Annotated in this window: 191 protein-coding genes, 1 tRNA gene and 6 pseudogenes (2 of these 198 running past the window's edge); 106 read left to right on the top strand and 92 right to left on the bottom strand. The window is 70.2% G+C overall.

The genetic code is table 11. The features are described 5' to 3' along the window. Both ACQYVW_RS03810 and gloB read right to left on the bottom strand, forming a co-directional pair. Positions 1-1,149, bottom strand: the 5' portion of a protein-coding gene (locus ACQYVW_RS03810; protein WP_434946097.1) for a lytic transglycosylase domain-containing protein. It extends 150 nt beyond the left edge of the window; 1,149 of the gene's 1,299 nt are visible here — the first part of the coding sequence; its start codon is at positions 1,147-1,149; its stop codon lies off the left edge, out of view. Beyond that, positions 1,146-1,913: a hydroxyacylglutathione hydrolase gene (gloB, locus tag ACQYVW_RS03805; RefSeq protein WP_434946096.1), complete on the bottom strand. Its 768-nt coding sequence runs from the start codon at positions 1,911-1,913 to the stop codon at positions 1,146-1,148. The genes ACQYVW_RS03810 and gloB overlap by 4 nt, the downstream gene beginning before the upstream one ends. A gap of 38 nt (positions 1,914-1,951) precedes the next feature. On the opposite strand from gloB, the gene ACQYVW_RS03800 reads away from it, so the two are divergent. From ACQYVW_RS03800 to dnaQ, 3 genes are all read left to right on the top strand, one after another. Then, positions 1,952-2,617: a class I SAM-dependent methyltransferase gene (locus tag ACQYVW_RS03800; RefSeq protein WP_434936845.1), complete on the top strand. Its 666-nt coding sequence runs from the start codon at positions 1,952-1,954 to the stop codon at positions 2,615-2,617. Beyond that, positions 2,614-3,057: a ribonuclease HI gene (gene rnhA / locus ACQYVW_RS03795; RefSeq protein WP_434936843.1), complete on the top strand. Its 444-nt coding sequence runs from the start codon at positions 2,614-2,616 to the stop codon at positions 3,055-3,057. Before ACQYVW_RS03800 ends, rnhA begins: the two co-directional genes overlap by 4 nt. 74 nt (positions 3,058-3,131) lie before the next feature. Further along, positions 3,132-3,866 (top strand): DNA polymerase III subunit epsilon, encoded by a 735-nt coding sequence (dnaQ, locus tag ACQYVW_RS03790; RefSeq protein ID WP_434946095.1) that lies wholly within the window; start codon positions 3,132-3,134, stop codon positions 3,864-3,866. Positions 3,867-3,918: 52 nt separating this feature from the next. Here dnaQ and ACQYVW_RS03785 read toward each other — a convergent pair whose 3' ends face one another. Beyond that, a complete protein-coding gene (locus ACQYVW_RS03785) occupies positions 3,919-4,623 on the bottom strand; it encodes a PP2C family protein-serine/threonine phosphatase (protein ID WP_434946094.1) in 705 nt (234 codons plus the stop codon). Positions 4,624-4,775: 152 nt separating this feature from the next. Next, positions 4,776-7,274: a penicillin acylase family protein gene (locus tag ACQYVW_RS03780; RefSeq protein ID WP_434946093.1), complete on the bottom strand. Its 2,499-nt coding sequence runs from the start codon at positions 7,272-7,274 to the stop codon at positions 4,776-4,778. 121 nt (positions 7,275-7,395) lie between these two features. On the opposite strand from ACQYVW_RS03780, the gene ACQYVW_RS03775 reads away from it, so the two are divergent. Continuing rightward, positions 7,396-9,249 carry a Na/Pi cotransporter family protein gene (locus tag ACQYVW_RS03775; RefSeq protein WP_434946092.1) on the top strand — a complete coding sequence of 618 codons (1,854 nt, stop codon included), beginning with the start codon at positions 7,396-7,398 and terminating at the stop codon, positions 9,247-9,249. A 74-nt stretch (positions 9,250-9,323) separates the two neighbouring features. Further along, positions 9,324-9,809: a bacterioferritin gene (bfr, locus tag ACQYVW_RS03770; RefSeq protein ID WP_434946091.1), complete on the top strand. Its 486-nt coding sequence runs from the start codon at positions 9,324-9,326 to the stop codon at positions 9,807-9,809. Positions 9,810-9,832: 23 nt separating this feature from the next. Here the strand turns inward: bfr and ACQYVW_RS03765 are convergent, their stop codons facing one another. Further along, positions 9,833-10,492, bottom strand: a complete 660-nt coding sequence (locus ACQYVW_RS03765; RefSeq protein ID WP_434946090.1) for a thiopurine S-methyltransferase — start codon at positions 10,490-10,492, stop codon at positions 9,833-9,835. Positions 10,493-10,884: 392 nt separating this feature from the next. Then, complete coding sequence (gene parC / locus ACQYVW_RS03760; protein WP_434946089.1) at positions 10,885-13,131, bottom strand: DNA topoisomerase IV subunit A; 2,247 nt, start codon at positions 13,129-13,131, stop codon at positions 10,885-10,887. Between the two features lie 117 nt (positions 13,132-13,248). On the opposite strand from parC, the gene cho reads away from it, so the two are divergent. The 3 genes from cho (at position 13,249) to xylA (ending at position 17,320) form a co-directional block, all read left to right on the top strand. Then, entirely contained in the window at positions 13,249-14,100 is an 852-nt protein-coding gene (gene cho, locus ACQYVW_RS03755; RefSeq protein ID WP_434946088.1) for an excinuclease Cho, read from the top strand. 355 nt (positions 14,101-14,455) lie between these two features. Next, positions 14,456-15,952: a xylulokinase gene (gene xylB / locus ACQYVW_RS03750; RefSeq protein WP_434946087.1), complete on the top strand. Its 1,497-nt coding sequence runs from the start codon at positions 14,456-14,458 to the stop codon at positions 15,950-15,952. A gap of 36 nt (positions 15,953-15,988) precedes the next feature. After that, positions 15,989-17,320, top strand: a complete 1,332-nt coding sequence (xylA, locus tag ACQYVW_RS03745) for a xylose isomerase (protein WP_434946086.1) — start codon at positions 15,989-15,991, stop codon at positions 17,318-17,320. 102 nt (positions 17,321-17,422) lie between these two features. Here xylA and ACQYVW_RS03740 read toward each other — a convergent pair whose 3' ends face one another. Beyond that, a complete protein-coding gene (locus ACQYVW_RS03740) occupies positions 17,423-18,442 on the bottom strand; it encodes a LacI family DNA-binding transcriptional regulator (RefSeq protein WP_434946085.1) in 1,020 nt (339 codons plus the stop codon). A gap of 196 nt (positions 18,443-18,638) precedes the next feature. On the opposite strand from ACQYVW_RS03740, the gene ACQYVW_RS03735 reads away from it, so the two are divergent. The 6 genes from ACQYVW_RS03735 (at position 18,639) to ACQYVW_RS03710 (ending at position 30,141) form a co-directional block, all read left to right on the top strand. Further along, positions 18,639-20,828: an alpha-glucuronidase family glycosyl hydrolase gene (locus tag ACQYVW_RS03735; RefSeq protein ID WP_434946084.1), complete on the top strand. Its 2,190-nt coding sequence runs from the start codon at positions 18,639-18,641 to the stop codon at positions 20,826-20,828. Further along, on the top strand, positions 20,825-22,819 hold the full coding sequence (locus ACQYVW_RS03730; protein ID WP_434946083.1) for a sialate O-acetylesterase: 1,995 nt from the start codon (positions 20,825-20,827) through the stop codon (positions 22,817-22,819). Before ACQYVW_RS03735 ends, ACQYVW_RS03730 begins: the two co-directional genes overlap by 4 nt. After that, on the top strand, positions 22,816-24,069 hold the full coding sequence (manD, locus tag ACQYVW_RS03725) for a D-mannonate dehydratase ManD (protein WP_434946082.1): 1,254 nt from the start codon (positions 22,816-22,818) through the stop codon (positions 24,067-24,069). The genes ACQYVW_RS03730 and manD overlap by 4 nt, the downstream gene beginning before the upstream one ends. An 89-nt stretch (positions 24,070-24,158) precedes the next feature. Further along, entirely contained in the window at positions 24,159-25,850 is a 1,692-nt protein-coding gene (locus ACQYVW_RS03720; RefSeq protein WP_434946258.1) for a glycoside hydrolase family 43 protein, read from the top strand. A 23-nt stretch (positions 25,851-25,873) separates the two neighbouring features. Then, entirely contained in the window at positions 25,874-28,621 is a 2,748-nt protein-coding gene (locus tag ACQYVW_RS03715) for a glycoside hydrolase family 3 C-terminal domain-containing protein (protein WP_434946081.1), read from the top strand. Next, a complete protein-coding gene (locus tag ACQYVW_RS03710; RefSeq protein ID WP_434946080.1) occupies positions 28,618-30,141 on the top strand; it encodes a mannitol dehydrogenase family protein in 1,524 nt (507 codons plus the stop codon). The genes ACQYVW_RS03715 and ACQYVW_RS03710 overlap by 4 nt, the downstream gene beginning before the upstream one ends. On the opposite strand, the gene ACQYVW_RS03705 is transcribed toward ACQYVW_RS03710, so the two are convergent. Beyond that, the gene (locus ACQYVW_RS03705) at positions 30,132-31,235 is read right to left on the bottom strand and encodes an SMP-30/gluconolactonase/LRE family protein (protein WP_434946079.1); all 1,104 of its coding nucleotides are present in this window, start codon (positions 31,233-31,235) and stop codon (positions 30,132-30,134) included. The two genes, ACQYVW_RS03710 and ACQYVW_RS03705, sit on opposite strands and share 10 nt — an antisense overlap. A gap of 353 nt (positions 31,236-31,588) precedes the next feature. On the opposite strand from ACQYVW_RS03705, the gene ACQYVW_RS03700 reads away from it, so the two are divergent. The 7 genes from ACQYVW_RS03700 (at position 31,589) to ACQYVW_RS03670 (ending at position 41,079) form a co-directional block, all read left to right on the top strand. Continuing rightward, positions 31,589-32,401 (top strand): fumarylacetoacetate hydrolase family protein, encoded by an 813-nt coding sequence (locus ACQYVW_RS03700; RefSeq protein ID WP_434946078.1) that lies wholly within the window; start codon positions 31,589-31,591, stop codon positions 32,399-32,401. Positions 32,402-32,585: 184 nt separating this feature from the next. Then, positions 32,586-34,604: a YjhG/YagF family D-xylonate dehydratase gene (locus ACQYVW_RS03695; RefSeq protein ID WP_434946077.1), complete on the top strand. Its 2,019-nt coding sequence runs from the start codon at positions 32,586-32,588 to the stop codon at positions 34,602-34,604. A gap of 211 nt (positions 34,605-34,815) precedes the next feature. Beyond that, on the top strand, positions 34,816-36,126 hold the full coding sequence (locus ACQYVW_RS03690) for a GntT/GntP/DsdX family permease (protein ID WP_434946076.1): 1,311 nt from the start codon (positions 34,816-34,818) through the stop codon (positions 36,124-36,126). Positions 36,127-36,577: 451 nt separating this feature from the next. After that, a complete protein-coding gene (locus tag ACQYVW_RS03685; protein ID WP_434946075.1) occupies positions 36,578-38,722 on the top strand; it encodes a TonB-dependent siderophore receptor in 2,145 nt (714 codons plus the stop codon). 35 nt (positions 38,723-38,757) lie between these two features. Then, the gene (locus tag ACQYVW_RS03680) at positions 38,758-39,075 is read left to right on the top strand and encodes an iron uptake protein (protein WP_434946074.1); all 318 of its coding nucleotides are present in this window, start codon (positions 38,758-38,760) and stop codon (positions 39,073-39,075) included. 11 nt (positions 39,076-39,086) lie between these two features. After that, positions 39,087-40,760: a PepSY-associated TM helix domain-containing protein gene (locus ACQYVW_RS03675; RefSeq protein WP_434946073.1), complete on the top strand. Its 1,674-nt coding sequence runs from the start codon at positions 39,087-39,089 to the stop codon at positions 40,758-40,760. Further along, positions 40,753-41,079 (top strand): DUF3325 domain-containing protein, encoded by a 327-nt coding sequence (locus tag ACQYVW_RS03670; RefSeq protein WP_434946072.1) that lies wholly within the window; start codon positions 40,753-40,755, stop codon positions 41,077-41,079. Before ACQYVW_RS03675 ends, ACQYVW_RS03670 begins: the two co-directional genes overlap by 8 nt. Positions 41,080-41,115: 36 nt before the next feature. Here the strand turns inward: ACQYVW_RS03670 and ACQYVW_RS03665 are convergent, their stop codons facing one another. The 6 genes from ACQYVW_RS03665 to ACQYVW_RS03640 form a co-directional block, all read right to left on the bottom strand. Beyond that, a complete protein-coding gene (locus ACQYVW_RS03665; RefSeq protein WP_434932564.1) occupies positions 41,116-41,676 on the bottom strand; it encodes a manganese efflux pump MntP in 561 nt (186 codons plus the stop codon). Positions 41,677-42,011: 335 nt separating this feature from the next. Further along, the gene (locus ACQYVW_RS03660; RefSeq protein ID WP_434946071.1) at positions 42,012-43,175 is read right to left on the bottom strand and encodes an endo-1,4-beta-xylanase; all 1,164 of its coding nucleotides are present in this window, start codon (positions 43,173-43,175) and stop codon (positions 42,012-42,014) included. A 133-nt stretch (positions 43,176-43,308) separates the two neighbouring features. Beyond that, on the bottom strand, positions 43,309-46,083 hold the full coding sequence (gene galB / locus ACQYVW_RS03655) for a beta-galactosidase GalB (RefSeq protein WP_434946070.1): 2,775 nt from the start codon (positions 46,081-46,083) through the stop codon (positions 43,309-43,311). Positions 46,084-46,122: 39 nt separating this feature from the next. Beyond that, positions 46,123-47,547 carry a glucuronate isomerase gene (gene uxaC / locus ACQYVW_RS03650; protein WP_434946069.1) on the bottom strand — a complete coding sequence of 475 codons (1,425 nt, stop codon included), beginning with the start codon at positions 47,545-47,547 and terminating at the stop codon, positions 46,123-46,125. A 183-nt stretch (positions 47,548-47,730) separates the two neighbouring features. Then, a complete protein-coding gene (locus ACQYVW_RS03645) occupies positions 47,731-50,607 on the bottom strand; it encodes a glycosyl hydrolase 115 family protein (protein WP_434946068.1) in 2,877 nt (958 codons plus the stop codon). Between the two features lie 85 nt (positions 50,608-50,692). Continuing rightward, positions 50,693-51,991, bottom strand: a complete 1,299-nt coding sequence (locus tag ACQYVW_RS03640) for an MFS transporter (RefSeq protein ID WP_434946067.1) — start codon at positions 51,989-51,991, stop codon at positions 50,693-50,695. Positions 51,992-52,354: 363 nt separating this feature from the next. Here ACQYVW_RS03640 and ACQYVW_RS03635 point away from each other — a divergent pair, with 363 nt between their 5' ends. From ACQYVW_RS03635 to ACQYVW_RS03620, 4 genes are all read left to right on the top strand, one after another. After that, positions 52,355-55,312 carry a TonB-dependent receptor gene (locus ACQYVW_RS03635; RefSeq protein WP_434946066.1) on the top strand — a complete coding sequence of 986 codons (2,958 nt, stop codon included), beginning with the start codon at positions 52,355-52,357 and terminating at the stop codon, positions 55,310-55,312. A 224-nt stretch (positions 55,313-55,536) separates the two neighbouring features. After that, positions 55,537-57,015, top strand: a complete 1,479-nt coding sequence (locus ACQYVW_RS03630; protein WP_434946065.1) for an MFS transporter — start codon at positions 55,537-55,539, stop codon at positions 57,013-57,015. Positions 57,016-57,045: 30 nt separating this feature from the next. Further along, positions 57,046-58,065 (top strand): glycoside hydrolase family 43 protein, encoded by a 1,020-nt coding sequence (locus ACQYVW_RS03625; RefSeq protein ID WP_434946064.1) that lies wholly within the window; start codon positions 57,046-57,048, stop codon positions 58,063-58,065. 4 nt (positions 58,066-58,069) lie between these two features. Then, positions 58,070-58,894: an aldose epimerase family protein gene (locus ACQYVW_RS03620; protein WP_434932574.1), complete on the top strand. Its 825-nt coding sequence runs from the start codon at positions 58,070-58,072 to the stop codon at positions 58,892-58,894. A 106-nt stretch (positions 58,895-59,000) separates the two neighbouring features. Here ACQYVW_RS03620 and ACQYVW_RS03615 read toward each other — a convergent pair whose 3' ends face one another. Then, positions 59,001-59,501: a YciE/YciF ferroxidase family protein gene (locus ACQYVW_RS03615; RefSeq protein WP_434946063.1), complete on the bottom strand. Its 501-nt coding sequence runs from the start codon at positions 59,499-59,501 to the stop codon at positions 59,001-59,003. 67 nt (positions 59,502-59,568) lie between these two features. On the opposite strand from ACQYVW_RS03615, the gene ACQYVW_RS03610 reads away from it, so the two are divergent. Both ACQYVW_RS03610 and ACQYVW_RS03605 read left to right on the top strand, forming a co-directional pair. After that, entirely contained in the window at positions 59,569-60,336 is a 768-nt protein-coding gene (locus ACQYVW_RS03610; protein WP_434946062.1) for a GIY-YIG nuclease family protein, read from the top strand. 265 nt (positions 60,337-60,601) lie between these two features. Beyond that, positions 60,602-61,381, top strand: coding sequence for a DUF4142 domain-containing protein (locus ACQYVW_RS03605; protein WP_434946061.1), 780 nt, complete (start codon positions 60,602-60,604; stop codon positions 61,379-61,381). Positions 61,382-61,539: 158 nt separating this feature from the next. Here the strand turns inward: ACQYVW_RS03605 and ACQYVW_RS03600 are convergent, their stop codons facing one another. Together ACQYVW_RS03600 and ACQYVW_RS03595 are read right to left on the bottom strand one after the other, a co-directional pair. After that, positions 61,540-62,112, bottom strand: a complete 573-nt coding sequence (locus ACQYVW_RS03600; protein WP_434932578.1) for a COG4315 family predicted lipoprotein — start codon at positions 62,110-62,112, stop codon at positions 61,540-61,542. Positions 62,113-62,323: 211 nt separating this feature from the next. After that, a tRNA-Leu gene (locus ACQYVW_RS03595) sits at positions 62,324-62,408 on the bottom strand. A gap of 88 nt (positions 62,409-62,496) precedes the next feature. On the opposite strand from ACQYVW_RS03595, the gene rnr reads away from it, so the two are divergent. The 4 genes from rnr (at position 62,497) to sugE (ending at position 66,442) form a co-directional block, all read left to right on the top strand. Then, a complete protein-coding gene (gene rnr / locus ACQYVW_RS03590) occupies positions 62,497-64,896 on the top strand; it encodes a ribonuclease R (RefSeq protein ID WP_434932579.1) in 2,400 nt (799 codons plus the stop codon). Between the two features lie 77 nt (positions 64,897-64,973). Further along, a complete protein-coding gene (gene rlmB / locus ACQYVW_RS03585) occupies positions 64,974-65,735 on the top strand; it encodes a 23S rRNA (guanosine(2251)-2'-O)-methyltransferase RlmB (RefSeq protein ID WP_434932580.1) in 762 nt (253 codons plus the stop codon). Positions 65,736-65,753: 18 nt separating this feature from the next. Beyond that, positions 65,754-66,008 carry a CBU_0592 family membrane protein gene (locus ACQYVW_RS03580; protein ID WP_434932581.1) on the top strand — a complete coding sequence of 85 codons (255 nt, stop codon included), beginning with the start codon at positions 65,754-65,756 and terminating at the stop codon, positions 66,006-66,008. Between the two features lie 113 nt (positions 66,009-66,121). Further along, positions 66,122-66,442 carry a quaternary ammonium compound efflux SMR transporter SugE gene (sugE, locus tag ACQYVW_RS03575; protein ID WP_434946060.1) on the top strand — a complete coding sequence of 107 codons (321 nt, stop codon included), beginning with the start codon at positions 66,122-66,124 and terminating at the stop codon, positions 66,440-66,442. A 131-nt stretch (positions 66,443-66,573) separates the two neighbouring features. On the opposite strand, the gene ACQYVW_RS03570 is transcribed toward sugE, so the two are convergent. The 11 genes from ACQYVW_RS03570 to pstS (ACQYVW_RS03520) form a co-directional block, all read right to left on the bottom strand. After that, complete coding sequence (locus tag ACQYVW_RS03570) at positions 66,574-67,632, bottom strand: hypothetical protein (protein WP_434932583.1); 1,059 nt, start codon at positions 67,630-67,632, stop codon at positions 66,574-66,576. A 92-nt stretch (positions 67,633-67,724) separates the two neighbouring features. Continuing rightward, a complete protein-coding gene (gene rnt, locus ACQYVW_RS03565; protein WP_434932584.1) occupies positions 67,725-68,360 on the bottom strand; it encodes a ribonuclease T in 636 nt (211 codons plus the stop codon). Positions 68,361-68,441: 81 nt separating this feature from the next. Next, positions 68,442-69,218, bottom strand: coding sequence for an HvfC family RiPP maturation protein (locus tag ACQYVW_RS03560; RefSeq protein WP_434932585.1), 777 nt, complete (start codon positions 69,216-69,218; stop codon positions 68,442-68,444). After that, positions 69,211-70,083, bottom strand: coding sequence for an HvfB family MNIO-type RiPP peptide maturase (locus ACQYVW_RS03555; RefSeq protein WP_434932586.1), 873 nt, complete (start codon positions 70,081-70,083; stop codon positions 69,211-69,213). Before ACQYVW_RS03555 ends, ACQYVW_RS03560 begins: the two co-directional genes overlap by 8 nt. A gap of 18 nt (positions 70,084-70,101) precedes the next feature. Beyond that, entirely contained in the window at positions 70,102-70,521 is a 420-nt protein-coding gene (locus ACQYVW_RS03550; protein WP_434932587.1) for an HvfA family oxazolone/thioamide-modified RiPP metallophore, read from the bottom strand. 229 nt (positions 70,522-70,750) lie between these two features. Then, positions 70,751-71,455: a phosphate signaling complex protein PhoU gene (phoU, locus tag ACQYVW_RS03545; protein ID WP_434932588.1), complete on the bottom strand. Its 705-nt coding sequence runs from the start codon at positions 71,453-71,455 to the stop codon at positions 70,751-70,753. Positions 71,456-71,504: 49 nt separating this feature from the next. Further along, complete coding sequence (pstB, locus tag ACQYVW_RS03540; protein ID WP_434946257.1) at positions 71,505-72,335, bottom strand: phosphate ABC transporter ATP-binding protein PstB; 831 nt, start codon at positions 72,333-72,335, stop codon at positions 71,505-71,507. 19 nt (positions 72,336-72,354) lie between these two features. Continuing rightward, positions 72,355-73,239 (bottom strand): phosphate ABC transporter permease PstA, encoded by an 885-nt coding sequence (pstA, locus tag ACQYVW_RS03535; protein WP_434932589.1) that lies wholly within the window; start codon positions 73,237-73,239, stop codon positions 72,355-72,357. Beyond that, the gene (gene pstC, locus ACQYVW_RS03530) at positions 73,239-74,207 is read right to left on the bottom strand and encodes a phosphate ABC transporter permease subunit PstC (RefSeq protein WP_434932590.1); all 969 of its coding nucleotides are present in this window, start codon (positions 74,205-74,207) and stop codon (positions 73,239-73,241) included. The genes pstA and pstC overlap by 1 nt, the downstream gene beginning before the upstream one ends. Before the next feature lie 164 nt (positions 74,208-74,371). Then, a complete protein-coding gene (gene pstS, locus ACQYVW_RS03525) occupies positions 74,372-75,457 on the bottom strand; it encodes a phosphate ABC transporter substrate-binding protein PstS (RefSeq protein ID WP_434932591.1) in 1,086 nt (361 codons plus the stop codon). Positions 75,458-75,966: 509 nt separating this feature from the next. Beyond that, positions 75,967-76,989, bottom strand: coding sequence for a phosphate ABC transporter substrate-binding protein PstS (pstS, locus tag ACQYVW_RS03520; protein WP_434932592.1), 1,023 nt, complete (start codon positions 76,987-76,989; stop codon positions 75,967-75,969). A 286-nt stretch (positions 76,990-77,275) separates the two neighbouring features. Here pstS (ACQYVW_RS03520) and ACQYVW_RS03515 point away from each other — a divergent pair, with 286 nt between their 5' ends. Continuing rightward, positions 77,276-78,577, top strand: coding sequence for a porin (locus tag ACQYVW_RS03515; protein WP_434946059.1), 1,302 nt, complete (start codon positions 77,276-77,278; stop codon positions 78,575-78,577). A 322-nt stretch (positions 78,578-78,899) separates the two neighbouring features. After that, complete coding sequence (locus ACQYVW_RS03510; RefSeq protein WP_434946256.1) at positions 78,900-80,462, top strand: M28 family metallopeptidase; 1,563 nt, start codon at positions 78,900-78,902, stop codon at positions 80,460-80,462. A gap of 192 nt (positions 80,463-80,654) precedes the next feature. On the opposite strand, the gene nth is transcribed toward ACQYVW_RS03510, so the two are convergent. The 3 genes from nth to ACQYVW_RS03495 are packed head-to-tail and all read right to left on the bottom strand — an operon-like array spanning position 80,655 to position 82,490. Next, positions 80,655-81,344 carry an endonuclease III gene (nth, locus tag ACQYVW_RS03505; RefSeq protein WP_434932594.1) on the bottom strand — a complete coding sequence of 230 codons (690 nt, stop codon included), beginning with the start codon at positions 81,342-81,344 and terminating at the stop codon, positions 80,655-80,657. Beyond that, positions 81,341-81,697 (bottom strand): hypothetical protein, encoded by a 357-nt coding sequence (locus tag ACQYVW_RS03500; RefSeq protein ID WP_434946058.1) that lies wholly within the window; start codon positions 81,695-81,697, stop codon positions 81,341-81,343. The genes nth and ACQYVW_RS03500 overlap by 4 nt, the downstream gene beginning before the upstream one ends. 10 nt (positions 81,698-81,707) lie before the next feature. Next, positions 81,708-82,490: an enoyl-CoA hydratase/isomerase family protein gene (locus ACQYVW_RS03495; protein WP_434936513.1), complete on the bottom strand. Its 783-nt coding sequence runs from the start codon at positions 82,488-82,490 to the stop codon at positions 81,708-81,710. Between the two features lie 193 nt (positions 82,491-82,683). Between ACQYVW_RS03495 and ACQYVW_RS03490 the strand changes: the two genes are divergently transcribed. The 3 genes and pseudogenes from ACQYVW_RS03490 to ACQYVW_RS03480 all read left to right on the top strand — a co-directional run bounded on the left by ACQYVW_RS03490 (position 82,684) and on the right by ACQYVW_RS03480 (position 85,243). Continuing rightward, positions 82,684-83,397, top strand: a complete 714-nt coding sequence (locus ACQYVW_RS03490) for an FKBP-type peptidyl-prolyl cis-trans isomerase N-terminal domain-containing protein (RefSeq protein ID WP_434936511.1) — start codon at positions 82,684-82,686, stop codon at positions 83,395-83,397. 174 nt (positions 83,398-83,571) lie between these two features. After that, positions 83,572-84,386: pseudogene (locus ACQYVW_RS03485) on the top strand (NUDIX hydrolase). Next, positions 84,383-85,243, top strand: a complete 861-nt coding sequence (locus tag ACQYVW_RS03480) for a sulfurtransferase (RefSeq protein ID WP_434936510.1) — start codon at positions 84,383-84,385, stop codon at positions 85,241-85,243. Before ACQYVW_RS03485 ends, ACQYVW_RS03480 begins: the two are co-directional and overlap by 4 nt. 15 nt (positions 85,244-85,258) lie before the next feature. Here ACQYVW_RS03480 and ACQYVW_RS03475 read toward each other — a convergent pair whose 3' ends face one another. Then, entirely contained in the window at positions 85,259-86,035 is a 777-nt protein-coding gene (locus tag ACQYVW_RS03475) for an enoyl-CoA hydratase/isomerase family protein (protein ID WP_434936508.1), read from the bottom strand. A gap of 585 nt (positions 86,036-86,620) precedes the next feature. Between ACQYVW_RS03475 and ACQYVW_RS03470 the strand changes: the two genes are divergently transcribed. From ACQYVW_RS03470 to ACQYVW_RS03445, 6 genes are all read left to right on the top strand, one after another. After that, positions 86,621-87,544 (top strand): hypothetical protein, encoded by a 924-nt coding sequence (locus ACQYVW_RS03470; RefSeq protein WP_434946057.1) that lies wholly within the window; start codon positions 86,621-86,623, stop codon positions 87,542-87,544. Positions 87,545-87,660: 116 nt separating this feature from the next. Next, positions 87,661-88,050: a hypothetical protein gene (locus ACQYVW_RS03465; RefSeq protein WP_434935886.1), complete on the top strand. Its 390-nt coding sequence runs from the start codon at positions 87,661-87,663 to the stop codon at positions 88,048-88,050. After that, positions 88,050-88,742, top strand: coding sequence for a C39 family peptidase (locus ACQYVW_RS03460; protein ID WP_434935885.1), 693 nt, complete (start codon positions 88,050-88,052; stop codon positions 88,740-88,742). The genes ACQYVW_RS03465 and ACQYVW_RS03460 overlap by 1 nt, the downstream gene beginning before the upstream one ends. After that, positions 88,742-89,242 carry a hypothetical protein gene (locus ACQYVW_RS03455; RefSeq protein ID WP_434935883.1) on the top strand — a complete coding sequence of 167 codons (501 nt, stop codon included), beginning with the start codon at positions 88,742-88,744 and terminating at the stop codon, positions 89,240-89,242. The genes ACQYVW_RS03460 and ACQYVW_RS03455 overlap by 1 nt, the downstream gene beginning before the upstream one ends. A gap of 130 nt (positions 89,243-89,372) precedes the next feature. Beyond that, the gene (locus tag ACQYVW_RS03450; RefSeq protein ID WP_434935881.1) at positions 89,373-90,713 is read left to right on the top strand and encodes a SlyX family protein; all 1,341 of its coding nucleotides are present in this window, start codon (positions 89,373-89,375) and stop codon (positions 90,711-90,713) included. Between the two features lie 162 nt (positions 90,714-90,875). After that, positions 90,876-92,306, top strand: a complete 1,431-nt coding sequence (locus ACQYVW_RS03445) for a sigma-54 dependent transcriptional regulator (protein ID WP_434935879.1) — start codon at positions 90,876-90,878, stop codon at positions 92,304-92,306. 10 nt (positions 92,307-92,316) lie between these two features. On the opposite strand, the gene ACQYVW_RS03440 is transcribed toward ACQYVW_RS03445, so the two are convergent. Beyond that, positions 92,317-92,727 (bottom strand): acyl-CoA thioesterase, encoded by a 411-nt coding sequence (locus ACQYVW_RS03440; RefSeq protein ID WP_434935877.1) that lies wholly within the window; start codon positions 92,725-92,727, stop codon positions 92,317-92,319. A 52-nt stretch (positions 92,728-92,779) separates the two neighbouring features. Then, positions 92,780-95,662 (bottom strand): annotated as a pseudogene (gene uvrA / locus ACQYVW_RS03435) (excinuclease ABC subunit UvrA); the annotation flags it as partial. Between the two features lie 380 nt (positions 95,663-96,042). Between uvrA and ACQYVW_RS03430 the strand changes: the two are divergent. The 3 genes from ACQYVW_RS03430 (at position 96,043) to ACQYVW_RS03420 (ending at position 98,950) form a co-directional block, all read left to right on the top strand. Then, a complete protein-coding gene (locus ACQYVW_RS03430; protein WP_434946056.1) occupies positions 96,043-97,089 on the top strand; it encodes an OmpA family protein in 1,047 nt (348 codons plus the stop codon). A 186-nt stretch (positions 97,090-97,275) separates the two neighbouring features. Continuing rightward, on the top strand, positions 97,276-98,319 hold the full coding sequence (locus ACQYVW_RS03425) for an OmpA family protein (protein ID WP_434946055.1): 1,044 nt from the start codon (positions 97,276-97,278) through the stop codon (positions 98,317-98,319). Positions 98,320-98,464: 145 nt separating this feature from the next. Next, positions 98,465-98,950, top strand: a complete 486-nt coding sequence (locus ACQYVW_RS03420) for a hypothetical protein (protein ID WP_434935944.1) — start codon at positions 98,465-98,467, stop codon at positions 98,948-98,950. 84 nt (positions 98,951-99,034) lie between these two features. Here ACQYVW_RS03420 and kbl read toward each other — a convergent pair whose 3' ends face one another. Then, on the bottom strand, positions 99,035-100,237 hold the full coding sequence (gene kbl, locus ACQYVW_RS03415; RefSeq protein ID WP_434946054.1) for a glycine C-acetyltransferase: 1,203 nt from the start codon (positions 100,235-100,237) through the stop codon (positions 99,035-99,037). A 263-nt stretch (positions 100,238-100,500) separates the two neighbouring features. After that, the gene (gene tdh, locus ACQYVW_RS03410; protein ID WP_434935941.1) at positions 100,501-101,535 is read right to left on the bottom strand and encodes an L-threonine 3-dehydrogenase; all 1,035 of its coding nucleotides are present in this window, start codon (positions 101,533-101,535) and stop codon (positions 100,501-100,503) included. 136 nt (positions 101,536-101,671) lie between these two features. On the opposite strand from tdh, the gene ACQYVW_RS03405 reads away from it, so the two are divergent. The 6 genes from ACQYVW_RS03405 to ACQYVW_RS03380 all read left to right on the top strand — a co-directional run bounded on the left by ACQYVW_RS03405 (position 101,672) and on the right by ACQYVW_RS03380 (position 109,717). Beyond that, positions 101,672-103,840: a S46 family peptidase gene (locus ACQYVW_RS03405; RefSeq protein ID WP_434946053.1), complete on the top strand. Its 2,169-nt coding sequence runs from the start codon at positions 101,672-101,674 to the stop codon at positions 103,838-103,840. A 109-nt stretch (positions 103,841-103,949) separates the two neighbouring features. After that, positions 103,950-104,594 carry a histidine phosphatase family protein gene (locus tag ACQYVW_RS03400; RefSeq protein WP_434935937.1) on the top strand — a complete coding sequence of 215 codons (645 nt, stop codon included), beginning with the start codon at positions 103,950-103,952 and terminating at the stop codon, positions 104,592-104,594. Between the two features lie 370 nt (positions 104,595-104,964). Then, positions 104,965-106,260: a bifunctional tetrahydrofolate synthase/dihydrofolate synthase gene (gene folC / locus ACQYVW_RS03395; RefSeq protein WP_434946052.1), complete on the top strand. Its 1,296-nt coding sequence runs from the start codon at positions 104,965-104,967 to the stop codon at positions 106,258-106,260. Positions 106,261-106,291: 31 nt separating this feature from the next. Further along, the gene (locus tag ACQYVW_RS03390; RefSeq protein WP_434946051.1) at positions 106,292-107,371 is read left to right on the top strand and encodes an SPOR domain-containing protein; all 1,080 of its coding nucleotides are present in this window, start codon (positions 106,292-106,294) and stop codon (positions 107,369-107,371) included. Positions 107,372-107,415: 44 nt separating this feature from the next. After that, a complete protein-coding gene (gene purF, locus ACQYVW_RS03385; protein WP_434935613.1) occupies positions 107,416-108,888 on the top strand; it encodes an amidophosphoribosyltransferase in 1,473 nt (490 codons plus the stop codon). A 7-nt stretch (positions 108,889-108,895) separates the two neighbouring features. Then, a complete protein-coding gene (locus tag ACQYVW_RS03380; RefSeq protein WP_434946050.1) occupies positions 108,896-109,717 on the top strand; it encodes a ferritin-like domain-containing protein in 822 nt (273 codons plus the stop codon). 162 nt (positions 109,718-109,879) lie between these two features. On the opposite strand, the gene lpxH is transcribed toward ACQYVW_RS03380, so the two are convergent. After that, entirely contained in the window at positions 109,880-110,611 is a 732-nt protein-coding gene (lpxH, locus tag ACQYVW_RS03375; protein WP_434946049.1) for a UDP-2,3-diacylglucosamine diphosphatase, read from the bottom strand. Between the two features lie 125 nt (positions 110,612-110,736). Between lpxH and gltX the strand changes: the two genes are divergently transcribed. The 6 genes from gltX (at position 110,737) to ACQYVW_RS03345 (ending at position 116,654) form a co-directional block, all read left to right on the top strand. Beyond that, on the top strand, positions 110,737-112,143 hold the full coding sequence (gene gltX, locus ACQYVW_RS03370; protein ID WP_434946048.1) for a glutamate--tRNA ligase: 1,407 nt from the start codon (positions 110,737-110,739) through the stop codon (positions 112,141-112,143). A gap of 31 nt (positions 112,144-112,174) precedes the next feature. Beyond that, on the top strand, positions 112,175-112,690 hold the full coding sequence (locus ACQYVW_RS03365) for a transcriptional repressor (RefSeq protein WP_434946047.1): 516 nt from the start codon (positions 112,175-112,177) through the stop codon (positions 112,688-112,690). A gap of 366 nt (positions 112,691-113,056) precedes the next feature. Then, the gene (locus ACQYVW_RS03360; RefSeq protein WP_434946046.1) at positions 113,057-115,177 is read left to right on the top strand and encodes a TonB-dependent receptor domain-containing protein; all 2,121 of its coding nucleotides are present in this window, start codon (positions 113,057-113,059) and stop codon (positions 115,175-115,177) included. Between the two features lie 11 nt (positions 115,178-115,188). Then, a complete protein-coding gene (locus ACQYVW_RS03355; protein ID WP_434946045.1) occupies positions 115,189-115,938 on the top strand; it encodes an SAM-dependent methyltransferase in 750 nt (249 codons plus the stop codon). Between the two features lie 64 nt (positions 115,939-116,002). After that, a complete protein-coding gene (locus tag ACQYVW_RS03350; RefSeq protein ID WP_434946044.1) occupies positions 116,003-116,404 on the top strand; it encodes a MerC domain-containing protein in 402 nt (133 codons plus the stop codon). Positions 116,405-116,468: 64 nt separating this feature from the next. Continuing rightward, complete coding sequence (locus ACQYVW_RS03345; protein WP_434935627.1) at positions 116,469-116,654, top strand: 30S ribosomal protein THX; 186 nt, start codon at positions 116,469-116,471, stop codon at positions 116,652-116,654. Between the two features lie 138 nt (positions 116,655-116,792). Here ACQYVW_RS03345 and ACQYVW_RS03340 read toward each other — a convergent pair whose 3' ends face one another. From ACQYVW_RS03340 to ACQYVW_RS03330, 3 genes are read right to left on the bottom strand one after another with little or no spacing between them, the layout of a single operon-like run. Next, on the bottom strand, positions 116,793-118,004 hold the full coding sequence (locus ACQYVW_RS03340; protein WP_434946043.1) for a dipeptidase: 1,212 nt from the start codon (positions 118,002-118,004) through the stop codon (positions 116,793-116,795). 17 nt (positions 118,005-118,021) lie between these two features. Further along, positions 118,022-119,242 carry an imidazolonepropionase gene (gene hutI, locus ACQYVW_RS03335; RefSeq protein WP_434946042.1) on the bottom strand — a complete coding sequence of 407 codons (1,221 nt, stop codon included), beginning with the start codon at positions 119,240-119,242 and terminating at the stop codon, positions 118,022-118,024. Continuing rightward, a complete protein-coding gene (locus tag ACQYVW_RS03330; RefSeq protein ID WP_434946041.1) occupies positions 119,235-119,435 on the bottom strand; it encodes a hypothetical protein in 201 nt (66 codons plus the stop codon). The genes hutI and ACQYVW_RS03330 overlap by 8 nt, the downstream gene beginning before the upstream one ends. An 89-nt stretch (positions 119,436-119,524) precedes the next feature. Here ACQYVW_RS03330 and ACQYVW_RS03325 point away from each other — a divergent pair, with 89 nt between their 5' ends. Continuing rightward, positions 119,525-120,751 carry a formimidoylglutamate deiminase gene (locus tag ACQYVW_RS03325; protein WP_434946040.1) on the top strand — a complete coding sequence of 409 codons (1,227 nt, stop codon included), beginning with the start codon at positions 119,525-119,527 and terminating at the stop codon, positions 120,749-120,751. 177 nt (positions 120,752-120,928) lie between these two features. Next, on the top strand, positions 120,929-122,098 hold the full coding sequence (gene ubiM / locus ACQYVW_RS03320) for a 5-demethoxyubiquinol-8 5-hydroxylase UbiM (RefSeq protein ID WP_434936582.1): 1,170 nt from the start codon (positions 120,929-120,931) through the stop codon (positions 122,096-122,098). A gap of 9 nt (positions 122,099-122,107) precedes the next feature. Here the strand turns inward: ubiM and ACQYVW_RS03315 are convergent, their stop codons facing one another. The 3 genes from ACQYVW_RS03315 to ACQYVW_RS03305 all read right to left on the bottom strand — a co-directional run bounded on the left by ACQYVW_RS03315 (position 122,108) and on the right by ACQYVW_RS03305 (position 125,551). Beyond that, positions 122,108-122,632 carry a methylated-DNA--[protein]-cysteine S-methyltransferase gene (locus ACQYVW_RS03315; RefSeq protein WP_434946039.1) on the bottom strand — a complete coding sequence of 175 codons (525 nt, stop codon included), beginning with the start codon at positions 122,630-122,632 and terminating at the stop codon, positions 122,108-122,110. Continuing rightward, the gene (locus ACQYVW_RS03310) at positions 122,629-124,167 is read right to left on the bottom strand and encodes a DNA-3-methyladenine glycosylase 2 family protein (RefSeq protein WP_434946038.1); all 1,539 of its coding nucleotides are present in this window, start codon (positions 124,165-124,167) and stop codon (positions 122,629-122,631) included. Before ACQYVW_RS03310 ends, ACQYVW_RS03315 begins: the two co-directional genes overlap by 4 nt. Before the next feature lie 145 nt (positions 124,168-124,312). After that, complete coding sequence (locus ACQYVW_RS03305; protein WP_434946037.1) at positions 124,313-125,551, bottom strand: alkaline phosphatase family protein; 1,239 nt, start codon at positions 125,549-125,551, stop codon at positions 124,313-124,315. A gap of 183 nt (positions 125,552-125,734) precedes the next feature. On the opposite strand from ACQYVW_RS03305, the gene ACQYVW_RS03300 reads away from it, so the two are divergent. Beyond that, positions 125,735-126,043, top strand: coding sequence for a hypothetical protein (locus tag ACQYVW_RS03300; protein ID WP_434936082.1), 309 nt, complete (start codon positions 125,735-125,737; stop codon positions 126,041-126,043). A gap of 268 nt (positions 126,044-126,311) precedes the next feature. Here the strand turns inward: ACQYVW_RS03300 and ACQYVW_RS03295 are convergent, their stop codons facing one another. Then, a complete protein-coding gene (locus ACQYVW_RS03295; protein WP_434936083.1) occupies positions 126,312-126,893 on the bottom strand; it encodes a TetR/AcrR family transcriptional regulator in 582 nt (193 codons plus the stop codon). 148 nt (positions 126,894-127,041) lie between these two features. On the opposite strand from ACQYVW_RS03295, the gene hutU reads away from it, so the two are divergent. Both hutU and ACQYVW_RS03285 read left to right on the top strand, forming a co-directional pair. Further along, the gene (gene hutU, locus ACQYVW_RS03290) at positions 127,042-128,709 is read left to right on the top strand and encodes a urocanate hydratase (RefSeq protein WP_434936085.1); all 1,668 of its coding nucleotides are present in this window, start codon (positions 127,042-127,044) and stop codon (positions 128,707-128,709) included. Positions 128,710-128,832: 123 nt separating this feature from the next. After that, entirely contained in the window at positions 128,833-129,342 is a 510-nt protein-coding gene (locus ACQYVW_RS03285; RefSeq protein WP_434936087.1) for an MgtC/SapB family protein, read from the top strand. 80 nt (positions 129,343-129,422) lie between these two features. Here ACQYVW_RS03285 and ACQYVW_RS03280 read toward each other — a convergent pair whose 3' ends face one another. Further along, a complete protein-coding gene (locus tag ACQYVW_RS03280; protein ID WP_434936089.1) occupies positions 129,423-130,484 on the bottom strand; it encodes a DUF1615 domain-containing protein in 1,062 nt (353 codons plus the stop codon). Between the two features lie 488 nt (positions 130,485-130,972). Then, a complete protein-coding gene (locus ACQYVW_RS03275) occupies positions 130,973-131,332 on the bottom strand; it encodes a DUF1428 domain-containing protein (RefSeq protein WP_434936090.1) in 360 nt (119 codons plus the stop codon). Between the two features lie 241 nt (positions 131,333-131,573). On the opposite strand from ACQYVW_RS03275, the pseudogene ACQYVW_RS03270 reads away from it, so the two are divergent. Then, a pseudogene (locus ACQYVW_RS03270) lies at positions 131,574-132,852 on the top strand (hypothetical protein). Here ACQYVW_RS03270 and ACQYVW_RS03265 read toward each other — a convergent pair. The 3 genes from ACQYVW_RS03265 to ACQYVW_RS03255 all read right to left on the bottom strand — a co-directional run bounded on the left by ACQYVW_RS03265 (position 132,792) and on the right by ACQYVW_RS03255 (position 137,134). Then, positions 132,792-134,651 carry an ABC transporter ATP-binding protein gene (locus tag ACQYVW_RS03265; RefSeq protein ID WP_434946036.1) on the bottom strand — a complete coding sequence of 620 codons (1,860 nt, stop codon included), beginning with the start codon at positions 134,649-134,651 and terminating at the stop codon, positions 132,792-132,794. The pseudogene ACQYVW_RS03270 and the gene ACQYVW_RS03265 overlap by 61 nt on opposite strands. Before the next feature lie 174 nt (positions 134,652-134,825). After that, positions 134,826-136,580, bottom strand: coding sequence for a DUF2207 domain-containing protein (locus tag ACQYVW_RS03260; protein WP_434946035.1), 1,755 nt, complete (start codon positions 136,578-136,580; stop codon positions 134,826-134,828). Continuing rightward, the gene (locus ACQYVW_RS03255) at positions 136,577-137,134 is read right to left on the bottom strand and encodes a LemA family protein (protein WP_434946034.1); all 558 of its coding nucleotides are present in this window, start codon (positions 137,132-137,134) and stop codon (positions 136,577-136,579) included. Before ACQYVW_RS03255 ends, ACQYVW_RS03260 begins: the two co-directional genes overlap by 4 nt. A 156-nt stretch (positions 137,135-137,290) precedes the next feature. Between ACQYVW_RS03255 and ACQYVW_RS03250 the strand changes: the two genes are divergently transcribed. Continuing rightward, positions 137,291-137,809 carry a DUF4019 domain-containing protein gene (locus ACQYVW_RS03250; RefSeq protein ID WP_434946033.1) on the top strand — a complete coding sequence of 173 codons (519 nt, stop codon included), beginning with the start codon at positions 137,291-137,293 and terminating at the stop codon, positions 137,807-137,809. A 46-nt stretch (positions 137,810-137,855) separates the two neighbouring features. Here the strand turns inward: ACQYVW_RS03250 and ACQYVW_RS03245 are convergent, their stop codons facing one another. The 3 genes from ACQYVW_RS03245 to ACQYVW_RS03235 all read right to left on the bottom strand — a co-directional run bounded on the left by ACQYVW_RS03245 (position 137,856) and on the right by ACQYVW_RS03235 (position 140,710). Continuing rightward, complete coding sequence (locus ACQYVW_RS03245) at positions 137,856-138,629, bottom strand: hypothetical protein (protein ID WP_434946032.1); 774 nt, start codon at positions 138,627-138,629, stop codon at positions 137,856-137,858. Between the two features lie 145 nt (positions 138,630-138,774). Next, positions 138,775-139,716, bottom strand: a complete 942-nt coding sequence (locus ACQYVW_RS03240) for a DMT family transporter (RefSeq protein ID WP_434946031.1) — start codon at positions 139,714-139,716, stop codon at positions 138,775-138,777. Positions 139,717-139,828: 112 nt separating this feature from the next. Beyond that, complete coding sequence (locus tag ACQYVW_RS03235; protein ID WP_434946030.1) at positions 139,829-140,710, bottom strand: LysR substrate-binding domain-containing protein; 882 nt, start codon at positions 140,708-140,710, stop codon at positions 139,829-139,831. Positions 140,711-140,811: 101 nt separating this feature from the next. Here ACQYVW_RS03235 and ACQYVW_RS03230 point away from each other — a divergent pair, with 101 nt between their 5' ends. The 3 genes from ACQYVW_RS03230 to ACQYVW_RS03220 all read left to right on the top strand — a co-directional run bounded on the left by ACQYVW_RS03230 (position 140,812) and on the right by ACQYVW_RS03220 (position 143,285). Further along, positions 140,812-141,708, top strand: coding sequence for a DMT family transporter (locus ACQYVW_RS03230; RefSeq protein WP_434946029.1), 897 nt, complete (start codon positions 140,812-140,814; stop codon positions 141,706-141,708). Then, the gene (locus tag ACQYVW_RS03225) at positions 141,705-141,920 is read left to right on the top strand and encodes a cyclase (RefSeq protein ID WP_434946028.1); all 216 of its coding nucleotides are present in this window, start codon (positions 141,705-141,707) and stop codon (positions 141,918-141,920) included. The genes ACQYVW_RS03230 and ACQYVW_RS03225 overlap by 4 nt, the downstream gene beginning before the upstream one ends. Positions 141,921-142,037: 117 nt before the next feature. Continuing rightward, the gene (locus ACQYVW_RS03220) at positions 142,038-143,285 is read left to right on the top strand and encodes an amidohydrolase family protein (protein WP_434946027.1); all 1,248 of its coding nucleotides are present in this window, start codon (positions 142,038-142,040) and stop codon (positions 143,283-143,285) included. 209 nt (positions 143,286-143,494) lie between these two features. Here ACQYVW_RS03220 and ACQYVW_RS03215 read toward each other — a convergent pair whose 3' ends face one another. From ACQYVW_RS03215 to ACQYVW_RS03175, 9 genes are all read right to left on the bottom strand, one after another. Continuing rightward, positions 143,495-144,799 carry an NTP/NDP exchange transporter gene (locus ACQYVW_RS03215; protein ID WP_434946026.1) on the bottom strand — a complete coding sequence of 435 codons (1,305 nt, stop codon included), beginning with the start codon at positions 144,797-144,799 and terminating at the stop codon, positions 143,495-143,497. A 13-nt stretch (positions 144,800-144,812) separates the two neighbouring features. After that, complete coding sequence (locus tag ACQYVW_RS03210; RefSeq protein WP_434946025.1) at positions 144,813-145,796, bottom strand: aldo/keto reductase; 984 nt, start codon at positions 145,794-145,796, stop codon at positions 144,813-144,815. Positions 145,797-145,992: 196 nt separating this feature from the next. Further along, complete coding sequence (locus tag ACQYVW_RS03205; RefSeq protein WP_434946255.1) at positions 145,993-146,835, bottom strand: DUF72 domain-containing protein; 843 nt, start codon at positions 146,833-146,835, stop codon at positions 145,993-145,995. Continuing rightward, positions 146,832-147,257 carry a VOC family protein gene (locus tag ACQYVW_RS03200; protein ID WP_434946024.1) on the bottom strand — a complete coding sequence of 142 codons (426 nt, stop codon included), beginning with the start codon at positions 147,255-147,257 and terminating at the stop codon, positions 146,832-146,834. The genes ACQYVW_RS03205 and ACQYVW_RS03200 overlap by 4 nt, the downstream gene beginning before the upstream one ends. An 85-nt stretch (positions 147,258-147,342) precedes the next feature. Next, positions 147,343-148,158 carry a helix-turn-helix domain-containing protein gene (locus ACQYVW_RS03195; RefSeq protein ID WP_434946023.1) on the bottom strand — a complete coding sequence of 272 codons (816 nt, stop codon included), beginning with the start codon at positions 148,156-148,158 and terminating at the stop codon, positions 147,343-147,345. A 66-nt stretch (positions 148,159-148,224) separates the two neighbouring features. Next, a complete protein-coding gene (locus ACQYVW_RS03190) occupies positions 148,225-148,494 on the bottom strand; it encodes a hypothetical protein (RefSeq protein ID WP_434946022.1) in 270 nt (89 codons plus the stop codon). Next, positions 148,484-150,832, bottom strand: a complete 2,349-nt coding sequence (locus ACQYVW_RS03185) for an FdhF/YdeP family oxidoreductase (protein ID WP_434946021.1) — start codon at positions 150,830-150,832, stop codon at positions 148,484-148,486. The genes ACQYVW_RS03190 and ACQYVW_RS03185 overlap by 11 nt, the downstream gene beginning before the upstream one ends. Beyond that, on the bottom strand, positions 150,829-151,686 hold the full coding sequence (fdhD, locus tag ACQYVW_RS03180) for a formate dehydrogenase accessory sulfurtransferase FdhD (protein ID WP_434934049.1): 858 nt from the start codon (positions 151,684-151,686) through the stop codon (positions 150,829-150,831). Before fdhD ends, ACQYVW_RS03185 begins: the two co-directional genes overlap by 4 nt. A gap of 65 nt (positions 151,687-151,751) precedes the next feature. Further along, positions 151,752-153,566 carry a DUF885 domain-containing protein gene (locus ACQYVW_RS03175; protein WP_434946020.1) on the bottom strand — a complete coding sequence of 605 codons (1,815 nt, stop codon included), beginning with the start codon at positions 153,564-153,566 and terminating at the stop codon, positions 151,752-151,754. 161 nt (positions 153,567-153,727) lie between these two features. Here ACQYVW_RS03175 and ACQYVW_RS03170 point away from each other — a divergent pair, with 161 nt between their 5' ends. From ACQYVW_RS03170 to ACQYVW_RS03125, 10 genes are all read left to right on the top strand, one after another. Continuing rightward, the gene (locus tag ACQYVW_RS03170; RefSeq protein WP_434934045.1) at positions 153,728-155,362 is read left to right on the top strand and encodes a TldD/PmbA family protein; all 1,635 of its coding nucleotides are present in this window, start codon (positions 153,728-153,730) and stop codon (positions 155,360-155,362) included. Between the two features lie 185 nt (positions 155,363-155,547). Beyond that, positions 155,548-157,182 carry a TldD/PmbA family protein gene (locus ACQYVW_RS03165; protein WP_434946019.1) on the top strand — a complete coding sequence of 545 codons (1,635 nt, stop codon included), beginning with the start codon at positions 155,548-155,550 and terminating at the stop codon, positions 157,180-157,182. A gap of 21 nt (positions 157,183-157,203) precedes the next feature. After that, the gene (locus ACQYVW_RS03160; protein ID WP_434946018.1) at positions 157,204-158,538 is read left to right on the top strand and encodes a TldD/PmbA family protein; all 1,335 of its coding nucleotides are present in this window, start codon (positions 157,204-157,206) and stop codon (positions 158,536-158,538) included. A 106-nt stretch (positions 158,539-158,644) separates the two neighbouring features. Beyond that, positions 158,645-159,358 (top strand): DUF4159 domain-containing protein, encoded by a 714-nt coding sequence (locus tag ACQYVW_RS03155; RefSeq protein ID WP_434934066.1) that lies wholly within the window; start codon positions 158,645-158,647, stop codon positions 159,356-159,358. Between the two features lie 1,078 nt (positions 159,359-160,436). Beyond that, positions 160,437-161,432 carry an AAA family ATPase gene (locus ACQYVW_RS03150; protein WP_434946017.1) on the top strand — a complete coding sequence of 332 codons (996 nt, stop codon included), beginning with the start codon at positions 160,437-160,439 and terminating at the stop codon, positions 161,430-161,432. 14 nt (positions 161,433-161,446) lie between these two features. Further along, positions 161,447-162,343, top strand: a complete 897-nt coding sequence (locus ACQYVW_RS03145; RefSeq protein WP_434946016.1) for a DUF58 domain-containing protein — start codon at positions 161,447-161,449, stop codon at positions 162,341-162,343. After that, positions 162,340-163,488, top strand: a complete 1,149-nt coding sequence (locus tag ACQYVW_RS03140) for a BatA domain-containing protein (protein ID WP_434946015.1) — start codon at positions 162,340-162,342, stop codon at positions 163,486-163,488. The genes ACQYVW_RS03145 and ACQYVW_RS03140 overlap by 4 nt, the downstream gene beginning before the upstream one ends. Beyond that, a complete protein-coding gene (locus ACQYVW_RS03135) occupies positions 163,485-165,662 on the top strand; it encodes a hypothetical protein (RefSeq protein ID WP_434946014.1) in 2,178 nt (725 codons plus the stop codon). The genes ACQYVW_RS03140 and ACQYVW_RS03135 overlap by 4 nt, the downstream gene beginning before the upstream one ends. Then, positions 165,659-167,524 carry a carboxypeptidase regulatory-like domain-containing protein gene (locus tag ACQYVW_RS03130; RefSeq protein ID WP_434946013.1) on the top strand — a complete coding sequence of 622 codons (1,866 nt, stop codon included), beginning with the start codon at positions 165,659-165,661 and terminating at the stop codon, positions 167,522-167,524. Before ACQYVW_RS03135 ends, ACQYVW_RS03130 begins: the two co-directional genes overlap by 4 nt. 175 nt (positions 167,525-167,699) lie before the next feature. Continuing rightward, positions 167,700-168,050 (top strand): GFA family protein, encoded by a 351-nt coding sequence (locus tag ACQYVW_RS03125; RefSeq protein WP_434934612.1) that lies wholly within the window; start codon positions 167,700-167,702, stop codon positions 168,048-168,050. Here the strand turns inward: ACQYVW_RS03125 and ACQYVW_RS03120 are convergent. Then, on the bottom strand, positions 168,047-169,492 hold the full coding sequence (locus ACQYVW_RS03120; protein WP_434946012.1) for a protein kinase domain-containing protein: 1,446 nt from the start codon (positions 169,490-169,492) through the stop codon (positions 168,047-168,049). The genes ACQYVW_RS03125 and ACQYVW_RS03120 overlap by 4 nt on opposite strands. 1 nt (position 169,493) lies before the next feature. Further along, a complete protein-coding gene (locus tag ACQYVW_RS03115; protein WP_434946011.1) occupies positions 169,494-170,234 on the bottom strand; it encodes a metallophosphoesterase family protein in 741 nt (246 codons plus the stop codon). 138 nt (positions 170,235-170,372) lie between these two features. On the opposite strand from ACQYVW_RS03115, the gene ACQYVW_RS03110 reads away from it, so the two are divergent. After that, positions 170,373-171,329 carry an aldo/keto reductase gene (locus ACQYVW_RS03110; protein WP_434946010.1) on the top strand — a complete coding sequence of 319 codons (957 nt, stop codon included), beginning with the start codon at positions 170,373-170,375 and terminating at the stop codon, positions 171,327-171,329. 12 nt (positions 171,330-171,341) lie between these two features. On the opposite strand, the gene ACQYVW_RS03105 is transcribed toward ACQYVW_RS03110, so the two are convergent. Further along, entirely contained in the window at positions 171,342-171,638 is a 297-nt protein-coding gene (locus ACQYVW_RS03105; protein ID WP_434934604.1) for a hypothetical protein, read from the bottom strand. A 79-nt stretch (positions 171,639-171,717) separates the two neighbouring features. Continuing rightward, positions 171,718-172,641: a peptidylprolyl isomerase gene (locus ACQYVW_RS03100; RefSeq protein WP_434934603.1), complete on the bottom strand. Its 924-nt coding sequence runs from the start codon at positions 172,639-172,641 to the stop codon at positions 171,718-171,720. Between the two features lie 113 nt (positions 172,642-172,754). On the opposite strand from ACQYVW_RS03100, the gene ACQYVW_RS03095 reads away from it, so the two are divergent. Beyond that, positions 172,755-173,132 carry a PadR family transcriptional regulator gene (locus tag ACQYVW_RS03095; RefSeq protein WP_434934601.1) on the top strand — a complete coding sequence of 126 codons (378 nt, stop codon included), beginning with the start codon at positions 172,755-172,757 and terminating at the stop codon, positions 173,130-173,132. Next, positions 173,129-174,037 carry a sensor domain-containing protein gene (locus ACQYVW_RS03090; RefSeq protein ID WP_434934600.1) on the top strand — a complete coding sequence of 303 codons (909 nt, stop codon included), beginning with the start codon at positions 173,129-173,131 and terminating at the stop codon, positions 174,035-174,037. The genes ACQYVW_RS03095 and ACQYVW_RS03090 overlap by 4 nt, the downstream gene beginning before the upstream one ends. Positions 174,038-174,248: 211 nt before the next feature. On the opposite strand, the gene ACQYVW_RS03085 is transcribed toward ACQYVW_RS03090, so the two are convergent. Further along, on the bottom strand, positions 174,249-175,592 hold the full coding sequence (locus tag ACQYVW_RS03085; RefSeq protein WP_434946254.1) for a polyhydroxyalkanoate depolymerase: 1,344 nt from the start codon (positions 175,590-175,592) through the stop codon (positions 174,249-174,251). A gap of 94 nt (positions 175,593-175,686) precedes the next feature. Beyond that, positions 175,687-176,289, bottom strand: a complete 603-nt coding sequence (locus ACQYVW_RS03080; RefSeq protein ID WP_434946009.1) for a class I SAM-dependent methyltransferase — start codon at positions 176,287-176,289, stop codon at positions 175,687-175,689. 76 nt (positions 176,290-176,365) lie between these two features. Between ACQYVW_RS03080 and ACQYVW_RS03075 the strand changes: the two genes are divergently transcribed. Beyond that, positions 176,366-176,812, top strand: a complete 447-nt coding sequence (locus ACQYVW_RS03075; RefSeq protein WP_434946008.1) for a CopD family protein — start codon at positions 176,366-176,368, stop codon at positions 176,810-176,812. 15 nt (positions 176,813-176,827) lie between these two features. On the opposite strand, the gene ACQYVW_RS03070 is transcribed toward ACQYVW_RS03075, so the two are convergent. Continuing rightward, the gene (locus tag ACQYVW_RS03070; RefSeq protein WP_434946007.1) at positions 176,828-178,474 is read right to left on the bottom strand and encodes a sensor domain-containing diguanylate cyclase; all 1,647 of its coding nucleotides are present in this window, start codon (positions 178,472-178,474) and stop codon (positions 176,828-176,830) included. A gap of 88 nt (positions 178,475-178,562) precedes the next feature. After that, positions 178,563-180,251: an alkaline phosphatase gene (locus ACQYVW_RS03065; RefSeq protein ID WP_434946006.1), complete on the bottom strand. Its 1,689-nt coding sequence runs from the start codon at positions 180,249-180,251 to the stop codon at positions 178,563-178,565. 260 nt (positions 180,252-180,511) lie between these two features. Between ACQYVW_RS03065 and ACQYVW_RS03060 the strand changes: the two genes are divergently transcribed. From ACQYVW_RS03060 to ACQYVW_RS03050, 3 genes are all read left to right on the top strand, one after another. Then, on the top strand, positions 180,512-181,852 hold the full coding sequence (locus tag ACQYVW_RS03060; protein WP_434946005.1) for a dicarboxylate/amino acid:cation symporter: 1,341 nt from the start codon (positions 180,512-180,514) through the stop codon (positions 181,850-181,852). A gap of 320 nt (positions 181,853-182,172) precedes the next feature. After that, on the top strand, positions 182,173-183,558 hold the full coding sequence (locus ACQYVW_RS03055; protein ID WP_434946004.1) for a M16 family metallopeptidase: 1,386 nt from the start codon (positions 182,173-182,175) through the stop codon (positions 183,556-183,558). Positions 183,559-183,568: 10 nt separating this feature from the next. Next, positions 183,569-184,984, top strand: a complete 1,416-nt coding sequence (locus ACQYVW_RS03050; protein WP_434946003.1) for a M16 family metallopeptidase — start codon at positions 183,569-183,571, stop codon at positions 184,982-184,984. 54 nt (positions 184,985-185,038) lie between these two features. Here the strand turns inward: ACQYVW_RS03050 and ACQYVW_RS03045 are convergent, their stop codons facing one another. The 5 genes from ACQYVW_RS03045 to ACQYVW_RS03025 all read right to left on the bottom strand — a co-directional run bounded on the left by ACQYVW_RS03045 (position 185,039) and on the right by ACQYVW_RS03025 (position 188,549). Beyond that, a complete protein-coding gene (locus ACQYVW_RS03045) occupies positions 185,039-185,902 on the bottom strand; it encodes a bile acid:sodium symporter family protein (protein WP_434946002.1) in 864 nt (287 codons plus the stop codon). A 21-nt stretch (positions 185,903-185,923) separates the two neighbouring features. Further along, a complete protein-coding gene (locus ACQYVW_RS03040; protein ID WP_434946001.1) occupies positions 185,924-186,334 on the bottom strand; it encodes a hypothetical protein in 411 nt (136 codons plus the stop codon). Between the two features lie 199 nt (positions 186,335-186,533). Next, positions 186,534-187,421, bottom strand: a complete 888-nt coding sequence (locus ACQYVW_RS03035; protein WP_434946000.1) for a DUF4097 family beta strand repeat-containing protein — start codon at positions 187,419-187,421, stop codon at positions 186,534-186,536. Positions 187,422-187,449: 28 nt separating this feature from the next. Next, positions 187,450-187,983, bottom strand: coding sequence for a hypothetical protein (locus tag ACQYVW_RS03030; RefSeq protein WP_434945999.1), 534 nt, complete (start codon positions 187,981-187,983; stop codon positions 187,450-187,452). Continuing rightward, positions 187,980-188,549 carry an RNA polymerase sigma factor gene (locus ACQYVW_RS03025; RefSeq protein ID WP_434945998.1) on the bottom strand — a complete coding sequence of 190 codons (570 nt, stop codon included), beginning with the start codon at positions 188,547-188,549 and terminating at the stop codon, positions 187,980-187,982. Before ACQYVW_RS03025 ends, ACQYVW_RS03030 begins: the two co-directional genes overlap by 4 nt. A gap of 520 nt (positions 188,550-189,069) precedes the next feature. Here ACQYVW_RS03025 and ACQYVW_RS03020 point away from each other — a divergent pair. The 4 genes from ACQYVW_RS03020 to ACQYVW_RS03005 are packed head-to-tail and all read left to right on the top strand — an operon-like array spanning position 189,070 to position 192,963. Then, on the top strand, positions 189,070-189,900 hold the full coding sequence (locus ACQYVW_RS03020) for a hydroxypyruvate isomerase family protein (RefSeq protein ID WP_434946253.1): 831 nt from the start codon (positions 189,070-189,072) through the stop codon (positions 189,898-189,900). A gap of 29 nt (positions 189,901-189,929) precedes the next feature. Next, on the top strand, positions 189,930-191,615 hold the full coding sequence (locus tag ACQYVW_RS03015) for a GMC oxidoreductase (RefSeq protein ID WP_434945997.1): 1,686 nt from the start codon (positions 189,930-189,932) through the stop codon (positions 191,613-191,615). Continuing rightward, a complete protein-coding gene (locus ACQYVW_RS03010; protein ID WP_434945996.1) occupies positions 191,615-192,190 on the top strand; it encodes a gluconate 2-dehydrogenase subunit 3 family protein in 576 nt (191 codons plus the stop codon). The genes ACQYVW_RS03015 and ACQYVW_RS03010 overlap by 1 nt, the downstream gene beginning before the upstream one ends. Beyond that, entirely contained in the window at positions 192,175-192,963 is a 789-nt protein-coding gene (locus ACQYVW_RS03005) for a 3-keto-disaccharide hydrolase (RefSeq protein ID WP_434945995.1), read from the top strand. The genes ACQYVW_RS03010 and ACQYVW_RS03005 overlap by 16 nt, the downstream gene beginning before the upstream one ends. 204 nt (positions 192,964-193,167) lie before the next feature. Here ACQYVW_RS03005 and ACQYVW_RS03000 read toward each other — a convergent pair whose 3' ends face one another. From ACQYVW_RS03000 to ACQYVW_RS02970, 7 genes and pseudogenes are all read right to left on the bottom strand, one after another. Continuing rightward, positions 193,168-193,959, bottom strand: a complete 792-nt coding sequence (locus tag ACQYVW_RS03000; RefSeq protein WP_434945994.1) for a gluconate 2-dehydrogenase subunit 3 family protein — start codon at positions 193,957-193,959, stop codon at positions 193,168-193,170. Further along, the gene (locus ACQYVW_RS02995) at positions 193,959-195,638 is read right to left on the bottom strand and encodes a GMC family oxidoreductase (protein WP_434945993.1); all 1,680 of its coding nucleotides are present in this window, start codon (positions 195,636-195,638) and stop codon (positions 193,959-193,961) included. The genes ACQYVW_RS03000 and ACQYVW_RS02995 overlap by 1 nt, the downstream gene beginning before the upstream one ends. Then, positions 195,635-196,222 (bottom strand): annotated as a pseudogene (locus tag ACQYVW_RS02990) (3-keto-disaccharide hydrolase); the annotation flags it as partial. The pseudogene ACQYVW_RS02990 and the gene ACQYVW_RS02995, both read right to left, overlap by 4 nt. A gap of 21 nt (positions 196,223-196,243) precedes the next feature. Further along, positions 196,244-197,104 (bottom strand): annotated as a pseudogene (locus tag ACQYVW_RS02985) (sugar phosphate isomerase/epimerase family protein); the annotation flags it as partial. A 118-nt stretch (positions 197,105-197,222) separates the two neighbouring features. After that, positions 197,223-198,347 carry a Gfo/Idh/MocA family protein gene (locus tag ACQYVW_RS02980; protein ID WP_434945992.1) on the bottom strand — a complete coding sequence of 375 codons (1,125 nt, stop codon included), beginning with the start codon at positions 198,345-198,347 and terminating at the stop codon, positions 197,223-197,225. 10 nt (positions 198,348-198,357) lie between these two features. Continuing rightward, positions 198,358-199,581, bottom strand: a complete 1,224-nt coding sequence (locus ACQYVW_RS02975; protein ID WP_434945991.1) for an MFS transporter — start codon at positions 199,579-199,581, stop codon at positions 198,358-198,360. 43 nt (positions 199,582-199,624) lie between these two features. Next, a complete protein-coding gene (locus ACQYVW_RS02970; RefSeq protein WP_434945990.1) occupies positions 199,625-200,677 on the bottom strand; it encodes a sugar phosphate isomerase/epimerase family protein in 1,053 nt (350 codons plus the stop codon). Positions 200,678-200,773: 96 nt separating this feature from the next. Here ACQYVW_RS02970 and ACQYVW_RS02965 point away from each other — a divergent pair, with 96 nt between their 5' ends. From ACQYVW_RS02965 to ACQYVW_RS02955, 3 genes are all read left to right on the top strand, one after another. Then, positions 200,774-201,787 (top strand): LacI family DNA-binding transcriptional regulator, encoded by a 1,014-nt coding sequence (locus tag ACQYVW_RS02965; RefSeq protein ID WP_434945989.1) that lies wholly within the window; start codon positions 200,774-200,776, stop codon positions 201,785-201,787. A gap of 193 nt (positions 201,788-201,980) precedes the next feature. Then, the gene (locus ACQYVW_RS02960) at positions 201,981-203,516 is read left to right on the top strand and encodes a fumarate hydratase (RefSeq protein WP_434945988.1); all 1,536 of its coding nucleotides are present in this window, start codon (positions 201,981-201,983) and stop codon (positions 203,514-203,516) included. 113 nt (positions 203,517-203,629) lie between these two features. Then, positions 203,630-204,265 (top strand): glutathione S-transferase family protein, encoded by a 636-nt coding sequence (locus tag ACQYVW_RS02955; RefSeq protein ID WP_434945987.1) that lies wholly within the window; start codon positions 203,630-203,632, stop codon positions 204,263-204,265. A gap of 40 nt (positions 204,266-204,305) precedes the next feature. On the opposite strand, the gene ACQYVW_RS02950 is transcribed toward ACQYVW_RS02955, so the two are convergent. The 6 genes from ACQYVW_RS02950 to ACQYVW_RS02925 all read right to left on the bottom strand — a co-directional run bounded on the left by ACQYVW_RS02950 (position 204,306) and on the right by ACQYVW_RS02925 (position 209,756). Then, positions 204,306-205,571, bottom strand: coding sequence for a phospholipase D-like domain-containing protein (locus ACQYVW_RS02950; RefSeq protein ID WP_434945986.1), 1,266 nt, complete (start codon positions 205,569-205,571; stop codon positions 204,306-204,308). Between the two features lie 43 nt (positions 205,572-205,614). Then, entirely contained in the window at positions 205,615-206,745 is a 1,131-nt protein-coding gene (locus ACQYVW_RS02945) for a phospholipase A (RefSeq protein ID WP_434945985.1), read from the bottom strand. Next, the gene (locus tag ACQYVW_RS02940; RefSeq protein ID WP_434945984.1) at positions 206,742-207,953 is read right to left on the bottom strand and encodes a mechanosensitive ion channel family protein; all 1,212 of its coding nucleotides are present in this window, start codon (positions 207,951-207,953) and stop codon (positions 206,742-206,744) included. The genes ACQYVW_RS02945 and ACQYVW_RS02940 overlap by 4 nt, the downstream gene beginning before the upstream one ends. 53 nt (positions 207,954-208,006) lie before the next feature. Further along, positions 208,007-208,510, bottom strand: a complete 504-nt coding sequence (locus ACQYVW_RS02935) for a DUF456 domain-containing protein (RefSeq protein ID WP_434945983.1) — start codon at positions 208,508-208,510, stop codon at positions 208,007-208,009. Positions 208,511-208,656: 146 nt separating this feature from the next. Further along, positions 208,657-209,130, bottom strand: coding sequence for a glycine zipper 2TM domain-containing protein (locus tag ACQYVW_RS02930; protein ID WP_434933919.1), 474 nt, complete (start codon positions 209,128-209,130; stop codon positions 208,657-208,659). 164 nt (positions 209,131-209,294) lie between these two features. Further along, positions 209,295-209,756, bottom strand: a complete 462-nt coding sequence (locus ACQYVW_RS02925; protein ID WP_434945982.1) for a hypothetical protein — start codon at positions 209,754-209,756, stop codon at positions 209,295-209,297. A gap of 75 nt (positions 209,757-209,831) precedes the next feature. Here ACQYVW_RS02925 and ACQYVW_RS02920 point away from each other — a divergent pair, with 75 nt between their 5' ends. Beyond that, the gene (locus ACQYVW_RS02920) at positions 209,832-210,620 is read left to right on the top strand and encodes a tRNA threonylcarbamoyladenosine dehydratase (protein ID WP_434946252.1); all 789 of its coding nucleotides are present in this window, start codon (positions 209,832-209,834) and stop codon (positions 210,618-210,620) included. Positions 210,621-210,638: 18 nt separating this feature from the next. On the opposite strand, the gene ACQYVW_RS02915 is transcribed toward ACQYVW_RS02920, so the two are convergent. After that, complete coding sequence (locus ACQYVW_RS02915) at positions 210,639-211,427, bottom strand: TatD family hydrolase (protein WP_434945981.1); 789 nt, start codon at positions 211,425-211,427, stop codon at positions 210,639-210,641. Between the two features lie 17 nt (positions 211,428-211,444). Then, positions 211,445-211,675: a DUF6116 family protein gene (locus tag ACQYVW_RS02910; RefSeq protein ID WP_434945980.1), complete on the bottom strand. Its 231-nt coding sequence runs from the start codon at positions 211,673-211,675 to the stop codon at positions 211,445-211,447. Between the two features lie 167 nt (positions 211,676-211,842). On the opposite strand from ACQYVW_RS02910, the gene ACQYVW_RS02905 reads away from it, so the two are divergent. The 5 genes from ACQYVW_RS02905 to ACQYVW_RS02885 all read left to right on the top strand — a co-directional run bounded on the left by ACQYVW_RS02905 (position 211,843) and on the right by ACQYVW_RS02885 (position 217,468). Next, positions 211,843-212,598, top strand: a complete 756-nt coding sequence (locus ACQYVW_RS02905) for a glycine zipper 2TM domain-containing protein (protein WP_434945979.1) — start codon at positions 211,843-211,845, stop codon at positions 212,596-212,598. Positions 212,599-212,724: 126 nt separating this feature from the next. Further along, positions 212,725-213,888 (top strand): acyl-CoA dehydrogenase family protein, encoded by a 1,164-nt coding sequence (locus ACQYVW_RS02900; protein WP_434945978.1) that lies wholly within the window; start codon positions 212,725-212,727, stop codon positions 213,886-213,888. A gap of 55 nt (positions 213,889-213,943) precedes the next feature. Next, the gene (locus ACQYVW_RS02895) at positions 213,944-214,498 is read left to right on the top strand and encodes a GNAT family N-acetyltransferase (RefSeq protein ID WP_434933912.1); all 555 of its coding nucleotides are present in this window, start codon (positions 213,944-213,946) and stop codon (positions 214,496-214,498) included. Then, positions 214,495-215,136: a glutathione S-transferase family protein gene (locus tag ACQYVW_RS02890; RefSeq protein ID WP_434933913.1), complete on the top strand. Its 642-nt coding sequence runs from the start codon at positions 214,495-214,497 to the stop codon at positions 215,134-215,136. The genes ACQYVW_RS02895 and ACQYVW_RS02890 overlap by 4 nt, the downstream gene beginning before the upstream one ends. Before the next feature lie 58 nt (positions 215,137-215,194). Next, positions 215,195-217,468: a thiamine pyrophosphate-dependent enzyme gene (locus tag ACQYVW_RS02885; protein WP_434933915.1), complete on the top strand. Its 2,274-nt coding sequence runs from the start codon at positions 215,195-215,197 to the stop codon at positions 217,466-217,468. 36 nt (positions 217,469-217,504) lie between these two features. On the opposite strand, the gene ygfZ is transcribed toward ACQYVW_RS02885, so the two are convergent. Further along, positions 217,505-218,371, bottom strand: coding sequence for a CAF17-like 4Fe-4S cluster assembly/insertion protein YgfZ (gene ygfZ / locus ACQYVW_RS02880; protein ID WP_434945977.1), 867 nt, complete (start codon positions 218,369-218,371; stop codon positions 217,505-217,507). On the opposite strand from ygfZ, the gene ACQYVW_RS02875 reads away from it, so the two are divergent. The 9 genes from ACQYVW_RS02875 to lolD all read left to right on the top strand — a co-directional run bounded on the left by ACQYVW_RS02875 (position 218,262) and on the right by lolD (position 225,114). Next, positions 218,262-218,582, top strand: a complete 321-nt coding sequence (locus ACQYVW_RS02875; RefSeq protein WP_434945976.1) for a DUF1674 domain-containing protein — start codon at positions 218,262-218,264, stop codon at positions 218,580-218,582. The two genes, ygfZ and ACQYVW_RS02875, sit on opposite strands and share 110 nt — an antisense overlap. 78 nt (positions 218,583-218,660) lie before the next feature. Further along, a complete protein-coding gene (sdhC, locus tag ACQYVW_RS02870) occupies positions 218,661-219,056 on the top strand; it encodes a succinate dehydrogenase, cytochrome b556 subunit (protein ID WP_434936258.1) in 396 nt (131 codons plus the stop codon). After that, a complete protein-coding gene (sdhD, locus tag ACQYVW_RS02865; protein WP_434936260.1) occupies positions 219,053-219,463 on the top strand; it encodes a succinate dehydrogenase, hydrophobic membrane anchor protein in 411 nt (136 codons plus the stop codon). The genes sdhC and sdhD overlap by 4 nt, the downstream gene beginning before the upstream one ends. 7 nt (positions 219,464-219,470) lie before the next feature. After that, positions 219,471-221,261 carry a succinate dehydrogenase flavoprotein subunit gene (sdhA, locus tag ACQYVW_RS02860; RefSeq protein WP_434936261.1) on the top strand — a complete coding sequence of 597 codons (1,791 nt, stop codon included), beginning with the start codon at positions 219,471-219,473 and terminating at the stop codon, positions 221,259-221,261. Between the two features lie 104 nt (positions 221,262-221,365). Next, complete coding sequence (locus ACQYVW_RS02855; protein ID WP_434936264.1) at positions 221,366-222,151, top strand: succinate dehydrogenase iron-sulfur subunit; 786 nt, start codon at positions 221,366-221,368, stop codon at positions 222,149-222,151. 136 nt (positions 222,152-222,287) lie between these two features. After that, a complete protein-coding gene (locus ACQYVW_RS02850) occupies positions 222,288-222,554 on the top strand; it encodes an FAD assembly factor SdhE (protein ID WP_434936266.1) in 267 nt (88 codons plus the stop codon). A gap of 70 nt (positions 222,555-222,624) precedes the next feature. Further along, entirely contained in the window at positions 222,625-222,987 is a 363-nt protein-coding gene (locus tag ACQYVW_RS02845) for a hypothetical protein (RefSeq protein WP_434945975.1), read from the top strand. 104 nt (positions 222,988-223,091) lie between these two features. Next, a complete protein-coding gene (locus ACQYVW_RS02840; RefSeq protein ID WP_434945974.1) occupies positions 223,092-224,345 on the top strand; it encodes a lipoprotein-releasing ABC transporter permease subunit in 1,254 nt (417 codons plus the stop codon). 4 nt (positions 224,346-224,349) lie between these two features. After that, a complete protein-coding gene (lolD, locus tag ACQYVW_RS02835; RefSeq protein WP_434936271.1) occupies positions 224,350-225,114 on the top strand; it encodes a lipoprotein-releasing ABC transporter ATP-binding protein LolD in 765 nt (254 codons plus the stop codon). A gap of 269 nt (positions 225,115-225,383) precedes the next feature. Here the strand turns inward: lolD and ACQYVW_RS02830 are convergent, their stop codons facing one another. Both ACQYVW_RS02830 and scpB read right to left on the bottom strand, forming a co-directional pair. Beyond that, positions 225,384-226,883 carry a pseudouridine synthase gene (locus tag ACQYVW_RS02830; RefSeq protein WP_434945973.1) on the bottom strand — a complete coding sequence of 500 codons (1,500 nt, stop codon included), beginning with the start codon at positions 226,881-226,883 and terminating at the stop codon, positions 225,384-225,386. A 1-nt stretch (position 226,884) separates the two neighbouring features. Then, a pseudogene (gene scpB / locus ACQYVW_RS02825) lies at positions 226,885-227,019 on the bottom strand (SMC-Scp complex subunit ScpB) (its annotated part continues 801 nt past the right edge of the window); the annotation flags it as partial.

The following is a 227,019-nucleotide window of genomic DNA, read 5'->3' as shown; positions in this document are numbered from 1 at the left end:
GCCGCGCGCCACGACGTGGGTCCGCGGCGGTGGTTCGACCAGGGCGGACGCGTCGGCCATGGCGTCGGAAATGTCGGTATCGCTGGCGAGCGCGGGCTTCGGCGACGATGCCGCCACCGAAGAGGCCGCCACCGAAGAGGCCGCGACGGCCGGCGCAAGCGACGTCGGGAGCAGCACGCGGGCAGTGCCGCCGGTCCGCGCGATACGGCCGTTGCCGTGCGCCGGGTTCAGGCGCCGTAGCTGGGCCGGATCGGCCCCGTGCTCGCGGGCCAGCGCGTCCAGCGAGGCGACCTGCACCGGCACGGCGGCCGCGGTGAGCACCGGCACCGGGCGGTCCAGCGCCTGCAGCCAGTCGGCCCCGTCCCCGGCCTCGGCCAGGACGCAGGACAGGGCCTGCAGCTTGCGCACATACGCCTGGGTGATCTGCGGCATCGGCAGGGCATCCGGATCGGCCGTGGCCGGACGCTGCCCGGTCCGCCGCAGCGCGCCCAGCACCCGATACTCGCCGGCGTTGTAGGCCATCACCGCAAGGCGCCAGTCGCCGGCGAACATGCCGTGCAACGTGCGCAGGTAGCGCACCGCAGCCTCGGTGGAATCGACCGGCGACAGGCGGCCGTCGTAGCCCGCGCCCACCGGAACCTTGTGGTTGCGCGCGGTCAGGGCGATGAACTGCCACAGGCCCGCCGGCCCCTGGGGCGAGCGTGCGGCGGGGCGATAGCCGCTCTCCACGAACGGGATCAGCGCGTACTCGGTGGGCAGGTGCACCTCGCGCAGCCGGTCGACCACGTAGCCGAACAGCGGCAGCACATCGCTGCCGGGGGAAACCAGCTGGTCCGGAGCGTGGGCGAAGTGCCGACGCCAGCGGTCGCTGGCATCGGCCGGACAGGCGGGGGCCGACAGCCCGTCGCGGAAACTGCGGTAGATCTCCAGGCCGCTGCGCGTCCCGGCGGGCAAGGCGATCGCGGCCTGGGCCACGGTGTCCGGGGGCGAGCTGGCTGCTGCCGGCTCCTGCGCCGTCGCCGGCGCTGCAGCCCCGACGGCGGGAGGCTGGATCGGCGAACCCGGGTCAGGGGCAGGGTCGGCGGCCAGGGCCGGGCCGGCCAACGCGCACAGCAGCACGAGGCGCAGGCCCATCGCGCGGGCCGTCATGCGCGGAAGCCGTCCTTCCAGCGCCGCAGCGCGGCGAAAGCGTCGACCCGGTCCGCGGCGGCCGCAGGCTCGCGGTCGCGGATCGCGGCGCGAACGGCGGGCGTGTCGATCCGCAGGAAGGGGTTGCAGGCCAGTTCCTGGGCCAGGGTCGAGGGGACGGTGGGCTGTGCGGTGCCGCGCATGGCGATGACCTCTTCTTGGCGGCGTCGCAGCGCCGCGTTGTCGGGATCGACCACGCGCGCGAAGGCGGCGTTGGCCTGGGTGTACTCGTGTCCGCAGCAGACCAGGGTCCGGGCTGGGAGGGCGGAGAGCTGGTCGAGGGCGCCGAGCATCTCGCGGGGCGTACCTTCGAACAGGCGCCCACAGCCGAGGCTGAACAGGGTATCACCGCAGAACAGCAGACCCTGCCCGTGGAAGGCGAGATGGCTGGCCGTATGGCCCGGTACGGCCAGGACTTCGAAGGCCCAGGGGCCGATGCGGACCTGGTCGCCATCGCCCACCGGACGGTCGACGAGGGCGGAGATCCGCGGGTCCGCCGGCCCGTAGACCGGCACCTGCGGCCAGCGCGCGCGCAGGCCGCCCACGCCGGCCACGTGGTCGCCATGGTGGTGGGTCAGCAGGATCGCCCCGGGCGGGCCTGCGTCGCCCGCGTGCGCCAACACCGGGTCCGCGTCGCCGGGGTCCACCACCAGCCACTGGCCGGAAGCATCGGCCAGGTGCCAGATGTAGTTGTCGTCCAGCGCGGGGAGCGCGGTGAGCTGCATCGGCGGGTCGGGGTCCGGCTGCCTTTAGAATGGCGACCATGCCCGTCCAGCTCCCGGTCCGTCAAACGGACGCCACCCCCGTCCACGACTGGTTCCTGACCGAGGCCGGTCGCGCCGTGCTGGCCAGCGAGGAAGACGCGGTCGACCAGGCCCTGGCCGACCGGCCGGGCCAGCCCTGGCTGTGGTGCGGCCCGGTCCCGCGCACCACCGAGGGCCGGGGACGCGGCCTGTACCTCGCCCCCGAGCCCGGGGACCGGTGGCGCGGGCAGGTGGCCTGTGCACTGCCGCTGCCGCTGCCCAGCGAGTCCTTCGGCGCCGTGGTCCTGCAGCACGTGGCCCGCCCGGCGGGCCCCAATGGCGCCGAACTGTTCGAGGAAGCGTCGCGGCTGCTGGTCAACGGCGGGCGCCTGTGGCTGTTCGTGCTCAATCCGCTCGCGCCGTACCGCTGGCGCTGGCGCGGCTGCGGCATCAGCGCCTCCGAACCGCTGGCCTGGCGCCGGCGGCTGCGCCAGGCCGGGCTGGTTCCCGACCCGGTCTCGCAGGGCCTGGGGCCCAACTGGAGCATGCAGGTCTCGTCGCTGCCGCAGCAGGGTCCCGGCCTGCGCGCGGCCTACCTGCTGCGCGCGGAGAAGCGCGCCATCCCGCTGACCCCGGTGCGTTCCCGGCGGCTGCTGCCGCTGGTGCATGGAGCGCCCGCGGCATGAGCGTGGGTATCCACACCGATGGGGCCTGCCTGGGCAATCCGGGCCCCGGCGGCTGGGCCGCACTGCTGCGTTACGGGGAAAAGGAGCGCGAACTGGCCGGTGGCGAACCGCTGACCACGAACAACCGGATGGAGCTGATGGCCGCGATCGTCGCGCTGGAAACGCTCAGCCGGCCCTGCGACGTGGTCCTGCATACCGACTCCCAGTACGTGCGCCAGGGCATCACGCTGTGGATGCCGAACTGGGTCCGGCGCGGCTGGAAGACCGCGGGCGGCGACCCGGTGAAGAACCGCGACCTGTGGGAGCGCCTGCACGAGGCCTGCCGGCGCCACCAGATCGACTGGCGCTGGGTAAAGGGCCATTCCGGCGATCCGGACAACGAGCGCGTCGACGTGCTGGCGCGCAACGAAGCGATCCGGCAGCGCGCGCGCGCCGGATAGCCGGGCGACCGGCCCAGCCCGTTTCCCGTACCACACGTCCCCTGCCAACCCGAATCCTGGTAACGCCCCACGCCATGCGCCACATCATCCTCGACACCGAAACCACCGGCCTGGAATGGAAGAAGGGCAATCGCGTGGTGGAAATCGGCTGCGTGGAACTGCTCGAGCGGCGCCCGACCGGGCGGACATTCCACAAGTACCTCAATCCCGATCGCGAATTCGAGGCCGGCGCGCAGGAAGTCACCGGCCTGACCCTGGAGTTCCTCGCAGACAAGCCCCGCTTTGCCGAGATCGCCGACGAGTTCCTCGCCTTCGTCGAGGGCGCCGAACTGGTGATCCACAACGCAGCGTTCGACATGGGCTTCCTGGAGTACGAGCTGTCGCGGCTGGGCGGGGCCTACCGGCCCCTGCGCGAGTGCGTGACGGTGCTCGATTCGCTGGAACTTGCGCGCAAGCGCTTCCCCGGCCAGCGCAATTCGCTCGATGCGCTGTGCAAGCGGCTGGGTGTGGACAACTCCCATCGCCAGCTACACGGCGCACTGCTGGACGCCCAGCTGCTGGCCGAGGCCTGGCTGGCGCTGACCTCCGGACAGGGCGAGATCGGATTCGCGGCGGCCGAACCGGCCGCCGGCGCGCGGTCCACCCGCTTCGCCGTGCCGGCCGCGTCGGCCGGGCCGCGGCCCAGGGTCGTGGTGTCGGCGCAGGAGCTGGCCCTGCACGAGGCGCGGGTGGACGCGATCCGGCGCAAGGCCGGTCGCAGCGTCTGGGACCTGCCGGAAGCGCTCGAGGTGGAAGCGGCCGTCGGCTGAGCGCCGACGCGGGAGTCTGCGCGCTCGGCCACGGCGGCCGGGCCGCGGTCGTTCAGTGGCTGCGCACCAGCACCACGGTGACGTTGTCCGACCCGCCGCCGTCCAGCGCCGCAGCCACCAGGCCATCCACGCACTCCTGGGCGCTGCATTCGGTGTGGCCGAGCACGCGCGAGATGGCGCGGTCGTCGACCTCCTCGGTCAGGCCGTCGCTGCAGAGCAGCAGCTGCGAGCCCGGCGCGAGTTCGCCGGACAGGGTTTCCACGTTCAGCGCCTGCGGATCGGTGACCCCGAGCGCCTGTGTGACGACGTTGCGATGCGGATGGCTGCGGGCCTGGTCCAGGCTGATCGCGCCCTGGGCGATGAGTTCCTGCACGTAGCTGTGGTCGTGCGAGAGCTGGGCCAGCTTGCCGTCGCGCCACAGGTAGGCGCGGCTGTCGCCGACCCAGGCCACCTCGAAACGGCGCCCGGTGACGCGGGCCGCCACCACCGTGGTGCCCATCGGCAGGGTATCGCTGCGCTGGCGCGAGGCACGGATGATCTCTTCGTCGGCGATGCGGATCGCCTGGGGCAGCGGGGTGCCCTGGCGGGTTTCTCGCACGATGGTCTCGCGCGCCAGGGCGCTGGCGACCTCCCCGTACTCGTGGCCACCCATGCCGTCGGCCACCAGCCATAGCCCCAGCTCGCTGTCGCCGTAGTAGGTGTCCTCGTTGAGTTCCCGTCGAAGGCCGACGTGGGTGAGATGTCCGAATTCGATCATGCGTGGCGCGTCGGCGGGGGGCGGACTGGCGGGGTATTGTGCTTGGGAACGGCGAAAGGCGGCGCGTCAGGTCACCGGTGACCGGCTGCCGGGTCAACCGACCAGGGCCGCACGCTATCAAGCGGCCCGTGAACCCCGGATGGCGCGCCGCGTCAGCCCGGTCCCGGCTGCAGGCGCAGCGTGTGCAGGGTGGGGCCGGGCAGGAACGGCGAGGGGCGGCCCTGGACCCAGTCCTCGTGGCCCGCGCCCCAGAACGGGGAAAGCGGGTGGCCGCTCTGGCCGCCGGGCATGTGCATCAGCCCCGCGTCCTCGTGGCCGGGAGCCACCACCATGCGCTGCGAGGCACCGAACGCGGGGCCCTGCACGCGCGGCATCATCGAATCGCCCGGCAACGGATCGGCGGGCATGCACAGCAGGCGCCGGCCCAGGGGCAGCGCGCCCGCCAGCGGATGGCAGATCGCGGCGGTGTTGTGTTCGCCCCAGCTGCGCTGCCGCAGGGGGCCAAGGTCCTCGAGTTCGTCGCGCACCTCGCGCGCTGCATCCTCGAACAGGACCTGCCAGGACGCGAAGCGCCGCGGCAGAAGATGCGCCGGGCGCTCGCGGGCCAGTGGCCAGGCCACGCCTTCGAATTGCGGGAAGGACGGTGCCTTGAAATCCTCGCCCATCGCCGCCTGCGCCGGCGCCAGCAGGCCGTCGAGCATGCGTTCGTGCACCGCCAGGCGCCAGGCGCGGACGAGGCGGTAGCCGGCCGAGCCGGTGCTGGCGCGGCCGTCCCAGTCGCCAGAGGCATCGGCCAGCGCGCGCAGGGCGGGGTGTCCGTCATCCGCGAGGCTAAGCAGCAGTTGGTGCCAGCGCGACATCAGCACGGCGCGGTCGTCGAGCTGGATGGCCAGCAGGTCGGCCTCGGTGAACCGGTCCCGGGCCTGCAGCGCGTCCCGGATCTGCCGGGCGCGGGCGCCCAGCGCGTAGCCGCCATCGCCGATCCGGGCCAGGTCCTCGCCACTGGTGGTGCGCGCGTTGGCCGTCCACAGGCGGTCGAATGCGGGAGACGGGGCGAGCGGCGAGGCGTCGCTGACGGCACGCCAGGGAAGGCAGGGTGCGGGGCGGCCGGGCATGGCAGGCAGGGCGGTGGTCGCGGCGTCGTTGTCGGGGTCGTCTCCGGCGACCGCGACCGGCGAGGGCGCCGACGCATCGCAGCCTGGGGCGCGCGCCGGGACCGGCCCCAGCAGCCGCCAGGCGATGCGGCCATCGCGGTCGCCGATGACCAGGTTCTGGGTGGGGATGCCGGCCCGGTCGGCAGCCGCGAGCGCGGCGTCCAGATCGCCGGCGCGGGCGAAGTCGGCCAGTCCCAGATTGAGCGATCCAGGCAGGTGCGCGGTCCAGCGCAGGCTCAGCAGGCGGCCGTCGGGCAGGTCGTGCAGCACCGGACCCCAGCGGGTTTCGCGCACCTCCAGCGACACCGGTTCGTCGCCGGCGACCTCGATCCGCTCGCGATGCACCCGCACCGCGGCGCAGGCGATGGCGTCTGCGCGCAACGGGGCGCCGCTGGCCGGGCAGGGGGTCTCCAATGCCCAGTCCAGATAGTCGCCGTAGCTGTTGGTATAGCCCCAGGCCACGTGGCCGTTGCTGCCCACGATGACGGCCGGCAAGCCGGGCAGGGTGACGCCCTGGACATCGACGCGCCCCCCGGGCATCGCCGGGTCGGGCCAGCGCAGCCGGGCGCGGAACCAGAGGTTGGGAGCGCGCAGGCCCAGGTGCATGTCGTCGGCGACGATCGCGCGGCCGTCGCGGGTGAGGGCGCCGGACACGGCGAAATTGTTGCTGCCGGGCCGCAGGTCCGCCGCACCGCGGTCGGCATGTCTCTGATCGGTGCCGCCCGGTTGCCGGCCGGGGTCCATGCCCGCCAGCCGGTCGCGCTCGCCTGCATCGGGCGTGGGGAGTTCGCGCAGATCGAGTTCGGCGGCGCTGGGCAGCGGCGCATCCCCGAACGCTTCGCCGGTCAGGGGCGCGTCCCAGCTGCTGCCCGGATGGGTCAGCAGTGCGTACAGCGAGGCAGGCAACTGCTGCCTGAGCTTCCAGAGGGCCAGCTCGTTGGCATTGCCGGCATCCTGCAGGTCGAAGTACATGGCGTATCCGGCCAGTGCGGTGTCCGCGGGGCGCCAGGGCTGCGGTTGCCGGCGCAGCAACAGGTAAGGCCAAGGGCGGCTGCGCAGCGCGGCCAGACCGGCATTGACGCCGTCGGCATAGGCCTGGAGCTGCGGCATCCGGTTGCCGGCGATCGCGTCCAGCTGGGCGTCGACCCGCGCGCGCATGCGATGCGTACGGTGGCGGCGGTCGAGGTCGAGCGCGACCGGCCCGAACAGCGCCGACAGCTCTCCCGCGGACGTACGCCGCAACAGATCCATCTCGAAGTAGCGTTCCTGCGCATGCACATAGCCGAGCGCACGCAGGGCGTCGGTCTCGCTCTCCGCGTCGATGGTGACCACGCCCAGCGCATCGCGCTGCACGCTGACCGGCGCCGCCAGCCCGGCCAGCGCCAGTTCGCCGTCGAGCGTCGGCAGGCTGCCGCGCAGCAGCCACCAGGCCAACAGTCCCAGCAGCATCGCCAGCCCGATCGCCAGCAGCCCGATCCGTTTCAGCCATCGCAACATCGCGCGTCCCCGTCATGCCCCGTTCCGACTCTAGCGGATCGGCAGACGGGCGTGCCGGCCGGAACGGGTAGGCGCATCGCGGCGATGGCGGTCTAATGGCGCGAAGTGACTGGAGGGTGGCGTGGATTCCAAGCTGCGGGTGTTGCTGCTGACTGCGGTCGTGGCCGTGCTGACGTGGTCCTTCTGGCAGGACGCCGGCTGGCTGCAGCTGTGCGCGGGTCTGGCGATGTTCCTGTTCGGCATGCAGTGCCTGGAGGAGGGGCTGCGCCAGCTGGCCGGCGGCCGCCTTGAACAATTGCTCGCCCGCAGCACCGGAACTCCGGTGCGCGGGCTGCTGTTCGGCATCGGCGGCACGGTGGTGCTGCAATCCAGCACCCTGGTGTCGCTGCTCGCCATCGCCTTCATCAGTTCGGGCCTGATCGGACTCGCGGGCGGCCTGGCCATCGTCTTCGGTGCCAACCTGGGCGCGACCAGCGGCATCTGGTTGCTGGCGCTGGCCGGTCACGACTTCAGCCTGTCGCCGTTGGCGTTGCCGCTGCTGGTGTTCGGTGTGCTGGCCGGCTTCATCGGTGCGCAGGGGCGGGCGGGTGGACGGGTGGTGCTGGGCGTGGCCTTCGTGTTCCTCGGCATCGACCAGGTCAAGTCCGGTTTCGACGCGTTCGGCGGGAATTTCGATCCGACGGCGGTGCATGCCGGGGGCGCGGCCGCCACGCTGCTGTTCGCGCTCGTCGGCACGGCGGCGACCGTGGTGCTGCAATCGAGCCACGCGACGCTGATGCTGATCCTGGCCGCGCTGGCGGCGGGCCAGCTGGAACTGGGGCAGGCGCTGGCTCTTGCGATCGGCTCCAACGTGGGCAGCAGCGTGAGTACCGGCGTGGTCGGCGCACTGGGCGGCAATCGCAGCGGCCAGCGGCTGGCGCTGGCGCATGTGCTGTTCAATGTCACGACCGCCGCAGTCGCGCTGGCGCTGCTGCCGGTGCTGGCCTGGCTGGTGGCCCGCATCGCTGGCGTGGCCGGATTCGGGGCCAACCCACTGCTGCAGCTGGCGTTGTTCCATACCTTGTTCAACGCCATGGGCGTGGCGCTGTTCTGGCCATGGCAGACGGGTCTGGCGCGGTGGCTCGAGCGCCGGCTGCCCGAACGCCCCGCGCAAGCGCCAGCGGCCATGGATGCGACCCCGCACCTCGCCCCGGTGCGTGCACGCCATCTCAGTGGGCAGGCGCTGGACTCGGCCGACGCCGCGGCGGCCGCCGTGGCCCTGGAGCTGCGCCATCTCGCCGCACTCAGTCTGGAGGTGATCTGCCGGGCGCTCGGCCTGCCGCTGGTGGGCACGGTCGCGCCCGACTCCGACGATCCGCGGCTTTCCGAAGCGTGCACCGACTGCCCGGACGCCGAGATGCTGTATCGGCAACGCGTCAAGGGCGTCTACGCCGACCTGCTCGCCTTCATGGGGCGCGTTGCAGCGCCGATGGATCAGGAGCACCAGCGCTTCTGGACGCAGTCGCAGATGGCCGCCGCGCAGATGGTGGAGGCGGTGAAGGGCGCCAAGCACCTGCAGAAGAACCTGCTGCCGCAGCTGCGCGCCACCGACACGCCGCAGCGCCGGGCGTATGTCGCCCTGCGCCTGCATCTGTTCGGACAGATGTGCGGCCTGCATGGCGTCGCCGACGGCGATCCGGCCGCCGCGGTTCGGGCCGCGCGGCTGGAATCGCTGGAGATGCAGGCGGCGCGCTTCGAGGCCGGCTTCCGCCAGCGGATCATGGCGATGGTGGGACGCGGCGAGCTGGATGGACTGCAGGCGGGCTCGCTGCTCAACGACCTGGGTTACGTCGAGCGCATCGATCGCAACCTGCGTGGGCTGGCGATCGCGGAAGAGCCGAGTTCTCTGCGTGCGCTGCGGCGCCTGTCGCGCGCGGCCGGCACCGACGCGGAACTGCAGGAGGCCATGCGCATGCCGGTCGAGAATGCGAACTGAAATGGCTCTCATCCCGACGCCGCCGCGCCTGCGTGGGCATACTGTCCTGCATCCCTCCCCCGGAGCCGTTCGCCATGAAAGGCCAGCCTGAAGTCGTCGATTACCTCAAGTTCCTGCTCCGTGGCGAACTGGCCGCGCGCGACCAGTATTTCCTGCATTCGCGGCGTTACGAGGATCTCGGGCTGCACGTGCTGCATGCGCGCATCCAGCACGAGATGGAGGAGGAGACGCAGCACGCCGACGCGCTGCTGCGCCGGATCCTGTTCCTGGAAGGCGAGCCGGACATGCGTCCCGACGCCTTCGAAGCCGGGCGCACGGTCGAGGAGATGCTGCGCAAGGATCTGGACCTGGAATATCAGGTGCGCGACAACCTTGCCAAGGGCGTGGCCCTGTGCGAGCGGCATGGCGATTACGTCACCCGCGACATCCTGGTGGCGCAGCTGGCAGACACCGAGGAAGACCACACCCGCTGGCTGGAACAGCAGCTGCGCCTGATCGAGATGGTGGGCCTGCAGAACTACCAGCAGGCGCGCATGGGCGAGGACGCCGGGCACGGCTGAGCCGCCGGGCACCGCCGCCGCGGTCAGCCCCGGCGCTGGAGGCGGTACGCGGCGGTGGAAAGCGCGGTGACGCCTTCGGCCTGGAACGAAGGCTCGCCGGCGAGGATGTCGCGTCGTTCCAGCAACGACACCGACCAGTCCGGTTCGAGTCGACCATGCACCTCGGCCTCCTCGACCGAGAACGGCGGCCCGGCCTTCTCGGCCTGCGGGTACTCCAGCGTGACCAGCAGGCCAAGGCAGCCGGCCGGCAGGCGTGGCCACGTGGTGGAGGCGTACACGGCGCGCAGGGCGGGCGGCAGGGCGATCAGCGCAGCGCGATCGTAGACCCCCGCGCAGTCGGCCAGCAGCGCGGCGGGAATGGCAAAGGCATCCCCCGCGATCAGTTCCCAGGGACCCGCCGTGTAGTGGGTGCCGGCAGGGCCGGCGCGCGTCTGCGGCGTGAGTCCGCGCTCGTGGAAGAACTCGACGATGGCGAGTTCCGACAGCTCGATGCCGATCACGCGGTGGCCCTGTTCGGCCAGCCAGACCATGTCCAGCGATTTGCCGCACAGCGGCACGAACACCGAGCTGCCGGCGGGCAATCCGAGCGACGGCCAGTGCCGGGTCAGCAGGGGCAGGGGCGCGTCGCGATGGAAGCCGATCCGTCCGCTGCGCCAGCGCTCATGCCAGAAATCGGGTTGCATGGCATCTCCATCGACGTGCCGGAAGGTGTTCGCGCTTACGGGCAGCGCATCGCGGCGCGGTCGCCAGGGACGTGCACGGCCGCCGGAGCGCCGGCGCATGGTCTCCGCGCGCTATCGCGACCCGGAGTACCGCGTACAGATCGCCTGCCGTGCCTGCACGGCCCAGGCGCGCAACGCGGCCGGGGGCGTGCGCGTACGCCACGGGATCACGGTTCGACGTGCAGGCCATCGGCCTTCTGCCGCGCCGCGAACGAATGCGGATGCGTGGGTGCCGATCGCGCCGCCGCGCGCGATTGCGCTCAGGCCTCGACGTGCAGGCCATCGACCTTCTGCCGCGCCGCGAACGAATGCGGATGCGCAGGTGCCGCTCGCGCCGCCGCGCGCGATTGCGCTCAGGCCTCGACGTGCAGGCCATCGACCTTCTGCCAGCCCCTCGGCAATAAGCCGCCGCGACCTCCCCGCGTGCCCAGGTAGTCGCCCAGCTCCTTGAACGACAGGCTCATCGAACGGGCGCCGGACTTCACCGACAAGGTGCCGCCCGGCGGCACCGCCGCCACCGCGACCACGCGCTCGGTGCCGCGCTTGGCTTTCGGGATCTCGATCAGCTTGTTGCCCTTGCCCTTGTCCAGCTCCGGCAGTTCGGATACCGGGAAGGCCAGCAGGTGGCCGGCGCTGGTGACCGCGACAATGCGGTCGGCCTCCAAGTTGCCGACCGCCGCCGGCTGCAGTACCTGCGCGCCCTCTGACAGCGACAGCAGGGCCTTGCCGGCCTTGTTGCGGCCGGTCAGGTTCTCGAAACGGGTGACGAAGCCGTAGCCGTGCGAGGACGCCAGTACGAAGCGTTCGTCGCCGCCGCCGCTGGCCAGCGCCACGAACGAGGCGCCGGGCGCCGGCGAGAACCGCCCGGTGAGCGGTTCGCCGTTGCCGCGCGCCGAAGGCAGCGAGTGGGCGATGGTGGAATAACTGCGTCCGCTGCTGTCGAGGAAGGCGACCTGCTGGGTGGTGCGGCCCCTCACTGCGGCGAGCAGCGCGTCGCCCTCGCGGTAGGAGAGGGCGGCCGCATCCACATCATGGCCCTTGGCCGCGCGTATCCAGCCCTTCTGGCTGAGCACCACGGTCACCGGCTCGCTGGGCACCAGGTCGGTCTCGTCGAGCGCCTGTGCCGCGCCGCGCGCGACCAGCGGCGAGCGACGCGCGTCGCCATGCTTTTTCGCGTCGGCCAGCAGTTCGTCCTTGATCAGTTTCTTCAGCTTCGCCTTGCTGTCGAGCGTGGCGACGATCTGTGCGCGCTCCTTCTCCAGTTCGTCCTGTTCGCCACGGATCTTCATTTCCTCCAGGCGCGCCAGCTGCCTGAGCCTGGTTTCCAGGATGTAGTCGGCCTGGTCCTCGGACAGCGCGAAGCGCGCGATCAGCGCCGCCCTGGGCTCGTCCTCGGTGCGGATGATGCGGATCACCTCGTCGAGGTTGAGGAAGGCGACCAGCAGGCCCTCGAGCAGGTGCAGGCGGCGCTCGACCTTCTCCAGCCGATGGTTGAGGCGCCGGGTGACGGTGCTGGTGCGGAACGCCAGCCACTCGGACAGCAGCATGCGCAGGTTCTTCACCTGCGGACGGCCGTCCAGGCCGATCACGTTGAGGTTGACCCGGTAGCTCTTCTCCAGGTCGGTGGTGGCGAACAGGTGGCCCATCAGCTGCTCGGCGTCGACCCGGTTGCTGCGTGGGATCAGGGCGATGCGCACGGGATTGGCGTGGTCGGACTCGTCGCGGATGTCCTCCAGCCAGGGCAGCTTCTTCGCGCGCATCTGCGCGGCGATCTGCTCGATCACCTTCGACGGCGACACCTGGTGGGGCAGGGCGGTGATGATGATGTTCTGGCCTTCGCGCGCGAACGTAGCGCGGGCCCGCACGCTGCCGTTGCCGGTTTCGTACATCGCGCGCAGGTCGGCCGCCGGGGTGATGATCTCGGCCGTGGTCGGGTAGTCGGGGCCACGGACGTGCTCGCACAGCTCGGCCACGGTGGCGTCCGGATCGTCGAGCAGGCGCACGCAGGCGCTGACGATCTCGCCCACGTTGTGCGGCGGCACGTCGGTGGCCATGCCCACCGCGATGCCGGTGGTGCCGTTGAGCAGCAGGTGCGGCAGCCGTGCCGGCAGCCAGCTCGGTTCTTCGAGCGTGCCGTCGAAATTGGGCACCCAGTCGGCCGTTCCGTGGCCCAGTTCGCCCAGCAGCATTTCCGCGATCGGGGTGAGCCGCGACTCGGTGTAGCGCATGGCCGCGAACGACTTGGGATCGTCGGAAGAACCGAAGTTGCCCTGGCCGTCGACCAGCGGATAGCGGTAGGAGAAGGGCTGCGCCATCAGCACCATCGCCTCGTAGCAGGCGCTGTCTCCGTGCGGGTGGAACTTGCCGATCACGTCGCCGATGGTGCGTGCGGACTTCTTGGGCTTGGCCGCGGCATTCAGCCCCAGCTCGCTCATCGCATAGACGATGCGGCGCTGCACCGGCTTGAGCCCGTCGCCGATGAAGGGCAGGGCGCGGTCGAGCACCACGTACATCGAGTAGTCGAGGTAGGCACGTTCGGCGTATTCGCGCAGCGGGATCTGCTCGAAGCCGTGGAAAACGGGGCGGACGGACTCTGTCATTTGAAAACTGCTGGAGGGATCCGGAGAATTCTACCCGTGCAGGGAAGCCCGCCGCGGTCTCGCGGCCTGAGATGGGGCCGGTCCAGCATCCGGCTCCCGCTATCGTCCGTTTCGACCATGTACGTCCCCCTGCCTGCGCGCCGCACCGAGGCCGCGCACTACGCCTACCCCGAACACCTGCGGCCGCAGATCGCGCTGCTGCCGCGGGCGCCGGGCGTCTACGTGTTTCTCGGCGAGTCGGGTCCGGTGCCGCTGTACATCGGCAAGAGCGTGGACATCCGCCATCGGGTGATGGACCACATGCGTACGCCGGAGGAGGCGCGCCTGCTGCGGCAGACGCGCCGCATCGAGTTCACCCGCACCGCCGGCGACCTGGGTGCCCAACTGCTGGAGGCGCAGCAGATCAAGCTACGCCAGCCGGTGCACAACAAGCTGCTGCGGCGGCGCCGCGACCTGTATTCGGTCCGGCTGCTGCGAGGCTGGCCGGAGGTGGTGCACTCGGCGGGGGTGCCGTTCGCCTCGGCCCCGCGCCTCTACGGCCTGTATTCCAGCCGTGCGGCCGCGCTCCAGGCCCTGCGTGCGGTCGCGGACGACAACCGGCTGTGTTACGGGCTGCTCGGGATAGAGCAGGTGCCTGCCGGCCGCGCCTGCTTCCGGGCCGCGCTGGGGCGCTGCGCGGGTGCCTGCGCCGGGCGGGAGCCGCTGGCCGAGCATGAGGCGCGGCTGGAGGCGGCGCTGTATGAGCGACGGGTGGCCGCCTGGCCCTATGCGGGCGCCGTCGGGCTGGTGGAGGAGGGGCCGGACATGACCCAGATCCACGTGGTGCGCGACTGGCATTACCTCGGCAGCGCCAACACCCGATCCCAAGCCCGGCGCCTGGTGGCCGACGTGCCGGGATTCGACAACGATGGCTACCGGATCCTGTCGGGCCCGGTGCTGGAGGGTCGGTGCAGGGTGGTCCTGCTGTGAGCCGGGCGGCCGGGCAGCCGCGCACCGGCGACGTTTGTCCACCGCCGGCCGCCTCTCCGCCGGGCAGCGTCCGAACCGTGAGCGCGTTCACAATCCCTTGCGGCAATGGGGCGTAGACGGCCCGTTACCGGTCGCCGCCGAGTCTTCGGGCCAAACGAAATGTTAACGCTAACCCGGAATTGCCATCAGCCAGCCCCTGCCGTTTGCGCAGTGCAGCAAGGCTTTTTGCCGCCGGATGTGTAGAGTCCGTGCACGCGCCACGCCTGGATGGGGCGTCGAAAGCCGTTAGTCGATCGACGTCGTTCCGGCATTCCCGCATCCGGGTTGTGGTAGCGCTAACTTTCTGGGGACTCTCATGGGGCTGTTTGCTGGACTGGACGTGGGCACGCAGAGCGTCAAGCTCGTGGTCTACGATCCCGACGCTCGCCAGATCGTGGCCACCGCTGGACAGCCGCTGGATCTGGCGGCTGGCGACGACGGCAGCCGCGAGCAGCGCGCCGACTGGTGGGTAGACGCGATCCGCGCCTGTTTCGCAAGGATCGATCCGGCGCTGCGCGCGCGCCTGGCGGCGATCGGCGTGTCCGGGCAACAGCACGGCTTCGTGCCGCTGGACAGGGGCGGCAACGTGCTGGCCCCGGCCAAACTGTGGAACGACACCAGCACCACCGCCGAATGCGACGAGATCATGGACGCGGCCGGCGGCGCACAGCGCTGCATCGAGCTGGCCGGCAATCCGATCCTCGCCGGCTACACCGCCTCCAAGCTGCCCTGGACGCGTAAGCACCGCTCCCAGGCTTACGCCCGGCTGGCGACGATCCTGCTGCCGCACGACTACATCAACTACTGGCTGACGGGCGAGCTGTGGATGGAGCACGGCGACGCGTCGGGCACCGGCTGGCTGGACGTGCGCGCGCGCACCTGGTCGCCGGAGCTGCTCGCCGCGACCGATCCGGGCCGCGACCTGCGCGAGTGCCTGCCGCCCCTGGTCGACGCCGATACGCTGGTGAAGATCCGTCCCGCGCTGGCCGACGAGCTGGGCCTGCCGCATTCGGTCCAGGTGTCCGCAGGCGGCGGCGACAACATGATGGCCGCCATCGGCACGGGCAACGTGGTGCCGGGCGTGCTGAGCATGAGCCTGGGCACCTCGGGCACGCTGTTCACCTACGCCGGCGAACCGGTCGTGGACGCGCAGGGGCGCTGGGCCGCGTTCTGCGATTCCACCGGCGGCTGGCTGCCGTTGATCTGCACCATGAACTGCACCGTCGCCACCGAGGCGGTGGCGCGACTGTGCGGATTCTCGTCGCGCGACGGCGACGCACTGCTGGCCGGCACGTCGCCGGGCGCGGACGGGCTGCTGATGCTGCCGTTCCTCAACGGCGAGCGCACTCCCGACCTGCCGCACGGGCGGGGCAACCTGTTCGGGATGACCGCCACCAACCTCACCGCCGCCAACCTCTACCGGTCGGCGATGGAAGGCGCGCTCTACAGCCTGATGAACGGCTACGACGGCCTGGTCGACGCCGGCCTGCGCTTCGAGGCCATCCGCCTGACCGGCGGCGGCAGCCAGAGCGCGGTGTGGCGGCAGATGGTCGCCGACATGTTCGGCCTGCCGGTCGACGTGCCGGAGCAATCCGAGGGCGCGGCCTTCGGTGCCGCGCTGCAGGCCCTGTGGGCGGTGCGCCGCGCCGAGGGCGGCAGCGACAACGAACTGAGCGCGCTGGCCGCCTCGCACGTGCGCCTGGATCCGCGCCTGGCGGCGCAACCGCATGCGGGCGCCACCGCCGCCTATGCGGCGCAGTACCGCAGCTTCCTCTCCCACCTCGATGCGATCCGGCCGCTCTACGCCGACTGACCGCTCGTTCCCCACCACGTCACCACGGATACACACATGAGCAAGGCATTCATCGGCGCGAAGGAGTACTTCCCCGGCATCGGCACCATTCCCTACGAGGGCCCGGGTTCGGACAATCCGCTCGCGTTCAAGGTCTACGACGCGGACAAGCAGATCGGCGGCAAGAGCATGCGCGACCACCTGCGCTTCGCGGTCTGCTACTGGCACACCTTCTGCAATGCGGGCGCCGATCCGTTCGGCCCGGGTACGCGCCGCTTCCCCTGGGAGACTGGCGACGCGATGGCAACGGCCGAGGCCAAGATCGACGCCGCGTTCGAGTTCTTCACCAAGATCGGCGTGCCGTACTGGTGCTTCCATGACGTCGACATGTCGCCCGATGCGGACGACATCGGCACCTACGAGAAGAACCTGCGCCACATGGTCGGCCTGGCCAAGGAGCGCCAGCAGGCTACCGGCATGAAGCTGCTGTGGGGCACGGCCAACCTGTTCTCGCATCCGCGCTACATGAATGGCGCGTCCACCAACCCGGACTTCAACGTCGTGGCCCGCGCCGCGGTGCAGGTCAAGGCGGTGCTGGACTCGGTGGTCGAGCTGGGCGGCGAGCACTACGTGTTCTGGGGCGGCCGCGAAGGCTACGCCTCGCTGCACAACACCGACATGAAGCGCGAGCTGGCGCATTTCGCGCGCTTCCTCACCGCCGCGCGCGACTACGGGCGCAGCATCGGCTTCAAGGGCCAGTTCTTCATCGAGCCCAAGCCGATGGAGCCGATGAAGCACCAGTACGACTTCGACAGCGCCACCGTCGCCGGCTTCCTCAAGGAGCACGGGCTGGAGAAGGACTTCTCGCTCAACATCGAGGCCAACCACGCCACGCTGTCGGGCCATACCTTCGAGCACGACCTGCAGGTGGCGGCCGACCACGGCCTGCTCGGCAGCATCGACGCCAACCGCGGCAACGCGCAGAACGGCTGGGATACCGACCAGTTCCCGACCGACCTGTACGACACCGTCGGCGCGATGATGGTGGTGCTGCGCCAGGGCGGCCTGGTGGGCGGCTTGAACTTCGATGCCAAGCCGCGCCGCGAATCGACCGACATGGAGGACCTGTTCATCGCCCACATCGGCGGCATGGACGCGTTCGCGCGTGGCCTGGAAGTGGCGCATGCGCTGCTCAACGACTCGCCGTGGGAGAGCTGGCGCAAGCAGCGCTACGCCAGCTTCGACAGCGGCGCGGGCGCCGATTTCTCCGGCGGCAAGCTGGGCCTGGCCGACCTTGCCGCGCTGGCGGCGAAGAACGGCGAGCCGGCGCAGATCAGCGGCAAGCAGGAGCGCTACGAGAACCTGCTCAACCAGTACCTGCTGCGCTGAGCGGCCCGGCGGCCGGTCGACATGGGAGTACGCACGCCCCTGCCTGCCGAGCCGCCCCGGCGCTGCCGCACCGATGTCCCGGCCCGCCTGCGGGCCGGGGAGTCAGCGCGCCGGTGGCGCGACCGAATCGCGTTCGATCAGTTCGTGCGGCACGACGTGGTCGACCACCGTGCGCGTGCTCTTGTCCTTGCGGCGGATGTTGCGCAGCAGGATGTCGACCGCCGAATCGGCCATCGCCGAGATCGGCTGGCGGATCGTGGTGAGTTCGGGCCAGACCGTGGTCGCGGCCGAGGTGTCGTCGAAGCCGACGATCGACAGATCGCGCGGCACGTCGAGCCCGCGCCGGTGCGCCACCGAGACCGCCGCCGCGGCCATGTCGTCGTTGGCCGCGCAGATCGCGCTGGGCGGGGCGGGGTGCGCGAGCAGCTTCTCGGTCGCATCCAGGCCGGAGCGATAGCTGAAGAATCCCGATTCGACCAGGCTCTCGTCCAGCTCGATGCCGGCCTCGGCCAGCGCGGCCTGGAAGCCCTCGTAGCGGCGCGTGCTGGCGGTCTGGTTGGGGTTGCCCTTGATGTAGGCGATGCGGCGATGGCCGGCGGCGATCAGGTGGGCGGTGATCTCGCGACTGGCGCGGTAGTCGTCGATGCGCACGCAGGAGATGTCGTGGTGGAAGCGGCCGGAGGCGATCGCGACCACCGGCACATCGGCCTCGACGAATTCCGACACCAGGGCCTTGGACTCGCACAGCGGCGGCGGCAGGATCACGCCGGCCACGCGCTTGGCGAGCGTGCGCGCGGCCTGGCGCTGGGCCGTGGGGCCGAGGTTGTCCCAGGTGTCGATGACCAGCTGCGCGGCGGTGCGGGTGGCGCCACGCAGCGCACCGGCGAGCAGTTCGCGCAGATAGGCGTTGCTGGGGTTGGTGTAGATCATCGCCACGCGCGTGTCCTGCGCGGTGGCCAGTGCGCTGGCCGCGAGGTTGGGCGAGTAGCCGAGTTCCCGCACCGCCCGCATCACCCGTTCGCGCGTGGTTTCGCGCACCTTGCCGTGGCCGTTGACCACGCGCGAGACCGTCATCGGCGAGACCTTGGCGAGCGCCGCGACCTCGTCGAGCGTGACGGCCATCCCCTTGCGCCGAGCGGCTTTCCTGGGTTGCTTCTGCAATTCCTGTCCCCTTGCCGCGCCGCGGCGGCGTGCTGTTACGGCGCGCACGCGACCCACGGCGCAAACCGGCGGTCGCCGCCGGAACGCGTACATCATCGACCAACTGAGGGCTGAACGAATGGTACACATCGACAGGCGTCCACGACATCCCGGCGGAATGTCCGCCCAGGACATGCCCAGTCGCGGACGCGGTGCGATCCTGGCCCTGCTGGCCTGCCTGCTGGCGGTCCTGTCCTGCCTGCCGGTGGCGCAGGCCGAGGACGGCTACGACCTGTGGCTGCGCTACCGGCCGCTCGCGTCCGCCGCGGCCGACCAGCATCGCGCGCGCTTCGCCCAGCTGGTCGCGCCGTCGGCCACCCCGGTCCAGCGCGCCACGCGCGACGAACTCCTGCGCGGGTTGGACGGCCTGTTGGGCCAGGCGCCGGCACAGGCCGACACGGCCAGCCGCGCCGGAGCGCTGCTGGTCGGCACGCCCGGCTCGCTGCCGCACATCGCGCGCCTCGATCTGCCACTGGACGAGCTCGGCGACGAGGGCTACCTGATCCGCAGCACCCGCATCGACGGGCGTGCGGCGACGGTGGTCGCGGCGAACACCGACACCGGCGCCCTGTACGGCGCCTTCCACCTGTTGCGCCTGCTGCAGACCGGACAATCCGTCGACGCGCTCGACCTGCGCGAGTCGCCGAAGGTGAAGCTGCGCGTGCTCAACCACTGGGACGACCTCAACCGCCATGTCGAGCGCGGCTACTCGGGGCAGTCGATCTGGGACTGGCACCGGCTGCCCGGCTGGCTGGATCCGCGCTACACCGACTACGCGCGCGCCAATGCCTCGATCGGCATCAACGGCACCGTGCTCAACAACGTCAATGCCAACGCGCAGATCCTGACACCGATGTACCTGCAGAAGGTCGCGGCGCTGGCCGGCGTGATGCGTCCCTACGGCATCCGCGTGTACCTGAGCGCGCGCTTCAGCGCGCCGATGGAGATCGGCGGGCTGAAGACGGCCGACCCGAAGGACCCGGCGGTGCAGCGCTGGTGGCGCGCCAAGGCCGACGAGATCTATGCGCTGATCCCGGATTTCGGCGGTTTCCTGGTCAAGGCCAATTCCGAAGGCCAGCCCGGCCCGCAGGATTTCGGTCGGACGCACGCCGACGGCGCCAACATGCTGGCCGACGCGGTCTCGCCGCACGGCGGTGTGGTGATGTGGCGCGCCTTCGTCTACTCCGACGAGGAGCCCGATGACCGCCACAAGCAGGCGTATACCGAGTTCGTGCCGCACGACGGCGAGTTCCGCGACAACGTACTGGTGCAGGTGAAGAACGGCGCCATCGACTTCCAGCCGCGCGAACCCTTCCATCCGCTGTTCGGCGCGATGCCGAAGACGCCGCTGATGATGGAGTTCCAGATCACCAAGGAATACCTGGGCTTCGCCACCCACCTGGTCTACCTGGGGCCGATGTACGAGGAGGTGCTGCGCGCCGACACGCACGTCAAGGGCGAAGGTTCGACCGTGGCCAAGGTGGTCGACGGTTCGCTGGACGGGCACGCGCTCAGCGGCATTGCCGGCGTGGCCAACATCGGCAGCGACCGCAACTGGAGCGGTTCGCACTTCGACCAGGCCAACTGGTACGTGTACGGCCGTATGGCCTGGGATCCGTACGCCGGCGCGCGCGAGATCGCGCAGGACTGGGTGCGGATGACGTTCTCCACCGATGCCGCCGTGGTCGATCCCATCATCGAGATGATGATGGCCTCGCACCAGGCCGCGGTCGATTACATGACCCCGCTGGGCCTGCACCACCTGATGGGACGCGGCCACCATTACGGCCCGGCACCGTGGGTGGAGGGCGGCCCGCGCGCGGACTGGACCTCGGTGTATTTCCATCGCGCGACCAGGGACGGCATCGGCTTCGACCGCACCACCGGCGGCAGCGATGCGGTATCGCAGTACGCGCCACCGGTGGCCGCCGAGTTCAACGACCCGGCGCGCATCTCCGAGGATTTCTTGCTGTGGTTCCACCACCGCCCCTGGACCAGCCGCGTCGCCTCCGGGCGGACGCTGTGGGACGAACTGGTGCACCGCTATTCGCGCGGCGTGGCGCAGGTGGAGCGCATGCAGGCGACCTGGGCCGGCCTGGGCGGGCAGATCGATGCCGAGCGCCATCACCAGGTGGACCGCTTCCTTGCCATCCAGCGCGACGAGGCGCAGTGGTGGCGAGATGCCAGCATCGCCTACTTCCAGACCTTCTCCGGCCTGCCGATGCCAGAGGGCGAGGCGCCGCCGGCGCAGTCGCTGGAGTACTACAGGGCGCTCGAGTTCCCGCACGCACCAGGGGACACGCAGTGAGTCCGGCAGGGCGGCTGTACGGGCGGGGTGCGGCACTGGGCCTGCTGCTGCTCGCGGCCTTCGTGCCGGCAGCGGCGGAGGAGCGCGCAGAGCCGCTGCTGCACGCGATGTTCCAGGATCACGCGGTGCTGCAGCGCGATCAGCCGCTACGGGTCTGGGGGCAGGCCGAGCCGGGCGAGCGGGTGCGCGTTTCGCTCGCCGGCAAGCGCGCGTCCGCGCGTGCCGATGCCGATGGGCGCTGGCAAACGCAGCTGCCGGCACTCGCGGCCGGCGGGCCGTACGTGCTGGAGGTCGCGGCGGGCGAACGCAGCCAGCGCGTGTCCGACGTGCTGGTCGGCGACGTCTGGCTGTGCTCGGGCCAGTCGAACATGGAACTGCAGGTCTGGCGCGCGCTGGACGCCCGCGCCGAGATCGCGGGTGCCGGCAACGACCGCATCCGTCTGCTGACCGTCCCGCAGGTCTCGGACGTGGTGCCGAAGCAGACCTTTTCCGAAGACGTGCACTGGGCGCCGGTGAACTCCGACTCGGTGCGCGAGTTTTCCGCCGCCTGCTACTTCTTCGCGCGTGAACTGCAGAAGACCGTCGACGTGCCCATGGGGCTGATCGACGCGGCCTGGGGCGGCTCGCGCATCCAGGCCTGGACCAGCACCGAGACGCTGCGCACGCTGGGAACCTACGACGGCGAACTCGACGTGCTTGCGCGGTACGCCAGCGATCCGGTCGCGGCGGTGGGGGAGTGGGGCGCGCTGTGGCAGCGCTGGTGGTCGCAGCAGCCGGTCAACGGCGAGGGCGACCGGCCTTGGGAAGGCAGCGGAGACTGGCGCGCGGCCCCCGCGCAGCTTGGCGCCTGGGAGCGCTGGGGCGTGCCGGAACTGGCCGATTTCAACGGCATGGTCTGGTATCGCACCGATGTGCAGCTGACCGCCGCGCAGGCGGCGCAGGACGCTGTGCTGCTGCTCGGACCGGCCGACGAGATCGACATGACCTGGGTCAATGGTCGTGGCGTCGGCAGTACCTACGGCGCTGGCGCGGGGCGCGAGTACGAACTGCCGGCGGGCCTGCTGCGCGCGGGCGGGAACAGCATCGTGGTGAACGTGCTGGACACCTATCGCGATGGCGGACTCGCCGGCCCGGCCAGCGCGCATTCGCTGCGCCTGGCCGACGGCAGCATCGTGCCGCTGGACGGTGGCTGGCAGTACCGGATCGTGCCGCCCGAGGCGGGTACGCCACCGCGCGCGCCGTGGCAGAGCGCGGCAGGACTGTCGACGCTGTTCAACGGCATGATCGCGCCGCTGGGCCGCTACGGCCTGCGCGGCGCGCTGTGGTACCAGGGCGAGTCGAACACCTTCGAGCACGCCCGCTACGCGGAACTGCTGCGCGCCTTGCGCAGCGACTGGCGCGCGCGCTTCGGCGACGGCCTGCCCCTGCTGGTGGCGCAGCTGGCCAACTACGGCGCCGCGCCCACCGCACCGACCGAGAGCGACTGGGCCGCCCTGCGCGAAGCGCAACGGGCGGTCGCCGCCGAGGATCCGCGCACCGGGCTGGTGGTGGCGATCGACATCGGCGACCGCTACGACATCCACCCCACCAACAAGCAGGAGCTCGGCCGACGCTTCGCGCGCGCTGCGCGCAACGTGGTCTATGGCGAAGCGCTGCCAGCCACCGGTCCGGTCGCGAAGGCGGTCCGCCGCAACGGCGAGGCGGTGGTCGTCGAGTTCGGCGGCGTGACCGATGGCCTGGTGGCCTACGGCGCGGACGGCCCGATCGGCTTCGAACTGTGCGGCCCAGATGCCGGCTCCTGTCGCTACGTCACTGCGCAGCACCGGAGCAACCGCGTCACCCTGAACGCACCCGCCGCACATGCGGCGACGCGCGTGCGCTACTGCTGGGCCGACAGCCCGGTCTGCACCCTGTTCGACGGCGCCGGCCTGCCTGCCGGCCCATTCGAGCTTCCCCTGTCCCCGATGATCGACGACGACCACGCACGATGAACGCCCATACCACCGAAACCACCACCCACGGCTCCAAGAACGACCGCGAAATCGTCGACGCCAAGGTCATCGTCACCTGCCCGGGGCGCAACTTCGTCACCCTGAAGATCACCACCCGCTCGGGCGTGTACGGCCTGGGCGATGCCACCCTCAACGGCCGCGAACTGGCGGTGGCTTCGTATCTGTCCGACCACGTGGTGCCGAACCTGATCGGCCGCGACGCCGGCCGCATCGAGGACATCTGGCAGTTCTTCTACCGCGGCGCCTACTGGCGGCGCGGGCCGGTGACCATGAGCGCGATCGCCGCGGTCGACGTGGCGTTGTGGGACATCCTCGGCAAGATGGCCGGCATGCCCGTGTACCAGCTGCTGGGCGGCCGTTCGCGCGAGGGCGCGCTGGTCTATGGCCACGCCAACGGCCGCGACATCGCCGAAGCCTCCGATGCGGTCGGCGGATTCATCGAGCAGGGCTTCCTCGCGGTGCGCGCGCAGTGCGGCGTGCCGGGGGTGAAGAAGGCCTACGGCATCTCCAACGCCAAGGGCTACGAGCCGGCCGAGAGCGAGCTGCCGCTGGAAACCACCTGGAACACGCCGCGCTACCTGGACGTGGTGCCGAAGCTGTTCGAACAGCTGCGCGCCGACCACGGCAGCAATGTCGAACTGCTGCACGACGTGCACCATCGCCTGACCCCGATCGAGGCCGCGCGCCTGGCGAAGTCGCTCGAACCCTACCGCCTGTTCTGGCTGGAGGATGCGACCCCGGCCGAGAACCAGAAGGGCTTCGAGCTGATCCGCCAGCACTCGGTCACCGCGCTGGCGGTGGGCGAGGTGTTCAACTCCATCTGGGACTGCAAGCACCTGATCGAGAACCAGCTGATCGACTACATCCGCACCACCATCGTGCATGGCGGCGGCATCAGCCACGTGCGACGCATCGCCGACTTCGCCGCCCTGCACCAGGTGCGCACCGGCTTCCACGGCGCCACCGACCTCTCGCCCGTGACGATGGGCGCGGCGCTGCACTTCGATACCTGGGTGCCGAACTTCGGCATCCAGGAGTACATGTTCCACACCGAAGAGACCGACGCGGTGTTCCCGCACGACTACGTGCTGCGCAATGGTCGCCTGCACGTGGGCGACACGCCGGGGATCGGCGTCGACATCGACGAGGCCCTGGCGGCCAAGTATCCGTACGCACCCAAGCAACTGCCGATCGCGCGCCTGGAAGACGGCGCGATGTGGGACTGGTGAAACAGGCCATTCGAAGGGGAATCCAGATGACCATCCGCAACAAGCCGCGTGCCCTGGCGGGCCATGCCGGACGCATCCTCGCCGGCGGCATCGCAGCCGTGCTGCTGGCAGCCTGCGGAAACGAACCCGCGGCGCAGGCCGCCCCAGCCGGCGCCGACAGCGCACCCGCGCCCGTGTATTTCGACTGGTTCGAGTACACCGGCCGCGACGCCGCATTCGAGGCGCCGGTGCCCGCGGGCAGCTTCCGCAATCCGGTGCTGTCCGGCTTCCATTCCGACCCGAGCGTGACCGCCGCCAACGGCAAGTTCTACCTGGTGGCCTCCACCTTCACCTTCTTCCCCGGCATTCCGGTGTTCGAGAGCGAGGACCTGGTGCACTGGAAGCAGGTGGGCAACGCGATCCACCGCCCGGAGCAGCTGGATTTCGACGGGCTGGGCGTCTCGCGTGGCGTGTTCGCCCCGGCCATCGAGTTCCACGACGGCACCTTCTACGTGGTCAATACTTCGGTCGACGCCGGCGGCAACTTCATCGTCACCGCCACCGATCCGGCAGGCCCCTGGTCGGATCCGGCCTGGCTGCCCGGCATCGGCGGCATCGACCCCTCGCTGTTCTTCGACGACGACGGCAAGGTCTACATCCTCAATAACGACGAGCCCGCCGTTCCGGTGCGCTATGACGGCCATCGTGCGATCTGGCTGCAGGAAATCGACATCGCCACCAAGCAGCCGTTCGGGCCGCGCAAGGTGCTGGTCGACGGCGGCGTGAAGCCCGAAGAGAACCCGATCTGGATCGAGGGGCCGCACATCTACAAGGTGGATGGCTGGTACTACCTCAACAATGCCGAAGGCGGCACCGGGCCGCAGCATTCGCAGGTGATCCTGCGCAGCCGCGACGTGTGGGGTCCGTACGAGCCGTACGAGAACAACCCGATCCTGACCCAGCGCGACCTGGATCCGGATCGCCCGCTGCCTGTGACCAATGCCGGCCATGCCGACATGGTGCAGGCGCCGGACGGCTCCTGGTGGGCGACCTTCCTGGCCAGCCGCAACTACGGCGTGGACCACTACAACACCGGTCGCGAGACCTTCCTGCTGCCCGTGACCTGGCAGGACGGCTGGCCCGTCATCCTGCCGCGCGGGGAGAAGATTCCCTACGTGCTGCCGGGCCCGTCCTTCATGAAGCAGCCGGCCGACCAGGCGCCGATGACCGGCAACTTCACCTGGCGCGACGAGTTCGACACGGTCGAGCTGGGCAAGGGCTGGATGACGCCGCGCGTGCCCAAGACGCAGTGGTACGACGGCACTTCGCGTCCCGGCTGGTTGGCGATCCAGCCGCTGGCCGAGCGCCTGGACACGCTAGTCAATCCCGCGTTCTACGCGCGCCGCCAGCAGCACCAGGTGTTCGAGGCGAGTACCGCGATGGAGCTTCCGGCGCCTGGCGTTGCGGCCGGCCTGGCCGCGTTCCAGGGCGAGACGCACTGGTACTTCCTCGGCGTGCGCCGCAGCGCAGGCCAGGGCGTCGAGGTGTTCCTGGAGAAGAAGGCGGGCGAGGGCGAGCCGGAGGTCGTTGCGAGGCAATCCGTCGTCGAGGCGGCGCAGTTCACGCTGCACATCGAAGGCGATGAAGGCGCCTACGGTTTCGGCTTCGATGCCGGCGACGGCAAGGGCGTGCAGTGGCTGCTGCGCGATGCCGACGGGACGATCCTGAGCACCGACGTGGCCGGCGGATTCGTCGGCGCCACCATCGGCCCACATGCGCGCGACGAGCGCGGCACGCAGTGACACGACCTGGGAGGGACGGGGACATGCGAATCGATCACACACAGGCGCCGACGAGGCGTCCCAGCCCGGCGCCACGCGCCCTGGTCCGCGGCTGCGCGATCGCGCTGCTGGCCGTGCTGCCAGCGCTCGCGCTGCAGGCCGACGACGGCGACCGTCCCTGGTTCGACGCGTCGAAGGGCTTCGAGGAGCGCGCCGCCGCGCTGGTCTCGCGGATGACGCTGGAGGAGAAGGCTGCGCAGATGCAGAACGACTCGCCGGCCATCGAGCGGCTGGGCCTGCCCGAGTACGAGTGGTGGAACGAGGCCCTGCACGGCGTCGCCCGAGCTGGCGCGGCCACCGTGTTCCCGCAGGCGATCGGCATGGCCGCGAGCTTCAACGTGCCGCTGATGGACGAGATCTCCAGGACCATCAGCGACGAAGCGCGCGCCAAGCACCACGAGGCCTTCCGCAACGGCCAGCACGGCCGCTACCAGGGCCTGACGTTCTGGTCGCCCAACATCAACATCTTCCGCGACCCGCGCTGGGGCCGCGGCCAGGAAACCTACGGCGAGGATCCGTTCCTCACCTCGCGCATGGGCATCTCTTTCGTGCGCGGCCTGCAGGGCGTCGCGCCCGATGGTTCGCCGCTGCCCGAATCGCAGGGCGGCAAGTACCGCAAGCTCGACGCCACCGCCAAGCACCTGGCCGTGCACAGCGGACCGGAGGCCGACCGCCATACGTTCGACGTGCATCCTTCGCGCCGCGACCTGTGGGAGACCTACCTGCCCGCGTTCGAGGCGCTGGTGAAGGAAGGGCAGGTCAAGGCGGTGATGGGCGCCTACAACCGCGTCTATGGCGAATCGGCCAGCGGCAGCAAGCTGCTGCTGCGCGACATCCTGCGCGAGCAGTGGGGCTTCAAGGGCTATGTGATGTCCGACTGCTGGGCGATCGTGGACATCTGGAAGAACCACAAGATCGTCGCCACGCCGGAGGAGGCGGCCGCGCTGGCGGTGAAGAACGGCACCGAACTCAACTGCGGCAGCACCTACGCCGAGCACCTGCCGGTGGCGGTGCGCAAGGGCCTGATCAGCGAAGCCGAGCTGGACGATGCGCTGACCCGGCTGATGACCACGCGCATGGAGCTGGGCATGTTCGACCCTGCCGCGCAGGTGCCCTGGGCCCAGACCCCGTACTCGGTCAACCAGGCGCCCGCGCACGACGCGCTGGCGCGGCGCGCGGCGCAGGAATCGATCGTACTGTTGAAGAACGATGGCGTGTTGCCGCTGTCGAAGGACATCAAGCGGATTGCCGTGGTCGGCCCCACGGCCGACGACACCATGTCGCTGCTGGGCAACTACTACGGCACGCCCGCCGATCCGGTCACCGTGCTGCGCGGCATCCGCGAAGCGTTGCCGAATGCCGAGGTGGTGTATGCGCGCGGCGCGGACCTGGTCGAGGGACGCGAGGACCCCGCGGCCACGCCGCTGATCGAGCCGCAGTACCTGCGTCCGGCGGCCGGTTCGAACGAACGCGGCCTGCGCGGCGAGTACTTCCGCAACAAGGACCTGTCGGGGACGCCGGTGCTGGTGCGGGTCGACGCGCAGATCGGCTTTCGCTGGGACCGCGGTTCGCCGACCGACAACCTGATGGCGCGCGGTGAAGCCGGCCCGGACAACGCCGTGCCGAACGAGAACTTCAGCATCCGCTGGAGTGGACAGCTGCTGCCGCCGGTGGACGGACGCTACAGCCTGGAGGCGGGCGCCAACGACGGCTTCCGCCTGTACCTGGACGGCAAGCTGCTGCTCGATCACTGGGAGAACAGCGAGCGCCTGCGCGCCGACAGCGTCGAGGTCGACCTCGAAGGCGGTCGTGCCTACGACCTGCGCCTGGAGTACTACGAAAACGATCGCGACGCCGGCGTGCGCCTGGCCTGGGACCTGCCGGGCGCCAAGCCCCCGTTCGAGGAGGCTCTGGACGCGGCGCGCAGCGCCGACGCCGTGGTCTTCGTCGGCGGCCTGACCGGCGACGTCGAAGGCGAGGAAATGACGGTCAACTTCCCCGGGTTCTCCGGTGGCGACCGCACCGACATCCGCCTTCCGGCCACGCAGCAGAAGCTGCTGGAAGCCCTGCACGCGACCGGCAAGCCGGTGGTGCTGGTGCTGACCACCGGCGCCGCGCTGGGCGTGGACTGGGCCAAGGCGAACCTGCCTGCGATCCTGGTGGCCTGGTACCCGGGCCAGCGCGGCGGCAACGCGGTGGCCGACGTGCTGTTCGGCGACGTGAGCCCGGCCGGACGCCTGCCGGTCACGTTCTACAGCGCGGACGAGCAGTTGCCCGCGTTCGACGACTACGACATGGCCAACCGCACCTACCGCTACTTCCGCGGCAAGCCGCTGTATCCGTTCGGGCACGGGCTGTCCTATACCACGTTCGACTACAGCGGACTGCGGCTCGACCGCGACCGCGCGGCCGTCGACGACACGCTGACCGCGACCGTGACCGTGCGCAACAGCGGCCAGCGCGCAAGCGACGAGGTCGTGCAGCTCTACCTGCGGCCGCTGGCGCCGGTGCGCGAGCGTGCGCTGCGCGAGCTGCGTGGATTCCAGCGAGTGCACCTGGCGCCGGGCGAGTCGCGCGAGCTGCGCTTTGCGTTCACGCCGTCGCGCGACCTGCGCCATTACGACGAGGCCGCCGGCCGCTACGCGGTGGACCCGGGCCGCTTTGCTGTGGAGATCGGCGCGTCCAGCGCCGACCTGCGGATCGGCAGCCAGTTCGAGGTGGAAGCGCCGTGAACTCCGCGTCCGACGTCCGGCTGCAGGCCGACGCAGTCGCGAGTCCGCCGCGGCTGTCCGCGCGCACGCTCGCGTCGCTGCCGGCTCCAGTGCAGCGGCCTGCCTACGCGCGCGAGTCCACGCGCATCGGCGTGGTGCATTTCGGCCCGGGTGCGTTCCATCGCGCCCACCAGGCGGTGTATCTGGACGAGCTGCTGGCCGACGAACCCGACTGGGCGATCAGCGCGGTCTCGCTGCACAGCCCCGGCGTGCGCGATGCGCTGCAGCCGCAGGACGGCCTGTACGCGTTGGCCCTGCTCGGCGAACAGCCGTCGCTGCGGGTGATCGGCTCGATCCGGGAGGTGCTGTGCGCCCCCCAGCAGCGCAAGGCGGTGATGTCGCGCCTGGTCGATCCGCAGGTGCGGCTGGTGACGCTGACCATCACCGAGAAGGGCTACTGCCTCTCGCATGAGGGCGTCGATGCCGCGCATCCGGACATCGCCCGCGACCTGGCCTCGCCCGAGCAGCCGATCAGCGCCATCGGCTGGCTGGTGGCGGGGTTGCGCGAACGCCGCGAACGCAGGCTGGCGCCCTACACCGTGCTCAGCTGCGACAACCTCGCAGACAACGGCGGGCGCCTGCGCCGGGCGGTGTTCGACTACGCCCGCCGCATCGACCGCGATCTGGCCACGTGGATCGAAGCCAACGTCGCCTTCCCGCGCTCGATGGTCGACAGCATCACGCCCGCCAGCGACGACGCGCTGCGCGAGCGCGTCTCCGCTGCGCTGGGCGTAGAGGACGCCTGGCCGGTGCAGCGCGAGGCGTACACGCAATGGGTGGTCGAGGACGATTTCCGCAGCGGCCGTCCGCGCTTCGAGCGCGCGGGCGTGGTGATGAGCAGCGATATCGCCGGCTACGACCGGGCCAAGCTGCGCCTGCTCAACGCGCCGCATTCGGCGCTGGCCTACCTCGGCTCGCTGATGCGCATCGACACGGTGGCCGAGGCCATGCGCGAGCCGGCGCTGGCCGGCTTCGTGGAACGGCTGATGCGCGAGGACATCGTGCCGACGCTGTCGCTGCCGGACGGCTTCGATCCCGACGCCTATGTGGCCGCGATCCTGGAGCGGTTCCGCAATCCCGCGATCCGCCACCTGCTGGCGCAGATCGCCTGGGACGGCTCGCAGAAGATCCCGGTGCGCCTGCTCGGCACCATCGCCGACGCGCTGGCTGCCGGCCGTCGCATCGACCGGCTATGCCTGCCGGTGGCGGGCTGGCTGCGTTTCGTGGTGCGCCAGGCGCGTGCCGGCGTGGCGCTGGTCGATCCGATGGATGCGCAGCTCACGGCCATCGGCTGCGGGGCATCGGCTGTCGCGGAGGACGACGTGGAGGCGTTCCTCCAGCTTGATGCCGTGTTCGGGTCGCTGGCAGGCGATGCGCGCTTCGCCGATGCGCTGCGCGCAGCCTGGACGTCGCTGGGCGACGGCGAGCCGGCGACGGTGGCGCGTGCGCTCACCGTCGCCGCCCGGGCGCCTCAGTCTTGAAAGCCCAGGCCCGTCACCTTCAGCGGCACGCGGGCCAGGAACCTGTGCGAGGTCATGTACAGCGTACGGCCGTCGTCGCCGAAGGCGCAGTTGGCGATCGCGCTACCCGTCTCGATGCGGCCCAGGCGCTTGCCCTGCGCGTCGAACACCAGCACGCCGCCGGGGCCAGTGGCGAACACCAGGCCATCGGTGGACACGGCCAGGCCGTCCGGCAGGCCCTGGCCACCGTCGCGGGCCAGGTCGGAGGCATCGGCGAACTGCCGCTTGTCGACGACGTTGCCTGTCGCATCGAGGGTGTAGGCCATCCAGATCGGCCGCTGCTCGTCGGAGTTGGCCACGTACAGGGTGTTGCCGTCGGGCGAGAATGCCAAGCCGTTGGGACGGTTCAAGGAATCGTCCAGCAGGTGCACGCTGCCGTCGGCATCGATGCGGTAGATGCCGTTGACGTCCTGCTCCTTGGCCGGCGACTCGTCGCCATCCTTCAGGCCGTAGGGCGGATCGGTGAAGAACACCGTGCCGTCGCCGCGCGCCACCACGTCGTTGGGGCTGTTGAAGCGCTTGTCCTGGAAGGTTTCGGCCAGGGCGACGCGGGACTTGTCGGCCGGGTTGAACCGGGCGACCAGACGGTTGCCCGAATCGGCCAGCAGCACCGTGCCTTCCGCTTCGGTGAACAGCCCGTTCGCGCCGCCCTCGCGCAGGGTGTCGAGCGGCGGGCCCGCGTAACCGGAGGGGTCGAGGAAGAGCGACAGGCCATCGGCCTGGGACCAGCGGTACATGCGGTTCTCCGGCGGATCGTTGAACAGCAGGTAGCCACCGCTATCGCGCACCCAGGTCGGGCCTTCGGCCCAGGTGAACGTGTCGTCGGTGAGCTTCTCGATGCGCGCTCCGGCGTCGACCACGTCGGCGAAGGCCGCGTCATAGGAGGTGAGCTTGCCCACGGTTTCGAAGCTCGCTGCCGTCGGCGGTTCTGCGGCAGCGGTGTCGGTATCGGCATCGCCATCGGTGTTCCCGCTCGCGCTGGTATCGCTTCCGGCCGTGCAGGCGGCGAGGCCAAGGGCGAGGGCGGCGGTCAGCAGCGAAGGAATGAATCGCATCGGCATGTCCTGTCTGGGAGTGTCGGAGAGGGCGACCGGTCGCGCGCGGATGTCGCAGTTCCGCGAATGAGCGCTGTGCCGCCGAGTGTCGACGCAGCCAGCCTGGGCCGCGCTGCGCATCCGCATCATAGCCTCGCACGTGCCGCCGATGCGCCGTCTTCGAAGTTGCACGCGCAACCTTGGTCTCGGCATCCCCTGCCATCTGCAGGAGCGGCTTCAGCCGCGGCCGCCTTCCGTGCCGTTGCCGATTTCCACCTGTTGCAACGCGCCTTGATCCGGCGCCACCGCACCGGTCCCGCCCGGCACGACCAGGACCTCAACACTTTCCCGCACCTTGCATGGAGTCGCTCCCGATGCACCCACTGCTGACCCGCCACGCCACCGCCGACGGCCCGCGTTGGGCGATCGACGGCCGCTACCTCTCGCGCGAATTCTCGCTCTCGCACTGGCTGGCGCTTGCGCCCGACGCAGCCGCCGATGCCCTGGATGCAGGCGGTGAAGCAGCCGATGCGCCGCTGCTCGCGCCGGTCGACGACGTGCAGGAGATCTGGGCCAGCGGCGTGACCTATCTCAGCAGCCGCATGGCGCGCGAGGCCGAGTCGCAAAGCGCCGACGTCTACCAGAAGGTCTACGGCGCCGAGCGGCCCGAACTGTTCTTCAAGGCCACCGGCTGGCGCGCCCGGGGCCCGGGTGCGTCGATCCGCGTGCGCGCCGACAGCGGCTGGAACGTGCCGGAACCGGAGCTGGTGCTGGTACTCGACAGCACGGGCCGCATCGTCGGCTACACCACCGGCAACGATGTGTCCTCGCGCAGCATCGAGGGCGAGAATCCACTGTACCTGCCGCAGGCCAAGGTCTATGACGGTGCCTGCGCGATCGGCCCCGGGATCCGCCTGTGCGACGCCGACGCGCTGCGCGACCTGCCGATCTCGCTCGAGATCCGGCGGGGTGGCGCCGCGTTGTTCTCGGGCGATACCCGCACGTCGCAGATCAAACGCCGCCTCGAGGACCTTGCCGGCTGGCTGTTTCGCGAACTGCACCAGCCCGCCGGCGCCCTGCTGTTCACCGGCACCGGTATCGTCCCCGGCGAGGATTTCACCCTGCAGGGCGGTGACGTGGTGCGCATCGATATCGCCGGCCTCGTGCTCGAAAACCCGGTCGAATGACCAGGCGCCCTCGCATTCCAGCTCCGGGCGTCGCACGCGCCGCTCACGTCGCAGCCACGGGCCTCGATCGCTTTCCCCCCGGCCGGCCACGGCGGGTGTGGGGGATCGCCGGCGCATCGAACGCAGCCCGCCACGCCGACCCGGACCCGACGGGTCTGTACCGCCTCGCCCGGAAGGGGGCAGCATGACCGCCACCGCTCTCGATCCCATCCTTGGCGACGGTGCCGCGCTGTTGCACACGCGCACCAGTGGCGAGGGCCCTGCGGGCAGCCTGCCGATCGACGCCGACACCTTGCGCGACGCGCCCAGCGGCCACCTGTTCGGCATGACCCAGAACGCGGGCATGGGCTGGCGTGCCTCCGAAGTCGCGCGCGATCCCTATCTCATCCTCAGCACCCAGGGCGGCCTGCGCGCGCCCGATGGCCAGCCGATCGCGCTCGGCCTGCACACCGGACACTGGGAACTCGACCAGATGGTGCGCGCCGCCGCCGAAACGCTCGCCGCCAAGGGCGGCCTGCCGTTCTCCGTGGCCTGCAGCGATCCCTGCGACGGCCGCACCCAGGGCACGACCGGCATGTTCGACAGCCTGCCCTACCGCAACGACGCGGCGATGGTGATGCGCCGCCTGGTGCGTTCGCTGCCCACGCGCCTGGGCGTGCTGGGCGTGGCCACCTGCGACAAGGGCCTGCCAGCGATGATGCTGGCGCTGGCCGGCTGCGGCGAGCTGCCCGGCGTGGTCGTGCCCGGCGGCGTCACCCTGCCGGCGCGCGGCGCCGAGGATACCGCCGTGGTGCAGACCATCGGCGCACGCTTCGCGCATGGGCTGATCGACCTGGAGCATGCCGCGGCCATGGGCTGCCGCGCCTGCGGCTCGCCCGGCGGCGGCTGCCAGTTCCTCGGCACGGCCGCGACCTCGCAGGTGATCGCCGAAGCGCTGGGCATGGCCTTGCCGCACAGCGCACTGGCGCCATCGGGCGAACCGGTGTGGCTCGACATCGCGCGCCGCTCGGCGCTGGCGCTGATGCAGCTGGCGCGGCAGGGCAGGGCGCTGTCGACCATCCTCACCCGCGAGGCCTTCGACAACGCGCTGGTGGTGCACGCCGCGTTCGGTGGATCGACCAACCTGCTGCTGCACGTCCCCGCGATCGCACACGCCGCCGGCGTGGAGCGCCCGACGGTGGACGACTGGATCCGCGCCAACCGCGCCACGCCGCGCCTGGTCGATGCCTTGCCCAATGGTCCGCGCCATCACCCGACCGTGCAGGTGTTCATGGCCGGCGGCGTGCCCGAGGTGATGCTGCACCTGCGGAGCATGGGCCTGTTGCATCTGGACGTGCCGACCGTCAGCGGCCGCAGCCTGGGCGAGAACCTCGACTGGTGGGAGCGCAGCGACGCGCGCCGCATCGCGCGCGAGCGCCTGCGCGAGCTGGACGGCGTCGATCCGGCGCACGTCATCATGGGCCCGGACGCCGCGCGTGCGGCGGGGCTGTCCAGCGCACTGGTGTTCCCGCGCGGGAACATCGCGCCGGAGGGCGCGGTGATCAAGGCCACCTCGATCGATCCTTCCGTCGTCGACGCCGACAACGTCTACCGGCACAGCGGCCGCGCCCGCGTGTTCGCCAGCGAGCGCGAGGCGATCCGCGCGATCAAGTCCAAGGGGACGGATGCGGTGATGGCCGGCGACGTGATCGTGCTGGCCGGTTGCGGCCCGGCCGGTACCGGGATGGAGGAAACCTACCAGCTCACCTCTGCGCTCAAGCACCTGCCCTGGGGCAAGCACGTGGCGGTGATCACCGACGCGCGCTTCTCCGGCGTCTCGACCGGCGCCTGCATCGGCCATGTCGGGCCGGAGGCGCTGGCCGGTGGGCCGATCGGACGCCTGCGCGATGGCGATATCGTCCGCATCGAGATCGATCGTGGCCGGCTGGAAGGGCGCATCGATTACGTCGGCGCCGATCCGGACGCGCCGCTCGATCCAGCGGTGGCCGCGGCGCTGCTCGAAGGACGGGAGTTGCATCCGGCGATGGCCGCGCACCCGCGCCTGCCTGCCGACACCCGCCTCTGGGCGGCGCTGCAGGACGCAGGCGGCGGCACCTGGGGCGGCTGCGTCTACGACGTCGACGCCATCGTCGAGACGCTGCGCGCCGGGCGCGAGGCGCTGGCGAGGGAGCGCGATCGTGTTGCGCGCGAGGGCGCCGGATGAGCGCCGGGAGTTTCCGCCGCATGCGACCCACAGGGGCTGCCGCTTCCACGCTGCGGCGCCGAACGATGCGACAGCGCTGCCCGCGCTGGCTCGATGCGCTCATCCCGAGCGCAGTGGGAAATGCGCGGCGCGCTGCGCAAACCACGCATTGCGCATCACGCGCATCTGGAACCACCCAGGATCCACCCAGCCGCCGGGGAGGGCGCACCGCATGACCATGTTCCTGATCATCGCCGCCGCGATCGCGCTGCAGATCTTCCTCACCGCACGCAAGTTCAGCCCCTTCCTGTCGCTGCTGATCGTGGCCATTCCGATGGGACTGGCCCTGGGGATGTCGCCGCAGGACCTGCTCAAGACCATCGACAACGGCGTCGGCAGCACGCTCGCCGGCCTGGCCCTGGTGATCGTGCTGGGCGCGATCCTGGGCAAGGTGCTGGAGGAGAGCGGCGCGGCCGAGAAGATCGCCAACACCCTGATCGCGCGCTTCGGCGAGAAGAACATCCAGTGGGCGCTGCTGCTCACCGGCTTCCTGGTCGGCATCCCGCTGTACTTCAACGCCGGCTTCATCATCCTGGTGCCGCTGATCTTCTCGCTGGCGCGCAGGACGGGCCTGCCGATCCTCTACCTTGCCATTCCCACGGTCGCCTCGCTCAGCACCACCCATTGCTTCCTGCCGCCGCATCCGGGCCCGGTGGTGCTGGTCAACGCCTTCGGCGCCGACATGGGGCGCACGCTCCTGTACGGCATCCTCATGGCGATTCCTGCGGTGATCGTCGCCGGGCCCTTCCTCGGACGGCGCATGCAGCACATCAATCCGCCGCTGCTCGACCTGTTTTCGTCCAGCACCGAGCACAAGGAACTGCCCGGCGCGTGGAGCTCGTTCCTGATTGCGCTCTCGCCGGTGCTGCTGATCACCCTGTCGGTCGCGGCCGACGGTCTGCTGGTGGACGGCTTGGTCAGGACCGCGCTGCTGTTCCTGGGCAATCCCACCGTCGCGCTGCTGCTCTCGACCCTGGTAGCGTTCTGGTGGCTCGGCTATCGCCGCGGCGTCGCCCTGGAAACGCAGACCAAGTGGCTCAACGCGGCCATCGCCAGCATCGCCGTCATCCTGCTCATCATCACCGCCGGCGGCGTATTCAAGCAGGTGCTGGTCGACAGCGGCGTTGGCGCGACCATCGCATCGCTGAGCAGCACCTGGCAGATGCCGCCGCTGGTCTTCGCCTGGCTGGCCACGGCCCTGCTGCGGGTGATGATCGGCTCGGCCACCGTCGCGGTGATCACCGCCGCCGGCGTGGTCGGCCCGCTGATCGCCACCACCGGCGCCTCGCCGGAACTGATGGTGCTGGCGGTGGGCGCGGGCAGCGTGTTCGGATCGCATGTCAACGATTCGGCGTTCTGGATGTTCAAGGAGTTCTTCAACCTGTCGATGAAGCAGACCTTCGCGTCATGGACGGTGATGGAGACGACGATCTCGGTGGTGGGGCTCGCCGGGTTGCTGGTGCTTGAGCGCCTGGTGGCTTAGCAAAGGCGGGGTCGCCGTGCCACTGGTCGTACTGTCGTTGCCGGGTTCCAGGGCGGATATCGGTCGGGTCGGTGCCCGGCCACCGCGAAGCGGGATCCGTTGGAGCGGTCGAGCGCATCGGGGGGTCGCGCACCGGTGGCCGTGGAGGTGCCGGCGCCCGCCGCGGTGATGGGGCGCGGACCCGGGATCTGATCGGGCTGCAGATGTCACGCTGGCCAACCGGCAGTGTGCCGGCGCCTTGTCAAATACGAATCATTCGTATTCAATATGCGGACCGGCGCATGTTCCGGTGCGCCCACTGGGAAACGGGCGCACCGCCCAGCTTCCTTGCAATGGCAATCCTGATGCTCCCGCCGCTGCGGCGGGCCTCTCCCCATTGCCGCTTCCGCACATGCCCATCCTTTCGTCGTCTTCCTTGCGCGCGCGGACCGTGGCCGCGCGTGATCGCTCCATGGTTCCCGGTCGCCTGGCCACCGCCCTCGGCGTGGCCCTCTGCTGGCTGCCGGTTGCCGTGCTGGCCGCGCAGCAGGACGGCGATGGCGGGGCCGACGCGCGCAGCGCCACCGACCTCGACGCGGTGCTGGTGGTCGCCCAGCGCGCCAGCCGCGTCAGCAATGGCGCCACCAACCTCGACCTCGCGATCAAGGACACGCCCCAATCGATCAGCGTGGTGAGCAGCGAGCAGATGCGCCAGTTCGGCGCCGACAGCGTCAACGAGGCGCTGCGCCTGGCCACCGGCGTGCGCGTGGACGAGTGGGAAACCAACCGCACCAGCTACAGCGCCCGCGGCTTCGACATCCTCAACACCCAGATCGACGGCGTCGGGCTACCCAACAGCTGGGGCGTCGCCACCGGCGCGATTGACGCCTTCGGCTACGACAAGGTTGAAGTGATCCGCGGCGCCAACGGCCTGCTGACCGGCGTGGGCAATGCCGCCGGCACGATCAACTACGTGCGCAAGCGACCGACCAACGCGCGCCAGGGCGTGGCCGGATTAAGCGTAGGCTCCTGGAGCACGTTGCGCGCGGAGCTCGACTACTCGACGCCGTTCACCGACGACGGCACCTGGGCCGGTCGCGTGGTCGCCGCACATGAGGACGGCGATACGCACCTGCGGGCCAACCACAACCGCCGCGATTACCTGTACGGCGTGGTCGACGGACAGGTGGGCGATAACGGCACGCTCACCTTCGGCTGGTCGTACCAGCGCGCCAAGTCCGACGGCATCATGTGGGGCGCGCTGGCCTTCACGAATGACGACGGCACGCAGCGCGAGTGGGATACCGATGCCTCGACCACGCAGGACTGGACCTACTGGAACACCACCAACCAGACCGCGTTCGCCGAGTACACGCACCAGTTGGGCCAGGACTGGCAGCTGAAGCTGGCCTACAACCTGCGGCGCTCGACCGGCGACGACAAGATGTTCTACGCCTATCTGGGGGATCGCGACGGAGACCTGGTCACCGACGGGCTGGATCCGGCCACTGGCCTCGGGCTGGTCGGCTATCCCTGGGGCGGTATCGACGAGGCGACCAGTCATCTGGGCTCGCTGACGGTCAACGGCCATTTCCAGATGTTCGGACGCGAGCAGGAGCTGGTGCTGGGCGCCAGCGTGGCCAGGAGCGAAACCGAAGGCTGGGAGCAGAGCGCGCCATTCCCGGGACCGGGTTGGGGGGCGCTGGATCCGTTCCCCTACGCGACCGATGCGATCCCCGAGCCGGACTGGAGCGATCCTGTGCTGTATTCGGTGCTGGACCAGCGGCTGGCACGTGCGTTCGGCGCGGCGCGGATTGCGCTCAGCGACCGCCTCACCGCCATCGCCGGTGTGAACTACGCGCGCTACCGCCGCAGCGGACGCTACTACGCCAACGATTTCGACCAGACCACCAGCCACGCCAGCCCCTACGGCGGCCTGACCTTCGACTTCAGCGACCGCGTACTGGGCTATGTCAGCTACTCGGACATCTACCAGCCGCAGGACCAGGTGGACGAGGACGACCGCTACCTCGACGCCAGCAAGGGTGAGAACTACGAGGTCGGGATCAAGGCCGACTGGCTGGACCAGCGCCTGCTGACCACGCTGGCGGTATTCAAGGCCGACCAGGCGGGGCTGGCGACGTTCACCGGGCGCTACAACGAAGTCGGTTCGTCGATCTACGTGCCGATGGATGTGCGCTCGAAGGGCGTGGAGCTCGAGGCGGTGGGCAGGCTGGGCGAGCACGTGGATCTGGTGCTGGGCTACACCGCGCTCAAGCTCGACGGCCTGCAGGGCGAAGACACGTATTCGTGGGTGCCGCGACGGACCGCCAACCTGCTGCTCAGCGGTCGTCTGCCCTCGTATCCCGCGCTGTCGATGGGCATCGGCGGGCGCTGGCAGAGCGTGATCTCCAACGTCGAGTCCAGCGGCTTCACCGTACGCCAGGACAGCTATGCCGTGCTCAATGCGTTCGTGGCCTGGGACGTGCTGCCCAACGCCAGCCTGCGCCTCAATGCCAACAACATCGGCGACGAGAAATACATCAACACGCTGCGCTACAGCGGGTATTACGGCGCGCCGGCCAACTACACCCTGAGCTTCGACTGGCGTTTCTGACGGCGCCAGCCGATTCGACCGACAGAGCAGACGCCATGTCACAGTTCACCGCTCCATTGTTCACTACCCGCGCGGTTCGGCTGCAGGTGCTCGCGCGCATCGGCGCCGCCGTGCTCGGCGGCTATGCCTTCGCCTGGGGCTTCGTCGCCGCGGGCGCCAGCCTGATGTTCGCGGCAGGCATGGGTTTCCACGACGCCGAGTTCCTGGCCAGCCTGCTGGGCATCCTCGCGTTCCTGGTGGTGTTCCTGGGGGCGATCGCGTCGAAGCGGCCGTGGCGCGCGTGGCTGTGGCTGCTCGGCGCTGGCGGGCTGCTGGCGCTGGGCGCGACACTGGTGCAGGCGGCGCTGCTATGAAGGAGGCGGCGATGTTCACGAGCTTCCGCCAGGCCATGGCCTGGCTGCATACCTGGTTCGGCCTGGTGCTGGGCTTCGTGCTGATGGCCGCGTTCTTCTTCGGCGCGCTGTCGGTGTTCGACCGCGAGATCGACCGCTGGGCGATCCCGTCCACGCGCATCGAGCCGCAGCCGATGCCGTCCTTCGAGCAGGTGCTGCGCCCGGCGTTCGAGCGCATGCAGCCCACGCGCGCCGCGATCGACGCGATGCGCCCGCGGGTGGACGGGCCGATGCCGTCGCATTTCGACACGCCGGTGAGCTGGAGCGCGTACACCACCCATCGCGATCCGGTGCTGACCCTGTTCGCCGGCTTCGAGGTGCCCAACGCGAAGGATCCGGAAGAGGCGATCTGGGCCGATGTCACCATCGATCCGCGCGATGGCGCGCTGCTCCCGGTCGACCAGCTGAAGGTTGGCAGCGGCTTCTTCTACCCCATGCATTACGGCCTGACGCTGGACTGGAAGAACCTCGGCATCTGGATCGTGGGCCTGTCGGCGCTGGTGATGCTGGCCGCGCTGGTCAGCGGCGTGGTCATGCACCGGCGCATCTTCCGCGAGTTCTTCACCTTCCGGCCGGGCAAGGCGCGCCTGCGCAGCGTGCTCGATCTGCACAACCTCACCGGCGTGGTCGCGCTGCCGTTCCATTTCTTCTTCGCCTTCACCGGCCTGCTGATCTTCGCGGCCACCTACTACTTCCCGGTCGGGCACACCCAGCTGCACGGGCTGCACGACCTGCACGCGCAGGCGGAGGCGCGCGAAACCGGCCTGCCGCATGAGCCCGCGGGCGTGGCGGCGGGCCTGGCCAACGTGGACGCGATGGTGGCCGAGGCGCGGCGCCGCTGGGAGGCCAAGGGCAAGGCGGGCGAAGTGGGGTTCCTGTGGCTGCAGCACGTCGGCGATGCCAACGGCCACGTCAGCGTCTATCGCGCCGGCACCGACCGAATCGCCCTGGTCGGCGACGCCATCCACTTCAAGGCCTCGACCGGCGAGCTGATCCGCGAGGATCCCGCGGCGACGCCGGTGGCGCGCATCGCCGAGTTCCTCACCGGCCTGCACCTGCAACATTTCCGCCATTGGCTGCTGCGCTGGCTGTACGTGTTCGGCGGGCTGGCGGGCGCGGTGTGCATCGCCACCGGCTTCCTCTTCTTCGTCGAGAAGCGCAAGCGCCAGCACGCGCGCCAGGGCAGCCAGGGCGCGCGCGTGGTCGATGCGCTGGCCGTGGCGTCGGTGACCGGCATGGTGCTGGCGACGCTGGGCATCCTGGTCGCCAATCGACTGCTGCCCGAAGACATGGTCGGGCGCGGCGACTGGCAGCGCTATGCGTTCTGGGGCACCTGGGTACTGGCGCTGCTGCATGCGGCCTGGCGCAGCGCGCCGGTGGCGCAGGGCCGGCCCAACCCGGCGTGGCGCGAGCAGAGCATCGCGATCGCAGTGATGGCCGTGGCCGCGGTGCTGCTGAACTGGGCGACCACGGGCGACCACCTGCTGCGTACGTTGGCGGCGGGCTACTGGCCGGTGGCCGGCGTCGATCTGTCCCTGCTCGGCTGCGCGACCGTGGCGGCGCTGGCCGCCCACCGGTTGCGGAGACGCGCTGCCGCGAACGCGGAGGCCGCGTCCGCGATGGGCCGGGAGGCGACGCATGCCTGAGTCCCTGCTGCTGATGGCGGCTACGTTCGCCGCCTTCGCGGCCATGGGCTGGCTGGCGCTGACGCTGCCGGCGCACGCAGTCCAGGTATGGGGACGTCCACTGCCGGCCGGCCATGCGCGGTCGCTGCGCGTGGCGGGCGCCATCGGCATCGTCGCGTCTCTGGCGTTGTGCCTGCTGGCCGACCACGCCTCGATGGCGGTACTGGTCTGGCTGATGACGCTGTCGGGCTCGGCCCTGCTGGTGGCGATGCTGCTGTCCAGCCGGCCGCGATGGCTGCGCGTACTGGCGCCGGGGCTGGGGCGCGTTGCCGCGCGTTGAGTCGCGTGCGTCAGCGCGGCGCGACCGGCGGTTGCCTCAGGCGAACACGTGCTCGTAGACGATCATCGCGCCCACGAGGATCAGGATGATCCCGCCGGCGATCTCCGCGCGCCGTCCCAGCACCTGGCCCAGTGCGCGCCCGGTCATCACGCCCACGGTAACCATCACGAAGGTGCACAGGCCGATCACGGCGGCCACGGCCAGGATATCCACCTCCACGAACGCCAGGCCCACGCCCACCGCGAGCGCATCGATGCTGGTGGCGAGGCCCGCCAGCGCCAGCGCAGCCAGCCCGCGCCGCGGCGTCGCATCCTCGTCCGGCGCGGCATGGAGCGCCTTGTGGATCATGTGCAGGCCCAGCGCCGCCAGCAGGCCGAACGCGATCCAGTGGTCCCAGGCCTCGACCAGCCCCGAGGCGCTCGATCCGAGCAGCCAGCCGACGATGGGCGTGGCGGCCTCGATCAGCCCGAACACCAGGCCAGTGCGCAGCGCATCGCGCCAGCGCGGGCTGCGCATCGCGGCGCCCTTGCCGATGGCCGCGGCGAAGGCATCGGTGGACATCGCCAGGCCGAGCAGCAGGATGGAAACGGGGTGCATCGAACATCCGGGACGGCGAGGCTTGGACACAACAGGCCGCGCACGCGCCCGACCGCAGTGGCGTGCGTGGCCCGCTGGTCTCGCCAACCCTCAGGTTGCGCCGCCACGGCCGCTGCGGGCCGAGTGTGTTGACGGGCGCGCTTCCGCAGGCGGAAGCCGGCTACTCCCCAGAAGGGATGCGGCTGCCGAGGGCGGCCGCATGCGCATTGTACGTGGCCGCCAGGGTGGTCGACCGTTCCGGGACGGGGCGCATTGTCCCAGGGCCGCCGCAAGGGTGCCGTTGTGGGTGAAACCCGATCGTCGCGGCATTCGCGCTGCTCGGACCGGAGCTCGCGTCAATCGGCGTCGTCAGTTGCTCCCGGGACTGCGAGCACCGCATCCAAAGCGGGCTTGGCCTTGCCTTGGCGGTCGAACAGCAGGGTGTAGTTGGTGCGGTTGGGAATCGGGTAGTCGTTCTTCCACGACATGCCGTCCTCCACGCCCCACACCGACACGCGGTGCAGCTTGTCGCGACGGCCGTGGAAGATGCGGAACAGTTCGGCGTAGCGGTCGGCGAGCTGCTGCTGGACCTCGGCCGGCAGGCCGTCCCGGTAGGGATCGAGGAAGGTCTTGAATTCCGGCAGCTGGAATTGCGGATGGGTCATGCCCTGGCCGATGATCTGGCCTTCCCTGGTCAGTGGCAGCACGTCGACGTCGAGCTCGGTCACCATCACCTTCACCCCGAGCGCGGCGTAGGCGTCGATCGCGGCCTCGATGTGCGCGGTGGACGGGAAGTTCAGGCCCCAGTGGCCCTGGATGCCGATGCCGTCGATGCGGATGCCGTGCTGCTGCAGCATCTTCACCATGCGCACGATGCCGTCGCGTTTCTCCGGGCGCCAGGCATTGAAGTCGTTGTAGTACAGCTGGGTGCCGGGCGCGGCCTCGCTGGCGAAGCGGAAGGCATCGCGCACCAGCGCATCGCCGTCGCCGCCGTAGGCGCGCGTCCACACCGTGTCGCGGTACTGGCCGTCCTCGTCCATCACTTCGTTGACCACGTCCCAGGCCTGCACCTTGCCGTTGTAGCGGCCGGCGACGACGTGGATGTACTCGCGCATGCGCTCGCGCATGGTCGCGGTGTCGGCGGGCGTGCCGTGTTCGTTCTCGAAGAACCAGGCCGGAGTCTGGTTGTGCCAGACCAGGGTGTGCCCGACCAGGTACATGTCGTGTTGCTGGCCGAAGGCGACGAAGGCATCCGCGGCCGCGAAGTCCCATTTGCCGGGCTCGGGATGCAGCACTTCGACCTTCATGACGTTCTCGGCCGTGATCGCATTGAAGTGCAGCGGCACCAGCGTCTGGGCACGCGCGTCCTCGCCGCTGACCATCCTGTCGTTGACCGCAGTCCCGATCAGGAAGGCATCGGCATAGGCCTGCTTGAGCGTGGCGGGCGGCGGCGCGGCCTGGGTGGTTGCCGCGGCCAGCAGGAGTGCGGCGGCGAGGAGCCTGGGGGCATGACGCTTCATGGGAACGACCTCGGATCTGGTGAGGCGAAGCATCGATGCTTCGCGGAGGATGCGTGGACGCGACTCAGCCGCAGTGTCGCGTGGCGTGTCTTGGACAAGGCGGGTCGGTCGGCATGGGTGTCCTGGCGTGCAATCAATGCCCGGGCACGACCTGCAGGCGCAGTTCCGCCGGCACCAGGCCTTCGCCACGGGCACGCACGACGACGCTTCCCGACTGGTCCTTCAGGCCGCGCACGATCGCCAGGGCAAGCCCGCTGAAAGCCTTGCGTTCGGGCGAGGGGAAGGCCGTCAGGTCGCGCGGATCGCCGTTGTCGGTGGCCGTCAGTACGGCTGGCCCCTCGACCTCGAAGCGCACGAGATTCTCGGCATTGCGGATCGGGCGTCCGTCGGCGTCCAGCACCCGCAGGGTGATGAAGGACAGGTCGCGCCCGTCGTTGCCGATGCGCGTGCGGTCGGCCTCCAGCGCCAGCCGCGCCGGCGCGCCGGTCGTCTCCACGCGCGATTCGACCCACTCCTTGCCGTCGCGCCAGACGCGCACGTGCAGCTCGCCCGGCTGGTACACCACCTCGTCCCAGCGCAGCCGGTATTCGTACGGCCCCTTCTTCCGACGGCCCTGCGAGACGCCGTTGAGGAACAGCTCGGCCTCGTCGCCACTGGTGAACACATGCACCGGGGTCACTTGGCCCTCGCGCCCAGGCCAGTTCCAGTGCGGCAGGATGTGCGCCATCGGCAGGTCCGGGCGCCAGCGCGCCTGGTATAGGTAGTAGCGGTCCTTGGGGAAGCCCGCCAGGTCGATCATGCCGCTGTAGGAGCTGCGGGCGTTGTAGTAGGGCGTGGGCTCGCCGAGGTAGTCGAAGCCGTTCCACACGAACTCGCCGGCCACGTACGGGTGACGGTCGAGCGTGGCGAAGACCTTGTCGGCGGTCGAGCCGAAGTCCACGGCATGGAGTTCGTAGGCGCTGACCAGGGCCCTGGTGGAATCGCCACCGCCGTTGTGGTCGCGCACCGGCGCGCTTTGGTGCGGCGACACAGGAAACAGGTAGGTGCCGCGGGTGCTGAGCGCCGAGGCGGTCTCGCTGCCGAACATCACCTTGTCGGGAAACGCCTTGCGGAAGGCCGGATACGATGGCGGCGTGCGGATGCGTTCGGTGCCTTCGAACTCGGCCTCCTGGCGGATGCCCTCGCCTTGGTAGTTGAGGTTGATCACGTCGAAGGCGGCGGGGAAGGGCATGTCGGCCTTGGCCCAGTTCATCGACGCTGTGGTGGGCCGGGTCGGATCCTCTTCGCGCACGATCTCCACCAGCCTGCGGCCGATGGCCGCGCCCGCCTCGCCGTCGTACTGCTCACCGACCTCGTTGCCCACGCTCCACAGGATCACGGACGGGTGGTTGCGGTCGCGGCGCAGCATCGCGCGCAGGTCCGCTTCGTGCCACTCGGGAAAGACGAGGTGGAAATCCAGCGGCGTCTTCTTCGTCTCCCAGGAATCGAAGACTTCGTCCACCACCAGGAAGCCCATGCGGTCGGTGAGTTCCAGCAGCTGCGGATCGGGCGGGTTGTGCGCCATGCGGATGGCGTTGACGCCCATGCCGCGCAGGATTTCAAGCTGACGCTCGGCCGCGCGCAGGTTGAAGGCGGCGCCCAACGCGCCGAGGTCATGGTGCTGGTTCACGCCGTTGAGCACGATGGGCTCGCCGTTGACGATGACGCCGCGGTCGGCATCCCACCGCACCTCGCGGATGCCGAAACGGGTTTCGTAGCGGTCGATGATGCGCTCGCCCTGGCGCAGCGTGGTCACCGCGACATAGCGGTGCGGCCGCTGGCCCGGGGGCGGGCCCCACAGGCGCGGCGCGTCGATGCGGGTGCCGGAGGCGACCCGGGTGCTGCCGCCCGCCACCACGTCGACGCCGATCGTGGGAATGCGCGCGACGGGCTCGTCCGCAGCCGCGCCGCTGTCGTCGAGCGCGAAGAATTCGGTGTCCACCTGGACGCGCGCGGACGCGTCGGTGGTGTTGTCGATCTCGACCCGCAGTTCGACCGTGGCCGACTGCGCCGAGACCTCGGGGGTGGTGACGAAGCTGCCCCACTGCGCCACGTGCACCGGCGCGGTCGTGGTCAGCCAGACATCCCGGTACAGCCCGCCGCCGGGATACCAGCGCGCGGACTCGGGCGGGTTGTCGAGCCGGATCGCAAGCCGGTTGTCCCCGCCGAACGCGACGTAGGGGGTCAGGTCCACGCGCCAGCTGTTGTAGCCGTAGGGCCAGCCGCCAACCAGCTGGCCGTTGAGCCAGACCGTGGCGTAGGACATCGCGCCGTCGAGATCGAGGTACACACGGCGGCCGCGCTGCGCGGCGGGGATATCGAGGCTGCGGCGATACCAGCCGATGCCCCAGCTCGGCAAACGGCCCATGCCGCCGTAGGGGCCTTCTGCGATGAAGGGACCGGCGATGGCCCAGTCGTGGGGCAGGGTGACCGCCTGCCAGGCGCTGTCGTCGAAATCCGGGCGAAGGAATGGCACGTCGCCGACATCGGGCGCGCGGGATGGCCGCACGTGGCGCCGTGCGGGATCGGCGACAAGGCGGTTGGCGGTGGGCAGGATCCAGGGCTTGAGCGCCGGACGATCCGCCGCCACGCGTACCGCGGCGTCGGGGCGCGCATCGGCCGCCTTCCCGTCGGTGCTGTGCGCGACGTCCGGACGCACGTCGTAGTCCAGCCTCCCGTCCACCCCGGGCGGATCGCCCCGGTGGAAGCGCCAGTCGCCGTCGAGGCGATGGCGCTCGCCCACGGCGCTGTCCTCACTGCCGACCGCTGCGGCCGCGGGCGGGAGTGCGCAGGCGAGCAGGGCGAAGGCGGCCAGTGCGACGAGGGCGCTGCAGCGGCGCCACGGTAGATCTGGACAACGCAGGCTCATGGGACAGGCGGCTCCGTTCCGATGTGCGGTGCAGGTTGGCTACAGCCGGTAGGCGGCCTTGGGCAGCCGGTAGGCGAGATCGATGGCGACTTCGGTCGCCTCGTCCTCGTCGATGCGGTGCTCGGCGACGAGCTTGGCCAGCACCGCGCAGTCGATGCGGCGGGCGACATCGTGGCGCGCGGGAATCGAGAGGAAGGCGCGGGTGTCGTCGTTGAAGCCGACCGTGTTGTAGAAGCCGGCCGTCCCGAGGGTCTGTTCGCGGAAACGCCACATGCCTTCCGGCGAGTCGTGGAACCACCAGGCCGGGCCGAGGAACAGGCTGGGATAGTGGCCCGCCATCGGTGCCAGTTCGCGCGAGTAGGTGCTCTCGTCGAGCGTGAACAGGATGAACCGGAACGCCGGCTCGTTGCCGAACCGGTCCAGCAGCGGCTTGAGTGCATGCACGTATTCGGTGGGCAGCGGCAGGTCGGCCCCGATGTTGCGGCCGTGGCGCTGGAACAGCAGCGGATTGTGGTTGCGGTAGCAGCCCGGATGCAGCTGCATCACCAGGCCGTCGTCCAGGCTCATCGCCGCCATCTCGGTCAGCACCTGGCCGCGGAACAGCGCCGCATCCGCGCGGCTCACGCCGCCCTGCAGCACGCGCGCGAACAGGCGTTCGGCCTCGGCGCGCGACAGGTTCGCCGTCTGCGCGGTCTCATGGCCGTGGTCGGTGGAGGTGGCGCCCACGCGCTTGAAGAACTCGCGCCGGCTGCGGTGCGCGCGCAGGTAGCCATCCCAGCTGTGCACATCCTCGCCGGTGACCTCGCCGAAGCGCTGCAGCGAGGAGAAAAACGCCTCGTGTTCGGGATCCACCACTTCGTCCGGCCGGTAGGCGGTGACCACGCGGCCGGACCAGCCGCTGTCGCGGATCGCCTGATGGTGGTCCAGGGGATCCAGCGGTCCCTCGGTGGTGGCGATGACCTCGATGTCGAAGCGCTCGAACAGCGCCCGCGGCCGGAATGCATCGGTCTGCAGCGCTCCGGTGATCGCGTCGTAGTAGCGGTCGGCGCTGGTTCCATCCAGACGCTCGCGCAGCCCGAACACCTCGTGGAAGACATGGTTGAGCCACATCGACGAGGGCGTGCCGCGGAACAAATGGAAGTGTTCGGCGAACAGCCGCCACGCGGCGCGCGGATCGACTTCGGCGCGGCTGCCGTCGGCGCGCGGAATGCCCAGCGCATCCAGGCCGATGCCCTGGCTGTAGAGCATGCGGAACACGTAATGGTCCGGCACCAGCAGCAGCTCGGTGGCATTGGCGAAGTGCGCGTTGCCGGCCCACCAGGATGGATCGGTATGCCCATGCGGGCTGACGATCGGCAGTCGGCCGACCTGCGCATACAGGCGCCGGGCGATGCCGCGCTGTGCAGCGTCGGACGGGAACAGGCGGTCTTCGTGGAGGTGCAGCGGCTGGGTCACGGCGTTCATGGCGTGTGTCTGGATGGCGTGGGCCGCCTGGCGGCGGCATCGCGCGCGTGCGCGGGCGTGGTGCTTACTGTGTCGCAGCGCTTCGGGTCGACGAAACCGCGCTGCCGGGGGCGCGTTCACCCCCGGCTCCGTCCTGGCGGCCGGCGGGAGAACGCTCCCGTACAGCCCGGCTACCGGCGTGCATCATCTGCGGTGGCTCTCGACCGGCCCCAGCGTTCCCCGCTCGCGCGGCCGCGTGACCACCTCGATCCGCTGGAACACCACGCCCGGGTCGACCTGCCACAGTTTCAGCGTATTGGCACCCGCCACCACGCGATGGCGCGAGGTGGCGACGTGCACGTTGTCGATCACGGCCAGCTCCCAGGCGCGGAAGTCGCGGTCGCCCGGTGTCGGATCCAGGCGCATGTTCACCAGTTGCGGGGCCGCGTCGCCGATCGACACGGCATGGCGCAGGCCGCCGCGATGGCGCAGGTCCAGCGTCGGCGCCAGCGTCACCCGCACCTCGACCTCGCCCTCGGCGTCCACGACGATCGGATACTCCAGCCGCGCGCTGTCGCCACCCGGCAACAGCGGCTCGCCGGTGGCGGGCCAGGCGGTCACGCCCGACAGGGTGCGGCCGAGGTTCGGGATCACCTGCCATTCGCCACCGGCGGGCGCCACCGCCCACGCGTGGTGCGCGGCCTCGATGGCGACAACCCCGTCGCCCTCCACGAAGCCGCTGGCGCGATGCGTCGCCGGCTTGCGCACGGGCACCTGCACGTAGACCTCGGTGCGGTCGGCGCCGAGGATGGCGATCACGGCCTCGTGCTCGCCTTCCGGAACGCGCGCCCAGTCGACCGCGAGTTCCAGCGCCTGCGCGTCCTGCACCTCGCCGCTGGCCGGCGATACCTTCAGCCACGGCTGCGAGGACTTCGCGGTGAAGCCGATCGCCTGCGCCCCGCGGTTGTAGATCACCACCTCGCGGCTGCGGGCGGCCACCGGGTCGAGTTCCGGAAGCCGTGGCGACGCCGCGCGCTGCGGCCAGCCGCGCGCATCGCCTTCGATCGCGATGCCGGTGACGCCGCGCTCCGGCACGTCCACGCGTGCGATCGGCGGCATCACGTTGCGCGGCGGCTGCTGCCAGTGCGTGTAGCCGATGCGCACCTGCGACATCATGTGCTTCCACTTGCCGCCTGCGACGTCCTGCTCGTAGACACGCTGCAGCTCGGCGTCGCGCTCGAACAGACGCCGGGTCTCGTCGGCCCAGTGGTTGGCCGAGGCGCGGCCCTGCGCCGCGTACAGGCGGTTGCGCGCGGCCGCGACGTACATGCGGGTCAGGTTGGCGCTGGCCAGTACCGGGTACTCGACCAGCTGCACCCAGGCGTCGCGATGACTGGCGGGAATGCGCGCGGCCAGCGCCAGCAGGCGCTGCTCGAGCGCGTCCCACTCGGCGACCACGCGGTCGGCCTCGCCGTCATGGACCAGGCTCCAGGTGTCGGCGTTGAGCAGCTCGGGCTTGCGGCGCGCGTTGTACTGCGTGTAACGGCTGAGGATCTCGCCGATCTCCCGCGCGTGCGCCGTGCCGAACTGTTCGGCGGCCCAGGCCTCGGGGTAACGCGTGATCCAGTCCAGGTCGGCGGCGTCGGGGTTCCAGGCCTGGTCGAGGAAGGCGCTGATCGGCAGCTCCATCGGCTTGATGTCGCCGACGTTGACGATCCACAGCCGCTCCACCCCATGCGCCCACGCCAGCCGCATCTGCTCCCAGGCGCGTTCGATCTGGGTGGTGTTGAGCCACTTGTAGTTGCGCGGGCCGCCCACGTAGTCGAAGTGGTAGTACACGCCGTAACCACCCGGGCGCTTCGCCGCGGGATCGGGCAGGCGCCGGATGTTGCCCCAGTTGTCGTCCGCGAACAGCAGGGTCACGTCGTCGGGCACGCGCATGCCCTTGTCGTAATAGTCCTGCACCTCCTTGTACAGCGCCCAGACCTGGGGCGTCTGCTCGACCGGCTTGCCGGTGACCTCGGTGATGATGCGGCGCTGGTCGGCGACGATGCGCTCGAGCAGGGCAGTGGCGGTGTCCTCGGTCATCGGCTCGTCGCCGTCGCCGCGCATGCCCAGCGTGACCACCGCCTCGCGGCCCTGCAGGCGCTCGATGCCGCCGCGCCAGAATTCCTGCAGCGTCTCGGCATTGCGCGCGTAGTCCCACGCGCCCTTGCCGTAGCGCGACCACTCGTCGTGCGCGCGCATCATCGGCTCGTGGTGGGTGGTGGCGATCACCACGCCGTATTCGTCGGCCAGTTCGGCGTTGCGCGGATCGTCGTCGTAGAACGCGCGCGGGATCCACATCGCCGGCCACAGGTAGTTGGCCTTGTGGCGCAGGATCAGCTGGTAGACGCGCTCGTAGAACTGGTGGTTGGTGCCGCCGAAGGTCGCCTTGCTCCAGTCGCCGAGCGCAGGGTCCTCGTCGTTGATGAAAATGCCGCGGTACTTCACCTTCGGCGCGTCGACGAAACGGCCGGGCGCAACGTGCAACGACGTGCGCCGCGCCGGCGGCACGTCCGCCCACCAGGTCCAGGGCGAAACGCCGATGCGGCGCGAGAGTTCGTACAGCCCGAACGCAGTGCCACGCCGATCGGCACCGACCACCAGCAGGGCGCGTTCGATGCCGGGCTCCGGGTTGTCGACCACCTGCAGCAGATAGGCCTCCCACTGGCCGGCGACGCCACCGGTGTCAATGCCCTGTTCGCGCACGATGCGGTCGACGCGGGGACTGTGGCCGAGTGTGCCGGCGATGATCGCGGTGTCATCTGGGCCGGCCGAAGGCGACGTCGCGGTGCCGGACACGGCGGCGAGATCGGCGCGCAGCCCATCCGCGGCACGATGCACGGCACCGAAATCGGCTGCGTCGACCAGCACCTGGAGCGGCGCGCCGCGTTCGATCAGTGCCAGCGTGCCACTGCTGCCGGATTCGCACACGGCTGCGGGCGCGCGGCAGTCCGGTGCGGCAGCCAGGGCGGCGCCGGACAGGGAGGCTCCCAGCCACAACAGCGAAGTGATCAGGAGAAGCGATGGGCGTTTCATGGAGTGATTGTCCTCGTGCCGGCGCTGTGTCGCGCCGTGTTGATCGATCGATGGCTTGTCGCCGTCTGCGGGCGGTACGTCAGGCTTACGCGCCGCCCGGCACATCCAGCCGTGCCGGCTCCAGTCGGGGTGCGAGCAGGTGGATGACCAGCAGTGCCGCCAGGTACGCGCAGCCGGCCATGACGAACATCGCAGCGTAGCTGCCGGTGTACTGCCGCAGCCAGCCGGCGCCCAGGTTCATGAAGAATCCGCCCATCGCGCCTGCGAAACCTCCGATGCCGACCACCGATGCCACGGCCGCGCGCGGGAACATGTCGGAGGTCAGGGTGAACAGGTTGGCCGAGAATCCCTGGTGCGCCGCTGCGGCCAGGCCGATCAGCCACACCGCCACCCACTGGCCTTCGACGTGCGGGGCGAACACGACCGGGAGGATGCACACCGCGCAGATCAGCATCGTGATCTTGCGGGCGCCGTTGGCGCTCCAGCCGCGCTTCATCAGGAACGAACTGAACCAGCCGCCGCCCACCGAGCCGACGTCGGCGAGCAGGAACACCGTGACCATCGGCAGGCCGATCGTGCGCAGGTCCACGCCGAAGCGATCGGCCATGAACATGGGGAACCAAAACAGATAGAACCACCACACCGAATCGCTGAGGAACTTGCCGGCCGTAAATGCCCAGGTCTGGCGGTAACGCAGCAACTGCAACCACGACGCCCTCACCGGCGGATCCGGTGGGTCGCTGTTGATCAGCGCGAGTTCGCCCGGCGAAACCTTGGCGTGTTCGGCCGGCCGGCGATAGACGGGCAGCCAGAACGCCAGCCACACCAGGCCGACCAGTCCGGTGACCACGAACGCGGTGCGCCAGCCCCATGTCAACGCCAGCCAGGGCACCAGCAGGGGTGCGACGATCGCGCCGATGTTGGATCCCGCGTTGAAGATGCCGGTGGCGAACGCGCGCTCACGCTTGGGAAACCATTCGGCGACCGTCTTGACCGCGGCGGGGAAGTTGCCCGACTCCCCGAGTCCGAGCATGAAGCGTGCGACGCTGAAGCCCGCCACCGACTTGGCCAGTGCGTGCGCCGCAGCCGCCAGCGACCAGATGGTGAGGTACACGCTGTAGCCCATGCGCGTGCCGACCCGGTCGATGAACCAGCCGGCGAACAGGAAACCGATCGCGTACGCGAGCGTGAACGATGCGCTGATGACGCCGTAGTCCTGCTCGCTCCAGCCGAATTCCGCAACGAGCGTGGGTGCCAGCACGCCGAGAACCGCACGATCGACATAGTTGATCGTGGTGGCGAAGAACAGCAGGGCACAGATGACCCAGCGGTAGTTGCTGATCCTGATCTCAGCAGCCGGGGCAGGGGCGGTTGCGCTGCTCACGCGTGCCTCGTCCGGTGCGGCGGCGGCGCGGGCAGCGTTGCGGTCGCACGTTGCGCAGTTGTCATTTCGCTGTCCCCGGATGCGATTCGTGATAGCGCTATCAGTACCACATGTGTCAAAGCGCGGGCCACTCTTGTCGTTGACCGTTTGCATGCGCGCCGTGCACTGCGCGATGTTCGCCCACACCGCTCGCGCAGACATGTTGCGCTGCAGCGTGTGTGCCAGAACTTGATAGCGCTACCATCCGCCCGCCACTCCCGAAGGGCGTGTCGTGCAAACGTCCCTTCGGGGGCACGAGGCACAAAAGTCCACCGGTGTCACGACCAGATAAGCGTCGGCGCCAACTAGCGGGAGGGGAGTTTCGTGCAAGTCAGAATTGCTAGAACAGCGTTGTGCCATGCCTTGGGCTTGGCGTTGGCCGGCATGGCCGGCGCGGCGATCGCCCAGCAGCCGGCGCCTGCCCAGGACGCACCCGCACCGGCGCCAGCCGCGCCTGCGGCGACGGATCTGGACTCGGTCGTCGTGACCGGCTATCGCCAGAGCCTCCAGTACTCCACCGACGCCAAGCGTGGGTCCACCGGTTTCACCGATTCGATCTTCTCCGAAGACATCGGCAAGTTCCCGGATACCAACATCGCCGAGTCGCTGGCCCGCGTGCCGGGTATCCAGCTCAATCGCGACGTCAACGGCGAAGGCCTGAACATCGCCATCCGCGGTCTGCCCAACAGCTTCACCAAGACGTTGATCAACGGTGCGTCCGTGGCCACGGCCTCGATCGGCCTCGATGCGACCAACCAGAACCGCGAAGTCGACCTCAACCTGTTCCCGACCGAGTTCTTCAACCAGGTCACGGTGCACAAGTCGCCGTCGGCGAGCCTGCCCGAAGGCGGCGCGTCGGGCGTGGTCGACATGCGCAACATGCGGCCGTTCGACATCGCCGGCAACCACCTGACCTATTCGCTCCAGGCCGACTACAACGACAATGCCGGATCCGTGAGCCCGCGCGGTTCGGTGATCGGCAACTGGACCAACGAGCAGGGCACGTTCGGTGCGCTGATCGGCCTCACCTCCAGCCGCGGCAAGCTGGGCGTCGAGGGTTACGAGACGATCGGCTGGACCAACCCCAACCTCACCAACGCGCAGTGCGGCAACGGCGGCGCCGCCGGCGGCTTCCCCGCGCTCGGCGAGACCTGCAACGTCAGCGGCGGCAACGGCTGGCGCATTCCGGACGTGGTGCCGAACAACGCCTCGACCATCGCGGCCGGCCTCACCCCCGGCCAGACGATCGACGCTGCGTGGCTGCTGGCCAACAACCCGGGGCTGACCACCGCGCAGATCGGTGAGGCGCTGATCCCGCGCCTGGGCCGTCCGGTGCACATGTCCGGCGACCGCGATCGTGACGGCTTCCTGGGCTCGTTCGAGCTGCGCCCCAACGACAACATGCGCTTCTGGCTGGACACGATGTACACCAAGGCCACGCGTACCAACAGCCGCGTGGACATGAATCTGGTCGGTCGTAACGGCTCGATGATACCGTTGGACATGCAGCTGGACGCGAACAACGTCGTGACCAGCGCCACCTTCACCAACGCCCAGTTCTTCCTCGAACACCGCGAATACCATGAGGACGTGCAGTACTGGCAGGTCAGCCCCGGCGCGACCTTCTGGTTCGGCGACCAGCAGAACGTCAAGCTGGACGTGCAGGCCAATACCAGCCGCAGCTGGATGCTCCGCGAGTCGCCGACGATCCTGGTGAACTCGCCGTTCACCACGCTGGAGTACATCAACGGCGGCGATGTGCCGACCTGGAACTCGCCGCTGGATCTGAACGATCCGAACCTGGGCTGGACCTGGGCGGGCGGCCGCGTGAACGTGCAGAACGAAAAGCGCGTCACCGAGACCAGCGGCCTGCGCGCGGACCTGCAGCTGGGCGAGGACGGCCGCAACGTCAAGTTCGGTGTGGCCTGGGACCAGAACGAGCGTCGTATCCAGGGCTTCGACAACAGCGGCGCCTGGGAAGACCTGGTCTGCCGTGGCCTGAATCCGGACGGCAGCGTGCCGGATCCGCGTCCGGCCTGCGCCGGCGGTCCGCTCGCGGCGGTGCCCAATTCGGCACTGGGCGGCTACCTGCGCCCCGGCCCGCACGGCTTCATCGTGGTGGATGCCGATCGCTTCATGAACGACACCAACTACGCGTTCTATCGCGACACGGCGCCCGAATCCGGCGGCCCGAACACGGGCGGCTCGACGGGTGGTTTCGATGAGGAGACCTTCGCCGCGTACATGGAGGTCAACGGCGAAACCGAGATCATGGATCGCAACATGCGCTTCAATTTCGGCGTGCGTTACATCGAGACCGACCAGAACGTCGCCGGCCCGGTCACCATCGGCGGGGTCCGCCAGTGGCAGTCGCTGGACGGCACGTACAGCGAGTGGCTGCCGTCGTTCAGCGCGGCGTGGGACGTCGCCGACAACGTGGTCGTGCGCATGTCCGGTTCGCGCACCATGACCCGGCCCAACCCGAGCTCGATGCTGCCGGCCACCACCTTCACCGACCAGTCGGCGCAGGTCGCCAGCCAGGGCAATCCCGACCTGACCCCGTACATCTCCACCAACTTCGACCTGGGTGGCGAGTGGTACACGGGCGGCGAGGGCTTCATCGGCCTGACCCTGTTCAACAAGCGCATCGAGGGCTACACCTACCAGGGCGTGACCACCCGTCCGTTCCTGAGCCTGGGTATCCCGTTCGAGGACCTGACCGACACCCAGCAGCTGGCGATCAACAATCGCGGCGGCCCGGCCGTTGCGACGGTGAACGTGAACCAGCAGGTCAACGCCGACGCCGAACTCGAGGTCCGCGGCTGGGAAGCGATCTGGGTGCAGCCGCTGAGTTTCGTGTTCGACGGCCTGGGCATCATGGCCAACTACACGCAGATCGACATCAAGACCCTGGGCAAGGACGCGCAGCGGCTTGCAGGCAACGTCTACGGTGTCGCGCCGTCGCTGTGGAACGCCACCACCTACTGGGAAAACGACGTCGCCTCCGTGCGCCTGTCCTATACCTGGTCGGAGGGCGCTGTGGGTACGGGCCCGAACCAGCAGGGCATCCCGTTCGCGCAGATCTACGGCGAAGATCGCGGCCAGTTGGACCTCTCGGCCAGCTACACGCTCGCGAACTTCCGTTCCAAGCCGCAGTTGACGTTCAACGTGCTCAACATCACCGGGGAAGAGCGTCGCTCCTACTTCGCCTACCCGAATGCGGTCAACGACATGTACGACCCGGGCACCACGTTCACCGTCGGTATCCGCGGGACCTTCTGATCCACGAAGTTTGACGTTTTACTCCCCACGACCTTCCCGGCGCATTCCACCGCGCCGGGCGGGTCGTGCTTTTTTTGCCAAGTATTCCAATGGCGCGCGGCACCATGCCAAGGTTCGAATCGGTACGGTCGAAAATCGGCAGGTGCCGGCCGCCGCAGTCGTGGCCGGCGCAGGTACGATAGCCGCGACCGGCGATCACCCGCCCATGCGCAGCAGGGGGTTCCTTGAACACACGCACTGACCGGCTTTCGGTCACCGAAAAGGTGGGCTACAGCCTCGGCGACCTCGCCGCGAACCTCATCTTCCAGACGTTGATGACGTTCCTGGCGTACTTCTACACCGACATCTACCGCATTCCGGCGAGCACCGCGGCAACCATCATCTTCGTGGTCGGCCTGCTGGGCGCGTTCGTGTTCACGCCGCTGGTGGCGGTGCTGGCCGACCGCACCAACTCCCGCTGGGGCAAGTTCCGGCCCTGGATCCTGTGGACTGCGGTGCCGTTCGGCGTGCTCTCGCTGCTGGCCTTCAGCACCCCGGATCTGGGCCCGCAGGGCAAGGTCTTCTACGCCGCCGCCACCTACACCCTGCTGGTGCTGGTGTACGCGGCCAACAATCTGCCGTATTCGGCGCTGAGCGGCGTGCTCACCGGCAACATGGGCGAGCGCAACAGCCTGTCGGCCTACCGCTTCGTGGCGGTGATGGTGGCCCAGCTGGTGGTGCAGGCGCTGCTGCTGCCGCTGGTCAACATCCTGGGCGACGGCGATCGCGTGCGGGGCTTCGAGAACACCATGCTGTTGTTCGCGGTGGTCGGCACGGTGTTCTTCCTGATCACCTTCTTCACCACCCGCGAGCGCGTGGTCCCGGCGCAGGAGCAGAAGTCCAGCATCGGCCGGGACCTGGCCGACCTGGCCGGCAACCGGCCCTGGCTGGTGGTGCTGCTGGTGACGATCCTGGTGTTCACCACGCTGGCGCTGAAGGGCGGCACCTACGTCTACTACTTCGAGAACTACCTGCAGGAGCCGGCGATGGCCGAGTTCCTGGATTCGATCGGCTTCTACAGCGTGCTCGGCGGGATCAATTCGGCGCTGGTCGGCATGGGGCTGGCGGGCTTCGAGCTGCCGAAGGACGCGACCACCTCCGCATTCGGCCTGTTCAACGCCGGCGGCATCGTGCTGATGGTGGTGGGGATCGGTTTCTCGCGAAAGCTGGCCGACCGCTTCGGCAAGCGCGACGTATTCGGCGTGTTCCTGGTCATCTCGACCCTGTTCATGCTCGCCTTCTACATCATCCCGCCGGACCGCATCGGGCTGGTGTTCGGCGCGCAGATCCTGCACGGCTTCTTCTATGGCATCACCATCCCGCTGCTGTGGGCGATGGTGGCCGACGTGGCCGACTACTCGGAGTGGAAGAACCACCGTCGCGCCACCGCCATCATCTTCTCGGCCATCCTGTGCGGCCTGAAAGTTGGGCTGAGCGTGGGTGGCGCCATGGTCGCCGGCATCCTCGCGCATTACGGCTACGATGCCGACCTGCCAGCGCAGGCGCCGGACACGGTCAACGGCATCCGCCTGGCGGTGAGCCTGTACTGCTCGGCGCCGTTCCTGATGGCCGCAGCCCTGCTGTTCTTCTACAGGATCAACAAGCCGATGGAATCGCAGATCGAGCACGACCTGGCCGCGCGCCGCGTCGCCCAGCCGGCCTGAACCATCCGCCTAGCAACCCCGAGGATTTCCATGGCAGACCGCGAATACTCCGAGGCCGAACTGGAGGCGCTGGCCAGCAAGGCCATCTCAACGCCGCTGGTGACCCACATTTACACCGCCGACCCGTCCGCGCACGTGTTCGAGGGCAAGATCTACATCTACCCCTCGCACGATGTGGAAGGTGGCGTGGCCTTCGACGACGATGGCGGCCACTTCCAGATGCGCGACTACCACGTGCTGCGCCAGGACTCGCCGGATGGCCCGGCGACCGACTGCGGCCTGGCGCTGGACATCAAGGACGTGCCCTGGGCCGACCGGCAGATGTGGGCGCCGGACGCGGCGACCAAGGACGGCAAGTACTACTTCTACTTCCCCGCAAAGCGCGCCGATGGCATCTTCCAGATCGGTGTCGCGACGGGCGACCGGCCGGAAGGCCCGTTCCGCGCCGAGCCCGAACCCATCGCCGGCACGTACTCGATCGATCCGGCGGTATATGCGGACGACGACGGCGCCTTCTACCTGTACTTCGGCGGCATTTGGGGCGGGCAGCTGCAGAAGTATCGCGACAACGTCTACGACGCCGGGCACGAGGAACCGGTGGGCGATGCGCCCGCGCTGGGACCGCGCGTGGCGCGCCTGTCGGCGGACATGAAGCAGCTCGCCGAGCAGACGCGCGAGATCGTGATCCTCGACGAGGCCGGCGTGCCGCTGGGTGCGGACGATCACGATCGCCGCTATTTCGAGGGCCCGTGGGTCCATCGCCATGGCGGCAAGTACTACCTGTCCTATTCGACCGGCAACACCCACTACCTGTGCTATGCCACTGGCGACAGCCCCTACGGGCCGTTCGTCTACCAGGGCCGCATCCTCGAACCGGTGGTGGGTTGGACCACGCACCACTCGATCCTCGAAGTCGATGGGCGCTGGTGGCTGTACTACCACGACTCGGTCCTCTCCGGCGGAGTCACCCACCTGCGCTCGGTGAAGGTGACCGAGTTGCATCACGATGCCGAGGGCCGCATCCGCACCCTGCAGCCGTATGGCGGATGACGCGGTGCCGGCCCATGCCGGCCCGCTGTCGCCGCTCGCGCCGGGGCCGCTGCTGACGATCGCGGAAGGCGCGCTGGCGGTCGACATCGCGCCCCGGGCGGGTGGACGCATCGCGCAGATCCGCTGCGATGGCGTCGAGCAGCTGGTCGGCCATGGCGAACACGGCAGCGAGGCGGCCATCGCCTGGGGCTGCTATCCGATGGTGCCCTGGTGCGGTCGGGTGCGCGAAGGACGGTTCGAATTCGCCGGGCGGCGCCACGCGGTACCGGCCAATCTCGCCGGCCATGCCATCCATGGGCTGGGCTTTATCCTGCCCTGGGACGTCGTGACGCACTCCTCGGATCTCGTGGAGATGGCATTGCCGCTGCCCTCGGACGCGCGCTGGCCGTTCGGCGGGCATGCGACGCAGCGCGTGTCGATCACGGGGCGGCAGCTTTCGCTGACGCTCTCGGTCACCGCCGGCGACCAGGCGATGCCTGCGGCGCTGGGCTGGCACCCGTGGTTCCGCAAGCCCGAGCGCCTCGAATTCCTGCCCGAAGCGATGTATCCCCGCGATGCGGAGGGGATCGCGGTGATGCCGCCGGGCGCGGTACAGCCCGGCCCCTGGGACGATTGCTTCGTCAATCGTCGCGATGTGGTCCTGCACCGTGGCGCGCAGCGCCTGGTCGTCTCATCGACGTGCAGCGACTGGGTGGTCTACGACGCCACCGCGCACGCGACCTGCGTCGAACCGCAGACCGCCCCCCCGGATGCGTTCAACCTGATGCCGGAACTTGCCCTGCAGCCGGGGCAGAGCATGCGCATGGACTGCGCCCTGCGCTGGGACTGAGGCGGAGCCGCTCCCGCCTGGCAACGGGACACCATGGTGCGGCGCCAAACAGAACGCCCCGGGTCGTGAAGCCCGGGGCGTTCGGTGTCGTGGATTTCCCGCAGGGTCAGGCGGCTTCGCGCGCCGCCCGCTGGTTGCCACCGTCTTCGGCAAGCATGGTGAGCTTCTCGTCGGTGGTCTTTTCCTCGGCGAGCGTTTCCTTGAGCAGGGGCAGGGCATCGCGGTAGCCCAGCTGTTTGGCGAGCGCGCACAGCGTTCCGTAGGCTGCGATCTCGTAATGCTCGACCTTCTGCGCACCGCCGATCAGGGCGGCATCGCGCAAGGGGCCGGCTTCGATCGCGTCGATCACTTCCTTGCCTTCCTCGACCAGGCCTTCCATTGCGGCGCACTTGATGCGCTTGAGCTTGATGCCGAGCACTTCGACCACCTGGTCGATGCGCTCGATCTGTCCCTGGGTTTCTTCCAGGTGCAGCTCGAAGGCTGCGCGCAGCTCCTGCGCGTCCGCTGCCCTGGCCAGTCGCGGCAGCGCCTTGGTCAGCTGCTTTTCCGCGCTGTAGATATCGGAAAGTTCGTGGATGAAGAGTTCCTCGATGGTCTTGACTGCCATGTGCATGCCCTCGCGGAGGGGTGTTGGGGGGAGCGGCAGACTCTACGGGCGCAGGTACGAAGGCCGGGTGAAAACTTCGCGCTTTTTCGCTTCACCTGCGGCGGGCCGCCGCAGCGCAGGGCAGGGGCACGTGATCGCCACCGGGCGCCGCGGGGCCGCTTCCGTGCGGTCGGCGCCACGGGCCTTCGCAACCGCTGCGACCGTTGCGGAGCATGCTCGGCTCCCGCCCCGGCGTCCTTCCTTCATGTCGGCCTGCTACCTGTACGTCCTTCCGCTGCTGAACGAGGACATCGCCAAGCTCGGGATCTCGGTCGATCCGCTGTCGCGGGTCCGCGCCTTCGCAGCGCGCTATTACGAGTGTTTCGATCTGGAACGCAGCAGCCTGGTCGGCTTCGACAGCGTGGCCGAGGCGCGCCAGCGTGAAACGGCACTGCACCGGCAACTGCGTGCCTGGAACGCCGACCGTCCACTGACCGTGCCATTACGCGCGGGTGGCCACACCGAGTGGTACCGCGGAGCCTCCGCGACGCTGCGCGACGAGGTGGCGCGCGACCGGGAGCGGGGGCATCCCGTGCACCAGCCCGCCGGCGACTGGTGGAGACAACGGCTCCTGCAGGAGCAGTCGATTCTGTTCGAATGGGCCGGCCAGTATCTGCAGGCGATGCCCGGCGACGCCTTGCCGCAGAGCGGCCTCTGGCCGGGGATCGTGGACGTGCTGGACGCCTGGCCCGCGTTGGGACTGCGGGTGGACGAGGCCTTGCCGGAGTCCGTCGCAATCGCGTATCGGAGATACCGCGCATCCTGGCGGATATCCCTGGAGGGCGGGATGTGCTGAAGGGGGCCGGTCCACGCGGTCGGTCGGAACGCGCCCTGCACGCCCGGCTAACGCGAAGTGCGCGCGGGTTTCACCTCCGGATCTCTAGTCTCGCTGCACTCGATGGCGGGTATTCGGAGCCGGGCGATGCCCGAGGCCCGGCATCCGGCGCCCGAGCGGTGCGATCGCCGTCCGGACCTCACCTCAGCAATCCGGGAAATGTTCGACCCGGCCGCCGCACGCCGCGGAAGTCCCGCGGACCAACCCAACTCCAGAAGGATCTCCCATGAAAGTCCAAGTGACCCTGATCGCCGCCGCGCTCTCGCTTGCCATGGCCGCGTGCACGAACGACACAGATTCCACTTCCACCGCCGAAGGCAGCACCGCCGCCATGCAGGCCGATCCCGCCGCCGCCCCCGCGGCCGCGACCCAGCCCTCTACGCCGGACGCGGCTGCAGCCGGTCCGGCGGGCACGCTGGCCGACGGCGATCGCAAGGCGCTGCTGGCCGTCGAGGAGGTGGACCGTCACGAGATCGCCGCGGCCGAAGACGCGCTGGGCAAGAACGTCCAAGGTCAGGTGCGCGCCTATGCCGAGACGTTGCGCGACGAGCACGGGCGCAACCTCGAGGCGACGCTCAGCTTGCTGGGAGGCGCTGGCGCGGCCATGGGTGCCGGCGCGCATGATGCTATGGGCAATCCGGCGCATGCCGGCGCGGGCACCAGCCCCGCCATGGACGGGCAGGCAGGCTCCACCGCCGATGTGGCAGCCGCTGGCCCGCGCGTCGGATCGGACGTGGGTCCGGGGTCGGCTGCGACACCCGAACTTGCGGCCATGAAGGAAAAGCACGAAGCCGAGCGCAGCCGGCTCGCCGCGCTCAAGGGTGAGGAGTTCAGCCGCGAATGGGTGGCTGCGATGGTCAAGGGGCATGAGGAAGCGCTGGCGAAGCTGGACAACGAGCTGATCCCCGGTGCCACCGACCCGGCCGTGACCGCGCATCTGCAGTCCACCCGCAGCGCGATTTCCCGGCACCTCGACACGGCCCGTTCGCTGCAGCAGGCCCCCTGAACCCGGTGCGCCCGGTCGCGGAGCGGATGACGTCCGCGACCGGGGGCAGGGGATGCAAGTCGGCGCCGTCGCCACGTACCGCTTGGCGACGGCCTTTGCGCGCGCTGGCGCGTCGGGACGGCCGATCGGTTCGCCCGTGATTCCGACAGCAGTGCGGCCTACTGTGCCGGCTGATCCGTTGTAGGCGGCGACGTGGCCGGCTGCGCGGGCTTTCCGTCCACGCCCGCCAGCCGCCAGTGGCCCCAGTCGTCCTGGACGTCGTGGCCGGTAGTGGTGCGCGCGCCACGGTCGCCGACGTAGCGGTACAGGGGATGGCCGTGGTAGGTGAGGTGGTGATCGCCCGCGGGCGTCTGCAGCGTGCCTACGGCGGTCTGCTCCAGCCCCGGACCCGCTACGGGAGAATCGCCCCTGGTCAGCATCACCGGCGGCCAGACCTGCTGGCAGGCCTGATCGCACTGGCTGCCGTCGAGATTGCCTTCCACGTAGTAGAGCGCCGCTCCGCTCGCGTCGGCCACGTAGCCCGGCTCGCCGCCTTCGCGGATCAGGGTGGCGGCAGTGCCGGGCGGAGCGTCGATCCGGGCCGGGTCCACGCCCTGCGGGGCCGTTTCCGCCGTCGCCGGCGCTCGGGCCGCCTCGCCGCCGGTGGCGCCGCCATCCGGCGGCGTGACGTCCTGCCCGCAGGCAACGAGCAATCCAAGCGCAAGGGCGGACAGGGCTGGCTTGAGCATCATGTGCGGTCTCCGCGAGGTGGCACATGATGGTGCGGACACCGCCGTGACCGCCCGATCAAGGACGGCCGTGCGGCCGATAGTCGCAACCGGTCGCGCAATGCTGCCAAGGCCCGCCGGAATCGTGTCGGCCTTTCCGATTCGGGCAAAAAAAAACCCCGCAGCCGGCGGGGTTTTCTTCAGGCCGTTCGCATTGCGAGGCGGCCAACCAACTTGGTGCCCAGGAGAGGACTCGAACCTCCACGGTTTTACCCGCTAGTACCTGAAACTAGTGCGTCTACCAATTCCGCCACCTGGGCAGGTGGCCGCGTATGTTGCGGCGCGGCGCGGGCAATGTCAACGGGTTCTGCATCGGAACGACACACCGGGCCGTGTACCATGCCGCCGATGGCGAAAACTCCAAGCAAGCGCGGCGCCGGTCGCGGGACAGGACGGGGCGATGGCTCCGCGTCGGGCCAGGGCCCGCAACGCAAGAAACCTGGTGCGCGCAGCGCCCAGCCCGGCTGGCTCCCGCCGGCCCCGCCACCCGGACGAGGCGAGCCACGGCACCCGGCAGGGGCCGGCGGCCGCTTCGTCGATCCGCACGCCGGTCGCGAAGCCGAACGTTACGCCGAGCCGATCGCCAGCCGCGAGGCCATCCTGCAGTTGCTGGGGCAGGCCGATGGTCCGCTGACCATGGACCTGCTGGCGCAGCGGCTGGGCCTGACCGCGCCCGACCGCGCAGCCGCGCTGGGCAAGCGCCTGGGCGCGATGGTGCGCGACGGCCAACTGCTTCAGAACCGGCGCGGTGGCTACGTTCCGGCCGGCCCGCTCGACCTGATCCCGGGCACGGTCATCGCCAACCCCGACGGCTTCGGCTTCCTGCGCCCCGACACCGGCGTCGGTGACGACCTGTTCCTGCCGCCGGTGGAAATGCGCAAGGTCATGCACGGCGACCGCGCGATGGCCAGCGTCACCGGAATGGACCGGCGCGGCCGCCGAGAGGGCGTGATCGTCGAGGTGCTGGAACGCCGGCTCAACCGGCTGATCGGCCGCTTCACCATCGATTCGGGCATCAGTTTCGTGGTGCCGGACGATCGGCGCATCCAGCGCAACATCCAGATTCCATCCGATGCGCGCCTGGAGGCGCAGCACGGGCAACTGGTGGTGTGCGAGATCACTGCGCCGGCCGAGGAGCGGCGGCCGCCGATCGGCAGGGTGCTGGCGGTGCTGGGCGATGCGCTGACGCCTTCGCTGGTGGTGGAGACCGCGATCCACGGCCACGACCTGCCGCACGAATTCCCGCCTGCCGTCCTCGCCGAGGCCGCCGCGGTGCCGCTGGAGGTGGACGCCGCCACCGCCGCCGCGCGCGTCGACCTGCGTTCCACGCCGCTGGTGACCATCGATGGCGAGGACGCGAAGGACTTCGACGACGCGGTCTACTGCGAACCCAACGCGCGCGGCTTCAGGCTGGTGGTGGCGATCGCGGACGTGTCGAGCTACGTGCGCCCCGGCCAGCCGCTGGACGACGAGGCGCAGCTGCGCGCGACCAGCGTGTACTTCCCCGGCTTCGTCGTGCCGATGCTGCCCGAGACGCTGTCCAACGGCATCTGTTCGCTCAATCCCAACGTCGACCGCCTGTGCTTCGTCTGCGACATGCAGGTCGATCGCGACGGCGACGTGGTGGAGTCGAAGTTCTACGAGGCGGTGATGCGTTCGCACGCGCGCCTGACCTATACCCAGGTCTGGAACGCGGTGGGCGAGGGCGATGCCGATGCGCGCCAGCAGCTGGGCTCGCAACTGCCCCAGGTCGAACGCCTGCACCAGCTGTACAGGGTCCTGGCCAAGGCGCGCGAGAAACGCGGCGCGATCGAGTTCGAATCGTCCGAGGTGCGTTTCGTGCTCGACAACCGCGGCGAGGTGGTACAGGCCGGGATGCTGCCGCGCAACGACGCGCACAAGCTGATCGAGGAATGCATGATCGCGGCCAATGTCGAGGCGGCGAAGTTCCTGCTCGCCGCGGAGATCCCGGCGCCCTACCGCATCCACGACAAGCCGCCGGAGTCCAAGTACGCCGACCTGCTGGAGTTCCTGAAGGAGTTCGCGCTGCGCATGCCGGGGTGGGGCAGGCTGCAGCCGAAGGACTTCGCCAACCTGCTCAAGAAGGTCCGCGACCGGCCGGATGCCACCCTGCTCGAATCGGTGATCCTGCGCAGCCAGAGCCAGGCGGTGTATTCGCCCGAGAACATCGGCCACTTCGGCCTGGCGCTGCAGGCCTACGCGCACTTCACCTCGCCGATCCGGCGCTACCCGGACCTGCTGGTGCATCGCGCGATCAAGCATGTCCTCAAGGGGGGGCGCCGCGAGGTCTTCCACAGCCCGAGCCAGATGGCGTCGCTGGCGCTGCAGTGCTCCGAGCGCGCGCGCCGCGCCGAGGAAGCCGAGCGCGAGGTGGACGAGCGCTACCGCGCTGCCTGGATGGAGCAGCACGTGGGCGCCGAGTTCGACGGCACGATCAGCGGCGTCACCAGCTTCGGCCTGTTCGTCGAGCTGGACCAGTCCAAGGTCAACGGCCTGGTCCATGTCACCCAGCTGCCCAACGACTTCTACCACTTCGATCCGGTACGCAAGACGCTCACCGGCGAGCGCATGGGCCGGGAGTTCCGGCTCGGCGACCGGGTGAGCATCGTGGTGCTCAAGGCCAGCCTGGAGGAACGCAAGATCGACTTCCGGCTGGCCGGCGAGCGCGGGCCCAAGGCCCCGCCACCGCGGGGCCAGCCGGCGAAACGGAAGAAGCAGAAATACTGAGCCCATCACCGGAAGCCCGGGATCCGTACAATCCGCCCCCGGGTCCATTCCGGCCCCTTTCCAGCGCAGCGCCCCGCATGTCAAAGCAGAACCAGTGGATCGTCGGCATCAACGCGGTCGCCTCGGCGGTCGAACACGATGCCGAGCACGTGCGCGAGGTGCTGATCGAGGCGGGCGCGAAGAACCCGCGCCTGGCCGAGATCGAGTCTTCCGCGCGGCGCCGAGACATCGATGTGCGCCGCGTGGCGCAGCAGGCGCTGGACGGCGTCGCGGGCGGCGTTCGCCACCAGGGCGTGGCCGCGCGCTATGCGGCGGCGAAGACCTGGGACGAGCATGACCTGGCCGAGCTGGTCGAACAGGCCCAGGGCCGCGCCCTGCTGCTGGTGCTCGATGGCGTGCAGGACCCGCACAACCTCGGCGCCTGCCTGCGCAGCGCGGCGGCTGCTGGCGTCACCGCCGTGGTGATCCCGAAGGACAAGGCGGTGCAGGTCAATGCCACGGTGCGCAAGACCTCGGCGGGCGCGGCCGACAGCATCCCGGTCGCTCGGGTGACCAACCTGTCGCGCACGCTGGCCGAACTGCAGAAGATGGGCGTGTGGACCTATGGTCTGGTCGGCGAGGCGCAGGCCTCGCTGTACGGGCTCGACCTGACCGGCAACGTGGCGCTGGTGCTGGGTGGCGAGGCCGATGGCCTGCGCCGGCTCACACGTGAACACTGCGACCAGCTGGTGTCGATCCCGATGCCGGGCCTGGAAACTTCTCCTGGCGTCGAGAGTCTGAACGTCTCGGTCGCCGCCGGCGTCACCCTGTTCGAAGCGGTGCGCCAGCGCGGCAGGTGATCCGCGGGAGGAGAGGTGATGGTGGCGGCGCTGGCATGGCAGGACTGGGTGGGCTTCGCCGGGGCGGGGCTGATGCTGCTGGCGCTGTTCCTGCACCTGTTCGCCCCCCGCGCCGATGGCGGTGGCCGCCTGCGGGCGATGCTGGGCCTGCTGGGCGCGGCTGCGCTGCTGCCGGTCGCGGTACTGCGCTTCAGCCCGCCGCTGTTTTTCCTGCTGGTGGCGTGGGTGCTGATGAACGCCTACCGCGTCGCGCGCGCACCGCGCGACCGCTGAGTCCACTGAGTCCGCTGCCCCGCCGCGCGGGGTGTGCGACGATAGACCCGCGCCGGGACGACCCGGCGCCTTCGCCTCTTCCGGGGACGACCCCATCGACGATGGAGGTTTCCATGTCCTGGTTCATTCTTCTGCTGGCCGGCATTTTCGAGATCGGCTGGGCGATCGGGCTCAAGTACACCGAGGGCTTCACCCGGCTGTGGCCGACCCTGGGCACGGTGGCGGCGATGGCGATCAGCCTGGCGCTGCTGGGCGTGGCGATGAAGTCGCTGCCGGTAGGCACCACGTATGCGGTGTGGGTCGGCGTGGGCGCCGTGGGCACGGCGATCCTGGGCATGGTGCTGCTGGGGGAGCCGGCCAACCCCGGGCGGCTGGTCAGCCTGGGCCTGATCGTACTCGGCATCATCGGACTGAAACTGGCGTCGCCCGCCTGATGCGATCGCCCGGCCAACGGCCGCGCTGATCCTTGTCGCAAGGTCGCTGCGGACGCGGGCGTCGTCTGCGGCCTGTTCCGCCGCGCATGCCTGCACGATCCACCCTGCGGCGGATCGTGCAGGCGTCGCCTTCAATCGCCGCTGCCGCCGCGATGATCGCGTTTGCCCTGGTTGATGCGGTCGCGCGTGCTGACGCTGCCCTGGTTCCCGGACAGGCGCACTTCCGCCGCGTGGAGTCGCTGGGCACGGCGCGCGGCGCTATCCGACTGATAGCCTGGCGTGCCGGATTCGATGCCGGAGTCGGCGATCTCGGCCCAGGGCTTGGGTTCGTGGTCCCGCGCCTGTTTGGCCTCGAGCAGGGCATGGGTCTGCGCCAGTGCCTGTTCGGGCGTGATGGCCTGCTTGCGTCCGCGGCGGCGGGGCGCGGCGGCCTTCTCGGACGCGACGGCGGGGATATCACGGCGTTTCGGGGCCGCGGTGCCCGTCGCCGCTTCGCTGCGGTTGGCGACTGCAGTTGTATCGCCTGCCGGCGCGGAGTTCGCGCGGGGGGTGCGGGCGACCTGGGTGGATCCGACGTCGCCGGCGGCGGCGTTGCTGTCCACAGACCTGGCGGGGGACTGTCGCGCGTCCCGGCCCGAGGCCTTCTTGCCGGCCTTGGTCGCGCGCTTTTTTGCGGCGGTGTTCCGCGTTTGGCTCGCCGTAGTAGCGGAGCTCGCGGACTTGCCAGTGGCGCCCGTGGAAGCTGCCTTCGCAGTAGCGGTCGTCTTCGCTTTCTTGGCTGTCTTGGTGGTCTTGGCGGTCTTGGCGGCCTTGGTCGTCTTGGCCGCAGGCGTCGCCTTCCGGGAAGCCTGCGCAGCCGACCGTGAGGACGCACCACTGGACTGCTTGCCCACTTCCCGCAGGCGCGCCTCGAACCGCGCCAGGACGTCGGCCATCAGCTCGGCCTTGTCCTTGCTGCGCTGGTTGGCGGCGCCGCTGGCGCCACGCTTGCTGCCGGTAGCCGAGCGCGAGGCCAGCTTCTGCCTGCGAACCAGATCGCGCGCGCGGTCGCGTGCCGTGCGTGCCCGCGTCACCCGCGCCGCCAGCGCCTTGCCATCGAGCTGGCGCAGGCCATTGGCGCGGCTCTCGTCGTACAGCGTCATCTCTCTCTGGTTGAGCAGCTGACTCGCCTTGGCGCGGGTGATCGGCATCGGGCGTCTCCTCTCGTGCGGATGTGCACGAGTGGATCACAGCCGATGTGCAGTCCAGGTCGAGGGCCGGAGCGCGCGACGCCCCGCGAAAATCAGGCGCGCTGAGGCTGTGGCCAGGCGTTGACGATGGTGCAGAACAGCTTCGCCGTCTGCTCCGCGTCGTACAGGGCCGAATGCGCGTCCTCGCTGCTCCAGGCGAAGCCCGCCGCCTGCACCGCGCGCGCCAGCACGGTCTGCCCGTAGGCCACACCAGCCAGGGTCACGGTGTCGAATACGCTGAACGGGTGGAACGGGTTGCGCTTGTGGCCGCTGCGGGCCACCGCGGCATTGAGGAAGTTCAGGTCGAAGTGGGCGTTGTGCCCCACCAGGATCGCGCGCTGGCAGCCATGCTTGCGTACCGCTGCGCGCACGCCCGCGAACACATGGTCCAACGCCTCGCGCTCGGGCTTGGCGAAGCGGAACGGGTGGTCGATGTCGATCCCGGTGACCTCCAGCGACTGCGGATCGATGTCGGTACCCGGCGCCGGCACCACGTGCGCGCTGGTGGCCGGCCCCGGCACCAGTGCGCCATGTTCGTCCACGTCCAGCGGCACCGCTGCGATCTCGAGCAGGGCGTGCCGGTTCCAGTCGAAGCCGCCGGTTTCCACGTCGACCACCACGGGCAGGTAGCCGCGGAAACGGCGCGTGAGCAGGCTGACTTGGGGGGCGGTCGCAGCGGCTTGATCCATGCGCGAAGCCTAGCAGAGCTGGCGCCCCGCCTCGCGGCACCTGGCATGGGCGCAGCGCCAGTGCGTGCGGCCAGCGGTGGCTCAGGCCCGGCGCAGCCCGCAGATCGTCCCGTCGACGGCCATGCGCGCGAGCAACGCCGCACCCTCGGCCAGGAACGCGTCGGCCTGCGCATCATCGAGGCCGGCTTCCGCAGCGAGCGCGTGCAGGCACTCGCGCCCACTACGCTCCCCCGGCGCCAGCAGTTCGAGCAGGCGGAACGCCAGCGGCGAGAGTGCGGCGAAACGCACTTCGCCATCGGCGGTGCGTCGCACCAGCAGCAGGGTCGGGGCGTCCGGCGCAATCTCGGGCTGGTAGTGCGGGCCGATGCGTTGTACTGGCCAGCGATAGGCCAGCGGCCAGGCTAACGGCGATAACACAGGCGTGGCGTCCAGCAGGCTGGCATGGTCGCCGGCGGGAGCGAGTGGCCCGAGATCGGCCGACGTCGCATCGGAGATTTGCAGCGCGAGTTCAACCCACTCGTAATGCGCCAGCTCGGCCAGCCATGGCGGCATCGAGGGATCGTGGATCTGCTCCAGCCAGCGTACGAACTCGCGTCCGATCTCGGTAAACAGGGGCGTGCGGCAGCGATGGCCGGCATAGAAGGCGCGTACCAGTCCATGCCATCGCGGATCGGACAGGGTGGAGCGCAGCACCGGGAAGTTGCCGGCCAAGAGCGACTGCAGGTTGTTGTAGAGCAGGTCGCGGTAGATCGCCAGCCGCTCGACCGGGATCTCCGCGGGCGGCGGCACCGCCTGCGGATCGCGCAGGTGGCGCGACAGCGCGAACTGCTGCGCGCGCAGGGAGGCGGCCTCAGCCATGCGCGCTCATCGCAACGGGCGCGCCAGCCTCGCGCTGCAGGGCGCGGATGACGTCGAGTTCGCCCAGCAGTTCGGCGAACGGCGGAAAATTGAAATCGCGCTCCAGCAGGGTGGGCCGCAGCCCGTGCAGCCGATAGGCCCGCGACAGCAGGGTCCACACGTCCGGAATCACGGCCGCGCCGTGCGTGTCGACCTTGAGGTCTGCGGCCTCGTCGTGGTGCCCGGCGACGTGGTAGCAGACGATCCGCGACGCGGGCATGCGCTCGAGGAAGGCGACGGGATCGTAGCGGTGGTTCACCGCGTTGACGTGGATGTTGTTGACGTCCAGCAGCAGGTCGCAGTCGGCGCGGTCCAACACCGCGTTGATGAACTCGGCCTCGTCCAGCGCCATCGACGGAGCCGCAGGCAGCGCGGCGTAATAGCTCACGTTCTCGATCGCGAGCCTGCGGCCGAGGACGTCCTGCACGCGGCGGATGCGGGTCGCGACATGGTCCACCGCCTCCTCGGTGAAGGGCAGGGGCAGCAGGTCGTACAGCTGGCCGTCGTCGCTGCACCAGCTCAGGTGTTCGCTGTACAGGGCCACGTGGTGGCGCTCGAGGAAGCGACCTACCTTCGCGAGCAGGGTCTCGTCCAGGGGCGCAGGACCCCCCAGCGACAGCGACAGGCCATGGCAGGTGATGGGATGGCGTTCGGCCAGCGCCTCGAACGCCGCGCCGAGGCGCCCGCCGACACCAATCCAGTTTTCCGGCGCGCACTCCAGGAAGTCGAAGCTGCCGGACTCCGCCGCCTGCAGCGCGGGCAGCAGCCCGCGCCGCAGGCCGAGGCCCGCGCTGGCGTCAGTCAGCCGGTGCGGCGATACGGGCATGCGGGCAGGTCTGGCCCGTCAGGCCATGCCGCCGCACTTGCCCTCGCCGCACTTGCCTTCCATGTCGGCCTTGGAGGTGGCCTTGTGAGCCTCGTGCTCGGCCTGATCGACGAAGCCGTCGCCATTGCTGTCCATCGCGGCGAACTTCGCCGCCGCGTCGGGATGTACCGCGTCGAACTCGGCGCGCGAAACCTTGCCGTCCTTGTCGGTATCGACCCGGTCGAGCCCGCACTTGCCTTCCCCGGCCTTGGCACCGGCCTTGGCCTTGTCGCCGCCGCAGCTGCCTTCCTGCATCTTGGCGGACGCCGCTTCGGGGGCACCCGCCATGTAGCCTTGGGCGAGCGGGGTGATCGCGAAGCCGGAACCGGACAACAGCAGGCCACCGGCGAGGGCCGTACCCAGGCCGACCACGCCGGACTTCTTGCTGGAATGCGTCATGGTGGAACTCCTCTCTGGACGGATGCGCCCGCCGTGCGGCGGGAGTCGGGAGGAGGGTCATCGCGCCGCGCGGCGCCTGTACCGGAACGCCCGGGCGGGTCTCCCGGGGACCCGGCGGCTGGAACGACCTGCCTCCGGACCGGGAGTGTGTGCGCGCCCGCATTAAGCGCGGGTTAGCCGCGGCTGGCCGGCCCGGCGCCCGGATGCCGTGCCCGACGCTGCGCCGGGTTCAGGCCGGGCCGCTGGTGTCGTCGCGCTTCTCGCGCGGCGGCAAGGCGTCGTCGCCATGCACCAGGAACCAGATGTTCTCGGCGATATTGGTGGCGTGGTCGCCGATGCGCTCGAGGTTCTTGGCCATGAACAGCAGGTGGGTGCACGGGGTGATCGCGCGCGCATCTTCCATCATGTAGGTCAGCAGCTCGCGGAACAGGCCGGTGTGCAGGGTGTCGACCTCGGCGTCCTGCGCGCGCACCCGCTGTGCGGCGACGGCGTCATCGTTGGCGAACGCATCGAGCACCTCGCGCAGCTGGCGCAACACCCGTTGGCCCAGCACGGCCAGGCCCTGGGTATGCGGCAGCGGCGGCGCGGCGTTGAGCGCGGTGGACCGCTTGGCGACGTTGGCGGCGTAGTCCCCGATGCGCTCGATGTCCGAAGCGATGCGCAGCGCGGACAGGATCTCGCGCAGATCGCGGGCCATCGGGCCGCGCAGGGCCAGTCGCATGACGTCGTGGCTGACCTCCTGCTCCAGCTGGTCGATGGCCTCGTCGTTGGCGACGATCCGGGCGGCGGCGCTGCCGTCGCGACGTTCGACCACGTCGAGCGCCGCCTCCAGCTGCGACATCGCCATGGCCCCCATGCGCAGGATCTCGCCGGTCAGGCGCTGGCGCTCCTCGTCGTAGCTGCGGACGATGTGGTCGTGGGGCTGGCTGTTCATCTGATCGTGTTCCCGTTGGTGTGCGGTCGGCGCGCTCGGGGCGCGGGACTCAGCCGAAGCGGCCGGTGATGTAGTCCTCGGTCTGCTGCTTCGAGGGATTGGAGAAGATCGTCTCGGTGCTGCCGTGCTCGACCAGGTCGCCCAGGTACATGAAGGCGGTGAAATCGGACACGCGCGCGGCCTGCTGCATGTTGTGGGTGACGATGACGATGGTGTAGTCGCGCTTGAGCTCCTCGATCAGCTGCTCGATGCGGCTGGTGGAGATCGGGTCCAGCGCCGAGGTCGGCTCGTCGAGCAGCAGCACGTCCGGGCGCAGCGCCACCGCGCGCGCGATGCACAGGCGCTGCTGCTGGCCACCGGACAGGCCCAGCGCCGACTGGCCCAGCTTGTCCTTCACCTCGTCCCACAGCGCGCCCTGGCGCAGGGCATGCTCGACGCGCTCGTCGAGCTGCTTCTTCGACAGCTTCTCGTGGTGGCGGATGGCGTAGGCGATGTTCTCGTAGATCGTCATCGGGAACGGCACCGGCTTCTGGAACACCATGCCGACCTTGCTGCGCAGCCGGTTCATCGGGTATTTCGGCGACAGGATGTCCTCGCCGTCAAGAAGGATCTCGCCGCTGGCGCGCAGCTTGGGATACAGCGAGTAGATCCGGTTGAAGATGCGCAGCAGGGTCGACTTGCCGCAACCGGACGGCCCGATCAGCGCGGTGACGCGCTTCTCCGGGATCTCCAGGCTGATGTCCTTGAGCGCATGGAACCGGTCGTAGTGGAAATTCAGATCCTTGACCGCGATCTTGGTCGGCATCGGCGCGAGCGCGCTGCGCTGCGGGGCGGCCACGCTGATGCGCTGCGGCGACGCGGTTGAGGCGAGATCGTTCATGGACGGGTCCAGGGAAAGGTCAGTCATGGGAAATCCTGTTGCGCAGCAGGAGCGCACGCGCCGACAGGCTGACGAGCAGCACGAACACGGTCAGCACGAAGGCGCCGGCCCAGGCGAGCTGCTGCCAGGATTCGTAGGGGCTGCCGGCGTACTGGTACATCACCACCGGCACGCTCGCCATCGGCTGCAGCACGTTCGAGTTCCAGTACTGGTTGCCGAAGGCGGTGAACAGCAGCGGCGCGGTTTCGCCGGAGATGCGCGCCAGCGAGAGCAGGATGCCGGTGACGATGCCGGCCGAGGCGCTGCGGTAGAGCACCTGCACGATCACCTTCCACTGCGGCACGCCCAGCGACAGCGCGGCCTCGCGCATCTGCACGGGCACGAGCTGCAGCATCTCGTCGGTGGTGCGCACCACCACCGGCAGCACGATGAAGGCCAGGGCGATCGCGCCGGCCAGGGCCGAGAAGCGGCCGCCGGTCTGCATCACGATCAGGGTGTAGACGAACAGGCCGAGCACGATCGACGGCGCCGACAGCAGGATGTCGTTGACGAAGCGCACCACCGTGCCGGCCTTGCGCGCCTTGCCGTACTCCGACAGCCAGGTGCCGGCCGCCACGCCCAGCGGCGTGCCGATGGCGATGGCCAGCGCGCACATCACCGCGCTGCCGAAGAAGGCGTTGAGCAGGCCGCCTTCCTGCATCGGCGGCGGGGTCATCTGGGTGAACAGCGCCCAGTTGATGCCGCCGATGGCCTTGCTGGCCAGGGTCCAGAGGATCCAGCCGAGGAAGAACAGGCCGAAGCAGGCGGTGAGGATGCCCAGCGCGATGGCCAGGGCGTTGCCGAAGCGGCGGCGCGCGTAGAGGCGGTCGGCGACGGCGCGTTCGCGGGCGGTGACGGCGGACATCAGTTGCCCTCCTTACGGCGCAGCTGCATCAGCATCAGGCGTGCGATGGCCAGCACCACGAAGGTGACGACGAACAGCACGAAGCCGAGCAGGAGCAGGGCGGAGCGGTAGGTCTCGGTGGCCTCGCCGAAATCGTTGGCGATCAGCGCGGCGATGGTGGTGCCAGGCTCCAGCAGCGAGGGCGACAGCCGCACGGAGTTGCCGACCACGAAGGCCACCGCCATGGTCTCGCCGAGCGCGCGGCCGAGGCCGAGGAAGATGCCGCCGATCACCGCCGAGCGGGTATAGGGCAGGACGATGTCCCAGCTCACTTCCCACTTGGTCGAACCCAGCGCGTAGGCCGACTCCTTCAACCGCGTCGGCACGGTGAGGAAGACCTCGCGCATCACCGAGGAGATGAAGGGAATCACCATGATCGCCAGCACGAAGCCGGCGGTGAGCATGCCGATGCCCAGTGGCGGGCCGCGGAACAGCACGCCCAGCCCCGGAATCGTGCCGAGATGGTCGTTGAGCCAGGGGGTGACGTGTTCGGTCATCACCGGCACCAGCACGAACAGGCCCCACATGCCGTAGATGATCGACGGGATGCCGGCCAGCAGTTCGATCGCGGTGCCGATCGGGCCCCGCAGCCAGCGCGGCGCCACCTCGGTGAGGAAGAAAGCGATGCCGAAGCTGACCGGCACGGCGATCAGCATGGCAATGACGGCGGTGACGATGGTGCCGTAGATCGGCACCAGGGCGCCGTACTTGTTCTCGACCGGATTCCATTCGGCCGAGAAGAAGAAGTTCCAGCCCTGGCTGGCGAGAGCGTCGCGGCCGCCCCACAGCATCGACAGCGCCGCACTGGCCAAGGCCAGCAGCACGAAGACGACCGTCCCGGTGAGGATCCAGCGGAACAGGCGGTCGTTGCGCGCATCGCGCAGGTCGCGGGCGGTGCCCGTGGGGGCGGGGAGGGTCGCGGTGTTCATCGGTATCCCTGCGGGAGGGTGGGGCGTTCAGGCCGCGCGGACGCGAGGATCGGGGTCCTGCCGGGCATCGGGGAGAGAGGGAGCCTGCCCGGACGTGACCTGCCGATCCCCGCCTCCGGGGATGGCGCCTTGCGCCCGCGGGGAGGAGGCGCGGGCGCAGGGCATCATTTGAACTCGGCCGTCCAGTAGGCCTCGATCTGCTGCACCAGCTCAGGCGGCAGCGGAACGTAGTGGAGTTCGCTGGCCTGGCCGCGACCGTGCTCGAAGGCCCAGCGGAAGAAATCCAGCGTGGCCTGGCTGCGTGCAGGATCCTTCGGCTGCTTGTGCATCAGCATGAAGTTGGTGGCCGTGATCGGCCAGGCTTCCGCGCCCGGGGCATTGGTGATCACCAGGTCGAAGTCGCTGGCGCTGGCCCAGTCGGCGGTCGCTGCCGCGGCGGCGAAGCTCGCTTCGCTGGGCTGCACGAAATTGCCGGCCGCGTTCTTCAGCGAGGCGTAGGGCATGCCGTTCTGCAGCGCATAGGCCAGCTCCACGTAGCCGATCGCGCCCTTGATCTGCTTCACGTACGAGGCCACGCCTTCGTTGCCCTTGCCGCCGACGCCGGTCGGCCACTGCAGCGAGGTGCCTTCGCCGACCTTCGCCTTCCAGTCGGGGCTCACCTTCGAGAGGTAGTTGGAGAAGTTGAAGGTGGTACCCGAGCCGTCCGAACGGTGGACGATGCTGATCTTGAGGTTGGGCAGCGCCAGGCCGGGATTGAGCGCGACAATGGCAGGATCGTTCCACTTGGCGAGCTTGCCCAGGAAGATGTCGCCGAGCAGGGCGCCATCGAGCTTGAGCTGGCCCGGCTGCAGGCCCTCGACATTCACCACCGGCACCACGCCGCCGATGGCCGAGGGGAACTGGCCGAGGCCGGCTTCCGCGAGTTCCTGGCTCGACAGCGGCTTGTCGCTGGAGCCGAAGTCCACCGTGCCGGCCTTGATCTGGGCGATGCCGCCGCCCGAGCCGATCGACTGGTAGTTGATCTTGGCGCCGGTGGCGGTGTTGTAGTCGGCCGACCACTTCGACACCAGCGGGAAGATGAACGAGGCGCCGGCGCCGGAGATTTCGGCGCTGATGCGGTCGCCAGCCGCGGACCCGGTTGCGGCGCCATTCGCGGACTGGCCCGGGGTGGGACTCTCGGACGAGCAGGCGGCGGCGAACAGCGCGGTCGACAGCGCCAGCAGGGTCAGGCGCGCGATGGGGGCTTTCATGGGCAACTCCGAAGGTCCGGGAGGCTGGACGGGATGCCGCTATGAAATGATGTTTTTGTTACAGGTGTATGACGCGGCCGCTCCGGCCGTCCCACCGGGCGCGGACACGGCTCGGCGCGCCGGCCCGCAGCAGCCCCGCGGCCGGATTCCGGGTGCCGACGAGCCTCTCACCAGACTCACCGCCGCCGCGCAGCTGGCTCCGAAACAGCGTCTGATCGAGGCACGCGCCTGCAAACAGCAACCAGGCCGCGTCCTGGCGGGCGGGGGCGCTTCAAGCGAGGCATGGAGGTCCGGCGCGCGAGTCGGGAAATGGTGAGCGTGGATGGCTTGCCTGGCGCTGCCGTGCACCCACGCGACGCGCGCCCCGGCCGCCAGGACGCGCATCCTTTCGAAGCGGAAGCGGCCAGGCTACGCCCCGCGGGCAAACTCTCGCGTTGGAGAAGAGCCCAGAAAAAAATGCGGGCCCGAATGGGCCCGCAAAGGGAGGTCGCCGGAGGAGAGGACGCCGATCAGTACTTCAGTGCGGTGGTCCAGTAGGTTTCGACCTGGCGCACCAGCGAGTCGGGCAGGGGCACGTAACCGAGCGCCCGCGCCTGGTCGTCGCCGTTGGCGTAGACCCAGCGGAAGAATTCGCGCGCGGCCTTGGCGCCTTCCACGTTCTTCGGCTGCTTGCGCATCAGGATGAAGTTGGTGGCGGTGATCGGCCATGCGTTCTCGCCCGGCGCGTTGGTCATCACCAGGAAGAAGTCCTGGCTCGCGCCCCACTCGGCGCTGGCCGCCGCGGCCGAGAAGGTGTCCTCGCTGGGATTGACGAAGTTGCCGGCGGCGTTCTTCAGGCGCGAGTAGGCCAGCCTGTTCTGCAGCGCGTACGACAGCTCGACGTAGCCGATGCCGCCCTTGATCTGCTTGACGTAGGCGGCGACGCCCTCGTTGCCCTTGCCGCCGATGCCCACCGGCCACTTGACCGCCGTGCCTTCGCCGACCTGCGACTTCCAGTCGGGGCTGACCTTGGACAGGTAGTTGGTGAAATTGAACGAGGTGCCCGAGCCGTCGGAACGGTGCACCACGGTGATCTTCGCGTCGGGCAGGGAGATTCCGCCGTTGAGCGCGACGATCGCCGGATCGTTCCACTTCGTGATCCTGCCCAGGAAGATGGCCGCCAGGGTGGCGCCGTCGAGCTTCATCGCACCGGCGGGCACGCCCTGCACGTTGATGATCGGTACCACGCCGCCGATGACGGAGGGGAACTGCGCCAGGCCGGACTTGGCCAGGTCCTCCGGCTTGAGCGGCGCATCGGACGAGCCGAAGTCCACGGTCGCGGCCTTGATCTGGGCGATGCCGCCGCCGGAGCCGATCGACTGGTAGTTGATCTGCTTGCCGGTGGCTTCGCGGTAATCGGCCGACCAGCGCGAGACCGCGGGATAGACGAAGGACGCGCCCGCGCCGGTGGCGTCGTTGGCCAAGGCCGGGGCGGCGGAGTAGGCCGCGGCGAAGCCGAGCGCGGCGATCGAGGTCTTGAGGATGGCGTGCATGGAGTCCCTGGAGTGAATGCGGGAGGTGTCCCGCTGCGGCCGCCATTGCACGACCGGAAGATGACAGCCGGGTGCAGCCGCGATGACGGTTGCATGACGGCGCCATCCGCCTGCCCCCAGGGCCAGCGCGGCTGCCGCGCCCTCGCGCACTGTCATCTGCGCGTCATCGATCCGCCGCATGGTGTGCACGCCTGGCGGGCCACAGCAGCATGCAGCCCACGCGCCTTCCGGTCCGGCGGCCCCGCGTCGTCGCCCTTTCGACTACTCATTATCGGGAACCCATCTCATGCGTCACACGATCCTTGCCGCCGCGCTCGCGACCGCGCTCGGCCTTGGCAGCCTGCCGGCCGCCGCCCAGTCCGCGCAGGACCAGGAAATCGTCCAGCTCAAGGCGCAGATCGCCGCGCTCGCCGCCAAGGTGGACGAACTGGAGACGCGCTCGGATGCCCAGTCGGACATCAACGTCGCCACCCAGGAGAACCTGGACAAGATGGCGACCACCCAGCCGGTGCTCGACACCAAGGGCGGCATCAAGATCACCTCGGCCGACAAGAAGTTCGAGGCCCAGATCGGCGGTCGCATCCACTTCGACGCCTATGCCTTCGATCGCGACCAGGCCAATACCACCGGCACCAGCGAGTTCCGCCGCGCACGCCTGACCCTGCAAGGCAAGGCCTACGGCTGGGATTACAAGCTCGAGAACGACTTCGGTGCGGGCGGTGGCCTGGAGGGCTTCCGCGACGTGTACGTGGCGAAGTCGGCGCTGGGCGGCAAGTTCACCATCGGTCACTTCAAGCCTTACCGCTCGATGGAGGAACTCACCAGTTCCAACGAGATCCTGATGATGGAGCGGCCGTTCGCCAGCGCGACCGGCCTGTTCGGCGGCCGCCAGTTCCAGCAGGGCGTGGGCTACCTGCGCGCGGGCGGCAACTACACCGCCGGCTTCAGCGTGTTCAACCTGCGCAGCGCCTCGGGCACGCGCAACGAGGGCATGGGCTACGCCGGCCGCGTGACCTACGCGCCGATCAACGATGCCGACAACACCCTGCACTTCGGCGCCTGGGTCAGCCAGGAGAACGCCAACAAGGGCTCGGCCGACCTCACGGCCAGCGTCAACTACGCCGGCCGCCGCGGCCCCTCGCAGGCCATCGCCACGGTCAGCGGCGCCAGCGGCGACGAGGTCACCGCCTACGGTCTGGAAGCGGCCGGCGCCTTCGGTCCGCTGTTCTTCCAGGGCGAATACGCCAATGCCTCGTTCGGCCAGCCGATCGGTCCCGACCAGGACGTGACCACCTGGTACCTGCAGGGCAGCTGGCATCTCAATGGCGGCCACAAGGGCTACAAGGCGGGCACCGGCGTGTTCGGCTCGGCCTCGGCCGCCGGCAAGGGGCTGTGGGAACTGACCGCGCGCTACGACGCGATCGAGAACAAGGACGTCCCGGACCTGGACGTCAACAGCTGGATCGTGGGCGTGAACTACTACGTCAACCCGAACCTGCGCTTCATGTTCAACTACACGCAGGGCGACAACGCCTTCACCGGCGACGAGACCGGCCAGTACGCGCTGCGTACCCAGTTCGCCTGGTAACGGCCGCGGCGCAGGCGAACGGAGGCCCCGGGGAAACCCGGGGCCTTCGCCGTTTCAGGCCTCGCCGCGTTTCCGAAGCGGGCAGGCCGGGCCATGACCTTTGGCAGGGAGGCTGCGGCCAGGCCCTGCGATAAGGTCCGGCGCGACGCGGCGCTTCAGGGCGCTCGCGTGCGATCTGCGGACGGTGCGGTGGCGCCAGTGGCGCCCGGCATCGTCTTTTTTTTGGACATCGGCAGCCGGATACAGGGGAAGGCGCGAAGTGGCGAGCAAGGTACGTGGCTGGTGTTGGGGGCTGGGTCTGGCGGTGCTGTGCGGCACAGGGATGGTGCAGGCCAGCGAGCCGGTCGACCTGGACATGGTGGCGAAGATCCGTCACGAGGCCTTCGGACGCTCGCAGGCGCCGGCGCTGCTGAAGGAACTCACCGAAACCATCGGCCCGCGCCTGACCAATTCGCCGGCCTACGAGCGCTCCACCCGCTGGGCGCAGGGCAAGCTGTCGGCCTGGGGCCTGTCGAACGTGCACGACGAGGTCTACGACCCGGCCTTCGGCCGCGGCTGGGAGTTCCGCTCGGCCCGGGTGGAACTGCTGTCGCCGCGCACCCTGCCGATCCACGCCCTGCCCAAGGCCTGGACGCCGGGCACGGACGGTCCGGTGGAAGGCGAGGTGGTGCGCGCCACGATCAAGACCGTGGCGGACCTCGAGAAGTACAAGGGCAAGCTGCGCGGCAGGATCGTCCTGCTCGACGAGGCGCGCGCCTACAAGCCTTCGGAACGTCCCGACTTCCGTCGCTACAGCGAACAGGAACTGGGCGAACTGCAGACCTTCCCGGTACCGCAGGACAGCGCCGGCGAGGACGCCCAGGCCAAGCGCCTGGTCGAGTTCCGCAAGCGCCAGGCGCTGACCAGGGCGCTCAATGCCTTCCTGGTCGAGGAGGGCGCGCTGGCGACCCTCGCGATCAGCTCCTGGGACAACGGCATCCTGCGCGTGGCCGGAGGCGGCTCGCGCAAGGCAGGCGAGCCGGCCGGCGTGACCGAACTGGTGGTCTCGGCCGAGCACTACAACCAGCTGGTGCGCGCCGTCGACCGGGCGCAGGAGGTGCGCCTGCGCATCGATGTCGATGGCGGTTTCACCAGCGAGGCCGACCTGCCGGCCACCAACGTCTTCGCCGAGCTTCCGGGCAAGGGCGGCAAGGCCGACGAGCTGGTGGTGATCGGCGCGCACCTGGATTCCTGGCACACCGGGACCGGCGCCAGCGACAACGGCGCGGGCGTGGTCGTGATGATGGAGGCCATGCGCATCCTCAAGACGATCGGCGCGCGCCCGGACCGCACCATCCGCATCGCGCTGTGGGGCGGCGAGGAGCAGGGGCTCAACGGCTCGGCCGGCTATGTCTCGCAGCACCTGGCGGCCTATCCCGAGCCGACCGACCCCGAGCAGCGGGTGCTGCCGCGCGCGTTCCAGCGCGGCACCGGCCCGCTGCAGCGCAAGCGCGGCTACGACCGCTTCTCGACCTACTTCAACTTCGACAACGGAACCGGACGCATCCGCGGCATCTACGCCCAGGAAAACCACGCGGCGGTGCCGATCTTCAAGGCCTGGCTGGAGCCGTTCAAGGACCTGGGCGCCGACATCGTCACCACCCGCAATACCGGCAGCACCGACCACATCGCTTTCGATCGCGTCGGCCTGCCAGGCTTCCAGTTCGTGCAGGACCCGGCCGACTACTTCTCGCGCGTGCACCATACCCACCTCGACACCTACGACCATGTGGTGCCGGAAGACCTGAAGCAGGCTGCGGCGATCATCGCCTCGTTCGCCTGGCACGCCGCCACGCGCGCCGAGCGCATGCCGCGCAAGCCCTTCACCGAACGCGACGACGAGTGATCGCAGATCCCGGCGCCGGCCTGGCCTGGGCCGGGACCGCGTCGTGGCCAAGCGCCCTGCAGCGGCCGGGCGCGATGGGAGAGCCGGCAGCGAGTGCCCGGCAGCCGATGGCGGCCCCGCCCATGGGCTTGCCGGCGAGCGGGCGCATTGACGCCGGTGCGCAGTAGCGTCGCGCGCGCTCGCGCTCGATACTCAGGCGGGTGGCGTCTTGTCCTTGTAGCGGCACAGGTCGCGGATGATGCAGCGCGGGCAGTCGGGTTTGCGCGCCTTGCACACGTAGCGGCCATGCAGGATCAGCCAGTGGTGCGCGCCCAGCAGGAACTCCTGCGGCACCACCTTCATCAATCCGTCCTCGACCGCGCGCACGTCCTTGCCAGGCGCCAGTCCGGTGCGGTTGGCGACGCGGAAGATGTGCGTATCGACCGCGATCGTGCCTTCGCCGAACAGCGTGTTGAGCACCACGTTGGCGGTCTTGCGGCCCACACCGGGCAGCGCTTCGAGCGCTTCGCGGCTGCGCGGCACTTCGCCGCCGTGCTGCTCGACCAGGATGCGGCACAGCGCCATCACGTTCCTGGCCTTGGCGTTGAACAGGCCGATGGTGGAGATGTGGCGCTTGAGCCCGTCCTCGCCCAGGTCGAGGATCGCCTGGGGCGTGTTGGCGACCGGATACAGCCGCCGCGTGGCCTTGTTCACGCCCACGTCGGTGGCCTGTGCCGACAGCACCACCGCGACCAGCAGTTCGAAGGGGCTCGAGTATTCGAGTTCGGTGGTCGGCTCGGGATCGATCTCGGCCAGTCGTGCAAACAGCTCGCGCGCTTCATCGGGAGACAGGCGGCTGCGCGGGAGCGTGCGTTTACGCGGCGCCTTGCGCGGCAGGCTCATGGCGTGCCGCCCGCACGCGCCCGTGCCCGCGCCAGCGCGGCCGCAGCGGCAGGCGGAAGTGCGGCGGCCGGCCCTGCGCTGGCGGTTTGCGGCGGATGCCGGCGGGCTTCGCGCTCGGCCGCGCGGCGGGCCAGGCGCGCCGCGCGCGCGCGATGGCGTTCGCGCGCGTCCCAGGCTTGCCGCAGCCGGTCCCGCGCGCCGATCACCACGGCGAGCGCCACCGGGTCCAGCGAGGCGTCACCGGCGAAGTCCATCAGGCCCGCATCGATCGCGGCATCGACATCGCCGACCCGCAGCAGGTCTGCCAGGAACGCGCCGTCGGCGCGCGCGCCCGGATCGTGGGTCGGAGGCATCGCGCCGGACTCAGCGTCCGCGGAATTCCGGCTTGCGCTTGGCCAGGAAGGCGGCCGTGCCTTCGCGCATGTCCCCGGTCGAGAACACCAGCCCGAACTGCGCGGCCTCATAGGCCAGGCCTTCCTCGATGCCGCATTCGCCGCCGGTATTGACGCAGTCGAGAATGCCGCGCAGCGCCAGCGGCGCGGCCCCGGCCAGCTGCGTGGCCAGCGCCATCGTCGCGGTCTCCAGGTCGCCGGCGGGCACAACGCGATTGACGATGCCCAGCTGCAGGGCGCGGGCCGCGTCGATCGGCGCGCCGGAGAGGCACAGCTCCAGCGTCGCGGCGCGTCCGGCCAGGCGCAGCAGGCGCTGGCTGCCGCCGAAGCCGGGGATCAGGCCCAGGTTGATCTCGGGCTGGCCGAGCTTCGCGGTTTCCGAGGCGATACGCAGATGGCAGCACATCGCCAGTTCCAGCCCGCCACCCAGGGCGAAGCCGTTCAGCATCGCGATCACCGGCTTGGGCAGGGTCTCCAGGCGCCGCATCATGCGTTGGCCGCGCAACGAGAAGTCGCGCCCCTCGCTCGCGGTCAGGCCCGACATCTCCGAGATGTCCGCGCCCGCCACGAAGGCCTTGGAGCCGGCGCCGGTCAGCACCAGCACCCGCACCGAAGGATCGTCCGCAGCGGCGTCGGCGGCCGCGTGCAGGGCGGCGATGGTCGCCGAATCCAGCGCGTTCAGGCGCTCGGGGCGGTGGAGGGTCAGGACGCGGATGGCGCCGCGGTCTTCGATCAGCAGGGGCGAGTCGGTCATCGGTTCGGGAAGATGAAGGCGGAATCCGGGCCGGCGGTGAACTTGTCCGCCCCGCGCTTGTCGGAGGGAGGCGTCAGTGGCGGTTAAGCCCGGCGGCCGCTATCCTAGCGCGTCCACTGGGGGCGGTTCGACCGCCCCCTGTCGTGTCCGGGCCGGTCCACCGGCCGACCGTAAATTCCTGGAGAGTGACCGAATGAAATTGCGTCTGCTTGCCGCCTCCCTCGCGGCAATCACCCTGGTCTCCGCGGCGGCTTCCGCCCAGGACACCACGTCCGAAAAAGGCAAGCTGAGCTATGCGATCGGCTTCAACACCGGCGTCGAGCTGGCGGAACTGACCGCGCGCGGCGAGGCGGTCGACGTCAACACCGTGATCAAGGCGATCCAGGACGCGTACGCCAAGAAGCAGCCGGCGGTGCCGGTCGATCAGCTCAAGACCGCGGTCGAAAACATGCAGAAGCGGCAGCAGGCCAAGATGGAGGCCGAGTTCGCCCAGATGTCGACGCAGAACAAGACCCAGAGCGATGCCTTCCTCGCGCAGAACCGCGCCAAGGCCGGCGTGCAGACCGTTCCGGGCAGCACCGTGCAGTACCGCGTGATCGAAGCTGGCAACGGCGCCAAGCCGACCCAGGCCAGCGACGTGCAGCTGAACTACAAGGGCTCGCTGCCCGACGGCACGGTGTTCGTCGACACCGCGCAGGCGCCGGAAGGCCAGCAGGCCGGCCCGGTGACGATGAAGGTCAGCCAGATCCCGCTCGCGGGGCTGCGCGAGGCGCTGCTGCAGATGCCAGCCGGCGCGCGCTGGGAAGTGGTGCTGCCGGGCGACAAGGCCTACGGCACCGACATGCGCGCCGGGCGCATGGCCAACCAGGCGGTCGTGTTCGACGTCAAGCTGGTCAGCGTCAAGTGATTGGGCGCCGCGCCTAGCGCGGCGACCCATCGCTCCGGGCCGCAGGAACGGGTCTCAGGCGCGCCACGCTCCGCGGCCACACGCCCGACTCTTGCCCGCTCATGGCGCGGGCCCTGCAGCAGTCACCCCAGCGCCGGCTTCCCGCCGGCGCTGTCGTTTCAGATACTTTCCAGCATGAGTGCCCAACTGCGCGCCGTTCCCAGCCCCTGTACCGGGGTGTGCACCCTGGACCAGGACGGCCTGTGCCTGGGTTGCCATCGCAATGTCGGCGAGATCACGCGATGGACGCTGATGGGCGAGGACGAGCGCCAGCACCTGATGGACCACGAACTCCCGCGGCGCGAGGCGCAGCGGACCAGCTGATGGCGGGGACAGCGGAGCTCGATCGCATCGCCCGCGCCCTGCACCCGCTGGGCCAGGTGCCGGCGGGGCCGGAATGGAACCTGGCCGAACTCGATGGCCTGCTGGAGGCGATGCCGCCGCTGGACGCGGCCGTCCTGCTGGGCCTGGTTCCGCGCGCCGATGGACTGCAGGTGCTGCTCACGCGTCGCAACGAGGGGCTGCGCCTGCATGCGGGACAGGTGAGCCTGCCCGGTGGCCGGGTCGATCCCGAAGATGCCGGCGTGCTCGACGCCGCGCTGCGCGAGGCCCGGGAGGAGATCGGCCTGCCTGCAGCCCAGGCGCGGCCGCTGGGCTACCTCGACCCGGTCCGCACCATCACCGGCTACCGGGTGGTCCCGCTGATCGCGCAGCTCGATCCGGGCTTCATTCCCCGTCCCGATCCGCGGGAAGTCGCTGCCGTGTTCGAAGTTCCCCTGGATTTCCTGCTGGCGCCGCGGCACCTGCGCGAGCGTTCCATCGAGTTCGCCGGCCAGCCACGACGGGTGCTCGAGTACGCTCCCTATCCCGGCGCGCCCGGACAGCTGATCTGGGGCGTGACCGCTTCGATCCTGTTCAACCTGCGCCAGCGGCTGGAGGCATTGCCATGAACACGGGCGGGTGGAATGCGCTGGTGCAGCCCGAGGCGGTGGCAGCCGCGCTCGGGGAGGCGGAGGTGGTGCTGGTCGACTGCCGCTTCTCGCTGGCCGACACGGCGCAGGGCGAGCGCGCGTACCGTCAGGCGCACCTGCCCGGCGCGCGCTATGCGCACCTGGACCAGGACCTGTCCGGGCCGCCTGACGCGGGACAGGGACAGGGACGTCACCCCTGGCCGGACGCCGCCGCGTTCGTCCGCCGATTGTCGAGCTGGGGCATCGCGCCGCACAGCCGGGTGGTGGCCTACGACGCCGGCGACGGGGCCCATGCGGCCCGGCTCTGGTGCCTGCTGCGTGCCCTGGGCCATGAGCACGTGGCCGTGCTGGACGGGGGCTGGTCGCGCTGGACCGCGCTGGGCCTTCCCGTGGACGCCGACCTGCTGTCGCCGGCGCCGGTGCCCTACGCGGGCCGGTTCGACGCGTCCAGCCTGGTCGACGCCGACGAAGTGGCCGGTCATCTGGAGCGCGGCGGGTTGCTGGTCGATGCGCGCGCGCGCGAGCGCTTCCGTGGCGAGATCGAACCGCTGGACGCGGTGGCCGGCCATGTCCCCGGTGCGGTCAACCGACCCTACGCGGCCAACCTCGAGGAGGGCCGCTTCAAGTCGGCCGCGCGCCTGCGGACCGAATTCGAAGCCCTGCTGGCCGGGCGCGACGCCAGCGCACTGGTCGCCATGTGCGGCTCCGGCGTCACGGCCTGCCATCACCTGCTTGCGCTGGCGCACGCCGGACTGCACGGCGCGCGCCTCTACCCAGGTTCCTGGAGCGGCTGGATCAGCGACCCGGCGCGGCCGGTGGCGACCGGCGACGCCTGAGCGGCAGGGGCGCCGCTACTTGCCGAGCCGGGCCAGCAGGGCGCGCAGCGCGGACTGGGTGTCCGGATCGGTCCAGGCTTCGACGAAGCGGTCCAGTTCGAGCAGTTCCGGCCGAAGCGCCGCCACCACCTCGGCACGCGCGATCGCGCGCGTGGCGAGCATCGGCTTGCGCGGCAGGACCAGCAGCTGCGACAGCCAGGCGTGTGCGCGCTGCGGCACGTCCTCGATGGCGGCAAGTTCGTCCACCAGGCCGATGGAAAGCGCCTGTTGCGCGTCGACCATCGCCCCGGCCACAAGCAGGCGTTCGGCACGGTGCGGCCCGACCACGCGGCGCATCAGCCGCTGGATGCCTTCCGGCGCGATCAGCCCGACCTGGGTTTCGTTGAGGCCGATCCGGTATTCGCCCGCGGCCATGACCCGGTAATCGCAGCACAGGGCCAGCACGCAGCCGCCGGCCGGGCTGTGGCCGTTGAGCGCGGCGGCGACCGGGACCGGCGATTGCGCCAGTGCCCGCGCCGCGTCGATGAAGCCTTCCCAAGCCGCGCGCAGCGCGACTGCATCGAGGCCCAGCAGATGCGGCACGTCCAGCCCGGCGGAAAACACGCCCGGGCCACCGCTCAGCACGATGCCCTGCGCGCCGTCCGCCACGGCGCGGTCCATGGCTTCGCGCAGCAGGCGGCACAGGGCCGGATCCAGCGCGTTTACCGGAGGGCGCGCCAGGCGCAGTTCATGGATGCCGTCGTGCTGGCTGTGTTCGATCATCGGCCGGATCCGCGGGTAGGTGGTGGACATCATAGTGGCGGCGCGCGCCGTCCTTCCGTCGCGATCCGTCGGGCGCGGTGGGAAGCGAAGCGCGATGGCGATGGCGGGGACGGCAGAGCCGCTGGACGAGTGGAACATGCGGGTGCCTGCGGATGCGAAACAGCGAGCGCCTGCTCGAGCCAGCGCGCATGCCGGATGCGGCGTGCGTCCACCCGCATCCGCGACGGCGCCCATCCGGCTAAGGCGCCGCCCGGCGCGCGCGTCGCCCTGCGTTGCTGTCTTCCCGCGCAGCACGAACAGCCGCAGCACGCCACCGATGTTGCAGCGTTGAATCATCCGCAATCCACGCCGCAGCCGGCGCTGGCAGCGGGGATGCAGCCGCGGCCGGGCGATCTCCGGCCCATTCGTGCATCGCCCTGGTTGCAGCTGTGAAACATTTGCGGCCGGAAAACGTGCGTTCGCGCTCATGCAGCGCGCCTGCCCGCGGATAACTCCAGCGAATCCGGTGCCTTACGGGTGCGGGCTGCGATTGGCACCGGTCTTGCGGAGACGCTGCAGCGCAAGCGCCCGTCATGACGACCGGGGTTTGGCGCAACGAACCCAAGGAGTATTTCAATGCGCATTCGACACAGCATCCTCACTGCGGCCGTCCTGGTCGTGCTGGGTGCCTCGGGCCAGCTCATGGCCCAGGACCAGACCGAAGCCGGCGCCGGCGACAACAACTCCACCCGCGGCAACAACCGCGACAACATGACCCAGGCCGTGGCCTCGGGCGACGGCAGCGCGGCGGCCGACAACTACAGCACGGCGATGGCCAGCACCACCAACACCGCCACCGATTCGTTCAACACCAGCTCCAACACCGTGGTGGCGACCACCCAGCTCAGCGGGACGGTCACCGGCAATGGCGTGTCGGGCCTGGGCAATGTCGCCAACAACGGCGGCAGCGCCGACGGTGGCGCGGGCGGGCCGGGCGGCACCGGCTTGGGTGGCACGGCGTCGGCCGGCGCGGGCAGCGGCGGCGACGGTGGCGACGGCGGCGATGCGGGCTCGTGGAGCGACCGCGCCGGAGATTCGGGCAGCGGGACCGAGACGGCGGCGGCAGGCAGTTCGGCGTCCGATGCCTACGCCGAAGCGCGCAGCCGGACCCGCGAGCGCGGCGCAGGCGCGGCGAGCGCCGACAGCCAGTCGCAGGCCGATGCATCGTCGAACGCGGACACCTCCGCCACCGGCGGCGACAGCACCGCGAGCAACAGCGGCAGCAGCGGCGATGCGTCCGCCTGGGGCGGTGCCGGTGGCGCGGGCGGCACCGGTCGTGGTGGCGATGCCACCGGCGGCGACGGCAGCGGCGGCAACGGTGGTCGCGGAGGTGACGGCGGTGTGGCCTACGCCGATACCGGCAATTTCAACATGTCCAATGCGATGAACGGCTCCGGCAATGCGGCCGCCGGCATCATGGTCATGGCGCAGAACAGTGGCGCCGCGGCCCTGATCCAGCAGGGCGTGACGGTCCAAGCCAACCTCAGCGTCGGACCGTAACGGCTGATCCGCCCCTGCGGGGGCGAATCCGACCGGTCGCGATGCGCACCGCACCGCGACCGGTTGCTGCATCCCGGGCATGCCGCGCGCTTTCTGCGCGCCTGGAGGAAGGATCCATGGACACATGCGATGTCTGGCGCCCGCTGCTGGTCGGCGCCCTCTTGCTGGCCGCGCTGCCGACGATGGCCACGCCGCCGGCGGATGCAGGGCGCGCGGCAGCCGTAGAGGCTCCGCCGAGAACCGAGGACGGCGAACTGGGCCCTGCGCTCGAGGTCGAGGCGCTGTCGAGCCTGCGTGGTGGCGATGGCCAGGTGATCGTGGAGGTCGACAATCACGGCACGGTCGAGGGCAATACCGCGAGCCAGGTGATCGCGGGCGACAACCGCATCGAGGGCGGTGCGTTCGCCAACGCCGCCGGCCTGACCACGGTGATCCAGAACAGCGGGTCGAACGTGCTGATCCAGAACGGCACCTCGGTGAACGTGCGCTTCGGAAGCGGGCCCTGATGAAGCCGCACGCATCCATGCTGGCGGCGCTGTTGGCCTTGGCCTCGCACGCGGTCGCGGTGCCGGCCGGTGCGATGGACCTGCGCGTTCCGTATGGCGGCGGCTATTCGGTGCCGGTGACCAGCCTGAAAGAGGCGCGGTTCCGTTCGACCGTGCGCCAGCAATACGATTTCAGCTGCGGATCGGCCGCAGTCGCGACCTTGCTGACCTACCAGTACGGGATGCCGGTGGACGAGGCCGAGGTGTTCCGGCACATGTACGCCACCGGCGACCAGGCACGGATCCGGGCCGAGGGATTCTCGCTGCTCGACATGCGCCGTTACCTCGCATCGCGCGGGTTCCAGGCCGACGGCTTCCAGGTGCCGCTCGACAAGCTGCTCGATCAGGGACTGCCCGCGATCGTGCTGATCAACGACCACGGGTACCGGCACTTCGTCGTGGTCCGCGGGCTGCGCCAGGGCCGCGTGCTGGTGGCCGATCCGGCGCGCGGCACGCGGTCGATCCCGCGTCGCGACTTCGAGCGCATCTGGGACAACCGGGTGCTGTTCGTCGTCCACAACCGGCGCGAACTGGCCAGCTTCAACCAGGCGCGCGACTGGAATCTCGCGCCCGCCGCGCCGCTGGAGGCGGGCATCCAGCGCCAAGGGCTGCAGGACGTCGTGATCCCTCGCCGTGGTCCGGGGGATATCTGATGGCGCTCCGTCCACTGCTCCTGTTCCTGGTCCTGGCCTGCTCGATGGCGGCGGCGTCGATTCGCGCGGGCGAACGCGCCGGGGGAGTGGGACTCGACGAAGACTGGCCGCGCCTGGAACCGGCCGCGCTCGACGAGCAGCGTGGCGGGTTCCTGATGCCCTCCGGCCTGCAGGTGTCGTTCGGCTTCGAGCGCACCGTGCTCGTCAACGGCGCGCTGGCATCCGCGCTGCGCGTGCAGGTGGCGGACGTGGGGCGCATCAGTGCGGAGGAGGCGGGACAGCTGGCCGCGCTTGGCCAGACCCAACTCGTCCAGATCGGCACTGGCAATGCGACCCACATCCAGACCGGCGGGCTGGTGATCCAGAACTCCCTCGATGGCCAGCATATCCAGGTCCAGAGCACGCTGGAGGCAGGTTCCAATGCGCTCGGCCTGCTGCAGACGCTGAATACGGCGCAGGCGCTCCGGTCGGCATCTTCCGGCTCGCTGGGCGGCCTCTAGCGACGATGAAAACCTCCGTGCGACAGGGAAGTGCGCGATGAACACACCGTGGCTCCATCCGGAATCGGCCCAACCCGGCGCAGCATCGCGCACGCGCCAGCCAGCGGCGCGATCTGGCGTCGCATGGCCGGTGCTCGCGGGCTGCTCGCTGCTGATGGCCGGCGCCGCGTGCGCGCAGGATGCCCCGCCGGAGGACCGCCTGCGCCAGCTGGAAGCGCGCCTGGCAGAACAGGATCGCCAGATCGGCAGCCTGCAGCACCTGGTGGAACGCCAGCAGGCCGCGATCGACGGCCTCGCGCGTGAACTGGGTGCTCCGCGGCTCGACGACCTGCGTGCACGCGGGGGCAACGCGGCGCAGTTGCCGCTGACGATGGGGCAGGCCGCGGCGGTCCACGCACCGGGCCAGGCGGCACTCGGCGACGGCGAAGCGCCGGCGTACGCCGATGCGACGGCGGATACCCAGGTCGGCCGGCCGCCGGATCCGGAGGAACGCCCGCCCGAGGTGGCGCGCATCTTCGAACAGCCGGGCGTGCTCACGCCGGCCGGGCAACTGGTGCTCGAGCCTTCACTGCAGTTCGGCTATTCCAGCAACGATCGCGTCGCGCTGGTCGGCTACACCGTCATTCCGGCGATCCTGATCGGCCTGATCGACGTGCGCCAGGTGAAGACCACCAGCCTGACCGCGGCGCTGGCCGCGCGTTACGGCATCGGTGGCCGCTTCGAGCTGGAAGTGAAGGCGCCGTTCTCCTACATCAGCAGCGACACCGTCAGCCGCGAGATCTTCACCGGGTCGGCCCAGGACAGCGTGTTCCAGGCCGACGGCAAGGGCCTGGGGGACGTCGAGGTCACCGCCCGATACCAGCTCAACCAGGGCGGCGCGGACAGGCCGTTCTACGTCCTCTGGCTGCGCTACAAGACGCGCACCGGCCGCGATCTGTTCGAGGTGGTCACCGACTGCGTGACCCGCTGCGTGGCCAACGCCACCGGCACCGGCCTGCCGCTGGACCTGCCGACCGGCAGCGGTTTCTCCGCGCTGCAGCCGGGCATCACCTGGCTCTACGCCTCCGATCCGGTGGTGTTCTTCGGCAGCCTGAGCTACCTGCACAACTTCGAGCGCGACGATGTGTCCAGAACCGTGCTCTCGGGCGCGCCCGAGGGCTATCCGCAGACCACGACCGAACTGCTGGGGACGGTCGACGCCGGCGACATCATCGGCTTCAACTTCGGCATGGGCCTGGCCCTCAACGAACGCGCGGCGGTGAGCTTCGGCTACGACCAGAGCATCGTCGACCGTACCAAGCAGAACGGCGAGGACGCGCCCGGCGCGGTCCGCGTGGTCCTGGGGACGCTGGTGATCGGGGGCTCCTACCGGCTGAGCGACCGCGCCAGCCTCAATGTCGCACTCGGCGTCGGCGTGACCCGCGACACGCCCGATGTCTCGCTCGCCGTGCGCATGCCCATCCGTTTCTAGCGCTGCGCCTCCCATGCCCGTCGATGGCGGCGGGGCGATGCCGCACCGCGTTCAGCGATGTGGAGAACGTCGTGGCCGCCGCCGCGTGCCCGCCGCGTTCCGATGGCTACAACAACAAGAATCCGGCATCCCTCAGGGGGAGGATGCGGGGAGCCATCCCGCATGCATCCTGAAACGCGCGCGTTGATCCATCTGCAGTTGCACCGCACCGATGATGGTGGCGAACTTGAACGCGGGTTGGGCGCCGCGGGGTGGCGGACCCATGGCCCGGAAGATGTGGAGCGGGTTGCGCTGCGGCTGCGGCTGCAGGCCTCGCCCGGCGTGGGGCTGCTGGATCTGCGGGGCGTGTCGCGCACCGGCGCACCCGACCTGGTCGCACGGCCCGCGCTGGTGGAGGCGCTGGCCCATCCCGGTGTGGAGTGGGTGGCCGTGCTGCACGAAACGCAGCTGGATTGCGAGGCGCTGGGCCGGCTGGTGCACAGCTACTGCCGAGACTACCTGACCCACCCTTGCGACGAGGGCACCCTGGCGATCGTGCTCGGCCACGCGCTGGGCATGTCCCGGCTGCCGCCGGTTGCGCCGTCTGCGGATGCGGTGCGGCAGCCGATCGCGGGCCTGGTCGGAGAGAGCGAGGGGATGCGGCGCCTGGCAGGACGCGTGCGCAAGGCTGCGCGCAGCGAGGCGCCGGTGTTCCTCTCGGGCGAAACCGGCACCGGCAAGGAACTGGTCGCAGCCGAGATCCATCGCCAGTCCAGGCGCGGCGGCATGCCGCTGGTGGGAATCAACTGCGGTGCGATCCCTTCCAGCCTGATGCAGTCCGAGCTGTTCGGCTATGAGCGCGGCGCCTTCACCGGCGCGGTGCAGCGCAAGCTGGGGCGCGTCGAACAGGCGCACGGCGGCACCCTGTTCCTGGACGAGGTGGCGGACCTGCCGATGGAGTCGCAGGCCTCGCTGCTGCGTTTCCTGGAAGAGGGCCGCATCGAACGCCTGGGTGGACGCGAGTCGATCCGGGTCGACGCACGCATCGTCTGCGCCACGCATGTCGACCTGCACAAGGCCGTGGCCGAAGGCCGCTTCCGTGCCGACCTCTATCACCGGCTGCGGGTGATCGAACTGCGGATGCCGGCCCTGCGCGAACGGGGCAACGACATCGTCCTGATCGCGCACCATGCGCTGCAGCGCCACGCGGGCGAGGTCCAGGGCCGGCTCAAGGGGTTCAAGGCCTGCGCGTTGCGTGCGATGCAGAGTTACGGCTGGCCCGGCAACGTGCGCGAACTGATCAACCGCGTGCGTGAGGCCATGGTCATGGCCGAGGGCTGCTACATCTCGGCACGCGACCTGCAGCTGGAGGACGGCGACCCGCAGCCGTGCACCGGCGTCACGATCGAGTTGGCCCGGCGCGAGGGCGAGCGTGCGGCGATCGAGCGCGCGCTGGCGCGCAATGGCCAGCGCGTGGGCCAGGCGGCGGACGAACTGGGCATCTCGCGCGTCACCCTCTACCGCCTGATGCTGCGCCACGGCCTGCACGAGGCGCGGCCGGAAGCGCAGTGGCGCCGACTGGCGCTGGTCAAGGGTGGCAGGGACGGCGCCTGAACGCCGGGCGTCAGCCGCTCGCGACGCGCCGCACCGCCTCGGGGAGCGGCGTCGGCCGCCCCGTCGCGCGGTCGATCCAGACCATCACCACGTGCCCGTCCGCATACAGGACGGTGCCGTCCTCGGCGGCGATGCGATGGCCGATGGTGACGCTGGTCGTGCCGACGCGGTCGGCGAACAGCTCGACCACCACGCGCGCGGGGTAGGGGATCGGCACCCGGTAGTTCATCTGTACCGCGGCCAGCAGCGGCGCGAAGGTCTCGGTCAGCCAAGGCTCGCCCAGCGATTCGAACCAGCGGATCCGCGCCTCCTCCAGATAGGTCATGAAGTTGGAGTTGTTGACGTGGTTGAACGCGTCCAGGTCGCGCCAGCGCAGCTCGATCGGCAGGCGGAACAGGGCGGTACGGTTGTCCAGGCTCATGTCGGAACTCGGATGGGAAGCGAAGCGGCCGTGCGGGCTGCGGGCGGATTCAGGCGGCGGACTTCCGGCGCGCGGGCTTGGCATCCAGGCCCAGGGTGCGTGCCAGGAACCGGCCGGTATGCGAGGCGGGCAGGCGCGCGATCTCCTCCGGCGTTCCCTGGCCGATGATCGTGCCGCCGCGGTGGCCGCCTTCCGGGCCGAGATCGACCACCCAGTCGGCGGTCTTGATCACGTCCAGGTTGTGCTCGATCACGACCACGGTGTTGCCGTCGTCGCGCAGCTTGTGCAACACCGCGAGCAGATGCTCGATGTCGTGGAAGTGCAGGCCGGTGGTCGGCTCGTCGAGGATGTAGAGCGTGCGCCCGGTGTCGCGCCGCGACAGCTCCTTCGACAGCTTCACCCGCTGCGCCTCGCCGCCCGACAGCGTGGTCGCCGGCTGCCCCAGCTTGATGTAGCTCAGGCCCACGTCGAGCAGGGTTTCGAGCTTGCGCGCGATCGAAGGCACCGGCTCGAACAGGGCCAGTGCATCCTCCACGGTCATTTCCAGCACGTCGTGGATGCTGTAGCCCTTGTAGAGGATCTCCAGCGTCTCGCGGTTGTAGCGCTTGCCGCCGCAGACGTCGCAGGGGACGTAGACGTCGGGCAGGAAATGCATTTCCACCTTGATCAGGCCGTCGCCCTGGCAGGCTTCGCAGCGGCCGCCGCGCACGTTGAAGCTGAAGCGCCCGGGCGAATAGCCACGCGCGCGCGCCTCGGGCACCTGCGCGAACAGTTCCCGCAGCGGGGTGAACAGCCCGGTGTAGGTGGCGGGATTGCTGCGCGGCGTGCGCCCGATCGGCGACTGGTCGATGTCCACGACCTTGTCGAACAGGTCCAGGCCATGCACTTCCCGGTAGGGCGCCGCGCTGTGCGAGGCGCCATTGATCTCGTTGGCCGCCAGTGCGTACAGGGTATCGTTGATCAGGGTCGACTTGCCCGATCCCGACACGCCGGTGACCGCGGTGAACAGCCCCGAGGGGATGCACAGGTCGACGTCCTTGAGATTGTTGCCGGACGCGCCCAGCAGCCGCAGCTGCAGCTTCGGATTGGGCTTGTGGCGCTGGGCCGGAATGGCGATCTGGCGCTTGCCCGACAGGTACTGCCCGGTGAGCGAGCGCGGCGCCTTGAGGATGTCGGCCAGCTTGCCCTCGGCCACCACTTCGCCACCGTGCACGCCGGCGCCGGGCCCGATGTCGACCACATGGTCGGCCAGCCGGATGGCGTCCTCGTCGTGCTCGACCACGATCACCGTGTTACCCAGGTCGCGCAGACGCGTCAGGGTGCCGAGCAGGCGCTCGTTGTCGCGCTGGTGCAGGCCGATGGAGGGTTCGTCGAGGACATACATCACGCCGACCAGCCCCGCACCGATCTGCGAGGCCAGACGGATGCGCTGCGCTTCGCCGCCCGACAGGGTGTCGGCCTTGCGCTCCAGGGTGAGGTAGTCCAGGCCGACGTCGACCAGGAAGCCGAGCCGCTCGTTGATCTCCTTCACGATCTTGGCGGCGATCTCGCCACGCCAGCCAGCCAGCTGCAGGCTCGCGAAAAACGCGCGCGCTTCGTCGATGGGCAGGACCACCAGGTCCGACAGCGGACGCTCGGACACGAACACGTTGCGCGCGGCGCGGTTCAGCCGCGCACCGCCGCACTCGGTGCAGGCGCGCTCGCTGATGTACTTCGCCAATTCCTCGCGCACCGCCGCCGATTCGGTCTCCCGGTAGCGGCGCTCGAGGTTGGGCACGATGCCCTCGAACCGATGCTTGCGCTGGGTCCTGCCCCCGGCGTCGGTCACGTAGCTGAAGGTGATCGTGGTATTGCCGCTGCCGAACAGCACCGCCTCGCGCGATGCTTCGGGCAGCTCCTGCCAGGGGGTGTCGACGCTGAAGCCGTAGTGCTTGGCCAGCGACTGGATCAGCTGGAAGTAGTAAGCGTTGCGCCGGTCCCATCCGCGCACCGCGCCCGCCGCAAGCGACAGCTCCGGGTGCACGACCACGCGCGCGGGGTCGAAGAACTGGGACACCCCCAGGCCGTCGCAGGTCGGACAGGCGCCCTGGGGCGAATTGAACGAGAACAGGCGCGGCTCCAGCGCCGGCAATGCGTATTCGCACACCGGGCAGGAATACTTGGACGAGAACAGCAGCGCGGCGGCGGCCTCGTCGTCCATGGCCTGCACCGAGGCCATGCCCTCGCCGAGCTTGAGCGCGGTTTCGAAGGATTCGGTGAGCCGTTGGCGGATGCCGGCCGCGGACTCCTCGTCCACGCTGCGCACCTTGAACCGGTCGATGACCGCTTCGATCGTGTGCTTCTGGCGCAGGGCCAGCGGCGGCACCGCGTCGATCTCGTGCAGCACCCCGTCCACGCGTACCCGGACGTAGCCTTGCGCGCGCAACTGCTCGAAGACCTGGGCGTGCTCGCCCTTGCGCTCGCGCACCACCGGAGCCAGCAGCATCCAGCGCTGGTCCGGATCGAGGTTGAGCACCTGGTCGACCATCTGGCTGACCGTCTGCGCCTCCAGCGGATAGCCGTGGTCGGGGCAGCGCGGCAGGCCCACGCGCGCGTACAGCAGGCGCAGGTAGTCGTAGATCTCGGTGATGGTGCCCACCGTCGAGCGCGGATTGTGGCTGGTCGACTTCTGCTCGATCGAGATCGCGGGCGAGAGTCCCTCGATGTGGTCGACGTCGGGCTTTTCCATCACGCTGAGGAACTGGCGCGCGTAGGCCGACAGCGACTCGACGTAGCGCCGCTGGCCTTCGGCGTAGATGGTGTCGAAGGCAAGCGAGGACTTGCCCGAGCCGGACAGGCCGGTGAACACGATCAGCCGGTCTCGAGGCAGGTCGAGGTCGACATTCTTGAGGTTGTGGGTACGGGCACCGCGAATGCGGATGGTGTCCATCGCCATCGGACGGGATTCCGGTTGGGGGCTGGGGGAGGGCAGCCGGGAGGAACCGGTCAGCCTAGCGAGCCGCCTAGATGGGGGCAAATGCGGCGGATGCCAGCTTCACTTGGTCCCGTCTCAGGCTGTGCGACAGGCGCGAGGCGAGACGCCGGTCCGGCCGCAGCCGGGGCGGCGCCGTGCGCCAAAACGCGGGTCCGGCGTCAAGACCGGGGGGCGGCGAAAGTTATACGGTTGTTAACATGCCCTTCACGGCGATAAACCTAAGCTGCCGCCGTGCGTTCAGTCTGCAGCCTTGCGACTGGGCAAGACACATGGCACCGGACGTCGCACGAGTGGGACACGGGGTCGCAATCCGATTGGCAAGTCCTTTCAAGGAACCGGAAATGACGAAGACGAAACTCCTCACCCTCGCGCTGCTCGGCGGCCTCGGCCTGACCCAGGCTGCGTCCGCGCAGGAATTCGATGACCGCTGGTATCTGACCGGTTCGGTCGGTTTCAACCTCCAGGACGAGGACCGTCGTACGGACGATGCCTACGCGCTGGGCCTGGGCCTGGGCAAGTTCATCAGCCCCGAGTGGTCGGTGGAAGGTGCGCTGAACTACCAGAACCCGAACTTCGAGCACAACTCGGACCTGCTGTGGAGCCAGTACGGCGTGTCGCTGGACTTCCGTCGCCACTTCATCGCCGAGGGCCGCAACTGGGCGCCGTACGTGCTGTTCGGCCTGGGCTACCAGCGTTCGGAAGAAGAGTACGTGCTGGCGACGTCGCCGGAGCTGTTCCAGCGTGAGGACGGCAACCTGGCGGCGAAGGTCGGCGTGGGCCTGCAGGGCGACTTCAGCCGCCGCGTGGCCGTGCGCGCCGAGCTGGCGACCCGTTTCGACTTCGACGACCAGAGCTACGCTGCCGAGTCGGGCGTCGACGGTTCGGGCTATCCGCACCAGCAGGAAGAGAGCTACTTCAGCGACGTGATCGCGTCGGTGGGTGTGGTGATCCCGCTGGGTCCGGAGCCGACCGCGCCGGTGGCACCGCCGCCGCCGCCGCCGCCGGCACCGCCTGCGCCGCCGCCGGCCCCGGCTCCGATCACGATCGACCTGAACGGCGTGAACTTCGACTTCGACAAGTCGACGCTGCGTCCTGACGCGGTGCAGATCCTGAACGAGGCCGTGGAGATCCTGAAGCGTTATCCGGACCTGCGCGTGGAAGTGGCCGGCCATACCGACCTGTGCGGTGCGGACGCCTACAACCAGAGCCTGTCGGAGCGTCGTGCGCGCGCGGTGTACGACTACATGACCAGCAACGGCATCGACGCGGGCCGTCTGTCGGGCCCTGTGGGCTACGGCGAGAGCCGTCCGCTGGAGCCGACGGCGCAGACGCTGCCGGGCTGCAAGAGCGAGGTCAACCGCCGTACCGAGCTCAACGTCCAGAACTGATCCGGGCCGGCGGCCGCTTTCAGGCGGCCGCCCCCTGGCTCTTCAAGAATTTGTTCGACGCGTGTTGGTCTTGCCTAGGCAGCCTGGGAACAATGACTTAGGTTGGCCTGCTGCCTTGGGCAGGAATACAATTCAGAAATGTGAGTTCGCTTTGTTTCCCGGACACTTCCCCCTAAGGAGTTTTCAATGAAAATCCGCTTGCTGAGCGCCGCCCTCCTGGCGGGCATGGCCGTGACCTCCGTCGCGTCCGCGCAGGAATTCGATGACCGCTGGTACCTGACCGGTTCGGTCGGTTTCAACCTCCAGGACGAGGACCGTCGTACGGACGATGCCTACGCGCTGGGCCTGGGCCTGGGCAAGTTCATCAGCCCCGAGTGGTCGGTGGAAGGTGCGCTGAACTACCAGAACCCGAACTTCGAGCACAACTCGGACCTGCTGTGGAGCCAGTACGGCGTGTCGCTGGACTTCCGTCGCCACTTCATCGCCGAGGGCCGCAACTGGGCGCCGTACGTGCTGTTCGGCCTGGGCTACCAGCGTTCGGAAGAAGAGTACGTGCTGGCGACGTCGCCGGAGCTGTTCCAGCGTGAGGACGGCAACCTGGCGGCGAAGGTCGGCGTGGGCCTGCAGGGCGACTTCAGCCGCCGCGTGGCCGTGCGCGCCGAGCTGGCGACCCGTTTCGACTTCGACGACCAGAGCTACGCTGCCGAGTCGGGCGTCGACGGTTCGGGCTATCCGCACCAGCAGGAAGAGAGCTACTTCAGCGACGTGATCGCGTCGGTGGGTGTGGTGATCCCGCTGGGTCCGGAGCCGACCGCGCCGGTGGCACCGCCGCCGCCGCCGCCGCCGGCACCGCCTGCGCCGCCGCCGGCCCCGGCTCCGATCACGATCGACCTGAACGGCGTGAACTTCGACTTCGACAAGTCGACGCTGCGTCCTGACGCGGTGCAGATCCTGAACGAGGCCGTGGAGATCCTGAAGCGTTATCCGGACCTGCGCGTGGAAGTGGCCGGCCATACCGACCTGTGCGGTGCGGACGCCTACAACCAGAGCCTGTCGGAGCGTCGTGCGCGCGCGGTGTACGACTACATGACCAGCAACGGCATCGACGCGGGCCGTCTGTCGGGCCCTGTGGGCTACGGCGAGAGCCGTCCGCTGGAGCCGACGGCGCAGACGCTGCCGGGCTGCAAGAGCGAGGTCAACCGCCGCACCGAGCTCAACGTCCAGAACTGATCGGACCAGAGCAGTTGTCCCAGAAAGCCCGGCCTCGCGCCGGGCTTTCTGCTTTGCGGCCGCGATCACCGGCGGCATGCGTTTTTCGCTTGTCCGCGCGCGCTGCGCTGATACACTCGCGCCAGTTTTCGAGGCGGAGATTGAAATGCGCGGATGGACGATGTTGCTGCTGTCGTTGGGTGCGGTGTCCGCCCATGCCTCGACCCAGTGTCCAAGCGCCACCGCGCAGCCCCTGGCGGTCCGTACGACCGTGCTGTTGCCGGTCGCGACCGGCTTCGCGAGCGTGAACCCCCAGCTCGGCTCGCAGCGTGGCGTGCTCGCGCCGGATTTCGACGAGTCGCAATCGGTCGACAACGTGCTGTGGCGGCTGCAGGTGGAGGGCTGCCAGCAGGTCGCCGCGGCGACGCCGGCGTCGGCGCTGGCCGCTCCCGCGCCCGGCGCTTACGTCAAGCGCACCGAGCACGACAACACGCCGTACCGCTTCAACATGACCCAGAACGGCAAGCGCATGACCGCCGACGATTTCGACGCGTGGCTGCAGGCCAACGGTTACAGCGCCGGGCGCCGTGCAGCGCCGGCGGCGGAAGCTCCCGCGGCGCCGACCCCGCCAGCGGGCGAGCAGTCCCAATAATCCTAGGGTGTTGCGTCGGCCGGCGGGACCGGCTGCTGGAAGGCTCCGCCTCGGCGGGGAATACGGCCAGCGCCCACCCAGCCGTCAGTTCCGCAGCACGCCCAGTTCGTGCCCGATGCGCGTGAATGCATCGATCGCCTGGTCGATGTGCGCGCGCGTGTGGGCAGCCGACATCTGGGTGCGGATCCGCGCCTGACCCTTCGGCACGACCGGAAAGAAGAACCCGATGGCGTAGATGCCTTCCTCCAGCAGCCGCTCCGCGAAGCGCTGCGCCAGGGGGGCGTCGTACAGCATCACGGGGCAGATCGGGTGGACGCCGGGGCGCAGCTCGAAACCGGCCGCGGTCATGCGCTCGCGAAAATAAGCGGTGTTCGCGACCAGCCGTTCCCGCAGCTCGTCGGCGGCGTCGAGCATTTCGAACGCCTTCGTGCCCGCCGCCACCACATGCGGCGGCAGCGAATTGGAGAACAGGTAGGGGCGCGAGCGCTGCCGGAGCAATTCGATGACTTCGGATCGCGCGGTCGTGAATCCGCCCAGCGCCCCGCCCATGGCCTTGCCGAGCGTGCCGGTAATGATGTCGATGCGTTCCAGCACGCCCTTGACCTCGGCCGAACCGCGTCCGGTCGCGCCGAGGAAGCCGGTGGCATGGCACTCGTCGATGTGGACCAGGGCGCCATACTTCGCGGCCAGGGCCGTGATCTCGTCGAGCGGGGCGATGAACCCGTCCATCGAAAAGACGCCGTCGGTGGTGATCAGCTTGGTGCGGCAGCCTGCGGCCTCGGCCGCCTGCAGCTGCCGCTCCAGGTCGGCCATGTCGCAGTTGGCATAGCGGAAGCGCTGCGCCTTGCACAGGCGCACGCCGTCGATGATCGAGGCGTGGTTGAGCGCGTCCGAGATGATCGCGTCGCCCTCGTCGAGCAGCGGTTCGAACAGGCCGCCATTGGCATCGAAGCACGCGGCGTAGAGGATCGTGTCCTGCTTGCCGAAGAAATCCGCGATGGTCTTCTCGAGCTGCTTGTGCAGGTCCTGCGTGCCGCAGATGAAACGGACCGAGGCCATGCCGAAGCCGTGGGTGTCGAGTGCTTGCTTCGCCGCGGCGACGATGTCCGGATGGTCGGCCAGCCCCAGGTAGTTGTTGGCACAGAAGTTCAGCACGGTGCGGCCGTCGGCGAGCGTGATCTCGGCCGACTGCGGGCTGGTGATGATGCGTTCGGACTTGAACAGTCCCGCCTGGCGGATCTCGTCGAGTGTCTCGGCATAACGCTGTGTGCCGGTAGCGTTGGACATGGCCTGCGGTCCCGCGAAAAGAAACGCGATTCTACCAAGCGGGCCCGGTATCGGCCTTTGCGACGGCGGTCGGCCGATCGATGAATCGCTTGCCGATTACGCGGACGGACGCGGGAGTCGCACCGCGCTGGCAAGCCCTGGCGGCCCGCGGCGGCTAGCGGACGCGCGCCAGCGAGCGGCAGGTTCGGGGCAGGGCAGGGATCCGGCGGGGCTTGGAGACGGCGCGCCGGGATGGCCCGTATGCGGTCGCCGCCCCGCGACACTCAATGCCAGTCGAGCACGACCTTGCCGGACTTGCCAGATTCCATCAGGTCGAAGCCCTTCTGGAAGTCTTCCGCCCGGAGCTGGTGGCTCAGCACCTTGCCCAGCGGGAAGCCGGACAGCACCAGCTGGGTCATCTTGTACCAGGTCTCGTACATCCGCCTGCCGTAGATGCCCTGAACGGTGAGCCCCTTGAAGATGATCCGGTCCCAGTCCACGCCCGCATCCTTGGGCAGCAGGCCCAGAAGCGCGACCTTGCCGCCGTGGTACATGCAGTCGAGCATGTCGTTGAAGGCGCGCGGGTTGCCGCTCATTTCCAGGCCGACATCGAAACCGTCCATGTGCAGGTCGGCCATCACCTCCTTGAGCGAGGTGTTGGCGACGTTGACCACGCGCGTGGCGCCCATGTCGGCGGCCAGCTTGAGGCGGTAGTCGTTGACGTCGGTGACCACCACGTTGCGTGCGCCGATATGCTTGCAGATGCCCGCGGCCATCACCCCGATCGGGCCTGCGCCGGTGATCAGCACGTCCTCGCCGACCACGTCGAACTCCAACGCGCAGTGGGCGGCGTTGCCGTAGGGATCGAAGAACGCGGCCAGTTCGCTGGGTACCTGGTCCGGCACCGGCCACAGGTTGCTGGCGGGCATGACGATGTACTCGGCGAAGGCGCCGTCGCGGTTGACGCCGATGCCCACGGTATTGGGGCACAGGTGTTGTTTTCCGGCGCGGCAGTTGCGGCAGTGGCCGCAGACGATGTGTCCCTCCGCCGAGACGCGCTGGCCGACGGTGTAGCCCGACACGCCAGGCCCCAGCCCCGCCACGCGTCCGACGAACTCATGGCCGATGACCAGCCCCTGGCGGATCGTGCGCTGGGCCCATTCGTCCCACAGGTAGATATGCAGGTCGGTGCCGCAGATCGCGGTCTTCTCGACCCGGATCAGCACCTCGTTGGGTCCCGGCACCGGCACCGGGACCTCTTCCATCCACAGGCCTCTGGTGGTCTCGCGCTTGACCAGCGCCTTCATGGTTGCGGACATCGGGGAGCGCCGTGGGGATGGGCGCTCATTATAGGTTGCAGACGAAATGGCCACAGCCCGGCGGCGGCCCCAGGCGCGGCACGCCCCCGGCGGGAGGGGGCTACAATCCCCCGGTCCTTTCAGGTGGAACCGTTGCATGCGCCTTTCCCTGCTGAGCCTGTCCGCCGCCGCCGCCCTGGCGGTAGCCGTCCCCGCCGCCCACGCCGTCGAGGGCATGTGGGTGCCGCAGCAGTTGCCGGAGATCGCCGGTTCGCTGAAGAAGGCCGGGCTGAAGCTCGATCCGGAGCAGTTGGCGGACCTGACCGGAGACCCGCTGGGGGCGGTGGTTTCGCTGGGCGGATGCACCGCCAGCTTCGTGTCCCCGCAGGGCCTGGTGGTCACCAACCATCACTGCGCCTATGGCGCGATCCAGCTCAATTCCACGCCCGAGAACAACCTGATGCGCGACGGCTTCAATGCCGCCGCGCCGGCCGGCGAGATCACTGCCGGCCCGAACGCGCGCATCTATGTGCTGGACGCGATCACCGACGTCACCGGGCAGGTCCAAGCCGCGATCGAAGCGGCGGCCGAGCCGCTGGCCCGCACCCAGGCGCTGGATGCGATCGAGAAGCGGCTGGTGGCCGAATGCGAGGCCGAGCCGGGGTATCGCTGTCGCCTGTACAGCTTCCTCGGGGGCAACGATTACCGCCTGTTCCGCAACCTGGAAATCACCGACGTGCGGCTGGCGTACGCCCCGCCGGGCAGCATCGGCAACTACGGCGGAGAGGTGGACAACTGGATGTGGCCCCGCCATACCGGCGATTTCGCCTTCTACCGCGCCTACGTCGGCCCGGACGGCAAGCCTGCGCCGCACTCGCCCGACAACGTGCCCTACCGGCCGCGGCACTGGCTGAAGATCGCCGACGAGCCGCTGCGGGAAGGCGATTTCGTGATGGTGGCGGGGTATCCCGGGCGCACCAGCCGCTACGCACTGGCCGGTGAGTTCGAGGAGACCGAGCAGTGGTCGTATCCGACCATCGGTCGCCACTACCGGGCGCTGATCGACCTGGTCGGGGCCCGCGGCAAGGCCGATCCCGACATCGAGGTCAAGTACGCCAGCACGGTGCGCGGCTGGGAAAACGTAACCAAGAACTACGAGGGCCAGCTGGCCGGCTTCGAACGCACGCGGGCAGCGGACACCAAGCGGGCGCAGGAAGCCGCGGTGCTCGAATGGCTGCGCGGCCGCGGCGAGGAGGGCAGGGCGGCGCTCGACGCGCATGCGCGCCTGGTGGCGCTGGACGAAGCCGAGCGCGCGACGCGCGAGCGCGACCTGGTGCTGCGCATGTTCAACGGCACCGGTGCGATCTCGGCCGCCACCACGCTCTACCGCCTGGCGATCGAGCGCGGCAAGCCGGACGCCGAGCGCGAGCAGGGTTACCAGGACCGCGACCTCCCGACGATCGAGGGTGGGTTGCGGCAGATGGACCGCCGTTACGTGCCTGCGATGGATCGCGAACTGCAGGCCTACTGGCTCGGCGAATACGTCAAGCTTCCGGCCGCCCAGCGGATCGAGGCGGTCGACGACTGGCTTGGCGGCAGCGACGCGAAGGCGATCGAGCGCGCACTCGACCGGCTCGCCGGCACGACGATCGGCGATGCCGGGCGCCGCATGGACTGGCTCAAGGCCGACCGCAAGGCCTTCGAGTCCAGCAAGGATCCGGTGATCCGCTACGTAGTGGCGGTGATGCCGACCCTGCTCGCGCTCGAAACCGAAGGCAAGACGCGCGCCGGCGAACGCCTGGCGGCCCGCGCGACCTACCTGCAGGCCGTCGCCGAGCATCGTCGCGAACAGGGCGGCCATGTCTACCCGGACGCGAACTCCTCGCTGCGCATCACCTTCGGCAACGTGCGGCCCTACACCAAGCTCGACGGAACGCGGCAGGCCGCGTTCACGCGCCTGGAGGAAGTGGCGGCCAAGGCCACCGGCGAGGCGCCCTTCGACGCGCCGCAGGCCTTGCTGGACGCGGTGCAAGACAAGCGCCACGGCGGTCTGGCCGACCGTCGGCTGCGCACGGTGCCGGTCAACTTCCTCTCCGACCTGGACGTGACCGGCGGCAACTCCGGCTCGCCCGTGCTGGACGCGCGCGGCCGCCTGACCGGGCTGCTGTTCGACATGAACTGGGAAGCGGTGGTGTCCAACTGGGTGTTCGACGCGGACATGACCCGCACCATCTCGGTCGACCAGCGTTACATGCGCTGGATCATGCAGGAGGTCTATCCGGCGCCGGCGCTGCTGCAGGAGATGGGTGTCGCGCCGAAGCGATAGTTTCCTGCGGCAAGCATCGGCCAACGCACGCGCCGCATCGCTTAGACTAGTCGGCGCGCCCCGGGGAGTCGCGGGCGTCCCCCCCGACCGTACCGGAACCCCCTGCCGCATGAGAATCCTGCTTGCCCGCCATGGCGAAACGCCGTGGAACGCCGAAGGCCGCTACCAGGGACAGGAAGACATCCCCCTGTCGCCCGTGGGCGAACAGCAGGCGCGCCTGCTGGGCGAGCGCCTGCACGACGTGCGCATCGACAAGGCGGTCAGTTCGCCGCTGACGCGCGCCTACCACACCGCCCAGTTCGCCCTGGGCGAAGCGCGCGCGCCGATGCTCACCACCGAGATGGGCTTCATGGAGATCGCGCACGGCACCTGGGAAGGCTTGCTGGCCAGCGAGATCGCGGCGAGCGATCCCGATCGGCTGCGGGCCTGGCGCGATGCGCCCGACAGCGTGCAGATGCCGGGTGGCGAATCGCTCAAGCAGGTGTTCCGCCGCTCCTGGGAAGCGCTGCAGTGGTCGACCGAAGGCCTGGGCCGCGACGACACCCTGCTCGTGGTCGCGCACGATGCCGTCAACCGGGTGCTGCTGTGCCACGTGCTGGGCATTCCGCTGTCGCGGCTGTGGACCTTCCGCCAGGCGCCGACCACGCTCAACCTGCTCGAGGGTGAGAGCCTGGACAGCTTGGAAGTGGTGCGTCTGAACGACTGCTCGCACCACACCGCGTTCTTCGGCGAGGCGGTACACCGCGCACTGTAGCCGCGGGGTGCGGCCGTCGGGCGACGTCCGGTATTCGGATCGCGCGCGTGGCGGTTGCCCTGCGGCGGATCGTTTCGCGCAGGGCAGCCATCGACGATTCGCCGTACCCGACGACGCCTGGTGAGGTCCGCCGCCGGTATCGGCCCGGCACCCTGTCCGGGCCGTCCGGCATTCCGCCGGCATCTGGTCCGCCTGCAGAACGAGTCCTGCCACCGGACGCGCCTCGCGACACAGCACGGCACGGAAGATCCCGTCCGGGCGAGCTCGTCGCGGGACGAAGGTCTCGCGGGTGCCAGCGTGGAACGACATCGCAGCGCCGCGGGTGACATGCTTCCCGCATCCCTTTTTCGGCAACTCTCCGTCCAGCCCCATGCACAAGACCCTGACCGATTGGCTCGCCTACATCGAGCGCCAGCACCCGAAGGCGATCGAGATGGGCCTGGATCGCGTGCGCGAGGTCGCCCGGCGGCTGGCACCGGGAAGGCCCGCTGCCCGCGTGATCACCGTGGCCGGAACCAATGGCAAGGGGTCGACGGTCGCCTTCATCGAATCGATCGCGCGCGAGGCCGGCCTGCGCGTTGGGGCCTACACCTCGCCGCACCTGCTAGCCTATGCCGAGCGCGTACGCATCGATGGCGTGGATGCCGACGACGACGCGCTGGCGGCGGCGTTCGCGGCGGTGGAAGCAGTGCGCGGCGAGGTCCCGTTGACCTATTTCGAGTTCGGTACGGTGGCCGCGCTGTGGCTGTTCGCGCGCGCCGGCCTGGACCTGGCGATCCTGGAGGTCGGGCTGGGCGGACGGCTCGACGCCACCAACCTGGTCGATGCCGATGTGGCGGTGATCACCACCGTCGACCTCGACCACCAGGACTGGCTGGGCGAGGACCGCGAGGCCATCGGCTACGAGAAGGCCGGCATCGCCCGCGCCTGGAAGCCGCTGGTACTGGGCGATGACGATCCGCCGGCGAGCGTGCTGCGCCACGCCTACGCGATCGGCGCCTCGGCGTTGCGGATCGGTTGCGATTTCTTCGTGGAACCGATCGATGCGTCTCGGTGGCGCTGGCGCGAGGTCGGCTGCGAGCTGGACCTGCCCGTGCCGGCGCTGGCCGCGCCCGTGCAGCTGCGCAATGCGGCCGTGGCCATCGCTGCGCTGCGTGCGCTGGACCTAATCGTCCCGGATGCGGCGATTGCCCGCGGCGTCGCCGCCGCGCGGCTGGCGGGGCGGCTGCAGGCCTTCGTCGGCGGCGGGACCGCGGTGTTCGTCGATGTGGGCCACAACCCCCAGGCAGCGCGGGAACTCGCCGCGTGGCTGCGATCGACGCCGGTGGCCGGGTGCACCCATGCGGTGTACGCGGCCCTGTCCGACAAGGACGTGACGGCGGTGACCGGCGCATTCGAAGGCCTGGTCGATGCCTGGTGGCTGGCCGGCTCGCTGGGCGCAGGGCCGCGCGGGCAGGCGGTGGCTACCCTTGCGCAGCGGCTTGCGGGCGCCCGTGTCCGCGTCGCAGGCAGCCTGGCCGATCCGGCCGCGGCGCTTGCGGCGGCGCTGCAGGCAGCAGCGCCAGGCGATCGGGTGCTGGTGTTCGGGTCGTTCCATGCCGCGGAGGAGGCCTTGCGTGCACTGCGGGGCGCAGGTTCAGAAGCTGTGACCCGGCCCGGCGTATAATCCGCGCGCCCTGCCGCTCTTGCCGAACCCGATGGATGCCGGATTGAAACAGCGCCTGATCGGTGCCGCCGTGCTCGTGGCGCTGGCCGTGATCTTCCTGCCCATGCTGGTCAAGGGCCCCGCTCCAGACAGCGGCGTCTCCGACCTGTCCATGCGCGTCCCCGACGCGCCCGAAAGCGGCTACAGGACGGTCGATCTGCCGCTGGTGGTGCCGGCCGACACGCCCGAGGGCGGGGTACTGGGCACGCCGGAACCGCTCGACGACGGGCAGCTGGCCACGGTCGATACCGCCACCGCGCCGCCGCCCAGCGAGCGCCCTGCCGCCGATGCACCGGCTAGTGAGGATGCCGCCCCGGTCAATCCGGATGCAGCCGATCTCGCCCAGGACGCGCCGGCACCCGCAGCGCCGACGACGCCAGCGGTTCCGACCGAGGCGCCCACACGCCCTGAGGCCGCGACGGCCCGTACCCAGGCAGCGGCTGCGCCCCTGCCTCCGGCCACGGCGGGCGGCGACTACGTGGTGCATTTCGGCGCCTTCGGCAGCGAGCGCGATGCGCAGCTGATCGTCCGCCAGCTCTCGCAGGCCGGACTGACCGCCTACAGCGAGCCGTTCACCCTGAACGGACGCGCCGCCCAGCGCGTCCGCCTCGGGCCGTTCGCTTCGCGGGAGGCCGCCGAGGCGACGCGCGTCCGCGCCGCGCAGGTGCGCAGCGACGTCACGCCGCGCGTGGTCGCGCTGGACGCCGCGCCGTCGCGACCGGCGTCCGAGTCCGCACGTGTGCCTGCCCGTACCGCGTCGACGCCCCCCGCCGCGCAGCAGTCCGTACCCGCGCCTGCGCCCGCCGCCGCGCCTCCGGCACCCGCCGCTGCCGCCGGCGTGGGTTTCGCGGTACAGGTCGGTGCCTTCAGCAACGCCACCGAAGCGACCCGGTTGCGCGATCGCCTGCGCGGCATGGGCCTGACCGCCTTCACCGACACCGTCACCACCGATCGCGGCCAGCTCACCCGGGTCAAGGCCGGACCGGTCGCGGGCCGCGACGATGCCGAGCGCCTCAAGGCGCAGGTGAAATCCAAGACCGGCATCGACGGCATGGTCCGTCCGCATCCCTGACGGCCACCGCTCCACTCTCGCTCCACGCAACGGGAATCACTGCCATGTGCGGCATCATCGGCATCGTCGCCACCACCGAGGTCGCGACCGCGCTGTACGACGGCCTGACCGTCCTCCAGCATCGCGGCCAGGACGCCGCCGGCATCGCCACCGCCAGCGGCACGCAGATGCGCGTGCACAAGGGCAATGGCCTGGTGCGCGACGTGTTCAATGCCCGGGCGATGTCGCTGCTGGAAGGGCGGGTGGGGATCGCCCACTGCCGCTATCCCACCGCCGGCAGCGAGGGCAGCGACGAGGCGCAGCCGTTCTACGTCAATTCGCCCTATGGCATCGCGCTGGCGCACAACGGCAACCTGATCAACACCGATACCTTGCGGCGCGAGGTGTTCGAGCAGGACCGCCGCAACATCAACACGCAGTCCGACTCGGAAGTGCTGCTCAACGTGTTCGCGCACGAGCTCGACCGCAGCCGCACGCTGACCCCCGAGGCCGCGTTCCGCGCGATCGAAGGCGTCAACCGGCGCGCGCGCGGCGGCTATGCCGGCGTCGCCACGGTACTGGGCCTGGGACTGGTCGCGTTCCGCGATCCGCACGGCATCCGCCCGCTGGTGCTGGGCAAGCGCGAGACCGATGCCGGCAACGAGTACGCGATCGCGTCCGAGTCGGTGGCGCTCGATATCCTGGGATTCGAGCTGGTGCGCGACATCGCGCCCGGCGAGGGCGTCGTGGTCACGCCGCGCGGCGAGTTGCACACGCGCCAGTGCGCCGAGACCGCGGAGCGCGCGCCGTGCATCTTCGAGTACGTGTACTTCGCGCGCCCCGACTCGATGATCGAGAACATCTCGGTGCACAAGGCGCGCATGCGCATGGGCGTGACCCTGGGCGAGAAGATCCTGCGCCTGCGTCCGGACCACGACATCGACACGGTGATCCCGATCCCCGACACCTCCCGCGACGCCGCGCTCGAGATCGCCAACGTGCTGGGCGTGAAGTACCGCGAGGGCTTCGTCAAGAACCGCTACGTCGGGCGCACCTTCATCATGCCGGGGCAGGGCGAGCGGGTGAAGTCGGTCAAGCGCAAGCTCAACCCGATCAAGCTCGAGTTCCGCAACCGGGTGGTGCTGCTGGTCGACGACTCCATCGTGCGCGGCACCACCTCGCAGCAGATCGTGCAGATGGCCCGCGATGCGGGCGCGCGCAAGGTCTACCTGGCCTCGGCGGCGCCGCCGGTGCGGCATCCGAACATCTACGGCATCGACATGCCCACGCCCGAGGAGCTGATCGCCCACGGACGCAGCGAGGAAGAGATCGAACGCATGATCGGCTGCGACTGGCTGGTCTACCAGGACCTCTCCGACCTGGAGAAGGCGGTGGCCGGGCCGAAGTTCGAGGGCATGCGCTTCGACAGTTCCTGTTTCAGCGGGGAATACGCCACCGGCGTGGACCCGGGCTACTTCGAAGGGCTGCGTCAGTTGCGTTCGGACGACGCCAAGCGCCAGCGGCGACTCGCGCTCTGAGCGAACCGTGACGGCGACGCTGTTCGACGCCGCGCGCGAATGCCTCGACGCGGCGGACATCGACGACAAGATCGCGCTGACAAGGCGCCACGCAGCCGCCTTCGCCGCTGGCGCGCTCGCCGTCGTGGACGATGCGCCCGCACCCGAGCCGATCCGGATGCCGGGACGGCCGCGGCGACCTGCGATGGTGCACCCGCGCGACCTGCCGCGCCGTGGCCTGGGCAGCGCCGAGGGTCGCGCCGCCTTCCTCCATTCGATCGCGCATATCGAACTCAACGCCGTCGACCTGGCCTGGGATGCGGCGTACCGCTTCCGTGGCATGCCGGCCGACTACTACGCCGACTGGGTCGGCATCGCCGACGACGAAGCGCGGCATTTCGTCATGCTGCGCGAACGCCTGCAGGCGCTGGGCTTCGACTACGGCGATTTCGACGCGCACAACGGCCTGTGGGAGATGTGCGAGAAGACCGCGCACGACGGCCTGGCGCGCATGGCCCTGGTGCCGCGGGTACTGGAGGCGCGGGGGCTCGACGTGACGCCCGGCATGATCGTGAAGCTGCGTGCGCTCGGCGACGACGCGATCGCGGACGTGCTCGAGGTGATCCTGCGCGAGGAGGTCGCGCATGTCGCCGCCGGCAGCCGCTGGTTCCGCTGGTTCTGCGAACGGCGGGGCATCGAACCGGAACCGAAGTTCCGCGAGCTGCTGGCCGAGTACGCCCGGGCCGTGCTGCACGGCCCGTTCAACATCCAGGCGCGCAGCGCCGCGGGCTTCAGCGAGGACGAACTGGCGGCGTTGCAGCAGGCCGCCGAGGCGGCGCGCCAACCCTAGCAGCGGCTCCGCCGGGGGCGGCGTGGCAGCCGGACTGTCGTCTGATGATGCTGTCGCCTCTGTCGCCTCTGTCGCCTCTGTCGCCTCTGTCGCCTCTGTCGCCTCTGTCGCCTCTGTCGCCGCGGGGACGGGGGGGCGCGGGGGATGCAGCCGCAACCGGGCCTACAGCGCCTGCAGGTCGTAGCGGCCCTTGTCCACGCGCAGCACCGAGCCCTGCGTATACCAGTCGCCCAGCACGATGCGCCGGCATGGCCGGTCGCCGATGGCCAGCGCATGGATCGCGGGCCGGTGCGTGTGGCCGTGGATCATCGTGTCCACGCCGTAGCGGGCGAACATCTCCTCGACGGTCGCAGGAGCGACATCGGTGATGCTTTCCATCGTGCCTGCCTGCTTCAGTTCGCCCTGCCGCGCCATGCTGGCCTGCCGCGCCTGCGCGGCGAAGGCCAGGCGGGCGGCCAGCGGCTGCGACAGGAAGGCCGCCTGCCACGCCGGCTCGCGCGTCTGCGCGCGGAACTGCTGGTAGGCCGTGTCGCCGGTGCACAGCAGGTCGCCGTGGCCGAGCAGGACCGGCCGGCCGTCGAGCAGGATCACGGCGGGGTCGGGCAGGATCGTGAATCCGGCACGCGTGGCGTAGTCCCGGCCGAGCAGGAAATCGCGGTTGCCACGCTGGAAGTGGATCGGCACGCCGCGATCGGCGAGCGCGCGCAGCCGTCCGGCGACGAAGGCACCGGTCTCCGAGGGATCGTCGTCGCCGACCCAGGCTTCGAACAGGTCGCCGAGGATGTAGAGCCCGGCGGCATCGCGCGCCTCGCCGTCGAGGAACTCGCCGAACAGACGGGTCATGTCCGGACGCTCGGGGTCGAGGTGCAGGTCGGAGATGAAAAGCGTGGCCATGCGGCATTGTAGGGGCGGGCGCGGGCCGGGATGGCATGCGGATCGGGGCGGTGCGCGGAACGGCGCCGGAAGCGACCCGGCAATGCCGGTAAAATGACGCGATTTCCCGCCCAGCCGAGCCTGTCATGAGTTGCCGCACCCGTTTCGCCCCCAGTCCCACCGGCTACCTGCACATCGGCGGCGCGCGCACCGCGCTGTACTGCTGGCTGGAGGCGCGCCACCGCGGCGGCGAGTTCGTGCTGCGCATCGAGGACACCGACCGCGAGCGCAGCACCCAGGCCGCGATCGACGCCATCCTCGACGCGATGGACTGGCTGGGCCTGGACTACGACGAGGGCCCGGTCTACCAGACCCAGCGCCTGGACCGCTACCGCGAGGTCGCCGAGCGACTCGTTGCCGAGGGCAAGGCCTACTACGCCTACGAGAGCAAGGAAGAGCTCGAGGCCATGCGCGAGGCTGCGATGGCGGCCGGCGGGAAGCCGCGCTACAACGGCGCCTGGCGCGATCGCAACGAGCCCAGGCGCGACGATCCCAACCGGGTCATCCGTTTCAAGAATCCCGTGGATGGCGTCGTGGCCTGGGACGACAAGGTCAAGGGCCGCATCGAGATCGCCAACAGCGAACTCGACGACCTGGTGATCTTCCGCCCTGACGGCTACGCGACCTACAACTTCGCGGTGGTGGTGGACGATATCGACATGCGCATCACCGACGTGGTGCGCGGCGATGACCACGTCAACAACACCCCGCGCCAGATCAACCTCTACCGCGCGCTGGGCGCGCCGGTGCCGGCGTTCTCGCACCTGCCGATGATCCTGGACGAGCAGGGCGCCAAGCTGAGCAAGCGCACCGGTGCAGCGGACGTGATGCAGTACCGCGACGCGGGCTACCTGCCGCACGCGCTGCTCAATTACCTGGTGCGCCTGGGCTGGTCGCATGGCGACCAGGAGATCTTCTCGATCAGCGAGATGCAGCAGCTGTTCGAACTGAAGGACGTGAACGCCAAGGCCTCGCGCCTGGACCCGGCCAAGCTCGGCTGGCTCAACCAGCAGTATCTGAAGAGCGACGATCCGGCCGACGTCGCCCCCCACCTGGAGTGGCACCTGCGCCAGTGCGGCTACGACCTGGACCGGGGGCCGGCGGCGGTGGACATCGTGGTCGCCATGCGCGATCGCGTACAGACGCTCAAGGACATGGCCGAACGCGCCTCGGTCTGGTTCGGCCCGCTGGAGCACTACGACGACGCGGCGGTGGCCAAGCATCTCAAGGCCGGCGCGGACGCGCCGCTGCGCGAGGCGCACACGCGTCTGGCCGCCTCGCCGGCGTGGACGGTCGAGGCCATCGGCGAGGCGCTGCATGCGACCGCCGAGGCGCTCGGCTTGGGCATGGGCAAGGTGGCGCAGCCGATGCGGGTGGCGATCACCGGCACCCAGGTCAGCCCGGACATCTCCCACACCGTCTACCTCGCCGGGCGCGACGAAGCCCTGCGTCGCATCGAGGCCGCAATCGCGCGGGTTCCGGCCGCCGGTTGAGAAGCGCGCGCACCGACGCCATCATCAGGCCATGACCAGGCACGATCACGGGCACGACTGCATCGATCCGCACCACCATGTGCACGACGCGCAGGCGTTCGTGCGCGCGGTGGAGCGCGCCTGCCAGGCGCGCGGTCTGCGGCTGACGCCGATCCGCGCGCGGGTGCTGCGACTGATCGCCGAGGCCGGCCGCCCGGTCAAGGCCTACGACCTGCTCGACATGGTGCGCTCGGGCGAGGGCGCGGGCGCCGACGCGCCGCCGACGATCTACCGGGCACTCGATTTCCTGCTCGCGAACGGCTTCATCCACAAGCTGCAGTCGGTCAATGCCTTCGTGGCCTGCCACCATCCCGACAGTGCGCAGCACTCGGTGCCTTTCCTGATCTGCAATCGCTGCCACAACGCGGTCGAACTGGAGGATGCGCAGGTCGTGGCCTCGCTGGACGAGCGTGCGCGTGCGCTGGGCTTCGTGCCGCATGCGCAGACGCTGGAAGTGCACGGGCTCTGCGCCGAATGCGCTCATAAGGACGGGGCTGGCCTTCCGTAGACGCGTGGTGCGCGCCGTCGAAGGCGCACTCTCCCGGCCGGGACCGACGGCGCACGGGGGATAGGGGGCGTGGTCATTCACGCAGCGGCGCGACCCGCTCACGTCGGGCTGCCTGCTGCGTGCCGCACAGAGGGGGGGGAGGGGTAGCGCCATCGCCATCCTCTCGGCGGTCGTGCACACACGGACGCCTGCGGCTTCCCCAGCCGTGCGCCTTGATGCGAGGCCGTCGCCGCCCTGGTGGCACGACGCTGGATGCGGCCGCCGGGACCCACTTTTTTCGAGAGAACGTGTGCAGGACGAATGAAATGATATATTATTTCATTCAGCCGGGCGACCGGCCTCGTTTTCCTCCACATCTGGATTGCCATGTCCCCAAATGTTCCCCTCCATCCCCTGAGTGCCGCGGTGCGGGCCATCGTGCTGTGCGGCGTCCTGGCCGGAACGGCGCCGGCGCTTGCCGATGACGACATCGGTTCGCGCCGGGTCGTCGAGCTCGATGCGGTGCAGGTCGTCGCGATTGGCGAGGATCCCGCGCAGATCGCGGCGCCCTACAGCGTCATCGATGGCGAGGACCTGATCGTCCGCGGTGCCGGCACGCTCGGCGAGGCGCTGGGAACCACCACGGGGGTCCACGCCGACACCTTCGGCGCTGGTTCCAGCAGGCCCGTGATCCGCGGCCAGGTCGGTCCGCGCGTGAAGGTCCTCGCCGACAGCGCTTCGGTGCTGGACGCCTCCGACATCTCCCCCGACCACGCCGTGACGGTCGATCCACTGCTCGGCGAGCGGATCGAGGTCCTGCGCGGACCGGCAACCCTTCTTTACGGAGGCGGTGCGATCGGCGGGGTGGTCAACGTACTGGACAACAAGATTCCCACTGCGTTGCCCGAGGGAGGCATCGAGGGTCGATTGGTGCTGCGCGGAAACACCGTCGCCGACGAGCGCGCCTTCGCTGGCGCGGTGTCGGCCCAGGTCGGTTCGAACCTGGTGCTGCACGCCGAGGGATCCACACGCGAGTCGGACGACTATCGCGCGCCGGACATGGAAGAATCCCGCGTGGACGGTACGTTCGCCGAGTCGCGCAATGGCAGCGTTGGCCTGTCGTGGGTGGGCGACAGCGGATACGTCGGGCTCGCATACTCCTACCGGGACGACGAGTATGGGTTGCCCGGCCACAGCCACGAGTACGAGTCCTGCCATCCGCACGGCAGCGCCCTGCATTGCGGTGGCCATGGAGGGGACGACCACGACCATGATCACGACCACGACCACGACCACGACCATCACGATGCACCGGTGATCGATCTGGTCAGCAAGCGGATCGATCTGCGCGGCGAGTACAGCGATCCGTTCGCCGGCTTCAGCCGTGTCCGCTTCCGCGCCAGCCACACAGATTACATGCACGAGGAGATCGACGAGGGCGAGGTCGCCACGACGTTCAGGAACAAGGGCGCGGAGGCGCGGGTCGAGTTGGAGCACCTGCCGATCGGCAACTGGACCGGCGTCGTCGGCGTGCAGCACTCGGATACCACGTTCTCGGCTACCGGCGTGGAGGCGTTCCTGCCCGAAGTGGAAACCCGCAGCACGGGCCTCTTCCTCGTCGAACATCTCGAGGCCGGCGAGCAATGGCACTTCGAGCTGGGCGCGCGCCACGAGTGGCTCGAGCACACCCCGGTCGACGACGCACGCGGTCGTCCTGCCTTCGACGACACCGCGTCCTCGTTCGCCGCGGCGGCGGTGTGGACGTTCCGACCCGACACCTCGCTGACCTTCTCCGCCGCGCATTCCGAACGCTTGCCACATGCGCAGGAGCTGTACGCCCGTGGCGTCCATCTGGCCACCAACACGTACGAGTGCGGACTGATACCGCATCCGCTGACCTGCGGCGGTGCCGAGAACAACGCGGAGTACGGAAAGGAGTCCTCGCGCAATTTCGAACTGCTGCTGCGCAAGCGCCAGGGCGATGTCACCTACAGCGTGGGCGCGTTCGCCAACGATATCGATGACTACATCTTCGCGCGCACCCTGGACCGGTTCGAGGATTTCCGGCTGATCAAGTACAGCCAGCGCGACGCCGAATTCCGTGGCGTCGAGGCCGAAGTCACGCTGCACCTGACCGACGCCTTCTCGTTCACTGCCTTCGGCGACACGGTACGCGCGCGCTTCGCCGATGGCAGCGGCAACGTGCCGCGGGTCCCGTCGTCGCGGTTCGGGGGGCGGGTCAGCTACGGCGTGGGCGCCTTCGACGGCGAGGTGGAGCTGTACCGCGTGAACCGGCAGGACGACATCGCCGACTTCGAGATGGCCACCCCGAGCCACGACATGCTCAACCTGACCTTGAACTACCGCCTGGCCGACAACCGCACGCGCCTGTTCGCGCGCGGCTCGAACCTGCTGGACGAACAGGTCTGGAACCACACCTCGTTCCTGGCGAACACGGTGCCGCTCCCGGGCCGCAACCTGACGTTCGGCGTGAGCTACGCGTTCTGACGGTCGGGACCTTGTCACTCTACGAGCGCATCGTCGAGCTCCACGGCCGCCGGCCGTGGGGTTCGGTGCTGGATGCGGGGACCGGGCGCGCGTCGATGCGCTGGCTGCTCGGACTGGACAGCGAACGCTGGACCGCGGTCACCGCCGCCACGTCGATGGCCGAGCAAGCGAGGGCCGAGATCGGCGACCGCATGCGCGAGGTCGACCGGCTGGTGGTCGGGAACTGGATCGATCCTGAACTGCTGGCAGGCGAGCGTTACGACACCGTGCTGGCCGACTATCTGCTGGGTGCGATCGAGGGCTTCGCACCCTATTGGCAGGGCCGCCTGTTCGAGCGCCTGCGGCCACTGGTTGGCGGTCGCCTGTACGTGGTCGGGCTGGAGCCCTACGTCCATGGCGTGCCCACGGAGCCGGAAGGCGCGATGGTCAACCGCATCGGCCGGCTGCGCGATGCATGTCTGCTGCTCGCCGGCGACCAGCCCTATCGTGAGTATCCGCTGGACTGGGCGATTGAGCGGCTGCAGGGTGCGCGCTTCCGGGTGGTCGACGCCGAAAGGATCCCGATCCGGTATGGGGAGCGGTTCGTCCACAGCCAGTTGGACATGTGCAGCCGGGCGCTGGGCAGGCTGCGCGACCGCACCGCGGCGGTGGCCCTGCTCGCGCACGTCGAAGATCTGCGGCGGCAAGCCCTGGCGCTGATCCGCCAGGTTGGCGGGCTGCGCCATGGCCACGACTATATCCTGGTGGCTGAACCAGTTTGACCGTGCGTCGACGTCACCCCGGGTTCAATGTTATAATATTTCAAGTTCGCGAGGATGGTGAAGGATGTCTGGCTCCGCACTGCAAAAGGCCGACCGCATTGGATTTGCCGCCTCCGTCGTGTGCGCGGTGCATTGTGCGTTTCTGCCGCTGTTGCTGGCGCTGGCCCCTGCCTTCGGGCTGAAGCTCGCGGGCTGGATCGACGTGGACCAGGCATTCGTGGTGTTCGCCACCCTGCTCGGTGCCACCACGCTGACACTGGGCTGGAGGCGGCACCGCACGTTCCGTGCCTGGGCGTTGCTGGCGCCGGGCCTGGTGCTCGTCTGGGCGGGGGCATTCACCGTGCTTCACGACCATGGTCTGCTGCACGCGATCGTGATGACGACCGGGGGCCTGCTGCTGGCGGGCGCGCACATGCTCAACCTGCGGCTCACGCACGCGACCAGGGTGCCTCGCCAGACCCCGTGATAGGATGCGCGGCCTGCGGCGCTGGCCGCACGACATGTTCACGAACGCATTCAGGAGTACCACGATGGGCAAGGGCGACCGCAAGACCGCCAAGGGCAAGCGCTATTCCTCCAGCTACGGCAACGCGCGCCCCAAGGCCGTGGCCAAGGCCACGGGCAGCGCTGCCGCGCCGGTGGCGAAGACCGCGAAGGCCGCGACCAAGGCTCCCGCCCGAAAGGCGGTGAAGAAGGTGGTCGCCAAGGGCGAGTGAGGCTCGCCCGACGCGTGACCGGAAAGCCCCGCGATGCGGGGCTTTTTTGTGGGCGACGGTGGCGGGCGCGCCATGCCTCGCAGGTGAGCATCCGCTGCAGGCGGCGCGACGCCGCCTGCAGCGGACCGGGCGCGGGCGTCAGCGCCCGCTCGCGCCCGCCTCCACCTCGCGCCAGACGCGCAGCAGGTTGGCGCCGAGGATCTTGCGGATGTCGTCCTCGGCATAGCCGCGGTCCAGCAGGCCGGCGACAAGATTCGGGAAATCGGCCACCGAGCGCAGCCCGTCGGCCAGCTCTCCGCCGACGCCGTCGAAGTCGGAGCCGATGCCGACATGGTCCACGCCCAGCAGGCGCACGCCGTAGTCGATCTGGTCGAGCACCGCCGACAGTGGCGTCGAGGGCGTGGGATGTTCGCGATCCCAGTCCGCCTCGAATGCCGCGGCGTCGCGTGTCGGCTGCCCGGCCGCGGCCAGTTCGGCGTTGCGTGCATCGAACTCTGCGCGTGCCCGGAACCTGGCCTGCATGTCGCTGGCGGCCTTGGCGTTGACGAACGCGGTGCCGAAGGGCACCTGCACCACGCCACCGCGTTCGGCCAGTGCGCGGGCGATCTCGTCGCTGATGTTGCGTTCGAAGCCCGGGGTGAAGTGGCGGAACGCCGAGTGGCTGGCGATGACCGGCACCTTGCTCAGTTCGATCGCCTGCGCGGCCGCGGCATCGGACACGTGCGAGACGTCGACCATGATGCCGAGCCGGTTCATCTCCGCCACGACCTCGCGGCCGAACGGGCTCAGGCCGCCCAGGGGGCGCTCCACCCCGTAGGACGAGTCGGCGATGCGGTTGGAGGCGCTGTGCGCCAGGGTGATGTAGCGGATGCCGCGGTCGAAGAAGCGCTTCACCTGCGACAGGTCGTCGCCCAGCGGCGCGCCGTTCTCCATGCCCAGCGGCAGCAGGACGCGGCCGTTGGCGCGCAGGCGTTCCACATCGGCGGGCGAGGTGAGGATCGCGAACTTGTCGGGGTGGCGATGGACCAGCGCTTCGATCGAATCGATCTGCGCATGCGCAGACTGCAGCGCCTTGCCCTCCCGGTCTTCGCGCGCCGAGGTGTAGATCGACATGAACGCGACATCGAGGCCGCCCTGGCGCGCGCGCGGCCAGTCGAACTCGCGGTCCGGCGCGGCCACGCCGAGGTCGGCCCAGGTCTCGCCCAGGATGCCGGGGGCATCGATATGGGTGTCGACGACGATCGCGTCGCCCGCCAACGCCGTCGCGCGCCGGAGCACGGTGTCGTCGGAGGCGAGGGCGGTGAAGCAGGACAGGGCGAGGGCGCAGGCAAGGGCGGTACGCAGGGTCATGCAGGGTCTCCGGAGCTTCAGCAAAGTCGATGGCCCGCCGCGTACACCGCGCGCGCCAGGGTGCCGCCCAGCCAGTAGGACAGTTCGGCGGGACGGGCGATGTCCCAATGGACGAAGTCGGCACGCAGGCCGGGCAGGAGCATGCCGCGATCGCGCAGGCCGAGTGCGCGCGCGGCATTCACGGTGGCGCCGCGCAGTGCCTCTTCGGGCGTGAGTCGGAAGTGCGTGCACGCCAGCTGCATGGCCTGGCGCAGCGAGAGCAGGGGCGACGTGCCGGGATTGCAGTCGGTGGCGACCGCCATCGGCACGCCCTGCGCGCGGAATTCCGCGACCGGCGGCAGCTGCGTCTCGCGCAGCACGTGGAAGGCGCCGGGCAGCAGCACCGCGACCGTCCCGGCCCGCGCCATTGCCGCCACGCCGACCGGGGTGGTGTGCTCGACATGGTCGGCCGAGAGTCCACCGAACTCCGCGACCAGGGTCGCGCCCCCGCCATCGCTGAGCTGGTCGGCGTGCAGCTTCACCGGCAGGCCGAGGCTGCGCGCGGCCTCGAACACGCGTCGGGTCTGCGTGGCGCTGAAGCCGATGCGTTCGGCGAAGGCGTCCACCGCATCCACCAGGCCCTCGCCATGCAGCACGCGCAGCCAGTCGCAGACCGCGTCGATGTAGTCGTCGGCGCGGCCCGCGTATTCCGGCGGCAGCGCATGCGCGCCCAGGAACGTGGTGCGCACGTCCACCCCCAGCGACTGGCCGACGCGTCGCGCCGCGCGCAGCATCCGCCGCTCGCCGTCCAGGTCGAGGCCGTAACCGGATTTGATCTCCAGCGTGGTGGCGCCGTCGCCCCGGAGCGCGCGCGCGCGCGGCAGCGACTGCGCCAGCAGGGCGTCTTCGTCCGCGGCACGGGTGGCGCGCACGGTCGAGACAATGCCGCCGCCGTTGCGCGCGATCTCCTCGTAGCTGGCGCCATGCAGCCGCTGCTCGAACTCGGCGGCGCGGTCGCCCGCGAACACCAGGTGCGTGTGGCAGTCCACCAGGCCCGGGGTGACCCAGCCGCCGCCGGCTTCGACGACGCAGTCGGCCAGATGCTCGGGTTCGCCGGGCAACTGGCTGCGGCTGCCCGCGAACACGATGCGGCCCTCGCGCCACCCCAGCGCGCCGTCCTCGATGGCGCCGTAGCCGGCGTCGTCGGCCAGCGTGGCCAGGCTGGCACCGACCAGCACCCCGTCCCACAGTTCAGTCACCGCCGCCTCCGCCGTCGCCACCGTGCCCGCTGTCGCCATCGCCATCGCTGCGCAGGGGAGCGCCGCCCGCAGCGCCGCCATCGCGGCCCCGGCTGCGCCTGGCGCCGGGCGCGCGCAGGCGCTCGCGCGCCTTGGCCAGCACCAGTACGGCGGCCACCAGCGTCACCGCGAGCACCGCGAGGCTTTCCAGCATCCCCACCACCGTGAAAGGAACACGCCAGCGCGGTAGCCTAACCCACTCCCGCCTCCAGCCGACCGTCGATGTCCAGCCTGCCCGCGCCCATGATCGAAGCCGTTGCCGCGGGCTGGCGCCTGCCAGGCATCGCCAACCTGCATTCGCACGCCTTCCAGCGGGCGATGGCGGGGCTGGCCGAGCGCCAGACGCATCCATCCGATTCGTTCTGGACCTGGCGCGACACCATGTACCGCATGGCGGCGCGCTTCGACCCGGATACGCTGCATGCGGTGGCCGCCCAGCTGTATGTGGAGATGCTGGAGGCGGGCTACACCACGGTCTGCGAGTTCCATTATCTGCACCACGCGCCGGATGGAAGCGCCTATGCCACGCCGACGGCGATGTCCGACGCGCTGGTCGCCGCCGCGTGCGATGCCGGCATCCGCCTGACCCTGCTGCCGGTGCTGTACATGACCGGCGGCTTCGACGGGCGCGAACTCAATCCGCGCCAGCGCCGCTTCGGGCACGCGGTGGACGAGTATCTGCGCCTGTTCCACGCGCTGCATGCGCGACAGGACGGGATGCTGCGCGTGGGCTGCGCGCTGCACAGCCTGCGCGCGGTGCCGGCTGCGGCGATGCGCATCGTGCTGGAGTCGCTGCCGCGCGACGCGCGGATCCATATCCACATCGCCGAGCAGGTGGGCGAGGTGCAGGACTGCCTGGCGGTACGCGACCTGCGGCCGGTCGAATGGCTGCTGCGCAATGCCGAACTCGACGCGCGCTGGACCCTGGTGCACGCGACCCATCTCAACGATGGGGAGGTGGCCGGCATCGCCCGTTCGGGCGCGACCGTGGCGATCTGTCCGACCACCGAAGCCAATCTCGGCGACGGCCTGTTCCGCCTGCGCGACTACCTGGACGCCGGCGGCGCCTGGGGCATCGGCTCGGATTCGCACATCTCCGTCTCGCCGGTGGAGGAACTGCGCTGGCTGGAATACGGGCAGCGCCTGGAGACGCGCCGTCGCAACATCGCGGTGGCCGCAGGGTCGCCAGGCGTGGGGACCACCCTCCTGCGGGGCACCCTGGCCAGCGCGCGGGCGTCGACCGGGTTCGAGTCGACGGACGATACGATCGTGCTCGATGGCGACGCGCCCCTGCTGGCCGCGGCCACGATCGATGACGTCGCCGAGCGGTGGATCTTCAGCGGCAACCGGCCACTGGTGCGCGAGGTGCACGTGGCCGGCCGGCAGGTGGTCGCCGACGGCCTGCATCCGCGCCGCGACGCCGTCGCCGCACGCTTTGCGAACGCGCTTCGCGGCCTGCTGCGCGACTGAAGCTCCAGCCCCCAGGCGCGGCGTGCGCCGCTCTGCGGCCAGCAGGACGACCGGCAATGGCCGAGCCCTGCGCTGCCATCGCCGCATGTCGGCGTTGGCGAACCCTGACCTGGATCAATGCATGGCCGGTGCCGCTCGCGGCAGGCTGACCGGCCCCATCGCACGGAGCCGGATCGCATGAACGTCGACATCGCCATCGTCGGTGCAGGGCCCGCCGGCCTGTGCTTCGCGCGCTCGCTCGCCGGCAGCGGGCTGTCGATCGCCGTGGTCGAACGCCAGCCGCTGGCGCAAATCGCCGAGCCGGCGTTCGACGGCCGCGAGATCGCGCTGACGCATGCCTCACGCGACATACTCATGCAGCTCGGCCTGTGGGAGCGCTTCGCTGCGGAGGACGTCTCGGAGCTGCGCGACGCCAAGGTGCTCAACGGCGAATCCGAGCACGGCCTGTGCGTCAGCGCCGCCGATGGACATAGCCCGCAGCTGGGCTGGCTGGTGCCCAACCACCTGATCCGCCATGCCGCCCATGCGCTGGTCGCGCAGCAGGCCGGCGTGCAACTGCTGACCGGTCGCGGCGTGACCGGCCTGGTGCAGGAGGGGCCGCAGGTGGCATTGCAGCTGGAGGATGGCGACTGCCTGCGTGCGCGGCTGCTGGTGGCGGCCGACAGCCGGTTTTCGCAGGTGCGGCGGATGCTCGGTATCGGCGCGCGTTCGTACGACCACGGCAAGCGGATGCTGGTGTGCCGGGTGGCGATCGAGCAGGCGCACCACCACGTCGCCTGGGAATGGTTCGGTTACGGGCAGACGCTGGCCCTGCTGCCGCTCAACGGCGATCGCGCCTCGGTGGTGCTGACCCTGGCGCCGCAGGAGATGGCGAAAGTCGAGGCGATGGACGACGCCGCCTTCGGCCCCGATCTGGAACGTCGCTTTCGCGGCCGGCTGGGCGCCATCCGGCCGCTCGGTACGCGCCACGTGTATCCGCTGGTGTCGGTGTTCGCCGACCGGTTCACGGCGCCGCGGGCCGCACTGGTCGGCGATGCCGCGGTCGGCATGCATCCGGTGACCGCACACGGCTTCAACCTGGGCCTGCAAGGCCAGGCGACGCTCGCGGACGTGGTGCTGCAGGCGCACCGCCGTGGCGAGGACATCGGCGCGCCCGCGGTGCTGGCGCGCTATGGACGGCGCCACCAGCTGGCGGCGTGGCCGATGTATGAGGCCACCCGCCTGGTGGTGCGCACATTCACCGACGATCGCGCGCCTGTGCGCGGCGTGCGCGATGCGATCCTGCGTCTGTCCAACCGGCTGCCGCCGCTGCGCCGGGCGATCGCGGCGCGGCTGACCCAGGCCTGAGGGCGGGCCTCAGGCAAGCGCGGCCGACGGCTGCGGGAACAGGTCGAAGGCCGCGGGCAGCGCGCCCTCGAGCTTGAGCAGGAACTGCTTGGTCGGCAGTCCACCGCCAAAGCCGGTCAGCGTGCCATCGGCGCCGATCACGCGATGGCATGGCAGCACGATCGGCAGCGGGTTGCGGCCGTTGGCCACGCCCACCGCGCGCATCGCCGTCGGCCTGCCGACCCGCGTGGCCAGGTCCGCATAGCTGATCGTGCGGCCGTAGGGGATCGTCGCCAGGGCGTTCCAGACCGACAGCTGGAATGCCGTGCCCTGTGGCGAAAGGGGCAGCGCGAAGCTGCGGCGGCGTCCTGCGAAGTACTCGTCCAGTTGCGCGCGCGCCGTGCGCAGCAGCGCGCTGTCGCCCTCGCGCCAGTCGGCGCCACGACGCACGGGGTGGCGGTTGTCGCGGAATTCGATCGCGCGCAGGCCCTGCACGTCGGCGGCCACGAACAAGGGGCCGACCGGGCTGTCGACGAAGGTGGTCAACACGTTCATGCGGCTCTCCTGCGGGGACTTGTGCCGCGGCCTGTTGCGGCCGGGGACTGCGCCAGCGCGGCTTCGCGCCAGGCGTGGATCACGGCGTAGGCGCGCCACGGTCGCCAGGCCTCGGCGCGCCGCGACAGTGCCACGGCGCGGATGCGCGGATTGTCGGACTCCTCCCCGCACAGCTGCTTCTGCACCACCAGGTCGCCGCCGGGGAAGGCGTCCGGATGTCCCAGTGCACGCATCGCGATGTAGTGCGCGGTCCAGGGCCCGATGCCGGGGAGGGCGGTCCAGCGTTGGACGAAGTCCTCGAGCGTGCGGCTGCTGTCGAAGTCGACGCGGCCGTCGAGCAGCGCCTGCGCGAGGCCACGGATCGTCGTCGCGCGCGACGCGGGCAGGCCGAGCGCGGACAGGTCGGCATCGGCCAGGCTGGCGGGCGTGGGAAACAGCTGGTGCAGGCCGCCGGTCGCGATGGTCTCGGGCAGCGGGCTGCCGTGACGCTGCACCAGGCGCGTGGTGATCGTGCGTGCGGCGGTGACGCTGACCTGCTGGCCGATCACGGCGCGGACGGCGATCTCGAATCCGTCCCAGCCGCTGGGCAGCCGCAGGCCTGGACGCTTGCGCAGGAGCGGACGCAGGCCCGGATCGCGCGTGAGTACATCGGCGATGGCCTGCGGATCCGCGTCGAGGTCGAACATCCGGCGCACGCGCTCGACCAGGGCCAGCAACCGCGACGGGGGGCAGCCATGAACCTGCAGTTGCAGTGCATGCGCATCGCCGGGGCCGCTTCGCGGCCAGGGTTCGATCCGCAGCCAGCCGGGGGCGGCGGCATCGCCCACCACGCGCTGGTAGGCCGCTCCTTCCACCTGTTCCACGCCGGGCAGGGCGCGCCCGCGCAGGAACTCGAGCAGGGCGTCGAAATCGTAGGGGGGGCGATAGCTCAGGCGCAGCGTCAGCACGTCGGCGGGCGCGCTCGCCGGACGCTGGCGCAGGTCGCGCGGCGCCATGTCGTAGGCCTGGCGGAAGCAGGCATTGAACCGGCGCAGGCTGCCGAAGCCCGCGGCCAGCGCCACCTCGGTGATCGGCAGCGTGGTTTCGGTCAGCAACTGCTTGGCGAACAGCAGCCGGCGCGTGCCATGCACGCCGATGGGCGGGGCGCCCAGGCGATCGGTGAACAGGCGCCGCAGCTGGCGTTCTCCCACATGCACGCGCGCGGCGAGCGCGGCGAGCGAGGTATCGGCCAGGAATCCTTCGTCGATCAGCTTGAGCGCGCGGGCCAAGGTGCCGTCGCCGCGCCGCCAGCTGCCGTCGGCCGGCGAGAGCTCCGGCCGGCAGCGCAGGCAGGGCCGGAAGCCGGCCGCCTCGGCAGCGGCCGCGTTGGCGTAGTAGCGCACGTTGCGCGCACGTGCCGGCGGCGCCGGGCAGGTCGGCCGGCAGTAGATGCCGGTAGTGGACACCGCGGTGAAGAACACCCCGTCGAAGCGGGCATCGCGGCTCAGGCGCGCCTGCTCGCAGACGAGGGGATCGGGCAGGGTGGTCGCGGGCATGGGGGCAGTCTAGCGCTGCGTTCCCGCCCGCACCGGCCGTTTCCGGACATCAATGCGCGGCCGCCGCGGCGCCGCGCAAGGGCGGCCGGGGGCGCGGGTCCGGTTCCGGCCGAGGCGTTCGCGGCGCGGACCTGCCTGCCTTGCGCTACGGCAGTCGCGTGTCCCCAAGCAAGGCCGGCAGCAGGGTGTCGGCATTGCCGTCATGCGGCGCGGGCGCAATGCCCAGCAGCCGCGCGAGCAGGGGGTACACGTCGACATTGTCGAACGCCGGCAGCACCGCGCCATGGCGGAACGAAGGCCCGTTGGCGATGAAGATCGCGCGCATCTGCGGCGCGGCGGGATCGAAGCCATGCGAGCCGCGGGTGCCCGGCGGGCGGTGCGCGATCCAGGCGCGCGGCAGCGCATCCCAGCCGGGATCCATCTGGCAGACGATGGGCGGCACGCGCGGATGCCGCCCGTAATGCCAGCGCGCCGGCAGTTCGTGGCGGCGCCAGCAGGCGTACTGCGCATGGCGGCCAAGCAGCTGGCGTTCGGCCGCATCGTCGCGCCCCGGCAGCGGGCGGAACCCGACCACCTGGCCGGAGGTCGCCAGCTCCGCATCCTGCGGGTCGACCATGTCCTCGACCGCCACCACCTGGCCTTCCGGCACTTCCGCCATGCCGTGGTCGGACACGATCACCAGGTCGGTATGCGCGCGCGCGCCGGAGCGATCGAGCCGGGCGATCAGATCGCCCAGCGCCGCGTCGACCTCGCGCAGGGCCGCGCGCAGCTGCGGCGAGCGCGGACCGTGGGCGTGGGCAGCCGCATCCGGGTGCTCGAAGTACAGCGTGGCCAGGCGCGGACGCGTGGCTTCGGGTTCGGCCAGCCAGCCGGCGACGGTGGCGACGCGCTCGGCGATCGGCCGGGTCTCGTCGTAGGCGTGCCAGCGCGTCGGCCGCACGCCCTGCACGGGCGCCTCGCTGCCCGGCCACGACAGCGTGGCCGTAGGCAGGCCCGCCCGCTCCGCGGACACCCACAGCGGCTCGCCGCCCCACCAGCGGCCATCGCCCACCGCATCGCGGTTCTTGAGCGCGAAGGAGCCCAGCTGCGCATCCTGCATCGTGTTGTGGACGATTCCGTGGCGATCCGGACGCAGGCCGGTGACGATCGTGTAGTGGTTGGGAAAGGTGAGGCTGGGATAGGACGGATTCATCCCCGAGGCGCGCACGCCTTCGGCCGCCAGGCGGTCGAGGTGCGGGGTATCGCCGCGTCCCAGGAAATCCGGATGGACGCCGTCGAGCGATACCAGCAGCAGGCTGGTCGACGTGGGCCTGGAGGGGGCGGTGCTTGCGCATGCGCCGAGCAGGAGAAGCAGGGGGATGAGGAGACAGCGGTACGGAATCATCCGGACATCATAGGAATCCATGTGACGCGGTGAAGACTTGACCTGCGGGGGAGGCTTCGGCACGCAGCGCGTCACCACGCTGACGCCGGTCTGAACCCGCGGCCCCGGCAGCATTGAATGCGCGCCCGCGTGCCGTATGTTGGGCAGTGGCCGTTCCGGCCAGGATCCAGATGGAGGTTTCCCATGTCCCGTCCCCTGCTGAGCGCGCTGCTTGCAGGCGCTGTATTCGCACTGGCCGCTCCCGCCGTGCTGGCGCAGGAGCACGAACCCGAGGAGGCCGCGGCGGCGTCGAAGAAGAAGGGCGATCCCGACGACCGGTTCTGCATCCGCGAAACCGGCTCGCGCATCACCGCCACCCGCAATCGCTCCAAGAAGTCCGACGAGGACTGCGTCAGCGCTTCGGGCCGTGTCTACAAGCGTGAGGACATCGAGCGGACCGGTTCGGCCGACGTTCGCGATGCGCTGCGCCGCCTCGATCCCTCGATCTACTGATCGTCGCTGCACCCCCAGACGCCCGGCTTCGTGCCGGGCGTCGACGTTTCAGGCCCGGCCGGTGGACGCGCGTACGCGCCTGGCGGCGACGGCGTCTGTCAGTCGTGCGCTCGCAGCCCGGCCCAGGACTTCGTCTGCATCGACGCCGGGCGCGTCGAGGCAGCCGGGCCACCGCCGGTGTCCGGCGACGTGGATCGGCACGCCGGCGCCACGTCGGCGGGTGGCGGGTACGGCCTGCTCGCGCGCGTGAGCCGCGCCCGGGTCTGATCTAGCGCTTGAGGCCGTCCAGCAGCCTCTCCAGCGATTCCCTGTAGTAGGTCTCGAAGCGGCGATCGTCGTAGCTGAAGCGCCCGGCGCGGTAGAGCGCAATCAGGCCGTGCGAATGCGCCCACAGGGTCATGGCGATGTCCCATGGATCGCCATCGCCCAGGATCCCGGCCTGCTGCGCCTCGACCACCGCGTCGTGCACCACGTTGAACGTAGGCGAGCCGCCGGCGCGGAAGTCGTCCGGAAAGCGGCGTGCGTCGTCGCGCCGCACCGAAAACGCGTGGTCGAACAGGTGCGGATGCGCCAGTGCGTAGTCGAGATAGATCATCTGGATCGCGACCAGCTGCGCGCGTGGGTCGCTTCCCGACTTGCGTGCATGCCAGTGCCGTGCGATTTCGCCGAAGCTGTCGTCGCCGATGCGCTTGAGCAGCGCGTCGCGGTTGCGAAAGTGGCGGTAGATCGCCATCGGCGTGATGCCCACCGCCTCGGCAACCCGGCGCATGCTCACCGCGCCCGGCCCTTCGCGCTCGAACAGGGCGCGGGCTGCGGCGAGGATGCGGCGGTCGGTCCCGGGACGGCTCATGTATACACCGTACACTTCGACGGCCGCGCGAGACAATTTTCGCGCGTCCAGAGGCCTGGCGGGCAGCGTCCGTGCCTGCCGCCGGTGGCGATGCGCGCGTGCAGGACGCACACTTTCCAGCCTGTTTTCCAGCATTGGACGAACCGGCATGAGCGACCCGCGCCACGATCCATCCCGCACCATCCTCGCACCGCGCGGCAATGCGCTGCACTGCCGCAGCTGGCTCACCGAGGCGCCGTTCCGGATGCTGCAGAACAACCTCGATCCGGACGTGGCCGAGCGTCCGCAGGAGCTGGTGGTCTACGGCGGCATCGGCCGAGCCGCGCGCGACTGGGCGAGCTTCGACGCGATCCTGCAGACGCTGCGCACGCTCGGCGACGACGAGACCCTGCTGGTGCAGTCGGGCAAGCCGGTGGGCGTGTTCCCGACCCATGCCGACGCACCGCGCGTATTGATCGCCAACTCCAACCTGGTGCCGCAGTGGGCCAATTGGGAGCACTTCAACGAGCTGGATCGCAAGGGCCTGATGATGTATGGCCAGATGACGGCCGGCAGCTGGATCTACATCGGCAGCCAGGGCATCGTGCAGGGCACCTACGAGACCTTCGTGGAGATGGGCCGGCAGCACTACGGCGGCAGCCTGAAGGGGCGGTGGATCCTCACCGCGGGCCTCGGCGGCATGGGCGGCGCGCAGCCGCTGGCCGCATCGCTGGCAGGCGCCTGCTCGTTGACCGTCGAATGCAGCCAGGAGGCGATCGATTTCCGTCTGCGCACGCGTTATGTGGACGAGCAGGCCACCGACATCGACGACGCGCTCGCGCGGATCGCGCGCCACGTCGCCGCGGGCGAAGCGAGATCGATCGCCTTGCTGGGCAACGCCGCCGAGGTGCTGCCGGAACTGGTGCGGCGGGGGGTACGCCCGGATTGCGTGACCGACCAGACCAGTGCGCACGACCCGGTGCACGGCTACCTGCCCGCCGGCTGGACGGTGGCGCAGTGGCTGGAGGCGCAGCGGACCGATCCGGACGGCGTGCGCGACGCGGCCAAGAAGTCGATGCGCACGCATGTCGAGGCGATGCTGGCCTTCCACGCCCAGGGCATCCCGACCGTGGACTACGGCAACAACATCCGCCAGATGGCCAAGGATGAAGGCTGCGCCAGCGCCTTCGATTTCCCCGGTTTCGTGCCCGCCTATGTGCGCCCGCTGTTCTGCCGCGGCATCGGCCCGTTCCGCTGGGTGGCGCTGAGCGGCGACCCGGAGGACATCCACCGCACCGACGCCAAGGTCAAGGAACTGATTCCCGACGACCCGCACCTGCACAACTGGCTGGACATGGCGCGCGAACGCATCAGCTTCCAGGGCCTGCCGGCGCGGATCTGCTGGGTCGGCCTGGGCCAGCGCCACCGGCTGGGCCTGGCCTTCAACGAGATGGTGCGCAATGGCGAGCTCAAGGCGCCGGTGGTGATCGGCCGCGACCATCTCGACAGCGGCAGCGTGGCATCGCCCAACCGCGAAACCGAAGCGATGCGCGACGGCAGCGACGCCGTCAGCGACTGGCCGCTGCTCAACGCCATGCTCAATGTCGCCGGCGGCGCGACCTGGGTGAGCCTGCACCATGGCGGCGGCGTGGGCATGGGCTACAGCCAGCACAGCGGCGTGGTGATCGTCTGCGACGGCAGCGCCGACGCCGACCGCCGCATCGCCCGCGTACTCTGGAACGATCCGGCGACCGGCGTCATGCGCCATGCGGACGCGGGCTACGAGATCGCCAGGCAGTGCGCCAGCGATCAGGGACTGAGGCTGCCCATGGCCTGAGCGAGCGTGCCCGCGCCGTCGTCGTTCACCGGCGGGCCACGCATCGCCCGCTAGCGTGCGGTGCGGCTGCGCGGGATGCCGTCGCGCTCTGCTCCCATCCACGTGTCGCGGAGAGATCCGACCATGGCGCTACTCGACGACATCGGCAATGCCATCGCGCGGGAACTGGCGCTGCCCGATGTGGACACGCTGACCACGCTGGTGGTGCGCGTCACCGTGGCCGCGGTACTGGGCGGACTGGTGGGCTGGGAGCGCGAGGCCAAGGGCCGGGCCGCCGGGCTCAAGACCCACATCCTGGTGTCGATCGGATCGGCGCTGTTCGTGCTGGCGCCGCTGCTGTCGGACATCGATCCTGCCGACGTGACGCGCGTGATGCAGGGCATCGTGTCCGGCATCGGCTTCCTCGGGGCCGGCGCGATCCTCAAGCTCGACAAGGAGGAGCGCATCGAAGGCCTGACCACGGCCGCGGGGGTCTGGATGACCGCCGCCATCGGCATGGCCGCCGGCATGGGCCAGGAGATGGTGGCGCTGGTGACCACCCTGGTCGCGCTGCTGGTGGTGGGCGTGTTGCCCAGGCTGGGGCGGGGCGGCGGCGCGGGGCCGGGTCCTGGCCAGGACATGGGCGAAACCTGATCGCGCCACGCGCGTGCCCGTGAGCGCGCGACCTGCAGACGCGCGGCCGCCTCGCGGCTGGATGCTGCTGCACGACCCGCCTAGCGCTGCAGGCATTGCCGGTAGCGCGCATCCACCCGTTCGGCGAACCATGCGGTGGTGAGTTCCCGCGTGATCTTCGGGCTGTCCAGACGGATGCCCGGGATCCTCGCGCGCGGAAGGGGCGTGCCCGCATGGGCGTCGGCGAGCGCGAACACGCGTTCGAACAGCGCGCTGTCGTTGAAATCGAGGCGGTCGCCGCGTTCCAGCGCCTGGCGGATCGCGCGGTCGTCCATGGCCAGCTGGGGGCCGAGCGAACGCACCGCGGCCTCGGTACGTCCGGGCCGGTCCATGGGCGCGCCGGGGAGCAGCAGATCGCCGTCGAGTTCCAGCGGCAGGCCGCTGGCGCGGCTGACCGCGGCCTGGAAGGCGGCGTTGCGGCTGGCGTAGCGGCCGGCGTTGTAGTCGGCGAAGCGGTGGATCTTGCGGGTGTAGGGCGTCTGGTAGCCGAGCAGGTGCAGGATGCCGAAGTACAGCCCGCCGCGGCGCTTGAACACCTCGTCGCGGATCGATCCGTCCGTGGGCCAGGGATAGCCCTGCGCGCTCGCCTCGGCGAAGGGGACGGACACCTGCATTGCACCTCCCGTCTGCACGGGGTTGCGGCCGGCGAACAGCCGCGCACCCATCGGTACCCGGCCGATCAGGTCTTCGTAGAGTTCGCTGAGCTCGCGTTCGGTGCGCACGCGCGCCAGGCGCGTGCCGTAGCTGCGGCCGTCGGTGGAGGGGAGCTTGAGCGCAGCGTCCACCAGCAGCTTCGGGATATGCAGGGCAGCGGCGCGCCGGTCGATCTCGCCGCGGGCGATGCGCGGCAGGCCGTCCACCGGCGGGTCGGACTTGTACCCCGATTCCTGCTCGATCACCGCCAGCACCGCGCAGATGTTCTCCACGTCAGGCGGGATGGCCTGTGCGCTGAAGGCGATCTGGATATCGCCGGCCCAGCCACCGCGGTCGGGAACCGTCGCCGGAATGCGGCGCTCGATCTGCGCGCGCAGTTCGAGCGGGTCGGGCGCCGGGGTCGCGGGCGGGCGGCTGGCGCAGCCGGCAAGGACCAGCAGCGCCAGCAACGCACAGACACCACGGCTTCGGCCGCGCGTTGCGGCTGGGGCCGGCAGGCGGGTCGAGGCGTGCCGGGGCGCCGATGCGTCGCGATCCATGCACTCCGCCGTGGGATGGTCCACCGCCCTGCTCCTGTACGCGCTGCCGGGCATGATGTCGGTGGCAGGACGCCAGGACAAGCGCGACACGGCCATCGCCACCCACGCGTTCCGCGGTGCCGCCCGCGCGGCCGTAGTCGCGAAGGCGCGACACCCGCGACCAGGGCAGCGTCGTCGCCTCGTCGCGTCGATCGCTCGGCCTGGCATCGGCTTGGGCCGCGCGGTGTTCCTGCGTCGAGGCGATGCCCGGACGCGCTGCCGCGCGCTGGCGGCTTCCGCCGTTCATGCCCCGCGCCGGGATGGCGACATCCCGGTCCGCCGGCCGTCGCCATCCGCCGATGAGGCATGCCGGGGCTGTCTGCGCGGGCGATGCCGGAGGATGCCGATCCCCGGCCGGATCAGCCGGTCAGCTCGAACGCGCAGTCGAAACCGCCGAAGATCATCCGCTTGCCGTCGAAGGGCATGGGGTTGGCAACCGGATCCATGCGCGGATCCTCCATCATCCTGTTCACGCCGGCGTCGCGGGTGGCCTTGTCGGGCCATTCGACCCAGGAGAACACCACCGTTTCGTCCGCGCCGGCCTGCACGGCCCGTGCGAAGTCGGTGACCTTGCCCGCGGGGACGTCGTCGCCCCAGGCTTCGACCACCCGGGTGGCGCCGTATTCGAGGAAGATGGGGTCGAAGCGACGGGCATGGTCGAGGAAGGCGGCCTTGTTGGCGGTGGGCACGGCAATGACGAAACCATCGATATAGGACATGGAATTCTCCTGAGTTGTCCGCGAGCGGCTGCCGCCGGGCGGGCCCGGGCGATCGCGCCCGCTGCAGTACGACGACGAAGCGGCGGGTCCGCTTTCGACATCCGGCCGGCCGGCGCCGCGCGTCGCGGTGCGGGTTCATCGCCCGTTCTGCTGCAGGGCGGGACCCGTCCTACACTGGCACGCCCCCCTGCAGCCGCGCGCACTGCCGCGCAGCCGGCTGCACCGCACGCGGACGTCACTCATGTACAAGCGTTGCCTCCTGCTGATTCTGGCGAGCCTGGCCCTGCTCGGCTGCCGCCCGCAGGACGAGGCGCAGGCCGCCGCGACCGTCGAGGTCGCCAGTCCCGAGGAGGGCGGGGCGGTGAGCACCGCGCCGGTGCAGGTGGAAGTGGAGCCGGCCGCGGAGACGGAGCCGGTCGAACCCGTGCCCGATGAGCCCGAAGCCGTGGACTGGGCTCCGCTCGACCTCGCGCCGGGGCAGGCTTCGGTGAGCTGCGAACTGGACTACGTGCGCGAGGGCGACGGCGCGCCGCTGCAGGCCTTCGACCATGAATCGGTCACCGCTGCGCTTGGCGAGTGCGCTGAGCGCGGCGTGTTGCGGCTGCGCTACGTGGGCAAGATCAATGGCGCCTTCGCTTCGATGATGCAGCGGATCACCCAGGTCGCCGACGAACTGGAAATCGGCAAGCGTGTGCTGGACATCGACTCCAGCGGCGGCATGGTCGAGGACGCCATCCGTGCCGGCGACCGCATCGCCGAGTCGCGCTGGACGGTCTGGGTGCGCGAGGATGCGGTCTGCCACAGCGCCTGCGTGTTCATCCTCGCCGCCGGCGACATGCGCATGGTGAGCGGCCGGATCGGCATCCACCGCATCATCCGCATGAGCTCCACCGCCTCCACCCGCATCGAGCTCAACCGCGAGCTGCGCGTGGTCTACGACCGGGTGCGCGACTATCTCGAACGCAACGGTGCCGCGACCGCGGTGGCGGACATGATGATGGCCGTCCCCAACCGCAACCTGCGCCTGCTGACCGGCGAGGAACTGGGCCTGTACGGGTTGGATGGAATCAACCCGGCCCAGGACGACCTCGACCGGCTGCGGCTGATGCGCAAGTGCGGCGAGGATTTCGTCGCCCGCCGCGACGCCTTCGTGCGCGCCTTCGACGCACGCTGCAAGTCGCCCAATACCGACCTGGAGATGCTCAACACCTGCGGCCTGGACCTGCGCAAGGACTACGGCTTCCCGGACGGCACCTGTCCTGCGGAGAGCCCCCTGTCCGAGTTCGACGCGCTGCTGGTGGCCGACAAGCCCGAGCACATGGGGCGGCGCGTGCTGGCCCCGGTGGGCACGGACGAGCAGGGCGGTCGGGCGCAGCGGGACGAATCCTCGCAGCGCGACGGCGCCAGCGGCGACGCCGGCTGAGGTCGCGGCCCGCGCGCGCCGGTCGCGCGGGCCGGCTCAGGCGCCCACGGGCTGCGCTGGGGCCTCGTCGCCGCTGTCGATGAAACCGCCGGACTGACGCGCCCACAGCTGCGCATACAGCCCGCCGGCGGCGACCAGCTGCCCATGCACGCCCTGTTCGACGATCGCGCCCTGGTCCATGACCACCAGCCGGTCCATCGCGGCGATGGTGGACAGGCGATGGGCGATGGCGATCACCGTCTTGCCCTCCATCAGCCGGTAGAGGTTCTCCTGGATCACCGCCTCGACCTCGGAATCGAGGGCCGAGGTGGCCTCGTCCAGCACCAGGATCGGCGCGTTCTTGAGCAGCACGCGCGCGATCGCGATGCGCTGGCGCTGGCCACCCGACAGCTTGACGCCGCGTTCGCCGACGTGGGCGTCGTAGCCGCGCCGGCCGTCGCTGTCGCTCAGCTCCAGGATGAACTCGTGCGCGCGGGCCTGGCGGGCGGCCTCGATCATTTCCTCGTCGCTGGCGTCGGGCCTGCCGTAGAGGATGTTGTCGCGCACCGAACGATGCAGCAGCGAAGTGTCCTGGGTGACCACGCCGATCTGTGCGCGCAGCGAATCCTGCTGCACGCTGGCGATGTCGGTGCCATCGACCAGGATGCGTCCGCTCTCGCAGTCGTGGAACCGCAGCAGCAGGTTGACCAGGGTGGACTTGCCCGCGCCGGAGCGCCCGACCACGCCGATCTTCTCGCCGGGCCGCACGTGCAGGTCGAGGTGGTCGATCACGCCGCCGGCCTTGCCGTAGTGGAAGCCGACCCCCTCGAAGCGGATGTCGCCGCGCACCCATGGCAGCGCCGGCGCACCCGGCGCGTCGTCGACCGTGGGCGGCAGCGAGATCGAACCGATCCCGTCGTGCACGGTGCCGATGTTCTCGAACAGCGCCGACAGCTCCCACATGATCCATTGCGACATGCCGAGGATGCGCAGCACCAGGGCCACCGTCACCGCGATGGCGCCGGCGCCTACCGCGCCCTGGTGCCACAGCCACAGGCCCAGGGCCACGGTGCCGAACAGCAGCGCCATGTTCATCGCGTACAGCAGGCTGTAGACGTGGGTGGCCAGGCGCATCTGCGGATAGACGGTGCGCAGGAACCCGTCCATCGCCTCGTGGGCGTAGGCCTGCTCGCGCTGCGAGTGCGAGAACAGCTTGACCGTTGCGATGTTGGTATAGCTGTCGACGATGCGGCCGGTCATCGCCGAGCGCGCGTCGGCCTGCGCGCGAGAGATCCTCTCCATGCGCGGCACGAAGTGCTTCATCAGCAGCGCATAGGCGGCGATCCAGGCCGCGAAGGGCAGCATCAGGCGCCAGTCTGCGGCGGCGGCCACGGCCAGGGTGCCGACGAAGAACACGAGCACGTAGTTGCCGATGTCCAGCAGCTTGATCACCGTTTCGCGTACCGCCAGCGAGGTCTGCATCAGCTTGGTGGCGATGCGCCCGGCGAACTCGTCCTGGAAATAGCCCATGGACTGGCGCAGCAGGTAGCGGTGCACGTTCCAGCGGATCCGCATCGGAAAGTTGCCGAGCAGGGTCTGGTGCTGGACCAGCGCGTTGAGCAGGACCGTCGCCGGAAGCGCCAGCAGCACCAGCACGCCCATCCACAGCAGGCGCGAGCCTTCCTCGGCGAGGAACGTATCCGGCGTGGTGCTGCCGAGGCGGTCGACCAGTGAACCGACGTAGGCATACAGCGCCAGCTCGGCGACCGCGATGCCGGCCGTGGTCAGCGCCATCAGCAGCAGCCAGCCTTCGGTGCCGCGCGTGTAGTGCCGGCAGAAGGCATACAGCGAACGCGGCGGCTGTGCGGGGGCGTCGGACGGAAACGGATCCAGGCGCGATTCGAACCAGCGATACATGGCGTGCCGGGGAAACAGGGGGTCGGCGATTGTCGCCGATCGCGCGTGGCGACGGCGGCCCCGCCGCGCATGCGCGGCAAGACCTGGGCGATCGCGGTCGCCCGCGGCCCGCAGAAGACCGGGCCCGCTCAGGACCCCGCACGGACACGGCCGGTCGCGGCTGGAGGCAGCGGGTCAGCGGCCGCCGCCACCCCCACCGCCGCCGCCGCCGCCGGAGAAGCCACCGCCACCACCGCCCGAGGAACTGCCGGGCGGCGAGGACGAGGACGCGATCTGCGCGGCCAGACTGCCGCCGACCGCCTTGGTGAAACTGCCGATGTCGCCGATCGAACCGGTGCCGTTGCTGCCGTGGTACCAGCCGATGGACGCGGTCGCAGCGGCCGCGGCCGCCGCCCCCACCGCGAGCGTGAACTTGCGTGTCCAGGCGTCCTCGACGTCGAGTGCGACCGCGTAGGGCAGCAGTGCCTCGAAGCGGGTGGCGTCGAGCGCGGGCTCGGCGGCGTCCGGCCCGTCCGGCGACGGCCCCTGCAGGCGCTGCAGGTCCTGCTTCTCGGCCACGCCCAGGTAGCGGCGCAGGCCCTCGATATGGTCCAGCACGCGGCGGCCGTCCTGGGTCGGTGCGCGCACGAGGAAGGCGAACGCGATCACCGTCGCCAGCATCGCCAGCATCGGCACCGCGGCGAACAGCAGCCCGCCGCCGGTGGCCGCGGCCAGCGCGATGGCCGCGCCGCAGAACAGCACCATCAGCAGCAGCGCCACCAGGCTGCTGCCGCTGTTGTTGTGGAACATCGTGCCGCGATAGCGGCGGTCCAGTGCCTTGCGATGCTCGCTGGTGGCGCTCTGCAGCAGCGTGGCATTGTCCTTGTCCAGGTCCACCGCGGCATGGCTTGCGAACAGCCGCATCAGCGCGGCCTCGTCGCCGGCAGGCGCCGGACCTGACCGTTCCAGCCGCCAGTGATCGCTGAGCAGTCCCTTGTCGCGCTCGATCCGCACCGCGCCCGCCACCGCCAGCGCCAGGACGTCGGCCGAGAAGCAGCGGGTGTCGTAGCCCATGCGTCGGATGAAGCGCAGGCCGGCAGGGCTGATGCCCTCGGGCGGGTGGTAGCGCGCGATCACCACGCCCGCGGGCGGATCGCGCCCCACCTGGTGCCAGCGCAGCCCGCAATAGCCCGCCACCACCAGCAGGCCGAGCAGGGCGACCAGCAGTGGGCTGTTGTCGCGCAGCAGCCAGCCCAGGCGCTGCGCCTGGCCGGGCTGGGCGACCACCCCCTTCGGGAACGAGAGCCGGACGGTGAAGCCTTCGCCCGGCGGCAGGGGCGCGGTCAGGCGCCAGCGCACCAGGCCCGGCGCCGGAATGGACGCCACGTGGCGCTGGCTGCGCTCGCCTTGCGCGCCGGCCCAGCCATCCAGGGACATCCGGGATGCCGGCACCGGCTGCGGCAGGCGCACCTCGACGCGGCCGGCGTCGATCGGGAATTCCCAGCCGCCGCCGATCGCGTTCCAGTACAGCTCGTCGTGGTCGTCGAAGAAGCCGAGCTGCCGGGTGGTGCGGTAGCGCAGGCTGTAGTCGTAGGTCGCCGGCACCGGCAGCAGTGCGTCGCTGCCGGTGTTCACGCGCACGCCGTTGCCGCGACGTTCGGTGAACCAGGGCTCCGGCCGGCCGTTGCGCAGCACCTCGAGGACCTCGAAGCCGACCAGCATCCGGTTGCCGTGGCGGTCGCGATAGCGGGTGGGGAAGTCGCGATACAGACCACGGCGGATGCGGTCGCCCTCCGCGCGCACCCGGATGCGCTCGGTCACCTCGAGGCTGCCGTCGGGATTCACCAGCACATCGATGTCGTACGCCGAGATCCGCTCGGCCGCGCGCAGCGGCAGCGCGCAGGCGGCCAGCAGCAGGCAGGCGCAGGCGAGCCGGAACAGGCCGCTCACGGCAGCCGCACCGGGACCGGCGCGCGCTGTGCGTCGCTAGCCTCGAAGAACTCTTCATGGCCGAAGCCGGCCAGCCGCGCCACCAGCAGGTCGGGCACGCGCTGGGTGGCGTCGTTATAGTCGCGAACCGCGCCGTTGTAGTAGCGGCGCGCGTACTGCAGGTGTTCCTCGACCTCGACCAGGTCGCGCTGCAGCTGTGCGAAGTTGTCGCTCGCCTTCAGTTCGGGATAAGCCTCGCGCAGGGCCAGCAGGCGGCCGATCGCCTGCTCCAGCGCATCCTCCGCTTCGGCCAGGCGCGGCCGGCTGGGGGCGGACATGGCCTGGGCGCGCAGCGCGGTGGCCGTCTCCATCACGGTACGCTCGTGGCCGGCATAGGCCTGCACCGCGGCCACCAGCTGCGGCACCAGATCGTGGCGACGCAGCAGTTGCACGTCGATGTCGGCCCAGGCGGTGCGCACCTGGTTGCGCAGCCGCACCAGCCGGTTGAACGCCAGCATCGCCCAGCCCAGGGCGACGAGGGACAGACACAGCGGCAGCAGGATCGACAGAGGCATCGTGCGGATTCCGGAGGGCTGGAAGGGCAGGTGCTGGACGTGCTCGGCTGCCGCGGTGTGACAGGGTAGCGGAGCAGGCAGCCCGGGCGGGGTGATCGGAGCGGCACCGGGCTGGCGTACACTCGGCCGCCCGACCCGATGCAAGGCCGATCGCCCATGAATAGACTGCGCCTGTTTTCGACCGTCGCTGCACTCGCCCTGTGCGGCACTACCCTGGCCCAGCAGCCCGCGCCGCAGGCGGCCCAGGCCGCGCAGCCCGCCCCGGGGCAGCAGCCGGCGATGGAGCAACTGACGCCCGAGCAGCGCGCGGCGCTGACCAAGCAGGATGCCGACATGACCCAGGCCGCCCTGGCGGTGCTGCAACTGGTGGACGGCAACCGCATCGGCGAGGTCTGGGACGGTGCGTCGGCGGCGATGAAGCAGGCGGTCCCGCGCGACGAGTTCATCAAGCAGGTGACCATCGACCGCAACCGCCTGGGCGCCGTGGGCGCGCGCGCCACGCCCGAGGTCAGCCGCTCGCTGTTCCGCCCCGGCCAGCAGGTGCCGGAGGGCCTCTACATCAACGTGCGCCTGGCCACGACCTTCGCCAGCAACCCGCAGCCCGTGCGCGAGCTGGTGTCGTTCCGCCTCGACGAAGATCGGGTCTGGCGCGTCTCCGGCTACAGCCTGCGCTGAGCCGCGCCGGCGGGCGCCTCTCCGCGAGGGGCGGCGCATCGCCGGATCAGGGCGGGTCGGTGCCGGCGGATGCCGCCGTCGACCCCGCCGGCTCGCGCGGTGCCGGCAACACCTGGCCGGCGACAAGCGCGAAACGCCCGGCATCGTCCAGCCGGTAGCGGGCGCGATAGCCCGGCCCGGGCGCGGCGCCGTGGCCGGTATCCTCGTGGATGGCGAACGTCCGCGCCGTCTCGATGTCGTAATCGCGGCGGTACAGCATCCCGATCGCGCCCACCAGCAACTGGTCGACCAGGGCGCCGTCCGCACGGCGGGTGCTGAACAGGATGTCGATATGCGCCGGCTCGAGTTCGGTTCCGGTCCCGGCGCGCAGCAGCCAGACGTCGACGGTCGGGGTCGACCCGATGCGGAACAGGCGCAGCTGCGATGGCGCGATGCCGCGCAGATCCAGGGTGCCGCCCTCTTCGTGCTCGGCGAAGACGCGGCCGTAGGCGCGGTCGAACGCCAGCGGCGATTTCAGCGTGCGCGTCCCGAACAGCGAGAGCACGCACTGCGCCACCGCCTCGCTGGTGCCGGGATCCGGGTGCGCGAATGCGAGGCCTTCCCGAAGCGGCAATTGCAGCGAGACCAGCGCGGCCGGCAGGCAGCTGAGCCGGGGCGGGGCCTGGTCGACCGCGGCCTCGGCCGCGCCATGGGCCAGGTCGGCCTCGGGGCGCGAAGGCGGGTCGCTGCATGCCGCGAGCAGGCAGGCGATCAGCAGGCTGGTGGCGGGCGCGGCCGTGATGAAGGAGCGGCGCGCGCGCGTGCGGGGGACTGCAGGCATGACATGTCGCGTCGGGCTGTCGTTCCAGCGCCGATGATACGCGCTGGTGGCGAGGTCGCACCCGCAGGCCGTCGCGCCCGAATTCCGCCAGTTCGTCGGGCAGGCGCCGACTGCGGCGGATGCCGTCGCATCGCGGCTGGCCGGACTATTCGACGATGCCCTTGGCCTCGGAGGTGCCGAGCATCTCGGGGTGGTCGATCCGGCGCGCCGGATGCAGCAGCGGATGCGCGAACACCGCCGCCAGCAATACCGCCACTCCCGCGTAGAACATCGGCGTCAGCTGGTGCTGCTCGCCCAGCAGCAGCATGGCCAGCACGATGGCGTAGACCGGTTCGAGATTGACCGCCATCTGTGCGGAGAACGCGCTGATGTGGCGCAGCGCCACCAGCGACAGCGCGAACGGGAGCAGGGTGCAGGCGCCGGCGAGCAGCAGCAGCCAGATCGCGTCGCTGGCCGAGGGCAGCTCCAGCAGCGGCCCGGCGAACGCCGGAAAGACCAGCGGCATCAGCGGTGCGAGCAGGGTCAGCGCGAGGGTGCCCGCGCCCAGCTCGATGGCGGTGACCGTCAGCGGATCGGCGTGATCGACCAGGCGCTTGTTGAGCGAGCCGAACATCGCCACGAACAGCGCCGACAGCGCACCGACGAGTATCCCCGTGCGCATGTCGGCCGAGACGCCGCCCGCCACCAGGGCCACGCCCGGCAGCACCAGCACGCCCAGCGCGAGTTCGCGCCATGAGAAGCGGCGCCGCGCGAGCTTGGGTTCGATCAGCGCCACGAAGACCGGCGCCAGCGCCATGCACGTGGCCGCGACCGAGGCGTTGGCCAGCTTGATGGCCCCGTAGAAGGTCAGCCAGTGCAGCGCGACCAGCACGCCGATCCCCGCGTACGCCAGCAGCAGGCGCCGGGGCAGGGCGCGCAGCCCGCGCCATACGCGCGGCACCAGCGCCAGGGCCAGCACCACCAGGCCCATGCGCCACCACACCAGCGGCAGCGCCGGCAGGGTGATCAGCTTGCCGAGGATCGCGGTGAAGCCCCACAGCAGCACGCACAGGTGGATCTGCCAGTGGGCCTTGGCGGTGGGACTCATGCGGATGCGGAAATCGACGGGGTGCTCAGGATGCCTGCGCCGCATGGAATCGTCACGGGCGGGCCGCGCCCGGCTTTTGGCGGCTGCACGCGGCGCGATGACGCCCGTGTGTTCAGTCCACCGGTTGCGCCACCAGCCAGTCGATCACCCGCCGCACCGCAGCGCGCGGTCGCCGGTGCGCGGGATGGGCGATGTAGTAGGCGTAGCGGCCGGGCATCGGTTCGCCCGGCAGGCGCAGCAGCTGGCCGCTCGCCAGCCAGGGGGCGACGATGCGTTCGCGCGCAAGCGCGGCGCCCAGTCCGAGCGCGGCCGCGCGCAGCATGTCGGTCGAATCGCTGAACACGAACTGCTCGTCCAGGCGGGTGCTGCGCACGCCATTGGCGCGGAACCAGTCCTGCCAACCCTGGTGACTGAGGTCGGCCACCAGCGGCAGGCGCAGGATCGCGGCCGGCGAGGCGACCTCGCCCAGGCCCGGCAGCGTGGGCGCCGCGACCGGGAACAGGGTTTCGTCCATCAGGTGGATCGCGGCCAGGCCCGGCCAGCGGCCTGGGCCGTGGCGGATGGCCAGGTCGGGGCCGACATCGTCCAGGCGGGTCAGCGCGATCTCGGTGTCCACCCGCAGCCGCAGGTCCGGATGCGCGCGGGCGAACGCGGGCAGTCTCGGGATCAGCCAGGTGTACGCGAACGAGTGCAGGGTGGTGATGCGCACCGTGCGCGCGTCGTCGCGGCTGCGCAGGTCCTGCATGGCCCCGTCGAGGTCGTGGATCGCGTTGCTGGCGACGTCGGCCAGGTGCCGGCCTTCCGCGGTCAGGGACACCCCGCGCGCATGGCGCTGGAACAGCGCGACTCCCATGCGCGCCTCCAGCTTGCGCACGTGATGGCTGACCGCGCTCGCGGTGAGGTGCAGCTCCTCGGCGGCATGCGCGAAGTTCTGGTGACGGCCCGCGGATTCGAAAGCCACGAGGGCGGGCAGCAGGTCGGAACGCAGGGTCATGCGAGCCACAAATCCCGTTTGTGCCTTGGCCAAAAAGTATGCGCTTGTGCGCGCATGGCGGACAAGCACAATGCCTCGCTCCACCCAGCGAGATTGCCGCCATGTCCAGCCAGGACGTCACCGCCGCGACGGCACCGGGCGCGGAATCGGCATGGCTCACGCCACTGGAGCTGTGCGTGCTGGGCGCGATCTGGGGCGCCTCGTTCCTGTTCATGCGCGTGGCCGCGCCCGACTTCGGCGCCGCGCCCCTGGTCGAGGTGCGGCTGGGGCTTGGCGCACTGGTGCTGCTGCCGTTCCTGTGGCGCGCGCGCGGACAGTTTCCCTTGCGGCTGTGGCCGAAGCTGGCCCTGATCGGCGCGATCAACTCCGCCGTGCCCTTCCTGCTGTTCGCCTGGGCGGCGCAACGTGCGCCGGCCGGCATCGGCGCGATCGCCAATGCCATGACGGTGCTGTTCACCGCGCTGATGGGCTTCCTGTTCTTCGGCGAGCGCATCGGCACGCGTCGTGCGGTGGCGCTGCTGGCCGGGTTCGCCGGTGTGGTGGTACTGGCCAGCGGCAAGGTCGCCGGGATGAGCGTGGGCGCCGCTGCGCTGGCCGGCGCGCTGGCCTCGCTGCTGTACGGCCTGGGCATCAACCTGGTGCGTCGCCACCTCACCGGATTGCCGCCGGCAGCGGTCGCCTCGGCGACGCTGGGTGCCGCCGCGCTGCTGACCCTCCCGATCGCGATCGCGACCTGGCCGACGCAGCCGGTGCCGCTGGCCTCGTGGCTGTCGGCGGGCATGCTCGGGGTGCTGTGCACGGGCATCGCCTTCGTCATGTATTACCGGCTGATCGCGCGCATCGGCGCCAGCCGCGCCTCCACCGTGACCTACCTGGTGCCGCTGTTCGGCGTGGGCTGGGCCTGGTGGCTGCTCGGCGAGCCGCTGACCTGGACCATGGCGCTGGCCGGCGCCCTGATCCTGGGCAGCGTGGCCTTCAGCCAGGGCGTACGGCGATGAGCCAGAAGCGCGCGCTGTTCGACTTCGCTCTCGAGTTCAGCAACGGCGGCGGCCTGCAGGGCCAGGGCTTCCGCCTCGACATCGAGGGCGACACGATCGACGAGCAGGCCCTGGCCGCGCGCCTGGTCGAGGACATGCGCCTGCTGATGGCCGGACCGGTGCGCATCTGGAACCTGTCGATCATCGAGGAAGCGCACAAGCGCGGGGCGTGACCCCGTCCGGCAGCGGCGTTGCCGGCGGGCAGCCAGGCAGCATCGGTGCGCAGGCGCTTGTTTGGATGTGGCCGGCCCGGGACAATCCCGGATCCCTGCCGCATCCGGTGAACCGCCATGATCCGCGCCCTCGTGATCGCGCTGTTGATCCTGAGCCCCATGCACCTGCGGGCCGAAGTGCTGGCGATCGTCAATGCGCGGATCATCGCCGCGCCCGATGCCGACCCCGTCGAACGCGGCACCCTGCTGCTGCGCGACGGCCGGATCGAGGCGGTGGGCGCGACGGTCGAGGTGCCGGAGAATGCGCGAGTGGTCGACGCAGCCGGAGCCACCGCCGTTTCCGGTTACTGGAACAGCCACGTGCACCTGATCGCGCCGCCGCTGTCGGAAGCCGCCACCCGACCGGCCGCCGAGCTCACGCGGGTCCTGGCGGACCAGTACCTGCGCTGGGGTTTCACCACGGTCTTCGACCTGGCCTCCATGCCCGGCAACGCGTTCGCGCTGCGCGATCGCATCCAGGCGGGCGAGGTGGACGGGCCGGCGATCCTCACCACCGGCGCGCCTTTCTATCCGGAGGGCGGTACGCCGATCTACGTGCTGGAGTTCGAAGGCCTGGGTGGGGCCGCCCGCGCCGGCGAGGTCGCCACGCCCGAGGCGGCCACCGAGCGGGCGCGCCGGCAGCTGGACCAGGGCGCGGACGGGCTGAAGATCTTCGCCGGCGCCATCGTCGGTGGCGAGACGGGCGTGCTGCCGATGCGGGCGGACATCGGCCGCGCCGTATCGGAGCCCGCGCGGCGGGCCGGCAAGCCGGTCTTCGCCCACCCCACAAACCTCGAAGGATTGCGCGCGGCGCTGGACGGCGGCGCGAACGTCCTCACCCATCCGGCGCCGCAGGCCGGTCCATGGACGCCGGCCTTGCTGCGCGAACTGCTGGAACGTGGCATCGCGCTGATTCCGACGCTCAAGCTCTTCGATCTGGAACTCGACAAGGAGGGCCTGCCGGCGGCGGTGAAGGCGCAGGTCATCGGCCTCGGCCAGCGGCAGGTGGCGGACTACGTGGCCGCAGGCGGGACCGTGCTGTTCGGTACCGATTCGGGCTACATCGACTGGTACGACACCCGCGACGAACTGCGGTTGATGGGCGAGGCAGGACTGGACTGGCGCCAGGTGCTGGCCAGCCTGACCACGGCACCGGCGCAGCGCTTCGGCGACGGGTCCCGGCAGGGCAGGCTTGCGCCCGGCTACGTGGCGAACGTGGTGCTGCTGGACGCGGATCCGCGTGCCGATGTCACCGGCTTCGCCGAGGTGCGTGCGGTCTACCGCAACGGCCGCCGCGTCTATCCGGCGGCGGACGCGCCCGACTGATCCGCGTCGGACATTCGAGAGCGAAGCGCGTCGCGGATGGCCGCAGTCGTCCGTCCCGCGATGCGACGTTCCGCAGCGGAAGGCTGGGCAGACCGAAGCGCGTGTCGAGGGAGCGACGCGCGGGTAAGTCCGGTGTCGATGGCAGATCCGTGGGATCCCCGCGTTCGCGCGATGAGTGGATCCGTGCCGTCGGCGGCCGGAAGAATGCCTTAGCCGCGCGCCTCCGGCCCGGCTGCGCGACGCTGCTGCGCGCGTCCCAGCCAGATCCCGAGCATGGCCCAGAACAGCGCCAGCGGCACGACCACCGTGACGAGTCCGCCCAGCGCCAGCCCAACGCGGCCGAGCAGGCCTTCTACCTGCGCGCCCACCACGTCGCCGGCGCGGTACACGAAGGTATCGATGAAGGCTTTCGCCTTGTACTTGTCCTCGCGCCCGATCACGGTGAACAGCGCTTCGCGCGCGGGGCGCGTCAGCCCGCGCTGCACGGCGCGGTTCATCGCTTCGAGCAGGATCAGCAGGGCGAACGAGCCGTAGACCGCCAGGCCGACGAAGCCCAGCGCGTTGGCGACCGGCAGCGCCGCCAGCGCGACGCCCAGGCCGAAGCGGCGGATGATCTGCCCGGTGAGCGTGAGCTGCAGCAGCAGCACCGCCACCTGGGTCCACATGTCGATATTGCCCAGCAGGCTGGTGCGCGCGTCCAGGTCGCTCTCGGCGGCGGCCACCATCTGCAGGCGGGTGAAGTAGATGAAGGTGGCCACGACGGTCATCGTCAGCACGTAGCCGGCGATGCCCATCAGGTAGGGCGAGGCGAACACCGCGCGCAGGCCGGCCCAGGCGCTGCCGCCGATGCGCTGTTCCTCCCGGGCGATGGTGTCCACGCGCGCGGCGTCGGGTCCGACAGCGTCGCGATCGGGGCGCACGTGCACCAGCGTCCACGCCAGGCCGACCGCCAGCAGCAGGAAGCCGGCCGCGACCAGCAGCAGGCTGGCCGTGCCCAGCGGTTCGGCCAGGCGCGAGGCCAGCCACGGCCCGAAGATCGCGCCCAGGGTGCCGCCGACCGCGATCAGCGCGAACAGGCGCCGGCCCTGGTCGCTGGAGAAGCGGTCGGCCAGCAGCGCCCAGAACACCATGGTCACGAACAGGTTGAACACGCTGAACCAGACGTAGAACACCTGCCCGCTGCGCGCGCCTACCGCACCGGGCGCGAACGCCAGCAGCGACCAGAACCCGACCAGGCTCAGGGCGAAGAACGCATAGGTCGCGCTGATGAAATGCAGCCGTCGCAGGCGCGCCACCAGCCAGCCGAACAGCGGGTTGACCGCCAGGGTCACCACCGCCGTGCCGATGAACAGCCAGCGCACGCTGTCGATGCCGCGCTCCATGCCCAGCGCGTCGCGCGCCGGGCGCAGCATCATCAGCGCGGTCAGGATGCAGAAGAAGAACGCGCCGGCGACGAGCACCGGCGCGAGTTCGCCGCGACGCAGGTTGAACAGGTCGGAGATCCGCTCGCGCATCGCGGCCGCCACCTCAGGAGAACATCGCGACCAGCTCGGCCTGCTGCGCCTCGTCGAGCAGCGGGCCGATGCCGCCCTTGAGGTTGTCGGCCTGGCGCTCGGGCTTGCCGGTGGCGGGAATCACCGCCGTGACCGCCGGATGGCTCACCGTGAACTTGAGGAACATCTGCGCCCAGGAGTCCACGCCGGCCGCCTGCGCCCATGCCGGCAGCTCCTTGCCGCGGCTGGCCGCGAACAGCTTGCCGTCGTCGAAGGCGCGGTTGACGATCACCGCGATGCCCAGCTCCTGCGCCAGCGGAAAGATCGTCTGCGCGGCCTGCGGCGCATTGACCGAGTAGTTGATCTGCACGAAGTCGGGCTTTTCCTCGCGCATCAGCCGCGCGGTGTCGGCGTGGCCGCGTTCGAGGTAATGGGTGATGCCGATGTACTTCACCTTGCCCTCGGCCTTGAGTTCGCGCGCATAGGGCATGGCCTCGGCCATGTTGCGAAGGTTGTGGACCTGCAGCAGTTCGACCCGGTCGGTACGCAGCCGGCGCAGCGAATCGGCCCACTGCGCCTCGAGTTCGGCGCGGCTGTCGGCGGCCAGCTTGGTGGCCAGGAAGCAGCGCTCGCGCCAGCCGCCGTCGGCGAGCAGGGCGCCGACCACGTCCTCGGCGTTGCTGTAGTTGGGCGAGGTGTCGATGAGGCGGCCGCCACCTTCGAAGAACACCTTCATCACGTCCTTGAGCGCGTCGAATTCCGCGGACTCCAGCGCCACCTCGTAGCTGCCCGAGGTACCGACGCCGATCACCGGGATCGCCTCCCCGCTGGCGGGAATGGCGCGGGTGAGCAGGGCACCGCCGACCGGCCCGATATCGGCGATGGCGCCGGTGGGCTTCTCGCGCGGGCGCGGCGAAGTGGGGTCCGGCCTCTCCTGGCTGCAGGCGGCGAGCGGCGCGAGGGCCAGTCCGGTGGCAGCAAGGCTGGCGCTGGCGATGAAATCGCGGCGGCTGGTCATGACGGAGCTCCTCGTGGTGGGCGGCAGGACGGACGCATCGATGCGCGGCAGGGTAGGCACAAGTGGCCGGGGGTTGCCAGTGACGGTGGTCGGGGTCCTTGCCTGCCGGCAACGCTGCGGATCGGCGCCGCGCGGTCTGCGCGCGGAGGCAATGGCGTGGCCTTGCCGCCGATGCGCGGGATGCGTCCCGGCATTCCTAGTCGCGGAGCGCGCCCAGCAGCCGCAGCAGGGCGACCGCCGCGGCAGGATTGCGCTCCTTCGCGGCCGAGATGAAGAAGATGAACACCTCGCGCCTGTCCGGCTTGGCCGGCGCCCCGGCATCGCCCAGGGTGGGCAGGTCGCCGGGTGTGCCGCCCTGGGCCCAGGTGCGCGCGCGGTCGGCCCATGCGCGCAGCTCGGCAGCCGGATAGCCCGAGTCGACGCCGGCACGCGCGCGCATCAGGCGCGCATAGACGAAGTCCGCAGTCGCGTCGGCAAAGTTCGGGTGCTCGTCCGAATCGGTGAACACCGTGGCCATGCCGTGGCGGCGGGCGAGCGCGATGTAGTCGGCGTCGACGAAGCCGTGGTCGCGCACGTCGAGCACATGACGCAGCGGCCGCCCGGATACCTGCCGCGGCAGCAGCTCCAGGAAGGCCTCGAACCTCGCACGGTCGACGCGCGTACCGGCATCGAACTGCCAGACCAGCGCGGCCAGCCGGTCCCGCAGTTCGACGATGCCGCCCACGAAGTCCTCGACCTGGGCACCGGTCCGGTCCAGCGCGCGCGACTGGGTGATGCGTTTGGGTGCCTTGGCGGTGAACCCGAAGCCCGGCGGCGTCTCGTCGCGCCACTTCGCATACGTCGCCGGCTTCTGCGCACCGTAGTAGGTGCCGTTGATCTCGATCGCCGAGAGCTCGCGGCTGGCGTACTCCAGTTCGCGGCGCTGGACCAGGCCCTTGGGGTAGAAGTTGTCCCGCCAGGGCGCGTAGGTCCAGCCGCCGATGCCGACGCGGATGCCGTCGACGGCGGGCACGCCGCCACCGGGCAGGTCCAGGCTCAGGCTGCCCACGGGTCGTAGCTCCCGAACCACCACAGGTGCCCCTCGGGATCGCGGCAGGAATAGCCGCGCCCGCCATAGCCCTGGTCGGCGATGTCCTGGACGATGGCCGCGCCGGCGGCTGTCGCCTGGGCGTAGTGCGCGTCGACGTCGCGCACGATCACGCAGGGGCTCTGGGTCTCGCGCAGGCCGGTTTCGTCCGGCTGTGCGATCTGGCGGCCCCATTCGCTGTCGTTGCCGGTCGAGCCGAGCATGATCATGCCGTTGCCGAAGGTGAGCTGGGCATGGTGGATGATGTCGCCGTCGGCGTAGACCGCGTGCTTCTCGAAGCCGAAGGCGCGGCACAGCCAGTCGATCGCGGCGGGCGCATCGCGGTAGCGCAGGCAGGGGATGATGGTGCTGGTGGTGTCGGCAGCGTTGCTCATGGAATCCTCCGGTGAAGTGGGTCGCGCGCATCGCGCCGCCGCAATCTGCCGCGGCTGCGCGCCCGGGTCTTGTAGATTCCGGCGCTCACGCCAGCGCCACGTGTCGCTGCCATTCGCCGCGACGCGCCATCCACGCGGTGGGCGTCATGCCGGAGAAGGCGCGGAACTCGTGGACCAGGTGGGCCTGGTCGTGGAATCCGCCGTCGGCCGCGAGTCCCGCCCAGTCGACGCGCCCGCTGGCGCCAGCCGCGGCCAGCGCGGCATGGAACCGCTGCAGGCGCAGGTGACGCTTGGGCGACATGCCGACCTGCTCGCGGAACAGTTCGCCAAACCGGCGCGGCGACATGCGGCACTGCGCGGCGATGGCCTCGATCCGCTGCACGCCGGGCGCGGCCTCGATCAGGCGCAGCGCATGCGCGATCGCGGGGTGCACATGCGCGGCGGTGGCTTTAGTGCGATGCAGCAGCCAATGCTCGAGGATGCGCAGGCGCGCGGCCGCATCCGGTGCGGCGAGCAGGCGCCCGCGCAGCCCACCGGCCTGTCCCGCGGCGACGGCATCGAGCTCGACATGGCCGTTGGCGAGGGCATCCATGCGTTCGCGGAAGAACGGCGCGGCGGCCCCGGCATGGAAGACGACGCCCACCACGCGGGTCTGCTCGGCCGTATCGATCAGGCAACTGCGCGATGCGGGCCCATCCAGCACGGTCCCGGTGCTGCGCGTACAGCGGAAGTCCTCGTCGTAGACGCGGGTCTCGTCCTCGTCCAGGTTGATCACCAGCTGCGCACGGGCCGAGGGCAGCAGGCGGTCGTAGGCGTGCGTCTGGCGCGGCAGGTCGCAGTCCCAGAGCAGGGCGACCAGGCCGGACAGCGCTGCGGTGGGAGCGACGACAAGCAGTCCCATGGACGGGCCCCGGGGGAGTCGAGCGCAGGGTAGCACTCCGGGTCGCGACTCAGTCCCGTGGGCTGCTCAGTCCGCCGTGCCGGCGTGCGCCGACAGCAGCGCGGCGCGCCCGGCATCGGTCAGCAGCGCCAGCGTGCGCGCGCCGTCCCGGCGCGTGCAGACCCAGCCCGGCCCGCGTCGACCGCCGATCGCCTCGTCGCCAAGCCAGGCCAGCGTGCGCAGCAGTCCGCTCATGCGCACATCCAGGCGCTTGCACAGGCGCGGCAGCGAGATGCCCTCGGGCTCGCTGGCCAGCGCGGCCAGCAGGGCGGCGGCGATGGCCGGGTCAGCGGACAAGACTGGCCTGGATGTCGCGCGGGCGCTGCGCGTCCGCGCCGGCCCCGTGCGGCCGCAGGATCACCGGGATCGATTTGGACGTGGGCGTGCGCGAGCCTTCGGCGAAGCTCGACAGCGGGACCAGCGGATTGGTCTCGGGGTAGTAGGCGGCCAGGCAGCCGCGCGGGATGTCGTACTCGACCAGCAGGAAGCCGCGCACGCTGCGCTGCACGCCATCGTCGTGCAGGCTTTCCAGATCGACCCGGTCGCCCGCCGCCATCCCCAGCGCGGCGATGTCGTCGCGATGGATGAACAGCACGCGGCGCTCGCCGAACACGCCGCGGTAGCGGTCGTCCAGGCCATAGACGGTGGTGTTGTACTGGTCGTGGGAGCGGGTGGTGGCGAGCGCGAATACGGGCTCGCTCCCGCGCGCCTGGCGCGCGCGGTGCAGGGCGGTATCGGTAGGCACCCGGGCAGGGATGAAATGCGCCTTGCCCGTGGCCGTCTCCCAGCGCCGGTCGCGGGCGCCGTTGGGCAGCCGGAAGCCGCCGGGGACGCGTACGCGCCGGTTGAAGTCGTGGAACTCGTCGAACACGCGTCCGATCAGGTCGCGGATGCGGTCGTAGTCGTCCACCAGCCAGGCCCAGTCGACCTTCGAGCGGGCGCCAAGGGTGGCCCGGGCCAGGCCGGCCACGATGGCGGGCTCGGACAGCAGCGCCGCGGAGGCCGGCGGATTGATGCCCGACGACAGGTGCACCATGCTCATCGAATCCTCCACCGTCACCGCCTGCGGCCCGCCGGCCTGCAGGTCGATCTCGGTGCGCCCGAGGCAAGGCAGGATCAGCGCCTCGCGGCCATGCACTAGGTGGCTGCGGTTGAGCTTGGTGGCCACGTGCACGGTCAGCGCGCAGTTGCGCAGGCCGCGTGCGGTGGCGTCGGTATCCGGCGTCGCGGCGGCGAAGTTGCCGCCCATGGCGAAGAACACGCGCGCGCGTCCGTCGATCATCGCCTCGATCGCGCCGATCGTGTCGTAGCCCTCGGCCCGCGGCGGCTCGAAGCCGAACACGTCGCGCAGGCGGTCGAGGAACGCGGCGGGCGGCTTCTCCCAGATCATCATCGTGCGGTCGCCTTGCACGTTGCTGTGGCCGCGGACCGGGCACAGGCCAGCGCCGGCGCGGCCGATGTTGCCGCGCATCAGCATCAGGTTGGCGATCATCTGCACGGTGGCCACCGAGTGGCGGTGCTGGGTGATGCCCATGCCCCAGCAGGCGATCGTCCGCTCGGACTGCAGGTAGAGTTCGCCGGCCTGGCGCAGCTGCGCCTCGTCGAGGCCGGACTCGGCCACGAGGGTGTCCCAGGATTCGCCGCGCAGGTCCTCGGCGAACGCCTCGAAACCCGCGGTATGCGCGTCGATGAAGCCGCGGTCCAGCAGCGATGCCCCGCCGCCGGCCAGCGCCTGCGCATCGCGTTCGAGCAGGTGCTTGGCCATCCCCTTGACCGCGGCGAGGTCGCCGCCGATCTTCAACTGGAAATAGTCCGACGCGATGCGCGTGGAGCCGCCGCGCGCCATCTCCAGCGTGTCCTTGGGATCGGCGAAGCGCTCCAGCCCGCGCTCGCGCAGCGGATTGAAGGCGAGGATCCGGCAGCCGCGTTTCGATGCCGCGCGCAGCTCGCCGAGCATGCGCGGATGGTTGGTGCCGGGGTTCTGGCCGAACACCAGGATGCAGTCGGCCTGCTCGAAGTCCTGCAGCGACACCGTGCCCTTGCCAACCCCGACCTGCGGCTTGAGCGCCGTGCCCGAGGATTCGTGGCACATGTTCGAGCAGTCGGGGAAGTTGTTGGTGCCGTATTCGCGCACGAACAGCTGGTACAGGAACGCGGCTTCGTTGGAGGTACGGCCGGAGGTGTAGAACACCGCCTGGTCGGGCGAGGGCAGGGCGTTGAGGTGCCGCGCGACCAGGGCGAAGGCCTCGTCCCAGGTGGTGGGCAGGTAGTGGTCGCTGGCCGCGTCGTAGCGCATTGGCGTGGTCAGCCGGCCCTGCGACTCCAGCCAGTGGTCGCTGTACTGCGCAAGCCGGGTCACGCTGTACTGGGCGAACAGCTCCGGCCCCGCGCGCCGGCTGGTCGCCTCGGCCGCGACGGCCTTGGCGCCGTTCTCGCAGAACTCGAAGGTGGAGGTGTGGTCGCGGTCGGGCCACGCGCAGCCCGGGCAATCGAAGCCGTCGGGCTGGTTGGTGCCAAGCAGGGCCTTGGCCCCGCCCAGTCCCGCGTGTTCCTGCGCCAGGTGACGAGCCACGCTCTTCAACGCGTCCCAGCCGCCGGCCGGGCCATCGTAGCTGCGGATCGTGTCGCCGCTCATGGCGCCGCCTCCGCCGCGTCGGAAGGGGCCTGCAGGCGCCGGCCATGCGCGTAGACCGCATACCCGTCCTCGCGCGCAAACCCCACCAGGGTGAGGTCGGCCTGCTCGGCCAGCGAGATCGCCAGCGCGGTCGGCGCCGAGATCGCCGCCATGAAGCCGATGCCCACGGTGGCGGCCTTCATCGCCATCTCGTAGCTGGCACGGCTGGTGACGACCAGGAAGCCGGTGGCCGGATCGTGTCCTGCCGCATGCATCGCGCCGATCAGCTTGTCCAGCGCGTTGTGCCGGCCCACGTCCTCGCGCACCAGCAGCAGCGTGCCCTGCGCATCGGCCCATGCGGCCGCATGCGCAGCGCCGGTGGCCGCGGCGATCGGCTGGACCGCCCGCAGCCCGCGCAGCGCATGTCGCAGGGCCGCCGGCGTCACCTCTACCGTGGAGACCACTGGCGGCGGATAGCGCAAGGCGGCTTCCAGCAGGGCCGTGCCGCAGACGCCACAGCCGCTGCGGCCGGCCAGGCTGCGCCGGCGCGCGGCCAGCGCCTCCGCGCGGTCGGGCGTGATGCGCAGCCGGACCTCGATCCCCTCGACCAGCGTGTCGATGCGCTCGACCCGGGCCTCGCCCGCATGCGCGACGAGGCCCTCGCTGAGCGCGAAGCCGATCGCGAAATCGTGCAGGTCGGCCGGCGTGGCCATCATCACCGCGAACGGCTCGTCGTTGCAGACGATCGCGATCGGCACTTCCTCGGCCACGCAGTCGTGATGCACGCGCCGGCTGGTGCCGCGCCAGCGCTCGACCGGACGCAGCACCCCGCCGACGGGAGCGTTGCATGAACCCTTGGCGGTGCCCGAAGCCATGGCGGCAGCATGCCACGCGTGGCGTCCACGGGCGACCGCGACACGCCACGTCGATGCGTCGTGGACTACTCGATCGGTTCGTCCAGCAGCAGCTGGCGGGCAAAACGCACCGGCGGCGCGCCCTGCGCGAGGATGCCGTCGTGGTAGGCCTTCATGTCGAACGCGTCGCCGGCCTTGGCTTCGGCCGCGCGTCGCGCGTCGAAGTGCTCCTGCGCGCCGACGAAGTAGGTCGCCAGCTGGGTCGACGACAGCTGCGCGCGGATCCACTTGCCTTCGGCCTCGCTCTGCTGCTGGAAGGTCTGGCGCACCATCAGGTCCAGTGCCTGCTCCTTGCTCCAGCCATCCACGTGCACGCCCTGGTCGAGGATGGCGTTGGCCACCGAGCGCGCGTAGAACTTCAGCTGCATCAGGCGGAACAGCGGATCACCGCCCAGGTAGCCGGCGTCGGCCAGCACGCGCTCGGTGTAGACCGCCCAGCCCTCGGCGAAGGGGCCGGAGCGGAACACGGCGCGCAGTGTGGAGGGATGGTCGGCCGAATGCGCGCCTTCCAGGTAGTGTCCCGGCATCGCCTCGTGGATCGAGAGCACGTGGATCATGTAGTCGTTGTACTCGCGCAGGAACGAGTCGACCTGTGCATCGGTCCAGTCCTCGGGGATCGGCGAGATCGCGTAGTAGGTGTCCAGGCCCTTGTCGAGCGGGCCAGGCGAGTCGCAGTAGGCCACGGCCACGCCGCGCTGGAACTCGGGCATCAGGATGATCTTCACCGGATCGTCCGGCACGGTGACGATGTTCCGCTCGCGCACGAACGCGGTGGCCTGGTCGAGCGTCTGCCGGGCGAAATCCACCACCTCGTCGCGGCCGGGCCGCTCGGCGTAGGCGTACTCCATCGCCGCCTCGATCGCCGCCTGCTTCTGCGCCTCGTCCGGCGATTCGGGCGTGGGCGGCGCGCCGTCCTTGCCGGCCAGGACGCTGCGTGCGACCGCGTACATCTCGTCGCGGATGCGTGCGAGTTCGGCCTCGGCGCGCTGCCGGATCTCCTGCCGCGAGAGCGAGGAATTCAGCGAGTAGCGCAGCTGCTGGTCGTAGCGTTCGGCGCCGATGCGGAATTCGCCCCTGGCGTTCGGCACCAGGGTGGCGTCCAGCCAGCGCTGGTGTTCGTCCACCGCGCTGCGGAGCCCGGCGACGGCCGCATCCAGACGCTCGCGATCGGCGCCCTGCAGCTGGCTCGCGTTCGGCGTGATGAAGGTGTCCACCAGGGCGAGCATGCCCCGGTTCTGGCGGGCCACCGTCTCGGCATGGGTGGGGGGGACCCGCGCGGGGTCGAGGTTGGCCCGCGCCTGCGCCAGCAGCGCCGGGATCTTCTCCATGCGCGCGGCCGCCGCCTGCAGGCGATCGGGCAGCGGCGCGAACTCGCGCGCCATCAGGCTGTAGATCGCACCGCCCGCGAGGTCGTTGTAGAGCAGCGGATTCCAGGCCCAGCTCTGGAACTGGCGGCTGTCCCACAGCGCCGATTCGAGCTGGTTGCGAAGAATGCGCGCGTCCACCTGGTTCTCGCGCGAGAGGCTGGCCAGGTCGATCGCGTCCAGCTCGTCGAGGTAGCGCTGGTTGAAGGCTTCGGCCTTCGCGCGGCCCGACTCGGACAGGTCGTCGAGCTCGGCGTCGAAACGATGGTCGCCGATCCGCGTGGCCGCGACGGGCGACAGCGCCATGGCTTCGTCGAGATAGCGGCGCGAGAGTCCGGCGAAGGCGGCATCGGCCTGCGACTGGCCTGGCGCCTGCGCGGCTGCCTGGTCGACGCCGCGGTCGGGCGGGACTGCGTTGCCGCCGCAGGCGGTGATCATGGCGGCGAGGATGGCGGTGGCGAGCAGGGCTGGGCGCATGGCATGGGTCGCATGGGTGGAGCCGTGCAGCATAGCGTCGCCACCGCCCTCTCCTGTATGCGGCCCCGGCCGCGCTGCCGCACCCGTGCCGGAAGTCATGGCCGCAGCGGCGCCGGTGCCGACTATGCTGCAAGGGTTGGCAGGACAATGGAGTACAGGCGATGCAGCGACGTGGATTCCTGGCCCTCGGAGGCCTTGCGGCAGGCGGCGCGATGCTGCCACCGCTGCTGCTGGGCCGTGCCATTGCCGCCGAGCAACTGCTCGAAACGCTCGACCCGGCAAGGAAGAAACAACTGGCCGATGCCGCGCTGCAGGCCGCGACCGACGCGGGCGCCAGCCATTGCGACGTACGCATCGGCCGCTATCTGCGCCAGTCGCTGATCACGCGCGAGCACCGCGTGGAAAACGTGGCGAACGAGGAATCTGTCGGGGTCGGCGTGCGCGTGGTCGCGGGCGACGCCTGGGGCTTCGCCGCCACCAGCCGGCTGGACCCTGACGCGGTCGCGGCGGCTGCGCGGCAGGCCGTGGCGATCGCCAGGGCCAACGCGCGCATCCAGTCCGAACCGGTGCGGCTGGCACCGGCGCCGGGCGTGGGCGAGGTGTCCTGGCGCACCCCGATTGCGCGGAACGGCATGGAGGTGCCTGTCCGCGACAAGCTCGACCTGCTGCTGTCGGTCAATGCCGCCGCGCTGGAGGCCGGCGCGAGTTTCGTCGGTTCGCGCATGTTCCTGATCAACGAGCAGAAGTATTTCGCCTCCACCGACGGCTCCTACATCGACCAGGACGTGCATCGTATCTGGGCGCCGTTCACCGTCACCGCGATCGACAAGGCCAGCGGCAGGTTCCGCACCCGCGACGGCCTGTCCGCGCCGATGGGCATGGGCTACGAGTACCTCACGCCCGACCCGGCGCAGCGCTTCGAGCTTCCGGGCGGGGTGGTCGCCTATGGCCGCGCCTACGACATGCGCGCCGATGCGGTGGCTGCGGCCAGGCACGCGCAGGAGAAGCTGAAGGCGCCGTCGGTCAAGCCCGGCCGCTACGACCTGGTGATCGATCCCAGCAACCTGTTCCTGACCATCCACGAGAACGTGGGCCATCCACTCGAGCTCGACCGTGTGCTGGGCTACGAGGCCAACTACGCCGGCACCAGCTTCGCCACGCTCGACAAGCGCGGCAGCTTCCGCTGGGGCAGCGACATCGTCAACTTCGTCGCCGACAGGACCCAGCCCGGCAGCCTCGGAGCGGTCGGTTACGACGACGAGGGCGTGAAGTGCAAGCGCTGGGACCTGGTGAAGGGCGGCGTGCTGGTGGACTACCAGTCGATCCGCGACCAGGCGCACATCCTGGGCAAGGACGAGTCCGACGGCTGCTGCTATGCGGACTCCTGGTCGAACGTGCAGTTCCAGCGCATGCCCAATGTCTCGCTGGCGCCCGGCAAGGCGCCGCTGACGGTGCCGGAGATGATCGCCGGCGTCGAGAACGGCCTCTACATCCACGGCCGGGGTTCGTATTCGATCGACCAGCAGCGCTACAACGCCCAGTTCGGCGGCCAGCTGTTCTTCGCCATCCGCAACGGCGAGGTGCAGGGCCTGGTCGAGGATGGCGCCTACCAGATCCGCACGCCGGAATTCTGGAACGCCTGCACGGCGATCTGCGACCAGCGCGACTACCGGCTGGGGGGATCGTTCTTCGACGGCAAGGGCCAGCCTTCACAGGTCTCGGCAGTCTCGCATGGATCCAGCACCACGCGCTTCGACGGGCAGAACGTGATCAACACCGCGCGATCGCTCGGCTGACGGCGCCGCGCGGCGGCGTGGACGGCCAGGCACGCCGGGGTCTGCGTCGCTGACCGGGCGACCGTGCCGAAAGTCATTTGCGTTGGCGTGCTCGCCGCGTCGAGAATCGGGGTTCCTGCCGGTTCGCGATGCGCGTTCCGGAGCCGCGGCCACCGCGCCACGGACACGACAACGGAGATACGGCCTTGCAACGACGCGATTTCCTGGCCCTCGGCGGCCTCGGTATGGGCAGCCTGGCGCTGCCCGCATGGCTCGGCAAGGCGGTTGCCGCCGAGCAGCTTGTCACCACGCTCGACGTCTCGATCAAGAAGCAGCTGGCCGATGCCGCCCTGCAGGCGGCGCGTTCGGCCGGCGCCAGCTATTGCGACGTGCGCATCGGCCGCTACCTGCGCCAGTTCGTGATGACGCGCGAGGACAAGGTCCAGAACGTGGTCAATACCGAATCCACCGGCGTGGGCGTGCGCGTGATCGTCGATGGCGCATGGGGCTTCGCCGCGACCAACGGCCTGACCACCGCCTCGGTGGCCGAGGCCGCGCAGCGCGCCTCCGCGATCGCCAAGGCCAATGCCAGGGTGCAGGCGGCGCCGGTGCGGCTGGCGCCCGCGCCCGGCTTCGGCGAGGTCTCGTGGAAGACGCCGATCCGGCGCAACGCGATGGAAGTGCCGATCAAGGACAAGGTCGACCTGCTGCTCTCGGTCAATGCGGCCGCGACCAACGCCGGCGCCAGTTTCGTCAATTCCACCCTGTTCCTGGTCAACGAACAGAAGTACTTCGCCTCCACCGACGGCTCCTACATCGACCAGGACGTGCACCGGATCTGGGCGCCGATGACGGTCACCGCGATCGACAAGGCCACCGGCAAGTTCCGCACCCGCGAGGGCCTGTCGGCGCCGATGGGAATGGGCTACGAGTACCTCGATGGCGACGCCTCGCAGAAGTTCGTCACCCCCAACGGCGTGGTCAACTACGGACAGTCCTACGACATGGTCGAGGACGCGGTGGCCGCGGCGAAGCAGGCGCAGGAGAAGCTCAAGGCCCCGTCGGTCAAGCCCGGCCGCTACGACCTGGTGCTCGATCCTTCGCACACCTGGCTGACCATCCACGAGAACGTCGGCCATCCGCTGGAACTCGACCGCGTGCTGGGCTACGAGGCCAACTACGCCGGCACCAGCTTCGCCACGCTCGACAAGCGCGAGTCCGGCTTCCGCTACGGCAGCGAGATCGTCAACCTGTTCGCCGACAAGACCCAGCCCGGCAGCCTCGGCGCGGTGGGCTACGACGACGAAGGCGTGAAGTGCAAGCGCTGGGACCTGGTGAAGGACGGCATCCTGGTGGACTACCAGACCATCCGCGACCAGGCCCATATCGTCGGCAAGACCGAGTCGGACGGCTGCTGCTATGCCGACTCCTGGTCGAGCGTGCAGTTCCAGCGCATGGCCAACGTTTCGCTGGCGCCGGGCAAGCAGAAGCTCTCGCCGGCGGAGATGATCAAGGACGTCGAGAACGGCATCTACATCATCGGCGACGGCTCGTTCTCGATCGACCAGCAGCGCTACAACGCCCAGTTCGGCGGCCAGTTGTTCTACGAGATCAAGAACGGCCAGATCACCGGCATGCTCGAGGACGTGGCCTATCAGCTGCGCACGCCGGAATTCTGGGCGGCCTGCTCGGCGATCTGCGACGTGAGCGACTACCGCCTGGGCGGCTCGTTCTTCGACGGCAAGGGGCAGCCGGGCCAGGTGTCGGCGGTCTCGCACGGCTCGAGCACGGCGCGTTTCAACGGCATCAACGTCATCAACACCGCGCGTTCGCTCGGCTGACGGCACAGGAGAATCCAGTACATGAGCATCTTCACCGAAGCCGAAGCCAAGACCATCCTCGACAAGGCCATCGCACTGTCGAAGGCCGACGAGTGCACCGCGACGCTTTCCGGCAGCAACAGCGGCAACATCCGTTTCGCGCTGAATGACGTGTCCACCAGCGGCATCGTGGACAACGTGGAGCTGGGCGTCTCGGTCGCGTTCGGCAAGCGCGTCGGCACCGCGACCATCAACGAGTTCGACGACGCCTCGCTCGAGCGCGTGGTGCGCCGGGCGGAGGATCTGGCGCGGCTGGCGCCCGAGAACCCGGAGTTCATGCCGGCCATCGGCAAGCAGGCCTATACCGCGACCAGCACCCACAGCGCCGCCACTGCGGCGATCACGCCGGAATACCGTGCGCAGGTAGCGGCCGATTCGATCGCGCCGTGCCGGCCGGCCGGCCTGGTGGCGGCGGGCTTCCTCGAGGACAGCCGCTCGTTCACCGCGATCGCCAACAGCAACGGCAACTTCGGTTACCAGACCTCGACCAGCGCCGACTACACCTGCACGGTGCGCACCGAGGACGGTCGCGGCTCGGGCTGGGTGGGGCGCAACGTCACCGACATCTCGCAGTTCAGCGCCGAGCGCGACGTGGCCATCGCCATCCGCAAGGCCCGCGACTCGGCCGATGCCAAGGCGCTGGAGCCCGGCAAGTACACCGTGATCCTCGAGCCGCACGCGGCCGCGGGGCTGATCTCGTTCATGATGTTCTTCTTCGACGCCCGCCAGGCCGATGAAGGCCGCAGTTTCCTGTCGAAGAAGGGCGGCGGCAACAAGCTCGGCGAGCAGGTCTACGATCCGCGCGTCAACATCTGGGCGGATCCTGCCGATCCCGATGCTCCGGTCCTGCCTTGGGACGACGAGGGCATGGCGCGCAAGCGCATGCCGGTGATCGAGAACGGCAAGGTCGCAAACATGCTGTATTCGCGCTACTGGGCGCAGCAGCAGGGACGCGAGCCGGTGGCCACGCCGGGCAACCTGATCATGTCGGGCGGCACCAAGTCGACCGCCGACCTGGTGCGCGAGACCGAGCGCGGCATCCTGGTCACGCGCACCTGGTACATCCGCATGGTCGATCCGCAGACCGTGCTGCTGACCGGCCTGACCCGCGACGGCACCTTCTACATCGAGAACGGCCAGATCCGGCACCCGGTCAAGAACTTCCGCTTCAACGAATCGCCGGTGATCATGCTCAACAACATCGACGAGCTCGGCAAGCCGGTGCGGGTGAGCGGGGACGAGTCACGCTTCGCGATGATGATCCCGCCGATGCGCCTGCGCGACTTCACCTTCACCTCGCTGTCCGACGCGGTGTGACGCAACGCCGAACCTGCCTTGCACCCTTCCCCGCATGCGGGGAAGGGCCGGCACGGCGGCCGCCTGCGGAGACGGCTGGATCGGTATCCGCATGACCGCCACCGGTATGACCCGCGCCCGGTTCCTGCGGCTGGGGCTCGGCGCCGCGGTCGGCGGTTGGCTGGCTGCGAAATCCGGCCCGCTCGCCGCGTCCGGCAGCGCCAGCTACGACTTCTGGTTCACTCGGCTGAAGTACGACTCGGGCGACTGGGACGTCGACGAGCGCATGCCGTCGAACCTGATCACCTCGCTGATCGACTACACCGGCCTGCGCGTGGATCCGAAGGAGCATGTGGTCGAGCTGGCCGACCCGAAGATGCTGTCGGCCCCTTTCTGCTACCTGGCCGGGCACAAGCTGGTGGAGTTCAACCCGGCCGAGCGGCGCAACTTCGAGCGCTACGTGCGCAACGGCGGTTTCGTGTTCGTCGACGACTGCAACCACGACATCGACGGCCTGTTCGCGAAGTCGTTCGAGGCGCAGATGGCGTCGATCTTCGGGCCGCGCGCGCTGGCGAAGCTGCCCAACAGCCACGCGATCTACAGCAGCTTCTTCCGTTTCCCGGACGGGCCTCCCGCGACCAGCTTCGAACTCAACGGCTGGGGTGACGATCTGGTGCACGACTACCTCAAGGGCATCAGCATCGATGGCCGGCTCGGCGTGCTCTACAGCAACAAGGACTACGGCTGCGAATGGGACTACGACTGGCGCAACAAGCGCTTCCTGGCCGAGGACAACACCAAGTTCGCGGTCAATATCGTGGTCTATGCGCTGACGGCATGAGCATGGGCACCAAGATGTACCGGGCTCCAGTCACAACCCGACACGAGCCGCCGTTGCGGCGAAAGCTGGAATCCAACGCGTGGCGCTTCTTCCTGCTTGCAGGATGTTGGGCCTCGCTCGATGGAGTCCGATCTGGACTTCGGACCGACGCCGTGCCCTGCCGACCGGGGATCGCTCTCCGCTCGGTCAGGGCATCCTGCCCTGACTCGCGCGCAAGACATCCATGTCTTGCTTACCGCGATCCCCGGCCGGCAGGGCACGGCTCACCGAGGCTGTTGCTTCGACGCTTTCCCGAGCAGCGGCTTTCCCGGTTGCCTGATGATCGAGGACGCGATGCGCGAAGGCCGCCAGTCGTTCAGGATCGCGACGCATGGCGCTGCAGTTCGAGTTGCCCGGATGTGAGCGCGTACGGTACATCGCGGCTGCGCGCCATCACCCGGTGCGCCGCGCAGGGCCGGATCGCGAAGCCGGCCGAGCGGGTCGGGGGAGCAAGTTCCGCGCCGCGAAGGCCATGGACCTTCCGCCGTGGTGGCTCGGATCCCGAAGCCCAAAGTTCCTGGCAGCCGAAACGTCGACTCAACATAACCAGTGATCCGCGTCCTGACGCCCGGGGGTCGCGGCAAGCAAAACATGGATGTTCTGCGCGCGAGTCGGGGCAGGATGCCCCGACCGAGCGAAGAGCGACCCCCGGCCGGCAGGGCGCGGCTCACCGGGTCTGCCGGTTCCACCCTTCGATCGGCAGTGGCTCTTCGGGCGATCGAAGCCATGAGAGGAAGGGCCAATGGTCGTCCCGGGGCGGGGGTTGCGGAGAGCAGCGCATGGATGCGCTGCGGCGGCGAGTCAGCCATGGATGGCTGACCGAGCCGAGGAGCAACTCCCGGCCGGGGCGGCCTCGTGCCGCAAGCCCGGATTCAACCCGTGTCCCAGCCGGCTTCGTTGGAAGAAGCAACCCGTGTCGACCGCGGGGATTGCGGTCCCGGCTGGAAGAACGTCAAGCCGCTTCGCGAATGCAACACTTGGGTCCCACGCGTTTCCGAATGCCCTGCATGTCATTTCACAGCATGACGAAGACTCCCACATGAAGTCACTCACCGAATCCGACATCCAGTCCCGCGTCGAGCGGCTGTCCGACCTGCGCGCCGCCATCGCCACCGCGATCGTCGGCCAGCACGACGTGGTCGAGCAGCTGCTCACCGGCCTGCTCGCCGGTGGTCACTGCCTGCTGGAGGGCGTGCCCGGCCTGGGCAAGACCCTGCTGGTGCGAACGCTGGGGCAGGCGCTGGAGCTGCAGTTCCGGCGCGTGCAGTTCACTCCCGACCTGATGCCCAGCGACCTGCTCGGCACCGAGCTGCTGGAAGAGGACCACGGCACCGGGCGTCGCGCATTCCGCTTCCAGCAGGGGCCGGTGTTCACCAACCTGCTGCTGGCCGACGAGCTCAACCGCACCCCGCCCAAGACCCAGGCCGCGCTGCTGGAGGCGATGCAGGAGCACACCGTGAGCTTCGCCGGCGTCACCCACGCGCTGCCGGCGCCGTTCTTCGTGCTTGCTACGCAGAACCCGATCGAACAGGCCGGCACCTATCCGCTGCCGGAAGCGCAGCTGGACCGCTTCCTGCTGCACATCGCGCTCGACTATCCGGGCGAGGACGAGGAGCGCGCGATCATCGCCCAGACCACCGGCGGCGCCACGGCGCAGGTGCCGCGGGTGATGGGCGGCGAGGACGTGCTGGCGCTGCAGGCGCTGGTGCGCCAGGTGCACGTCGGCGACGACCTCATGGCCTGGATCACCCGGCTGGTGCGTGCCACACGCCCCGGCGATTCCGCGCCCCAGGTGGTGCGCGACTATGTGAAGTGGGGCGCCGGTCCGCGCGCCGGGCAGTCGCTGGTGCTGGCCGCCAAGGCCCGTGCGCTGCTGCACGGCCGCCTGGCGGCCACGCGCGAGGACGTGCAGGCGCTGGCCGCACCGGTACTGCGCCATCGCCTGCTGCTGTCGTTTGCGGCCGAGGCCGAGGGCAAGCGTCCAGACGAAGTGATCGCCGCGCTGCTGCGTGACGTGCCGCAGCGGGGCGGCTGAGCGGACGCAGTCCGATGCCTCTCGATCCGGTCGATCCGGGCCTGCGTGCACAGCTGCGCGGGCTGCGCATCGTCTCGCGCCGGGCCAGCGCGCTGCGCGGCGGCGGCCAGCACCGCAGCCGCGACAAGGGCGCCGGCCTGGAATTCTCGCAATATCGCGGCTATGAGCCTGGCGACGAGCCGCGCCGCATCGACTGGAAGCTGTATGCGCGCAGCGACCGCTTCTTCGTCCGCGAGGCCGAGCGCGACAGCCCGCTGGCGGTGTGGCTGGTACTCGACGCCAGCGCCTCGATGGGCCAGGCCGACGAGACACGCCCCGGTTACACGCGGCTGCACGCCGCGCGCGTGCTGGCGGCCTGCATCGCCGAGGTCGCATTGCGCCAGGGCGACCGTGCCGGCCTGGTGGCGCTGCGCGAGGACGCGCTGACGCTGGTGCCGGCCGCCGCGGGCAGTCGCCAGCGCGAGCGCCTTCTATTCGCGCTCGATCGCATCGAGGCCGGCGGCGGGGTGCCGGCGGAAGCGCGGCTGCGTCCGCTGTGGGAGCGGATCGCGGCCGAGGACCTGGTGGTGGTGCTGGGCGACTTCCTCGACCCGGCCCTGCCGGAGCTGTCCAGCCGCCTCGCCGCCGCACGACGCGAAGTGCTCGCGATCCAGCTGCTGACCGTGGCCGAGCGCGATTTCCCGTTCGATGACGGGCGCCGTTTCATCGATCCGGAAACCGGGGAAGCGCTGCCCGGCGATGCGCGCGCGCTGCGCGCCGAGTTCCTGGCGCGCTTCGGCGAGGCGCAGCGTGCGCTGCAGACGCGGTTCGCCCAGGCCGGTATCCGCAGCGCCGTGCACGTGCTCGACGAGCCGGCACTGCGGCCCCTGCACGCGCTGTTCGGCGCCGGGGCGGGCGCTGCCGACGCATGAATGCCGTCCTGCTCATGCCAGCCGCGCTGGCCGCGCTCGCCGCGCTGGCACTGCCGCTGCTGATCCATCTGGCACGGCGCCAGCAGCAGCGGCCAACCGTGTTCGCCGCGCTGCGCTGGCTGCGCGCGCGACCGAAGCCGCGCCGGCGGCTGCGCTTCGACGAACCCTGGCTGCTGGCGGTGCGGCTGTTGCTGCTGGTGCTGCTGGCGCTGTGGCTGGCAAGACCCGCGCTGCTGGGCGTGCAGGACCTGCAGCCGCGCCTGCTGGTGGTGCCGGGCGTGGATGCGTCGGTGGTCGCGCAGGCGCGCGCGGATACGCAGGCCGATGCGCGCTGGCTGGCGCCAGGCTTTCCCACGCTGGAGCAGCCGGCACCGGCGGGCGACGCTCCCGTCGCCAGCCTGTTGCGCGAATTCGATGCCACGCTGCCCGCCGGCGCGCCGCTCGCGGTGCTACTGCCGCAGCGCCTGACCGGCGCCGATGGCGCACGCCTGCGGCTGGCGCGCGAGGTGGACTGGCGGATCGTGCCCGGCGGCACCTGGCCTGAGCCGGCGAACAGCGAGCCGCCGCGGCTGGCGGTCCGCCACGACGCGGCCCATCGCGAAGCGGCCGGCTACCTGCGTGCGCTCGCGCTGGCGTGGCGGGATGACCCGGATGCCGGGGCCGATATCGCCGAGTCACCCAGCCTGCCTTCCGGGGACGCCGATGTGCTCGCCTGGCTGCGCGAAGGGCCGCTGCCGCCGGCGCTGATGGCGTGGGTGGAGCAGGGCGGGCAACTGCTGCTGCCGGTTGCGGCGGCCGCGACCGTCGACGCGCAGGCCGTGGTCTGGCGCGACGACGCCGGGGCTCCGCTGCTGCAGGCGGCCACGCACGGCCGCGGACGGCTGCTGCAGCTGACGCGCCCGCTCGCGCCCGCCGCGATGCCGCAACTGCTCGAGCCGTCGCTTCCACGAAAGATGCGCGAGGTGCTGCAGCCCGTGCCACCGCCGACCGCGGTGGCCGCTGCCGACTACAGTCCGCTGTCGGGCGCGCAGGCACCGCAAGCCGAGCCTCATGATCTGCGCCCGTGGCTGGCGCTGCTCATCGCGCTGCTGTTCCTGCTCGAGCGCTGGCTGGCCAGCGCCCGCCGGCGCGGAGCGGCGGCATGACGGCGCGCGTGGCGCTGGACGGCCTGCTGGCGCGCGTGCGCAGGCGCGTGCTGGCCGACACGCTGGCGCGCTGGGCACCGCTGCCGCTGGCCCTCGCGGCACTGGCCTGGCGGGTCTGGGGTGTGGACGCGGCGGTCGCGGCCGGCGTGCCGGGATTGCTGGTGGTCATCGCCGCTGGACTGCGCAGGCAGCGCCGCTTCGACCGCGCCTGGCTGGTGGCGCGCCTGGACGCCGCGCGGCGCGATCTGGAGGACAGCAGCGGCCTGCTGTTCCTGCAGGACGAAGCCCTGGCCCCCCTTCAGCGTCTGCAGCGTGCCCGCCTGGAGCAGCGCCTGCGTGAGCGGCCGGCGCCCGACCTGCGTCCGCCCTGGTCGATGCGCGCGATCGCGTTGGCCTGGGCGATGCTGGCCGCCGCCTGCCTGGCGCTGGCGCTGTGGTCCGTCTCCTCGTCATCGCCTGCGCGGGTGCCGCCGGTGGCGGATGGCGCGGACGCCCTCGAAGCGCCGCGGCTGGTCGCGCAGTCGCTGCGGGTACAGCCGCCGGCTTATACCGGCCAGGATGCATCCACCCTGCAGTCGCTCGACGCCGAGGCCGCCGTCGGCAGCACGCTGCGCTGGCGGCTGCGCTTCGCGCCGCAGCCCGACGCGGTGGCCCTGGTCTTCCACGATGGCGAACGCCTGGCCTTGCAGCGCGAGGGCGAGGAGTGGACGACCAGCCTGGTGCTGGAGGCCTCCACGCTCTACCGCGTGGTCCCGGCGGGCGCCGAGGATGCGGGCGCGTCGCCCCTGCATCGCCTCGACGCCGTGCCAGACCTGCCGCCGCGCGTGCGCGTGCTGGCCCCCGAACGTGGACTGACCCTGCTTTCGCCCGGACAGGATCGCTGGCCGCTGCGGTTCGAGGCGATGGACGACCACGGCGTGGCGCCTTCCGCGCGCCTGCTGCTGACCCGCACCGAGGGCACCGGCGAGAACATCCGCTTCCACGAACACGTGCGCGTGCTGCAGGGCAGGGGCGATGCGCGCGGCCGCCGCTTCGAGCTGGACCTGCGCCCATCGGACTTCGGCCTGCAGCGTGGCGAGGACCTGGTCGCGCGGCTCGAGGTGCTGGACAACCGCGCGCCGCAACCGCAGCTGTCGCGCAGCGCCAGCGTGATCCTGCGCTGGCCGCCGGAGCCGGTGCTGGGCGCCGAGGGCCTGGATGGCCTGGCGCGGCAGATCCTGCCGGCCTATTTCCGCAGCCAGCGCCAGATTATCATCGATGCCGAGGCCCTGCTGCGCGAGCGCCCAGGACTTGCTGCGACCGAGTTCGAGCGGCGTTCCGACCTCCTCGGCGTCGACCAGCGCCTGCTGCGCCTGCGCTACGGCCAGTTCCTGGGCGAGGAGAGCGAAGGCGGCAGCGCGCCGCCGACCAATGATCTCCCGACCAGCGACCTGCCCACCAACGACGCACCAGCCGCTGTGGCCGATGCGCATGGAGACGAGCACGATCACGATCACGAGCCGCCAGCGCCCGGTGCGCCCGCGCCGGCCGGCTTCGGCAATGTCGGCGACGTGCTGGAAGAGTTCGGCCATACCCATGACATCGCCGAAGCCGCCACCCTGCTCGATCCCGGGACGCGGGAGACCTTGCGCAGCGCGCTGCGCGAGATGTGGCAGTCCGAACTGCACCTGCGCCAGGCCGCGCCCGACCAGGCGTTGCCCTATGCCCACCGTGCGCTGGAGCTGATCAAGCAGGTGCAGCAGGCCGAACGCATCTACCTGCAACGCGTGGGCACGCAGCTGCCGCCGATCGACGAGACCCGGCGCCTGGGCGGCGATCGCAGCGCGCTGCGCAACCGCGCGCTGCCGCCGCTCGCCGAAGCGGCCATCGAACCGGCGCTGTCCAACGCCTGGCGTTCGCTCGACGCGGCAGCGGACGACACGCTGCCGGCGACGCTCGATGCGCTGCAGGCATGGACAGAGGCCAACCGCGACCGGCTCGAGGATCCCCTGGCCTGGATCGCCGCGATCGACGCGCTGCGCCAGCAACCGGGCTGCGCCGACTGCCGCGACGCGTTGCGCGGACTGGTCTGGAGCGCGCTGCCGCGTCCGGCCGCTGCCTTCGGGCGGCGCGACGGCGACGCGGCCGGGCGCCGCTATCTCGAGGCCCTGGACGGGGGGCCGGAGACGCCATGACCCTGCACGCATTCATCGTCCTGCTGCTCGCGCTGGCCGTGGTCGTGGCGATGCTGCGGCTGTGGCGCGCGCATCGCGCCGATCCACGCCATCCACGCCGCTGGCGGCTGGCGCTGCTGCTGGCGCTGCAGCCGTTGCTGGCGGGCGCGCTGTACCTGGGGCTGTTTCCGCCGCAGCGTGCGCTCGATCCGGCCAGCCTGGTCGTGCTGACCGAAGGCGCAACCGCGGCCGATGCGGGCGCGGGGGATGTGGTGGTGGCGCTGCCGGAAGCGTCCGATCCCGGCGAGGCCGAGCGCGCGCCCGACCTGGCCACCGCACTGCGCTGGCATCCCGGCAGCCGCCATCTCCGCATCCTCGGCGCCGGCCTGGTCGCACGCGACCGCGAAGCGGCACGCGCGGCCGCAATCGCCTTCGAAGCGCCGCCGCTGCCCGCGGGCCTGGTGCGGCTGTCGTTGCCGGAACGGATCGTGCGCGGCGCGGAGTTCGACATCGGTGGACGCGTCGAAGGCGTTGCCGGCGGCAGCGTGGCCCTGCACGATCCGGCCGGTCGCCGCATCGACACAGTCGCCCTGGACGAGGCCGGCGACTTCCGCGTGCGTGGCGTGGCGATGGAGGCGGGGCCGGCGCAGTTCGAACTGCGCGTGCTCGCTGCCGACCAGGCCCCGGTGGCGCAGTCCGGGGTGCCGCTGTGGATCGAAACGCCGGCGGCCCCGCGCGTGCTGCTGCTGGCCGGCGCGCCCGGGCCCGAGACGCGCGCGCTGCGCCGCTGGCTGGTCGATGCGGGGGCGCAGGTGCAGGCGCGCATCGCGCTGGGCGGCGGCCTGCAGCTGGGTGCGGCGCCGCTGGACGCGGACGCGCTGGCCGAGGCCGACCTGCTGCTGGTGGATGCGCGGGCCTGGTCCGGGCTAGGCGAGGGCGGTCGCGCGCGGGTGCTGGAGGCGGTACGCGGTGGCCTGGGCCTGCTGCTGCGTGCGGATACGCCGCTGGCAGCGGCGGCGCTGCGCAGCTTGCGTGCGCCCGGTTTCGCGATCGAGGGCGGCAGCGGCAGCGCGCCCTGGGCATTGCCGCCGATGCGCCTGGACGATGAGCAGGCCCTGCGCGCGCGGCTGGGCAGCGGTCGCCGCGATGCGCCCTTCGATCTCGAGCAGGCACAGGCGCCGGTGCCCGCGCTGTCGCGGCGCGGCTGGCGCGTAGAGGGAGCGGGTGCGGTGGCGTTCGCGCCGCCCGCTGAAGCGCCGGCCGGCTGGTGGCGCGACGAGGGCCGCGGCCGGATCGGGCTGTGGGCGCTGCTCGACAGCTATGTGCTGCCTTTGCATGGCCGCGCCGACCTGTTCGATGCGCTGTGGGGTCCGGCGCTGTCCACGCTCGCGCGTGCGCATGCCGACAGCCTGCCGCTGGTCGCGGCGAATGCACGCGTGGGCGAGCGGCTGCAACTGTGCGACTGGCCGGAGGGCGCCGTGGTCGAGGGCCCCGATGGCAGCGTGCTGCAGCCGCTGGTCGATCCTGCCAGCGGCGCGCGTCGATGCGCCGGTGCGTGGCCCACGCTCGCAGGCTGGCACCGGCTGCGGCTGGACGAAGCCGAGCGCTGGTTCCATGTCGCGGCAGCCGATGCCGACGCGCCGCTGCGCCTGGCCGAACTGCGCGATGCCACCCTGTCGCTGTCGACCGCGCTGCCGGACGCCGTCGCCGGCGCATCGCCCGCCCACGAATCGCCGCTTGCGCGCGGACCGGCATGGCCCTGGCTGCTGGGCTGGCTGCTGCTGGCGGTGTTGGCCTGGTGGCTGGAGCGTTCGCGGCTGGGCCTGGCCGCGGACGCGCGGAACGGGGATGCGCGGACGCGGCCAGTGGGCGACGCGAACTGACGACCGCGCGGACGGCGCGCGCCAGCCAGAGTCCGTCCGCAGCGTTCCCGCGCTGCCTGCGGGCTGCGCGAGCGTTCGCCGGTACGCCTGGACCTGGCCGTGCGCGCGTCGATCCGCCACGACAGGCGCGGACAGCTGGCGTACCCTCGTCGCACACCCGAATGGAGGCAAGGCAATGGCCCGATACGAAGGCAGCTGTCACTGCGGCGCGATCGCGTTCGAGGTCGAGGGGGAGATCGGGCAGGTCTACGATTGCAACTGCTCGATGTGCAGGCGGCGTGGCGGGCTGCTGGCTGCGTTCCCGCGCGCAGCGCTCACGCTGAAGACGCCGGAAGCGCAGTTGTCCACCTACCGTTTCAACCGCGAGGCGGTGGCCCACCACTTCTGTGCCACCTGCGGCGTCGCGCCCTTCAGCGAAGGCAAGGGCGGGGACGGCGCGGCGATGGTCATGGTCAACGTGCGCTGCCTGCCCGGGGTCGATCTTGGCGGCCTGGACGTGGTCGCGGTCGACGGCGCCAGCTACTAGGCGACCGGCGGTCCCGACGCGGCCGGGATCGGCGGTGCGCCCGCGACGCGCGCGCCGCGCACCACGGTGACCGTGCAGTCGGCCTCGGCCACCACGCGCGCCGAGACGCTGCCGAGGATGCGGCGCATGCCGGTGATGCCGCGGGCGCCCATCACGACATGATCGATGCCGCTGTCGCGCGAGAACGCGACCAGGGCCTCGGCCACGTCGCTGGACTCGAGCACGTGGAAGGTGATCCGGTGGTCGGGCAGGCGCAGCGTGCGCGCCCAGTGGCGCATCGCCACCAGGCGCTTGACGTGCCGGTTGCGCCCGGCCTCGTCGAGGTTGCTGTCCATGCCCACGCGCGCGGTGCGCATGACCGTCACGCAGGCCAGTCGCGCACCCGGCGAGGTCTGCACGATGCGCTGCACCAGGTCGTTGAGCGCGGCGTCGAGTTCGCGATCCTGCTGGCGCGTGTCGAGCGCCACCATCACCAGCGGCGCATCGCGCGCGGTGGTGGCGGGGCGCGGCTCGGCCAGCGGTTCCCGCCCCAGCGCGCTGAACCAGCGTCGGGCCACGCGCAGCCGGCCATCGCGGCGCGCGCGCTCGGCGCGTTCGCCGAGCGGCACCTGCTCGGGATGAGCGAGATCGAAGGCTAGCTGCGCGGCGCTGGGGTGGCGCGCATCCGGGTCCACCTCCAGGCAGCGCAGCGCGATCTCCTGGAACCAGCGCGGGATCTCCGGATGTAGCGCCCGCGGCGGGGCCGGATCCCGGTACAGCCGGCGGCGCAGGCCGCGCTGGCTGGTGGGGTTGCCGAACGGGCGCTGCCCGGTCGCCAGGTGGTACAGGGCCACGCCCAGCGCGAACAGGTCGCTGCGCGGATCGTCGCGCACGCCCAGCACCTGTTCCGGCGAGATGTAGGGCGCGGTGCCGAGCGGGATGTGGAACTGCTCGCCCAGCAGGTCGGGCAGCTGTGCATGGTGCGACAGGCCGAAATCGATCAGCACGATGCGCTCGGTGCCGCTGGCATCGACATGCAGCATCAGGTTGCTGGGTTTGATGTCCAGATGCACCACGTGCTGCCGGTGCAGGTCCTCCAGCGCGGTCGCGGCCAGCGCGCCCAGCGCCGCGACGCGGTCCACCGGTTGCGGCGCATCCTCGAGCAGCACGCGCAAGGTCTCGCCCTGCACATGTTCCATCACCAGCCAGGGCTGGTCGCCGTCGTCGCCGCTGGCCACGTATCGCGGCACGTGCCCGCCGGACAGCGCCGGCATCAGCATGCGCTCGACCTCGAAACCCACCAGCTTCGCCACGTCCTCGCCATACCCCAGGTGCGGCAGCTTCATCAGCAGGGGGAAGGCCTGCTGCGGATGCGAGACCCGCCACAGCGTGGCCATGCCGCCTTCATGCAGCGGCGCCAGCAGGGTGTAGCCGCCGATCGCCTGTCCGGGCTGCAGCTTCATCTCAGGCTCCCGGGAGCAGGCGCGTGGCGAAGGCCTGCGGCAGCCCGGCGGCGACGATCTTCGCGGCCGCGCGCTCGTGGTCGTAGGGCACGCGCAGGAAGGTGAGGCTGGCGGCATCGGTGTCGTAGACCGCGCAGGCGGCCGCCGGATCGCCGTCGCGCGGCTGGCCGCAGGCGCCGGGAATCGCGAGCCATCGCCGTGCGCCCGGCAGGGGAACCGGCCGCCCGGCGCTCGGCTGGAAATGTCCGGCGGGCCCAGGCTGCGCGTAGTACAGCGCCGGCCGGTGTTCATGGCCACAGAAGGTGAGTCGCTGCGTGGTCGCCTCGAGGCTGCGGGTGGCGGCCGCACGGCTGCTGACGTAACCCCATTCGCCCGGTGCCCAGGCGTTGGCGTGCACATACAGGCGATCGTCCTCCTGCACCTGCAGCGGCAGCCCGTCGAGGAAGGCGAGCTGCTCCGGGTCGAGCCGCTGCCGCGTCCAGGCGATGGCGTCGCGCGCCTCGGCCACCATGCCCGGCGAGGGCGCGCGCGTGGCGGCCTGGTCGTGGTTGCCCAGTACCGCGACCGCGCCGGTGGCGACATGTGCGCGCACCGTGTCCACCACCCAGGCCGGGTCGGCGCCGTAGCCGACGAGATCGCCAAGGAACACGTAGCGTTCGCAGCCTTCGTGGGCCAGCGCCGCCAGGCAGGCTTCGGTCGCCTCGCGGTTGGCGTGCAGATCGGCGAGCAGGGCGATGCGCATGGATGGCGGTTCCTCCGGCAGCCATGCTAGTGCCTGCCCGCGCGCGACGGTATGCGGCCAAGGTGGCATGCCGCGCGTTGCCCCGATGGCCGCGACGCGCCAGACTCCGGACACCACCGCCACGCCGAGGATCCCCCGATGACCACGCGCCGCGATTGCCTGAAGTTTTCCATGGCCGCCGCCATGGCCACCCTGCTGCCGCAGGGCCGCCTGCTGGCCGCCGACGACACCCCGTTGCTCACGCGTCCGATCCCGTCCTCGGGCGAGCAGCTGCCGCTGATCGGACTGGGCAGTTCGGCCACGTTCTCGCAGGTCGCGCGCGGCGAGGACCGTTCGGCGCTGCGCGAGGTGCTGCAGGCGCTGGTGGCCGGCGGCGGCACGGTGTTCGACACCGCGCCCTCGTACGGGGCCTCGGAGGAGGTGGCCGGCACGCTGGCGCGCGAACTGGGCATCACCGATCGCCTGTTCTGGGCGACCAAGGTCAATGTCGCCGGTCGCGGCGAGGACGCAAAGGCCGATCCGGCGAAGGCGCGCGAGCAGATCGAGGCCTCGTTCAAACACCTCGGCAAGGAGCGGCTGGACCTGGTGCAGGTGCACAACCTCGCCGACGTGCCGACCCACCTGGGCGTGCTGCGCGAACTCAAGGCGCAGGGGCGGGTGCGCTACGTCGGCGTCACTTCCACCAGCAAGCCGGCCTATTCCCGCCTCATCGACACGATGCGCAACGAAGAGATCGACTTCATCGGCGTGGATTACGCGGTCGACAACCGCGACGTGGAGGAGACCATCCTGCCGCTGGCGCAGGAACGGAAGATCGGCGTCCTGGTCTACCTGCCGTTCGGCCGCACGCGCCTGTGGAGCCGCATCGGCGAGCGTCCGCTGCCGGAATGGGCGGCCGAGTTCGACGCGAAGTCGTGGGCGCAGTTCATGCTCAAGTACGTGGCCGCGCATCCGGCCGTCACCTGCGTCACGCCCGCCACCAGCAAGGCGCGCAACATGGCCGACAACCTCGGCGCCGCGCGCGGGCGCCTGCCCGATGCCGCGCAGCGCCAGCGCATGGCGGCATTCATCGACGCGCTTCCCGCGGCAGGCTGAGCCGCAGGCGGCTTACTCCTGTTCGTCGTCCTCGATCTCGACGAAGGCATCGAGTTCGAAGGCCAGCGCCTCCACCGCATCGCGCACCTTGCGCGCGGTGGAGGGGTTGGGCACCTCCACCTCGACCTCGTGCGTATCGGCGCCGCGCGAATCGTGCAGGCCCGCGGAGCTCGAATCCGGATCGTCCATGTGCGGCATCAGATCGGCCACTTCCTCGACGTGTTCGATTCCGTCCAGGCTCTGCAGCAGGTTCATGATGGCGCGGACGTTGTCCTCGGAACTGACGATACGCAGGCGGAGCTGGGACATCGGAACGATCTCGGCGTGGGGGGCGAAGGCAGCCTAGGCAGCCCGCGGCCAACGCCGCGTGAGGATCGCGCGCGTCGCCTCAGCCGCCCGCGGGCGTGCGCTCGGGGATCGCGATGTTGCACAGGTCGATATGGCCGGCGGGGCGATGGTAGAAATCGTCGCGGCGGTTGCGGCGCGACTCGACCAGCGCATCGAAGGTGGGCGTATCGGTGCGCAGCACCTCGATGCGCTCGCGCTGCGACTCGGGCAGGGTCGAGGCCAGGGTGATCGAGACGATCGGCGTGCGCTGGGCCGGATCCTCGTAGATGCCCAGCGGCGGCGGCCCGCGGCGGATCGCGCTGAGCAGCTCCATGCCGCGGATCACCCGCCCGACGACGGTGATGTTGCGGTCCAGCTGCCTGGGCGACTGCCCGGTCACCACGTACAGCTCGGCGCCGAGGCTGCTGTCGGGCGCGATGTTGCGGCCGGCGCCGACCGCGCCGTAGCAGTGCGCCATCCAGGCGCGGCCGTCGCCGCCCTCGCGCGCGGCCGGGAAGCCCTCGGCGAAACCCACCTGCGCGGCCCAGCCGTCGGGGTCGGGCAGGGCGTGGAAGGGCAGGCCCTGCGCATCGCGCTCGAACTCGGCAGGCAGCGCCGTTTTCGCCGAGCCCAGCGGTTTGGCCTTCGCCGGATCGTCGGCGTCGGCATCGCCGAACTGCACCACGAAGTTGTCGTGCGAGCGGTAGATGCTGGTGCCGTTCCAGAAGCCTTCGCCGGCCAGGATGCGGATGTTGGCCACGTGCGCAGGCGCGAAGGCGGGGGCCAGCTCGATCACCACACGGCCGGCGGCCAGCTCCATGTACAGCGTGTTTTCGGGGGCCGGCGTGCGCCAGTCCGACGGCAGCGAGGCGTCGAGAACCTGCTGGGTGGTGCGCGGCCGCGCGGGCGCATCGGGTTCGGCGGCCGACAGCGGCAGGGCGCAGGCGGCGGCGAGCAGGGTGGCGCGGGCGAGAAGTCGGCGCATCGTGGTGTCCGGTCGGGTGGTGCCCGATTGTGGCCATCGCCGTCGTCGAGGACTAATGGCACATCCGCTATAGCGAAGTTCGTAATAGTCTGCCCGCATTGGCGGAGGACTCCATGGCGGCTGGCGACACCCACGACGAGGCCCAACTGCGCAAGTTCCAGAAGGAACTGAGCGCGGGCACCGTCTCGCTGGCGCTGCTGGCCGTCCTCGCCGCCGCGGGCGAACCCATGTACGGCTACCAGATCGCCAAGACCCTGGAGCGCTTCGGCGAGGGCGTGCTGAGCGGCAAGCAGAGCGCGCTGTACCCCGTGCTGCGCAACCTGCAAGGGGCGGGGCTGCTCGACAGCTTCGTCGAGCCCTCCGACGCCGGGCCGCCCCGGCGCTACTACCGCATCACCGCCGCGGGGCGAACCGCCCTGCGCGACTGGGGCGCCGCATGGCGCGCGACCCGGGACTCCGTCGACGCCGTCCTGGAGGGACACAGCGAATGAACAGCCAACGCCTGCCGACCACCATTCCCGAATACCTCGAGCACCTGCGGCGTTCGCTGGCCGGGGCGGATCCGGCCCTCGTCCACGACGCGCTCTACGACGCGGAGGAGTACCTGCGCTCGGAGCTGGCCGAAAACCCCGGCCGCAGCGAGGCCGAGGTGATCGCGGCCGTGGCCTCCAGCTACGGCGCGCCGGACGAGGTCGCCGAGATCTACCGCGACACCGAGGTCAAGGTGCAGACCGCGCTGCGCGCACCGCCGCCCCGGCCGCGCGGCTCGACGCTCGGCCGCTTCTTCGGCGTGTTCGCCGACCCGCGCGCCTACGCCTCGCTGTTCTACATGCTGCTGTCGCTGGCGACGGGCATTTTCTTCTTCACCTGGGTGGTGGCCGGCTTCTCGGTGTCGCTGGGCCTGTCGATCACCATCATCGGCGTGCCCCTGCTGATCCTGTTCTTCGGCTCGGTGCGGGTGCTGTCCCTGGTCGAGGGCCGCATCGTCGAGGTGATGCTGGGCGAACGCATGCCGCGCCGGCCGCTGTATACCGCGCGCGGCCGCAGCCTCTGGCAGCGCATCGGCGACATGTTCACCGACCCGCGCACCTGGAGCACCCTGCTGTACCTGGTGATGATGCTGCCGCTGGGGGTCGTTTACTTCACCGTGGCGGTCAGCCTGCTGGCGACCTCGCTGTCGCTGGTGCTCAGCCCGCTGGCGCTGCTGCCCGGCGTCGGGACGAGCATCTGGCTGTTCAACCTCGATCTGGTCGAGGACGCTCCCTGGATGCTGCCGCTGCTGTGCGTGTTCGGCGTGCTGCTGCTGTTCGTCACCCTGCACCTGGCGCGCGGGCTGGGGCGGATGCACGGGCTGCTCGCCAAGCACTTGTTGGTGAAGACCGCGCAACACGATTGACGGTTCCGCAGGCGCCGGTGCCTGCCGCGTGGGGACGCCGGCGAAACGGCCCGCCGCGCACGTGGCGGCTACGCGGCAGGCAACTGCAGCGGGTCCATGTCCCGCCTGCCGGTGACGCCATGGCGCTCGGGCACCGCCGGTGCCGAAGCACCTCGCGGCGGGCAGGCATTACGGCGACTGCCGCCTGCGATACGGCCTGGGTGGATCCGCCTCAGGCCTTGGTTTTCGGCGCCGCGCGTCGCGCGCGTTTGCCGGCGGCCGTCGCACGCGTGGTCGCAGCGGTGCCCGCCGCGGCCTTGCCGCGCGGGGACACCGCGTTGGCGGAGATGAAGTCGCGTACCTTCGGATACACCTGCTCGCGCCAGCGCCGGCCGCTGAAGATGCCGTAGTGGCCCGCGCCCTGCACGGTCAGGTGCCGGCGGTCGTCTTCGGCGATGCCGGTGCACAGGTCGTGCGCGGCGCGGGTCTGGCCGAGGCCGGAGATATCGTCCAGTTCGCCCTCGATGGTCATCAGCGCGGTACCCGAGATCGCCCCCGGATCCACGCGCTCGCTGCCCACCTCCCACAGCCCGCGCGGCAGCAGGTGCTCCTGGAACACCACGCGGATGGTGTCGAGGTAGTACTCGGCGGGCATGTCCAGCACCGCGTTGTACTCGTCGTAGAAGCGGCGGTGCGAATCGGCGTCGTCGAGGTCGCCCTTGACCAGGTTCTGGTAGAAGTCCCAGTGCGACATGAAGTGCCGCTCGGGGTTCATCGCCATGAAGCCGGTGTGCTGCAGGAAACCCGGGTAGACCCGGCGCCCGGCGCCGGGATAGTTCTGCGGCACCGGATGGATGACGTTGTTCTCGAACCACCACAGCGGCTTCTGGGTGGCGAGGTTGTTGACCGAGGTGGGCGAGCGGCGCGTGTCGATCGGCCCGCCCATCATCACCATCGAGCGCGGCACCGGTTCGCCGCGCCCGGCCATCAGCGAGATCGCGGCCAGCACCGGCACGGTCGGCTGGCACACGCTCATCACGTGCAGGTCCTGCGCGCCGATGTGGCGGATGAAGCCCTCGATGGTGCGCACGTAGTCGTCGAGCGTGAACGGGCCGGCCTGCCTGGGCACCATGCGCGCGTCGATCCAGTCGGTGATGTACACCTTGTGGTCGCGCAGCATGGTGCGCACCGTGTCGCGCAGCAGGGTGGCGTGATGGCCCGACAGCGGCGCCACGATCAGCACCGAGGGCTGGCCGCGCATCTCCGACAGGTTGCCGGCATCGTCGGTGTAGCGCTTGAAGCGCAGCAGGTTGCAGAACGGCGTGGACAGCACCGTCTTCTCGACTACCGGGTAGACCTCGCCTTCCCACTCGATCGAATGGATGTCGAAGGCTGGCTTCTCGTAATCCTTGCCGATGCGGTGGACCAGTTCGTTGGCCGCGGCGATGCGTTCGGCGCCGGGCATGCCCGACAGCCAGCTCCCCGGCGTGGAGAACGCGCGCGCGTTGGCTTCCGCCCAGTAGGTGAGCGGAGCCATCCAGGAGCGGGTGAGTTCGTGGAACTGGTAGAGGAGCATCGACGTCACGGGCAGCGGCTGCTGCGTCGCAGCATAACCGATGGGCCGGGTGGCTCCGTCAAGGGCGCGCAGGCCCGGCGCGGCCCGGGCCGGTTCAGGCTCCGGGGGGCGCCAGTTCCAGGGCCGCCGCGCTCCCGGCCAGCGTCGGCGACAGCCAGCAGTGCGACCCCACCTGGCGCAGCCCCAACGCCGCGAAACGGCGCCGGTAGAAGGCCGCCGGGCGCGCCTGGAACTCCTCCTCGTCGCCCTCGGTCTCGTCCTCGCGGCTGAAGCATTCCAGGAAGGCGACGCCGCCGCAGAGTTCGGCCAGGCCGGGCAGTCCGCGGTCGAGTTCCCTGAGCGGCAGGTAGTGCATCACATCGCTGCACACCAGCAGGTCCACCGGCGGGCAGGGCCGCAGGGTCGCGAAGTCGGAGAAGCGCGCCAGGTGCAGGTTGCGGCGTGCGCCATGGCGGGCGATGGCGTACTCGCTGCTGTCGAAACCCAGGTACTGCGCCTTCGGCCGCAGCCGCAGCAGGGGTGCGCGCCAGGCGCCCTCGCCGCAGCCGATGTCCAGCACCGTGCGCAGCGGACGCTCGAGGTGGTACTCGGCCGTGGTCACCGCCAGCGCGACCTTTCGCGCCAGGCGTTGCGCCCCGCCGATGCCGCGACGGCGGTACCAGGTGTCGAAATAGCGCTGGTCGTAGCGTTTGCTCATGGGGCAGGGCGATGCGGAAGCGGCCGCTACAATAGCCCGCGTCATCGCCGGCGTCGCCGCGCGCCATGGAATCCGCATGCAAAGCTATCTCTGGATCAAGTCCGCCCACCTGCTGTTCGTGATGGCCTGGGTGGCGGCGGTGTTCTACCTGCCGCGCATCCTGATCAACCTGGTCGAGGCCGGCGACGAGGCGGCGGTGCGCGCGCGCCTGGTGCTGATGGGGCGGCGCCTGTACCGCTTCGGACACGTGATGCTGGGGCTGGCGATCGCGGCCGGCCTGGTGCTGTGGCTGGGATACCGGGTGATCCCCGGGTTCCCGACCATGGTCGGGCCCGGCAGCGGCTGGATGCATGCCAAGCTCGCGCTGGTGGCGGTGCTGCTGGCCCACTTCATCCTCGGCGGCCGCTGGCTGGCGCGCGCGCCGGGCGCCCTGCCCAGCACGCGCGCGCTGCGCATCTTCAACGAAGTGCCTGTGTTCGTCCTGCTGGGCGTGATCTGGCTGGTGCTCGCCAAACCATTCTGATCGGGGGCGACGCCCTCAGTCGCCGGCCTGCAGCACGCGGTTGCGTCCGGCCTGCTTGGCCCGGTACATCGCGCCGTCGGCGCGGCGCAGCAGGGAGGCGGGGTCCTCGTCCTCGCTGCACAGGGTGGCCAGGCCGATGCTCGCCGTCACCTGCAGGCCCTCGATGCCGAGCGACTCGCCGGCCTTGCGGACGCGCTGGCGCATCTGTTCCAGCCGCGGCGTCGCGGACGCCAGGCCCAGCCCCGGCATCAGCACCAGGAACTCCTCGCCGCCCATCCGCACCACGTCCTCGCGTCCGCGCATCGATGCCGCCAGCGCTTCGGCCACCGCCACCAGCACCCGGTCGCCCACGGCATGCCCGTACATGTCGTTGATCCGTTTGAACAGGTCGATGTCGATGAAGCCGACCGTCAGCGGCTCGCCGCTCTCGCGCGAGTGCCAGAACAACTGCTCCAGCCTGCCGAGGCCGCTGCGCCGGTTGGGCAGGCCGGTCAGCTCGTCCGTGGCCGCCAGCACCCGCATGGCGTCGTGCTGGCGACGCAGCAGGCTGACGCGGCGGGTCATGGCATAGCCCATCGCGATCAGGAACCAGCTCACCGCCAACTGCAGGATCTCGACGCGATAGGACACCAGCCACAGGCTGCCGGCGAGTTCGGCGGCGATGATCGCCAGGAATGGGGCGATCGACACCACGCCCAGCACCGCGCCGCGGTCGCCCCGGCGCAGGGACAGGATGCTGACGGCCAGCAGGGCGATGCAGGCCACCCCGAACCCGGTTTCCAGGGCCGGCAGGATCCAGCGCAGGCTCTCCAGCGGCAGCAGCGGCACCGCCAGCCCGGTGAGGATCGCGGCACGGACCGCCCAGGCGACGGCGCGGCGCGGCAGCGGCAGCGCCGCGACCGCGCCGGACTGTCTGCCGATGCCGTGCACCAGCGCCGCGACGGTGAACGCGGCGAACGCGACCAGCCACCAGGCCTCGTGGTCGCCGACCGGCAGCCAGGGACGCGGGTACCCGCTCAGGCCGCTGAGGACCGCCTGGCCCGCGACCAGCAGCACGCACACGCCGGCGTGCAGCAGGAAGCTGCGGTCGCGCGTGCCGATGAAGCCCATGAGGGCCGACATCGCCAGCGCCAGCCCGATCGCCATGCACGACACGCGCACCAGCAGGCGCATCGTGTCCATCTGCTGCACCGGGCTGGGCGCGCCGAGCACCACGGTGGGTTGCCAGTCGGGCTGCAGCGGATCGGCCCAGGCCACCCGGATCGGATCCCGGCTGCCCGCCGCGGGAACCGCGACCAGGCCGACGCTGGCGCGGAAGCGCGAGTCGCGGCTGCGCGCATCGTGGGTGCGGCCGCAGATCTCGCGGTCGCCCAGGGCCACCATCACCTCGCCGGAGAACACGTTGAACACATTGATCGCCTGCGGCGCGCCGGGCCAACCGCCGGGGGGCGCCTCGATGCGACGCTCGCGCAGCCCCTCGCGCATCTGCGTCGTGCAGGCGCGCATCGGCGCCTGTTCGGCCGCGGGTGCGCCGGCCAGGAGGAAGTCGCGGGGCGCGGACGCGGGGCCGCCCCCCGCGCTCACCGCCGCGGACAGGCAGGCCAGCAGCAGTCCCAGCACGAGGCGCCAGTAACCCTTGTCCACCCGTTTCACTGCAGGCATCCCGACTCGCGTGTGGCTGGCGTCGCCCAGGCGGGCGGACCGCTGACCGGTTGTGGAAGAAACGCAACCGTATCCGATGCGTCGTGTTTCAGCGCTGGACGGGGGTCCTCATCGAGGGCAGTTCGACCGGAACGCCGTCGCCATTGCAGCTGCCGAGTGCGCACAGCCGCTGCCGCAAGGCCGGCGTGGCCTGGACGATCACGTGGTGGATCACATGCTGCTCCAGGGTGCCGCGGAACGCCTCGCTGCCGGGCCCGCGGGCCCAGATGCCGACATCGTCGCCGCCGTGGGTCTCCGAGCTTAACGGCACCAGGGCCTCCTGCATGAAGTCCGGATGCGCGGTATCCACCGCCGACAGGTCCGGCCGGCCCGCCGCCGGCTCGAAGCCGCCGGGATGGTGCAGGTGGCGCTTGGGCCCGGCCGGCTGGCGCGCGCTGGCGCCGCTGTAACCCGGACCGTTGGCGTAGACCAGGGTGGTGTAGGGCAGGCCCAGGGCGTCGCGGGCGTACTGGTTGGGGTCCTGGTCCTCGCTCGCCGGGCCGAGGACCTTGCCCAGGATGTCGTTGCCGCGGCGCGGGTAGCCGACGAAGCCCAGCGTGTGCGAGTGATCGGCGGTGACCACGATCAGGGTGTCCTCGGCCGAGGTCATCTCCGCCGCCGCGCGCACCGCGCGCGACAGGGCCACGGTCTCGTCCAGGGCGCGATAGGCATTGCCCTCGTGGTTGGCGTGGTCGATGCGGCCGCTCTCCACCAGCAGCACGTAGCCGGCGTCGTCGCGGGACAGGCGCTCGATCGCGAAGCGCGTCATCTCCTCCAGGTCGGGCTCGCCGCGATCGCTGTCGTCGCGGTCGTGCTCGTACTGCATGTGGTCGTACCCGAACAGCCCCAGCACCGCGCTGGCATCCTCCGCGGCCCGCAGCTGCGCGCGGTTCCACACCCAGGTCGCGCCTGGGCGGCGCTGTACCCATTCGGCGGCTAGGTCGCGCCCGTCCAGGCGCTGGCCGACCTTGTCGTCGAACTCCGGGTCGCGCACCGACACCGGCAGGAATTCGCCGCGGCCGCCGCCGAGCACGACGCTCGGGCCACGGCCGGCGGGGAAGTCGAGCAACTGCTGGGCGATGTCGCGGCAGCCCGCGGCGCTCGCCTCGGGCGGCAGGTCGGTGTCGTTTTCCCAGTTGCGGTCGGGCGCATGGGCGTAGACGGCCGCCGGCGTGGCGTGGGTGAGGCGCGCGGTGCTGACGATGCCCGTGGACAGCCCCGCGTCGTCGGCCAGGTGCAGCCATGAGCGCAGGGGGCGTTCGAGACTGCCGGCGCAGTCGTCGCGCCGGCCCGCCGACACCCCGATCGCGCCCATGTGCGATTTCACGCCGGCGGCGATCGCGGTCATGGTGCCGGCCGAATCGGGCGTCTGCGAATCGGTGTTGTAGGTCTTGGCGAAGGCGGTGTGCGGGAAGCGTTCCCAGGACAGGAGGTTCTCCTCGCCCGGACGACCCGCACGCTGGCCCTCGAGCACCCGCGCGGCGGCGACCGTGGTCAGGCTCATGCCGTCGCCGAGGAACACGATGACGTTCTTCGCCCGTCCCGCCATCGCACCGTTGGCGGCCGCGCGGGCGGCGCCGCTGCGGTACCACCACTGCGGGCTTTCGCCGTCCGGATGACTGATCTCGGGAACGTCGACGCTCCCCACGACGGGCGCCGCGCCACGTTGCGGCGTTGCGGTGCAGGCGGTGAGGAGTGCGGCGGACAGGGCGACGGCGACGGGCAACAGGCGGGGCATGATCGATCCGGTAGGACGGGATGACCGGCGGCGCCACAGCGTCGTCCCGCGATCGGGATGACGGCTGCGCGGGCGGCGCGCGTCCGGGAACCCGCCATTATGCCGGCCGGTTGCGACAGGGCCATGACCGGGCGCATTGCGCTGGAGGCGCGCCGCTGTCCTGCGCATGGCCGCCTGGCGTTCCAGCAGGCGCGTCGCGCCAGCCTGGCCGGTCGGCTAAGGTGGCGGCCTCGCCGACAGGCGCCGGCTGCATTCGCCCCATGTCCGTGGTCCACCGCTGGCTCAAGATTCCCTTCTGGCAGCGCGTGGCCGGCGGCTTCGTGCTGGGCGTGCTCGCCGGTTGGCTGATGGGCCCCGCCGCGCAGACCTGGTTCGGCCCGCTGGGCACGGTCTACGTCAACCTGATCAAGATGATCGCGATCCCGCTGGTGTTCTTCGCGGTGGTCAGCGCGGTCGGCTCGCTGGCCGGGCAGCGCTCGATCGCGGCGCTGGCAGGGCGCACCTTCGTCTGGTTCGCGATCACCGCGGTGCTGGCGGTGGCGGTGGGACTGGCGTTCGGGGCCGTGCTGAAGCCCGGCCTGGGGGTGGATGCGGGCAGCCTGCAGGTGGCGGAAAACTACCGCCAGCGCGAGGTGCCCGGGCCGCTCGACGTGCTGTTCAACATCGTGCCGGAGAACCCGTTCCGCGCGCTGGCGGCGCTGGGAGCGGGCAAGACGGCCGACGGCCAGAACATCATCGTCCCCAGCAACTTCACCATCCTCCAGGTGATCTTCTTCGCCGGCCTGTTCGGCTTCGCCCTGGTGCGCCTGGGCGAGAAGACGCTGGGCCTGCGCTCGCTGTTCGACCAGGGCCGCGAGCTGATGATCCAGGTCACGCGCTTCGTGCTGGAGGCCACGCCGCTGGGCACCTTCGGCCTGATCGCCGCGCTGGTGGGGAGCTACGGGTTCGAGCAGCTGCTGCCGCTGGGCAAGTTCGTGATGGCCCTGTACGCGGCCTGCGCCTTCCACATCGTGGTGGTCTACAGCGGGCTGCTGCTGGCGCACGGGCTCAACCCGCTGAAGTTCTTCCGCGGCGCGGCCCCGGCGATGCAGATCGGCTTCGTGGCCTCGAGCAGCTTCGCCGCGCTGCCGCTGTCGCTCAGTTCCGCCACCCACAACCTCGGTGTCGACAAGGACTACGCCAGCTTCGCCGTGCCGCTGGGCGCGAGCATCAAGATGGACGGCTGCGGCGCGATCTATCCGGCGCTGGGCGCGGTCTTCATCGCCCAGTTCATGGGCATCGAACTGTCGGTGGGGCAGTACCTGCTGATCGCACTGGCCTCGGTGCTGGGCAGCTTCGGCACCGCCGGCGTACCCGGCACCGCGGTGATCATGGCCACGGTGGTGATCAGCGCCGCCGGCCTGCCGCTGGAGGCGATCGGCATCCTCTACGCGATCGACCGCGTGCTGGACATGATGCGCACCATGACCAACGTGACCGGCCAGGTGCTGGTGCCGGTGCTGGTGGCGCGCCAGACCGGGCTGCTGGACCGCGAGGCCTACGAACGTGCGTCGAGCAATGTCGGCGTGGAGGCGGGGCAGACGGACGACCGGGGGGGCTGACGGCGGCACGGCCGCTGCGCGAGGGCACGACCGCGAGTGGCGGGACTCGCGCCAGCTGGGAGCCCGGGAAAGCGCGTCCGCGAAGCGCGAGGCGCTGCGCGGCGCGACGAGGGTCCAGCCGCTTCCGGCCTCCGGTCTCGGGGCGGGATGACAGGCGCCACTGCCTCGCTGCCCGCCGCCCCCATCGCCAGGATGGCGCCTTTCTCCTGGACACCTGGGCCGGGCCTGGAGCGCCGCCGGGCCGCCATGACTTCCGGCCTCGATGACGACGCGGCGGCTGCGGTAGGGTGTGCGCTTCCATGTCGGGCCAGGAGGTGCCCATGAAGTCGATCCGCGCAGGAATGCTGCTGACTCTGCTGCTGGCCGCGTTGCCGGTCGCCGCCGCCGAGGCCGACCGCTGGGAGATCCCGGTGGCGGTGAAGAAGCTCGACAACGGCCTGACCGTGGTCGTATCCGAAGACCGCAGCTCGCCGGTCGTGGGCGTCAGCGTGGTCTACGGCATCGGCATGCGGCTGGAGCCGCGCAACCGCACCGGCTTCGCCCATCTGTTCGAACACCTGATGTTCGAGGGTTCGGAGAACGCGCCCGAGGGTGTGTTCGACCGCGTGATCACCGGTGGCGGCGGCCGCAACAACGGCTCCACCCGCCCGGACTTCACCAACTACATCGAGATCGCGCCGTCCTCCGCGATCGAGCCGATCCTCTGGCTCGAGGCCGATCGCATGCGCATGCTCGACTTCAACCCGGCCACGCTGAAGAACCAGCAGGACGTGGTGAAGGAAGAGATCCGCGTCAACGTGCAGAACCAGCCCTATGGCGGCTTCATGTGGCTGGACGTGGGCTTCAACGCCTTCCAGAAATGGGAGAACAACCACGACGGCTACGGCAGTTTCGAGGATCTCGAGTCGGCCACGCTGGAAGACGTCAAGGCCTTCCATCGCGATTACTACGGCCCCAACAACGCGGTGCTGGGCCTGGCGGGCGACATCTCGGCCGAGGAGGGCTTCGCCCTGGCGCAGAAGTACTTCGGTGCCATCCCCGCGCGCCCGGTACCCGAGGGGCCGGACTTCAGCGAAGGCCTGAACACGCAGGAAAAGCGCCTCCAGCAGGCCGACAAGCTGGCCCAGGTGCCGGCCATCGCGATGTCCTGGAAGATGCCCGACCGCGGCAGCCCCGACCAGCCAGCGATGTCGGTACTCGGCGCGCTGCTGGCCAATGGCGACGCCTCGCGCCTGTACCAGGGTCTGGTGAAGGGGCGCGAACTGGCGCTCAACGTCGATTCGCTCTACGGCCTGACCAGCGAGTGGGAATACAACGGCCCCACGCTGTTCACCGTGTTCGCGCTGTACAAGCCGACCGCGGATGCGGATGCGCTGGTGGCGGCGGTGGACGAGGAGATCGCCACCATCGTCGCCGACGGCGTGGACGATGCGACGCTCGCGCGCACCAAGACCCGGCTGCTGGCCGACTGGTACGACGGCATGGAGTCGTTCCTCTCGCGTGCCGACACCCTGGCCAAGCTGCAATTGCTGTGGGGCGACGCGGCCGTGGCCAACCGGATCCCGGGCTGGATCGAGTCGGTCACCTCGGCCGATGTGCAGCGCGCCGCGCGCACCTATCTCACCGCCGCCAATCGCACGGTGATCGACCGCGTGCCCGAGGCGATGCTGGCGGCGCGGAATGCCGCGTCGAAGGACGGGGAATAAGGAGATGACCATGACCACTTCGATGAAGACGCTCGCGCTGGCCCTCTCGCTCGCGCTGCCAGGGTTGGCGCAGGCCGCCACGGCCGCCGATCTGCCCAGGGACCTGCCGCCCTACGGCGCGGACAAGCCGCTGCCGGTCGCACAGATCGCCAAGAAGACGCTCGCCAACGGCCTGGAAGTGTGGGTGGTGCCGCGCGATGGCATCCCGCGCGTGGACTACGTGCTCGCCATGCGTGACGCCGGCTATGGCGCCGACGCGGCCGACGCGCAGGGCTTCGCCAGCCTGTTCGCTTCGCTGTTGGCCGAGGGCACGGCAACGCGCGACTCGCGCGCGATCGCCGAGACCGCGCAGTCCTACGGCGGCAGCGTCGGCGCCAGCGCCAGCAACGACGGCGTGCTGGTCTATGCCGGTGCGCTCACCCGCCACGCCGCGTCGATGCTGGAGCTGCTGGCCGAGATCGTGCGCAGCCCGTCCTTTCCCGACGACGAGGTCAGGCTGGCCCAGGCCAATGCGCTGCAGGCGTTGAAGGCGGCCGAGGCGCAGCCTTCCTTCCGGGCCACGCGCGCGCTGCTGGCGGCGACCTATGGCGACCATCCCTACGCGCGCACGCAGCAGACCGAGGCCTCGATCGGCGCGGTCACGCCGGCGGCGCTGCGTCAGGCGCACGGATTGCGTTTCCACCCCGACCGCGCCCTGCTGGTGGTGACCGGCCGGATCGAGCCGGCCGAAGGCTTCCGGTTGGCCGAAGCGGCCTTCGGCAACTGGGAGGTGGCGGGTGCGGAAGCGCCGGAAACGCCCGCCGCCCGCCGCGAGGCCGAACCCAGCCGCGTCCTGCTGCAGCGCGACGGCAGCGTGCAGGCGACGCTGCGCATCGGCCGCCCGGCGATCCCGGCCACCGATCCGGACTACGTGCCCGCGATCCTCGCCGGCACGGTGCTGGGCGGCGGCTTCAGCAGCCGCGTCAACCAGAACCTGCGCGAGGACAAGGGCTATACCTACGGCGCCAGCGCCGGCTTCTCGCCTGCGCGCACCGGTGGACGCGTGCAGGCGGGCGCGGACGTGCGCAACGAGGTGACGGGCGCGGCGCTGCAGGAGTTCTTCGGCGAGTTCCGGCGGCTGGCGGAGGAGCCGGTGCCCGAGCAGGAGCTGCTCGACACCAAGCGCTACGTCGCCGGCGGCTACCTGATCAGCAACCAGCTGCAGGGCGCAGTCGCCTCGACCCTGGCCTCGAACTGGCTGCTGGGGCTGCCGTCGGACTTCCTCGCCAGCTACGTGCCCCGCATCCGCGAGGTGGATGCCGCCCAGCTCCAGGCGATCGCGCGCAAGTACTTCGATCCGAAGGACCAGTCGATCATCGTCGTCGGCGACGGCGCGGCGATCGCCGACCAGCTCAAGCCCTACGGCGAGTTCCGCTCCGCGGACTGAGGCGCCGGCCCTTCCCCCGCCAGCAGGGGAAGGGTTGTCTGCGATCGCGGATGTTCAGGCCTCGCCGCGCCCGCGCGACGCCCACCACGCGAAGCCCGCGGCGGTGAAGAACATCAGCAGGCTGTACACCGCCGCCGGCACCGACATCGCCGCATTGCCCAGTACGCTCAGCGCGATGAAGATCGCCAGCGTGCCGTTGTGGATGCCGATCTCCATCGCGATGGCCACCGCCTGCTTCTTCGGCAGACGCAGCGCCAGCGGCGCGGCGTAGCCCAGGCCCATGCTGGCCAGGTTGAACAGCAGGCAGGCCAGGCCGACCACGGCGAACCAGGCCAGCAGCGTGCTCCAGGCCTGGACCACCGCCGCCACGATCAGCAGCGCCAGCACCAGTACCGACAGCAGCCGCACCGGCTTCTCCATGCGCGCCGCGAAGCGCGGCGCGAAGGCGCGCACCGCCATGCCGATCGCCACCGGCAGCACGATGATCACGGCCACCTCGATGATCTTGCGCACCGGCGGCGGGACGTACTGGCCCGCGCCCAGGAAGTACTCCAGCGACAGGTTGAGGATCAGCGGCAGCGTGACCAGGCACAGCAGGCTGTTGATCGCAGTGAGGGTGATGTTGAGCGCCACGTCGCCATGGGCGAGATGGCTGTAGATGTTGGCGGTGGCGCCGCCGGGCGAGGCGGCCAGCAGCATCAGGCCCACCGCGAGTTCCGGCGGAAGCCGGAACAGCAGCGCCAGCGCCAGCGCCACCCAGGGCAGCACGCCGGTCTGCAGGAACAGGCCCAGCAGCACCGCGCGCGGATAGCGCGCCACGCGCCGGAAGTCGTCGAGCGTCAGGCCCAGGCCGAGCCCGAACATGATCACGCCGAGCGCGAGCGGCAACAGGAGTGTGGTCAGCAGCGAAGCCTGCATCTGGCGGTGACTCCCTGGCGGTCAGGACGATGGAAGGGCGGCGCGCGGGCGGGCCAGGCGCGCGCCGGCCCAGGCTGCGGGCAGCGGCAGCAGCACGCCGAGCAGGGTCATCCACAGCGGGTGGGGCAGCAGGGCCGCGTTGAGCAGCACGCCCGCCACGAGCAGCGCGCCGACCGCCAGCGCCGGACCCGCGCGCCTGCCGACGCAGGCCGCGACCCAGCCGCCGACCAGGGCCGCGAGCGTCCACCCCAGGAGCACCCAGGACTGCTTGCCCGGTCCGGCGGCGGCGACCAGCCTGGCCAGATCCTCTTCCGAATCGAGGTCGATGCCCGGCGGCAGCGGGAACAGCGACATGCCCAGGTATTCCAGCAGCAGGATCGTCGCCAGCGCGACGAGCAGGCCCAGCAGCACGGCAAGCGTCGCGCGAATCATGCCCTTCCCCGATGATCGCCGCGACGCGTGCCGCGACAGGTGGCCGCGATACTAGCACCGGGTCCGGGCGTGGCCGGCGCTAGGCCGGACTCCGCGGCGGGGGCTGCATCGACGATTGGCGGGATCGATGTCCGTCCGGCCTTCGCGCTGCCGCCCGACCCGGGAGGACGAAGCCGTCAGGCGATGCGGCCTGTGCCGATCACTCCAGCACCAGTTCGGCGCTGCCGGAGAAGGTCTCCATCCGGATCTCGCCGTCGCCATTGCCGTAGGTGTGCTCGAAGCTCGCGCCCGGTCCGTACCTGGGCCGGTCGATCTGCGCGCCGGGGGCACTGAGGCCGCCGCTGAAGCTTTCGCCGTGCACCCGCGCCGACAGCGCCCTCGGCAGGCTCAGGCGGATGCTGCCGCTCACCGATTCGGCGCTGATCCGCCCGCCAGCGGCCAGGCCGCCGACATAGCTGGCATTGCCCGAGACGCTGCTGGTGTCGAGCTTGCGCATCGGTTCGCCGCGGCTGTCGATGCGGATGTCGCCGGATACCGTTTCGGCCGAGACCTCGTTGCTGATCCGGCCGCGCAGGGCGATGTTGCCGCTCACGCTCTCCACTTCGACCTTCTCGCTGTTGAGATTGAGCTGGAGGTTGCCGCTGACGCTGCTGATGTCGGCCTGGCGGGGGGCGCCGACGGCCACGATGTCACCGCTCACGCTCTCGATGTCGAGCGAACTGCCGGCCACACCCTGCACGTCGATGTCCACGGCCACGCCATCGATCTCCAGTTCCGCCAGCCGCGGCACGTCCAGGATCAGCGTGGTCGGTTCGGCGCGGTTGCTGCCGCGCGGGTAGCGGACCTGGACGTCCAGGCTGCGCTGGTCGCCCTCGATCTGCAGACGTTCAACACCGTCGCCGAGGCTGCCGGTGATCCTGACTTCCGGCTTGTCCCAGGCGCGCACCTCGATGCGCCCCTTGAGGTTGGACACGTCGATGCTGCCGCGTGGGTCCAGCGGGCGGGTTTCATTGATGGGAGTGGCGGCAAAGGCGGGCGCGATCGACAGCGCGGCCAGCACGGCGAGGCTCAGGGGCAGGGTTTTCATCGGGGTCTCCTGGAGATGTCGGAAGCGGTCAGGCGCTGGCGAGTTGCCGCGTAAGCGCCAGACGGCGGGCGTGGATGTGCTGCAGGCGCTGCAGCAGGAAGATGGCGTCCGGGTCCTGGGCCAGCGCCTCGCGGACCGCGGCGGCGCTGGCATCGAGTTCGAGCAGGCTGCGATATCCGGGCGTGGCCGGGCCGGGCGCCGGCACCTCGCGCAATGCGCCCCGGTATTCGCGCGTCATCGCATCGGCCACCACGACCAGCGGAGTGGCCGGCGCCGCGGACTGGCCGCTGGCGGGGGCGGGTTCAGGAGCCGGCCCGGGCCCGCCCGGCCGCAGCTGCCAGCCCAGGCCCAGCGCCAGGGCCAGGACCGCGGCCGCCGACAGCGCCGGCAGCAGGCGCGGATGCCAGCGCGGGCTGGCAGGAGTGGCGCGGGGCTGCGGCTGCGCCGCGATCCGCGCGGCGATATCGGGCCAGAGCTCGCGCGCCGGCGCTTCCGGCGTGCGCAGCGTGCGCAACTGCATGCGCAGCGCGGCGGGCAGGTCGTGGTCGTGGCGATCGTTCATGCGGAGTCTCCTAGCCTGGCGCGCAGCAGCCTGCGCGCGCGATGCAGCTGTGCCTTCGAGCTGCCCACCGCCGTGTCCAGCGCGGTGGCGATCTCTTCGTGGGTCCAGCCCTCGATGTCGTACAGCACCAGCACCGCGCGTGCCCGGGGCGGGAGGCTGTCGACGGCCTGCTGCAGGTCCATCGACAGCGCGGTGCGATGGCCGGCGGTGTCGCCGGTGCCGATCGTGTCCAGCGCCTCGTCGTCGGCATCCATCAGCGGCCCGGCGCGGCGGCTGCGCAGTTCCATCAGCGCGGTGTTCGCCGCGAGACGGTGCAACCAGGTGCCGACCGCGCTTTCGAACCTGAAACCGGGCAGCGCCTGCCAGGCACGGACGAAGGCTTCCTGGGTCAGGTCCTCGGCGCGGCTGTGCTGATGGCCCACCAGACGCAGGATCACGCCATGCACCCGGCCGACATGGCGCCTGTACAGGGCCTCGAAGGCGGTCACGTCACCGCCGGCGGAGGCACGCGCCAGGGCGTGGTCCACATCGGCCGTCGTGGCGACCTCGTCGAGGGATGCATTCATCGTTGCCATCAGCATATCGAGTCCGATGCGGTGGCATGGGACAGGGTTTAAAGCGTGTCCGGCATCGCCCGCGGCGAAGCGTCTGCGTCGCCAGCCCCGCGAGTGGGCGCGCGGCCACCGCGCCGACCAATGTCCATCCCTGCGCCCGGACGAGCGATCGATGGGGCGGGCCGCAACCGGGGGCCTTGCAATCGGGGACGCGCTTGTTATCGTGCAATCGATTGCATCCGAGCGGATTCGCGTGTCTGTACCGGTTGGGAGGCCGGTGGAGAATGGGCATCTCATCGAGCGGGCCGACTGCGGCCGGCGCCAGCATGGCGCGGGTCATGATCACGGCGATTCATGAACCTGTCTGTTCGCGGTTGCCCCCGCTGCCGTGCGACGTATCTTGCATTTCCGCCGACGGCGCAGGCGCGCCGCATCCGGCCAAGACGGGCGCCTGCGCCCGCCGCCCCATGGGCAGACCCGGAGGCCTGACTTGAAGCGCACATTCACCCGGCGCGATGCGCTGCGCGCCACGATGGTGGGCGGGCTGGGGCTGGCCGCGTCGGGACTCGTGCCGGCAGCCGGGGCCGCCGCGCGGCCGCTGAAAGCCAGGCTGAAGCATTCCGTCGCGCGCTGGACGTTCGGGCAGACGCCGATCGCCGAGCTGTGCGGGATTGTGAAGCAGATCGGCTTTTCCGCGATCGACCTGGTCGGCCCGGACAACTGGGCCACGCTGAAGGCGCATGGCGTGGACAGTTCGATGTGCAACGGCGCCGAGCTCGGGCTGGAGCGGGGGTTTGCCGAGACCCGCTTCCATGACGAACTGGTGGCGCGCTACACCCGCCACATCGACCTGGTGGCCGATGCCGGCTACCGCAACCTGATCTGCTTCTCCGGCAACCGCAACGGCATGGACCCGGCCGAAGGCCTGGCCAATTCGGCCGCCGGCCTCAAGCGCATCCTCGGGCATGCGGAAAAGCGCGGCGTCCGGCTGGTGATGGAACTGCTGAACTCGCGTGTCGACCATCCCGACTACCTCTGCGACCGCTCCGCCTGGGGCGTCGAACTGTGCGAGACGCTGGGGTCTGGCCACTTCGGCCTGCTCTACGACATCTACCACATGCAGATCATGGAAGGCGACATCATCGCCACCATCCGCCGCCATCACCGCTGGTTCGTGCACTACCACACGGCGGGCGTGCCCGGCCGGCATGAGATCGGCGAGGACCAGGAACTGAACTACCCGGCCATCTGCCGGGCGATCCGCGACAGCGGATTCGACGGGTACATCGCCCAGGAATTCATGCCGTCGGCGCCGGACCCGGTCGCCTCGCTGCGCGAGGCCATCCATCTGTGCGACGTGTAACCCCCGCCTCAACCAGGAACGCAGTCTCAATGGCGAACAATCACTACGACGCGATCGTCGTCGGCTCCGGCATCAGCGGCGGCTGGGCCGCCAAGGAACTGGCCGAGAAGGGACTCAAGGTGCTGATGCTCGAGCGCGGCCGCAACATCGAGCACATCAAGGATTACGTCAACGCGCACAAGGAGGCCTGGGACTACCCGCATCGCAACGTGCCTACCCAGGCGATGAAGGAAGCGCACCCGGTCCTGCGCCGCGACTACCCGCTGTCGGAGAGCACCTACGGAATGTGGGCCGACGAGAAGGACTGCCCGTACACCGAGACCAAGCGCTTCGACTGGTTCCGCGGCTACCACGTCGGCGGCCGCTCGCTGATGTGGGGCAGGCAGAGCTACCGCTTCTCGCAGATGGACTTCGAGGCCAACGCGCGCGAAGGCATCGCCGTCGACTGGCCGATCCGCTACGAAGACCTCGCGCCCTGGTACGACCACGTCGAGACCTTCGCCGGCATCGCCGGCACCGTGGAAGGCCTGGACGTGCTGCCGGACGGCAAGTTCCTGCCGCCGATCCCGCTCAACGTGGTCGAGAAGGACGTGGCCGCGCGCATCCGCAAGGCCTTTGGCGGCACGCGCCACATGATCCACTCGCGCACCGCCAACATCACCGAACCGCGACCCGAACAGGGACGCGTCAACTGCCAGTACCGCAACAAGTGCATCCTGGGCTGTCCCTACGGCGCCTACTTCTCGACCCAGTCGGCCACCCTGCCGGCGGCGATGCAGACCGGCAACCTCACCCTGCGCCCGTTCTCCATCGTCCGCCAGGTGCTCTACGACAAGGATCGCAAGCGTGCGCGCGGCGTCGAGGTCGTCGATGCCGAGACCGGGCAGACGTACGAGTACACGGCGAAGGTGGTCTTCCTCAACGCATCGACCTTCAATTCGACCTGGGTGCTGATGAACTCGGCCACCGATGTCTGGGAAGGCGGGCTGGGGTCCTCGTCGGGCGAGCTGGGCCACAACGTCATGGACCACCACTTCGAGGTCGGCGCCCAGGGCATCGTCGACGGCTACGACGACAAGTACTACTCGGGACGCCGTCCCTGCGGCTTCTACATCCCGCGCTTCCGCAACGTCGGCGGCGAGCGGCGCGACTACCTGCGCGGCTTCGGCTACCAGGGCGGCGCGAGCCGCCAGGACTGGTCGCGCAGCGTCGCGGAGATGGGCATCGGCGCGGGCCTGAAGCAGGCCGCGAGCATGCCCGGCGACTGGAGCATCGGCATGACCGCCTTCGGCGAGATGCTGCCCTACCACGACAACACCATCCGCCTGGACCACGACACGAAGGACAAGTGGGGCCTGCCGGTGCTGGCGATGGACGTGTCGATCCGCAACAACGAGCGCGCCATGCGCAAGGACATGGCCGCCGATGCCGCCGAGATGCTGGAAGCGGCGGGCGTGCGCGACGTGCGGACCTACGATGGCAACTACGCCCCCGGCAGGGGCATCCACGAGATGGGCACCGCGCGCATGGGCCGCGACCCGAAAACCTCGGTGCTCAACGCACACAACCAGGTCTGGGACGCGCCGAACGTGTACGTGACCGACGGCGCCTGCATGACCTCGGCCAGCTGCGTGAATCCGTCGCTGACCTACATGGCGCTGACCGCTCGCGCCGCCGACCATGCGGTGCGCGAACTCAAGGCGGGGAACCTGTGATGGACCGTCGCGAACTGCTGAAGATGATCGCGTCCGCCACCGGCGTGGCGATGGTCGGCATGCCCGCCTTCGTGCTCGGGCAGGCGCCCGTGCCGCAGGCCGCCGCCGGCTTCGCCGCCGAGGACGTGGCGCTGCTGGACGAGATCGCCGAGACCATCATTCCGCGCACCGACACGCCGGGTGCGAAGGATGCCGGGGTGGGCGCGTTCATGGCGCGCTTCGTCACCGACTGCTACAGCCCGGAGGACCAGGCCGCCTTCCGCGCCGGGCTGGTGGACCTGGACCGCCGGGCCGCCGGGAGCTTCATGGCCCTGGCGCCCGCGGCACGCCTGCAGATGCTGACCGCGCTGGACCGCGAGGCCGGCGAACAGGCCGGCCGGGCATGGGTGGCCGCCGACGGATCGGGCAGCGGCGGCGGGGTGCACTACTTCACGATGATCAAGCAGCTGGTGATCTTCAGCTTCTTCACCTCGAAGGTGGGCGCCACCGAAGTGCTGCGCTACGACCCGGTGCCCGGCTACTACGACGGCGACCTGCCTTACGAGCCGGGCACGCCGGCATGGGCGACACGATGATGGGCGGCCCCTTTCACCATTCGCCGCGCAACGTCGTGACCGCACGCGCGCTCCTGCTGGCGGGAGGCGTCGTGGCCTGCGCGGCTGCGCTGGCCCATGATCCCGCAGCCGATCCGGCCAAGACCGAAGCCTGGACCCCGGTGCCGGCGGTCGTGGACACGCCCGTGGGCGCGGCGCCTTCGGATGCGGTGGTGCTGTTCGACGGCAGCGGCCTTGCGGCATGGGAGTCGGAGCAGGGCGGGGAGGCGCCGTGGAAGGTGGCCGATGGCGCGGTCACCGTGGTCCCCGGCAGCAAGGGGATCCGCACCCGCCAACGCTTCTGCGACATCCAGCTGCACATCGAATGGCGCAGTCCGGCGCAGACCCGCGGCTTCGACGGCCAGGATCGCGGCAACAGCGGCATCTTCCTGCACGAGCGGTACGAACTGCAGGTGCTCGACAGCCATGACAACCCCACCTATCCCAACGGCCAGGCGGCCTCGATCTACAAACAGGCCATCCCGCTGGTCAACGCCTCGCGCCCGCCGGGCGAATGGCAGTCCTACGACGTCATCTGGAAGGCGCCGCGTTTCTCGGAAGGCGGCGGGCTGCTCGCGCCCGCGCGCATCACCGTGCTGCACAACGGCGTGCTGGTGCAGGACGACATCGTCATCGCCGGTACCACCGAATACCGCGGTCCGCCGAGCTACGCCCCGCATGACTGCGGCCCGATCTACCTGCAGGACCACGACTCCGAGGTCAGCTTCCGCAATATCTGGGTGCGGGAACTGTAGGGGCAGACTCCCGTCGGCGCAGGTTCCCGGGTTTGGTCATCCCCGCCAACCCGGGAAGCGCTTTTCAACAGCGCGAAGCGCCGGTCATCCAGCGGCTCTGCTCCCGATTTTCAAGGGCAAGGTCCGTGGATATCGGCTCGACCAGCCTTCGGCTGTCGAACGTCGCTTCGCGGGGATGACCCAGGCACCTGCATCGAGCCTGCGCTAACCCGCCCGGTAGGCGAACTCGCTCAGCCCGAGGTCTGCCAGCACGGTCTCCAGATGGCGGTATGCCTCCGGCGTCGGCCCGGGGTAGTCGCCGGCGATGGCCACGTTGCCCAGGTAGCCGATGTCTTCCATGCCGTCCGGCGTGCAGAAATAGGCGGCCAGGACCAGGTTGCGCAGCCGGGAAAAGGCCCCGGCGATGCGCTGGAACCGCCGCGGGGTCTGGTCGTTGTGGTAGGCGATGTCGTCGATGATTGCCAGCTGCTGCGCCGCGGCCAGCGCCGTGAATGGCTGCGAGTAGCGCAGAGCGGCTTCATCGTCGAGCCAGACGAGGGCGGACAGCACGGTCAGCCGGTCCTGCTGCTGGTCGGGGTAGGGCGCGCTCACCCATTCGTCGACCACCGTCGGCACCTGCACCGCGGACGCCGACGGCGACTTGCCTTCCGCCGGCACGATGATGTCCGACAGCACGGCCAGCAGCGACAGCTGGGCAGGCGTCAGCGTCAGCGGCCAGGGCGTTTCCGGCGGCGTCATCAGGTTCGGATCCTTGCCGTAGCCCTTGGCCGTCACGGGCTGCAGGTCGAGCTCCGGCCAGTGGCCATCGTCCGCGACGCCGCCAGCGACTTCCCCCGTGGGCATCGAGCTGCAGGCGGACAGCGCAGGCAGCATGGCGCTTGCCGCCAATGCGGCCAGTAGCTTCAGCGAGTCGCGCCGGCTCAGCTTGTTCGTGTAGGCAGGGGCGGCGTCGTCGCCGTGGGCAGTCGTACCCTGGTCCTGCGGTGGTTCCCGCATCACAGTGCTCCCGTCTCGAGTTGCGAGGCCAGCCAGGCGCTGTTGCGCATCGACAGCGTCATGATGGTCAGGGTGCAGTTCTTGTGCGGGTTGGAGGCGAACACGCCGCCGTCCATCACGAACAGGTTCGGGCAGTCCCAGGTCTGGCCCCACTGATTGGTCACCGAGTCCTCGGGCGAGCTACCCATCCGGGTGGTGCCCACCTCATGGATGATCTCGCCGCCCTTCTTGATCGCGTCTTCCGCGGCAGGCAGTTCGCCGACTGTCGCCCCCATGGTTTCCAGGATGGCCTTGGCGGTTTTCAGGCCGTGCTCAACCTGTTTGAGTTCGTGCTGCGACCACTTCCAGTGGAAACGCGGCACCGGGATGCCCCATTTGTCCGTGACCTGCGGGTCGATGTCCATGTAGCAATCCGCATTCGGCAGCATCTCGCCGCGTATCGCGAAATGGACGTAGGCGCCGTAATGCGCGCGCACCTGCTGCTTCAGCGCGGGACCATAGCCCTGCAGGTCGCCGCTGACGTAGGCGCCCGGCTCGCCGAAGCGGCCGCCCAGTTCGAAGTGGTAGCCGCGCGGGAAATCCAGTTCGCCGTTGGCCTGGGCCTGGTGTCCCCACCAGGGAATGAACAGGTGGTTGGCGGTGTGGCCGTCCTCGTTGTAGCGGGGGCGGTCCATCAGGGCCGGGACCAGCGCCGACAGGCCCGCGCCGGTGGAGTCCATCAGGTTGCGGCCGACCTGGCCGCTGGAGTTGGCCAGTCCGTCCGGATGGCGGGCGCTTTTAGAATTGAGCAGGATGCGCGCGGTCTCGCAGGCGCTGGCGGCCAGCACCACCACCTTCGCGTCCATCTGCCGCTCGGTGCCGGTCTTCTTGTCGACGTAGCTCACGCCCGTGACCTTGCCGTCCGCATCGGTGGTCACGGTCTTGACCATGGCGTCGGTGACGATCCGCAGGTGGCCGGTGGCCTGCGCCATTGGCAGCAGCGAGGTGGTGGTCTGGAACGCGGCGCCGATCGAGCAGCCGTAACCGCAGGGCGTGGCATAGAAGCAGGGGGCGCGCTGATCCAGCGCCCGGGTCAGTACCGCCCGGTGCATCGGCACTGCGTCGATGCCGTGCTTCTTCGCCGCGGCCGCGATCAGCAGTTCCGGGATGCGCGGTACGGGCGGCGGCTGCAGGACGCCGTCCGACGAGGGCGGCATGTCGTCCAGGCCGGTATTGGTGCCGCACACGCCCACCAGCGCTTCGGTCTTGTCGTACCAGGGGGCGATGTCGTCGTAGTCGAAAGGCCAGTCGGCGCCCAGGCCGTCCCTGCTCTTGCCCTTGAAGTCGTGTTCGCTGAAACGCAGCGAATAGCGGCCCCAGTGGTTGGTGCGTCCGCCCAGCATGCGCGCACGCCACCACAGGAACTCGGTGCCTTCGGCGGTGGTATAGGGTTCGTCCGGCACCTGCCAGCCGCCGCCCACGGTGGAATCGTAGAAGCCGAACTCCTTGTCCGGCGTGTACGCGCCCATCAGCGGTGCATCGGCGTTGGGCCGGAACATCGGCGTTTCCGTGACCGGGTCGTAGTGGCGACCGGCCTCCAGCATGAGCACCTTGTGGCCCTGGCGGGTCAACTCGTACGCCGCCATGGCGCCGCCGGCGCCGGAGCCGACCACCAGTACGTCGTGGGCGAAATCGTTCATCGCTTCAGTTCTTTGATCTTGAGGTTCTTGAACCACACCACGTCGCCGTGATCCTGCAGGCCGATATGGCCGCTGCTGTTGGCGGCGAACCCCGGCCAGTCGGCAAACTTGCTGGCGGCCACCAGCCGCTGCCACTCCGCGCTGTGGATCTTCACCGATGCGGTCTGCACGCCGTTCTGCCAGATGGTCAACTGGCCCTGGTCGAGCAGGATGCGCACCCGGTTCCACTCGCCGGCGATCCTGTGCGAAGCGGGGGGCGAGGCGATCATGTCGTACAGCGAGCCGGACAGGTGGGTATCGAGCTTGTTGTCGGGATGGCGCTCGTTGTCCAGGATCTGGATTTCCGGCGCGTGCGAGTAGATGTGTTCACCGGTTTCGTCCGCGAGTATCAGGATGCCGCTGTTGCCGACTTCGGAGATTTTCCAGTCCAGCCTGAGGTCGAAATCCCGGTACGTGGCCTTGGTCAGGATGTCGCCGCCGCCTGCGCCGGTGAGCTTGATGGCGCCATCCTCGACGACCCACTTCTCGCTCAGCCCCTGCTGCTTGAAGTTGCGCCACTGCGACAGGTCCTTGCCATCGAACAGCAGCTGCCAGCCGTCGGCCTGCTCGCGGGCGCTCAGCTGGTTGTCGGGGACGAGGTGCTCGCGGAGGTAGGCCGCGCCCGCCTGGACGACGGCCGCGGCGTCGCGTGGAAGGTCGTGCTCGATGATGTACCACTGCACGCCCGCGTCCGCGGCGGCGGGCAGGATCGCGTTCCAGTCGAGCACGCCCTTGCCCAGGGCGGTGAAGCCCTGTTCGTCGCTGGCCTGGCCCTCCGGCGCGTTGTCCTTGGCGTGGACCGCGTACACGCGCCCCGGGAACCTGCCGAGGAAAGCCGCCGGATCGTGGCCGGCACGCGCCACCCAGGCCAGGTCGAGTTCGACGGCGAGCGCCGGGCCGGCGGCTTCGAACAGCAGCTCGAGCCCCGTCTTGCCGTCGAACTCGACCAGCTCGAACTCGTGGTTGTGGTACCCCAGCCGCATGCCCATCGGCTGCAGGCGTGCGGCCAGGGCGCCGAGTTCGCGGCCCAGCGCGCGCCAGCCTTCGGCGTCGCGCGGCCGCTGGTCTTCCTGCAGCCAGGGCACCACCAGCATGGTGTTGCCGATGGCGCGGTGGGACGCCGCCATCCCGTCCAGGTCGCCGCGCAGCTCGGACAGCGACACATGGGCGGCGATCGGATTGATCCCGTACTTGTCCAGCAGCCGCTTCAGTTCCCCGGCCGGCACGTTCTGCGTGCCGACCGTCTCTACCGCGCGGACGCCGGCGTCGTGGACGATCTTCAGCTGGTCTTCGAGCGAGCCGGCGTTGCGCAGCGTGTACATCTGCACGGCGATGGGCCTGGCGACGGCATCGCCCGGTTGCGCCCAGGCGGGCAGGATGGCGCAGAGCGCGAGTGCGGCGGCCGCGATCCTGCGCAGGGGTCGGATCGTCATGGTGTCCTCCGGGAATCGGGGTGACGGCGGATGGAATCCACCTCGCGCACGTCGCGCTGCAGGCGGGCGGAGCAGGCGCGGCCGGGAACCGATCCCGGCGCGCCAGGGAAACTCAGGCGATCGGCGTCCATGCGCGCGACCTGGCCGACGCGATGACGCGATCGACGATCAGCGCCGATCGCAGGCCATCCTCGAAGGTCGGCAGGCCTTCGGGGCGTTCGCCTGCGATGGCCTGGTAGGTATCGGCGACGAAGGCCTCGAAGCAGTTGGCGTAACCCTGCGCATGGCCGGCAGGCAGCACCGACAGCCGGCGCTGCTCGGCGCTGCCGGCGCCCGGGCCGCGCACGAACACCTGCTCGCGCTGGTCCGGATAGCCCATCCACAGCCGCTCGCAGTCCTCCTGGTCGAAGGCGACGCTGGAGTTCGCCCCGTCGATCTCGAACCACAGGCGGTTGCGGCGCCCGGCCGACACCTGGCTGACGGTGACCGTCGCCAGCGTGCCGCCGGTGGTCTTGAACATCGCTGCGGCCACATCCTCGCTGGACACCGCCTGGGTCTCGCCGCCGGTCGCGGGCGTGGTGAAGCTCTTGGCGGTGGCCACGCCGCGCTCGGCGATCACCGTCTCGAACGCCGCGCTGACTTCGGCGAAACGCTCGCCGCCCACCCATTCGACCAGATCGCACCAGTGCGAGCCGATGTCCGCGAAGACCCGCGAGTCGCCGCCCAGCGCCGGATCCACGCGCCAGTTGTTGCTGGCCGGATCCAGCAGCCAGTCCTGCAGATAGCTGCCGTGGATCAGCCGCAGCGGACCCAGTTCGCCCTGGGCGACGCGCGCCCGCGCTTCGCGCACCACCGGGTGGTAGCGGTAGACGAAGGGCACCGTGGCCACCAGGCCAGTGGACGCGGCGAGCGCGGCCAGTGCGCGGGCGTCCTCCAGGGTGGTCGCCAGCGGCTTTTCGCAGACCACGTGCTTGCCCGCGTCCAGCGCCGCCTGCGCCATCGCGCGGTGCAGGTGGTTGGGCGTGCACACGTGCACGACCTGCACCTGCGGATCGGCGATGACGTCCTCGATCCCGCCGTAGCCCCGGGCCACGCCCCATGCCTGCGCCACCTCCTGCGCACGCGCAGGCGAGGACGCGGCCACGCCGCGGACCGTGGCGCCGGCCAGCACCGCGGCCCGGCGATGCACCGCCCCGATCATCCCGGTGCCGACGATGGCGACTCCAAGCGTGCTCATGCTGCCGCCCTCAGTGCGCAGACGAAGCGGCGGGCATGGGCGCCCGCCCTTCGCGGAACAGGAACAGGAAGGCCACCAGCACCACGAACGCGACCCCGGCCGGGAACAGCCAGATCCGCTCCCAATCCGGGCCGGCCTCGGTGGTGTAGTACTCCACCACCGCGCCCGACAGGAAGGTGCCGATCAGCATGCCCACGCCATAGGTGGCCAGGGTGATGAAGCCCTGGGCGCTGCTGCGGAATTTCTGGCCGGCGTGCGCGTCGGTGTAGATCTGGCCGGTGACGAAGAAGAAGTCGTAGCAGATGCCGTGCAGCACGATGCCGATCACCAGCAGGGCGAAGCCCGCGTCCGCATCGCCGAAGGCAAACATCACGTAGCGCAGCACCCACGCGCCCATGCCCACCGCCAGCATCACCTTCACCCCCAGGCGCACGAACAGGAACGGCATGGCCAGCATCAGCAGCACTTCCGACACCTGGCCCAGCGACTGCAACCCGGCCGCGCCACGCACGCCCACGTCGTTGAGGAAGGGGTTGGTGAAGTTGTAATAGAACGACAGCGGGATGCAGATCGCGATCGAGGCCAGGAAGAACACCAGGTAGGCGCGCGAGCGCAGCAGGTGCAGCGCCGCGTCCAGCCCGAGGATCTCGCCCAGCTTCGCATCGCGTTCGCCCGCCAGCGGCGGGGTGTGCGGCAGGGTCAGCGCGTACAGGCCCAGCACCGCCGAGGCGATGGCGGCCATGCGGAAGGTCAGTTCCAGGCGCTGGGTCTGCTCCCAGCCCAGCCAGCCGATCAGCACGCCGGCCACGATCCAGCCGATGCTGCCGGCCACGCGCACGGGCGGGAACTGCTTCTCCGGCGTCTGCATGTGCCGCATCGCGATGCTGGTGGCCAGCGCCAGGGTCGGCATGAACAGCAGCATGTAGGCGAAGACGAAGCCGGAGAAGGCGTTGAAGCTGGTGGCCGTCGACGCCCCCCACATCAGCGCCGCGCCGGCCAGATGCAGCAGGGCCAGGATGCGCTGCGCGGCGAAGTAACGGTCGGCGATCAGCCCGACCAGGAACGGCGCGACGATGGCACCGACCGACTGGCTGAGGAAGGCGGTCGCCACCTGGCTGGCGCTGGCCTGCAGCGGCCCGTTGACCAGGTAGGTGCCCAGGGTCACGAACCACGCGCCCCAGATGAAGAACTGCAAGAACATCATCACGCCAAGGCGCGACATCGTGGACGTCATCACTTCCCCTCCAAGGTCCGTGTCTTGATCAGGCGGTACGGATTCAAAGCCCCAGCATGCCGCGCAGCGCCTGTGGATCGGCGCCGCCATCGGCAAAGTCGTCGAACGCGCGTTCGGTCACGCGGATCAGGTGCTCGCGGATGAAGGCCGCGCCTTCGCGGGCGCCGTCCTCCGGGTGCTTCAGGCAGCACTCCCACTCCACGACCGCCCATCCCGGGAAGTCGTACTGGGCGAGCTTCGAGAAGATCGCCTTGAAATCGACCTGGCCGTCGCCGAGCGAGCGGAACCGCCCGGGGCGGTCGATCCAGTCCTGGTAGCCGCCGTAGACGCCGCTGCGCGCGTCGGCGCGGTACTCGGCATCCTTGGCGTGGAACATGCCGATGCGCGCGTGGTAGCGGTCGATGAAACCCAGGTAATCCATCTGCTGCAGCAGCAGGTGGCTGGGGTCGTAGAGGATCTTGGCGCGCGGGTGGTGGTCGACCGCGTCGAGGAAGCGCTCGAAGGTCGCGCCATCGTGCAGGTCTTCGCCCGGGTGGATCTCGTAGCACAGGTCTACGCCGCAGTCGTCGAAGGCATCGAGGATCGGGCGCCAGCGGCGGCCGAGTTCGGCGAAGGCCTCGTCGACCAGGCCGGGCGGGCGCTGCGGCCAGGGATAGAGATAGGGCCAGGCCAGCGCGCCGGAGAAGGTGGCGTGCGCCTTGAGGCCCAGACGCCGGCTGGCCTGCGCCGCCAGTTTCAGCTGCTCCACCGCCCAGGCCTGGCGCGCGGCGGGGTTGCCGCGCCGGTCTTCCGGGGCGAAGCCGTCGAATAGGGCGTCGTAGGCCGGGTGCACGGCGACCAACTGGCCCTGCAGGTGGGTGGACAGTTCGGTGACCTGGATGCCGTGCCCGGCCAGCATGCCGGCCAGGTCGTCGCAATAGGCCTGGCTTTCCGCAGCCCGGGTGAGATCGAAGATGTGCGGCGCGCTGGTGGGCACCTGCACGCCCCGATAGCCGAGTCCGGCAGCCCAGGCGGCCAGCGTGTCGAGGCGGTCGAACGGCGCCTGGTCGCCAATGAACTGGGCCAGGAACAGCGCCGGGCCCTGGAGTGTCCGCATGCCGAACCACCTGATGCAATCGATTGCATCCGATCCTAGCATGCGATGATCGGGGCACGCGTTGTGCACTGCATCGCGCGCATCGGGGAGTTGGACATGGCCACCATCTACGACATCGCCAGGCACGTCGGCGTCTCCGCAGGCACCGTCTCCCGGGCGCTGTCGCGGCCCGAGAAGGTCCTGCCGGACACGCGCAGGCGCATCGAGCAGGCCGCCGCCCAGCTGGGCTATGTCCCCAATGCGGTGGCCCGGACGCTCAAGACCCAGCGCAGCGGCAAGATCCTGATCACGGTGCCGGACATCGGCAACCCGTTCTTCGCCCAGATCCTCAAGGGGGCGGAGGAAGCCGCCCAGGCGTCCGGTTACGCGGTCCTGCTTGGTGACACCCAGCACCAGTCGGAGCGGGAGGAGCGCTACGCGCAGATGCTGCCGCGCAACCAGGCCGACGGCATGATCGTCCTCGGACATCGCCTTCCGCCGACGGCGCGCGAGCTGGTCAGCCAGCTTGGCGCTGCTGCGCCGGTGGTCAACGGATGCGAGTTCGACCCGGCTCTGGGCATCCCCAGCGTCCATATCGACAACGCCGCTGCCGCGCGCGCGGCCATGGAGCATCTGTATGGGCTGGGCCACCAGCGGATCGCGGTGGTCGGCGGGCCTCCCGACAACCCCCTGCATCAGCAGCGCCTGGAAGGGGCCAGGGCCGCGGCCAGGGAGCAGGGCTGCCTGGAGTGGCTGACCCCGGTGCCGGGCGACTTCTCGGTGGAGTCCGGCCATGCCGCCGCGCTGCAGTTGCTGCGCCAGGCCTCCGCGCCTACCGCCGCATTCTGTTTCAGCGACCAGATGGCGCTGGGCGTGCTGGCCGCGTGCAGGGACCTGGGCGTCCGCGTGCCGGAGGACTTCTCGGTGGTCGGCTTCGACGACCTGGCGTCCTCCCGTTATCTGAGCCCGCCGCTGACGACCATCAGCCAGCCCATGCGCGAACTCGGCGTTCGCGCGGTCGGGCTCCTGCTCGCCATCATCCAGGGCGGGGACGCGCCGCATCAGCAGACCCTGGATTTCAGCCTGATGCTGCGGAGCTCAACCGCGCCGCCGCAGCGGGGGCGCCTCTGACGGAGCGGGACGGCGCCCGAGCGAGTCTCGCCACCATGACTGCGGTGGCGGAAAGCCGCGGCGCGGGTGGATGGGACGGCATGCCCCGGCCGCCCGTGGAAAACATCGATGCACCCGTCGACCCCGCAGAAGCGGAACGGGCGCGGCTCACCCGGCTAAAATGGCCGTTTCCCCGCAAGCCGCCGAGCCAGCCGTGACCCTCGCTTCTACCCGGACGATCAAGCAGGACGATCTGATCCAGTCGATCGCCGACGCCCTCCAGTACATCAGCTACTACCACCCGGTCGACTACATCCGGAACCTCGCCGCCGCCTACGAGCGCGAGGAATCCCCGGCGGCCAAGGACGCGATGGCGCAGATCCTGATCAACTCGCGCATGTGCGCCGAGGGCCACCGCCCGATCTGCCAGGACACCGGCATCGTCACCGTGTTCCTGGAAGTGGGCATGGACGTGCGCTGGGAGGGCTTCACCGGCTCGCTGGAAGACGCGGTCAACGAGGGCGTGCGCCGAGCCTACAACCACCCGGACAACAAGCTGCGCGCCTCGGTGCTGGCCGATCCGGCCGGCAAGCGCCAGAACACCCGCGACAACACCCCGGCCGTGGTCAACATGAAGATCGTCGCCGGCGACAAGGTGGATGTGATCGTGGCCGCCAAGGGCGGCGGCTCGGAGGCAAAGAGCAAGTTCGCCATGCTCAACCCGTCCGATTCCATCGTCGACTGGGTGCTGAAGACCGTGCCGACCATGGGCGCGGGCTGGTGCCCGCCGGGCATGCTCGGCATCGGCATCGGCGGTACCGCCGAGAAGGCGATGCTGCTGGCCAAGGAATCGCTGATGGAGCCGATCGACATCCAGGACCTGATCGCGCGCGGCCCGTCCAACCGCGCCGAGGAACTGCGCCTGGAGCTCTACGAAAAGGTCAACGCGCTGGGCATCGGCGCGCAGGGCCTGGGCGGCCTGACCACGGTGCTGGACATCAAGGTCAAGGACTATCCGACCCACGCAGCCAACCTGCCGGTGGCGATGATCCCCAACTGCGCCGCCACCCGCCACGCACACTTCACCCTCGATGGCAGCGGACCGGTCGCACTCGACCCGCCCTCGCTGGAGGACTGGCCGAAGCTGACCTACAACCCGCAGAACGCGCGCCGGGTGGACCTCGACACCATCACCCCGGAGGAGGTCCAGACCTTCAAGCCGGGCGAGGTGCTGCTGCTCAACGGCAAAATGCTCACCGGCCGCGATGCCGCGCACAAGCGCATGGTCGACATGCTCAACAAGGGCGAAGCGCTGCCGGTCGATCTCAAGGGCCGCTTCATCTACTACGTCGGCCCGGTCGATCCGGTGGCGGGCGAGGTGGTGGGCCCAGCCGGCCCGACCACGGCCACGCGCATGGACAAGTTCACCGAGCAGGTGCTGGCGCAGACCGGCCTGCTGGGCATGATCGGCAAGGCCGAGCGTGGCCCGGTGGCGCTGGAGGCGATCCGCAAGCACAAGTCGGTGTACCTGATGGCGGTCGGCGGCTCGGCCTATCTGGTGTCCAAGGCGATCCGCGCCTCCAAGGTCGTCGGCTTCGCCGACCTCGGCATGGAGGCGATCTACGAGTTCGAGGTCAAGGACATGCCGGTGACCGTGGCGGTCGATTCGACCGGCGAATCGGTGCACCAGACGGGGCCGAAGCAATGGCAGGCCCGGATCGGCAAGATCCCGGTGGTCGAGATCGCCTGATGCCCTGCGAAGCCGGCCACGTGCCGGCTTCGCGCCGTTGACGACTGCCACGCCGGACGTGTGGCGGTCGCCGTGGCGCGCCATACTCGGCTTCCGCCCGCAGGACCTCCCGCATGAGCGTCATCCTCTACGGTTCAAGGAGCACGGCATCGCTGGTGGTGCACTGGCTGCTGATCGAGCTGGGCGTCGAACACGAACTGCGCATGCTCGATTTCGAGCGCGGCGAACACAAGTCGCCCGACTACCTGGCGCTCAATCCGCAGGGGCGGGTGCCGACCCTGCTGGTCGACGGCCAGGTCCTGACCGAGTCGGTGGCGATCGCGATGCACCTGGCCGACCTGCATCCGCAGGCCGGACTGGCGCCCGCGCCCGGCACGCCGGAGCGGGCGGCCTACTATCGCTGGATGCTGTTCTGCGCCTACACGCTGATGCCGGCCTACCGGAACTGGTTCTATCCGCAGGAGCCTGCGGGGGAAGACCAGATCGCCCAGGTGCAGGCGCGCGCGCTGGCCGCGATCGAGGCTGCCTGGCAGCAGGTGGAAGACCATCTGGCCGTCTCCGGGCCCTACCTGCTGGGCGGCCACCGCAGCGCGGGCGACTTCGTGCTGACCATGCTGATGCGCTGGTCGCGCAACCTGCCACGGCCCGCCGACAGCTGGCCGGCCCTGGCGACGCATGCGAAGCGGATGAAGGCGTTGCCCTCGTTCGCCGAGGTCTACCGGCGCGAAGGGCTGGACGACTGGACCTGAGCCGCCACGTGCCGCGACACCGCCGGCGCGCCGGCGAGGTCTAGACCTGCGATCGCAGCGGCCGCACCAGCTTTTCGGCCAGCTTCTGCCGCAGCGGCCGGCGTTTCCAGGTTTCGAGGTCGTACTGGCGCGCCTGCTCCAGGTCGCGTTCGAACGCTTCGGTCATGCGCGCGGCGAAGGCGTAGTCGTAGACGTTGAGGCTGGCCTCGTCGTTGAGACGGAACGAGCGGATGTCGAAGTTGGTCGAGCCGACCGACACCATCTCGCCATCCACCACCAGCAGCTTGACGTGGATCATCGTGGGCCGGTATTCGTGGATCTCCACGCCCCCGGCCAGCAGCTCGCCCCACGAGGCCTTGGAGGCGTAGCGCACGGTTTCCGAATCGATGTGTTCGCCCGGCAGCAGCACGCGCACGCGCACGCCGCGCCTGCGCGCCGCCAGCAGGGCCTGCGCGATCAGCGGGTCGGGCACGAAATAGGCGGCGCACAGGTCGATGCTCGTGCAGGCTGCGGCCACCGCCGTCAGGTACATCATGTGCATGCTCTCGCTGCCGCCGGCGGGCGAGGCGATGAACAGGTGCGCATCCATGTCGCCCACGGGCGCGAGCTCGGGGAAATACGCTTCGCCATTGAGCAGTTCGCCGGTGGTCTTGATCCAGTTGTCGTTGAAAGCCGCCTGCATCTGCGCCACCACCGGGCCCTCGACACGGAAGTGGGTTTCGCGCCAGTGGTCGGGATCCTGGGCGTGCCCGGTCCACTGGTCGGCGATGCCGACGCCGCCGGTGAAGCCGATGCGCCCGTCCACCACCAGCAGCTTGCGGTGGGTGCGGTTGTTCAGGCGCCCGATGTTGTACCAGCGCAGCGGGCGGTAGCGTTCGAGGCGGACCCCGCCTTCCTGCATCAGCTCCAGCAGGTCGTCCTCCATTTTCAGGCTGCCGGCCCAGTCCACCACCAGGTGCACGCGCACGCCCGCCTTGGCCCGCTCGCACAGCGCATCGGCCACCTCCCGCCCGATCTCGCCCGACCAGTAGATGTAGGTTTCCATGGTGATGGTGTGGCGCGCGGCGCGGATGGCCTCGAGCATCGCGGGGAAGATCTCGTCGCCGTTGTGGAAGGCCTGCACGCGGTTGCCGGGCAGGATCGCCGGCCCGAGCAGTACCGACATCTCGCGCTTGAACTGCGGGTCGGCGACGTCGTGCCGATGCTCGACCTTCTTCTCGACTTTTTTCTCCGGCGTGGCGAAGTTCATCGCCAGCGCGGCCACCACGATGGTGGCCAGGATCGTCAGCGCAATGGTCCAGCCCATGGTCCGGCTCCCGCGGTCGTGTCCCGTGTCCTGAGGTGCGCGATCAGTCGATGCGTGGCGCGAACCATTCCTGCAAGGAGATTCCAAGGCCCACGTAGGTCGCCTTGTGGTTGTAGTCGATCATGCTTTCGCCGTACCCGTGGAAGACCTGCAGGCGGCCACGCATCGGCAGCGATTCGTGGAGGGGAAAACCCCAGTCGAACTGCAGCGCGCCGCGGGACCGGTCGCCGCCCCGCAGCGAGTGCCGCGCCATCAGCGAGAACTCGTTGCGTCCGCGCAGGTAGGTCAGCGTGGCGTCGCCACGGCCGATGTAGTCTTCCATGCCCGGGTTGTCGTCGTCGTCGCCGTCGCTGACGCGGATCCAGGGCCGCAGCATCAGCGCCCAGTTGTCGCGGTCCAGACCGATGTTGAACATGATCCGGTTCCAGCTGCGCGAGAGCGGGTCGCCGCGGCCGTTGGACTGGTGGTTGATGCCGATCGCGGCCATGCGCCCGTTCCAACCGCCGAGGCTGTAACCGTTGCGGAACACTAGCAGTACTTCCGGTTCGTAGTTGGTCTCGCGGAACGGGCGCGACTGCTCGGCGTTGAAGACCTGCCAGCGCGAGCTCTGGGTGTAGCCCATCCAGATGTCGCCGTTGTCGCCGAACAGGTTCTCCACGGCCTTGGTCTTGAAACTGAGCTGGAACTTGGTTTCCAGCGCGTCCAGGCCCTGCGGGCTGGTGACCGTGTTCTCCGGGTTGGGCGAGCTCGGCATGTCGTTGACGTCGGACGTCCAGAACACCGGCATCAGGTAGACCGGCTTGTACACGCGGAAGTTGAAGAGGCCGAGCTTGGAGTCGCGCGCCAGCTCCCAGCGACTGTCGAGCAGCGAACCGCGCCCGGCATTGGCCAGCGCCGACTCGGGCGGGTCCTCGTGCGCGAACAGGCCCGCTCCACGCCGTTCGCCGGATTCCTCCGTCGCGTCGAGCGCCGCGCGCGCGCGTTCCGCGGCCAGGTCGGCCTGGGCCGGATCGGCGGCGCCCCGGCCGGCCAGCGCGTCGTAACAGGACAGGCGCGCGGCGTCGACCTCCAGTGCGGCGCAGGCCTCCAGGGTGCTGGGCGTCTGGGCCATGGCCGGCGCTGCGGTGGCGGCAAGCACGGCCAGTAAGGCGGATCGGAGGGGGTGGTGGGTCATGGACTGGCCGGAGGAGGTTCGAGGAGGTTGGTGTCGGCGGCTGCGGCCTGCTGTGCCTTGGCCAGCTGGCGGTCGATGTCGCGATTGACCGAGGTGTCGGCATCGGCGCCGTTGACCGGTTCGGCCTCGGGCGAAGGCACACCTTCGTCGACGGCCTGGCGCGTGGTGAGGATGTGGTAGGTGGTGCGGGGCGGTTCGATCCCGGCTTCGGCATAGGCGGCCTTGACCCGCCGGATCGCCTCGCTGCGGACCTTGCCCAGGTCGCTGCTGCGCTGGTCGACCCAGCCGAAGAACCGCAGCACGATCCCGCCCGGGCCGTACTCGTGCACGGTCCAGGACGGGCCCGGATCCTGCAGCATGCCTTCGATCCCGCAGATCTGCTCGAGCGCCAGCGACTGCGCGGTGCGGATCGACTGGGCCAGGTCGATGGGGATGGTGAAATCGAAGCGGCGGTTGGGATTGCGCGAGTAGTTGAGGATGATCGCCTTGAACACCAGCGCATTGGGCAGGCGCAGTTCGTTGCCCTCCAGCGTCATCAGCACCGTGGTGCGCGAGTGCAGGGCCACCACCTTGCCCTCGTTGCCGTCGATCACCACGTGGTCGCCCGGAGAAAACGGCTGGCGCAGGCTCAGCAGGATTCCGGCTACATAGTTCTCGGCGATGTCCTTGAACGCGAAGCCGAGCACCAGTCCGACCACGCCGGCCGAACCCAGCACCGCCGTGACCAGGGCGGTGGCGTTGAGCAGGTTGAGGGCCACCACCACGCCGAACAGCACGATGACGGTACGCACGACGTTGCGGATCAACCCATTCATGTAGGGGTTGTCGGTACGCAGTCGCAGCAGGTGCAGGCGCCGCGACACGAACCCCGCCAGCCAGGCCGAGAACACGATGATCAGCAGGGCCACCGCCAGGAGCGGCAGCCAGGCGACGACATCGGCAAAGCCCAGCGACAACTTGTCGAACGCGAAGTCGAAGCGGCCGCGCAGATCGGTTTCGGGGGGCGGGAGCGGCTGCGCCTCCGCCGGAGCGGGTGCTGCCGCATCGGGCGTGGCCGGAGCTGCCTCCGCCGGGCCGCTCGCAGGCGCCTGGCTGGCGCCGGTCTGCATCGCGGTGACCACCGGCGCCGCGTTCAGGCCCGCCAGCAGCATGAGGGAGAGCAGCAGGGGGGCGAACGTGCGCCGGGCGCGCGACGGCGATGCAGGCATGCGGACGGGGGTTCGGAAAAACCGCAGTCTAGCGGCGGGACGGCAAGACGGCGTCAATCCGTCCACCACGCCAGGGCGAAGATGCCGACCATCGCGAAGGCCAGGGTGAGCTTGAGCACGATGCCCACGAAGATGCCGAACCAGGTGCCGACGCCGACCTTGGTCGCCCGGCCAAGGTCCTGCTGGGCAATGCCGCGGCGGGCGACCAGTTCGCCCAGCACCGCGCCGACGAAGGGGCCGGCGAAGACCCCGACCAGGCCGAAGAACAGGCCCACCAGCGTGCCCACCAGGGCCCCGATCGCGGCCAGGCGACTGGCGCCGACACGCCGGGCGCCGGCCGCCGAGGCCAGGAAATCCACTCCGATCGAAACCAGGGTGAGGATGGCGAGGACCAGGATCGTCCAGCCGCCGATCTGCTGGAAGTCGCCTGCCCAGGCCGCGAGCAGCATGCCCGCGAAGACCAGCGGCAGGCCGGGGATGGCCGGGAGCACCGTGCCGGCGATGCCCACCAGTACCAGCAGGACGGCCAGCGCGTAATAGATCGATTGGGTGTCCATGGATGCTCCGGCTGTGCGGCGGTCGCCGCCCGGGCATTCTGGCAAAAAAGCGGGCCCGGGCCGTGCCAGCGGGCTGAAACGATCACGGCACCCAAAAGGGTGCCGTGATCGCCTGCATCGAAGATGTTCGGGACCGGTATCGAGGATCAGTACAGCCAGGCGCGACCGTTCTGGACGCGGACATAGGAGCCTTCGCGGATGCCGTCGAGGTCCGCCTGGTGGACCGAGGTGGTGCGGCCGTCGTCCATGCGTACGTGCACGGTATAGCCGCCGCGGTTGCCCTCGACGCGGTTCTGGATCGCGTTGCCCGCGACCGCGCCGCCCGCGGCACCCGCGGCGATGGCCACGTTGCGGCGACCGTCGCTGTCGGTATTCCTGCGCGCGAGTTCCTTGGCGGCAACGGCGCCGACGATCCCGCCCAGGACCGGGCCGGCCACATTGGTGCCGCCATCGCGCGCGGCTGTCTGGATCGACACCACCGTGCCGCAGTCGTAGCAGCGGCCCGAAGGCGGTGCCGGCGAGGTCGAGCCGTAGCCGGGCCCGTAACCGGGCGAGGTGCTGGCGCAGCCGGCCAAGGCGAGGGTGGCGATCGTGGCGATACAGGTCATGCGCATGCGGATGTTCATTGAAGGCTCCTCAGCTTCGGGGGACTTGGCCGCCACGGCGTTGCGGCACGGTCCGGATACTGGAAGCGGGGCAGTGAACACCACGGCAATGCGCGCCCGCACGCATGCGGACGGCGGTGTCGATGCAGTTGCCGTTCAGCCGCCTGGCGCGGCGTGGCTCAACGGTAGTCCTGGTGGCAGGCCTTGCAGGCCTCGCCGACCGTCGCCGCGGCCTGCTGCACGCCCTCGCAGCCGACTGCAGGCGCGGCCAGGGCCGCATCCAGCGCGCCGCGGAACTGGGCCGCATGCTGCACGAAGCGCTGGTCGTCGCGCAGTCCGGGGAAGGCGCGTTCGAAATCGTTGCCCAGGCTGCGCAGCGACTGCAGGTGCGGCAGCGTGTCGGTGGGGCTGCAGCGGTTGGCGCTGACGTTGTCGCGCAGCTGCGCGGCCTGAGCCGACAGCACATGCATCAGCGCGTCGGGATAGTGGTCGCGCCAGGTCTTGCGCGACTCCAGCGCGCGCAGCAGCATCACCACCGCCACGATCCCGATCACCAGCCCGAGCAGGAAAATGAAGAGGTAGCGCGAAGCGGCGGAGGGCGGCTTGCGTTCCAGCCGGGATTCGGGAGGCGTTGCGGACATGGCATCGGGCGTGGCGTGGCGTCGCCGGCGACGATACCACGGGGCCGCCCCGTTAGACTTGCGGCTATGGACGAGATGGTGTGGAACGAGCGGTTTGCCGGCATCGACCGGCTGTACGGGCGCGGCGCGGTGCAGCGCCTGCGTGGCAAGCGCGTGGCGGTCGTCGGCTTGGGCGGTGTCGGCTCATGGGTGGCCGAAGCGCTGGCGCGCAGTGCAGTCGGACACCTGGCCCTGATCGATGCCGACGATCTGTGCCTGTCCAACACCAATCGCCAGCTGCCCGCGCTCGAAGGCAGCTACGGGCGCAACAAGGCCTATGCGATGGCCGAGCGCTGCCGGGCGATCAGCCCGGCGATCTCGCTGGACGTGGTGCCGATGTTCGTCACTCCCGGCAATCTCGGCGAACTGCTCGACCGGCGTTTCGACCTGGTGATCGATGCCTGCGACAGCTTCCGCAGCAAGGTCGAGCTGATCGCCTGGTGCCGCCGCCGCAAGCTGCCCGTGGTGACCGTGGGCGCGGCCGGCGGACGCACCGACCCCACCCAGGTGCGGGTGCGCGACCTGTCGCGCACCGAACACGACGCGATGCTGGCGCTGATCCGCAAGAAGCTGCGCGCCGAGTTCAATTTCCCGAAGAACCGCGACCGTTATTTCGGAGTGCCGGCGATCTATTCGCTGGAGAACGTGAAGTATCCGCAGCCCGACGGGAGCGTCTGCGGCCTGCGTCCGGCCGCCGGACCCGATGCCGCGCTCAAGCTCGACTGCGGCGTCGGCCTGGGGGCCGCCACCCATATCACCGGTGCCTTCGCCTTCGCAGCGACAGGCAAGGCGCTGGAAATCCTGCTCAAGCCGGCGAAGGCCTGAGCCCGGGGCGCGACGACGTTACAGCGAGGGCAGGGCGAACAGCCGGCGCGCGTTGGCGGTGGTGGCGGCGGCGATCTCGGCCGGGTCGGCCTCGCGCAGATGTGCGATCGTCTCCAGCACCGTCACCAGCCTGGCCGGTTCATTGCGGTCGCCGCGATGGTCCGCATCGGGCTGGTCGGGCGCGTCGGTTTCCAGCAGCAGGAATTCCAGCGGCATCGAGGCCGCCAGCCGGCGCAGCCGGCGCGCCCGCTCGTAAGTGACCGGGCCGCCGAAGCCCAGCAGGAACCCCAGCTTCCACAGCTGGTGCGCCTGCTCCTCGCTGCCGGAAAAGCTGTGCACCACACCGCGCAGCTTGTTGCCGTCGCCGTCACCGCCGACCCGTCGCAAGGCGGCGATCACCGCATCCACCGCGCGCCGCGCATGCACGATGACGGGCAGGTCGAACTCCCGGGCCAGGCGCAACTGGCCCTCGAACCAGTGCAGTTGCGCCTCCCGGTCCAGGCCCTCCAGGAAGTAGTCCAGCCCGCACTCGCCCACGGCGACCGGACGTTCGCGCTCCAGCCAGTCGCGCAGACGCTCGAGGTCGGCGCTGCGGTGGCGCTCGAGGAACACCGGGTGCAGGCCGTAGGCCGGATACAGGCCGGCCGCGGACCTGCAGACCTCGCGCAGGCCAGGCCAGGCATCGGCATGGGTGGCCGGCACGACCTGCTGGCACACGCCGGCGGCACGCGCCGCATCGACCACGGCCGCGCGGTCGCCATCGAACTCGCCGGCGTCGAGGTGGCAGTGGCTGTCGACCAGCAGCATGGCGCGGCCTGGATTCCTCAGCGCCGGCGCGCCTCGCCAGGGATCGGGCGCCCGGCCGGCGTCTTGCGGTGCTTCCAGTTGGCCAACAGCAGGGTGCCGAGGCCCAGCACGATCTCGTCGATGAAGGGGATCGGGTCGAACGGCCACAGCACGCTGATCGCGAACGCGAAGGCGGTGAGCTTGAACAACGTGGGATAGCGCAAGCCGCGCGCCCAGTTGAGCAGAGGCAGGAGCAGGGGACTGGCCATGGACGCACCCGTGGGCAAGGACGACGTTGACTCAACGCTAGCACGGCGCCGGATGTGACCGGGTTCATGGCGCCGTCAGATTGGGGGAACTTTTCCGGGCGCTGTTCAGCTTGGAGGTGCTGCAATCTCCCTGCACAAGCAGCGGGCGTGGACCCGGAGGAGAACCTATGAAGAGCAACACGCTGGCTATCGCCCTGGCCGCCCTGCTGGTGGGCGGCGTCGCCATCGGCGCCTACCACAACAGCCGCGACGAGGGTCCTGCCGCGATCGGAGACGACAGCGCGCAGGCCGGGGGCCTGGAGTATGCCGACGTGATCGGCGTAACCCCGGTCACCGAGAAGGCGGAGCTGTTCGCCACCGTGATCGGGTCCGAGCCGGTACGCGAGACCACCACCTCGACGTCGCCGCGCGAAGTCTGCGAGGACGTGGTGGTGCAGGAGCGCCTGCCCGAGCGCGACGGCAACGCGGGCGGCGCCATTGCCGGCGCCGTGATCGGCGGCCTGGTGGGCAACCAGGTCGGCGGCGGCAACGGCCGCAAGCTGGCCACCGTCGCCGGCGCCGTGGGCGGCGGATTCGCTGGCCGCGAGATCGACCGTCGCCATGTCGGCGGACGGGTGGTGGAGCGGGTCGACCGCCAGTGCCGCACGGTGCAGGACAGCTCGCAGACCTCGCGGGTCGTGGCCTACAACGTGACCTACCGCAACCCCGACGGCACCACCGGGACCATGCGCACCGGCGAACAGCCGGGAGACCGCATCTCGCTGGGCACCGAGGACCGCACCGTGGCCTACGACGTGACCTACCGCTACGAGGGCAGCGAGGACACCATTCGCCTGCTGGAGGATCCGGGCGAGCGTCTGCCGGTCATCGATGGCGAGGTGATGGCGCGCGTCGCCTCGGCCGGGGTGCCCGACCGAGGCTGATGGCCGCCATTGGCCATTGAAAGCCCCGACGGGCCGGCTTCCAGCCGGCCCGTTTTCATTGGGGGCGCATTGCCGATGGCGGCTGCCGGGATCGTACAATGTGAAACTTTCCCGTCCGAGTCCGCCATGGCCCTGCATCCCTGCGATCTGTACGACGTGCGCTCCCTGCTCAGCGACGAAGAGCAGGCCGTCCAGGACAGCGTTGCCCGCTTCACCGACGAACGCGTGCTGCCGATCATCGGCGCCTGCTTCGACGAGGGCCGCTTCCCGACCGAACTGATCCCCGAGATCGCCGGCCTCGGCCTGCTCGGCGCGACCCTGCCGGCGCAGTACGGCGGCGCCGAGCTCAACTACGTCAGCTACGGGCTGATCTGCCAGGAGCTCGAGCGCGGCGATTCGGGCCTGCGCAGCTTCGCCAGCGTGCAGTCCTCGCTGTGCATGTACCCGATCTACGCCTATGGCACCGAGGAGCAGCGCATGCGCTGGCTGCCGGACATGGCCGCGGGCAAGGTGATCGGCTGCTTCGGCTTGACCGAGTCGCACGGCGGCTCCGATCCGGCCAACATGAAGACCCACGCCCGGCGCGACGGCGACGACTGGGTGATCAACGGTTCCAAGATGTGGATCACCAACGGCAACCTGGCCGACATCGCCATCGTCTGGGCGCAGACCGACGACGGGATCCAGGGCTTCGTGGTCGAGAAGGATTTCCCTGGTTTCAAGGCGCAGCTGGTCAAGCACAAGATGAGCCTGCGCGCCTCGGTGACCAGCGCGCTGTTCTTCGACAACGTGCGCGTGCCGGAGGCCAATCGCCTGCCGAACGTCAAGGGCCTCAAGGGTCCGCTGGGCTGCCTGACCCAGGCGCGCTACGGCATCACCTGGGGGCCGATCGGCGCGGCCATCGCCTGCCTCGACGAGACCCTGGCCTATTCGAAGGAGCGCATCCTGTTCGGTCGTGCGGTCGCGGCCACCCAGAGCGCCCAGATCAAGATGGCCGACTGGGCACGCCGCATCACCAGCGCGCAGCTGCTGAGCCTGCAGCTGGGCCGGCTCAAGGACGCGGGGAAGATGCAGCCGACGCAGGTCTCGCTGGCCAAGTGGAACAACTGCCGCATGGCCATCGACATCGCGCGCGAGGCGCGCGACCTGCTCGGCGGCGCCGGCATCACCACCGAGCACTGCCCGATCCGCCACGCGCTCAACCTCGAATCGGTGATCACCTACGAGGGCACAGAAACGGTGCACCAGCTGGTGGTCGGGCGCGAGCTGACGGGTATCAACGCGTTCTGATCCTTCAATCGCCGTCCCGCACGCGGGGCGGTCCCAGGGGTGGGGGTGTCGTGCCGTGGCCGAACCCGGTCCAGTGATCGAAACCGAGCGCCTCCTGCTGCGCCTGCCGCGGCTGGAGGACTTCGAGCGCTACGCGCAGCTGTTCGCCGACGAGGAGGCGAGCCGCCACATCGGCGGCCAGCTGTCGCGCGGGGCGGCCTGGCGGCGTTTCCTGCAGATGCCCGGCGCCTGGGCGCTGCAGGGATTCGCGATGTTTTCGGTCGTCGAGAAGTCGAGCGGTTCGTGGGTGGGGCAGATGGGGCCATGGCGGCCCGAGGGCTGGCCCGGCAACGAGATCGGCTACGCCTTCCACCCAGGCGCGTGGGGGCGCGGCTATGCGGTCGAGTCGGGCGCCGCCGCCATCGACTGGGCGTTCGACACGCTCGGCTGGGACGACATCATCCATTGCATCTCGCCGGCCAACCTCGCCTCGAAGAAGGTGGCCCAGCGCCTGGGTTCGCGCCTGGTCCGCCAGGGACGCCTGCTGCCGGCGCCGTCCGACGACGTCGAAGTGGAGCTGTGGGGACAGTCGCGCCAGCAGTGGCAGGCCCACCGGAGGCGGTTGGCATGAACACGATCCACGGCTATTCGCCCTCCGGAAACTGTTACAAGCTGCGCCTGCTGCTGGAACAGCTGCGCCTGCCGTACCGCTGGGTCGAAACCGACAGCAGCCGTGGCGCGACCCGCACGCCGGAGTATCTGGCGCTCAATCCGAACGGCAAGGTGCCGATGCTGGTGCGCGCGGACGGTGGCGTGCTGGTCGAGTCCAACGCGATCCTGCATTACCTCGCCGAAGGCACTGCCTTCCTGCCGGGCGACGCCTGGACCCGCGCGCAGGCGCTGTCGTGGATGTTCTTCGAACAGTACAGCCATGAACCCTGCATCGCCGTGGCGCGCTTCATCCGTGGCTGGACCCCGCTGGATTCGCCGCGTCGCGCCGAGCTGCCCAGGCTGCTCGAACGCGGGCATCAGGCGCTGGCGGTGATGGAGCAGCATCTTTCGCGGCATGCCTGGTTCACCGGACCCGACTACGGCATCGCCGACATCGCGCTGTTCGCCTATACCGGCGTGGCCGGAGAGGGCGGCTTCGACCTGGCCGCCTATCCGGCCTTGCGCGCCTGGCTGTCGCGCGTGCGGGAGACGCCCGGCTTCGTGCCGATGCCTGCACCGGCCGCCGGCAACCTCGCCCTCATCGTCGCGTCGGGCTAGCGCCTTTCCGCCTCCCATCCATCCGGCCGGGCCCACCCGTCCCCTGCGAAGACACTGCATGTTCACGACCGTTCCCGATCCGATCCCGGCCCGAATGAAGGGCCTCAACCGCGCCGAGATCTGCGACGTCAACTTCCAGGAGTTCGTGCGCGGCTGGAGCGGGCGCACCGATGCCAGGCCCGCCGACGGCGAGGCGATCCTGGAGGGCAGCGCACTGGATGCGCGCAGCTTCCGTGAACTGTTCGAATCCCAGCTCATCAGTCGCCATCTGGACCTGATGGCACGCGTGCTGCGGGTGCAGAACAAGGTTTTCTACACCATCGGTTCCAGCGGCCACGAGGGCAACGCGATGGTGGCGCGGCTGACGCGGCACACCGATCCGGCCTTCCTGCACTACCGCAGCGGCGGCTTCATGGCCGAGCGCTTCCGCAAGCTGCCGGGCATGGATCCGGTCATGGACTCGGCGCTGTCGTTCGCGGCCAGCAAGGAAGACCCGGCCAGCGGCGGCCGCCACAAGGTCTGGGGCAGCAAGCCGCTGTGGGTGCTGCCGCAGACCTCGACCATCGCCTCGCACCTGCCCAAGGCCTTCGGCACCGCGGTGGCGATCGAGCAGGCGCGCCGCATCGGCCATGGGCTACCGATCCCGGACGACAGCATCGCGATCTGTTCCTTCGGCGATGCCTCCAGCAACCACGCCACCGCGCAGACTGCGTTCAACGCCGCGGCCTGGACCGCCTACCAGAAGCTGCCGGCGCCGGTGTTGTTCGTGTGCGAAGACAACGGCATCGGCATCTCGGTGAAGACGCCCGACGGCTGGGTGGCGCGCAATTTCGCGCAGCGTCCAGACCTCGATTACTTCTATGCCGACGGCCTCGACCTGGCCAACGGCTATGCCGACGTGCAGCGCGCGGTCGAACATTGCCGCCGCACGCGCCGCCCGACCTTCCTGCACCTGCGCACCACGCGCATCATGGGCCACGCCGGCACCGACTTCGAGATCGAGTGGCGCAACATCGCGGAGCTGTGCGCGGTGGAGGCGACCGATCCGCTGCTGCGCTCGGCCGCCATCGCGCTCGAATCCGGGCTGATGTCGAAGGACGAGGTGCTGGCGCTGTACGAGGACACCCGCGGCAAGTGCTTCGCCGCGGCCGAGGAGGCCGACCGGCGCCCGCGCCTGGCCTCGCTGGAGGAGGTGATGGCGCCGCTGGCGCCGTACACGCCGGACGCGGTGCGTGCAGAAGCCTCCCGTGCCGACTATGCGGACCGCCGAGCGCAGGCTTTCGGCGGCGAGGCGAAGCTGCCCGAACGCCTGCCGCCCAGGCATCTGGCGCTGCAGATCAATGCCGCCCTGCACGACCTGTTCGCCAAGTATCCCGAGACGCTGCTATTCGGCGAGGACGTGGCGCAGAAGGGTGGCGTGTACACGGTGACCAAGGGCCTGCAGAAGGCCTTCGGCCCGCGCCGCGTGTTCAATACCCTGCTCGACGAAACCATCATCCTCGGTCTGGCCCAGGGCTACGCCAACATGGGCCTGTTGCCGCTGCCGGAGATCCAGTACCTGGCCTATTTCCACAACGCCTGCGACCAGATCCGCGGCGAGGCGGCCAGCCTGCAGTTCTTCTCCAACGGCCAGTACCGCAACCCGATGGTGATGCGCATCGCCTCGCTCGGTTACCAGCGCGGTTTCGGCGGCCATTTCCACAACGACAATTCGATCACCGCGCTGCGCGACATCCCCGGCCTGGTGGTCGGCTGTCCCAGCCGCGGCGACGATGCGGCCACCATGCTGCGTACCCTGGTGGCGCTGGCGAAGGTGGACGGGCGCGTCTGCGCCTTTCTTGAGCCGATCGCGCTGTACATGACCAAGGACCTGCACGAGCCGGGCGACGGCGGCTGGCTGACGGCGTACCCGGAACCCGGGCAGGCGATGGAGCTGGGAGAGGAGCGTGTCTACGACCCGGAAGCTTCCGACCTCGTCATCCTGACCTTCGGCAACGGCGTGCCGATGAGTCTGCGCGCGGCGCGCCGCATCGAGCAGGCGCAGGGCTGGAAGGTGCGGGTGGTCGACCTGCGCTGGCTGGTGCCGCTCAACGACGCGGCCATCGCGCGCCATGCCGCCGATTGCAGCCGCATCCTGGTCGTCGACGAGGGCCGCCGCAGCGCCGGCGTGGGCGAGGGCATCATCACCGCGATCGCGGAAGCCGGGTTCGGCGACAAGCCGCTGCGCCGCGTGGTCGGGGCGGACACCTTCACGCCACTGGCGGGCGCGGCCTTCCTGGTCATTCCCTCGGACGAGGAGATCGTCGCGGCGGCCGCCGCACTGGCGGACTGAGGCACGGCCAGCCGTGGCCGGCGCGCGTCGCAGGGGTCAGCGCGCCAGCCCCTCGAGTAGCGGCAGGGGCCGGCATTCGACGCCCGCGGCCAGCCACGGCCCGTCGCCCGCGTCCAGCGGCATCACCGCCAGGGCTTCGGTGCCTGCGGTGCTGACGATCGTGCCGATTCCCCGTTCCGGCGCCTGGGCATCGCAAAGCGGGGCGGGGGGGATGGCGCCGTCGGCGCCAAGGCGCACCAGACCGCGCTTGGCCTGGCCGAGGAAATGGGTGCGCGCCACGATCTCCTGTCCGGGGTAGCAGCCCTTCTTGACGCTGTACGCGCGCAGGCGTTCGAGCGAGAGCTGCTGGGGCGTCCATTGCGAGGCCTGCCCCGGGTCCAGCCGCGGCAGCCCGTGCGCCAGGTCGGCCTCGCGCCAGCGGGCGGCCGCCTCCGGGTCCTCGGGCGCCTGCCGGGCCGACACCGCCAGCGTGCGCGCACCGCCGCTGCCGCCGAGGTCGAGCTGCAGGTCCGTGGGCGCGGCCGCCCCGGCCCATGCCGAACCGGACGCCACCTCCGGCGCGCCGAAACGGCCGCTGATCGCCAGTTCCGCGTCGTGCGTGATGCGCAGCTTGCTCCGGAACACGTAACGCGACAGCGCTGCCACGAAGTCTCCCGGCTCGGCATCGGCCAGCAGCAGGAGCAGGCTGTCGGGCTGCAGCCGCATCAGGGCGAACAGGGCGATCAGGCGGCCCTTGGGCGTCAGCCAGCCATTCCAGTGCCAGTGTCCCGCCGCGAGTGCCTCCACGTCCCCCATGAACTGCGCCTGCGCGAAACGCGACGCATCGCTGCCAGCCAGGCGGATCGCGGACCAGCCGGAAATGGCGAAAAAAGTGTCGGGAGTAAGCGTTGGCTTGTCGGACATGGGCGCGGGACTTAAACTTTCACTGGTGAAAAGCCAGGACATCTTAGGCGAACCGGTCACTGGAGGCCCCGATGCGGAGCCTGCCGCCGCCGGTCCGCCTCCGGGCGCGGAGCCGCAGTCGCCAGGGGTGCCGGAGTTCGGTGGCCGCGACGGCCCCGACCCGACCCGGTACGGAGACTGGGAAAAGAACGGCCGCTGCATCGATTTCTGATTCCATGCGGGGCCGGGCCTGATCGGCCAGCCCGATCCAGCCACGCGGCCCCGCCGCCAGCCAGGAGAACCGCCAGCAATGGCAAAGCCCAATCGTCCCCTGTCGCCCTTCATGCTGGGGCAGACATACCGTTTCCAGCTGACCTCGGTGATGTCGCTGCTGCACCGGGTCACCGGCATTTCGCTGGCGCTCGGCGGCATTTCCCTGGTGTGGTGGCTGCTCTCGATCGCGATCGGCGGCGAGGCCTACGAATTCGCCTCGCGCCAGTGGGCCTCCCCGCTGGGCATGCTGTTCCTGTTCGGTTTCACCCTGGCGCTGGTCTACCACCTGCTCAACGGCATCCGTCACCTGCTGTGGGACGCCGGCTGGGGCTACGAGATTCCCAAGGTGTATGCCTCCGGCATCGCCGTGTTCGTGGTCGGCTTCGCGCTGACCGGCCTGATCTGGTTCTTCGGCTTGCGGGGTGCGGCATGAGCGGTGGTGGCGAGACTTCGCGCGCGGCGCCGTACCGTACGCCGCTCAAGCGCGCACGCGGGCTGGGTTCGGGCAAGTCGGGGACCGATCATTTCTGGACGCAGCGGGTGACCGCGATCGTGCTGGCACCGCTGGCGATCTGGTTCGTCTGGACGCTGGTGACCCTGGTCGGCGCCGACCTGGAAACCGCGCGCGGCATCATCGCGCGGCCCTGGAACACCATCATCTTCGCGGTGTTCCTGGTGAGCATGTTCTGGCACGCCAAGCTCGGCCTGCAGATCGTGATCGAGGACTACGTGCATACGCGCGCGCTCGAGATCACCGCGCACTTCCTCAACAATTTCCTGTGCGGGCTGGGCGCCATCGCCTCGCTGTATGCGATCTCCCGCATCGCCTTCTCCGGCTGAGCCTGCGATGACCTCCGCTTACAAGATCGTTGAACACAAGTACGACATGATCGTCGTCGGCGCCGGCGGCGCCGGCCTGCGCGCGACTTTCGGCCTGGCCCACAAGGGCCTCAAGACCGCGTGCATCACCAAGGTCTTCCCGACCCGCTCGCACACCGTCGCGGCGCAGGGCGGCATTTCCGCCGCGCTGGGCAACATGGGCGAGGACGACTGGCGCTTCCACTTCTACGACACCATCAAGGGCTCCGACTGGCTGGGCGACCAGGACGCCATCCAGTACATGTGCCGCGAGGCGATCCCGGCGATCATCGAGCTCGAGCACCAGGGCGTGCCGTTCTCGCGCACCGAGGAGGGCAAGATCTACCAGCGCCCGTTCGGCGGCATGACCACGCACTACGGCAAGGGCACCGCCCAGCGCACCTGCGCCGCCGCCGACCGCACCGGCCACGCCATCCTGCACACGCTGTACCAGCAGTCGCTGGCGCACCAGGCCGAGTTCTACATCGAGTACTTCGCGCTCGACCTGATCATGGACGAGGAGGGCGCCTGCAAGGGCGTGCTCGCCATCGACATGGCCGAGGGCACCCTGCATCTGTTCCGCGCCCACGGCGTGGTGCTGGCGACCGGCGGCTACGGCCGCGCCTACTTCTCCGCGACCTCGGCGCACACCTGCACCGGCGACGGCGGCGGCATGGCGCTGCGCGCGGGCCTGGGCCTGCAGGACATGGAGTTCGTGCAGTTCCATCCGACCGGAATCTATGGCGCCGGCTGCCTGATCACCGAGGGCGTGCGCGGCGAGGGCGGCATCCTGCGCAACAGCAACGGCGAGCGCTTCATGGAGCGCTATGCGCCCAACGCCAAGGACCTGGCCTCGCGCGACGTGGTCAGCCGCTCGATGACGATCGAGATCCGCGAGGGTCGCGGCGTCGGCGAGCACAAGGACCATATCCACCTCGACCTGACCCACCTCGACCCGGCCGACATCCACAAGAAGCTGCCGGGCATCGCCGAGAGCGCGAAGATCTTCGCCGGCGTCGACGTGGAGAAGCAGCCGATCCCGGTGATCCCGACCGTGCACTACAACATGGGCGGTATCCCGACCAACTACCACGGCGAAGTGGTGCAGCTGAAGGACGGCAACCCGGATGCGGTGGTTCCCGGCCTGTACGCGATCGGCGAGGCGGCCTGCGTGTCGGTGCACGGCGCCAACCGCCTGGGCTCGAACTCGCTGCTCGACCTGGTGGTGTTCGGCCGCGCGGTGGCCAACCGCTGCGCCGAGACGATCAAGCCCAACCAGCCGCACAAGCGCCTGGCCGGCGACGCCACCGACAAGGCGATCGCCAACCTCGACCGGCTGCGCAATGCCAAGGGCGATACGCCGACGGCGGTGATCCGCGACAACATGCAGCGCTCGATGCAGGCGCATGCCGCGGTGTTCCGCACCCAGGAGACGCTGGAGGAGGGCGTGAAGCAGATCCGCGACATCCACGCCTCCTTCGCCGACGTCAAGGTCAGCGACCGTTCGCTGGTGTGGAACTCGGACCTGATCGAGACGCTGGAACTGCAGAACCTGCTGGGCCAGGCGCTGGTGACCATCACCTCGGCCGAGAACCGCAAGGAATCGCGCGGCGCCCATGCCCGCGAGGACTTCCCCGATCGCGACGACGAGACCTGGCACAAGCACACGCTGTGCTGGGCGGACGAGGCTGGCAATACCAGCATCGACTACCGTCCGGTGCACATGTACACCCTCGACGACGAAGTCGAGGTCGTGCCGCCCAAAGCGCGCGTGTATTAGAGCCGGGATTGGAGATTCGGGATTGGGGATTCGCGACTGCCATCCGACGCGAACTCCGCTCTTCCGAATCCCGAATCCCCAATTCCGAATCCCGGACCTCAAAAATGGCTGAATTCACCCTCCCGAAGAACTCGACGGTCCGCAAGGGGCGCCACTTCAAGGCGCCGGCGGACGCCAAGCGCGTGCGCACCTTCAAGGTGTACCGCTGGAACCCGGACGACGGCCAGAACCCGAGCACCGACACCTACGAGGTCGACCTCGACAAGTGCGGGCCGATGGTCCTGGACGCGCTGATCAAGATCAAGAACGAGATCGACCCGACCCTGACCTTCCGTCGTTCCTGCCGCGAGGGCATCTGCGGTTCGTGCGCGATGAACATCGACGGCACGAACACGCTGGCCTGCACCCGCGCCATCGACGACTGCAAGAAGTCCGAGGTGCCGGTCTATCCGCTGCCGCACATGAGCGTGGTCAAGGACCTGGTGCCCGACCTCACGCACTTCTACGCGCAGTACGCTTCGATCAAGCCGTGGATCCGCACCCAGAGCGCGCCGCCGCCGGACCGCGAACGCCTGCAGGCGCCGGCCGACCGCGACAAGCTCGACGGCCTGTACGAGTGCATCCTCTGCGCCTGCTGCAGCACCGCCTGCCCGAGCTACTGGTGGAATGGCGAGCGCTACCTGGGCCCGGCGATCCTGCTGCAGGCCTACCGCTGGATCGTCGACAGCCGCGACGAGGACACCGGCGCGCGCCTGGACGATCTGGAGGATCCGTTCAAGCTCTACCGCTGCCACACCATCATGAACTGCGCACGCACCTGTCCCAAGGGCCTCAACCCGGCCAAGGCGATCGGTTCGATCAAGCAGTTGATGCTGGCCCGGCACGGTTGAGTGTGGGGCGAGAAGCGCCGGCGTGAGTCGCGACGGCGTTTCTCCCGCATGGTCGCCGGCCCGCAGCGCGGGCAGACACCCGGTCCTTTCCTTCGCCGCGCTTCCCGCCTGCGCTGCCGCCGCATCGACGTGACCGATGACTCCAGACACTGACGCCGACGCCGCCGAGCTGCGCCGAATCCGCTGGCGCTGCCGGCGCGGCATGCGCGAACTCGACCAGTTGTTCGAGCGCTGGGTCGACCGCGAATGGGCGGCAGCCTCCGAAGCCGAACGCGGCGTTTTCCTACGGCTGCTGGACTGCGAGGACGATAGGCTCTGGCACTGGTTCATGGGCCACGAGGCCGCCAGCGATGCCGAACTCGACGCGCTCGTCCGCCGGATCCGCGCGCTCCCGCCTGCCTGAGCCGGCTGCCTGCGCGGGTGCGGCCCGGATCGCCTGGCGCCCGTCGCGCTGGCTGACCAGCAGTCTGCTGTTGCTGGGGCTTCTGGCAGCCGCTTCGCTGCTGCTGTCCGACTTGCCGGGTGGCGTGGCCTGGCCGGCGGCGGTGTCCGCCTGCGCCTGCGGTCTGTGGCTGTGGCGACGCGAGTGCCAGCGCCCCGCACTGGTCTTCGTGTTCTGCCCGGGTGCGGCACCGAGGGTGGACGACCAGCCGGCCGCCGGCTTCGCCCTGCAGTGGCGCGGTCCGCTGGCCTTTGCCAGCTGGCGTGATGCCCGCGGTCGGCGCCATCACCGCGCCTGGTGGCCCGACACGTTGCCGCCGGCATCGAGACGTGAACTGCGACTGGCCGCGCCGGTTTCGCGGCATGCCCGCGGCGGGGCTTCGATGGCACCATAGGCGCCCGTTCAGCGACGAGAATCCGCCGATGCCGCCCAAGCCGCGACTGTTCCGACACGCCGGGTCCAGGCATCGCGCCCGTCGCGCGCAGGCACGCTGAGCGCATGTTCAAGCCCGTCCCCGTCGCCATCGGCCTGCGCTACCTGCGTGCCAAGCGCCGCAACGGCTTCATCTCCTTCATTTCCCTGGCCTCGATCCTCGGCATCGCGATCGGCGTGATGGTGTTGATCACCACGCTGGCGGTGATGAGCGGGTTCCAGCGCGAGATCAAGGACCGCATGCTGGGCATGGTCGCGCACGCCACTGTCAGCGCCGACGGCGAGGCCATGCGCGAATGGCCGCATGCGGTCGAGGTCGCCAAGCGCGATACGCGCGTGTCCGGCGCAGCGCCCTACATCGATACCCAGGCGTTGCTGCGCGGCGCGCGCCAGGAACCCGCCGCGATCCGCGGCGTATCGCCCCAGGACGAGGCCCAGGTCTCCGACCTGGCGGAGTGGATGGTGCAGGGCGCGCTGTCCGATCTCGCGCCGGGCACGTTCAACATCGTGCTCGGCAAGGAACTGGCGCAGTGGCTGGGCGCGCGCGTGGGCGACAAGGTCGTGGTGACCACCGACTTCCAGGTCACGCCGATGGGCGCGGTGCCGCAGCTCAAGCGCTTCACCGTCAGCGGGATCTTCGAGGCCGGTTACCAGGACTTCGACCGGCGACTGGCGGTGGTCAATATCCTGGACGCCCAACGGCTGATGCGCATGGGCGACGGCGTCACCGGCGTGCGCCTGAAGCTGCACGACATGGACCAGGCCTGGGATGTGGCCGCCGACCTGGCGCAGGCGCTCGCCGCCGAGAACCGCAGCTACTACCGGGTCAGCGACTGGAGCATGGAGAACGCGAACATGTTCCGCGCGCTCAAGCTGGAAAAGACCATGATCGGCATCCTGCTGTCGCTGATCATCCTGATGGGCGCCTTTTCCCTGCTCAGCTCGCAGGTGATGCTGGTGACAGACAAGCTGGCCGACATCGCCATCCTGCGCACGCTCGGGCTTACCCCGGGCGGGGTGATGCAGGTGTTCGTGGTGCAGGGCACGCTGATCGGGCTGATCGGCACGGTGGCCGGCGTGATCGGCGGGCTGGTGCTGACCTTCAACCTCGAACACCTCCTGCGCGCGATCGAGCGCGCGTTCGACATCGTGCTGATGCCCGGGGACGTCTATTACGTGACCGGCCTGCCGATCGACCTGCAGTCCGGCGACGTGGCGGTGATCGCGGCCGTGGCCCTGCTGATGGCGTTCCTGGCCACCATCTATCCCGCCTGGCGCGCGGCGCGCACGGCGCCGGCGGAGGCCCTGCGCTATGAATGACCGCATGCAGCAGAGCCCGGGCGCGACGGACGGCAGGGCGGCCGCGCAGGGCGCCTACGGCGAGGTGCAGGGCGTGGATCCGGCCGTGATCCGGGCCGAAGCGCTCGGCAAGACCTATGCCGAGGGCAAGATGCGCACCCCGGTGTTCGACGGCCTTGATTTCCGGGTGGATGCCGGCGAGACCGTCGCGATCCTCGGCGCCTCGGGTGCCGGCAAGAGCACCCTGCTGCACCTGCTCGGTGGGCTGGACACGCCGACCGCAGGCGAGGTCTACGTGGCGGGGCGGAAGATGAGCGCGCTGTCGGACGCGGCCCGCGGCCAGCTGCGCAACCGCGCGCTGGGGTTCGTCTACCAGTTCCACCACCTGCTGCCGGAATTCACGGCGCTGGAAAACGTGATGTTGCCGCTGCTGCTGGGCGGCGCCGCAACGGAGGCCGCGGCGGCGCGGGCACGCGACCTGCTGGAGTCCGTAGGCCTGGGGCACCGCATCGAGCACAAGCCTGGCGAACTCTCCGGTGGCGAGCGCCAGCGCGCCGCGGTAGCGCGCGCCCTCGTCAACCGGCCGGCCTGCGTGCTCGGCGACGAACCGACCGGCAACCTCGACGAGCGGACCGCGGCCACCGTGTTCGAGCTGATGCTCGAGCTCAACCGCGCGCAGCGCACCAGCCTGGTCCTGGTCACCCACGACCGTCGCTTGGCGCGCAAGCTCGACCGCGTGGTGGAACTGCACGAAGGCCGGCTGCGGGAAGTCGCGCGCGACGCGGTCTAAGGCGGCGCGCCTGCGAGGGCGCGCTTGGGTGCCGCGGCCGCCATCGAGGCCATTCCGACCGCAGCACGGCGTGCGTGCTCAATGAGCCTGAAATGCCGGCAGGCTTGCGCCTGCCGACGATGCGTCCGGACTCATGGACCAGGGTCGCCGGCATGCGGGATGCCTCGCGCAATGGTGGCGATCGATGCCCCGAGCCACCCGACGATGCACGCCCGCGTCCGACGCGGACCGCCAGCCACCCGACGCCGTGGCGGCGGGTGGCATCGATCTCAGCGGTTTCCGCCCCGCGGTCCGCGGTTTCCGCCACCAGGGCCACGGCCACCGCCGCCCGGCCCGCGGCCACCGCCGGGACGCGGACCCTTCGGCCGGTTGTCGCCACCCGGACGCGGGCCACGCGGGCGCGCGGCGTTCGGGTTGTGGCCCGGCGAGGCGTGGTCGGACGGGAAGCTCATCGCGCCGCCCGGATGACCGTAGGGATGCGCGGCCTGGCTGCGCCCCTGCGGATTGCGCCCGGCGCCGCCGCCACCCGGACCGGTGCGCTTCTTGCCGGGACCGGGCTTGCGCGGGCCGCGGCCATCGGCATTGCGGTGTCCGGCGGGGCCGGTGTCCACGCCATCGGGCACGTACCAGGTGCGGAACGCCGCCGGATTGCCGTCCGGCAGCGGCTTGGGACCTTTCTGGGTGCGTTGCTTGAACGGCTTCTGCGACTGCTTGGCGGCCTGTTCGCCGCTGACGGTCAGCCCGCCGTGCGGCTTCTTGCCACCACGGCCGCGCCGATCCTCGCGCACATGGTCGAAGCGACGCAGTTCGCGGCCTTCGTCGGCGGTGTTGTGCCCATTGACGTAGCCCTGCGGCCGGCGGTCGCCGCCCACGTGCACGGTCGACCTGGCCGCCTTGCGCTGGCCGATCACCGGCAGCAGGGTCAGCGCCGGCGGCGGGCCTTCCTCGAGCTTGAGGTCCTTGCGCAGCGTCTCGACCTGCGCATCGGCCAGTTCCAGCGACTGGCCGCGCAGCAGCGTCTGCGGCAGCGCCACGCTGCCGTAGCGGACGCGCTTGAGCCGGCTGACCTGGCAGCCCTGCGATTCCCAGAGCCGGCGCACCTCGCGGTTGCGGCCTTCCTTGAGCAGCACCTGGAACCATTCGTTGGAGTCGGTGCCGCCGATGCGCTTGATCTCGTCGAACTTGGCCGGGCCATCCTCCAGCGCGACGCCGCGGGCGAGCCGGTCGACGATCTTCTCCGACACCGTCTCCTCGCCCTCCGGCGCACGCACGCGGCAGACGTACTCGCGCTCGATCTCGAACGAGGGATGCATCATGGCGTTGGCCAGCTCGCCGTCGGTGGTGAGCAGCAGCAGGCCGGTGGTGTTGATGTCGAGGCGGCCGATCGCGATCCAGCGCGCGCCCTTGAGCGCGGGCAGGGATTCGAAGATCGTCGGCCGGCCTTCGGGATCCTCGCGGGTGGTGACTTCGCCCTCGGGCTTGTTGTACATCAGCACGCGCGCCGGCTCGGTCAGCGCGCTGGCCACGAACTGGCGGCCGTCGATCTCGATGCGGTCGCCGCCCTTGACCGACATGCCGGTCTGCGCGACCTCGCCGTTGACCTTGACCAGGCCGTCGGCGATCCGCTGTTCGAGCGCGCGGCGCGAACCGAGCCCGGCCTGGGCCAGCACCTTGTGCAGGCGTTCTTCGAGACGCGGCGCGTCGGCCACCTTGTCTTCGCTGCGCTTGAGCGAGAGCTTGCGGCTGGCGGGGGGGTGTTGCTTACTCATGAGTGCTCCGGGTGCTGTCGCCGTCGTCGGCGAGGGCGTCCTGCTGGTCGGCCGCGGCATCGTTGCCGTCGGGGTGGTGGGGAGAATCGTCGTTGTGGCCGGCGTCGTCGCCGTCGTGGTCGGGCGCGTCGGAAAC

Source organism: Luteimonas campi (genome assembly GCF_051162505.1).
GTDB lineage: Bacteria > Pseudomonadota > Gammaproteobacteria > Xanthomonadales > Xanthomonadaceae > Luteimonas.
The sequence above is the reverse complement of the archived record's forward strand: the minus strand, read 5'-3'. Positions and strand labels throughout refer to the sequence as shown.

What these genes read in the sequence shown, in the direction of transcription:
- gloB (WP_434946096.1), bottom strand. Translation starts at nt 1,913, where the DNA reads ATGCAGCTCACCGCGCTCCCCGCGCTGGACGACAACTACATCTGGCAC.
- ACQYVW_RS03800 (WP_434936845.1), top strand. Translation starts at nt 1,952, where the DNA reads ATGCCCGTCCAGCTCCCGGTCCGTCAAACGGACGCCACCCCCGTCCAC.
- rnhA (WP_434936843.1), top strand. Translation starts at nt 2,614, where the DNA reads ATGAGCGTGGGTATCCACACCGATGGGGCCTGCCTGGGCAATCCGGGC.
- dnaQ (WP_434946095.1), top strand. Translation starts at nt 3,132, where the DNA reads ATGCGCCACATCATCCTCGACACCGAAACCACCGGCCTGGAATGGAAG.
- ACQYVW_RS03785 (WP_434946094.1), bottom strand. Translation starts at nt 4,623, where the DNA reads ATGATCGAATTCGGACATCTCACCCACGTCGGCCTTCGACGGGAACTC.
- ACQYVW_RS03780 (WP_434946093.1), bottom strand. Translation starts at nt 7,274, where the DNA reads ATGTTGCGATGGCTGAAACGGATCGGGCTGCTGGCGATCGGGCTGGCG.
- bfr (WP_434946091.1), top strand. Translation starts at nt 9,324, where the DNA reads ATGAAAGGCCAGCCTGAAGTCGTCGATTACCTCAAGTTCCTGCTCCGT.
- ACQYVW_RS03765 (WP_434946090.1), bottom strand. Translation starts at nt 10,492, where the DNA reads ATGCAACCCGATTTCTGGCATGAGCGCTGGCGCAGCGGACGGATCGGC.
- parC (WP_434946089.1), bottom strand. Translation starts at nt 13,131, where the DNA reads ATGACAGAGTCCGTCCGCCCCGTTTTCCACGGCTTCGAGCAGATCCCG.
- cho (WP_434946088.1), top strand. Translation starts at nt 13,249, where the DNA reads ATGTACGTCCCCCTGCCTGCGCGCCGCACCGAGGCCGCGCACTACGCC.
- xylB (WP_434946087.1), top strand. Translation starts at nt 14,456, where the DNA reads ATGGGGCTGTTTGCTGGACTGGACGTGGGCACGCAGAGCGTCAAGCTC.
- xylA (WP_434946086.1), top strand. Translation starts at nt 15,989, where the DNA reads ATGAGCAAGGCATTCATCGGCGCGAAGGAGTACTTCCCCGGCATCGGC.
- ACQYVW_RS03740 (WP_434946085.1), bottom strand. Translation starts at nt 18,442, where the DNA reads ATGGCCGTCACGCTCGACGAGGTCGCGGCGCTCGCCAAGGTCTCGCCG.
- ACQYVW_RS03735 (WP_434946084.1), top strand. Translation starts at nt 18,639, where the DNA reads ATGTCCGCCCAGGACATGCCCAGTCGCGGACGCGGTGCGATCCTGGCC.
- manD (WP_434946082.1), top strand. Translation starts at nt 22,816, where the DNA reads ATGAACGCCCATACCACCGAAACCACCACCCACGGCTCCAAGAACGAC.
- ACQYVW_RS03715 (WP_434946081.1), top strand. Translation starts at nt 25,874, where the DNA reads ATGCGAATCGATCACACACAGGCGCCGACGAGGCGTCCCAGCCCGGCG.
- ACQYVW_RS03705 (WP_434946079.1), bottom strand. Translation starts at nt 31,235, where the DNA reads ATGCGATTCATTCCTTCGCTGCTGACCGCCGCCCTCGCCCTTGGCCTC.
- ACQYVW_RS03700 (WP_434946078.1), top strand. Translation starts at nt 31,589, where the DNA reads ATGCACCCACTGCTGACCCGCCACGCCACCGCCGACGGCCCGCGTTGG.
- ACQYVW_RS03695 (WP_434946077.1), top strand. Translation starts at nt 32,586, where the DNA reads ATGACCGCCACCGCTCTCGATCCCATCCTTGGCGACGGTGCCGCGCTG.
- ACQYVW_RS03690 (WP_434946076.1), top strand. Translation starts at nt 34,816, where the DNA reads ATGACCATGTTCCTGATCATCGCCGCCGCGATCGCGCTGCAGATCTTC.
- ACQYVW_RS03685 (WP_434946075.1), top strand. Translation starts at nt 36,578, where the DNA reads ATGGTTCCCGGTCGCCTGGCCACCGCCCTCGGCGTGGCCCTCTGCTGG.
- ACQYVW_RS03680 (WP_434946074.1), top strand. Translation starts at nt 38,758, where the DNA reads ATGTCACAGTTCACCGCTCCATTGTTCACTACCCGCGCGGTTCGGCTG.
- ACQYVW_RS03675 (WP_434946073.1), top strand. Translation starts at nt 39,087, where the DNA reads ATGTTCACGAGCTTCCGCCAGGCCATGGCCTGGCTGCATACCTGGTTC.
- ACQYVW_RS03670 (WP_434946072.1), top strand. Translation starts at nt 40,753, where the DNA reads ATGCCTGAGTCCCTGCTGCTGATGGCGGCTACGTTCGCCGCCTTCGCG.
- ACQYVW_RS03665 (WP_434932564.1), bottom strand. Translation starts at nt 41,676, where the DNA reads ATGCACCCCGTTTCCATCCTGCTGCTCGGCCTGGCGATGTCCACCGAT.
- ACQYVW_RS03660 (WP_434946071.1), bottom strand. Translation starts at nt 43,175, where the DNA reads ATGAAGCGTCATGCCCCCAGGCTCCTCGCCGCCGCACTCCTGCTGGCC.
- galB (WP_434946070.1), bottom strand. Translation starts at nt 46,083, where the DNA reads ATGAGCCTGCGTTGTCCAGATCTACCGTGGCGCCGCTGCAGCGCCCTC.
- uxaC (WP_434946069.1), bottom strand. Translation starts at nt 47,547, where the DNA reads ATGAACGCCGTGACCCAGCCGCTGCACCTCCACGAAGACCGCCTGTTC.
- ACQYVW_RS03645 (WP_434946068.1), bottom strand. Translation starts at nt 50,607, where the DNA reads ATGAAACGCCCATCGCTTCTCCTGATCACTTCGCTGTTGTGGCTGGGA.
- ACQYVW_RS03625 (WP_434946064.1), top strand. Translation starts at nt 57,046, where the DNA reads ATGGCAGACCGCGAATACTCCGAGGCCGAACTGGAGGCGCTGGCCAGC.
- ACQYVW_RS03615 (WP_434946063.1), bottom strand. Translation starts at nt 59,501, where the DNA reads ATGGCAGTCAAGACCATCGAGGAACTCTTCATCCACGAACTTTCCGAT.
- ACQYVW_RS03605 (WP_434946061.1), top strand. Translation starts at nt 60,602, where the DNA reads ATGAAAGTCCAAGTGACCCTGATCGCCGCCGCGCTCTCGCTTGCCATG.
- ACQYVW_RS03600 (WP_434932578.1), bottom strand. Translation starts at nt 62,112, where the DNA reads ATGATGCTCAAGCCAGCCCTGTCCGCCCTTGCGCTTGGATTGCTCGTT.
- rnr (WP_434932579.1), top strand. Translation starts at nt 62,497, where the DNA reads ATGGCGAAAACTCCAAGCAAGCGCGGCGCCGGTCGCGGGACAGGACGG.
- rlmB (WP_434932580.1), top strand. Translation starts at nt 64,974, where the DNA reads ATGTCAAAGCAGAACCAGTGGATCGTCGGCATCAACGCGGTCGCCTCG.
- ACQYVW_RS03580 (WP_434932581.1), top strand. Translation starts at nt 65,754, where the DNA reads ATGGTGGCGGCGCTGGCATGGCAGGACTGGGTGGGCTTCGCCGGGGCG.
- sugE (WP_434946060.1), top strand. Translation starts at nt 66,122, where the DNA reads ATGTCCTGGTTCATTCTTCTGCTGGCCGGCATTTTCGAGATCGGCTGG.
- ACQYVW_RS03570 (WP_434932583.1), bottom strand. Translation starts at nt 67,632, where the DNA reads ATGCCGATCACCCGCGCCAAGGCGAGTCAGCTGCTCAACCAGAGAGAG.
- rnt (WP_434932584.1), bottom strand. Translation starts at nt 68,360, where the DNA reads ATGGATCAAGCCGCTGCGACCGCCCCCCAAGTCAGCCTGCTCACGCGC.
- ACQYVW_RS03560 (WP_434932585.1), bottom strand. Translation starts at nt 69,218, where the DNA reads ATGGCTGAGGCCGCCTCCCTGCGCGCGCAGCAGTTCGCGCTGTCGCGC.
- ACQYVW_RS03555 (WP_434932586.1), bottom strand. Translation starts at nt 70,083, where the DNA reads ATGCCCGTATCGCCGCACCGGCTGACTGACGCCAGCGCGGGCCTCGGC.
- ACQYVW_RS03550 (WP_434932587.1), bottom strand. Translation starts at nt 70,521, where the DNA reads ATGACGCATTCCAGCAAGAAGTCCGGCGTGGTCGGCCTGGGTACGGCC.
- phoU (WP_434932588.1), bottom strand. Translation starts at nt 71,455, where the DNA reads ATGAACAGCCAGCCCCACGACCACATCGTCCGCAGCTACGACGAGGAG.
- pstB (WP_434946257.1), bottom strand. Translation starts at nt 72,335, where the DNA reads ATGAACGATCTCGCCTCAACCGCGTCGCCGCAGCGCATCAGCGTGGCC.
- pstA (WP_434932589.1), bottom strand. Translation starts at nt 73,239, where the DNA reads ATGTCCGCCGTCACCGCCCGCGAACGCGCCGTCGCCGACCGCCTCTAC.
- pstC (WP_434932590.1), bottom strand. Translation starts at nt 74,207, where the DNA reads ATGAACACCGCGACCCTCCCCGCCCCCACGGGCACCGCCCGCGACCTG.
- pstS (WP_434932591.1), bottom strand. Translation starts at nt 75,457, where the DNA reads ATGAAAGCCCCCATCGCGCGCCTGACCCTGCTGGCGCTGTCGACCGCG.
- pstS (WP_434932592.1), bottom strand. Translation starts at nt 76,989, where the DNA reads ATGCACGCCATCCTCAAGACCTCGATCGCCGCGCTCGGCTTCGCCGCG.
- ACQYVW_RS03515 (WP_434946059.1), top strand. Translation starts at nt 77,276, where the DNA reads ATGCGTCACACGATCCTTGCCGCCGCGCTCGCGACCGCGCTCGGCCTT.
- ACQYVW_RS03510 (WP_434946256.1), top strand. Translation starts at nt 78,900, where the DNA reads ATGGTGCAGGCCAGCGAGCCGGTCGACCTGGACATGGTGGCGAAGATC.
- nth (WP_434932594.1), bottom strand. Translation starts at nt 81,344, where the DNA reads ATGAGCCTGCCGCGCAAGGCGCCGCGTAAACGCACGCTCCCGCGCAGC.
- ACQYVW_RS03500 (WP_434946058.1), bottom strand. Translation starts at nt 81,697, where the DNA reads ATGCCTCCGACCCACGATCCGGGCGCGCGCGCCGACGGCGCGTTCCTG.
- ACQYVW_RS03495 (WP_434936513.1), bottom strand. Translation starts at nt 82,490, where the DNA reads ATGACCGACTCGCCCCTGCTGATCGAAGACCGCGGCGCCATCCGCGTC.
- ACQYVW_RS03490 (WP_434936511.1), top strand. Translation starts at nt 82,684, where the DNA reads ATGAAATTGCGTCTGCTTGCCGCCTCCCTCGCGGCAATCACCCTGGTC.
- ACQYVW_RS03480 (WP_434936510.1), top strand. Translation starts at nt 84,383, where the DNA reads ATGAACACGGGCGGGTGGAATGCGCTGGTGCAGCCCGAGGCGGTGGCA.
- ACQYVW_RS03475 (WP_434936508.1), bottom strand. Translation starts at nt 86,035, where the DNA reads ATGTCCACCACCTACCCGCGGATCCGGCCGATGATCGAACACAGCCAG.
- ACQYVW_RS03470 (WP_434946057.1), top strand. Translation starts at nt 86,621, where the DNA reads ATGCGCATTCGACACAGCATCCTCACTGCGGCCGTCCTGGTCGTGCTG.
- ACQYVW_RS03465 (WP_434935886.1), top strand. Translation starts at nt 87,661, where the DNA reads ATGGACACATGCGATGTCTGGCGCCCGCTGCTGGTCGGCGCCCTCTTG.
- ACQYVW_RS03460 (WP_434935885.1), top strand. Translation starts at nt 88,050, where the DNA reads ATGAAGCCGCACGCATCCATGCTGGCGGCGCTGTTGGCCTTGGCCTCG.
- ACQYVW_RS03455 (WP_434935883.1), top strand. Translation starts at nt 88,742, where the DNA reads ATGGCGCTCCGTCCACTGCTCCTGTTCCTGGTCCTGGCCTGCTCGATG.
- ACQYVW_RS03445 (WP_434935879.1), top strand. Translation starts at nt 90,876, where the DNA reads ATGCATCCTGAAACGCGCGCGTTGATCCATCTGCAGTTGCACCGCACC.
- ACQYVW_RS03440 (WP_434935877.1), bottom strand. Translation starts at nt 92,727, where the DNA reads ATGAGCCTGGACAACCGTACCGCCCTGTTCCGCCTGCCGATCGAGCTG.
- ACQYVW_RS03430 (WP_434946056.1), top strand. Translation starts at nt 96,043, where the DNA reads ATGACGAAGACGAAACTCCTCACCCTCGCGCTGCTCGGCGGCCTCGGC.
- ACQYVW_RS03425 (WP_434946055.1), top strand. Translation starts at nt 97,276, where the DNA reads ATGAAAATCCGCTTGCTGAGCGCCGCCCTCCTGGCGGGCATGGCCGTG.
- ACQYVW_RS03420 (WP_434935944.1), top strand. Translation starts at nt 98,465, where the DNA reads ATGCGCGGATGGACGATGTTGCTGCTGTCGTTGGGTGCGGTGTCCGCC.
- kbl (WP_434946054.1), bottom strand. Translation starts at nt 100,237, where the DNA reads ATGTCCAACGCTACCGGCACACAGCGTTATGCCGAGACACTCGACGAG.
- tdh (WP_434935941.1), bottom strand. Translation starts at nt 101,535, where the DNA reads ATGTCCGCAACCATGAAGGCGCTGGTCAAGCGCGAGACCACCAGAGGC.
- ACQYVW_RS03405 (WP_434946053.1), top strand. Translation starts at nt 101,672, where the DNA reads ATGCGCCTTTCCCTGCTGAGCCTGTCCGCCGCCGCCGCCCTGGCGGTA.
- ACQYVW_RS03400 (WP_434935937.1), top strand. Translation starts at nt 103,950, where the DNA reads ATGAGAATCCTGCTTGCCCGCCATGGCGAAACGCCGTGGAACGCCGAA.
- folC (WP_434946052.1), top strand. Translation starts at nt 104,965, where the DNA reads ATGCACAAGACCCTGACCGATTGGCTCGCCTACATCGAGCGCCAGCAC.
- ACQYVW_RS03390 (WP_434946051.1), top strand. Translation starts at nt 106,292, where the DNA reads ATGGATGCCGGATTGAAACAGCGCCTGATCGGTGCCGCCGTGCTCGTG.
- purF (WP_434935613.1), top strand. Translation starts at nt 107,416, where the DNA reads ATGTGCGGCATCATCGGCATCGTCGCCACCACCGAGGTCGCGACCGCG.
- lpxH (WP_434946049.1), bottom strand. Translation starts at nt 110,611, where the DNA reads ATGGCCACGCTTTTCATCTCCGACCTGCACCTCGACCCCGAGCGTCCG.
- gltX (WP_434946048.1), top strand. Translation starts at nt 110,737, where the DNA reads ATGAGTTGCCGCACCCGTTTCGCCCCCAGTCCCACCGGCTACCTGCAC.
- ACQYVW_RS03365 (WP_434946047.1), top strand. Translation starts at nt 112,175, where the DNA reads ATGACCAGGCACGATCACGGGCACGACTGCATCGATCCGCACCACCAT.
- ACQYVW_RS03360 (WP_434946046.1), top strand. Translation starts at nt 113,057, where the DNA reads ATGTCCCCAAATGTTCCCCTCCATCCCCTGAGTGCCGCGGTGCGGGCC.
- ACQYVW_RS03350 (WP_434946044.1), top strand. Translation starts at nt 116,003, where the DNA reads ATGTCTGGCTCCGCACTGCAAAAGGCCGACCGCATTGGATTTGCCGCC.
- ACQYVW_RS03345 (WP_434935627.1), top strand. Translation starts at nt 116,469, where the DNA reads ATGGGCAAGGGCGACCGCAAGACCGCCAAGGGCAAGCGCTATTCCTCC.
- ACQYVW_RS03340 (WP_434946043.1), bottom strand. Translation starts at nt 118,004, where the DNA reads ATGACCCTGCGTACCGCCCTTGCCTGCGCCCTCGCCCTGTCCTGCTTC.
- ACQYVW_RS03330 (WP_434946041.1), bottom strand. Translation starts at nt 119,435, where the DNA reads ATGCTGGAAAGCCTCGCGGTGCTCGCGGTGACGCTGGTGGCCGCCGTA.
- ACQYVW_RS03325 (WP_434946040.1), top strand. Translation starts at nt 119,525, where the DNA reads ATGATCGAAGCCGTTGCCGCGGGCTGGCGCCTGCCAGGCATCGCCAAC.
- ubiM (WP_434936582.1), top strand. Translation starts at nt 120,929, where the DNA reads ATGAACGTCGACATCGCCATCGTCGGTGCAGGGCCCGCCGGCCTGTGC.
- ACQYVW_RS03315 (WP_434946039.1), bottom strand. Translation starts at nt 122,632, where the DNA reads ATGAACGTGTTGACCACCTTCGTCGACAGCCCGGTCGGCCCCTTGTTC.
- ACQYVW_RS03310 (WP_434946038.1), bottom strand. Translation starts at nt 124,167, where the DNA reads ATGCCCGCGACCACCCTGCCCGATCCCCTCGTCTGCGAGCAGGCGCGC.
- ACQYVW_RS03305 (WP_434946037.1), bottom strand. Translation starts at nt 125,551, where the DNA reads ATGATTCCGTACCGCTGTCTCCTCATCCCCCTGCTTCTCCTGCTCGGC.
- ACQYVW_RS03300 (WP_434936082.1), top strand. Translation starts at nt 125,735, where the DNA reads ATGTCCCGTCCCCTGCTGAGCGCGCTGCTTGCAGGCGCTGTATTCGCA.
- ACQYVW_RS03295 (WP_434936083.1), bottom strand. Translation starts at nt 126,893, where the DNA reads ATGAGCCGTCCCGGGACCGACCGCCGCATCCTCGCCGCAGCCCGCGCC.
- hutU (WP_434936085.1), top strand. Translation starts at nt 127,042, where the DNA reads ATGAGCGACCCGCGCCACGATCCATCCCGCACCATCCTCGCACCGCGC.
- ACQYVW_RS03285 (WP_434936087.1), top strand. Translation starts at nt 128,833, where the DNA reads ATGGCGCTACTCGACGACATCGGCAATGCCATCGCGCGGGAACTGGCG.
- ACQYVW_RS03275 (WP_434936090.1), bottom strand. Translation starts at nt 131,332, where the DNA reads ATGTCCTATATCGATGGTTTCGTCATTGCCGTGCCCACCGCCAACAAG.
- ACQYVW_RS03265 (WP_434946036.1), bottom strand. Translation starts at nt 134,651, where the DNA reads ATGTATCGCTGGTTCGAATCGCGCCTGGATCCGTTTCCGTCCGACGCC.
- ACQYVW_RS03255 (WP_434946034.1), bottom strand. Translation starts at nt 137,134, where the DNA reads ATGCCTCTGTCGATCCTGCTGCCGCTGTGTCTGTCCCTCGTCGCCCTG.
- ACQYVW_RS03250 (WP_434946033.1), top strand. Translation starts at nt 137,291, where the DNA reads ATGAATAGACTGCGCCTGTTTTCGACCGTCGCTGCACTCGCCCTGTGC.
- ACQYVW_RS03245 (WP_434946032.1), bottom strand. Translation starts at nt 138,629, where the DNA reads ATGCCTGCAGTCCCCCGCACGCGCGCGCGCCGCTCCTTCATCACGGCC.
- ACQYVW_RS03240 (WP_434946031.1), bottom strand. Translation starts at nt 139,716, where the DNA reads ATGAGTCCCACCGCCAAGGCCCACTGGCAGATCCACCTGTGCGTGCTG.
- ACQYVW_RS03235 (WP_434946030.1), bottom strand. Translation starts at nt 140,710, where the DNA reads ATGACCCTGCGTTCCGACCTGCTGCCCGCCCTCGTGGCTTTCGAATCC.
- ACQYVW_RS03230 (WP_434946029.1), top strand. Translation starts at nt 140,812, where the DNA reads ATGTCCAGCCAGGACGTCACCGCCGCGACGGCACCGGGCGCGGAATCG.
- ACQYVW_RS03225 (WP_434946028.1), top strand. Translation starts at nt 141,705, where the DNA reads ATGAGCCAGAAGCGCGCGCTGTTCGACTTCGCTCTCGAGTTCAGCAAC.
- ACQYVW_RS03220 (WP_434946027.1), top strand. Translation starts at nt 142,038, where the DNA reads ATGATCCGCGCCCTCGTGATCGCGCTGTTGATCCTGAGCCCCATGCAC.
- ACQYVW_RS03215 (WP_434946026.1), bottom strand. Translation starts at nt 144,799, where the DNA reads ATGCGCGAGCGGATCTCCGACCTGTTCAACCTGCGTCGCGGCGAACTC.
- ACQYVW_RS03210 (WP_434946025.1), bottom strand. Translation starts at nt 145,796, where the DNA reads ATGACCAGCCGCCGCGATTTCATCGCCAGCGCCAGCCTTGCTGCCACC.
- ACQYVW_RS03200 (WP_434946024.1), bottom strand. Translation starts at nt 147,257, where the DNA reads ATGAGCAACGCTGCCGACACCACCAGCACCATCATCCCCTGCCTGCGC.
- ACQYVW_RS03195 (WP_434946023.1), bottom strand. Translation starts at nt 148,158, where the DNA reads ATGGGACTGCTTGTCGTCGCTCCCACCGCAGCGCTGTCCGGCCTGGTC.
- ACQYVW_RS03185 (WP_434946021.1), bottom strand. Translation starts at nt 150,832, where the DNA reads ATGAGCGGCGACACGATCCGCAGCTACGATGGCCCGGCCGGCGGCTGG.
- fdhD (WP_434934049.1), bottom strand. Translation starts at nt 151,686, where the DNA reads ATGGCTTCGGGCACCGCCAAGGGTTCATGCAACGCTCCCGTCGGCGGG.
- ACQYVW_RS03175 (WP_434946020.1), bottom strand. Translation starts at nt 153,566, where the DNA reads ATGCGCCCAGCCCTGCTCGCCACCGCCATCCTCGCCGCCATGATCACC.
- ACQYVW_RS03170 (WP_434934045.1), top strand. Translation starts at nt 153,728, where the DNA reads ATGCAGCGACGTGGATTCCTGGCCCTCGGAGGCCTTGCGGCAGGCGGC.
- ACQYVW_RS03160 (WP_434946018.1), top strand. Translation starts at nt 157,204, where the DNA reads ATGAGCATCTTCACCGAAGCCGAAGCCAAGACCATCCTCGACAAGGCC.
- ACQYVW_RS03155 (WP_434934066.1), top strand. Translation starts at nt 158,645, where the DNA reads ATGACCCGCGCCCGGTTCCTGCGGCTGGGGCTCGGCGCCGCGGTCGGC.
- ACQYVW_RS03150 (WP_434946017.1), top strand. Translation starts at nt 160,437, where the DNA reads ATGAAGTCACTCACCGAATCCGACATCCAGTCCCGCGTCGAGCGGCTG.
- ACQYVW_RS03145 (WP_434946016.1), top strand. Translation starts at nt 161,447, where the DNA reads ATGCCTCTCGATCCGGTCGATCCGGGCCTGCGTGCACAGCTGCGCGGG.
- ACQYVW_RS03140 (WP_434946015.1), top strand. Translation starts at nt 162,340, where the DNA reads ATGAATGCCGTCCTGCTCATGCCAGCCGCGCTGGCCGCGCTCGCCGCG.
- ACQYVW_RS03135 (WP_434946014.1), top strand. Translation starts at nt 163,485, where the DNA reads ATGACGGCGCGCGTGGCGCTGGACGGCCTGCTGGCGCGCGTGCGCAGG.
- ACQYVW_RS03130 (WP_434946013.1), top strand. Translation starts at nt 165,659, where the DNA reads ATGACCCTGCACGCATTCATCGTCCTGCTGCTCGCGCTGGCCGTGGTC.
- ACQYVW_RS03125 (WP_434934612.1), top strand. Translation starts at nt 167,700, where the DNA reads ATGGCCCGATACGAAGGCAGCTGTCACTGCGGCGCGATCGCGTTCGAG.
- ACQYVW_RS03120 (WP_434946012.1), bottom strand. Translation starts at nt 169,492, where the DNA reads ATGAAGCTGCAGCCCGGACAGGCGATCGGCGGCTACACCCTGCTGGCG.
- ACQYVW_RS03115 (WP_434946011.1), bottom strand. Translation starts at nt 170,234, where the DNA reads ATGCGCATCGCCCTGCTCGCCGATCTGCACGCCAACCGCGAGGCGACC.
- ACQYVW_RS03110 (WP_434946010.1), top strand. Translation starts at nt 170,373, where the DNA reads ATGACCACGCGCCGCGATTGCCTGAAGTTTTCCATGGCCGCCGCCATG.
- ACQYVW_RS03105 (WP_434934604.1), bottom strand. Translation starts at nt 171,638, where the DNA reads ATGTCCCAGCTCCGCCTGCGTATCGTCAGTTCCGAGGACAACGTCCGC.
- ACQYVW_RS03100 (WP_434934603.1), bottom strand. Translation starts at nt 172,641, where the DNA reads ATGCGCCGACTTCTCGCCCGCGCCACCCTGCTCGCCGCCGCCTGCGCC.
- ACQYVW_RS03095 (WP_434934601.1), top strand. Translation starts at nt 172,755, where the DNA reads ATGGCGGCTGGCGACACCCACGACGAGGCCCAACTGCGCAAGTTCCAG.
- ACQYVW_RS03090 (WP_434934600.1), top strand. Translation starts at nt 173,129, where the DNA reads ATGAACAGCCAACGCCTGCCGACCACCATTCCCGAATACCTCGAGCAC.
- ACQYVW_RS03085 (WP_434946254.1), bottom strand. Translation starts at nt 175,592, where the DNA reads ATGCTCCTCTACCAGTTCCACGAACTCACCCGCTCCTGGATGGCTCCG.
- ACQYVW_RS03080 (WP_434946009.1), bottom strand. Translation starts at nt 176,289, where the DNA reads ATGAGCAAACGCTACGACCAGCGCTATTTCGACACCTGGTACCGCCGT.
- ACQYVW_RS03075 (WP_434946008.1), top strand. Translation starts at nt 176,366, where the DNA reads ATGCAAAGCTATCTCTGGATCAAGTCCGCCCACCTGCTGTTCGTGATG.
- ACQYVW_RS03070 (WP_434946007.1), bottom strand. Translation starts at nt 178,474, where the DNA reads ATGCCTGCAGTGAAACGGGTGGACAAGGGTTACTGGCGCCTCGTGCTG.
- ACQYVW_RS03065 (WP_434946006.1), bottom strand. Translation starts at nt 180,251, where the DNA reads ATGCCCCGCCTGTTGCCCGTCGCCGTCGCCCTGTCCGCCGCACTCCTC.
- ACQYVW_RS03060 (WP_434946005.1), top strand. Translation starts at nt 180,512, where the DNA reads ATGTCCGTGGTCCACCGCTGGCTCAAGATTCCCTTCTGGCAGCGCGTG.
- ACQYVW_RS03055 (WP_434946004.1), top strand. Translation starts at nt 182,173, where the DNA reads ATGAAGTCGATCCGCGCAGGAATGCTGCTGACTCTGCTGCTGGCCGCG.
- ACQYVW_RS03050 (WP_434946003.1), top strand. Translation starts at nt 183,569, where the DNA reads ATGACCACTTCGATGAAGACGCTCGCGCTGGCCCTCTCGCTCGCGCTG.
- ACQYVW_RS03045 (WP_434946002.1), bottom strand. Translation starts at nt 185,902, where the DNA reads ATGCAGGCTTCGCTGCTGACCACACTCCTGTTGCCGCTCGCGCTCGGC.
- ACQYVW_RS03040 (WP_434946001.1), bottom strand. Translation starts at nt 186,334, where the DNA reads ATGATTCGCGCGACGCTTGCCGTGCTGCTGGGCCTGCTCGTCGCGCTG.
- ACQYVW_RS03035 (WP_434946000.1), bottom strand. Translation starts at nt 187,421, where the DNA reads ATGAAAACCCTGCCCCTGAGCCTCGCCGTGCTGGCCGCGCTGTCGATC.
- ACQYVW_RS03030 (WP_434945999.1), bottom strand. Translation starts at nt 187,983, where the DNA reads ATGAACGATCGCCACGACCACGACCTGCCCGCCGCGCTGCGCATGCAG.
- ACQYVW_RS03025 (WP_434945998.1), bottom strand. Translation starts at nt 188,549, where the DNA reads ATGAATGCATCCCTCGACGAGGTCGCCACGACGGCCGATGTGGACCAC.
- ACQYVW_RS03020 (WP_434946253.1), top strand. Translation starts at nt 189,070, where the DNA reads ATGGTGGGCGGGCTGGGGCTGGCCGCGTCGGGACTCGTGCCGGCAGCC.
- ACQYVW_RS03015 (WP_434945997.1), top strand. Translation starts at nt 189,930, where the DNA reads ATGGCGAACAATCACTACGACGCGATCGTCGTCGGCTCCGGCATCAGC.
- ACQYVW_RS03010 (WP_434945996.1), top strand. Translation starts at nt 191,615, where the DNA reads ATGGACCGTCGCGAACTGCTGAAGATGATCGCGTCCGCCACCGGCGTG.
- ACQYVW_RS03005 (WP_434945995.1), top strand. Translation starts at nt 192,175, where the DNA reads ATGGGCGACACGATGATGGGCGGCCCCTTTCACCATTCGCCGCGCAAC.
- ACQYVW_RS03000 (WP_434945994.1), bottom strand. Translation starts at nt 193,959, where the DNA reads ATGCGGGAACCACCGCAGGACCAGGGTACGACTGCCCACGGCGACGAC.
- ACQYVW_RS02995 (WP_434945993.1), bottom strand. Translation starts at nt 195,638, where the DNA reads ATGAACGATTTCGCCCACGACGTACTGGTGGTCGGCTCCGGCGCCGGC.
- ACQYVW_RS02980 (WP_434945992.1), bottom strand. Translation starts at nt 198,347, where the DNA reads ATGAGCACGCTTGGAGTCGCCATCGTCGGCACCGGGATGATCGGGGCG.
- ACQYVW_RS02975 (WP_434945991.1), bottom strand. Translation starts at nt 199,581, where the DNA reads ATGACGTCCACGATGTCGCGCCTTGGCGTGATGATGTTCTTGCAGTTC.
- ACQYVW_RS02970 (WP_434945990.1), bottom strand. Translation starts at nt 200,677, where the DNA reads ATGCGGACACTCCAGGGCCCGGCGCTGTTCCTGGCCCAGTTCATTGGC.
- ACQYVW_RS02965 (WP_434945989.1), top strand. Translation starts at nt 200,774, where the DNA reads ATGGCCACCATCTACGACATCGCCAGGCACGTCGGCGTCTCCGCAGGC.
- ACQYVW_RS02955 (WP_434945987.1), top strand. Translation starts at nt 203,630, where the DNA reads ATGAGCGTCATCCTCTACGGTTCAAGGAGCACGGCATCGCTGGTGGTG.
- ACQYVW_RS02950 (WP_434945986.1), bottom strand. Translation starts at nt 205,571, where the DNA reads ATGGGCTGGACCATTGCGCTGACGATCCTGGCCACCATCGTGGTGGCC.
- ACQYVW_RS02945 (WP_434945985.1), bottom strand. Translation starts at nt 206,745, where the DNA reads ATGACCCACCACCCCCTCCGATCCGCCTTACTGGCCGTGCTTGCCGCC.
- ACQYVW_RS02940 (WP_434945984.1), bottom strand. Translation starts at nt 207,953, where the DNA reads ATGCCTGCATCGCCGTCGCGCGCCCGGCGCACGTTCGCCCCCCTGCTG.
- ACQYVW_RS02935 (WP_434945983.1), bottom strand. Translation starts at nt 208,510, where the DNA reads ATGGACACCCAATCGATCTATTACGCGCTGGCCGTCCTGCTGGTACTG.
- ACQYVW_RS02925 (WP_434945982.1), bottom strand. Translation starts at nt 209,756, where the DNA reads ATGTCCGCAACGCCTCCCGAATCCCGGCTGGAACGCAAGCCGCCCTCC.
- ACQYVW_RS02920 (WP_434946252.1), top strand. Translation starts at nt 209,832, where the DNA reads ATGGTGTGGAACGAGCGGTTTGCCGGCATCGACCGGCTGTACGGGCGC.
- ACQYVW_RS02915 (WP_434945981.1), bottom strand. Translation starts at nt 211,427, where the DNA reads ATGCTGCTGGTCGACAGCCACTGCCACCTCGACGCCGGCGAGTTCGAT.
- ACQYVW_RS02910 (WP_434945980.1), bottom strand. Translation starts at nt 211,675, where the DNA reads ATGGCCAGTCCCCTGCTCCTGCCTCTGCTCAACTGGGCGCGCGGCTTG.
- ACQYVW_RS02905 (WP_434945979.1), top strand. Translation starts at nt 211,843, where the DNA reads ATGAAGAGCAACACGCTGGCTATCGCCCTGGCCGCCCTGCTGGTGGGC.
- ACQYVW_RS02900 (WP_434945978.1), top strand. Translation starts at nt 212,725, where the DNA reads ATGGCCCTGCATCCCTGCGATCTGTACGACGTGCGCTCCCTGCTCAGC.
- ACQYVW_RS02890 (WP_434933913.1), top strand. Translation starts at nt 214,495, where the DNA reads ATGAACACGATCCACGGCTATTCGCCCTCCGGAAACTGTTACAAGCTG.
- ACQYVW_RS02885 (WP_434933915.1), top strand. Translation starts at nt 215,195, where the DNA reads ATGTTCACGACCGTTCCCGATCCGATCCCGGCCCGAATGAAGGGCCTC.
- ACQYVW_RS02875 (WP_434945976.1), top strand. Translation starts at nt 218,262, where the DNA reads ATGAACTGCGCCTGCGCGAAACGCGACGCATCGCTGCCAGCCAGGCGG.
- ygfZ (WP_434945977.1), bottom strand. Translation starts at nt 218,371, where the DNA reads ATGTCCGACAAGCCAACGCTTACTCCCGACACTTTTTTCGCCATTTCC.
- sdhC (WP_434936258.1), top strand. Translation starts at nt 218,661, where the DNA reads ATGGCAAAGCCCAATCGTCCCCTGTCGCCCTTCATGCTGGGGCAGACA.
- sdhD (WP_434936260.1), top strand. Translation starts at nt 219,053, where the DNA reads ATGAGCGGTGGTGGCGAGACTTCGCGCGCGGCGCCGTACCGTACGCCG.
- sdhA (WP_434936261.1), top strand. Translation starts at nt 219,471, where the DNA reads ATGACCTCCGCTTACAAGATCGTTGAACACAAGTACGACATGATCGTC.
- ACQYVW_RS02855 (WP_434936264.1), top strand. Translation starts at nt 221,366, where the DNA reads ATGGCTGAATTCACCCTCCCGAAGAACTCGACGGTCCGCAAGGGGCGC.
- ACQYVW_RS02850 (WP_434936266.1), top strand. Translation starts at nt 222,288, where the DNA reads ATGACTCCAGACACTGACGCCGACGCCGCCGAGCTGCGCCGAATCCGC.
- ACQYVW_RS02840 (WP_434945974.1), top strand. Translation starts at nt 223,092, where the DNA reads ATGTTCAAGCCCGTCCCCGTCGCCATCGGCCTGCGCTACCTGCGTGCC.
- lolD (WP_434936271.1), top strand. Translation starts at nt 224,350, where the DNA reads ATGCAGCAGAGCCCGGGCGCGACGGACGGCAGGGCGGCCGCGCAGGGC.
- ACQYVW_RS02830 (WP_434945973.1), bottom strand. Translation starts at nt 226,883, where the DNA reads ATGAGTAAGCAACACCCCCCCGCCAGCCGCAAGCTCTCGCTCAAGCGC.